Origin of the sequence: Planococcus sp. CPCC 101016 (assembly GCF_007859295.1) — a bacterium.
Taxonomy (GTDB): Bacteria; Bacillota; Bacilli; order Bacillales_A; family Planococcaceae; genus Planococcus.
On sequence record NZ_VOHB01000002.1, the window covers coordinates 1,384,337 to 1,615,022 of the forward strand.

Here is a 230,686-nt window from a genome sequence, read left to right on the forward strand (position 1 = left end):
AATGATGGAAATGAAGTTCGTGGCATTTTAAGCACCTTAGCTGAAAAAATGAACTATTACCCATCCGTCATCGCCCAATTAGAAGATGGCCAAAAAGGGGTAATCGATATGGAAGTGGGTATTTTCTTCCGCTCTTATGCAGATGTTTATGGCTTTGCGAAAGAAGGTGCCGAAGGTGAAGACTCCGAAGAAGAGTGAAAGAAAAAGTTTCAGTAAATCGATTGTTTTTTCACTGGTCTTTTTAGTGCTTGGATTTATTATGGCTTATTCCTATAGTTTATCGAGCGCCAATAAAGAAAGGGAAGGATTTACCGGGGGCGCTTTTTTTGAACAGGAAGAGCGTTACCGAAAAGAACTGATCGAACAACAAGAACGCAATAAAGATCTAAGAGATGAATTGCGAATAAAGCAGACTGAGGTTCAGGAATATGAAAAATCTTTCGCAGATGGTGAAAACCGCTATACCGAATATGCAACGGAATCAGAAGAGCTTCGCAGATACCTTGGTTTAGTGCCGGTTCAAGGAAGTGGATTAAAAGTGACGCTGCAGGATGGAGACTACAATCCTAATTCTGTTAATCCAAATGATTATATTGTGCATGAAAGCCATGTTTTCCAAGTGATCAATGAACTTTATATTTCGGGTGCTCAGGCCATTTCAATCAATGGCCAGCGTATCCATGGAAATTCGTATATTGTTTGTACGGGGCCGGTTATTACTGTAGATGGCGTACAATATCCAGCTCCTTTTATCATTGAAGCCATTGGCGAGCCGGAAGTCTTGTCTTCTTCCATGGAATTGACTGGTGGTATTATGGATCAACTGCTAAATGACAATATCATCGTCACTTTGGATGAAGGACAAATCATCGAAATGCCTGCTTTGCTGGCAGAATCATGAATAAGGGGGAATTGCGTGAAGAAAAGGATTCTTACCCGTTTTACGGTCATCATGTTCATTATCGGTCTGATGACGGCTATCCAGTATAATACAATCAATGAACCCCATATCCGTGACACACGGGACAGTTGGGAAATTAGACAGGAACTTGCGAGGGAAAAGCAGCTTCATTCACAATTGCTTTCGGAAATCGGTTCTCTGGATGAGACCCTGGATAAATACGGTGCAGCTGCAGACGCCAGTCCGGAACAAGCTTTGCGGGAAACAGCCGGTGAGCTGAGAAAGGCTGCCGGCCTTGCAGAGACGACAGGACCTGGAATTGAAATTTTTGTCGAACCGTCGTTGGAAGCGGTTGCGATGGGACTTGAAATTGAAGGGATCTCACCGGATCTGCTTATTCGGCTGGTCAATGAGATCAATCGTTACAATGGCCTGTACGTTTCGATCGACGGCAAACGAATTATCAATACGACGGCGATCAGAGATATAAACGGTCAAACAACTGTTAATACAAAACCAGTGCAAACACCGCCTTTTTCATTGAAAATCATCTCTGGATCGATGGAAGAATCAGAAAAGCTGTATAATCATTTGTTGGCGTCACGTATATTGGATGATTTTTATATCGATAATCTGACGCTGAACGTTTCAGAGCCGCAAAATGATATGATGATTGAGGCATACGACGGCACAATCGATACCAAACATCTTCAGGCTTCAGAGGGGGAATAGCGATGTGGCTGTCCATTTTAGGTTTAATACTCGGTATATCGCTAGGGCTTCTGACTGATATTCAAATCCCGCCGGAATATGCCAATTATTTGTCAATAGCCGTACTGGCATCACTTGATACGCTTTTTGGAGGAATCCGAGCGCATTTGCAGCAAGTTTATGACGATAAAGTATTTGTTTCCGGATTCTTCTTCAACATCGCTCTGGCAGCCGGTCTTGCTTTCCTTGGCGTTCATTTAGGAGTAGATTTGTACCTAGCGGCAATTTTTGCGTTCGGTGTTCGGCTATTCCAGAACATTGCGGTCATTCGGCGCATCATTTTGGCGAAATGGGCTGAAAAGAAAGAAGTTAGAGAGACAATTTGAGCAATTGAAGGAAATTTTTCTAAGTTTTGCGATTTTCTTAGACAAGGTGCATAATTTACAATAGAATATAAGTACAGCAGTTTAATAAGGAGGTGCCACGAATTGAGTCAATCAGAATTATACGTTAGTCTAGATATCGGTTCGTCATCCGTTAAAGTTTTAATCGGGGAAATGGCCAACAAGTCTTTGAATGTTATTGGCGTAGGAAACGTAAAATCTAATGGAATAAAAAAAGGTGCGATTGTTGACATAGATGCAACTGTGCAGTCCATTAAAAAAGCTGTTGATCAAGCAGAGCGCATGATCGGCAAGTCCATCCATGAAGTTGTTCTTGGAATCCCGGCAAACAAAGCGGTGCTTCAGCCTGTTAAGGGAATCGTAGCAGTGAATAGTGAAAACCGGGAAATTACGGATGACGATTTGGATCGTGTACTCGAAGCGGCTCAAGTCATGTCGATTCCACCGGAACGGGAATTGGTCAACATCATTCCTGAACAATACATCGTCGATCATTTGGGCGAAATTAAAGATCCGCGGGGCATGATTGGTATCCGTCTCGAAATGGATGGTACAATGGTGACAACTTCAAAAACAATTTTGCATAACGTACTGCGCTGTGTGGAAAGAGCGGGGCTTGAAATTCGTGATATTTACGTACAGCCACTCGCAGCTGGAAGTTACGCATTAACTGAAGACGAAAAAAATCATGGCACAGCATGTATCGATATCGGTGGAGGTTCTACTTCTATTGCCATCTTCCAAGAAGGCCACTTGACCGCTTCTTCTGTAATTCCAGTTGGAGGCGACCACGTTACAAAAGATTTGTCCATCATTTTAAAGACACCGACAGATCAAGCTGAAAAAATCAAACTTGAACATGGCCACGCATTTTTTGAAGATGCTTCAGAAGATGAAGTGTTTGAAGTTCCCGTCATTGGATCGGATTCAACTGAACAATATAACCAAAAATACATATCTGAAATAATCGGGGTTCGCCTGGAAGAACTTTTCGAACTGATTTTAGATGAGTTTTACCGTCTGGGTGTCCAAGACCTGCCAGGAGGAGTCGTTTTAACCGGCGGTATGGCTAAATTGGATGGACTCCCTGAACTTGCACGAAACATCCTGCAGACGCGTGTTCGTCTATTCACGCCTGAATTTATCGGCGTCCGGGAACCTCAATACACGACGGCAGTCGGCCTGATTCAATACGCATACATGGAAGATGTCTTCTATGGCCGCATTGGGAATGGTGGAGCTGTAGCAGGAACTGCGAAAATCGAACATCAAGAAGTACAACAGCCTAAGAAACAAAAGCAGCCAAAACAAAATTCCGAAGGTGTCGTAACTAAAGCCAAGAAGATGTTTGATCGATTCTTTGAATAAAATCAACATTGTATCTAGCTTGTAAGTAAAAGCTAAGCAATTTTAGGAGGAAAAGGAATGTTGGAATTTGATACAAATATTGACGCACTGGCCGTAATTAAAGTTATCGGTGTAGGCGGCGGCGGAAATAATGCTGTAAACCGCATGATCGAACACGGAGTACAAGGTGTAGAATTTATTGCAGTGAACACGGACGCTCAGGCTTTGAACCTTTCCAAAGCAGAAGTACGCCTGCAAATCGGCGGAAAATTGACACGCGGACTTGGTGCCGGAGCAAACCCTGACGTAGGGAAAAAAGCGGCAGAAGAAAGCAAAGAACAAATCGAAGAAGCTTTGCGCGGAGCAGATATGGTTTTCGTAACTGCAGGAATGGGCGGCGGTACAGGTACTGGTGCAGCTCCAGTTATTGCTGGAATTGCTAAAGAGCTTGGAGCGTTGACAGTTGGCGTAGTAACACGTCCATTCACTTTTGAAGGACGCAAACGTTCTACACAGGCAATCGGCGGTATTTCGACAATGAAAGAGTCGGTTGATACATTGATTGTCATTCCAAACGATCGTTTGCTTGAAATCGTCGACAAAAATACACCGATGCTTGAAGCATTCCGCGAAGCGGATAATGTTCTTCGCCAAGGGGTATCCGGTATTTCTGACTTGATCGCTGTCCCAGGATTGATCAACTTGGATTTTGCCGATGTAAAAACAATCATGTCAAACAAAGGTTCTGCATTAATGGGAATTGGAGTTTCTTCAGGAGAGAATCGCGCTTCCGAAGCTGCTAAAAAAGCTGTTTCAAGCCCATTGCTTGAAGTATCCGTTGACGGAGCAAAAGGCGTACTTATGAATATTACAGGCGGTTCAAACCTTAGCCTTTATGAAGTACAGGAAGCGGCTGACATCGTAGCTTCAGCATCTGATGAAGAAGTGAACATGATTTTCGGATCTGTCATCAATGATAATCTAAAGGACGAAATTATCGTAACTGTTATTGCTACTGGCTTTAACGAAGAGCAGCTTCAACCAAGAACGCCAAGAGGTTCTGGATTGAACTCGAGCCGAGTGCAATCGATCCAGCAACAGTCTCCGGCTCCTTCAATCCGTGATGCACGCCGTGAAGATCAACGCCGCGACGAGCAGCGCCGTGAAGAACAGCCGCCTTACTACAACCAGGAACCTCAAAGACAGGAAAAACATAACGACGATGCATTGGACATCCCAACGTTTTTACGCAATCGTCAAAAGAGACGTTAATCCGAACAGCTGCCGGTTGGGCAGCTGTTTTTTTAAGGAAGAGGCTTAATTGATAAATCAGCCAAAACTTGATACAATATATTGGACTTCTATAGAAAAGTTGTGAAAGCATGAAACCTATTAAACCGGTCTTTGAAGTAATTACAGAACAATTAAATGCCGTTAAGGAGAACATACACGTTATTGCAGTTACAAAACAAGTGGGCGTAGAGCGCACAATGGAAGCAATTCAGGCTGGAATCCGCCATTTAGGGGAAAACCGCCCGGAAGGTCTTGCGCAAAAACTTGAAGCAATTGATGAAGATGTATCCTGGCACTATATCGGCAATCTGCAAACTAGAAAAGTCAAAGATGTCATCAATGAGATTGATTACTTACATTCTTTGGACCGCTTGAGCTTAGCAAAAGAAATTCAAAAGCGTGCGAGCCGGCAAGTGAAATGTTTTGTCCAAATTAATGTTTCAGGTGAAGAGTCGAAAAGTGGGATTGCACCTGAGGAAACTTTGGATTTCATCGAATCACTGAAAGCATATGATAAAATCCAAGTTATCGGATTGATGACCATGGCACCTAATACAGACGATGAAAGCATTATTCGAAAAGCATTTAAAGGATTAAAAGTACTCCAACTCCAAGTATCAGAGAAACAATGGACACATGCACCCTGTACTGAATGCTCAATGGGCATGTCCAATGATTACTTAATTGCTGCTCAGGAAGGGGCAAGTTTTGTCCGGATCGGAACAGCTTTAGTCGGGTCGGAAAGTGAGGCAAAACAATGAGCATGAAAAACAAATTCAAGAATTTCTTTTATTTAGATGAATATGAAGAAGAACAAGTACAGGAACAGCCTGTGACACAACAAAAGCCAGCTCCGCGGTATGAAAAACCGGCTGCCATGCAAGAGCCGAAAAAAACACCGAAAGAACGGCGCCAGAAAGTGGAGGAGACCATTGTGCCTAATTTAGTCAGTTTGCAAAGTGCTGCAAAATCTTCAAAAGTCAGCTTGGCAGAACCCAGAGTCTATGCAGAAGCTCAGGATATTGCAGAGAGTTTGAAGAGCAAGCAGGCGGTAGTTGTAAATCTTCAGCGTATTGAAAAAGACCAGGGTCTAAGAATCATCGACTTTTTAAGTGGAACAGTTTATGCCCTTGGCGGAGATATTCAGCGCATCGGAACTGACATCTTCCTATGTGTACCAGACACTGTAGAAGTGGATGGCGCCATATCAGATTATTATTACGATGATCAACAATAAGAGGGGTGCCATAAAATAATATGATAGTTCTCGTAAATCTATTACTTTCTGCTATTAATATTTATTTCTATATCCTAATTATCAGTGTGTTCATGAGTTGGGTGCCGAGCATCAAAGAATCCAGCTTCGGGCAAATGATTTCCAGAATCACTGATCCTTACCTGGATATTTTCAGACGCTTTATTCCGCCGATTGGCATGATTGATATTTCGCCGATTGTTGCAATTTTTACTTTAAGTTTAGCAAGCCAAGGCATTGTTGTACTGGCTGGCTATCTCATTTAACTCAAAACCTCACGTGATGTGAGGTTTTTTTCTTGAAGATGTAATCACACGTGAAGGAGCATTTGTATGGAAGAGATATTTCAGCATTTCAGAAAAGAAGAGCAGCAGTTTATCGAGCAGGTATCAGGCTGGCTGCGTGAAGTGGAAGACCGCTATTCACCAAAACTGACAGACTTTCTGGACCCTCGCCAACGCTTTATCGTGGAGGCTGTGATGGGGTCAAGCGATGTACAAATGATGACTTCAGGCATGTTCAAAGAAGCTGAAAGGCAACGTGTGTTGTTGTATCCTTCCTACTTTGAGCCTCAGCAGGAAGATTTCAATATTACCGTATTCGAGCTCAAATATCCTTCGAAGTTTGTCAATTTGCGCCATCCCGATATTTTAGGGTCTTTGATGTCACTTGGACTTGATCGCAGTAAATTTGGTGATATCCGAATCGACAATGAACGTGTCCAATTGGCTGTTATGAACGAAATCAGTCCTTATCTGCAAAGTAATTTTGTTGGTGCCGCAAAAGTAAAGGTTCAATTGAACGAAGTGACAGCTGAAGAACAATTGATCGAGACGAGCGAGGAATGGATAGAAGAGTCGCATACGGTAAGTTCGATGAGGCTGGATACGGTTATGAGTTCGGTTTATAATATTTCCCGGCAGAAAGCGTCTGCGCTGATTCACGGAGGCAAAGTTAAAGTCAATTGGACTTTACAAGAGCAGCCTTCGTTTGAACTGCATGAATCGGATATGATATCTTCTAGAGGATATGGCCGTGTTCGATTGATTATGATCGAGGGTCGAACCAAAAAGGATAAAGTCCGGCTGCAGATCGGCCGTCTGGAAGCGAAAAACTAGGCAGCTTGGAAAAATTACGAAATAATACTGAAATTTCGAGTCATGAACTGTATAATAGGAAGATAAGATGACAAGTTAAGGAGAGGTTTACTCAATGCCATTATCCCCGTTAGATATACATAACAAAGAATTCAGCCGAGCATTCCGAGGATATCAGGAAGATGAAGTAAATGAATTCCTGGAACAAATCATGAGAGATTATGAGATTTTGCTAAAAGATAAGGCAGCTCTTGAAGAACGGTTGCGTACAACCGACGAACGAGTTGGCCATTTCAATACAATTGAGTCGACGTTGCAAAAATCGATTTTTGTGGCTCAAGAAGCTTCGGAAGAAGTACGACGCAATTCACAAAAAGAAGCGGAATTGATTATCAAGGAAGCTGAGAAAAATGCAGACCGCATCGTCAATGAATCATTGACGAAAGCACGCCGCATCGCAACAGAAATTGAAGAGCTTAAAAAACAATCCCGCATCTTTAAAAATCGCTTTAAAATGCTGGTCGAAGCCCAATTGGATTTGATCGAAACAGATGATTGGGAGACCTTGCTTGAATACGATATTGACACACAGAACCTTGAGAAGATCGAGAAGGACAAAGAAGAGTCGAACTCTTGACTCTGAGACTTTCTGCTTCTATAATTACGACATACAAAAAAACGCGCTGATAGAGACAGTATGCTATGCAGGACGGTAAAGCGAACCAGGGACAGTGTGAGCCTGGCACGAACGCATAGACGAAAATCACTCTTGAGCAGAATTGGTGAACGACAGTATCCAATTCCGTCTACACCACGTTACGGTGATCGAGTGGCAGCTATCTAGCTGCAACAAGGGTGGTACCGCGAGTCTAAGCTTCTCGTCCCTTTCCAGGGATGGGGGCTTTTTATTATGCCTACAGGAGGAATAGAGATGGAATACAAAGATACATTATTGATGCCAAAAACAGATTTTCCGATGCGCGGCAATTTGCCGAATCGGGAACCGGAAATGCAGCAAAAATGGGAAGACATGAATATTTATAAAAAAGTTTTAGATCGCACAGCAGGACGTCCTTTCTTCATTCTTCATGATGGACCTCCGTATGCGAACGGCGATTTGCATATGGGTCATGCGTTGAACAAAGTACTAAAAGATATGATCGTTCGTTCACGTTCGATGATGGGCTTCCATGCGCCATATGTTCCAGGCTGGGACACGCACGGCTTGCCGATTGAACAAGCTTTAACGAATAAAGGCGTGAACCGCAAAGAAATGTCTCTTGCAGAGTTCCGTAAACTATGTGAAGAATACGCGTATCAGCAAATCGACAGCCAGCGTTCTCAATTTAAACGTATCGGTGTCCGTGGCGATTGGGAAAATCCTTACGTAACATTAAAGCCGGCATACGAAGCTCGCCAAATTGAAGTATTCGGTAAAATGGCAAACAAAGGATACATCTATAAAGGACTGAAACCGGTTTATTGGTCGCCATCAAGTGAGTCATCACTTGCTGAAGCCGAAATCGAGTATCATGACAAAAAATCTCCTTCTATCTACGTGTCGTTCCCTGTCGTTGACGGCAAAGGCGTATTAGCTGAGGGCACAAACCTTGTGATTTGGACAACGACGCCTTGGACAATCCCTGCTAACCTCGGGATTTCTGTACACGCCAAGTTGGACTATGCGGAAGTTTCCGTAAACGGATCCCTGTATATCATTGCGCAAGAACTTTTGAAGGAAGTTGCCGAGCAATTGGGCTGGACAGATTTCGAAGTCGTTCGCGTATTAAAAGGTGCTGAAATGGAACATATTCTTGCAAAGCACCCATTATATGACCGGACTTCTCTAGTAATGCTTGGCGATCATGTAACAACTGATTCCGGTACAGGCTGTGTTCATACAGCACCAGGACATGGTGAAGATGACTTCCTGATTGGTAAAAAGTATGGATTGGATGTTTTGTGTCCGGTAGATGAACGCGGCGTCATGACAGATGAAGCACCTGGATTTGAAGGTGAGTTCTATGACAAAGCCAATAAATCAATTACAGAAGCACTGGACAACGCGGGTGCTCTTGAAAACCTTTCGTTTATCACTCACTCATATCCGCATGACTGGCGGACGAAAAAGCCGGTAATTTACCGTGCAACGGCTCAGTGGTTTGTTTCAATCGATGCATTCCGTGACCAAATTCTAAAAGCAATTAACGAAACTTCGTTCACGCCGGCATGGGGTGAAACGCGTCTATTCAATATGCTTCGCGACCGTGGAGATTGGAATATTTCACGCCAGCGCGTATGGGGCGTTCCGATCCCAGTATTTTATGCTGAAAACGGAGATCCGGTCATCACAGAAGAAACCATTGCCCATATTGCTGATTTGTTCCGTGATAATGGTTCGAATATCTGGTTTGAGCGTCCAGCAGCTGAATTATTGCCTCCTGGATTTACTCATCCGAGCAGCCCGAACGGCCTATTCACCAAAGAAATGGACATCATGGACGTCTGGTTTGATTCTGGTTCTTCTCACCAAGGCGTTCTTGTGGAACGTGAAGACCTGCAATACCCAGCTGATCTTTACTTGGAAGGGTCTGACCAATACCGAGGCTGGTTTAACTCATCACTTACAACGAGCGTCGCAATCAACGGCATCGCTCCGTATAAAGGCATCCTGAGCCACGGCTTTACGCTTGACGGAAATGGGCGCAAGATGAGCAAATCGCTTGGAAACGTCATTGTGCCGGCTAAAGTAATGAACCAAATGGGTGCTGATATCCTGCGCTTATGGGTCGCTTCAGTTGACTATACAGCAGACGTGCGGGTTTCTGACGAAAACTTCAAGCAAGTTTCAGAAGTTTACCGCAAAATCCGCAACACATTGAAATTCCTTCATGGAAACTTGGCTGACTTTAATGAGCAAGAACATCGCGTCGCATTTGAAGACATGCGCGAAATGGATCAATACATGGCGATGAAATTGCAGAAGATGGTAGAAACTGTGCGTAACGCATATGAAACCTATGAATTCTCAAGCATCTACCATGCATTGAACAATTACTGCGCCAACGATTTAAGTTCATTCTATCTGGATGTAGCGAAAGATGTCGTTTATATCGAAAGTGCGGATCATCCGCATCGTCGTGCGATGCAGACGGTTATGTTCGATTCGCTGATGGCGATCCTCAAATTGTCAGCGCCGATCATCCCGCACACCGCTGATGAATTGTGGTCATACTTGAGCTTTGTGGAGGAAGAAAGTGTTCAGTTGACTGACTTTCCAGAAGCAGTTTCGAATCCAGCATTCGATGGCCTTAACGAAAAATGGAGCCGATTCATGGATGTGCGTGATGATGTCTTAAAAGCGTTGGAAGAAGCGCGCGCAGCTAAAACCATCGGCAAATCATTGGAAGCGAAAGTGACCGTCTATGGCAACGGAGAGCTGGCAGTACTGCTTGCTTCAACTGATGAAAATCTTGCCCAATTGTTTATCGTATCCAAATACGAATACGGCGGCACTCAAGATCAGGCACCGGAACATGCTGTGAAGCTGAATGAAGTTTCGGTTACTGTTGAAAAAGCTGAAGGCGAAAAATGCGAACGCTGCTGGACGATTTCTGAGGAAATTGGCAAAAGCGAAGCGCATCCGGCATTATGCCCTCGCTGCGCAGGCGTTGTAGAAACACAATACGCTTAATCGAGCGGTGTTCACCACAGAAGGTCTGGAGAACCGGAAAACCGGTTTTTCAGACCTTTACTTTTTTCACCGCCATTGTGTTAAAATAGATTGACTGATGAATTGACGGAGGATACGGATGTTTATTTATTATGGAATCGCATTATTGATAATCGCAGTAGATCAATGGACAAAATGGCTGGTCCTTAAAAATATGGAGTTGGGTGAACGGATATCGGTAATCGACCCGTATCTCGGCTGGCTGTCGCATCGCAACCGCGGTGCTGCCTGGGGGATGCTGGAAGGACAGATGTGGCTGTTTGCTGTCATCACTGTGGCGGTCATTATCGGAATTCTTTATTACTTCCATAAACATGCAAAAGGACAGCCATTGTTCCAACTGAGCCTGATGGTTCTTTTAGGCGGAGCGATCGGCAATTTTATTGATCGCATGCTGCGCGGGGAAGTCGTCGATTTTGTCGATGTGCTGATTCCCGTGGTCAATTATGATTTCCCGATATTTAATGTTGCAGATGCTGCTTTGACAATTGGTGTCGTATTGATGATTATCTATATTATTTATGACGAAAAACAACAAAAGAAAAAGGTGTCTTAATGGAAGATTTAACGATTGAAATTACAGAAGAAATGGCCGGCGAACGAGTAGATAAAGCCGTGTCATCGATAGATGAAGACTGGTCGCGTTCACAGATCGCTAATTGGGTCAAAGAAGGCGCGGTAAAAGTCAACGGCATTACTGTGAAACCCAATTACAAAGTACGTTTGCAGGATATCATTATTGTCACGCCTCCAGAGCTTGTAGAGCTGGATGTCGTGCCGGAAGACCTGAATCTGGAGATTGTCTATGAAGACGAAGATGTCCTTGTAGTCAACAAACCGAAAGGGATGGTTGTGCATCCAGCTCCAGGACATGCCAAAGGGACATTAGTGAACGGCTTGATGCATCATTGCAAGGATCTTTCCGGAATCAATGGTGTGGTACGCCCTGGAATCGTCCATAGAATCGATAAAGATACATCCGGCTTATTGATGGTCGCGAAAAATGACGCTTCGCACACATCATTGGTCGATCAATTGGTGAAAAAGACGGTAACCCGTAAATACGTAGCACTTGTACATGGCCATATTCCCCACGACAAAGGCACAATTCAAGCGCCGATTGCCCGTGATCCAAAAGAGCGCCAGAACATGGCAATCGTTGACAAAGGAAAGCATGCAGTGACGCATTTTCGTGTATTGGAGCGCTTCGGCAATTTCACGCTTGTAGAATGCCGTCTGGAAACAGGAAGAACTCATCAAATCCGTGTCCACATGAAGTATATCGGCTACCCGCTTGTCGGCGATCCGAAATACGGACCGAAAAAAACGATGGATGTCGGCGGACAGGCGCTTCACGCGGAAGTCATTGGATTTGTACATCCAAAAACCAGTGAGTACATGGAGTTTTCTGCAGAGCCGCCTACTGAATTTGCAGAACTTCTGGAATCTCTTCGAGACAAGGATTGACAAACCGAAGCATCTATCTTTATACTTAAAAAAACGAATCGAATAATGAACACCTTTAATAACAGTCCAGAGAGGCTGAAAAGGTATTTACGCAAGCCGGAAGTCTGTCTTCCGTGCTGAATTTTTCTGCGCATCTATCCTCTTGCCTCTCTGGCAAGAGGTTTTTTATTTGCAGAAAAAGGAGCGGATCTCATGGTGGAAAAAGCAGATATTTTGGACGAACAAGCGATTAGCCGTGCCATCACACGTATCGCACATGAAATCATTGAGCGCAATAAAGGGATCGATGAATGCATATTGGTTGGCATCAAGACACGAGGCGCGTTTATCGCGAACCGACTGGCGGAGAAAATCGAAAAAATCGAAGGGCGTCCAATTATGAAAGGCGAACTCGATATCACTCTTTACAGGGACGACTTAAGCATCAAAACGAAAAACCAGGAGCCGCTGGTTCAGCAAGTGGACATCGAACACAGCATACTCGATAAAAAAGTCATCCTTGTGGATGATGTGCTTTATACAGGTCGGACGGTACGGGCTGCGATGGACGCAGTCATGGATCTTGGCCGGCCGTCACAGATCCAGTTGGCAGTGCTGATTGACCGGGGCCATCGGGAGTTGCCGATCCGAGCAGACTTTGTCGGAAAAAACATTCCGACTTCAAGTGATGAACGGATTGTTGTACAAATGGTCGAAAGCGACCAGGTAGACCGGGTAGCCATCCACGAATAGAGAGATAGAGACAGGGGAGAACGGAAATTGAGCGAAGCCATTTTAGATGTACATGATAAACCGAAAGCCGGGCAATGGATTTCATTAAGCCTGCAGCATATGTTTGCAATGTTTGGAGCAACGATTCTGGTGCCGCAGCTGGTTGGCTTGAGCCCAGCCATTGCGCTGTTAACCAGTGGAATTGCAACGATCATCTTTATCATCATTACCCAATTCAAAGTGCCTGCGTATTTGGGATCGTCATTCGCCTTTATTGTGCCAATCACGATTGCCACTGAAACCGGAGGCATCGGCTCAGCGATGATCGGCGCCATGTTTGTTTCATTGGTTTACGCCATCGTCGCCTTGGTCATCTGGAAAACAGGTTACCGCTGGCTGATGAAATTGCTTCCGCCGATAGTAGTCGGCCCGGTTATCATTGTTATCGGACTTGCTTTATCTGGAACAGCAGTGGATATGGCCATGAACATTCCGACAGCAAATGGTTCTGAATACAGCCTGATTCACTTCTCGGCAGCCATCGTTACGCTGCTGACAGCGATCATCTGCAACATCTATTTCAAGAATATCATCTCATTGATGCCCATCCTGATCGGTATCATCGTGGGATATGTTTACTCAGCAGCCATCGGCATTATCGATTTTACAGTCATCGGCGAAGCAAGCTGGTTCGCCGTACCGGAGTTTCTGATTCCCGGAGTGGATTATTCGTTCCAAGTTACTCCTACCTTGCTGTTCGTCATGGTACCGATTGCCATCGTAACGATTTCTGAACATATCGGACACCAGTTGGTGCTCGGCAAAATCGTAGATCGAAATTACATAAAAGATCCGGGTCTGCATCGCTCGATTCTGGGTGACGGCATCGGAACCTTTATTTCTTCACTGGTCGGCGGTCCGCCAAAGACCACATACGGTGAAAACATCGGCGTTCTGGCCATTACGAAAGTATTCTCGGTCTATGTCATTCTGGGAGCCGCAGTGTTCGCCATCGCCTTTTCGTTCTTTGGCAAGCTGATGGCAGTCATCGAAACGATTCCGACGGCTGTTCTTGGCGGGATTTCCATCCTGTTGTTCGGAATCATCGCTTCTTCGGGACTGCGCATGCTGGTGGACAATAATATCGACTTTGGCAACAACCGGAACTTGGTCATTTCCTCAGTCATTTTGGTCATCGGCATCGGCGGAGCCAAACTGGAGTTCAGTGAGTCCTTCTCGATAGAAGGAATGGCGCTGGCAGCTATTGTCGGAGTGATCCTGAACCTGGTGCTGCCAGGATTGAACAAAAAAGAATTAGATGACGGAACTGAATAATCACCTTTTAATGAATGTCCAGAGAGGCATGGAAAGGGTTGAAGACGGGGGATGCGCGATGCCCCTTTTTTCCTCACACCTTCCTGCCCCTGGGAAGGTGTTTTTTTGTCTGAAGGATGAAAGGATGAGATGATTTTGCCGAATTTACTGTCCATGAACAACTTAGAAAACAACACGATCATGAGTTTGTTGGAACGGGCTGGAGAGTTCCAGCGTGGAGAAAAGGCGCCAATCAATGGCACAGTCGTCAATCTGTTTTTTGAGCCAAGCACACGAACCAAAATGAGTTTTGAAATGGCTGAGCATCATATGGGCCTCGCAGTGCTGCCTTTTGAAACAGCCTTTTCCAGCATCTTAAAAGGCGAAACGCTCTATGACACGGTCAAAACGATGGAGGCAATCGGTGTGGATGCTGTGATTATCCGCCATGAAGAAGAAGAGTACTACCAGCAGCTGGAAGGCTGCAGCGTAGCGGTCATCAATGGCGGAGATGGCTCGGGGCAGCATCCGACACAGTCCTTGCTCGATCTCATGACCATTTATCAGGAGTTTGGACGCATTGAAGGTATCCATGTAACCATAGTGGGAGATATCGCACATAGCCGCGTAGCGAAATCGAATGCAGCTGCGCTCCAGCAATTGGGAGCTGAAGTGACATTCATCTGTCCCGAAGAATGGAGCGGAGAGTATGGATCCTCAGAACACTTGGATGACTTTATTGAAAAGACGGAAGTTGTGATGATGCTCAGAGTCCAGCATGAGCGGCATGCAGTATCAGCGCTCTTTTCAAAAGAAAACTACCATGAGCAATACGGCTTGACGGTTGAACGGGAAAAACGGATGAAAGACGGCGCCATCATTATGCATCCTGCACCGATCAATCGCGGTGTAGAAATTGCAGACTGTTTGGTTGAATGTGAACGTTCACGAATTTTTAAACAAATGACAAACGGAGTATTTGTCCGGATGGCGGTACTTGAATACGCATTGAAAGGGAGAGATTAACTTGAATTTATTCATTAAAAACGTAAACATGCTGCAAAACGGAGAATTGGCACCAACGAACATCCGCATTATGGACGGCAAGATCAACGAAATCGGTCAAGACTTAACGATTCAGAACGAAACAGAAATCGACGGCAAAGGCCGAATGATCGCACCAGGATTTGTTGACGTCCACGTTCATTTGCGTGAACCAGGCGGCGAGCAGAAAGAAACCATCGAAAGCGGAACAAAATCAGCGGCAAAAGGCGGCTTCACGACCATCTGTGCAATGCCGAACACGCGCCCTGTTCCGGATACGAAAGAAAATCTGCAGCTGGTCAACGGATTGATCGAAAAAAATGCGCTTATCCGGGTTTTGCCGTATGCTTCCATCACAATTAGAGAAGCAGGGAAAGAACGCACAAACTTGCAAGAGCTGAAAGAAAATGGCGCTTTTGCTTTCACTGATGACGGTGTCGGCATCCAAGAGGCAGGAATGATGTTCGAAACAATGCAGGACGCAGCGAAAATCGACATGACCGTTGTTGCCCATTGTGAAGACAACAGCTTGATTTATGATGGTGTCATGCACGAAGGAAAACGCAGCAAAGAGCTTGGATTGAAAGGCATCCCGTCGGTTGCAGAGTCGGTGCATATCGCGCGCGACATCTTGCTTGCTGAAGCGGCAGGGGCACACTATCATGTTTGCCACGTCAGCACGAAAGAGTCGGTTCGCGTAATTCGCGACGCCAAACGGGCAGGCGTTCGGGTAACGGCTGAAGTGACGCCGCACCACTTGCTTTTGTCAGAAGATGATATCCCAGCAGATGATGCGAACTACAAGATGAACCCGCCGCTCCGGGCCAAGGAAGACTGGCAGGCGCTCCATGAAGGTTTGATTGATGGCACTTTGGACTTTATTGCGACAGATCACGCACCGCACACAGAAGCAGAAAAAACGAATGGCATGAACGGTTCGATGTTCGGAATCGTTGGATTTGAAACAGCGTTTCCGCTGCTTTACAGCAAGTTTGTTGAAACAGGTACGTGGACGCTGGAGCAATTGATCGACTGGCTGACCATCAAACCGAGTAAAACTTTCAACTTGCCATACGGCACAGTGGAAATCGGACAAACTGCTGATTTGGTCCTGTTGGACTTGGAGAAAGAGCAGGAAATACAGACGGATTCGTTTTTATCGAAAGGCAGAAATACACCGTTTGACGGTTGGAAGTGTACAGGATGGCCGGTAATGACCATTTTCGGAGGAGAAATCGTATGGCAGGAGGAGAAAAATTGATGAAACGTTATTTGATCTTAGAAGACGGTACAATATTTGAAGGAACAGCATTCGGAAGCGAAGATGCTTCTGTGGGGGAAATCGTTTTTAATACAAGTATGACCGGCTATCAGGAAATTTTGTCGGATCCTTCCTACTGCGGACAGATAATTACGATGACTTATCCGCTGATCGGCAATTACGGCATCAACAGCGACGATTTTGAATCGATTGAACCGGCGGTCAAAGGAATGGTGGTTCGTGAAATCGCCGAATTTCCTTCTAACTTCAGAAATAATCTAACCTTGGACGAATTATTCAAAATCAAAGGCATACCGGGGATATCAGGCATCGATACACGTAAATTGACGCGCCTGATCCGCTCAAAAGGTTCCATTAAAGGGGTCCTAACGGCAGCAGGAGAAGACGTTCAAGTGGAGGCAGTGGTCAAGACGCTTCAAGAAACGGTTCTTCCAAGAAACCAGGTGGCGCAAGTTTCAACGGCTCGCCCTTATCCGAGTCCGGGCCGCGGCAAGCGTGTGGTGCTGATCGACTATGGCATGAAGCACGGTATTTTGCGCGAGCTTAACAACCGGGATTGCGATGTGATTGTCGTTCCTTATAACACCTCTTCAAAAGAAATTCTGGCCTGGGGACCTGATGGCGTCATGCTGTCGAACGGTCCGGGAGATCCGAAAGACGTTGAGGAATGTGTCGAGGTGGTGCGCGAATTGCTCGGAGAAGTACCGATTTTCGGTATCTGCCTGGGGCACCAATTATTCGCAAGAGCTTGCGGAGCGGATACCTTTAAACTGAAGTTCGGGCATCGCGGAGGCAACCATCCAGTGCGCGACTTGATCACCGGAAAAATTGAAATCACGTCTCAGAACCACGGCTACGCAGTGGATGAAGAAACGCTTCAGGGAACAAGGCTGAAAGTGACGCATAGCGCATTGAACGACGGAACAAACGAAGGGCTTGCCCATTTGGATTATCCGGCTTTCACGGTCCAGTATCATCCTGAATCTTCACCTGGACCAGAAGATTCGAACTATTTATTTGACCGCTTTATTGAAGTAATGAACGCAACTCGGAAGGAGCAACAACATGCCTAAAAGACAAGATATTCAAAGTATACTCGTAATCGGATCCGGACCCATCGTCATCGGACAAGCTGCTGAGTTTGACTATGCAGGCACACAAGCCTGCCTGGCGTTGAAAGAGGAAGGTTACCGCGTCATTCTGATCAACTCGAATCCTGCAACCATCATGACAGATACCGAAGTGGCAGATAAGGTTTATATCGAGCCAATTACCTTGGAATTCGTCAGCCGCATCCTTCGTAAAGAGCGTCCGGATGCACTGCTTCCGACACTTGGCGGCCAAACAGGGCTAAACATGGCGATCGAACTCGACGAGTCAGGCATATTGGACGAATTGAATATCGAAATTTTAGGCACCAAGCTTGAAGCGATTCATAAAGCGGAAGACCGTGACCTTTTCAGAACTTTGATGAACCAGCTCGGTGAACCCGTGCCGGATTCAGATATTATCCATAATATGGTGGAAGCAGAGAACTTCGTCGCGCGCGTCGGGTATCCGGTCATCGTCCGCCCTGCCTTCACACTAGGCGGCACAGGCGGCGGCATTTGCCATAATTACGAGCAGCTGCAGGAAATTGTTGCGAGCGGACTGAAATACAGCCCGGTCACGCAATGTCTATTGGAAAAATCGATTGCCGGATTTAAGGAAATTGAATACGAAGTGATGCGCGATAAAAACGATACGGCAATTGTTGTCTGCAACATGGAAAACATCGACCCGGTAGGCATCCATACAGGTGACTCGATTGTTGTGGCGCCAAGCCAAACTTTATCCGACCGTGAATACCAGATGCTGCGCAACGTATCGCTGAAAATCATCCGCGCTTTGAAGATTGAGGGCGGCTGCAACGTGCAGCTGGCATTGGATCCATTCAGCTTTAATTACTACATCATTGAAGTAAATCCGCGTGTCAGTCGGTCTTCTGCACTGGCTTCTAAAGCGACGGGCTACCCAATCGCTAAACTGGCTGCCAAAATTGCAGTCGGACTGACATTAGATGAAATGATGAACCCGGTCACTGGACGGACTTATGCGGCATTCGAACCGGCACTGGACTACGTCGTGACAAAAATTCCGCGTTGGCCGTTTGATAAATTCGAATCGGCAAAACGCAATTTAGGAACGCAGATGAAAGCAACCGGAGAAGTGATGGCCATGGGACGCACATTCGAAGAATCCATCCTAAAAGCTGTACGTTCACTGGAAACAGGCCAATTCCACCTGGAGCTGAAAAATGCCGATGCCATGAGCGATGAGTGGATTCAAAAACGGATCTGCCGGGCAGGAGATGAGCGTCTGTTCTTTATCGGAGAAGCGCTGCGCCGAGGCGTGACGATTGAAACCATCAACGAATGGAGCCAAATCGATTTATTCTTCCTGAAGAAATTTGAGAACATCGTCAAATACGAAGAGGTGCTGAAAGATGCACCGTACGACTACAATACAGCGAAACGAGCAAAACGTTTAGGCTTTGCAGACCGGACGATTGCGAAACTGTGGGAAACGACGGAACAGCAAGTTTATAACTGGCGCAAAGAACAAAAATTGATGCCGGTCTATAAGATGGTCGATACGTGCGCAGCAGAATTTGAATCCGAAACTCCTTATTTCTACGGCACTTACGAGGATGAAAATGAATCGGTGAAAACAGATAAAGAATCTGTCATCGTGCTTGGTTCAGGTCCGATCCGTATCGGACAAGGAGTAGAATTCGACTATGCAACTGTCCATTCCGTCTGGGCCATTAAAGAAGCGGGCTATGAAGCGATTATCGTCAATAATAATCCGGAAACTGTTTCTACGGATTTCTCAATTTCGGATAAATTGTATTTTGAACCGCTGACAATCGAAGATGTCATGCACATTGTCGACCTTGAACAGCCAAAAGGCGTTGTCGTCCAGTTCGGCGGCCAGACAGCCATCAACCTGGCAGAAAAATTGGAGCAGAACGGCGTCAAGATTCTGGGGACTTCGCTCGAAGATACAGACCGGGCAGAAAACCGCAATAAGTTTGAAGCGGCCCTGCATGAAATCGGCATTCCCCAGCCTTTAGGGAAAACAGCTGTAAATGCAGAAGAAGCGATCATTATTGCAGCTGACATCGGTTACCCAGTATTGGTCCGTCCTTCTTATGTACTTGGCGGACGCGCAATGGAAATTGTCTACAATGAAGAAGACTTGAAGCATTATATGGAGCATGCAGTGGAAGCAAGTCCGGAACATCCGGTGCTGGTCGACCGTTATCTGACAGGCATCGAAATCGAAGTGGATGCCATTTCAGACGGAAAACATGTACTGATTCCCGGAATCATGGAGCATATTGAACGCGCAGGCGTCCATTCGGGTGACTCGATTGCAGTGTATCCGACGCAAAATATCTCAACAGAACTTTTAGATACGCTGGTCGACTATACAACACGTCTGGCAAAAGGGCTGAACATCGTCGGCTTATTGAATATCCAGTATGTCATTTCAAAAGGTGAAGTGTTTGTTATTGAAGTCAATCCGCGCTCGAGCCGGACAGTGCCATTCATGAGCAAAATCACTTCCATTCCGATGGCCAATATCGCGACAAAAGCGATTTTGGGACAAAGCATCGTCGACCAAGGTTTTACACCGGGGCTTGCACCCATTTCAAAAGGCGTCTTTGTCAAAGTGCCGGTCTTCTCATTCGCGAAGCTTCGCCGGGTCGACATCACGCTTGGACCTGAAATGAAATCCACTGGCGAAGTCATGGGCAAAGATACGACGCTTGAAAAAGCACTATACAAAGGTTTGGCAGCAGCTGGCATGGAAGTCAAAGATCACGGTACAGTGCTGCTGACGGTAGCAGACAAAGACAAAGAAGAAGCAGTCGGCTTAGCGAAACGCTTTAAAGCAATCGGTTATCAGATCATGGCGACCGGAGGCACTGCAAAAGCTTTTGAAGAAGCAGGCATCATTGTTGCACCGATCGGCAAGATTGGATCAGAAGGCAAAACTTTGCTGGATGTCATCCAAAACGGCGATACGCAAATCGTCATCAATACTTTGACCAAAGGCAAGCAGCCCCAGCGCGATGGTTTCCGCATCCGCCGTGAATCTGTCGAGAACGGCATCCCATGCCTGACATCTCTGGATACAGCAGAAGCGATGCTGCGCGTCATCGAATCTATGACCTTCTCAGCTGAAGAAATGGGGGCAGGTATATGATCAAACAAGAACGCATGCAAGTCATCAAGCAGCAGGAGATCGCCAAGCATATCTTTGAATTGACTGTACAAGGCGAGTTGGCCAACGAGATGGCAGAACCGGGCCAATTCGTTCATATTCGTGTGGCAGACAGCTTTGAACCGCTGCTGCGCCGGCCGATATCAGTGGCATCCATCGATTTGGAAACTTCGCAATTCACTATGATTTACCGGGCTGAGGGCCGTGGCACAGGGTTGCTGGCAGAAAAGAAGCCAGGTGAAATGCTGGATGTCCTCGGACCTTTAGGCCACGGATTTCCAGTGGAAGAAGCACAGAAAAAAGCCTATTTGATCGGTGGAGGAATCGGTGTTCCGCCTTTATACGAACTAGCCAAACAATTAAACGCCCGAGGCATTGAAACCGTCCATATTCTTGGATTTGAAAGCAAGCAAGCTGTTTTCTATGAAGACAAGTTTCGTGAACTTGGCGACACACATATCGCTACAGTCGATGGTTCCCATGGTACCCAGGGCTTTGTAACGCATATTTTGAATGAACTGCCAACTGATTTTGATACGTACTTCAGCTGTGGGCCGACAGCGATGCTGGAAGCGGTGCAATGGGCATATCCGCAGAAAAAAGGCTTCCTATCGTATGAACAACGGATGGGTTGCGGCATCGGGGCATGCTTTGCATGCGTTTGCCGGACAACAAAAAGTGAGACGGATTATATCAAAGTGTGTTCAGATGGACCGGTATTTCCAGCAGGAGTGGTGATTTCATGACAGATTTAACAGTTAAACTTCCAGGACTCGACTTAAAAAATCCGATTATGCCGGCTTCCGGCTGCTTCGGTTTCGGCAAAGAGTATGCGCAGCTATATGACCTGTCGCAGCTTGGCGCCATCATGATCAAAGCGACGACCGTCGAAACACGCCTCGGCAATCCGACACCTCGGGTGGCAGAAACAGCATCCGGTATGCTGAACGCCATCGGTCTTCAGAATCCGGGCCTTGAAAAAGTGGCAGGACAGGAACTTCCTTGGCTGGAACAATACGATGTACCGATAATCGCCAATGTGGCAGGGACAACTACGGAAGATTATGTAGAAGTCGCCAAAGCCATTTCACAGGCATCGAACGTCCATGCACTTGAAATCAATATATCCTGTCCGAACGTCAAACTCGGAGGAATCACTTTCGGAACCGATCCGGATGTGGCCCGCGAGTTGACGCGTGCAGTGAAAGAAGTATCGTCAGTGCCCGTTTATATTAAGTTGTCACCGAATGTTACAGATATCGTCTCAATTGCGAAAGCGGTCGAAGAAGGCGGAGCGGATGGCATCACGATGATCAATACATTGCTCGGTATGCGAATGGACACTAAAACCGGTCGTCCAATTATCGCCAACATTACAGGCGGTCTATCTGGGCCTGCCATCAAACCTGTAGCTTTGCGGATGGTCTATGAAGTTAGCCAGCACACCAAGTTGCCGATCATTGGCATGGGCGGTATCACCAATGTGGATGATGTCATCGACTTTCTGTCAGCCGGTGCAAGTGCCATTGCAGTCGGAACCGCCAATTTCGTCAATCCTTTTGTATGTCCCGAAATCATTGGACAATTGCCGGAACGCTTGCACCAACTCGGATTTGATTCAGTAGAACAACTTGTCGGAAGGAGTCACCGTCTGTGAATAAACCTATCATCGCTTTAGATTTTGCATCGAAAAAACAAGTTGAGGAATTTCTGTCGCAGTTTTCTGAGCCGCTTTTTGTGAAAGTCGGCATGGAACTATACTTCCAGGAAGGACCAGAACTGCTGCGTTACATCAAGTCGCTTGGCCATGAAATTTTTCTGGATTTGAAATTACATGATATTCCGAATACGGTTGAATCCGCTATGAGAGGCTTGGCGAAACTGGGTGTGGATATGGTCAATGTTCATGCCGCGGGAGGTCTCGAGATGATGAAAGCAGCTAAACGTGGATTAGCGGACAGCGATACGAAACTTATCGCCGTGACTCAATTGACTTCCACCAGTGAAGAAGACATGCACGAAGATCAATTGGTCTATGTCAGTCTTGAAGAATCCGTACTGCACTACGCAAAACGGGCCATGCAGGCAGGACTGGACGGCGTCGTCTGCTCCGTGCTCGAAGCTGAGTCAATTGGTGAAGTATGCGGTCATGAGTTCCTGCGCGTAACGCCTGGAATTCGTCCAGCAGCGGTATCTAAAGATGACCAAAAACGAGTTGCGACGCCCGCCCAAGCACGGGCTCAAGGCTCTACGCACATTGTTGTTGGCCGAGCCATCACAAATGCCGGAGATCCGTTGGAAAGTTATAAGCAGATTGCAGCAGAATGGAGTGGGAATCTTGAAAAGTGAAATAGCAAACCATTTATTAACCATTGGAGCGGTGGAATTGCGTCCGCAGGAGCCATTCACATGGGCTTCAGGCGTCAAATCGCCCATTTACTGTGACAATCGGTTAACTATGTCTTATCCTGCAGTTCGTAAAGACATTGCGGCAGGTTTAGCGGAAACCATCAAAGAGTATTATCCGGAATGTGAAGTGGTGGCAGGAACGGCGACCGCAGGAATTCCACATGCTGCATGGGTCAGTGACCTGCTTGATTTGCCAATGATTTACGTACGCTCCAAAGCCAAGGAGCATGGCCAGACAAATATGATTGAAGGCAAGGTCGAACCGGGCAAAAAAGTGGTTGTAGTAGAGGATTTGATTTCGAAAGGCGGTTCGGTGCTCCAGGCATCTCAAGCCTTGGAAACAGCAGGATTTGAAGTGCTTGGAATTGTCGCCATATTCACTTATGATTTGCCCCAGTCGATTGAGGCAATCACTGGAGCAGGTTATACATTCCATACCTTGACGGATTTTCCTGCACTTGTTGAACAAGCATTGAGCAGTGGTGCCATCAGTGAAGAGGATATGCCGATGCTAGCGGATTGGCATGAAAAACTGAAAGCAGGAACTTTGTGAAACCGGCCACTTGGCCGGTTTTTATTTTGCAAAATGGTGCTCGTACAGTTGACTCTTTATATCCAAATGATTACAATAAAATTAACTAGTTGGTTATGCAAGGTAGTTATTTTTTTGAGCAACTATCATGTATTACCAAGTACTGGAGGGAGGAAAAGATATGGCTCTTAGAAGCCAATTGTTGAAAGGGGTTTTGGATGCTTGTGTAATGGCTGTAGTGGAAGAGCAACCGGTCTACGGCTATGAGTTGTCGCAGAAATTGCAGGGAATCGGTCTGCCGGATATCAGTGACGGCACCATTTATCCGGTGTTGCTGAGGCTTCAGAAAAATGGCTTTATCCGGGGAGAAATGAGGCCATCTGCGTCAGGGCCAAACCGCAAATATTATTTTTTGACTGATGAAGGAAAAGCGGAACTGGAACAAATTGCTTCTGAGTGGATTCAAATTGCACAACCAGTCAGCCAATTACTGAAAAGGGGTCGAGAAGATGAGAGAAACAACTGAATTGATCAAAGAAAATAACTACAAAAGAGACCTGCTGAACCCTGAAAATGAATATGTGTATGAGAATATGTTGTTGTATATTCGTACAGATCTTCGTATCGATGAACATGCGGCGGAAGAACTTTTAATGGATCTATTGGATCATCTTTTAGAGGCGCAGGAAAATGGCAAGAAAGCTGAAGACCTTTTTGGAAATTCTCCACGAGCTTATGCAGATGAACTGATTGCGAATTTGCCGAGCCAAAAACGGCGAAATGTCTTTTGGTTTACAGCTTCGACAATTACTGGCTTAGTGGGCTGGTTTGCGATTACGTATGGAATTGCAAATGTGCTTATTTCATTTTTTACAACGTGGGACAATGATATTGCCGTAGGCAGCATTTTATTGATTTTGTTATCTATCTGTTTAGTCGGCTCGATTGGCATCAAATTATTCTTCACAATTATTCGTTCGTCGGTCTTCAAACATAAAAATCAGCAGTGGAAAGTTTACCTGAAGGCAGGATTGTATGGCATGGCGGGAGTTGGTTTTATATTGGGCATCACTTTTCTTTTTGATGGAATCGGCCCTGTCATTCATGTTGAGTGGTGGGTTCTTCTGTTGATTGGCATCATGGTGTTAGCAATTAGCAAAAGCTTTAGTAGATTATCAAGTGACCAATAAAAACTTCCGGTATCAAGGTGGATTTTCTTTGGCTGTCCTGTATGATGAAATTAACAGGCCATTCGAACGAAAGGGGATTTGTATGACCATTCAGCAACCACAATTAAACAGTTGGATTAAAAAGTTTCCATTGTTGAGTGACATCATTGATTTGAAGCCGATAGTCTGGCTGAATCCACAGCTTCAAAAAATAGCCAACATGCAGCAACTCGCAGTGGACATAAAGGATATGGAGCATGCAGAGCTGCTTTGGCGTAGGTTTGCTCCTTATTTAGCGGCAGTATTTCCTGAAACGGCCGAAGCTGAGGGGATAGTAGAATCGCCTTTGCGAGAAATTCCTGAAATGAAAAAGCAGCTCATCGATCATTGGAATGAAGAAATTGAAGGCAGACTTTATTTGAAGTGCGACAATGAATTGCCGATTGCAGGTTCTATTAAAGCAAGGGGCGGTGTTTATGAAGTGCTGCATCATGCGGAAAAGTTGGCTATCGAAGCGGGGCTTCTGATAAAAGGGGAGTCATATAAGCAGTTTTTATCCGAACCTTTCAGGAACTTCTTCAGTCGTTATTCTATTGGTGTAGGGTCTACAGGAAATTTAGGACTCAGCATCGGCATCATCAGCGCCAAGCTCGGATTTCAAGTATCAGTCTATATGTCGGCGGATGCCAAGCAGTGGAAAAAAGAGTTGTTGCGTGAAAAAGGGGCGACGGTGGTGGAGTTTGAAGGGGATTTCAGTGAAGCAATCTCCGTAGGGCGCAAGGAAACACTTGAAAAACCAGATGCTTATTTTGTGGATGACGAGAAATCGAAACATTTATTTTTAGGTTATAGCGTCGCCGCTTTCCGACTCAAACAACAGTTGGAAGATGAGCATATCCAAGTAGATAGCGAGCACCCGCTTTATGTCTATCTTCCCTGTGGTGTGGGTGGCGCTCCGGGAGGCATTGCTTTTGGTCTGCGCCAGGTTTTCGGAGATTCGGTCCATTGCTTTTTCGTGGAACCGACTCATTCGCCGGCAGTACTGGTTGGTTTAATAACAGGCGAAAAACACAAAGTCAGTGTTCAGGATTTCGGCATCGATAATATCACTGAAGGCGATGGGCTGGCAGTTGGCAGGCCATCCAGCTTTGCTTCAGGCATCAGCGAAAAAACAGTAAGCGGCATTTACACATTGGAAGACCAGGATCTGTTTAAGCTATTGGCACTTTTGGCAGACAGTGAACGAATCTTTGTCGAGCCATCTGCCACTGCAGGATTGCTGGGTCCTCTTAAAATCCAAACAACTAAATATGCCGAAACCCATCGACTCCCAACGGCTGCTGCCACTCATATTGTCTGGGCAACAGGGGGTGCATTGGTACCGAAAGAAGAAATGGATGAATTTTATCAACGTGGAAAAGCTTATCTAGGGGGCTGAAAAAATGGAGTTGTCATGGGTTTTGATTATTATTGGTGTGTTTTTGACAACCGGCTATTTTTTTCAAAGCGCATCGGAAAAGCGGATCAATGCACTGGAAAGCAGAATCAGGCATGTCGAGAAGCAGCTAAAGCAAACAACGCAGGGGATGGAGCTAACAGAACCTGACGTCAATGAAGAATTGCGGGAACTTTTGGAAAAAGGGAAGATGATTGAAGCCGTTAAACGGACCCGGCAGGAATTCGGCTGGTCCCTGCTGGAAGCCAAGCAATACGTGGACGATCTGAAGGCTGGACAATAATGCAGCGATGTGAAATTTGCCAGACCTCATTTACATGGAAGCAGATCAGCAAATCGCTTTGGATGGCTTATAAACAGGTTGCTTGCCCGAATTGCGGAAGAGTCCATAAAGTCCGATTTCTTTCTAGGTTATTGGCCTCCTTACTAACAGTGGGCCCAGTGTTTGCTTATAGTTTTTTTTCTTATCCAACCAGCACCCAAGCACTTTTGTTTGGAGCGTTGGCCCTATTTCTGTTCATTTTTCTTTTGTTGCCATATTTGATGCAATACCGCCTGTCTTAAAAGATCCTTTCTCAGGATCTTTTTTTCTTTTTGCAGGATATTTTAGGCTTGCAGCGAATAATGCTGGTAACAAAACAAAAGGAAAGGAGGGGAATACATGGGTGTCCAAGCAAGTCATATTTTTGTGAATTTACCGGTGAAGAATCTGGATCAATCAAAAGCTTTTTTTCAAGAAATAGGATTCGAATTTGACGAACAGATGACGGATGAAAAAGGGGCCTGCATGATTGTCGGACCGACAATTTACGTAATGCTGTTGACGGAAGATTTTTTCAAAAGTTTTTCGAAAAGAGAGATAGCCGATACTGCTAGCAGTGCTGAAGTAATTACTGCTATTTCTGCAGATAGCAAGGCAGAGGTGGATGAATTGGTTAGCAATGCATTTAAAGCAGGCGGCCAACAAGCAAATGAAAAAATGGATGATGAATTTATGTACCTCAAGAGTTTCAAGGATCTGGACGGCCACATGTGGGAGGTCATCTATATGCCGCAGGATGAAACAGAATAGACAGAAAAAAGCATCCGGAGAATTTTTCCGGATGCTTTTTATAAGTAGTCAGCATAGCGTTTTTCAAGGTAATTTTGCAGAATAGTCATTACAGAGCAGATGGCCCAGTAAATGAGCGCTACCAAAATCAACATCGTCAATAAATCATATTCGCGCGCACCGACAATGCGTGCCTTTTGAAAAATCTCTGGTACCGTGATCATGGCAGCCAATGAAGAGGCTTTGATCAAGTCCAGATAGACATTTGATAAAGGCGGAACAGCGATCCGAACAGATTGCGGAAGGATGATGCGGCGCATTGTCTGCCAATAAGTCAATCCTAGAGCCGTGGAGGATTCCCACTGTCCTTTATCAACCGAGGCCAATGAAGAGCGGAATACCTCTGCGATATAAGCAGCACTATTGATGGTGAAGCCGATTAAAGCCGCCTGGACCGCTGTAAATTCGATGCCGATGACTGGCAGAGCAAAATACAGCAAGAAGAGGATGACAAGAATCGGAACCCCTCTCATAAAGGAAATATAAAGTCGGGCCGGAAATTGCAAGATCTGCAGTGGGGAAGTCCGCGCAAGTGACAGGAAAAAGCCGATAATCATACCGACGAACATACTGACAACAGATATCAGCAAAGTATAGCCAATGCCTTCTAGTACATATGGAAGCGATTCGATGGCTAAGGCCGGGTCAAAGAGCAGCCCCCATTCAATGTCGTTCATCAGACAACCTCCTGCTTAATTTTCTTCAATATCAGGTTTGACGGATACATCTGCACCACCGAAAAATTCTTCGGAGATTTCTGTGATGGTACCATCTTCGAGCATTTCTTCCAAGGCTTTATTTACATTTTCAGCGAGTTCGGTATTGTCTTTGCTCATGACAAGGCCAACTTCAGAAGGTGCGTACTTGATATCCGGGTGAATCGTGATGTTCAGTTCAGGAAAAGCCGCGACACCAAAAGTCGATAAATAATAATCATTCAAAATAACATCTGTGCGTCCGATCGAGACATCGCGCAAATACACTTCGTTCGTAGCGTTGTCATAAGTTACCTCTTCAGCACCGTACTCGCGTGCAATTTCCATGTAGATGGAGGTGGAAGCACCAGCAGCTTTTTTGCCGGCGAGATCATCCAGACTAGAGATACCAGATAAATCATCTTTTCTAACAACTGCTGTACCGTAGGAATATTTAATCGGCGTGGAAAAGATGAACTGCTCTGCCCGGTCTTCAGTAATCTCGATATCATTGGCGGCCATGTCAATTTGACCTGTATTGACACTTGTCAGCATTTCATCAAATCCGAGTTCAGTAAATTCGATATCAAGATCGAGGCGTTCGCCAAGCTCTCTCACTACTTCTACTTCAAATCCAGTCAATTCATCCGATTCTTCGTCTCGGAAAGAAGTAGCAAGCAAGGTACCGGAAGTCGCAACAGTCATTGATCCCTGTTCCTGGATTTCGTCCCATGCTGTTTTTGTTTCCGCAGTTTCGTTTTCCGCATTGCCGCATCCAGCCAGCATGGCAACAGTGATGGTGCCAGTTGCCATAAGCATTTTTTTCTTCGTAAAGTATGTATACACGTGTAATGCCTCCTTAATTTTAAGTCCTATAAGAACATAGCATTTACAGCAAGGTTGGGCAACGGGTTGAGCTTAACTTATAAGAAAACTCTTTCATTAATATAAAATTATTATGTAAACTTAATTTTTTTAAGAAGTATATTATTGCTTTTTGTCTTCAGCTGCGAAAGACAAATACTTGTTAAACAGAATTCGAGAATAAACAAAGTAAGGAAAACAGTTTCGCTTTCTCAAAAACAGTATTCACGCATGAAAAAACCGGAAAGCAAAAGCTTTCCGGTGGTGACAACTTATTTCTTTAACTTGATGACAAGTTCTTCGTCAGGTGTGACAAATACTGTTTTCTGCTCGAAATAAATAACGAATCCGGGCTTCGAACCATTCGGTTTTTTCACCTGGCGAACCTCGGTATAATCGACAGGCACGGAAGACGACTCGCGTGCTTTGCTGAAGTATGCTGCAATGGTTGCAGCTTCGAGTATGGTTTCTTCATCCGGATTGCTGTCGTGAATGATGACGTGAGAGCCTGGAATGTCTTTAGTGTGCAGCCATGTATCAGATTTAGACGCTACTTTGAACGTCACATAATCATTCTGTTTATTGTTTTTGCCGACAGAAATCGGTGTTCCGGCAGAAGATACATAGGATTCCACAGAAGGCTTTGTCGGTTTTTTCTTTTTCTTCGATTTCTGGGCCTTCATGAAGCCCTGCTCGGCCAGCTCTTCTCGGATTTCTTCAATATCGGAAATGCCCGCTTGCTGGACCTGTGACATCAAAGTTTCAAAATACTCGATATCTTCTTCTGTCTTATCAATCTGCTCTTGTGTTTTAACTACCGCTGTTTTCGCTTTCTGATAACGCGAATAATAGCGCTGTGAATTGTCAATCGGTGTTTTGCGTGGATCCAAGGTAATGGTCACTTTTTCATCATTGTAGTAATTGTCGACTTCAATTTCCTTCATGCCTTTGGTGATGCGGTGAAGGTTGGCCATAATCAATTCGCCATTCAATTGAAGAGTATCGCGCTTTTCTGCCTGATCCTGCTCTTTCTTTAACTTCTTCAGTTTCAGTTTCAGCTTGGAAATTTCATTTTGCAGCCATCTTTCCAAATCGCCGGCCTGCTGTTTAACACGGTCGCGTTCCGCTTTGGCATAATACATCCGGTCAAGCAGCTCGCTCAATGTCGGAAATTGCAGCCCGATTTCTTCAATATGTGTTAATGAAGTGGCGGAGAAAAAGCTTTTTCCTTCACGTTCGATATAATGGCCGGTCGGTTGGGGTTTCTGGAAATCGTTCAGGAATGCTTTGGTGGTTTCTGGTTTATTCTCGGAAGTTTCCAACCGAAATGCAAGTTCACGCGCATTGAGTGGAGAAAATCCAGAAAAACGACCGACAATTTCTGTCGGGTCGGTATTGGCTAACTCGTCGACTGCCTCGAACGGATCTTTCTTCTCCTGAGACGGTGGAAAAATGTAAGGCTGTCCCGGAAGAATAGTCCGGAAGGAGTTGACGCTCGGCGGCAAATGCTTCAAGCTATCGAGAATCATTGTTCGCTCTGCATCGATTAAAATAACATTGGAATGCCTCCCCATCATCTCAACGTGCAGTTCACGTTCAATGTCATCGCCAATTTCATTTTTTGCTTTGATCTTCAGCATGATCAGGCGATCCATTCCGTACTGGGAAATCTCCGTAATGACGCCGCCTTCGATATGCTTGCGCAGCAGCATGCAGAACATTGGAGGTTCCGATGGGTTGACGTTGGCCTCAGCTGTCAAATGAATCCGTGAATACGAAGGATGGATCGAAATCAATAATTTATGGTTCTTTCCTTGTGCACGTATATGTAGAAGAAGTTCAAGCTGGTTGGGCTGATGAACTTTTGAAATCCTGCCGGTGACCAGCTGTTGCAATTCGCCAGTCATCGATTTTGTGAATAATCCATCAAATGCCATTAAATATCCCTCTTTCAAATCGTTTTGTTCCATCTTATCATTTTCCCGGTGTATTATGATATAATAAGACAGTTAGTTAGAAAACGAAGAATAGCGATCAGTGACGAATGGCGGTGAAGGGTTTGGCGAAAAATGTGAAATTCATTTCACTTGGCGGCGGTAATGCAGTTTCGGTCAGCCGAATTGTGGCGGTCATCACACCAGATTCAGCACCAGCAAAGCGGCTGATCCAGGAATCGCGAAGCAAAGGGCTGCTGGTTGATGCGACCAGCGGGAAAAAAACCAGATCAATTTTTATTATGGACAGTGATCATGTGTTAATTTCTGCGGTATCTGCAGAGACAGCGCTTTTGCGTTTAGAAGAAAATGATGATGAGGCAAGTGAGGGATAAAATGAGAAACCAACGTGGACTGCTGATAGTCCTATCAGGGCCTTCGGGTGTTGGCAAAGGCACGGTAAGAAAAGAGCTGTTCTCACAGCCGGATACAAATTACGAATACTCCATCTCGATGACGACCAGAGCGCCACGGGAAGGGGAAGTTGATGAAGTCGATTATTTCTTCAAGACACGGAGTGAGTTTGAAGGATTAATCGAACAGGATCAGCTGCTCGAATATGCAGAATTCGTCGGGAATTATTACGGAACACCGCTTGAATATGTCAACAAGATGCGCGATGCGGGCCGTGATGTATTCCTAGAGATCGAAGTGCAGGGTGCTGCGCAGGTCCGTTCCAAAGTTCCAGATGGCCTGTTCATCTTTTTGGCTCCACCGAGTTTATCGGAGCTGGAAGAACGGCTGGTCGGCCGCGGGACGGAATCGGATGAAGTCATCGCTTCCCGATTGCAGGCGGCCCGCCAAGAGCTTGAAATGATGAACCTGTACGATTATGTAGTAGAAAACGATGAAGTTGAAAATGCCTGTGACCGAATCAATGCCATCATCATTGCAGAGCATTGCAAGCGTGAACGTGTTGAAAAACGATATTTTGATATGCTAAAGGAGAATGTCTGATGTTATACCCATCCGTTGATAAACTAAAAAGCCGAATTGATTCAAAATACTCGCTGGTTGCGCTTGCTTCAAAACGCGCCCGCCAATTGCACGAACACGGCGATGAAAAATTGGATTCTTACGTTTCAACTAAATCGGTCGGAAAAGCTTTGGAAGAAGTGGCTGCCGGCGCATTGACACAAGAAAAACAAGATGAATTTGCAGTATACGAAGATGAAATTTAACCATTAATCGCAACAGACGACTCCCAGAGCAAACTTGTTCTTTGGGAGTTTGTTGTTTAGAAAGGGTGTTTGAGTTGTTGGAGAATCGTAAAATCCTATTGTGTGTCAGCGGAGGGATTGCCGTCTATAAAGCTGTTGCACTCGTCAGCAAGCTGTCTCAGGCGGGGGCTTCCGTAAAAGTGATTATGACTAGATCAGCGCAGCAATTTGTCCAACCGCTGACGTTTCAAGTCATGTCCAGAAATGATGTCTACACAGATACATTTGATGAAAAGGATTCTTCTGTCATTGCCCATATCGATCTTGCAGATTGGGCAGATTTAATAATCGTGGCTCCCGGTACAGCAAATGTCATCGGCAAACTGGCGAATGGCATCGGTGATGATATGGTCACAACAACCTTACTTGCGGCAACAGCTCCTATTTGGATTGCGCCGGCAATGAATGTTCATATGTACGATCATCCCGCGGTAAAGCGTAATATTCAGCAGCTTCATGAAGACGGAATTCGCTTTATCGAACCGTCTGAAGGCTTCTTGGCTTGCGGCTATGTAGGAAAAGGCCGTTTAGAAGAACCGGAAAAAATTACAGAGCTGGTCAAAGGTTTTTTTGCGCTTGAGCATAAATTGATGGGCAAAAAAGTCGTTGTGACGGCAGGTCCGACACGAGAGCGAATTGATCCTGTACGGTTTCTGACAAATTTCTCCAGCGGCAAAATGGGCTATGCGATGGCCGGTGCTGCTGCAGAAATGGGCGCTGAAACCATTTTAATCAGTGGTCCGGTATCGTTGCCTGTGCCAACTGGGGTAACACGGATCCAGGTGGAAAGTGCAGAAGATATGCTGGCGGCAGTCGAAGCACATTTTGATACGGCAAACTACGTCATCAAAACAGCTGCAGTAGCAGATTACAGACCTAAAACAGTGGCTGATAAGAAAATGAAGAAACAAGAAGGCGGTTCGACAATTGCTCTTGAACGGACAGTTGATATCCTTCAATACCTTGGTGAGCACAAGAAAAACCAGGTATTGATTGGTTTTGCAGCTGAAACCAACGATGTTGGGCAATACGCTAAAGATAAATTGGCTCGTAAAAACGCGGATTACATTATTGCGAATGATGTAACAGAAGCACAGGCGGGATTTGAATCGGATACGAACCGGGTAACGGTTTACGGAAAAAACGATTTTGAGCAAGACTTTGAAATGATGTCCAAACAGCAATTGGCACGCCAATTACTTCAATTGATTATAGATAAGGAAGAGCCGCATGATAGCTGAAGTCATTGTTGACGTCGCTGCACATCCGATTGATCGCCCTTTTGATTATGCCATTCCACAAGAAGTGGAAGTGTTGGCAGAGCCGGGAATGCGTGTCAAAGTGCCGTTTGGCAACCGCAAAGTACTTGGGTTTATCACCAAAATCAAGTCGTTTTCAGAGTTTGACCCGAAACGCCTGAAACCAATCCATGAACTGATGGACGTAGTACCTGTATTAAATGAAGAACTATTGAAAATGGCCCAATGGATGAAAGAACAGACAGTATGCTTCGAAATTGACGCGCTGCAGGTCATGGTACCGGCAGCATTGCGCGCAAAATACGAAAAGCGCTTTGTGCTGAATGCGCCGCTTGAAGAAATTGCTGTCCCTTTACAGCCGTATTTTGAAAAACGGCCGTTTATTCGGCTGCAGGATGCAGTGGACATTTACGGTCCGTTGAAAAAAGAAATGAACAAAGGCACTATCATTGCCGACACAGATATCCAGCAGCAAACTGCAGTGAAAAAAGTCCGGATGATCCACATTGCTGACAGCATGGAAGCACTTGAAGCCATTGAAATTCGGGCCAACGCCAAACAGCAGATCAAGCTGATGGACTTTTTCTTGAAGAATGCGGGACGTGCAATTGAGTCTTCCCAATTGCAGAAAGAAGCCAGCGTTTCATTGCCCACTATCTATAGTCTGGTGGAAAAAGGTGCGGCTCAGATTTCCAATATGGAATCTTACCGGGATCCGAAACTGCTGACTGCGATTGAACAAAAATCTTCACTCCAACTAACGGGGGCGCAGCAGATCGCTTTTGATTCGATTGAAAAGGCATTGAATACACCGAAGACTTTTCTGCTCCATGGCATTACTGGAAGCGGAAAAACCGAGATTTACTTGCAGACAATCGACCAAGTTCTGAAGCAGGGCAAAGAAGCGATTATGCTGGTGCCTGAAATTTCACTTACGCCTCAAATGACTATCCGCTTTAAAGAGCGTTTCGGCGATCAAGTTGCAGTCCTGCATAGTGGATTATCAGCGGGTGAAAAGTACGACGAATGGCGAAAGATCCAACGGTCAGAAGTAAAAGTTGTTGTTGGCGCACGGTCGGCTATTTTTGCACCATTTCAGAACTTGGGCCTGATCATCCTCGATGAAGAGCATGAATCGAGCTATAAACAGGATGATTCTCCTCGCTATCATGCGCGCGACATGGCTATCTGGCGCAGTCAATATCATAATTGTCCAGTTATTCTCGGCAGTGCGACGCCTTCTTTGGAATCGTACGCTCGCGCACAAAAAGGCGTTTATGAATTATTGGTGTTGGAAAAACGGGCGAAAAATCAACCTTTGCCGGATGTCCATATTGTCGATATGCGTGAAGAACTGCGTACCGGTAACCGGTCCATGTTTTCGCTGCAATTAGCAGATGCCATCCGAGACCGATTGGACAAAAAACAGCAGACCGTGCTATTCCTCAATAAGCGCGGTTATTCATCTTTTGTACTGTGCCGTGATTGCGGAACTGTCATGCAATGTCCGAATTGTGATATTTCTTTAACGTACCACCGCTCAAGCGAAACCATGAAATGCCATTATTGCGGCTATGATGAGCGCGTGCCAAAAACCTGTCCGGAATGTGAAAGTGAGCATATCCGGTTTTTCGGAACCGGCACGCAAAAAGTGGAAGAAGAGTTGGCGAAAGTAGTACCAGAAGCACGAGTTTTGCGAATGGATGTTGATACGACCCGCAATAAAGGTGCACATGAAAAGATTCTATCCGCTTTTGGGGAAGGCAAGGCAGATATTCTGCTCGGCACACAAATGATCGCCAAAGGCTTGGATTTTCCGAACATCACTTTGGTTGGCGTGCTTTCTGCAGATACCACGCTCCATTTGCCGGATTTCCGGGCTGCAGAAAAGACCTATCAGCTATTAACCCAGGTCAGTGGCCGGGCAGGCCGTGACATTCTCCCGGGTACAGTTTTCGTCCAATCCTATACACCTGAACATTACGCCATTACGCTGGCAAAAGACCAATTGTATGAACCGTTTTATGAACAGGAAATGGCCATGCGCAGAGCAAGCGGCTATCCGCCGTATTACTATGTCGTCAATATTCAATTTACCCACGAAGACCTGATGACAGTGGCGGAATATGCAGATCAGACAGTCCGTTACCTGAAAAGCCACTTATCTCCCAACACCTTGATCATCGGACCTTCTGCGTCGCTCATTGCCCGTGTCAACAATAGATATCGCTATCAATGTTTGATAAAATACAAAAAAGAACCGAAACTGACCGATACGATGCAGCAATTGATCAAAATCCATCGTACCGAATGGCTGAAGAAAGGCGCCACGCTGTCGATTGATATGAATCCAACATCGGTCATGTAACAGAAATGAGGAAACGAATATGTCAATTCGAATGGTAGTTAAACACCCTAACGAAGTACTGGAGACAAAATGTCAGCCCGTAACAACTTTTGATAAGAACTTAACGGTTCTTTTGGACGATATGCACGAAACGATGATTGACTCGGATGGAGTCGGCATTGCGGCACCGCAAGTCGGCATTGCGGTCCGTGCCGCCATCGTTGATTTCCGTGAAGGCCAGGATCCGATTGAAATGATCAATCCAGAACTGGTGCTTTTTGAAGGCGTTGAAACCGATATAGAAGGATGCTTAAGTTTCCCGGGAATTTTCGGAGAAGTCGAACGCTACGACCATATCAAAATCAAAGCACAGGAACGTGATGGTTCGTGGTACGAATTGGAAGCGGAAGGTTACGAGGCTCGTGCAATCCAGCACGAAATGGATCATCTGGACGGCATCTTGTTCACGAGCAAAATCACCAAATACGTGACTCAGGAAGAATTGGATGAAATGATCCGCCAGCAGGAAGAAGAGGAGGAACAGGTTTGACCAAAATCATATTTATGGGTACGCCTGCCTTTTCCGTACCGATTCTGCGCATGCTCGTCGAAGAAGGCTACGAGATCATTTCTGTTGTGACGCAGCCGGACCGGCCAGTAGGACGCAAAAAAATAATGACGGCCACACCGGTCAAAGAAGAGGCAATACGCCTCGGCTTGCCGGTCTATCAGCCGGAAAAACTGAAAAACCCGGAAGAGCTGCAGCATGTGCTTGATATGGGAGCTGATTTGATTATTACCGCGGCTTTTGGTCAGATTTTGCCGAGTGCGGTGCTGGAAGCGCCAAAATTGGGTGCCATCAATGTCCATGCTTCATTGCTGCCCGCATACCGCGGAGGTGCACCAATTCATCAGGCTATTATAGATGGCCAAAAGGAAACGGGCGTTACAATTATGTACATGGTAGATCGGCTGGACGCGGGCGATATCATCTCGCAGGCAACAGTGCCGATTGAAGAGCAGGACCATACCGGCAGCATGTTCGATAAATTGAGCATTGCAGGACGTGATCTGTTGAAGGAAACTCTGCCATCGATCATTGATGGAACGAACGAACGCATTCCACAGGACGAACAATTGGTTACTTATGCCCGTAATATTTCACGTGAGCAGGAACGCATCGACTGGTCGAAATCAGCAGTGGACATCTACAACCAGGTTCGTGGACTTTACCCGTGGCCTGTCGCTTATACAACTCTCAACAACGCCAATATGAAAATCTGGTGGACAGAAAAAACTTCTTCAACTGCCAGCGGCCAAGCAACCGGCCAAGTGGTTGACGTGACTGATGATGCCATTTTGGTGCAGACCGGAGAAGGGGCTATTGCCATCACCGAACTGCAGCCAGCCGGAAAAAAACGCATGACGGCAAAAGAGTATTTAAAAGGACCTAAAATCCAGGCAGGAGATTTATTCGAATGAAAAACAAAAAACTTCAAGGCAATGTCCGCGACGCTGCATTTTCAATTTTGTGGGCAGTTGAGAACAAACAGGCTTACAGCAACCTATTGCTTCACCAAACCATTGAAAGTTTTGGCATCGCAGCTAAAAATAGAGGCTTATTGACAGAAATCACTTACGGTACCCTGCAGCACCAAATGACGCTCGACTATTACTTGGAACCTTACCTGAAAGGCAAAATAGAGCCTTGGGTCAAAGTCTTGCTAAGGCTGTCTCTGTATCAAATCGTCTACCTGGATCGTATTCCTGCTCATGCAGTTGTTCATGAAGCGGTTGAAATTGCCAAACGCCGTGGACATGGCGGAGTCGCTTCGGTGGTTAATGGTGTGCTGCGTTCTGTGCAGCGTAATGGTGTCCGGTCGTTCAATACAATCAGTGATCCATACGAAAAGATTTCCATCGAAACGAGCCATCCGATCTGGATGATCAGACGTTGGGCAGAACAGTTCGGGCTTGAAAAAACACGCGAGATGGCACTGGAAAACAATAAAACGCCCTCTCAAACAGTCCGGGTTAATACAGTGCGGGCAACTGTGGAAGAAGTCATTGAAATGCTTGAATCAGAGGATTTAGAAGCTGTACCAAGCAAAATAATCCCGGAATGTTTAATTGTCACAAACGGACAGCCAGCAAGAACGGCGACCTTTGAAAAAGGGTTTATTACCATCCAGGATGAGAGTTCCATGCTTCCGGCATACGCCTTGCAAGTTGAACCGAACATGACGGTGCTTGATATGTGTGCAGCGCCTGGCGGGAAAACAACTCATATTGCTGAAAAAATGAACAATAGCGGAACGCTTTATGCGCTTGATCTGCATCAGCATAAAGTAAAGCTCATCGAGGAAACAGCTAAACGGTTAGGCCATTCGGTCATCGAAACGGCAGTCGGTGACGGCAAACAAAGCGTCGAACGATTTGGCGAAGAGAAATTCGACCGCATATTGGTCGATGCTCCTTGCAGTGGGCTTGGCGTTATTAAGCGCAAACCCGATATCAAATACACGAAAAAAGAAGAAGATTTCGTCCGTTTGCAAGAAATTCAAATCGAATTGCTGGACCAGGCAGCCCGTTTATTAAAAGAAGACGGTGTTTTGGTCTACAGCACATGTACGGTAGATGCTATAGAAAATAGAGGCACAGCTGAACGGTTTCTGAAGGAACATCCTGAAATGGAAAAAATCCAGGCGTCATTGCCAGCAGCTATGGGCATTAAACATACCGGTTTTGTTCAAGTGTTTCCTCAGGATTATGGAAGTGATGGCTTTTTCATCGCAGCTTTCAAAAAGACGCAAAAAACAGCAACCGCGTAAAGCAGGCAAAGAATAGAATCGGGGTGTCATGATTTGTTTCAGTATGTAGTAGAAAGTGATACGGGTAAAATCCGTGAAGTGAACGAAGACAGCGTAGCTGTACTTAAGCGACCCGATGGGCTGATGCTGGCCGTGGTGGCAGATGGAATGGGCGGACATAAAGCGGGCGATGTAGCAAGCAAAATGACCGTCGATCAATTGAGCCATTATTTTCTAGAAGACTGTAACGCTGCTTTTGAGACCATTGAAAGCAAAAGAGAGTGGCTTTCCGAGCGCATACAGACCATCAATCGTCTGGTATTTGAGCATGCCTCAGTAAATCCCGAATGCAAAGGCATGGGCACTACCTTGATTGCAGCATTGATTGAAGGAAATGAAGGTCTTTTATGCCATATTGGGGATAGCCGTGCCTACCTGATAAACGGAGGCATTAAGCAGATTACTCGAGATCATTCCTATGTCAATGTGCTGGTGGACAGCGGTGAAATCAGCCAAGAAGAAGCTGAAGAACATCCAAAGAAAAACTGGATTGTCCGGGCGCTTGGTACAGAAGCTGAAATTGAACGAGAAATGATCCATTTTGCCTTTACAGAGGAATCGTATCTATTGATTTGTTCAGATGGGTTAAGCAATAAAATCCCGAAAGAAGAACTCGCTTCCATCGTTCGCTCAACTGCTCCTTTATCTCAAAAGGGTCTAGAGCTCGTGGCTATGGCCAACGATCTGGGAGGAGAAGATAATATTTCATTGATTCTTCTGTCCTCTGTGGATGAGGAGGTATAAGCATGTTGATTGGCAAAAGCATCAACGGCCGCTACAAGATCAAGGAATTGATCGGCGGCGGAGGCATGTCCAATGTATACTTGGCACATGACATGATATTGGATCGGGATATCGCCATCAAAATTTTGCGATACGACTTTTCCAATGAAGAGGAATTGCGCAGACGTTTCCAAAGAGAAGCGCTGTCAACTACCAGTCTAGCGCATCCGAACATCGTTAATATTTTTGATGTAGGTGAAGACGGTTCTGTACATTACCTGGTAATGGAATATGTACCGGGAAAAACCTTGAAAGAATACATAATCGAACATTCACCAGTAACGCCTGAACGGGCTGTTGAGATTATGAAACAACTGACTTCTGCTTTAGCGCATGCCCATCACAATCAGATTGTCCACCGGGATATTAAGCCGCAAAACATATTGATGGATGCTGAAGGCAATGTGAAAATATCTGATTTCGGCATAGCGATGGCTTTGAGTGCAACCTCATACACCCAGACGAATTCGGTGCTGGGCACTGTCCATTACCTATCGCCTGAGCAGGCGCGCGGCGGTATGGCCAATAAAAAATCCGATATTTACTCGCTTGGAATTGTCATGTACGAATTGATCACAGGAAAACTGCCGTTTTCAGGTGAATCGGCTGTGTCGATTGCGTTAAAACATCTGCAGACCGAAACACCGTCTTTGCGTGAAACAGTCCCAACTCTTCCGCAGAGCCTGGAAAATGTTGTCTTGAAAGCTACAGCAAAAAATATACAGCATCGTTATCAATCCGCTGATGAAATGGAAGCAGACCTTGCCACGGTTTTATTGCCGGAACGGCTGAATGAACCGAAATTCACAGTGCCGATTGACCAAGATGAAACAAGAGCCATGCCGGCGATCAAAGACGTAGCAGCTTATTCCAGTGTGGCAGAAACAAAAACAATGCCTCTGCCTTTAGACAAAACGCCTAAAGAGCAGAAACCCCCTGAGAAAAAGAAGAAAAAGAAGTGGCCCTGGATTCTGGGAATACTGGCTTTTCTATTGATTGGCGGACTGGTACTGGCCATTGCCTTCCCAGGACTATTTGAACCGAGACAAGTGGCTGTGCCGGACGTTTCAGAGATGGAACACAATGAAGCAATTGAAGAGTTGCAGGCAGCGGGCTTTGTCGCTGGGGAAGAAACTGAACAATATTCGGAGCAGGTAGAAGCGAATCACATCATTCGGACGATTCCTGAAGCCGGAAAAATGAGAGACCGTGAAACGGCAATTCAGCTGTTTGTCAGCCTAGGCAAAGAAACAATTGAAATGGAAGATTTTGTAGGTGAGACTTTAGAAGAAGCCACAGAAGCGCTGGAAGGCAGAGATTTTGCTTCGGTGGAATCTACCGAAGAGTTTTCCGAAGAACCAGAAGGCACCATTTTAAATCAGGAACCTTCGGCGGGAGAAGAAGTGATCATCAGCGAAACAGATGTAGAATTCATCGTCAGCAAAGGCAAGGATTTGCGCAGTGTTGAAAATCTGTCAGGCTTCACAGAAGAGAACCTCAACGATTATGCCCGTTCTTCCGGATTCAATATCCGAATTGTTTCAGAACAGGCATCAGATGAAGTGGAAGCGGGTAAAGTTATGTCACAGACACCTGCTGCAGGGGAACAGCTGGAGGCTGGCAGTACAATAGAAGTGACTCTCTCATCAGGGGTTGCAGAGCAGCCGATGAAGACTTATATCCACACAGTGGACATCCCTTACGAACCGGCTGAACCGGCTGAAGAAGGCGAAGAGCCAGTGGAACAGACCATCCAAGTTTATATCCAGGATAATACCCAGACTATGGTTGAACCTTTCGAGGAGTTTACCATTACCGAGGACCGGTCGCACCGCATTGAGTTGCAAATTGCCGAAGGCGAGAGCGCCTCATATCGGATTGTCCGTGATTCAACGATTATCCTGGAAGAGACATTCGACTATTCAAGTGTGGAATAATACAACAGCAAAAGGAGTGAAACAATGCCGAAAGGTCAAATCAGAAAAGCATTGAGCGGATTTTATTATGTATTGGATGAAGACGGCGAACGTTATATTCAATGCCGCGGGCGTGGAGTTTTCCGCAATCGTCAAATCACACCGCTCGTTGGGGACTATGTAGATTACAAAGCGGATAATAACGATCTGGAAGGTACCATTTTGCACGTCTATGACCGGAAGAATGAGCTGGTTCGTCCGCCAATCTCAAATGTAGACCAGGCCATCCTTGTATTTTCAGCAAAGCAGCCCGACTTTCATCCTTTATTATTGGACCGGTTTTTGACAGCAATTGAATCCTACTCAATTCAACCAATTATCTGTCTGACAAAAATGGATCTTCTGGCAGAATCAGAGAAAGAGGCAATCAATCGCTATATTGCGGATTATGAAAAAATCGGCTACGAAGTGATACCGACCTTTATCGACGATCCGGCATTAAAAGATCGGTTGATGCCCGTACTCGAAGGCAAAATCAGCGTTTTGGCAGGCCAATCCGGAGTCGGCAAATCGACGTTACTGAACACGATTCTGCCGTCTTTAGAGCTGAAAACAGACGATATTTCCAAGGCCTTGAACCGCGGCAAGCACACAACGCGTCATGTTGAACTGATTGCCGTCAACAATGGCCTGTTGGCAGATACTCCCGGCTTTAGTTCGTTCGACTTTGAAACGATCGAACGCGAAGAGTTGTCTGCTTGCTTTCCTGAGTTTGCTGCACGTTCCAATGCCTGCAAGTTCCGCGAGTGCCTGCATATGAATGAGCCGAAATGTGCGATCAAAGCAGCCGTTGAAGCCAATGAAATACCAGACTACCGTTACAAGCATTACCTGAAATTCCTGGAAGAAATTATAAGCCGAAAGCCGAGGTATTCAAATGATTAAAATTGCACCGTCTATTCTAGCAGCAGATTTTTCGAAGCTTGGTGAAGAAGTTTTGGAAGTGGAAAAAGCAGGAGCGGATTGGATTCATATCGACGTTATGGATGGCCATTTCGTACCGAATATTTCGTTCGGGGCAGTTGTTATGGATGCTGTGCGCCCTTTGACCAAATTGCCATTCGATGTTCATTTAATGATTGAAAATCCGGATCGCTATATTGAAGAATTTGCAAAAGCTGGTGCTGATTACATCACCGTCCACGTTGAAGCATGCCCCCATTTGCACCGGACCATTCAATTGATTCGTTCATTTGGCGTCAAACCGGGTGTCGTCTTGAATCCGCATACGCCGGTTGAAACAATTCAGCATGTCTTGGAAGACATCGATCTGGTCCTATTCATGACCGTTAACCCAGGATTCGGCGGACAAAAGTTCATTCATTCAGTCGTGCCGAAAGTTAAACAGCTTTCTGACATCATTAAAGAAAAAGGGCTGTCCATCGAAATTGAAATTGATGGCGGCATCAATGAAGAAACCATCGTACCATGTGCGGAAGCAGGAGCAACAGTCTTTGTAGCCGGTTCAGCGATCTACAGCAAAAAAGACCGGACACAGGCGCTTCAGGCAATCAGGAAAGCAGGAGAAGAGGCGATTTCTTGAACGTCATTCTAATCGCGGGAGGTCCGGCAGGTGAACTGCCGGATTTCTCTTTTTTTCCAGAAGCTTTGTATATAGGTGTCGATGCCGGAACACTGCTCCTGCTTGAAAAAGGAATCCAGCCAGTCACTGCTGTTGGTGATTTCGATTCGGTGACAGTTGAAGATTATGAAAAAATACTTGCCATTCTGCCTGAATTAGCGCCTTCACCATCTGAAAAAGACCAGTCTGATACGGAACTGGGTCTTGAAGCAGCAATGGCCTATGAACCGGATCAGGTCATACTTGCTGGAGTGACAGGGGGAAGGCTCGATCATTATATGAGCACACTGCACATCATGTATCAATACCAGCAGAAGTTTCCAGCGACTCGTTTTGTTTTGTTGAATAACCAGAACCGTATCCGTTTTCTGAGAACAGGAACACATGTTATCGAAAAAGACGAACATTACCGCTACATCTCATTTTATCCGTTTGCGGAAGAAGTTGAAGGCCTGACGCTGACCGGGTTTAAATATCCTGTTACCAGCGAAACGATCCCCTTTGGCACTACGCGCTTTGTCAGCAATGAGTTGCTGGGACAAGGGAGTGTGAGCATTCAAAAAGGCTATTGCCTTTTGGTGGAAAGCTCGGATGCGTGAAAGCAGACCCAACAATAAAGAAACAGGCACCCAAAAGGAAAATCCTTTGTCGGTGCCTGTTTCTTTATTTAGATTTAACTACGGGGTTCATTATATGGAGCTTTTTGTGAAATAAGAATTGAAAAGAACACCGCATGCTGACACGCGCCGTTTGGGCAGCTATAGAGGAAATGAGGTGTTAAAGAACGGGTTCTCTATTCATAAGCTTTGTACCTATAACTCTTCTGTTGCAAACGAAAAAATGCCGGGCTGATTAGATCAGCACCGGCATTATCGATGAGCGATTATACGCGCTCAACTTTTCCTGATTTCATGGCTCTTGCAGAAACCCATACACGTTTCGGTTTACCGTCTACAAGGATGCGAACTTTTTGAAGGTTTGCTCCCCATGTACGTTTTGTCGAATTCATCGCGTGCGAACGGGCATTTCCGGCGCGAGCTTTACGTCCACTAATTGCACATACTTTAGGCATGTAAGTCCCTCCTCACAAGTGAAGCTGAAAATTATGATAGAATTTCAGTTCGTTTTTCGTTTCACATACTTTAATAATTTACCACAGACATATCCGGTTTGCAACTAAATTTAGAGGTCTTTAAAGAAAAAAACCTTTACACCCTAAAACGGCTGCTTTTCATCTATAAAGGTTTAAGGTAGAATGAAAAGAGTGAAATAGGACTCAAGGAGGAATTTTCAATGTCGATTGAATTAAAGAACGAATATGGTCAAATCGATATTTCCAATGATGTAATTGCCCAAATAGCAGGCGGCGCAGCAATCGAATGCTATGGTATTGTAGGCATGGCAACGAAACACCAAATACGCGACGGTCTGACGGACATACTTCGCAAAGAAAACTTTGCCAAAGGAGTTCTTGTACGTCAGGAAGATGAAGATTTGGTTGTAGACATGTATGTCATCATCAGCTATGGAACAAAAATTTCCGAAGTGGCTTATCAAGTCCAGTCCAAAGTAAAATATACCATTAACAAAACATTAGGCATGTCAGTAAAAGCGGTAAACATTTTTGTCCAGGGAGTTCGTGTAACGAACCCGTAGGAGGAGGAAGAATCGGTTATGAAGTCATTAAACGGAGTAAAGTTCGCGGAAATGGTGCAGATGGGATCCCATCATCTTTTTCAAAATGCGGATTATGTTGATGCATTAAATGTATTCCCGGTGCCTGATGGCGATACGGGAACAAATATGAATTTATCGATGACTTCTGGAGCAAAAGAAACAAAAGCTCAGGCAGAAGAACATATTGGCAAGACAGCCAGCGCCTTATCGAAAGGGTTGTTGATGGGGGCACGCGGAAATTCCGGTGTTATTCTTTCACAGCTCTTCAGAGGTTTTGGCAAATATATTGCATCAGAATCGGAATTGACAGCGCTTAAGTTTGCAGAAGCTCTTCAGCACGGAGTTGAGACAGCTTATAAGGCCGTTATGAAACCGGTCGAAGGAACAATTTTGACAGTGGCGAAGGATGCTGCTGCCAAAGGCATGGAAGTTTCAAAAACGGAAGAGGATATTATTGTTTGGTTCGAAGCTGTTGTCACAGAAGCAAAGGCCTCTTTGGAGCGGACGCCGGACCTCTTGCCGGTTCTAAAAGAAGTGGGTGTCGTCGATAGTGGCGGACAGGGCCTTGTGTATGTATACGAGGGATTCCTGGCTTCATTAAAAGGCGAAGAATTGCCAGAGAAACACGCGCATAATTCAATGACGGACCTGGTCAGCGCAGAACACCATAAAAATATAGCCAGTTTCATGGATACAGCCGAAATTGAATTTGGCTATTGCACGGAGTTTATGGTGAAATTCGAAAAAGGCAAAAAAGAGTTTAACGAAGCTTTGTTTCGTTCTGATTTAAGTGAGTATGGAGATTCGCTTTTGGTCATTGCCGATGATGAAATTGCAAAAATTCATATCCATTCAGAAGAGCCAGGAAAAGTGCTTACATATGGCCAGGATTACGGAAGCTTAATCAGCATGAAAATAGAAAATATGCGACAGCAGCATATCGATATTGTAGGTGAAGACTTCCAGAAAAATGCGCCAAAACAGGAAACTGTCCATCCCTATGCAGTAGTAACGGTTGCTATGGGCGAAGGAATTGCTGAACTGCTTCGCAGTATTGGTGCTTCTTACGTCATTGAAGGCGGCCAGACGATGAATCCGTCGACCGAAGACATCGTCAATGCTATTAAATCAATTGGTGCAGAACGCGTGCTGATCCTGCCGAATAATAAAAACATCATCATGGCAGCAGAGCAGGCGGCTGAGTTATTAGACATCGAAGCGGCTGTCGTTCCGACAAAAGATGTGCCTCAAGGCATGTCGGCATTGCTGGCCTTCAACCCGGGCGCTTCTGTACAGGACAATCAGTCTGCTATGACGAGTGCTTCAAAACACGTGAAATCCGGGTCGGTTACATTTGCGGTTCGCGATACATCAATTGATGGAATCGGCATTAAAAAAGATGATTTCATGGGGATTTCAGAAGGGAAGATTGTGGTTTCAGACAGCAGCCTGGAACGTGTAACTGAAGAACTGGCTAAAAAGCTGGTGGACAGTGACGCTGAAATCGTGACGATTTTATTTGGAGAAGATGTGACAGCAGAAGATGCTGAGAAATTAGGCGAATTTATCGAATCGCTTAACAGCGACGTTGAAGTGGAAATCCACAACGGCAAGCAGCCTTTGTATCCGTTTATCCTGGCTGTCGAATAGGTTTTCTTAACGTTTTATCAATATAACCAAAAAGCTAAGGCGCATACGGATGTATGCGCTTTTTTTATTTTTGTTTAATATGTCGAAATCATGTAAACTACTAGTATACGTAACCGAAAGTGAGGGGTTTGAGCCATGAAGTTCAAATCTGTTTTTGATATAATCGGCCCGGTCATGATCGGGCCATCTTCTTCGCATACTGCGGGAGCAGCCCGCATCGGAAGAGTAGCGAGAGATTTGTTTGGAAGACAGCCGGAATGGGCGAAAGTGCACCTTTATGGTTCTTTTGCAGAAACCTATAAGGGGCACAGCACAGATGTAGCCATCATCGGTGGTTTACTAGATTACGATACTTTTGATGAACGCATCAAAACTTCATTTGAGGAAGCACAAAAAGCGGGGATGTCTTACGAATTCATCCCGGAGACCGGTCATGTCGACCATCCGAATACTGCACGAATCGTCATTGGAGATAAAGACGCTGAAATGTCGATGATGGGAATATCAATTGGCGGCGGAAAAATAGAAATTACGGAGTTAAATGGTTTTCCGCTTCGTTTATCCGGAAATCACCCGGCCATTCTCGTCGTCCATGAAGACCGTTCAGGTTGTATTGCAAATGTCGCCAACTGCCTATACAAATACGATATCAATATTGGCCATATGGAAGTGTCGAGGAAAGAAAAAGGGCGTATGGCATTGATGGTCATCGAAGTGGATCAAAATGTGGATAAAGAAGTGATGGACGAATTGACAGAACTTCCGAATATCACACAGGTAACAAGAATCGCCGATTAAATTGGAGGGTATAACGATGGAAGCTCTATTCCGTAATGTAAGAGAATTGGTTGAACGGGCCGAAAAAGAACAGAAATTGATTTCTGAAATCATGATTGAACAGGAAATTCTCATGACGAACCGTTCACGTGAAGATATTATGATCCAGATGGACCGTAATTTGACGGTCATGGAAGAAGCAGTGGAAAAAGGGCTAAAAGGCGTTCATTCAGTTTCAGGTTTAACAGGTGGAGATGCCGTATTATTGCAGGCTTACCGGGAAAAAGGCAATACCCTTTCCGGAGATCTGCTTCTTGATGCCGTCAGCAAAGCAGTAGCGACCAATGAAGTCAACGCAGCGATGGGGACTATTTGTGCAACGCCGACAGCAGGATCTGCGGGCGTTGTGCCAGGTACTTTATTTGCTGTAAAAAATAAATTAAATCCGACAAGAGAGCAAATGATTCGTTACTTATTCACTGCTGGAGCTTTTGGGTTTGTAGTTGCCAATAATGCTTCGATTTCGGGTGCTGCCGGCGGTTGCCAGGCAGAAGTAGGATCGGCAGCTGGAATGGCATCAGCGGCTATTATTGAAATGGCTGGCGGTACTCCTCAGCAAAGTTCGGAAGCATTTGCCATCACGATGAAAAACATGCTTGGCCTCGTCTGCGATCCAGTGGCGGGATTAGTGGAAGTGCCTTGCGTGAAACGTAATGCGATGGGGGCAGCTAACGCAGTTGTAGCTGCAGACATGGCGTTAGCCGGTGTCACCAGCCGCATTCCGTGCGATGAAGTCATTGGCGCGATGTTTGAAATCGGCCAATCCATGCCGAGTGCGTTAAGAGAAACCGCAAAAGGCGGACTTGCCGCAACTCCTACTGGGAAATGGCTTGAGTCCAAAATTTTCGGAGGAGCAGTTGTTGGAAGTGGGCAGTAGAGATTCGGTCGCCACATTAAAAGGTGTAGGTAAGCAAGCTGCTGAAACCCTGCAGGAAATGAGAATTGAGACGATACATGACCTGATCATGACATTTCCGTATCGCCATGAAGATTTTCAATTAAAAGATCTGGCTGATACGCCTCATAATGAACGCGTTACAGTGGAGGGAAGGGTCGAAAGCGAGCCTTCCGTCCTTTTTTTAGGCAAGAAAAAATCCCGAACTCAAGTTCGGGTGTTGGTTGGCCGCCATTTGGTCAAAGCTATCTTTTTTAATCAACCATATGTCAAAGCCAAGCTGCATCTAGGAGAAATCATCACGTTGACTGGCAAATGGGACCGTGGCCGTCAAGTCATCACAGTATCAAGCCACTCGATTGGCCCACGCACAGATGGAGCGGATTTCGAACCAGTTTATAGCCTGAAGGGCAGCATCCATCAAAAAACTTTCCGTAAGCTGATGAGACAAGCCTTGGATTTGGCGAAAGAGGATGTAGAAGATTGCTTGCCGAAAAGTTTAATCGAAGCTTATCAATTAGCTCCGATACAACAAGCTCTGGAATGGGTTCACTTTCCTCCGGATGGTGAAGCGGTCAAACAGGCACGCAGGCGCTTTGTCTACGAGGAACTTTTGATTTTTCAATTAAAAATGCAAGCACTGCGCAAGAAAAACCGCGAGGAGGAAGGCGGCTCTTTCATTGATTACGACTTAGAGCGCTTGAAGGCATTCATCGATGACTTGCCTTTCGATTTGACCGCTGCACAAAAACGGGTGGTCAACGAGATTTGCAAGGATATGAAAGAGCCGTTCCGTATGAACCGTTTGTTGCAGGGAGATGTTGGTTCCGGTAAAACAGTAGTGGCAGCAATTGCTTTATATGCAGCTCACACTGCTGGTCTTCAGGGTGCTCTAATGGCGCCAACTGAGATTTTGGCTGAACAGCATGCCAATACGCTGGAGCAGTGGTTCCGTCCATTTTCGCTGAATATTGCGCTGTTGACAGGTTCAGTAAAAGGCAAAAAGCGGCAATTGATTTTGCAGCAACTGGCAGCAGGTGAAATTGATCTTTTGATCGGCACGCATGCATTGATCCAACCTGAAGTGCAATTCCATAAATTAGGACTCGTCATTACGGATGAACAACATCGTTTTGGTGTAGACCAGCGCCGTGTGCTAAAGGACAAGGGCTATAACCCCGATGTTCTGTTCATGACGGCGACACCGATTCCACGGACACTGGCGATTTCTGCCTTTGGTGAAATGGATGTATCGGTTATTGACGAGATGCCGGTCGGACGTAAAGAGATTGAAACTTATTGGATGAAAAAAGACATGTTCGGTAAAATTGTCGGTAGGATGGAAAAAGAGCTGGCTGCTGGCAGGCAGGCTTATGTCATCTGTCCGCTGATTGAGGAATCGGATAAACTGGATTATCAAAATGCGGTGGACCTGTTTCAGCAGCTGGCGATGTATTTCAAAGACCGGTTTACGGTCGGCTTAATGCATGGACGCCTGCATTCGGACGAAAAAGAACAGACCATGCGTGAGTTCACAGAAGGCAAGATTGATGTATTGGTATCAACGACTGTTGTAGAAGTTGGCGTCAATGTGCCAAATGCTTCGTTCATGCTCATTTATGATGCGGAACGTTTTGGTTTATCTCAGCTGCACCAATTACGGGGACGTGTCGGACGGGGCAGCGAGCAGTCCTATTGTGTCCTGTTGGCGGATCCAAAAACGGAAATCGGCAAGGAACGCATGGCGACGATGACCGAAACTAATGATGGCTTCGTACTGGCTGAAAAGGATCTGCAGCTGAGAGGTCCGGGTGACTTTTTCGGCCGTAAACAAAGCGGTATTCCGGAATTTAAAATGGCCGATCTGGTACATGATTACCGGGCACTCGAGGCTGCTAGAAAAGATGCCGAGAAACTGATCAGCAGTGAAGAATTCTGGCGTGCCGAAGATATGCGTTGCCTGCGGCAGCAAATAGAAGAGTCTGGTGTGTTATCGGGTGGAAGATTGGATTAAGAATGCAGGGATTATGATTTTCCTTGCATTCTTTTTTTGTTATTTATATACTCATATTAGTACCAAGTGCTAATAGCGGGCGGTGACATAGTGAAAAGACCGAAAAAACAGCGGCAACAGGCGTTAAAAGATTCGATAAAAGAGAATCCTTTTGTGACGGACGAAGAACTATCGAATGAATTTGACGTCAGTGTGCAAACAATCCGGCTGGATCGGATGGAGCTTGCCATTCCGGAACTGCGGGAACGCATTAAACATGTAGCCGTGAAGACATTTGAAGACGAAGTGAAGTCTCTGCCGATCGACGAAGTAATCGGAGAGATTATCGATATCGAACTGGACAAAAAAGCATTATCAATTTTCGATGTAAAACCGGAGCATGTCTTCCAGCGCAACAAGATAGCCAGAGGTCATCATTTATTCGCGCAAGCTAATTCTTTAGCGGTTGCAGTGATGAACGAAGAATTGGCATTGACCGTTAAATCGGAACTGCAGTTTTTGCGTCCGGTTACAGCCGGCCAGCGAGTCGTTGCAAAAGCGGAAGTGATTGAAAGCCATCCTGAAAAAAACAGGGCATTTGTAAAAGTGGTATCTTCAGTCGAACAATTGACGGTTTTTATCGGTACATTTGAAATGTATCGTATGACAGAGCAAAGTGAAGGTGACACAGAATGAAAATAGCTGTAGATGCGATGGGTGGAGACAACGCCCCGAAAGAAATTATCGCCGGAGTATATAAAGCATTGGAAGAGTTTGTGGATGTAGAAATCCAGCTTTTCGGACATCAGGAAAAGATGCAGGAATTCTTGAAGGAACATGAGCGCCTGACAATCGTCCATTGTGAGGAAGTCATTGAATCGGAAGATGACCCGGTCCGTTCAGTCAAGCGGAAAAAAGATGCTTCCATGGTCCGGATGGCGCAAGCGGTAAAAGATGGAGCGGCAGATGCTTGTGTATCTGCTGGCAATACAGGAGCGCTTATGTCAGCAGGACTGTTTATCGTGGGTCGTATCGAGGGAGTTGATCGTCCGGCACTGGCGCCAACTTTGCCGACCATTGACGGCAAAGGATTCGTTATGCTGGATATGGGAGCCAATGCAGAAGCCCGTCCTGAACATCTCGTGCAATATGCAATAATGGGAAGCATCTATGCCGAAAAAGTTCGTGGAATTCAAAAGCCGACAGTCGGCTTGTTGAATATTGGAACAGAAGAAAAAAAAGGCAATGATTTGACGAAAGCCGCTTTTCCTTTATTAAAAGAAGCGCCAGTCAATTTTATCGGCAATGTGGAATCGCGCGATTTGCTGAACGGCGTGGCCGATGTGGTCGTCACCGACGGCTTTACTGGAAATATGGTATTGAAGACGATCGAAGGTACGGCAATGAATGTCTTTTCGATGATTAAAGAGGTCTTTATGACTTCTGCCAAAACAAAAGTGGCGGCTTTTCTGGTCAAAGACAACATCAAGGGTCTGAAAGGTATGCTGGATTACAGCGAATACGGCGGAGCAGGACTGTTCGGCTTAAAGGCGCCAGTCATTAAAGCGCACGGATCGTCAAATGCTACCGCCTTATTCAATGCCATCCGCCAAACACGGACAATGGTGGAATACGATGTAACGGGCACAATATACAGTACGCTGAAAAAGGAGACAACAAATGAAGACTAAGATTGCATTTATCTATCCAGGCCAAGGATCGCAGACAGTCGGAATGGGCGAAAGCTTTTTGGCAGATGACACGAGCCGCAACTTCTTTGAAAGTGCAGATCAGGCACTCGACTTGAAATTGTCTAAACTGATGCTTGAAGGACCACAAGAAGAGTTGACACTTACTTATCATGCCCAACCGGCGTTATTGACAGTTAGTTCGATGATCACGGAAAGGTTGATTCGTGCTGGCATTAGACCCGATTATACAGCTGGTCACAGTCTTGGTGAATACAGCGCACTTGTGACTTCAAATGTGATGGAATTCCCAACAGCGGTCAATATTGTACATAAACGCGGGTTATTCATGAATACCGCATTTCCGGCAGGAGAAGGCACGATGGCAGCTATTCTCGGCATGGAAAGTGAAGAGCTGGAAAAAGTGACGAATGAAGTTACGGACACTACCGGTGTTGTTCAGTTGGCCAATTTAAACTGTCCAGGACAAATCGTGATTTCCGGAACAAAAGCAGGAGTTGAGCAAGCTTGCCTGGTCGCCAAAGAACGAGGCGCTAAACGGGCAATTCCTCTTGACGTCAGCGGTCCTTTTCATTCAGAACTCATGCGTTCGGCTTCGCAGGATTTAGCAAAAGAATTGAGCGGTGCTTTCCTATTGGACGCTAAAGTGCCGGTAATTTCCAATGTTACAGCTAAATCGGAAACCAACGCTACACAAATACAGGATCTTCTAGTCCGTCAGTTGTATTCACCGGTTCTGTGGGAACAGTCAGTACGTGAGATGATTGACCTTGGAGTGACGGTATTTGTCGAAATTGGACCTGGAAAAGTACTGAGTGGTCTTGTGAAGAAAATTGACCGTTCAGTGAAAACTTTGCCGGTCTATGACCTGGAGTCATTTGAAAAAGCGGTAGAGGAGTTGGCGAAATGAGTAAACTTACAGGGAAAACAGCTATCGTTACAGGAGCATCACGCGGAATCGGAGCTGAAATCGCCCGAAAATTTGCAGCAGACGGCGCAAAAGTCGTTGTCAATTATAGCGGCAGCCAGGAAAAAGCGGAAGCAGTCGTTGCTGACATCCAGGCAAATGGCGGAGAAGCAATCGCAGTCAAAGCTAATGTATCGGATGCTGAATCTGTTAAAGCGATGGTTGATGAAACGATGAAAACTTTCGGATCAGTGGATATTTTAGTGAACAATGCCGGCATCACCCGTGACAACCTGATGATGCGCATGAAAGACGATGAGTGGGATGATGTTATCAATACCAATTTAAAAGGCGTCTTCATTTGTACGAAGGCAGTAACACGCCAAATGATGAAGCAACGCGCTGGAAGAATTGTGAATATTGCTTCCATCGTTGGAGTCATGGGCAATGCCGGACAAGCCAACTACGTTGCGTCAAAAGCGGGTGTAATTGGCTTGACCAAGACGACTGCCCGTGAATTGGCGAGCCGGGGAATTACAGCAAATGCCGTAGCTCCAGGATTCATTACAACGGATATGACCGATCAATTGACGGAAGATGTACAAAAAGCGATGCTCGGACAAATTCCGCTCGGTCGTTTCGGTGCGCCTGAAGATGTTGCAAAAGCGGCATTGTTCCTGGCTTCTGATGACGCTTCCTACATGACAGGCCAAACACTTCATCTTGATGGCGGCATGGTCATGTAAGAAAGATTTTTGTATACTGATTTGAGGGGAGGTGACGACATTGTCAACAGTATTAGAGAGAGTAACTAAAGTAATCGTGGATCGTCTAGGTGTAGAAGAAAGCGAAGTGAAACTTGAAGCTTCATTTACCGGCGACCTAGGTGCAGATTCATTGGACGTAGTAGAATTGGTTATGGAACTTGAAGATGAATTCGATATGGAAATTTCTGACGAAGACGCTGAAAGCATGGCTACAGTAGGCGACGCAGTAACGTACATCGAAAAGAAACAAGCTTAATTGCGAAAAGCGGAAGCGGCCGTCTAGATTCGACGGGCATAAGACGCTACGGCGAAGCGGCATTTCTTCAGCCGCACAGCCGGGTTGGCTTATGACTCAAAGAGCTGGGTGCTGAAGCTAGACAGTCCAAAAAGCGGAAGTGATCGTTAAGACCCGACAGGCATAAGGCGCGTTGACGAAGCGGCGTGTTTCTGCCGCACAGTCAGCGCGACTTATGATCCCGAGGGGCTGATCGCTGAAGCTAGACACCAAGAAAAGCGGAAGCGATCAACAGATCCTTCTGCCAAACACAAGTACTTAAACAACCTTTGACGCACAATTGCTGTTATACTAAGCAGTTGTGCGTCAATTCTCTTTTTGCACAATAGCTGAAAAAAAGGTAAAATTGATGGAAGTACACAAAGGAAGGCAGATAAAAATGGCAATGAATAGAAAATCAAATCACCAAAAGCCGGGCGTCATTAAAGAAAACGCCAAAGCGGCATTTGACCAATTGCAAAAAGAGCTGAATGTTTCATTTAACAAACCTGCGTTGCTGTATCAAGCTTTCACGCATTCATCTTATGTGAATGAGCATCGAAGAAAACAATTTACCGATAACGAGCGTTTGGAATTCCTTGGGGATGCGGTATTGGAATTATCCGTTTCGCATTACCTGTACATGAAATATCCTGAAATGAGCGAAGGCGAATTGACGAAGCTGCGCGCAGCTATCGTTTGTGAGCCATCACTGGTTTTATTTGCCAACGAACTTGGTTTCGGCAAGTACATCCTCCTAGGTAAAGGAGAAGAGCTGACAGGCGGCAGAACACGTCCAGCTCTTTTAGCTGATGTTTTTGAATCTTATGTCGGCGCTCTTTACCTGGACCAAGGATTGGAACCTGTTGTCTCATTTTTGGAAGTTGTGTTATTTCCGAAAGTGGAAATCGGTGCTTTTTCGCATGTGATGGATTATAAGAGCCAATTGCAGGAATTGGTCCAACAGAAAAATAATGGAGCATTAAGTTATGAAATCATTGATGAGATCGGACCGGCACACAGCCGAGTATTTGTGACGCGTGTGTCATTAGCGGATAAAGAGCTCGGGGTCGGCAATGGCCGATCGAAAAAAGAAGCGGAACAGCAGGCAGCTCAGCTGGCAATCCGTAAATTGCAGGAAGCAGCGGAGGAGTAACAATGTTTTTGAAAAGATTGGAAGTTATGGGGTTCAAATCTTTTGCTGATCGGATCGGCATTGATTTTGTACCCGGAGTTACAGCCGTAGTCGGACCGAATGGCAGCGGTAAAAGCAATGTCACTGATGCCATCCGTTGGGTGCTCGGAGAACAATCAGCAAAATCACTGCGCGGAGCAAAGATGGAAGATGTTATTTTCTCCGGCAGTGATTCTCGTAAACCGTTGAATTTTGCGGAAGTCACATTAATTTTAGATAATACAGATGGCCGGGTCCCTCTCGATTACAGCGAAGTCAGCGTAACGAGAAGGGTTTTTCGCAGTGGCGAAAGTGCCTATCTTTTAAACAAGCAAAATTGTCGCTTAAAAGACATCACGGACCTGTTTATGGATTCCGGTCTAGGCAAAGAGGCCTTTTCCATCATTTCACAAGGCCGAGTGGACGAAATCTTGAATTCCAAGGCGGAAGAGCGCCGGTCGATTTTTGAAGAAGCCGCAGGTGTTTTGAAATACAAGCAGCGCAAGAAAAAAGCCGAAGTGAAATTAAATGAAACCGACGAAAACCTGAACCGGGTACTGGACATTCTTCATGAATTGGATGGTCGGATGGAGCCGCTTCAAATTCAGGCTTCCACTGCCCGGGATTATTTGGATATGAATGAACAGCTAAAGGATGCCGATATCGCCTTGTTGGCCCACGATGCAGGCAACCTCGAACAGGAGCTGAAGCAGCTGACAACTGACGCTGCGGCTCATACCGAGAAGGAACAGCAGTTATCGGCAGAAATTAATACAAAAGAACAGACGGTTGTTAAAACACGCCAGTCTTTGGCCGATTTAGATAGAAAAATAGACTTGGCGCAAAATGGACTCGTTGAAGCCAGTGCCGAGACAGAGAAATGGCAGGGACGCAAGCTGTTGATGTCCGAGAAGAAAAGCAATGCCCATCGCCAGGCGCAGCAGTTGCAGGACAATCTCAGTGCCGAAAAACAGGAAAACGATTTTTTGAGGAAAAAGCACAGCGAACAGCTGGTGCTGCTGGAAGAACGAAAAGTGGAACAGCAAACAATCCGAACGGCTATCAAGCAACTTGAAGAGCAGTTGAACCGTACCCCAGCAGATATTGACAATGAAATCGAAAATTGCAAATCAGTTTACATCGATTTGATGAACGAACAAGCGACAGTCAAAAACGAGTTGAAGAATATCGGTTTACAAGAACAGCAATTGTCAGAGTCGAGCGGGCGTATTGCGTCGCAGCGGAGAGACTTTAAAGCTGAATTAGCAAAGCTGGAAAATGAAAAAACACAGGCGGAAAAAAATGTGAAGGAAGTCCGAGCGTTGTTGGATGACAAACGCCAACAGTACAAAGACAGTGAGGTTTCTTACCAGCTGCAGAAAAAAGCTTTCGACCAGAAGCAGTCCATGCTGTTCCAGGCGTACCAGTCGCAGAAACAATTGGCGGCCCGTATTGACACACTTCAGGAACTGGAAGCCGACTTTTCTGGGTTTTTCCAAGGAGTCCGCGAAGTGCTGGTAGCACGTGAGAAAGGCCAGTTAACGGGTATCAGAGGGGCTGTTGCTGAAATTGCCCAAGTAGAAAAAAACTATGCAAAAGCAATTGAGACCGCTTTAGGGGCTTCGAGTCAGCACATTGTTACGGAAAATGAGCAGCATGCCAGAGAAGCCATCGATTTCCTGCGGAAAAAAAGAGCGGGCCGCTCGACCTTCCTGCCAATGACGGTCATGAAGCCGCGAAAGATTCCAGAGCATACATTGACTGCTGTGAGCAGACACCCGTCCTATATCAACATGGCTTATGAATTGGTCAATTACGATCCGCAATATCAAATGATCATTGAAAACCTGCTGGGTAATGTTATTATCGCTGAAGATCTTAAAGGTGCAAATGCGATTGCCAAAGCAACAGGCAACCGTTTCCGTGTCGTGACAGTAGAAGGAGATATCGTTAATGCCGGCGGATCAATGACAGGAGGCGCCAATAAGACACAAGCGTCTTTCTTTACTCGAAAAGCAGAGCTGGAACAATTGCTGGTACAGTCTGGAGAATTGAACGAGACGATTCTGACTGCCGAGAAAACCGTTCAGAAAGAACAAGCCGAAGTGAAAGCAGCTGAAGAATCGATTCAGATTTTACGTACAGAAGGCGAAAAATACCGGGATATGGAAGCCGAGAGTTCCATTATTCTGCGTGAAATTGAAGCGGTGTTAAAGACTACATTAGAGCGTTATCAACTTTTCGAAGCAGAGCAAAAAAATAAGGAATATGATTTGACGGCAATTACCGGACGAAAAGAAACAGCTTCTACAAGGCTCGCGAGCATCATTGAAGAGCTGAATGCCATTACAGTAAAAATTGATGAATTGACCTTATTCAAGCAGCAAAATGAATCAGCTCGTGATCAGGTTCTGGAGAAGTTAGCAGAACAGAAATCCTTGTTCGCTGTGACGAAAGAGCGGGTTATTCAATTGACAGACAGTGAAGCTGAGCTTTTTGAACGCTTTGAAAGAAGCAGCCGCAAGTTGCAGGAGCAGCAAAAAGAACTGCAGTGGATCCAGTCTGAGGAAGCAGCGAAAGTGTATTCCGACGAAGAAATTCTCCGGGAAATCGAGGCATGGTCCGCGAAAAAAATGCAGATGCTTCAAACTGTTACGCAAACGAAAGAGCAGAGGGCTAAGCAGCAGGACGGCTTAAATGAACTTGAGGAAAATCTGAAAGAGCAGCAACGCATCTATAAAGGGTATGTAGAAGCCGTAAGGATCTGTGAAGTCAAATCGACACGCTTGGAAGTCCAGATTCAAAGCTTCATCAACCAGCTTGAAACCAACTACCAATTGACACTCAAGCAGGCAAAAGAGTTTAAAATGGTGGATGAAGAAGCGGCTGTTCGAAGAAAAGTGAAGCTTTTGAAACAATCCATCGAGGAATTAGGGCCGGTCCACATCGGAGCTATCGAAGAATTCGAACATGTCTCCGATCGCCATGCCTTTTTAACAGAGCAGCGCAATGATCTAAACGAAGCAAAAGATACGTTGCGTACGTTGATCCGGGAAATGGATGGAGAAATGACCAGCCGTTTCGATGACACTTTCCATGCCATCCGGAAGCAGTTCCAATTGGCTTTCAAAGAACTGTTTGGCGGAGGCTCTGCAGATCTGGTACTTACAGATCCGAAAGATATGCTGCGCACGGGCGTTGAAATTATTGCCCAGCCGCCAGGAAAAAAGCTTCAGAACTTAAGTCTTTTATCAGGCGGAGAACGTGCACTAACCGCCATCGCTTTGTTATTTGCAATTTTGAATGTCCGTCCTGTACCATTCTGTGTCCTCGATGAAGTTGAAGCGGCGCTTGATGAATCAAATGTCGTGCGGTACAGTCAATACTTGAAGAAATTCAGCGAGGATACTCAATTCATCGTTATCACCCACCGAAAAGGGACGATGGAAGGTGCGGATGTTCTGTATGGCATCACCATGCAGGAATCCGGAATTTCGAAATTGGTTTCTGTAAAACTGGAAGAGAAAATATAAAAAAGGAGTGGTCACGTGAGTTTCTTTAAAAAATTAAAAGATAAGTTTGCCGGAAACACCGAGGCTGAAGAATCAACTGAAAAATATAAAGAGGGTTTAGCCAAAACGCGAACCGGCTTTACGTCGAAAATCAATGACCTAGTCGCGAAATACCGCAAAGTCGATGAAGACTTTTTCGAGGAATTGGAAGAAATCTTGCTGCAGGCGGATGTTGGATTCGAGACGGTCATTGAACTGATGGACGAACTGCGTTTTGAAGTGCAGCGTAAAAACGTCAAAGACACTTCAAACGTACAGTCCGTCATCTCTGAAAAGCTGGTTGATATTTACCAGGCAGGGGAAGAAGAAATCAATGAAATCAATTTTGTTGAAGGATTGACGGTAATTTTGATGGTAGGAGTCAACGGTGTAGGCAAAACCACTACGATTGGGAAATTGGCTCATCGTTTCAAGAATGAAGGCAAAACCGTCATGTTGGCTGCCGGAGATACGTTCCGCGCCGGGGCAATCGAACAATTGGATGTTTGGGGCCAGCGTGTAGGCGTTGACGTTATCAAACAAAGCGAAGGATCGGATCCAGCGGCAGTCATGTATGATGCAGTCCGTTCGGCCAAATCGCGCGGAGTGGATGTACTAATCTGCGATACAGCAGGACGCCTGCAGAACAAAGTCAATTTGATGAATGAATTGCAGAAAGTGCACCGTGTTATTTCGCGTGAAATTCCAGGGGCGCCGCACGAAGTCCTATTGGCTCTTGATGCGACAACCGGACAAAACGCCATGATTCAGGCGCAGACTTTCAAGGAAGTGACGGAAGTTACAGGCATTGTATTGACCAAGCTGGATGGAACAGCGAAAGGCGGAATCGTTTTGGCGATCCGCAATAAATTGAAGATTCCCGTTAAATTTGTCGGCCTTGGCGAAAAACTGGATGACCTGCAGCCGTTCGATGCACAGAAATATGTTTACGGTTTATTTGCTGAAGGCTTAGATAAAGAACAACAAATGGAAGACGCTGAATCAGACAAGTAAAATTACTTGACAGCTATTTATAATTTAAGTATTCTTAGCAGTAGAATGAGTGGGGTGAGCGTCAATGATGGGACTTGAAAAAACAACACGCATGAATTACTTGTTTGATTTCTATCAGGAGCTACTGACACCTAAGCAGCGAAGCTATATGATGCTGTATTATTTAGATGACCATTCACTAGGCGAAATTGCCGAGGAATACGACATCACCCGTCAGGCGGTTTACGATAATATCCGTCGTACGGAAGCGATGCTGGAAGAATATGAACGCAAATTGCAGCTGTTCGAGAAATTCCAGAAACGGCAGCAATTGGTTTCGTCATTTGAAAAACAGCCATTCACAGAAGAGCGCGTCCAGCAATTTCTGGGCGAACTGAAGGAATGGGACTAGGAGGCGGAAAGAATGGCATTTGAAGGATTATCCGAACGCCTGCAAGGCACCATGACAAAGATCAAGGGCAAAGGAAAAGTCAATGAAGCAGACGTTAAGGAAATGATGCGCGAAGTTCGCTTTGCCTTAATCGAAGCGGATGTCAACTTAAAAGTCGTTAAAGAATTCGTCAAGAAAGTCAGCGAACGCGCAATCGGCCAGGATGTTATGGACAGCCTTACACCAGGACAACAGGTTGTTAAAATTGTAAAAGATGAGCTGACTGAACTGATGGGCGGCGAAGAACGGAAAATCGAGTTTTCATCAAAACAGCCGACAGTCATCATGATGGTCGGTCTGCAAGGTGCCGGTAAAACGACCACTTCAGGAAAACTCGCTAACCTGCTGCGCCGCAAACACAACCGCAAACCATTATTGGTGGCAGCCGATGTATACCGTCCGGCAGCCATTCAGCAGCTTGAAACAATTGGCAAGCAGCTGTCTCTTCCTGTTTTCTCCAAAGGGACAGATATGTCTCCGGTGGAAATTGCCCGTCAGGCGATTGAGCATGCAAAAACCGAACATTTGGATACCGTCATCATCGATACAGCAGGTCGTCTGCATGTCGATGAGGCATTGATGCAAGAATTAAAGGATATCCGTGCACTTAAAGAGCCGGATGAAATCTTCCTTGTTGTTGATTCCATGACTGGTCAGGATGCAGTCAACGTAGCTCAGAACTTTGATGAAGCAATCGGTATCACTGGCGTCGTCCTTACGAAGCTGGATGGTGATACACGCGGTGGTGCAGCCCTTTCAATCCGTACGGTTACGCAAAAGCCGATTAAGTTTGTCGGGATGGGCGAGAAAATGGATGCATTAGAAGCTTTCCATCCGGAACGAATGGCGTCGCGTATTCTCGGAATGGGGGACATGCTGTCGCTGATTGAAAAAGCGCAGACAAATGTTGATGAAGAAAAAGCGAAAGAATTGGAAGAGAAGTTCAGAACCTCCACCTTTACTTTTGATGACTTCCTTGAACAGATGTCTCAAGTCAAACAGATGGGGCCATTGGATGAAATTCTGAAAATGCTCCCAGGCGCCAATAAGATCAAAGGAATCGAAAATGCAAAAGTGGACGAGAGCCAGATGGATCGTGTTGAAGCTATCATCTATTCGATGACGAAAAAAGAGAAAACTACGCCCGAAATTATTAATGCAAATCGTAAAAAACGAATTGCCAAAGGTTCAGGAACGACTATCCAAGACGTCAATCGGCTGTTAAAACAGTTCGAGGATATGAAGAAAATGATGAAACAAATGTCTGGCATGAACACGAAAAAAGGCAAAAAGAAAATGGGAATGCCGGGCCTGGACTCACTTTTCAAGTAAAATTTTAAGGTGTTAAGAAAAAATACTTTACAAACTATTTAAAGCTTGCTAATATAATATCTTGTGTGAAACTATTCGGAGGTGCTTTAAGAAATGGCAGTAAAAATTCGCTTGAAACGTATGGGAGCTAAAAAATCTCCTTTTTACCGTATTGTAGTAGCTGACTCACGTGCTCCACGTGACGGCCGTCAAATCCAGACAGTAGGTACTTACAACCCGCTGACAGTTCCAGCTGAAGTTAAAATCGACGAAGAATTAGTGTTGAAATGGCTTCATGATGGTGCAAAACCATCTGACACTGTACGCAACTTGTTTTCTCAAAAAGGCATTATGGAGAAATTCCATAACGAAAAACTAAACAAGTAAGGGAGATTTTCTTATGAAGCAGCTGATTGAGACCATTGTGAAACCGTTAGTTGATTATCCGGAAGAAGTTCGTGTCGAAACCGACGAAAACGCAAGCCGAATTGTCTACAAGCTTTCCGTGCATCCAGAGGATACAGGGAAAGTGATCGGAAAGCAGGGACGTGTAGCGAAAGCTGTCCGTTCAATTGTGTACTCAGCAGCAGGCAGTTATCATAAGAAGAAAACTTACCTCGATATTGTGGATTAAGAAGAAGGAAGGAGCCCTGGTTCCTTCCTTTTTTTTCAGAAAAAATAGCGACGAAAGGATGTTTGCTTGTGCAATGGTTTAATGTAGGGAAAATCGTCAATACCCACGGAATCCGTGGTGAAGTGCGTGTCTTGTCACGTACAGATTTTCCAGAAGAACGATTTGCAGTAGGGACGAAACTAGGGCTTTTCACGCCGGATGCGAAAAAGCCGATTATGGTGAAAATCGCCAGTCATCGTCAGCATAAGAACTTCGAATTAGTAACTTTTGAAGGCTATCCGAACATCAATGACGTAGAGCCGTTCAAAGAGTCTTATTTGAAAATCGCTGAACACGATTTGACCGACCTGGAAGACCATGCATATTATCATCATGAAATTTTGGGATGTGCAGTCTATACAACTGAAGGCCAGGAACTCGGAATCATCAGTGAAATTTTGGAGACTGGCGCCAACGATGTTTGGGAAGTGACGCCAAAAACGGGCAAGAAGCATTACATCCCTTATATCGAAGACATTGTAAAAGAAATTGATATTGATGAAAAGAAAGTGGTCATCGAAGTGATGGAAGGTTTGTTGTCTTGATGAATATAAATGTCTTATCGCTTTTCCCTCCTATGTTTGAAGGTGTTTTTCAGCATTCGATCATGAAGAAAGCACAAGAAAAAAATGCGGTTGCTTTAAATGTGGTGGATATCAGGGAATTTGCCGACAATAAGCGGCAAGTGGATGATTATCCTTTCGGAGGAGGAGCCGGTATGGTGCTTAAGCCGGAACCGATATTTAACGCTGTTGAAAGCTTGACTCAAAACAGCAAGCCGCGTGTCATTTTAATGTGTCCGCAAGGCGAACGCTTTACTCAGCAAAAAGCTGAAGAGCTGGCAAGTGAAGAGGAATTGGTTTTTATCTGCGGCCATTACGAAGGCTACGACGAACGGATCAGGGAACATCTTGTCACAGATGAGATTTCGATTGGAGATTTTGTACTGACTGGTGGAGAACTAGCAGCCATGACTGTGATCGACAGTGTCGTCAGACTGCTTCCAGGGGTGCTGGGCAATGCTGACTCCCCCGTTCGCGATTCATTCTCTACAGGCCTTCTAGAACACCCTCAATACACGCGTCCGGCTGATTACCGGGGCTGGAAGGTGCCAGAGGTGCTGACTTCGGGCAACCACGGGAAAGTCGATCAATGGCGTGAAGAACAAACATTGAAACGCACGCTTGAACGGCGTCCAGATCTGCTTGATAAGATCGAGCTGAACGATGCGCAGAGAAAAATAATCGCTCAATTGAAGAAACAAAAATAGAATACTGAATGCTCTTGCATCATGCGCCGTTTAGTGATATTATGGAAACTGTACTTTTATGCGAAGTACAGGATCACGATGTTCCGCTGCAACAGTTGAAATGGTGTAAGAGCGTCTGTAGAAGGAGAGAAAAGATAATGCAAAACATTATTACAGAAATCACTAAAGAACAGCTTCGTACGGATCTTCCAACGTTCCGTCCTGGAGATACTGTCCGTGTCCACGTTAAAGTTGTCGAGGGTACACGCGAACGTGTTCAGGTATACGAAGGAGTCGTAATCAGCCGTCGCGGAGGCGGAATCAGTGAATCATTCACTGTTCGCAAAATCTCTTACGGTGTTGGTGTTGAACGTACATTCCCTGTACACACGCCAAAAATTGCACAGCTTGAAGTTACCCGTCGTGGTAAAGTACGTCGTGCGAAATTGTACTACTTGCGTGATCTACGCGGTAAAGCAGCTCGTATCAAAGAAATTCGATAAGATTGCATTAATGGAGGAGGGCGCTTGCGCCCTCTTTCTTTTTGCTAAAAAGTTTATTTCCTTGTACAATTAAAGCAGTACGCATGGGGAGGAACACGCATGGAGACTGAAGTCAAGAAGAAGAATGAAATGTGGGAATGGTCGAAAGCTCTGTTGATCGCCTTCGGTTTAGCAGCAATTATTCGTTTCTTTTTATTCACGCCGATTGTCGTAGATGGAGAGTCGATGATGCCGACTTTGGAGCATGGAGATCGAATGATCGTCAATAAGATTGGTTACTCAGTCGGAGAGCCTGACCGTTTCGATATTATTGTATTTCATGCGCCGGAACAAAAGGATTATATCAAACGTATAATCGGGTTGCCGGGTGATCACGTCGCCTATGAAGACGACCAGTTGTATATAAATGGAGAAGCAGTGGAAGAACCTTATTTGGATATTTACAAGCAAGGAATTACCGGCACACTTACAGAGGATTTTGTTCTGGAGGATATTACCGGAGAAAGCACCATACCCGAGGGATCTGTATTTGTCATGGGCGATAATCGTCGACAAAGCAAAGACAGCCGCCATATCGGATTGGTCCCGACCGACGAAGTGATCGGAGATACGAGTTTCGTTTTTTGGCCTTTGGCTGAAGCGGGAATTGTTAATTAAGGAGTGGTTTTATGACGATACAATGGTTTCCTGGACACATGGCAAAAGCACGGAGACAAGTTACTGAAAAACTGAAATTGGTGGATATTATTTTTGAACTTGTTGACGCCAGGTTACCTTTATCTTCACGAAATCCGATGATCGATCAAGTGATTCAGCAAAAACCGCGTCTTATCATTTTGAATAAAATGGACATGGCAGATGAAGTTGAAACGAAAAAATGGATTCGTTATTTTGAGGATCAAGGTACCCGTGCAGTAGCAATCAATTCCCTTGAAGGCAGAGGGCTGCAGCTGGTGACAAAAGCATCAAAAGAAATACTTGAAGAAAAATGGGACCGGATGATTGCCAAAGGCATCAAACCTCGTGCCATTCGCGCCATGATTGTCGGAATTCCGAACGTCGGAAAATCGACCCTCATCAACCGCTTGTCGAAAAAGAGCCTGGCAAAGACCGGCAACATGCCAGGCGTCACGAAAGCGCAACAATGGATCAAAGTTGGCAAAGAAATTGAATTATTGGATACACCAGGTATTTTATGGCCGAAGTTTGAAGACCCAGAAACCGGCTTGAAGCTGGCAGTAACAGGAGCGATTAAAGATTCAGTCATCCAAATGCAGGATCTGGCTATCTATTCCCTGAAATTTTTGGAGGAGCGCTATCCGGAACGTATGAAAGAGCGCTACGGCATTGATCATGTAGATGAAGAAATCGTTAATACTTTTGATCATATCGGCAAAAAGCGAGGCTGTTACGACCAGCATGGCGAAGTCGACTATGAAACTACCGCTGAAGTAATTGTTCGGGATATCCGGAACCAGTATCTTGGCAAAGTGACGTTCGACTACAAAGATGAAATGATTGAAGAAGAGTGAAGGTTCGCTCCATTCAATATCCAGCTGTTCCTCGATTCTGAGGGACAGTTTTTTTGATGAATGTGAAAAAGAAAAAGCTGAACTTTGCTGCTGCATATTTAAACAATGTCCAAGAGTAATTGACGGTATTTATTGAAGGGAGACACTGAAGTGATGCAAACAACTACTGAGATAAAAGAACTGTTGAACGAGGCGACGGAATGGCAGTCCTGGATGGAGGACCTTCAAAGCGATTCGCGGAAGAGTGTCCAAACGCTATGGGCCTCTTGGCAGAGAAAGCAGAGGCTTCGGGAGGAGTTGCAGCATAACCATGGTCTGAAATTGCATTTCGATGCTGAATACAGATCCAACGAAGGCGACTTAGTGGCAGGCATCGACGAGGCAGGAAGAGGGCCGCTTGCAGGACCTGTCGTCACGGCAGCCGTAATCTTGCCGGCTGATTGTTCGAGCCTTGTCGGTCTTGACGACTCAAAGCAATTAAGCAAAGTAAAGCGCGACCAGTTTGCCGCTCTCATCAAGCAAATTGCTGTCAGTTATGCGGTCCATGTCCAGCCGCCTGAGGAGATTGACCGTTTGAATATCTATCAGGCAACCAGGATCTCGATGACAAAAGCCGCTCTGGCGCTGTCTCCAAAGCCCTCCGTTGTATTGGCAGACGCCATGATGCTGGAGTTGCCGATGGCTTGTGAATCCATTATCAAAGGCGATGCCAAGAGTTTGAGCATTGCGGCAGCTTCAATTTTAGCCAAGACCGGGAGAGATGCCATTATGGAAGAGTACGATGCTCAGTATCCGCAATACGGATTTAGTAAACATGCCGGTTATGGAACAAAAGACCATGTTGCAGCTCTTGAAAAATACGGTCCATGTGAAATTCATCGCAAGACATTCGAACCGGTCAAAACTCTTTTAACGCAAAATTCTCTATTTTAAACACATTAAGTTTATTAGAAAAGCTAACAACGGTGGACATTTTATGACAACTTTAATACAATGGTAGAGGTAATAAAATTACGATAGAGATGTTTGATTGGAGGATGACAGATGAATATCCATGAATATCAAGGAAAAGAACTCCTCAGACAATACGGCGTAGCAGTTTCTTACGGCACCGTTGCTTTTTCTCCGGAAGAAGCAGTAAAGGCAGCTAAAGAACTGAGTACGGATGTTGTCGTGGTAAAAGCACAAATCCACGCAGGTGGACGAGGCAAAGCCGGCGGTGTTAAAATCGCTAAAAACCTGGATGAAGTCCGTACATACGCAAAAGAACTGTTAGGTAAAGTTCTTGTGACTCACCAGACAGGTCCAGAAGGCAAAGAGATCAAACGCCTTTTGATCGAAGAAGGATCTGACATTAAGAAGGAATACTATGTTGGATTGGTGCTTGACCGCCAAACTTCACGTGTCACTCTTATGGGTTCTGAAGAAGGCGGAGTTGATATCGAGGAAGTTTCTGAGCAAACTCCTGAAAAAATCTTCAAGGAGATTATCGATCCAGTAATCGGTTTGACTGGTTTCCAGGCTCGCCGTATGGCTTTCAACATGAACATTCCGCCTAAGCTTGTCAACAAAGCAGCGAAATTCATGCTTGGCCTTTACACTGTATTCATCGAAAAAGATGCTTCAATCGTTGAAATCAACCCATTGGTTGAAACTGGCGATGGCAATATCCTAGCGCTTGACGCGAAATTTGATTTCGACGAAAACGCTCTTTACCGCCACAAAGACATTGTGGAACTTCGTGATTTCGACGAAGAGGATGCAAAAGAAATTGAAGCTTCCAAGTATGACTTGAGCTACATTTCTTTGGATGGGAACATCGGCTGTATGGTTAACGGCGCCGGACTTGCTATGGCAACGATGGATACGATCAACTACTACGGCGGAACACCCGCTAACTTCCTTGACGTTGGGGGCGGTGCTACCGCTGAGAAAGTAACGGAAGCTTTCAAAATCATTCTTTCTGATAAGAATGTAAAAGGAATTTTCGTTAACATTTTCGGCGGTATCATGAAGTGTGACATCATTGCGGAAGGCGTAATCCAAGCTGCTAAAGAAGTAAGCTTGAATGTGCCGCTTGTCGTCCGTCTTGAAGGAACAAATGTAGAAATCGGTAAAAAACTGCTTAATGAATCAGGTCTTAATATTGTGGCTGCTGGTACAATGGCAGACGGCGCTAAACAGATCGTAGAACTTGTAGGCTAAAGAAGGGCAGGGACAAAAATGAGTGTATACATTAACAAAGACACAAAAGTGCTTGTACAGGGAATTACAGGGTCAACTGCCCTTTTCCATACAAAGCAAATGCTTGAATACGGAACGAAAATCGTTGCGGGTGTAACACCAGGTAAAGGCGGAACTGAAGCTGAAGGCGTACCTGTCTTCAACACTGTAGAAGATGCAGTAAAAGCTACAGGGGCGAACGTATCTGTAATTTACGTACCGGCACCTTTCGCAGCTGACGCAATTCTTGAAGCTGTTGACGCTGGGCTTGATATGGCAATCTGCATCACTGAGCACATTCCTGTATTGGATATGGTTAAAGTGAAGCGTTACATGGAAGGCAAGAAAACACGTCTAGTTGGACCAAACTGCCCGGGCGTTATCACGCCGGACGAATGTAAAATCGGCATCATGCCTGGATACATTCATAAAAAAGGACATGTTGGCGTTGTTTCACGTTCAGGTACATTGACGTATGAAGCAACTCATCAATTGTCTGAAGAGGGAATTGGCCAGTCGACAGCTGTCGGCATTGGTGGAGACCCAGTAAACGGCACAAACTTTATCGACGTATTGAAGGAATTCAACGAAGATGAAGATACTTACGCAGTCGTAATGATCGGTGAAATCGGCGGAACAGCTGAAGAAGAAGCTGCTGAGTGGGTTAAAGCGAACATGACGAAACCTGTAGTAGGATTTATCGGTGGACAAACTGCACCTGAAGGAAAACGTATGGGCCATGCCGGTGCGATTATTTCTGGCGGTAAAGGGACAGCTGCTGATAAAATCAAAGCAATGAACGATGCAGGCATCGAAGTTGCAGACACTCCGTCTGTAATCGGCGAAACTTTGATCAAAGTGATCAGAGAACAAGGCTTGTACGACAAATGTAAAACTCATTAATACAAAATTAAGGCTCAAAACGCTGGTAAAACAGCGTTTTGAGCCTTTTTTTGGTTTTTGCTGGTGCTTCAACTTTAACATTTGATTTCGGAAATTCTCTCTAAGCTTTAGTAGGTTAATTTACTGAAAATACTCTTACTAGGATAAAAAACAGATCCATAGCAAACCAAATTCCAAAGGCTATATAGAAAAAGAAGATGCTAATATTTAATTTATTAAATCCTTTTTTGCTAAGCAAAATGACGAGGTATAAAAATAGCGTTATGTATAGAGGATGTTCCCAATAACCAGCCTGTAAGGAATATTTATAGACAAGATATGCAGCTGAGAGAAACCAAAATATTGCAGCGGCAAGGTGTATTTTTTGCGAAGTTTTCATTTCGTAGATCACTGCCTTCCATTGAGATAGGGGAATAAGAGCAACTAAATTTGATGATGACGGGTCAATAAGATCCTAAGCTCCTGGAAAGTGAACTTATTAGATAATTTTAAGTGATTCCTTTAAAACGGAAAAGTAGATGAAACGCAGTAAACAAAATGAACTGAGGGATTGTGAAAAAGCTCTACCAATGTATTTTCTCCCTTCAAGAAGTGAGTATCTATAGTTTAACATTGTTGAAAGTGGAGCAATGTGAATAAATACATGAATGGGTAGGCTTATTTACTATGAAGATAAACTGAGCCAGAGGAAGTGTAAAACGATTGTCCGTCCACTTGGCTTTATAAAAAGAATACGTAGGAGAATGCCAGTAGCATCTTAAAGGTTTACGATAGGTGTAAAACCCATTAATATAAAGAGAAGGTGCACTCTAGGCAGTGCATCTTATGATTGCCAAAATAGAATAGGAGGAACGAAATGAACAAAGAATTTACGGAGCGCTTGTTGGCACTGCATTATGTCTATCCGAAAAGCTTAAAAAAACTACTTCCGCTGCTGATTCAGGACCCCGATTTATCTACTCTTGAGCAGAAAACATCTTACGAGCTAATGATGCTCCTAGATATTAAAATGGATCAAGCAGCTAAACTGAAAACCTCTTATCGACAATCTCTGACATTCCCCTTAAGTGAAACCTACGCCAAGCATAAGATACTCCCCATATCTTATCAACACCCCTTATACCCTGGAAGTTTGCTGGAATTGATCGATCCACCTGCTGTTCTATACGCCAAAGGCGATCCTTCTTTATTAGCTGAACCCAAGAAGATAGCTATCATCGGTTCACGCAAAGCCTCTTCCTATTCACAAAAAGCCATGCAGAAAATCGTTCCCCCATTAATTGAAAATGGCTTTGTCATTGTCAGCGGTCTCGCAAAAGGGGCAGACACCATGGCTCATCAAATAGCGATCGATCTTGGAGGACGGACAATTGCTGTCACTGGCAGTGGATTTAGGCATCCATATCCAAAAGAAAACATAGCATTAAATAATATAATAGAAGAAAAACATTTAGTTTTAACCGAATATCCGCCTTATATGGAACCGCGAAAATGGAATTTTCCGATGAGAAACCGCATTATCAGTGGATTGTCCAGGGGAATAATTGTAACAGAAGCGCTGGTGAAAAGCGGAACTTTAAGCACGATCGAACATGCTCTTGATCATGGGAAAGATGTTTTTGCGGTACCTGGCGATATCGGATCCCTTTTATCTGAAGGACCGCATAAATTAATTTCAGAAGGCGCAAAACCGGTCTGGAACGGCTGGCAAGTGCTCGAAGAATACCAGCAAATGACAGCTGAAAAATAATGAAAAAAATGAAAAGCCTTGCATTAAGCTAAAATCTGTTATACATTTTGCAACAGGTAATTCTTTTAAGCAGTTTTGAGAAACCTCTATGAGGAGGAAAAAAGTTATGGCGGATTTTTTAGTGATTGTTGAATCGCCTGCAAAGGCTAAGACAATCGAACGGTATTTGGGTAAGAAATATAAAGTCCGTGCTTCACTTGGACATTTACGCGATTTGCCCCGGAGTCAAATGGGTGTAGACGTGGAAAACAATTACGAACCTCGTTATATTACGATAAGAGGAAAAGGACCGATATTACAGGATCTAAAAAAAGAAGCGAAAAAAGCCAAGAAAGTCTTTCTCGCGGCTGACCCTGACAGAGAAGGGGAAGCGATTGCATGGCATTTAGCTACAGCGTTAGGTATTGACCAATCTTCGGATTGCCGCGTGGTTTTTAATGAAATCACAAAAGATGCTATTAAAGAATCATTCAAGCATCCGCGCAAAATTGATATGGACCTGGTCGACGCACAGCAGGCACGACGGATTCTGGATCGGCTTGTAGGCTATAGCATCAGTCCCTTGCTTTGGAAAAAAGTTAAAAAGGGCTTATCAGCTGGACGGGTACAATCAGTGGCGCTTCGTTTAGTCATCGATCGGGAAAATGAAATCAAAAGTTTCGAACCAGAAGAATACTGGTCCATTACTGGAGAATTCGAAAAAGCTAAGAAGAAATTCGAAGCTTCGTTCTATGGCAATTCAAAAGAAAAAATGAAATTGCAGAATGAAGCAGACGTTAAAGCCGTAATGGCTTCAATGAAAGGCAAAGATTTTACTGTAAACCGCGTAGTGAAAAAAGAGAGAAAAAGAAATCCATCCCCTTCTTTTACAACTTCTTCACTCCAACAGGAAGCAGCCCGCAAATTAAACTTCCGAGCCAAAAAGACAATGATGCTTGCGCAACAATTGTATGAAGGTATTGCAGTAGGAAAAGAAGGCATCACAGGTTTGATTACGTATATGCGTACGGATTCTACACGAATCTCTGATACAGCTAAAAAAGACACAATCGATTTTATCGTTGAAAACTATGGTGAACAGTACGTGACGCAGAAAATTGCTGCCAAACAATCAGCAAAATCACAGGATGCCCATGAAGCTGTGCGTCCGACAAGTGTCTTGCGGACACCGGAATCGTTGAAAAGCATACTTTCGAGGGATCTTCACCGGCTGTACAAATTGATATGGGACCGTTTTGTAGCGAGTCAGATGTCACCGGCAATTCTGGATACAGTTATGGCAGAATTGCAAAACGGAGAAGCGGTATTCCGTGCAAACGGTTCACAAGTGAAATTTCCTGGATTCATGAAGCTGTATATCGAAGGTACAGATGACCAAAAAGAAGAGAAAGATAATATTTTGCCGGAAATGACCGAAGGTAATATTGTAAAAGCGGTTGAAGTCACCCCTAACCAGCATTTTACGCAGCCGCCTCCGCGCTTTACAGAGGCACGTCTAGTGCGGACACTTGAAGAGCTGGGAATAGGACGTCCATCAACTTACGCGCCCACACTGGATACCATTCAGAAGCGAGGGTATGTCACGTTGGATGCCAAACGTTTCATCCCAACCGAATTGGGTGAAATCGTCCATCAGTTGGTACTTGAATTTTTCCCGGACATTCTGAATATCGAGTTTACGGCTAAAATGGAGCATGATCTGGATACTGTCGAGGAAGGTGAAATCGATTGGCGTGCTATCATCGATGCATTTTATCTGGAATTTGAAAAAAATGTCGAAGTGGCTGAAGAGGAAATGGAGAAAGTACAGATCAAGGATGAGCCTGTTGGGGAAGATTGTGAATTATGCGGTTCACCGCTGGTTTATAAACTTGGACGATATGGTAAATTCATGGCTTGTAGCAATTTTCCGGAATGCCGGAATACAAAGGCCATCGTTAAGCATATCGGGGTTAAATGCCCAACCTGCAAAGAAGGCGAAATCGTTGAAAGAAAAAGCAAGAAGCGCCGCATATTCTATGGTTGCGAACGCTATCCGGAATGTGAATTCGTATCATGGGACAAGCCAATCGAACGTCCATGTCCGAAATGCAGCGAATTGCTGGTAGAGAAAAAAGTAAAAAAAGGCGTTCAAATCAATTGTACGAACTGCGATTACAAAGAAGAAGTTCAATAATCATATAGAGGTGTTTGAAAATGACGAAATATGTAAACGTAATTGGAGCAGGATTGGCAGGCAGCGAAGCTGCTTGGCAAATCGCAAAACGGGGAGTCAATGTTCGCTTGTACGAGATGCGTCCAGTAAAACAGACGCCGGCTCATCATACAGATAAATTTGCTGAACTGGTTTGCAGCAACTCACTTCGGGCGAATTCCCTGACCAATGCTGTAGGTGTCATCAAAGAAGAAATGCGGAAATTGGATTCTGTCATTATTGATTCAGCGGACCGGGCTTCTGTACCGGCTGGCGGCGCACTTGCAGTAGACCGACACGAGTTCGCAGGAGCAGTGACCGAGAAAGTCAGAAATCACCCACTTGTAGAAGTGATCAATGAAGAAGTGACGGAAATACCAGAAGGCATCACGATCATCGCAACCGGACCTTTAACATCGCCGGCACTTGCAGAAAAAGTTCGCCAATTGACTGGTGAAGAATACTTGTATTTTTATGACGCGGCAGCGCCGATTGTTGAAAAAGACAGCATCGATATGGACAAAGTGTATTTGAAATCCCGTTATGACAAAGGGGAAGCCGCTTACTTGAACTGCCCGATGACGGAAGAAGAGTTCAAGCGTTTCCATACAGCTCTAGTCGAAGCAGAAGTTGTGCCATTGAAGGAATTCGAAAAAGAAATTTATTTTGAAGGCTGTATGCCGGTTGAAGTCATGGCTGCCAGAGGCGAAAAAACCTTGACGTTCGGACCGATGAAACCAGTAGGATTGGAAGATCCGAAAACTGGTGAACGTCCGTACGCCGTAGTTCAGCTTCGCCAGGATGACGCAGCTGGAACATTGTATAACATTGTCGGTTTCCAAACGCACTTGAAATGGGGACCTCAAAAAGAAGTGCTTAAATTGATTCCAGGCTTGGAGAATGTGGAAATTGTACGTTATGGCGTCATGCACCGCAATACCTTCATCAACTCGCCGCGCGTATTGAAGCCGACGTATCAGCTGAAAGCTGACGCAAACATCTTCTTTGCCGGTCAGATGACAGGAGTTGAAGGCTATGTTGAGTCTGCAGGCAGCGGATTGCTGGCAGGAATCAATGCAGCGAAATTGGCTTTAGGAGAAGAATTGTTGGTATTCCCAGCTGAAACGGCTTTAGGCAGCATGGCACGATATATCACAGAAGCGGACAGCAAAAACTTCCAGCCGATGAACGTTAACTTCGGATTGTTTCCGGACCTTGGTGAGCGGATTCGTTCAAAACAGGAGCGTGCTGAAAAACACGCTGACCGTGCGTTAGCTTCAATTCAAAATTATATGAATACAGTGACTGTTTAATTGATAAAAGCCTCTAAATGTTGGTATAATTTAGAGGCTTTTGTGTTTGGTGAAAGGTGGAGCATAGATGGAGAAAGAGAAGATGCTTGAATCTTTTATGAGTTATATTCAATTGGAGAAAAATTATTCTGAACATACCGTCCACCATTATGCACATGATTTGGCGGATTTTTTTCTGTTTTTGAATGCAGAAGGCGTAGCTGATCTTAGAGAAGTAGAATATATACATGCAAGAAATTACGTGACCAAGTTATATGATGCTAAATTATCCAGAACTACTGTTTCCAGAAAAATTTCAGCAATCCGATCATTTTTCCGTTATGGCAATCGTGAGTTCGGGTTGAATGAAGCTGCATTCAGATCTTTATACCATCCGAAGAAAGAAGAGCGGCTCCCGCAATTCTTTTATGAAGAAGAGTTGGCTCAGCTTTTCAAGTCGGTTTTAGGTGATGATAAGCTGTCAATCCGCAATACAGCACTTTTGGAATTGCTCTATGCAACAGGCATGCGTGTCAGCGAATGCGTATCTATTCGTTTAGGAGATCTGGATCAAACCATGCAGATTGTCAAAGTGATGGGAAAAGGAAGAAAAGAAAGATACATTCCTTACGGCCAGTTCGCACAGGATGCTTTGGAACATTACATGGAAGATGCACGTCCTAAACTGATGAAGAATCAAAAACACGATTACCTGTTTGTGAATAGTCGGGGAGAGGCTGTAACTGATCGAGGTGTTCGTCATATTTTAAGCGAATGCATGAAGAAGGCCTCTGTCAACTCTTCTATTTATCCGCATATGATCCGCCATACATTTGCCACTCATCTCATCAATAACGGAGCCGATATTCGGACTGTCCAAGAACTGCTTGGACATTCTCATTTGAGTTCTACACAAGTCTATACGCATGTCACCAAAGAGCATTTACGAAACACTTATTTAAATTCACATCCGAGAGCTTAGAAAGGAGATTTTATCATGCAAGAATTCCATGCCACCACGATATTTGCAGTACAGCATAACGGCAAATGCGCAATGTCAGGCGATGGCCAAGTTACATTCGGCAACGCAGTAGTTATGAAACATACCGCGAGAAAAGTACGAAAACTATACAATGGCCAAGTTTTGACTGGATTTGCAGGATCAGTCGCAGATGCATTTACGCTTTTTGAAATGTTTGAAGGAAAGCTGACTGAGTATAACGGCAATCTTCAACGGGCGGCAGTTGAATTGGCAAAACAATGGCGTGGAGATAAAATGCTTCGCCAATTAGAAGCTATGCTGATTATCATGAACAAAGACGAATTGCTTCTGGTGTCAGGCACAGGAGAGGTCATTGAACCGGATGACGGAATTCTCGCAATCGGATCAGGCGGAAACTACGCGCTGGCAGCAGGCCGTGCGTTGAAAAAATATGCGGGGGACAATTTGACCGCCGCACAAATCGCTCAATCTGCATTGGAAACAGCAGCAGATATCTGTGTTTATACAAATCATCAAATCGTAGTGGAGGAATTGTCCTAATGAAAAATCAATCTGATTTAACGCCGAGACAAATTACTGACCACCTGGACCGCTATATTGTCGGCCAAAAAGAGGCCAAGCGTTCAATCGCCATTGCTTTGAGAAACCGTTACCGCAGAAGTCGGCTGGATGAAGAGATGCGCGGCGAAGTCATTCCGAAAAACATCTTGATGATTGGGCCAACAGGTGTCGGCAAGACAGAAATCGCTCGCAGGATCGCTAAATTGACGGGAGCACCTTTTATCAAAGTGGAAGCGACAAAATTTACGGAAGTGGGCTATGTCGGCCGGGATGTGGAATCCATGGTGCGGGATCTAGTTGAAGCCGCTGTACGGATCGTTAAAGATGAAAAATACGAAGCGGTCCAATTCCAGGCAGAATCTGCAGCCAATGAACGCATTGTGAAATTGTTGGCTCCATCCATGCGGAAAAAACAACCGAATCAAAATCCGCTGGAAATGCTGTTTGGCCAGAAGATGGAACAGGAAGAGGAAGAACCGACTGCGGAAGTGGAAGTTCGGGTTAAAAGAAGAGAAATTGCTGCAGACTTAAAAGCAGGAAAGCTTGAAGAAGAGTATATAACTGTAGAAGTAACGGAAAACACATTGTCTATGTTTGACGCTATGCAAGGGTCGGGAATGGAACAAATGGGTGCCAACATGCAGGATGCACTGTCATCCCTAATGCCGAAGAAAAAGAAAAAGCGGCGCCTTCAAGTAAAAGAAGCCCGCAGGCTCTTAACAACTGAAGAAGCAGCAAAATTAGTAGATGACGATGAAGTGGCACTTGAAGCAATTGATCGAGCTGAGCAGCACGGTATCATTTTCATCGATGAGATGGACAAAGTAGCGAGCAAGAACAGTTCCTCATCGGCTGATGTTTCCCGGGAAGGCGTGCAGCGTGATATTTTGCCGATCGTTGAAGGTTCGACAGTTTCTACCAAATACGGTGCAGTTAAAACGGATTACGTGCTGTTCGTGGCTGCGGGAGCGTTTCATATGTCGAAACCCTCTGACCTGATCCCAGAACTGCAAGGGCGTTTCCCGATTCGCGTAGAATTGCAAAAGCTGGAAGTGGAAGACTTTGTTAAAATTTTAACTGAACCAAAACATTCTTTAATAAATCAATACAAAGCCCTTCTCGAAACAGAGGGAGTTGTGGTACACTTCAATGATGCCTCAATAATCAGACTTGCAGAAATTGCATATGAAGTAAATCAGGACACAGACAACATCGGCGCGCGCAGGCTGCACACAATACTTGAGCGTCTGTTGGAAGATTTGTCTTTCGAAGCTTCCGAGATTTCTCCAGCGCAAATTGACATAACCCCTCAATATGTGAACGAAAAGCTCGAGAATGTGGCGAAAAACAAAGACTTGTCACAATTTATTCTGTAAAACAAGGCGAAATAGTTTCAATAAAGAGTAAAAACCTTTAGAATATTGAATAAACACGGTACGAATAATGTAGGAGGTTCATTTAAATGAATTTATTAGGAAAAACAAGACGAATTAACTCTATGCTGGAAGCAGCAGGCGGCAAAAAAGTAAACTTTAAAGATATGGCTGAAACTTTAAGCGAAGTAATTGAATGCAACGCATTCGTAGTAAGCCGTAAAGGTAAAGTGTTGGGTTACGCAATCAACCAGCAAATCGAAAACGAGCGAATGAAAGGGATGCTTGAAGAGCGTCAGTTCCCGCTTGAGTATACACAAAAACTTTCAAATATTACTGAAACGACTGAAAACCTGGACGTTAACAGTGAACACACGATCTTCCCTGTGGAAGAACGCGAATTGTTCAAAAACGGACTGACAACAATCGTACCAATCAACGGAGGCGGCGAACGTCTTGGTACACTTCTTCTTGGACGTGTAGACGCAGAATTCCATGACGATGATTTGATTCTTGGAGAATACGGCGCTACTGTTGTAGGGATGGAAATCCTTCGTGAAAAAGGCGACCGCATCGAAGAAGAAGCTCGCAGCAAAGCAGTTGTACAAATGGCGATTTCTTCACTTTCTTACAGTGAACTTGAAGCGATCGAACATATTTTTGAAGAACTTGATGGCAACGAAGGTTTGCTTGTCGCGTCTAAAATTGCTGATCGCGTCGGTATTACACGTTCGGTTATCGTTAACGCACTTCGTAAGCTTGAAAGCGCAGGCGTTATCGAGTCACGCTCTCTAGGAATGAAAGGGACATACATTAAAGTATTGAACACGAAATTCCTTGCAGAACTTGAACAATTGAAAATGAACTAATTAAGTTCGAAAGGTGCCGGGAATTTTCTCGGCACCTTTTTTTATGATAGCCATTTGCTTCCTAGCAGAACTAGCGCTACAATAGCAGTGCTTTGGTGAATGAAAGACCAATCAAAAAACGCTTAGTGTAGAGAATTGGGTCAACAGGTCCACATATTTTATAATTAAGGTAGAAAGTTGTTGCGGTCTTAAAGTAATGCGTGGTATAATTTCAAATGGTGTTAAATACACACGCATTTCGATTTGAGTCGTAGGTGCCCTAGTGGGTAACGGTTCAGAGAAGAAAAATGCGGAGGGAAAAAATAACCTATCAGGAGGAAACAAATCATGGCAGTAATCTCAATGAAACAATTGTTAGAAGCTGGTGTACACTTTGGTCACCAAACTCGCCGTTGGAACCCGAAAATGAAAAAATATATTTTTGTGGAACGTAACGGTATCTACATCATCGATCTTCAAAAAACAGTCCGCAAGTTGGAAGAAGCTTATAGCTTCATGAAACAAGTGGGCGAAGAAGGCGGTAAAGTACTTTTCGTTGGTACGAAGAAACAAGCTCAGGACGCTATCAAAGAAGAAGCAGAACGTTCTGGAAACTACTACATCAACCAACGTTGGTTGGGTGGAACACTTACTAACTTCGGTACAATCCAAAAACGTGTGAACCGTTTGAAACAAATCGAGCGCATGGAAGAAGATGGAACTTTCGAAGTTCTACCGAAAAAAGAAGTTGTTCAGTTGAAAAAACAACACGAACGCCTTGTTAAATTCCTTGGCGGTATCCGTGATATGAGTTCACTACCGGACGTAATGTTCGTAGTTGACCCACGTAAAGAACGCATTGCAGTTGCAGAAGCAATGAAATTGAACATTCCAATCGTTGGTATCGTTGATACGAACTGTGATCCGGATGAAATCGATTATGTTATTCCTGCAAACGACGATGCAATTCGCGCAGTTAAATTGCTAACTGGTAAAATGGCGGATGCTTTGCTTGAATCAAAACCGGAAGAAGAAGAAGAAACTCAAGCTGAATCTGCTGAGTAATTCGTAATTTACACAGGTGATAAGCGGCCAACCCCTCTTATCACCTTTTTTTGAGAAAATGGTTACAAATTATGAAGGAGGAATTTAATCATGGCAGTTACAGCACAAATGGTAAAAGAATTGCGCGCAAAAACAGGCGCAGGTATGATGGATTGCAAAAAAGCTTTAGTAGAGACAGACGGTAATTTGGAAGCGGCTATCGATTTCTTGCGTGAAAAAGGTCTTTCAAGCGCTTCTAAAAAAGCTGACCGCATTGCAGCTGAAGGGACTACTTCAATTCTTGTAAAAGATAACGAAGCAGTAATCTTTGAAGTAAACGCAGAAACTGACTTTGTTGCGAAAAACGAAGGCTTCCAAACACTTGTAAAAGAGTTGGGTGAGCACTTGATCACGACTAAACCTGCTACTATTGAAGAAGCTACTGCTTCAACAATGTCTAACGGCTTGACTGTTGCAGACCACATTTCAAACGCGATCGCTAAAATTGGTGAAAAAATCACTTTGCGCCGCTTTGAAGTACGCACAAAAACAGATGCAGACGCTTTCGGTCCTTACCTTCACATGGGTGGACGGATTTCAGTTCTTGTTGTTCTTGAGAACTCGACAGATTCAGATGCTGCGCGCGACATCGCTATGCACATCGCTGCATTGAACCCTAAATACATTTCACGCGACGAAGTTTCTGCTGAAGAAGTAGAACGCGAGCGCGGTGTATTGACTGAACAAGCATTGAACGAAGGCAAACCAGAGAAAATCGTTGCTAAAATGGTTGAAGGCCGCCTTGGTAAATACTTCGAAGACATCTGCTTGCTTGACCAAGCTTTTGTTAAGAACTCTGATCAAAAAGTTCGTGATTTTGCAGCTTCAACTGGTGGATCTGTTAAAGAATTCATCCGTTACGAAGTTGGAGAAGGCATCGAAAAACGTGAAGACAACTTTGCTGATGAAGTTATGAGCCAAGTTAACAAAAAATAAGTTTGTTTATTATATGATTCATCTTGGGGAACACGAGAATGTGTTCCCTATTTTTCAATAACTATGTAATGGAGGGTACCGATGAGTGTTCAGCAATATAAACGCATTGTATTAAAACTAAGTGGTGAAGCAATGGCGGGAGGACAAGGTTTCGGATTGTCCCCTGAAATTATCAAATCAGTAGCAAGCCAAGTAAAAGAAGTGGTGGAACTTGGAGTTGAAGTCGCAGTAGTTGTGGGCGGCGGCAATATCTGGAGAGGCAAAGTCGGCTCTGAGATGGGAATGGACCGAGCAACAGCTGATTATATGGGCATGCTGGCAACAGTCATGAACTCATTGGCTTTACAGGATTCTTTGGAAAAGCAAGACGTCGAAACACGCGTATTGTCATCCATTGAAATGCGTCAAGTAGCTGAGCCTTATATCCGCAGAAGAGCTATCCGCCATTTAGAGAAAAAGCGGGTTGTCATCTTTGCAGCAGGTACCGGAAATCCTTATTTCTCCACTGATACGACAGCAGCATTGCGCGCGGCGGAGATTGAAGCCGATGTCATTTTAATGGCGAAAAACAATGTTGATGGTGTTTACTCAGCTGATCCGAAGACCGATTCCGAAGCTGTGAAATATGAAGAACTTTCTTACTTCGAAGTAATTCAACAAGGCTTGCAAGTAATGGATTCGACTGCTTCTACACTTTGTATGGACAATGATATCCCACTCGTAGTATTCTCAATCATGGAAAATGGAAATATAAAACGGGCTGTACTCGGAGAAAAAATCGGGACAGTAGTGAGGAGAACATTATAATGCCGAAATCAGTGATGAATGACACGAAATCTAAAATGACCAATGCAATTCAAGCTTTTTCACGCGATTTATCTTCAATCCGTGCTGGACGTGCGACTCCATCAATTTTAGATAAATTGACGATCGATTATTACGGTTCTCCAACTCCAGTCAACCAGGTAGCTGGGATCTCCATTCCAGAAGCACGGTTGATCATGATTCAACCGTATGATAAATCAGTTCTTGGCGATATCGAAAAAGCGATCCTTAAATCTGACTTGGGCTTAAGCCCGTCAAATGACGGTTCAGTAATTCGCTTGGCAGTTCCAGCATTGACGGAAGAGCGCCGTAAAGATCTTGTGAAACAAGTTAAAAAAGAAGCGGAAGAAGCGAAAGTCGGAATCCGCAACATCCGTCGCGATGCCAACGATGAGTTCAAAAAGCTTGAGAAGAAAAGCGAAATCACAGTTGATGACTTGCGTGGCTATTCAGATGACGTTCAAAAATTGACAGACGATAACATCGCAAAAATCGATCAAATGGCTAAAGATAAAGAAAAAGAGATTATGGAAGTTTAATTCGAACTTCGTTTCATGTTGAGCGTCCTGTTAAGCAGGACGCTTTTTCATGCCAAAAATTAACGCAGTCTCTTTAAAGAAGCGCACAATGCCGTTTTTTTTGATATGATAAGCAATAGACATGCCGATTTGTAATAGGTGGAGGATTAATTATGTTTAATAAACTATTAAAACGAAATACTGATTTGGTCTTGGAAAATGGGGATCGCTCAGTTTTGATTTCGAACGAAGCAGTTCCGGCTCATATTGCGATCATCATGGACGGCAATGGACGTTGGGCAAAAAAACGTTCGCTTCCACGAGTTGCGGGTCATCACGAAGGAATGAAAACGGTCCGAAAAGTGACGAAGCTTGCCAACGAACTTGGGGTAAGTGTATTGACCTTGTATGCATTTTCCACTGAGAACTGGAAACGGCCAAAAATCGAGGTGGATTTTTTGATGCGTTTGCCCGAAGAGTTTCTAACGACTTTTCTTCCGGAATTAATAGAAGAAAACGTGCGGGTAGAGATGATGGGATATCACCATAATTTGCCTTTGCACACGCTCAGAGCTATAAAGAAAGCAAAAGAGGCAACGAAAGATAATACAGGGCTTGTCCTGAACTTCGCTTTGAATTACGGCAGCCGTGCAGAAATTGTTGACGCTGTAAAAGATATCGCAGCGCAAGTAGCTGCAGGAACATTGGATGTCTGTGATATCAACGAAGATCTTATTTCGGGAGGGCTCATGACCAAAGGTATGCCCGAACCGGATTTACTCATTCGCACAAGCGGAGAAGTCCGGTTGAGCAATTTTATGCTTTGGCAATTGGCCTACACGGAGTTTTGGTTCACGGAAACCTTATGGCCCGACTTTAACGAAGATTCCTTACTGGAAGCGATTGAAAATTACCAGAAGCGCAATCGCCGGTATGGAGGGTTGAAAGGAGACGAAGTGAAATGAAACAAAGGATTATAACGGGCGTCATCGCAGCGGCTCTTTTCATCCCTTTTGTCATCTATGGAGGCGTCCCGTTTATCTTGCTTGTTTATTTACTGGGCACAGTAGCATTGCAGGAGCTTTTGAAAATGAAGGGCCGGAGCTTGATGAGCATTCCCGGCCTTATTTCTCTATTGGCGCTTTATGCATTTATGCTGCCCGATCAATGGGCAGTCCAGATGTACGAATGGACGGGCTATGAAAAAATTGAGTTTGCATTTCTAGCCGTCATTCTCTTATTAATACATACAGTAATCGTGAAAAATAGTTTCACTTTTGATGATGCTGCCTTTGCTGTTCTAGGCACATTATATGTAGGCATCGGGTTCTATTATTTCATCGAAACACGCGAAGCGAGCCTTAGTTTCTTGATCTTTGCATTGCTTGTCGTCTGGTTTACCGATTCAGGTGCTTATTTCACCGGCCGCAAGATTGGAAAGCGGAAACTATGGCCAGAAATTTCACCCAATAAAACGGTTGAAGGGTTTATAGGAGGAATCATTTGGGCGATTGGAATCGCATTGATTTTTAATTACTTCATTCCATTAAATCATTCGATCTTCCTGATCATCATCGTAACCATTATCGCTTCTATTTTTGGACAAATGGGTGATTTGGTAGAATCTGCATTAAAACGTCATTTCAATGTAAAAGATTCGGGGTCAATTTTGCCGGGGCATGGTGGAATTTTGGATCGCTTTGACAGCATTTTGTTTGTAATGCCTTTGCTTCACTTACTACATTTCATCTAAGAGAGGAAATTGCTGAATGGTTAAGAAAATCATCCTGCTGGGTGCAACCGGTTCAATCGGTGTACAGACAGCTGATATTATCCGCGAACATCCGCAAGAATTTTCATTGATTGGATTTTCTGCCGGAAAAAATATGGACATCACCCGCAAATTGATCGCTGAGTTCAAACCTGAAATAGTTTGTGTCCAGCGAGCTGAAGATGCTAAAGCATTGAAAGTGGAGTTTCCGGCTGTCTCGTTTGTTACGGGAGCTGAAGGTCTCTCAGAGATTGCCGTCTACGATGCGGATATTCTGGTCAATGCAGTTCTTGGCAGTGTGGGTCTTGAACCGACGCTTGAAGCAATTAAGCTGGGCCGTACAATCGCAATAGCCAATAAAGAAACGTTGGTAACTGCCGGCCATCTGGTAATGGACAGTGCGAAGCATTACGGTGCGGTCATTCTCCCAGTTGACAGTGAACATTCAGCGCTATTTCAGTCATTGAATGGCGAAAAGATTGGCCAAGCCAGCCGGCTGATTTTGACGGCATCTGGCGGAAGCTTCCGTGATTTGACCCGCGAACAGTTGAAAAACGTTACCGTGCAAGATGCGTTGAACCATCCAAACTGGTCAATGGGATCGAAAATCACCATTGATTCCGCTACGATGGTCAACAAAGGCCTTGAGGTCATCGAAGCGCATGTTCTTTTTGATTTCGCGTATGCAGATATTGATGTAGTGCTCCACCGTGAAAGTATTATCCATTCCATGGTTGAATTTCACGATACCAGCGTCATGGCTCAGTTGGGAACGCCTGACATGCGGGTGCCGATCCAATATGCCTTATCTTATCCAGATCGCCTTCCACGGCCACAGGCAAAAAGATTGAATCTAGCGGAAATTGGAAAGTTGAATTTCCAGGAAATGGATTTCGGGCGTTTCCGTGCTTTGCAGCTGGCTTTTGATGCCGGTATTGCAGGAGGGACCATGACGACGGTTCTAAATGCTGCCAATGAGCAGGCTGTAGCTTTATTCCTTAACGAACAAATCAAATTCCTGCAAATTGAGGAAATGATCGAGCGCGCTATGGATCAGCATGAGGTCTTGGCTAATCCTGATCTTGAAACGATTTTGCATGTAGATGCTGAGACAAGAAAATCTGTAAAAAACATGCTAAAATAACTAAAGATCAAAACCGAATAAGTTTATCCCGCTTTAACGGTCAGTAGATCAACTAACACTCAATAGGACTGAAAAGTCGTGCTGAGCGAGTTTCTCTTTATAAAGGTGGGTTCAATATGGAAACAGTTATTTCGTTTATAATAATTTTCGGTGCTTTAGTATTTTTCCATGAATTTGGTCATTTTCTTTTTGCTAAGCGGTCCGGTATTCTTGTCCGTGAATTCGCAATTGGCATGGGACCAAAAATTTTAGGTATTACTAAAGGAGAAACTCTTTATACTTTGCGCTTGTTGCCCATAGGGGGCTATGTGCGCATGGCAGGCGAAGACATGGATACCATCCACCTTCAAGCAGGTCATCGCATTGGCGTTCTATTAAACAAAGAAGGCAAAGCCAAAAAAATTATCATGAACCAAAAGCATGTTTATCCGGATATTCTGTTTCTTGAAGTAGAGGAAGCGGATTTGGAAAAAGAACTGTGGATTAAAGGGTATGATGAAGAAGAAAAGCTGGTACGCATTGAAGTTGCACGTGATGCGGTGGTTGAGGAGAATGGCAGAGAGACCATTTTGGCTCCTTACGACAGACAGTTTGATTCAAAAACAGTTGGAAAGCGATTTATGACTATTTTTGCTGGACCGTTATTCAACTTCATCTTGGCTTTCCTAATCTTCACAGCACTTGGTATGATGCAAGGAATCCCAACTTTTGAACCGGTAATCACTGAAGTGACCGAAGAAAGTCCAGCAGCTGAAGCTGGAATGCAAAATGGCGATCTGGTTACTGAAATTGAAGGGAATCCGATCGGCACATGGGACGAACTGGTTGAATCGGTTCAGAATAATGCCGGCAATCCACTAGATTTCGAAGTAGAACGCAACGGAGAACCATTAAGTTTTACTATCACTCCTGAAGTATCAGAAGAATCACCGGAACCGGTCGGTGTAATCGGTGTCCTTTACCAAAGCCCAGTAGAAAAAGATTTCCTTGGATCATTTGTTTACGGCGCTGAACAGACTGTGTTTTGGTTCAAAGAGATCTTCCGTCTATTAGGAATGCTTGTAACTGGCCAATTTACAATTGATGCATTATCAGGTCCAGTGGGAATTTATAAGACCACTGAAGAAGTGGCGAAATATGGATTCTTTACCTTAATGAGTTGGGCAGGCATGCTCAGCATTAATCTCGGCATTATGAACTTGCTGCCGCTTCCGGCATTGGATGGTGGACGTCTGATGTTCTTCATACTTGAGGCGGTGCGCGGCAAACCGGTTGATCGGCAAAAAGAAGGAATGGTCCATTTTGTCGGCATCATGTTGCTTATGCTGTTGATGATCGTTGTCACCTGGAACGATATCCAAAAGTATTTCTTTTAATATAAACACTTAAGCATTACCGGACAGGCAATAATCATTGCCTGTCCTGAACTTTTAATTCATCAATAAAAATTCTATAGTCAGTTGAGGTGTATTCTGGAATGAAACAAACAGCAACTTTTATCCCTACTTTACGTGAAACTCCAGCCGATGCAGAAGTAAGATCGCATCAGCTATTACTACGGGCAGGATTTATTCGCCAAAATACTAGCGGCATCTATTCATTCCTTCCGCTTGGCAAACGTGTGCTTCAAAAAGTTGAAACCGTTATTCGTGAAGAAATGGAAGCTGCAAACAGTGTTGAAATCTTCATGCCCGCTCTTCAACAAGCAGAACTATGGCAAGAATCAGGGCGCTGGTATTCTTACGGCGACGAATTGATGCGTTTGAAAGACCGCAACGATAGAGAATTTGCTTTAGGAGCTACGCATGAAGAAGTTATCACTAGCCTGCTGCGTGATGAAATCAAATCCTATAAAAAGCTCCCTTTAAATCTGTTTCAGATCCAATCGAAATTTAGAGACGAAAAACGTCCGCGCTTTGGATTGTTGCGTGGCCGCGAATTCTTGATGAAAGATGCTTACTCATTCCATGCCACTTCTGAAAGTCTAGATGAGACTTATGATGTCATGATGCAGGCATACACCAATATCTTTACACGCCTTGGATTGAATTTCCGTGCAGTTATTGCAGATTCCGGTGCAATCGGAGGTAAAGATAACCATGAATTTATGGTGCTGTCTGAAATCGGAGAAGATACGATTGCATATTCTGACAGTTCTTCCTATGCAGCGAATATCGAAATGGCTGCGGTCAACGTATCTTATCCAGTGTCAGATGAAACTCCTGAAACGAGAGAAAAAGTGGAAACTCCAGGCAAGAACACCATTGCTGATGTAGCTAATTTCTTAGGAACTACTGCTGAGAAATGCATCAAAACTTTGGTTTTCAAAGCGGATGAAGAATTGGTCATCGTTTTGGCAAGAGGCGACCACGATATAAATGACGTCAAAGTGAAACATGCAACGGGTGCCAAAGTCGTAGAGATGGCGACAGCAGAAGAAGTACAGCAGTTATTATCATGTGACATCGGATCTCTTGGTCCGATTAGTTTGCCTGAAGATGTACGCATATTTGCCGATCATGCAGTTGAAAGCATAGTCAACGGAGTAACCGGCGCTAACGAAAATGGATTCCATTATAAGAATGTCACTCCTGGAAAAGACTTTACAGTTCCTGCCTATCACGATCTTCGCTTTATTCAGGAAGGCGACGCTTCTCCGGATGGTCAAGGGACTATTCAATTTGCCAAAGGCATTGAAGTGGGACATATTTTCAAATTAGGCACTACCTACAGCATTCCGCTTAAAGGGACGTTCCTGAATGATCAAGGCAAAGCAATGCCATATATCATGGGCTGCTATGGAATCGGCGTGTCTCGTGTATTGGCTGCAGTCGCTGAACAATTCCAGGACGACAACGGCTTCACGTGGCCGGATGTTGTTGCGCCTTATGAAGTGCACTTGGTTCCAGTCAATGTTAAAGATGATGCACAGCGTGAGCTAGGTGAAGAACTTTACTCTTTACTGAAATCAAATCGCTATGAAGTGCTGCTTGATGACCGCAAGGAACGTGCAGGCGTGAAATTTACAGATGCAGACTTAATCGGTTTGCCAATCCGCATCACCATTGGGAAGAAAGCTTCTGAAGGAATTCTTGAAGTCAAAATACGGCGGACAGGTGAAACTTTTGAATGGGCGCGTGAAGAATTGCTCCATCAATTGCAGCAGTTTTTTAAAAAATAACAGCAAAATCTGATATGATGAAAGGAAAGTACAACTGTACTTTCCTTTCTTTTTCTGCTTTCTTCTGGAAATGTCACTTTTAGTTCTTTGCTCAATAAACTGAACTAAAGAAGAAGTGTTGCTATTAAAAGGTAGAAGTGAATAACTCGCTCCAGGCGAACCTTGGTTTGCGGAGTAGCTGCAGAAGAACATATTTCATTTTTAACAAGTAAGTAAACTTATAAAGTGCTTAAATACCAGCACCCAGAAGTAATAAGCCCTTGCGCTTTTCTTAAATCACTACCACGAAGGGGATAATTATGACAAACCAGCAAGATTCTAAGATGCGATTTAAGTTGCTGCTTCAGCATCTCGACTTAACGGACGATGTACATATGCCCTTTTTCGAAGAGGCTGAACTGACTCGGATGACCGTCCATAAAAAAGAACGGTCCTGGAAATTTCTTGTGAAACTAAAGAATATCCTGCCGCTCGATTTGTACTTATTATTAAAAGAACGCTTATACAGCACGTTTTCACCGATTGCTTCCATACAGTTAAATATTGAGTCAACACAGGAGACAGCTCAAGAAGACCTGGTCTTGGCCTATTGGAAATATGCCGTTGAAGAACTGGCAGATATGGCTCCGCCTTTGCGTGAACGGCTGTTGTCTCAAGCGCCTATTTGGAACGGCAATAAATTGCTATTACAATGCAATCATGAACACGAAATGATGGCACTGAAATCAAAATACAGCGATAAATTAGCTGAAGTATACCGCCAGTTCGGTTTCCCTCACGTATCCATCGATTTTCAGTTGTCTGATGAAAATCAGGAAGCGGCACATGCAGCCTTTATGGCTGAACGCATGCGCGAAGAAGAGGAAATGGCGAAAAAAGCGCTGTCTGATATGAAAAAACGGGAAACAGATCGCAAAGAGAACGGCACGCCATCCGGACCATTCCAAATGGGTACAGCCATTAAGCCGGACGAAGCCATTTCAGAGATTAAATCCATTGTCGATGAAGAACGCCGTGTAACAATTGAAGGTTATGTATTTGATGCGGAAGTAAGAGAACTGCGGAGCGGACGTTCCTTGCTTACCGTTAAAATCACGGACTATACCGATTCCATTCTTGTGAAAATGTTCTCGCGTGACAAGGAAGATGCTGAATTGATGGCAAATGCCAAAAAAGGCATGTGGCTGAAAGCGCGCGGTTCAATCCAGACCGATACTTTTGTTCGCGACTTGGTGATGATGGCGCAGGATATGGTGGAAATCAAACCCGTGCTTCGCCAAGATACAGCCGAAGAGAAGCGAGTCGAGCTGCATCTGCATACGCCGATGAGCCAAATGGACGCAGTTTCGTCTGTCGAATCTCTTGTTAGCCAGGCAGCCAGATGGGGGCACCCGGCAATTGCGATTACAGATCACGCCGGTGTGCAATCATTCCCGGATGCTTATGCTGCCAGCAAGAAGCATGGCATTAAAGCGATTTTTGGCTTGGAAGCGAATTTAGTCGATGATGGGGTTCCGATTGCTTATGAAGAGCGCCATGTGTTATTGGAAGATGAAACTTTTGTGGTGTTTGACTTGGAAACGACGGGCTTGTCAGCAGTATACGACACCATTATCGAATTGGCGGCAGTGAAGATTAAAGGCGGCCAGATCATCGATAAATTTGAAAGCTTCGCGAATCCGCACCATGAGCTGTCATCTACAACGATTGATTTGACCGGAATAACTGATGATATGGTCAAGAATGCACCGGAAGTGGAAGAAGTGATCCGTAAATACCATGAGTGGGCAGGAGACCATATTATGGTTGCCCACAATGCTTCATTTGATATGGGCTTCTTGTATGTCTGCTACAAAAAATACGGCATTGATACGAAGCATGCTACCATTGATACATTGGAACTGGCGCGTATGTTACATCCGGAACTGAAAAATCACCGGTTGAATACCTTAGCCAAAAAGTTCGGCATTGAGCTGACCCAGCATCACCGGGCGATTTATGATACCGAAGCCACCTCATACTTACTGACGCATTTGTTAAAAGAAGCCGACCAAAAAGGCATTTTATATCACGATCAGATTAACGACTATGTCGGCAGCGGCGATGCCTATAAACGCTCACGGCCAACGCATTGTACGCTGCTTGCCCAAAATGACGAAGGGCTGAAAAACCTGTTTAAGCTGGTGTCTGCTTCGCATATCGATTATTTCTACCGGGTGCCGCGAATTCCGCGTTCACTGCTGCAAAGGCACCGAAAAGGGCTGCTGGTTGGTTCGGGCTGTGATAAAGGCGAAGTATTTGAAGCGGTTATGCAAAAATCGATGGAAGAAGTCGAAAAGACCGCTCAATTCTATGATTACATGGAAGTTCATCCTAAAGAGGTTTACTCTCATTTGATTGAACGGGAGATGATCCGGGATGAATGGAATTTAGAAGATATCATCCGTAAGTTAGTGAAAGTCAGCCGCAAATTGGAAATTCCTTTAGTTGCTACTGGAAATGTCCATTACTTGGACGAGACGGATGCGATTTTTCGTCAAGTACTGGTTGGCTCTCAAGGTGGAGCCAATCCGCTGAACCGTCACAAATTGCCTAAAGTGCATTTTAGAACGACCAATGAAATGCTGGATGCCTTCGACTTTTTAGGCGCTGAGACAGCACATGAACTCGTTGTGGAAAACTCGGTAAAAATTTCAGAGATGATTGATGTGGTTAAACCAATCAAAGATGAATTGTATACGCCGAAAATTGAAGGTGCCGATGAAGAAGTGCGGGAGTTGAGCTATAACATGGCTCATCAGATTTACGGTGCACCGTTGCCTGAAATTGTAGAAGCGCGTATTGAGAAAGAGTTGAAGTCTATCATCGGACATGGATTTGCAGTTATTTATTTGATTTCACATAAACTCGTAAAAAAATCCCTGGATGATGGTTACTTGGTTGGTTCTCGTGGATCGGTTGGATCTTCACTGGTTGCAACGCTGACTGAAATTACGGAAGTAAACCCGTTGCCACCGCATTACATTTGCAGAAAATGCAAGAAATCAGAGTTTTTTGATGATGGATCTGTTGGCTCCGGCTTTGATTTGAAAGACAAAAATTGCCCAGATTGTGATATTCCTTATCAAAAAGAAGGACAGGATATACCGTTTGAAACCTTCCTAGGATTTAAAGGCGACAAAGTTCCCGATATCGATTTGAACTTCAGTGGTGAATATCAGTCGAAAGCCCATAATTATACGAAAGAACTATTTGGGGAAGATAATGTTTTCCGGGCGGGTACGATTGGTACAGTGGCTGAAAAAACAGCTTATGGTTATGTTCGAGGCTACGCCAATGATCGTGACATGACCTTGCGAGGTGCAGAAATCGACCGTCTTGTGCAAGGTTGTTCAGGAGTTAAGCGCAGCACCGGACAGCATCCAGGAGGAATTATCGTTGTTCCGGACTATATGGACATTTATGACTTCTCACCGATTCAGTTCCCGGCGGATGCTCAGGATTCAGAATGGAAAACGACGCATTTTGATTTCCACTCGATCCACGATAATCTGTTGAAGCTGGATATACTCGGTCACGATGATCCAACCGTTATCCGCATGCTGCAGGATCTGTCAGGCATTGATCCGAAGACCATCCCAACTGATGATCCGGAAGTAATGAAAATTTTTGCAGGGCCAGAATCTCTCGGGGTAACCAAAGAGCAAATCGGCTGTAAAACCGGAACGCTCGGCATTCCGGAATTCGGTACACGCTTTGTCCGCCAAATGCTGGAGGAAACGAAACCGAATACGTTCTCCGAGCTGGTCCAGATTTCGGGACTATCCCATGGAACGGATGTCTGGCTGAGCAATGCGCAGGAATTGATTCAAAATGGAACGTGCCAGCTGTCCGATGTAATCGGCTGCCGGGATGACATCATGGTCTATCTGATTTACCAGGGACTTGAATCTTCATTGGCATTTAAAATTATGGAGTCTGTCCGTAAAGGGAAGGGTTTGACCCCAGAGTTTGAGGAAGCGATGAAGAAAGAGGGCGTACCGAACTGGTATATCGAATCCTGCAAGAAAATCAAGTACATGTTCCCGAAAGCACACGCTGCGGCATACGTACTGATGGCCGTGCGGATTGCCTATTTTAAAGTGCATTTCCCGGTTCTTTATTACGCCGCTTACTTTACGGTCCGTGCGGAAGATTTTGATGTTAATGCCATGGCAAAAGGATCGCATTCGATCCGTGCCAAAATCGATGAAATCAATGCCAAAGGATTGGAAGCTTCAACAAAAGAGAAAAATTTGTTAACGGTTATGGAATTGACGCTGGAAATGGTGGAACGCGGCTATACCTTCCAGAAGGTGGATCTGTATAAATCATCTGCCGACCAGTTTATCATTGACGGCAATAGCCTGATTCCTCCGTTCAATGCCATCCCAGGATTAGGTACCAACGCAGCGAAATCGATTGTAGCTGCCCGCGAGCATGGGGAATTCCTCTCTAAGGAAGATCTTCAGCAACGCGGACGCGTGTCGAAAACAATCATCGAATACATGGACGATCATGGGTGCCTGGAAGGGATGCCAGAAGCCAACCAGCTGTCCTTGTTCTAGTCAGTTGCACCATAGCGCTATTTGTGGTATTATTGTAGTAACATTTACTGATAGCTCTGTCGCAGAAGAGTGGGTTCTCCCGCTCTTTTCTGTTTGTTATGGCATAAAATTGGCGGGAGGCATGTATGAGCAAAATTACAGAACAAATCGAGAAGATAGTACAGCCCATCACCAGTGAATTAGCACTGGAACTTGTAGATGTGGAATTCTTAAAAGAAGGACGCAACTGGTTTTTACGGGTATATGTAGACAATCCGGAAGCGCCTATTGATATTGATCAATGTGCTTTGGTTAGTGAAAAGCTAAGTGAAATTCTGGATCAGCTAGATCCAATCGAACAAAACTATTTCCTGGAAGTTTCTTCACCGGGTGCAGAACGGCCATTGAAGAAGGAAAAAGATTACGAAAAAGCTATCGGTAAGTTTATTTACATCAAAACCTATGAGCCGGTTGAAGATGCGAAAGAGTTTGAAGGGTATTTAAAGTCTTATGATGATGAACAAGTAGAAATTGAAATCAAGATCAAAACACGCAGAAAAATAATCAACATCCCGAAAGATAAGATTGCAGTGATCCGTTTGGCCATTGATTTTTCTGTTAAACCTGATTGAAGAACCTGGGAGTGAATAAAATGAGCAGTGAGTTATTGGATGCTTTTGAAGTATTGGAGAAACAAAAGGGGATTTCGCGTGAAGTCCTGATTGAAGCGATAGAAGCTGCATTGGTAACGGCATACAAACGGAATTTTAACCAAGCACAGAATGTTCGTGTAGATTTAAACTTGAACACTGGAACAATGCTGGTCTATTCTCGTAAAGACGTTGTAGAGGCAGTCGAAGATGATCGCTTGCAGATTTCATTGGAAGATGCGCAAGTGATCAACCCGGCCTACGAGCTTGGGGATGTTGTTGAAGAAGAAGTGACGCCGCGCAACTTTGGGCGTATTGCTGCACAGACAGCGAAACAAGTAGTAACACAACGCGTACGTGAAGCCGAGCGAGGTCTGATTTTTGAAGAGTTCGTTGATCGTGCAGACGATATCGTCAACGGCATCGTCGAGCGGATGGATGCACGTAATTTGTATGTTGGCCTTGGCAAAGTAGAAGCTGTACTTCCGCAGACAGAGCAAATGCCGAATGAACATTACAAACCGCATGACCGTATCAAAGTGTATATTACAAAAGTGGAACGTACGACACGCGGACCTCAAGTCTTTGTGTCCCGTACACATCCAGGACTGCTTCGCCGTTTGTTTGAAAACGAAGTACCTGAAATCTACGATGGCATTGTTGAGATCAAGTCAATTGCACGTGAAGCAGGAGATCGTTCAAAAATCTCAGTTTTTGCTCACCGTGATGACATTGATCCTGTGGGTTCATGTGTCGGATCTAAAGGCGGCCGTGTTCAGACAATCGTCAATGAGTTGAGTGGAGAGAAAATTGACATCGTCGAATGGTCTGAAGAACCTGTCGTATTTGTCGCAAATGCACTAAGCCCATCCAAAGTATTGGATGTGCAGGTGAATGAAGAAGCGAAATCGACTACGGTTGTCGTTCCTGACTATCAATTATCTCTTGCAATTGGCAAGCGCGGACAAAATGCCCGCTTGGCTGCGAAATTGACAGGTTGGAAAATCGATATCAAGAGTGAAACAGATGCTCGGGAACTTGGGATCTATCCGAACCCGAATGCTGACATTGAATTAGTCGAATCCGGAGAAGAACTGGATGACTTTGATTTTTACGAAGAAAAAGAATAATGTAGAAAAGGTGATGTCCGTTGGCTCTGCAAAAGAAAATTCCATTACGGAAGTGTGTAGCTACAGGCGAGATGCATCCTAAAAAAGAAATGATCCGCGTTGTCCGTTCAAAAGAAGGCGAAGTATCTGTCGATTTGACGGGCAAAAAATCAGGACGCGGCGCATACCTTTCGAAATCGGAAGATGCCATCGCGACTGCGCGTAAAAAGAAAGTGCTGGATAAGCAATTGGAAGTTAAAATTCCAGACGAAATCTATGATGAGTTAACTCGCGTCGTTCTCAGAGAGCAGTTGAAATAATGACTAAACAAAAAATTCTTCAATTACTGGGATTGGCCACACGTGCGCGTATGACCATTTCCGGTGAAGAAATGACAGTAAACGAAGTTCGAAAAGGCAAAGCGAAATTAGTGATTGTCTCTGAAGATGCTTCAGATAATACCAGTAAAAAATTGCATGACAAATGCAAATCGTATGGAGTGGATTTGCACGTTTTTGGATCCCGTTTCGAGTTGGGACATGCGATAGGCAAAGAAGAGCGGGTAGTGATTGCAATCACCGATAAAGGGTTTGCGAAAAAAATAACCAGCTTATTCGAAGAAATTAATCGGGGGCGAGCAGATGACCAAAATTCGAGTACATGAGTATGCTAAGAAGGTAGACAAGCCAAGTAAAGAGATTATTAATGAGTTGTCTAAACATAATATTACGGTGCAAAACCATATGGCAACATTGGAAGACAATGCTGTATCGAAGTTAGACAGCATCTATAAGAGTGGTACAGCTGGACAGCGTCCACAAGCACAATCACGTCCGTCAAATCAAGGGCAATCGCGTCCATCTCAAGGCAGTCAGTCACGTCCATCAAGTCAAGGACAGTCACGTCCGTCACAAGGCGGCCAGTCACGTCCGTCAAGCCAAGGACAATCACGCCCATCACAAGGCGGCCAGTCACGCCCATCCGGTCAAAGCCAATCAAAACCAGCGGCAGCGCCGAGTCAAGGACAATCCCGTTCGCAAGGGAATGGCCAACGACCAACAGCACCAGCAAAATCAGGTTCGAACTTTACGCCAAAGGCAGCCAAACCTACAGCAGGTCCTGGCCAGCGTTCTTCAGGCCGTCCAGGTGGCGGAAACCGCAATGGCTTCCAAAACCGCAACCGTAAAGGAAAGCAACAGCAACCAGTGAATCCGTTGCCGCCAATGCCTAAAAAAGAAAAAGAATTGCCGGCTAAAATTACTTTCAGCGAGTCATTGACGGTAGCGGAACTTGCAAAAAAATTAGGGCGCGAGCCTTCTGAAATCATCAAAAAATTGTTTATGCTTGGTGTAATGGCTACCATTAACCAAGAATTGGATAAAGATGCAATCGAATTGATCTGTGCAGAGTACGAGGTTGAAGTTGAAGAAGAGATCTTAGTGGATAAAACGGATCTTGAAGTCTACTTTGAACCAGAAGATGAAAACCTGAACGAAGAACGTCCGCCAGTCGTTACGATTATGGGACACGTTGACCATGGTAAAACAACATTGCTGGATTCAATCCGCCATACGAAAGTAACTGCTGGAGAAGCAGGCGGCATTACGCAGCATATCGGTGCTTACCAGGTTGTCGATAATGGCAAGAAAATCACTTTCCTTGATACTCCGGGCCACGCAGCCTTTACTACGATGCGGGCACGTGGAGCAAAAGTGACAGACCTTGCAATTATTGTTGTTGCAGCAGATGACGGTGTTATGCCTCAAACGGTTGAAGCAATCAACCATGCTAAAGCAGCAGAAGTGCCGATCATCATCGCGGTCAACAAAATGGATAAGCCGAGTGCAAACCCTGATCGCGTAATGCAAGAATTGACAGAACATGGATTGGTTCCTGAAGCTTGGGGCGGCGAAACGATTTTCGTTCCGATTTCCGCTTTAAAAGGAGAAGGCATCGATTCATTGCTTGAAATGATCTTGCTTGTATCGGAAGTTGGGGAGTTAAAAGCCAACCCTGCACGCCGTGCAATTGGTACAGTTATTGAAGCCGAGCTTGACAAAGGCCGCGGTTCAGTAGCAACCCTTCTAGTACAAGACGGAACTTTAAAAGTGGGAGACCCGATTGTTGTCGGTAATACGTTCGGACGTGTCCGTGCTATGGTATCGGATATTGGCCGCCGTGTGAAAGAAGCGGGCCCATCTACGCCAGTTGAAATCACTGGTTTGAATGATGTACCTCAAGCTGGAGACCGTTTTGTTGTCTTCGAAGATGAAAAAACAGCTCGCCAAGTGGGCGAAACCCGTGCAACTTCAGCGCTTCAAGTCCAGCGTTCTGAAAAAACACGTGTCACGCTTGATAACTTGTTTGATCAATTGAAACAAGGCGAAATGAAAGAATTGAACTTGATCGTCAAAGCTGACGTTCAAGGAGCCGTTGAAGCCATGGCAGCATCTCTTCTTAAAATTGACGTAGAAGGTGTCAATGTGAAAATCATCCACACTGGCGCTGGCGCCATCACGGAATCTGATATTTCATTGGCTGCTGCATCAAATGCCATCGTTATCGGTTTTAACGTTCGTCCGGATGCTAATGCGAAACGTGCTGCTGAAGCTGAAGGCGTTGATATTCGCTTGCACCGCATCATCTACAAAGTGATTGAAGAAATTGAATTTGCTATGAAAGGCTTGCTTGACCCTGAATTCGAAGAGAAAATCATTGGCCAAGCTGAAGTCCGCAGTACGTTTAAAGTTTCTAAAGTCGGAACAATTGCCGGAAGTTATGTAACTGAAGGTAAAATTACTAGAGATAGCGGCGTCCGTGTAATCCGTGAAGGCATTGTTGTGTTCGAAGGCGAAATTGATACATTGAAACGCTTTAAAGACGATGCAAAAGAAGTAGCAAAAGGCTACGAATGCGGGATTACCGTTAAAAACTTCAACGACATGAAAGAAATGGACATCATTGAAGCGTACGTTATGGAAGAAATCGAACGTAAATGATCCTCTACATGGAATGCGAATTTTTCATTCCAACGGCCCATTCGTTAAAAGATAAGCGGGCAGTCGTGAAAAGCATGCTGACCCGCAGCAGACAAAAATTCAACGTTTCCGCAGCAGAGATTGAACACCAAAATGTTTGGCAGCGAACTCGCCTTGCCTTTGTAATCGTTTCTTCATCGAAAGAAATGGCAGATAAAGAAATGGCACAAGTTCTCTACTATTTGGAAAGCAATCCTGCATGGGAATGCTTGGAGATTGAAAAAGAATATTTGTAAGAACGAGGTGGATTAGCAATGACAATGCGCGCGAATCGTGTAGCTGAGCAGATGAAAAAAGAGCTCAGTGATATCATCAGCAGAAAACTGAAAGATCCACGTATCGGATTTGTCACTGTAACAGATGTTGAAGTTACAGGGGATCTCCAGCAGGCAACTGTATATATCAGCGTTTTAGGCGAAGACCACGCAAAAGAACAGACATTGCTTGGGTTAACGAAGTCAAAAGGATTCATCCGTTCCGAAATCGGACAGCGGATCCGTCTCCGTAAAACTCCTGAATTGTCTTTTGAAATCGATTCATCGGTTGCATACGGCAATCGCATCGATACCTTATTGCGTGATATTCAAGAACCAAAAGAAGATTAAAAATAAAGCCTGCTGTCTATCTCAGATAGCGGGCTTTTTTTTGCATCAAGCAAAGGAGCTATGGATTATGGCGCTGAACGGAATTTTACCATTATGGAAAGAAAAAGGAATGACCTCTCACGACTGTGTCTTTAAACTGAGAAAGATTCTTCAGACGAAAAAAGTCGGACATACCGGGACATTAGATCCCGAAGTGGATGGCGTATTGCCGATCTGTATCGGGAATACTACCAAAGTGGCTGAGTATATTACGGATCAAGGTAAGACCTATGAAGCCGAAGTGACCATCGGCTACTCAACAGAAACAGAAGATGCGACAGGTGAGACAGTCGACACGGATGCTTCTGATAAGAGTATTACACGTAATCAAGTTGCTGCGGTGCTGCTTCAGTTGACAGGAAATATCAAACAGATTCCACCAATGTATTCCGCAGTCAAAGTGAATGGGAAAAAGCTTTATGAATATGCACGACAGGGAATTGCTGTTGAGCGGCCCGAACGTATTGTGCGAATCGACTCAATCGAGTTGCTGGACGACGATCAGCAATGGACAGGGCAGAATATTAAATTCAATATCCGTATCCGCTGCGGCAAAGGAACTTATATTCGGACGCTGGCAGTGCAAATCGGTCAAGCCTTGGGATATCCTGCACATATGTCGAGGCTGACAAGGACAGAATCCGGTAAATTCAGCAAAAAGGATTGCGTAACACTTGCCGAAGTGGCCGAACTTGCTCAAAATGGAGTTATCGGTAACATTTTGAAACCGCTCAGCTACGGCTTAAGTGCGTTTCCTTTCATGGAAATTGAATCGAAACAGATTTTTGCTGTGAAAAATGGCCAAGTTTTGGCGCGTCATGCCATACTGGATCAGATGGGATTTGTGGTCCTGACGTATCAGGGAGTTCCTGTTGCACTTTATAAAAACCACCCTGAAAAAGCGGACAAGATGAAACCTGAAAAAATGTTCGGTTTTCCGACAGCGGACGAGGTGTAGTATGAAAATTATTCATTTAAGCTATCCGGTTCATTTAAAACCTGATTTCGAAACTGGGCCACTATCACTGGCGCTCGGGTTTTTTGACGGGGTACATAAAGGGCATCAGCGTGTCATAGGGGAAGCAATTGCTCAAGCCCAGAACAAAGGTATCAAGTCTGCGGTCATGACTTTCGATCCCCATCCTTCATTGGTGTTGGGAGGACGAAAGGAAGAAGTCTTTTACATTACGCCGATGCAGCAAAAAATGGAAATTCTGGACGAGATGGGTGTCGATTATTGCTTTATCGTTCGTTTTACGTCTGAGTTCGCCAAACTAACACCTGAACAGTTTATCGAATACTTCATTAAAGACCTTGGTGTTGTCCATGTCACTGCAGGATTTGATTTTTCCTTCGGCAGCAAAGGTAAAGGAGATATGGCTTTGATGAAGCAAATCGGTGAAGGCCAGTATGGCGTCACCGTCGTGGATAAGCTGGAAGATGGCGATGAAAAAATCAGTTCAACCCGTATCCGTGAATTACTGAAGCAAGGCGGAGTTGAAGAAGTGTGCCATTTATTGGGCAGGCCGTTCCGTGTATTGGGCACTGTAGTCAATGGAGATAAACGAGGCCGCACCATCGGCTTTCCGACAGCCAATGTAGAACCCGAGCTAGGTGCGGTTGTACCTAGCCGCGGCGTCTATGCAGTGAAGATCCAAGTGCAGGGGCAGTTCTACAACGGTGTCTGCAATATTGGCTACAAGCCGACTTTTAATAATCCGGATGTGAAAAAGCAGGTCATCGAAGTCCATATTCTGGACTTTGATAAATCCATTTACGGAGAAATTGTGGAAGTCGAATGGCATGAACGAATTCGTGATGAACAGAAATTTTCAGGAATTGATGAGTTGAAAGCACAGATTCAGCGTGACAAAGAGACGGCTGAGCAGTTTTTCGCCGGCATTAATTAGGCAGTGCAGTTGATTTTGAAAAAGCCTTATGCTATTATTTATGAGTACTGAATGTACAAACCGTTGCTTGGCAAATCGAATCACCAACGTTTGCTCAGTAATTGGGGATATCAGAAATTAGGAGGTGGAAACAGTATGGCAATTACACAAGAACGTAAAAATGAATTGATCAATGAATACAAAGTGCATGACACAGATACTGGGTCTGCAGAAATTCAAATCGCCATTCTTACAGAAGACATCAACAACTTGAATGAGCACTTACGTACTCACAAAAAAGATCATCACTCACGTCGTGGTCTATTCAAAATGGTTGGACGCCGTCGTAACTTGTTGAAATACCTTCGTGAAAACGACGTAGCTCGTTACCGCGAATTAATCGCAAGACTTGGCCTACGCCGATAATAGCAAACAGTAAAAGCGGGATTCGTCCCGCTTTTTCTTTATGGATAAAACTTTAATTTATCGCATCGCATCCTGGATGCTTTTTTGATACACTACTTATGGATACATATAGATAGAGAAACAAGGTAATAGAGAGGAGCTCGATATTATGGAGCAAACAAAAAAAGTCTACACACTTGATTGGGCAGGCCGTGAATTGCAAGTTGAGGTCGGCCAATTGGCAAAACAAGCAAACGGAGCAGCATTAATCCGTTATGGTGATACAGCAGTTCTTTCTACTGCAACCGCTTCAAAGACTCCGAAACCGTTGGACTTTTTCCCATTGACTGTCAACTACGAAGAGCGTCTTTACGCTGTCGGTAAAATTCCAGGCGGATTCATCAAACGCGAAGGACGCCCTTCTGAAAAAGCGACTTTGACAAGCCGTTTGATTGATCGTCCGATCCGTCCTTTATTCCCGGATGGTTTCCGTAACGAAGTTCAAGTTATTTCAATGGTCATGTCTGTAGATCAGGATTGTCCATCTGAAATGGCTGCTATGTTCGGTTCTTCACTAGCCTTGATGATTTCCGATATTCCGTTCGGTGGACCGATTGCCGGTGTCATCGTAGGATTGATTGACGGACAATACATCATCAACCCAACAAATGACCAGTTGGAGCAAAGTTCAATCAACTTGACGGTTGCAGGTACAAAAGATGCGATCAATATGGTTGAAGCAGGAGCGAAAGAAGTTTCTGAAGAAGTCATTTTGGAAGCAATCATGTTCGGCCATGAAGAAATCAAAAAGTTGATCGCTTTCCAGGAGCAGATTGCTGCAGAAGTCGGCAAAGAAAAAACCGAAATCCAGCTTTATGAATTGGATGCTGAATTGACAAGCTCACTTAAAGAAGCTGTAGAAGCTGACTTGAATGCTGCTGTCCAAATCAATGAAAAACAAGCGCGCAACGAAGCGATTGATGAAGTCAAAGCACGCGCGATGGCGGCATACGAGGAATCGGATGATGCAGTAAAAAAACAAGCTGGCCAGATTCTTGATAAAATGGTTAAAGATGAAGTGCGCCGCCTGATTACAGACGAAAAAATCCGTCCCGATGGCCGTGGTCCTTCTGAAATCCGTGCATTGTCTTCTGAAGTCGGCATCTTGAACCGTACACACGGTTCTGGTCTGTTCACTCGTGGGCAAACGCAGGCAATGAGTATCTGTACGCTAGGCGCATTAGGGGATGTTCAAATCATCGACGGCCTTGGCATCGAAGATACGAAACGCTTTATGCACCATTACAATTTCCCGTTATTCTCAGTTGGTGAAACCGGATTCCTTCGTGGACCTGGACGCCGTGAAATCGGCCACGGAGCACTCGGAGAACGTGCACTTGAAGCGGTTATTCCAAACGAAAAAGATTTCCCTTACACCATCCGCCTTGTTGCGGAAGTATTGGAGTCCAACGGTTCGACTTCGCAGGCAAGTATCTGTGCTTCAACGCTTGCGATGATGGATGCCGGTGTTCCATTATCAGCTCCAGTTGCGGGCATCGCAATGGGTCTGGTTAAAAAAGGCGATAACTATACCGTGCTCTCTGACATCCAAGGTATGGAAGATTATCTTGGCGATATGGACTTTAAAGTGGCGGGTACTGCCAAAGGCATCACCGCTCTTCAAATGGACATTAAAATTGACGGACTTTCTCGTGAAATCTTGGAAGAAGCATTGGCGCAGGCGCAAATCGGCCGTATCCACATCCTTGAATCGATGTTGGCGACAATTGCTGAACCAAGAACAACTCTTTCTAAATTTGCACCGAAAATCATTATGGTGAAGATCAACCCTGACAAGATCCGTGACGTTATCGGACCTGGCGGTAAAGTGATCAACAAAATCATCGATGAAACAGGCGTGAAGATCGATACAGAGCAAGACGGCACCATCTTTATTTCATCGGTTGACGAGGAAATGAACGCGAAAGCGAAAGCGATGATCGAAAACATCGTGCGTGAAGCGAAAGTCGGCGAGTATTACGAAGGCAAAGTGAAACGCATTGAGAAATTTGGCGCATTCGTTGAATTGTTCCCAGGCAAAGATGGACTTCTTCATATTTCTGAAATCCAGGAAGAGCGGACGAAAGAAGTGGAAGATGTGCTGAAGATGGACCAGGTTGTTCAAGTCAAAGTAATTGAAATTGACCGACAAGGCCGTGTAAACTTATCACGTAAGGTTGTTTTGAAAGAACAAAAAGAAGCAGCTGAAAAACAAAACCAAGAATAATTAACCGTAAAAATTGCCGACCTTGTCGGCAATTTTTTACTATGAGGAGGAACATGCACATGGTGACTACACAGACATGCAAAAATGGATTGCGCATTGTTTCTGAACATATCCCCCATTTTCACTCCGTGGCCGTAGGTGTCTTTGTCAACAACGGATCCCGCGATGAAGCGCCTGAAGAAAATGGAATTACCCATTTTATTGAACATATGCTGTTTAAAGGAACGGATTCTCGGACAGCCAAGGAAATCGCTCGGGAATTCGATCGCATCGGCGGCGACATCAATGCTTATACTTCAAAAGAATATACTTGCTACTATGCGAAGGTATTGGATCATCATGCAGAGCACGCAGTATCTGTATTGGCTGACATGCTATTTAATTCGCAGATGGATCCCGTGGAGTTCGACAAGGAACGCCAAGTCATCCTTGAAGAAATCAGCATGACGGAAGATATGCCTGACGACGATGTGCATGAACAATTATGGCGCGTAATGTACCCGCAAAACTCAATTGGTGCACCGATACTGGGAACTACTGAAACACTTGCAAGTTTTACACCAGAGAAGATCCGCGATTACATGGACCGGCATTACACGCCGTCTAATACAGTTGTTTCAGTGGCTGGCAATATTACACCCGCATTAATAGAGAAAATTGAAGCTTTATTCGGTGATTTCGAGAAGCCAGAAATTCCTAAGCAGTACGAACTGCCCGTTTTTACAGCTGGTTATTCGTTAAAGAATAAAGAAACGGAGCAAGGACACTTATGCCTGGGATTCCCTGGTTTGTCTCTAAATAATCCGGATATTTACAACATTACGGTTTTAAACAATATCATCGGAGGCTCAATGTCTTCAAGGCTGTTCCAGGAAATCAGGGAACAGCGAGGATTGGCTTACTCGATCTTCTCCTATCATTCGGCTTATTCCGATCACGGAACTTTGGCTATTTACGGAGGAACGTCGGATGAGCAGATGACTGAAATGCAGCAGGTGATTATGACTTTACTGAAGGAATTGAAAAATGGCGGCATTACAGAGCAAGAAGTCATGGATTCCAAAGAACAGTTGAAAGGGAATCTAATGCTTGGGCTTGAGAGCACCAGTGCACGGATGAGCCGCAACGGCAGACATGAATTATTGCTGGGTACGCATCAGTCCTACGATGAAGTGCTTCAGCAAATTGAACAAGTATCACTCGAAAAAGTATTGAATCTATTGGAAATACTCGTGGATTCACCAGCTGTTTCGATTATTCGTCCGAAAGAAGCTTCCTTGGTATAAGGGAGCTTTTTTTAGTTTTCATTCCTCTAGCAGGCTAAATTATGTTACAATAACTCAAATCATCATTGAAGGAGCGAATGTTGTGAAAACATATAATGTAGCGATAATGGGAGCAACCGGTGCAGTCGGCCAACAAATGAAAGAGCAATTGGAAAAACGGAATTTTCCGGTAAAAGACATTGTCTTTTTATCTTCCAGCCGATCTGCAGGAAAAGAAATCGATTTTAACGGCAAAACATTCACGGTTCAGGAAGCGAAACCAGAATCATTTGAAGGCATCGACATTGCGCTGTTCAGTGCAGGTGGAAGTGTTTCAGAAAAGTTTGCACCTGAAGCTGTCAAACGTGGTGCGGTCGTTATAGATAACACCAGTGCGTTTAGAATGGACAAAGAAGTGCCGCTGGTTGTTCCTGAAGTAAATAAAAGCGATCTTGGACTTCACAAAGGAATTATCGCCAATCCGAACTGTTCCACAATTCAAATGGTCTGCGCTTTGCAGCCGCTAAAAGAGCAGTTCGGCATGACAAAAATTGTCGTTTCTACTTATCAGGCCGTATCAGGAGCTGGTATTGACGCGATTAATGAATTGAAGACTCAATCTGGTGATTTTGACAATGCAAAAAATGCAGAAGCAAACATGCTGCCGGTCAAGTCGGCTGCACGGCATTACCCGATTGCGTTCAATGCCATTCCACAAATTGATCAATTCACCGATAATGGCTATACATTTGAAGAAATGAAGATGATCAATGAAACCAAGAAAATCATGCACGACGATTCTCTTGCTGTAGCAGCCACCTGCGTGCGCTTGCCAGTAGTCACAGGACATTCAGAATCCGTTTATGTGGAACTGGAAGAGACAGCGACTGTTGAGCAGATCAAACAAGCAATGGTGGATGCGCCAGGCGTCGAATTAATGGACGACCCATCAAATCAAGTTTACCCAATGCCATTGATGGCAGCTGGCCTGGATGAAGTTTTTGTTGGCCGTATTCGTCAGGACCTGGATAACCCAAATGGTTTTCACTTATGGGTAGTTTCAGATAATCTGGTCAAAGGCGCAGCATTGAACTCAGTGCAGATAGCAGAAGCTCTAATTGAAGAAAGCATCATTTAAATAGAGCAAAACCCTTAAAATAAACCGGCCATTGCGCGGGTTTATTTTTTTCTTTGGACTGTTTCCGGTGATTCCCGTATAATGAAGTCTATGGATGTGTACGGGTGAATTTTAGGAGGAAATAAATTGAGTAAAATTAAAAATGAAGTAATACGAGTTATCCCTTTAGGCGGCGTCGGCGAGATCGGCAAAGCTATGTACGTAGTAGAAATTGACGAAGACCTGTTTGTAGTAGACAGTGGATTGATGTTCCCGGAAGATGAGATGCTGGGCGTCGATATCGTCATTCCAGATATGACTTTCCTGGAAGAAAACAAGGACCGTGTCAAAGGAGTCTTCTTGACGCACGGCCACGAAGATGCAATTGGTTCAATCGCTTATTTATTGAAAAAGATCCAGGCTCCTGTATATGGATCGAAATTAACAATTGCATTAGCCAAAGAACATATTAAAGAGCAAGGTTCTTTAAAACATGTGAAATTCTTTGAAGTGACCAATAAGAGCCGTATGAATTTTGATAAAACACATGTGACGTTCTTCCATACGACACATAGTATTCCTGACGCACTTGGAATCGTCTTCCACACATCAGAAGGCGCCATTGTGCATACAGGCGAATTTAAATTTGATCAATCAGCTAAAGGAAGCTACAAGCCGGACATCGCGAAAATGGCGAAATTGGGTGAAGATGGCGTACTGATGCTGTTGTCTGATTCAACTGAAGCTGAACGTCCTGGCTATACTACGTCAGAAATCGTTGTTGCTGATCATATCTTGTCTGCGTTCTTGGCAGCAGAAGGTCGTGTACTTGTATCATTGTATTCATCTAACTTTATCCGCATCCAACAGGTATTCGACATCGCAGCAGCGACAGGCAAAAAAGTCGCAGTAGCTGGCAGAAGCCTGGAGAGCAGCTATGAAGTCGGTTTGCGCCTTGGCTATTTGACGGTTGACGAAGATACAGTCATTTCCTTGAAAGACCTGGAAAACTACCGCGATGACGAAGTGGTCATCATCGTTACGGGCAACCAGGGAGAGCCGCTTGAAGCATTGGATAAAATGGTCCGCAAGCAGCATAAAGATGTTAAAATTAAAGAAACCGACACCGTATTGATTACATTCACACCATCACCCGGTATGGAAGTTCCTATGTTCCAAACGATGAACAAACTGGCAAAAGCCGGAGCAAACGTTTTGACTGCCAGCAAGAAAGTCCACGTATCAGGTCACGGCAGCCAGGAAGATTTAAAAATGATGCTGAATATGATGAAACCGAAGTATTTCATCCCTATCCAAGGTGAATACAAAATGCTGATTGCGCACTCTAAGTTGGCTCAACAAGTCGGTTTGCACAAATCCGAAATTTTTATAGCTGATAAAGGTGATATCGTCGAGTACAAAGGCGGCAAAGTACGCATGAGTGGACGCGTTACAGCAGGCAATGTGCTGATTGACGGAATCGGAATCGGCGACGTAGGAAATATCGTCTTGCGTGACCGTAAATTGCTGTCACAAGATGGGATTTTTATTGTGGTGGTCACATTGAACCGCAAAGAAAAGAAAATTGCTTCCGGTCCTGAAATGATTTCGCGCGGCTTTGTCTATGTCCGTGAATCAGAAGAGCTGATGGATGAATCCACTAAGCTTGTTCGCAAGGTCGTTGAAAAGTATGTCGCTAAAGACGCGTTCGAATGGAACAACATCAAACAGGAAATTCGTGATACATTGAATTCCTATCTGTTCCAGCAGACAAAGCGCCGTCCAATGATTATCCCGATTATTATGGAATACTAAGAAAAAAGCAAAAGGATTTCCATACCGATACAATCGGAGGGAATCCTTTTTCGATTATGGAGGAAATGAGGGATAGCTATGACCAGGGCTCGTGCAACAACGAAAGCAAAACCCAAAGCGAGAGCTAAAGCAAACACAAAAACAAAACCGAAAAACAAAAAAAGACAACCGATGCCGATGCTCGCTTATGAAGTGATTGGCTTGGTGTTATTAGGGATTTCCATTTTGATGGTGTTTCAATTAGGTGTAATCGGTAAGATGTTCTATAATATGGCTGAATTCTTGGCAGGCTATATGGCGTTTCTGGTGCCGCTGTCACTAGTCTATGTAGCGGTCTATGTAATGGTTAAACGGAAATGGCCGAAACCAAAGGTGAAAGTGGCAGTTGGCTCTGCATTCTTATTGATTGGTGCATTGCTGATTTGTCATTTGATTTGGGCGGCAGGCACGATATTGCCGATTACTTCATCCAATGTTATATCAGAAACTATTCGCACCACCCAGATGACGGGCACTATATGGAACAGCTATTTAGCAACTGGAGGTGGAATCGTCGGCGCCCTATTGTATTCATTGCTGCATGTGCTGTTCGATACAGCCGGCACTTGGATAGTCGCGATCATCTTGCTGTCCATCGGCGCCATCATTTTGACCGGGAAAGCCGCAGCGCCTTTCATTGCTGAAAAAATTCCAAGTGCACGTCCCGCAATCGATGCGTTGGTAAACCGTTTTAAACAGGAGAAACCGAAAAAGTTGAGGGCTCCCCGCAAAAAATCTGAACCTGAGCAAGTGCTGGAAATCAATGAATCGCTAGCCTATGAAGAGGAAGATGAGGAAGAGGACATTCTGTACCGTCCAAAGCAGGAAGAACCAATCATTTCGGCATTTACCGAAAACGTCAAACCAAAACAGGTAGAAGCATCTCCGGCTCCTGCCGCAGAATCGGCAGCAGAACCGGAGACTGGGGAAATTCAGTTGATGTCGACTGCTGAAGAACTGGAAAATGAGGAATACCAATTGCCGCCACTCAGCCTATTGACCCTTCCGCCGCATCACGACCAAAGCGGTGAATATTCAGGCATTCAGAAAAACGCGAAAAAGCTTGAAAAAACGTTCCAAAGCTTTGGCGTAAGAGCAAAAGTAACTCAAGTCCATTTGGGGCCAGCTGTAACCAAATACGAAGTATTGCCGGATACGGGTGTTAAAGTAAGCAAGATTGTCAGCCTTCACGATGATTTGGCATTGGCATTGGCAGCACGGGATATTCGAATCGAAGCGCCAATCCCGGGGAAATCCGCCATCGGCATCGAAGTGCCGAATTCAGAAGTATCGATTGTCAGCTTGCGCGAAGTGCTGGAGTCGGAAGAAAACAATCGTCCGGATGCTAAACTGCTGTTTGCTTTAGGAAGAGACGTAACTGGCCAGGCCGTCATGACACAATTAAACAAAATGCCTCATTTACTTGTCGCTGGTTCGACAGGGAGCGGAAAATCGGTCTGTATCAATGGCATCATTACCAGTATCATTATGCGTGCTAAGCCGCATGAAGTGAAAATGATGATGATTGATCCGAAGATGGTGGAACTGAATGTGTACAATGGCATTCCGCATCTATTGGCACCGGTTGTTACAGATCCGCGTAAAGCGGCACAGGCTTTAAAGAAGATTGTTTCAGAAATGGAAAGAAGATATGAACTCTTTTCGCATACCGGAACACGCAACATTGAAGGCTATAACGAATACGTTCGTGTCTTCAATGAAGAAAATGAAGACAAACATCCTAAATTGCCGTTTATCGTGGTAATTGTGGATGAATTGGCAGACTTAATGATGGTCGCTTCAAACGAAGTGGAAGATGCCATCACCCGACTGGCTCAGATGGCGCGTGCCGCGGGCATTCATTTGATCATTGCCACACAACGGCCAAGTGTCAACGTCATCACGGGCGTTATCAAAGCAAACATTCCGTCACGTATAGCCTTTGCTGTCTCATCTTCGATAGATTCACGGACTATTCTTGATATGGGCGGAGCAGAAAAATTGCTGGGCCGCGGAGATATGCTGTTCCTCGGAGCCGGCCAATCAAAACCGGTGCGAGTGCAAGGGGCGTTTCTGTCGGATTCCGAAGTCGAAAAAATTGTCGATTTTGTCATTGAACAGCAGAAAGCGCAGTACCAGGAAGACATGATTCCTAGCGAAGTCGATGATACAAAAATTGATGAAGAAACAGATGAAATCTATGATGAAGCTGTTCAATTGGTTACAGAAATGCAGACAGCATCAGTCTCCATGTTGCAGCGCCGCTTCCGAGTCGGCTATTCCCGGGCTGCCCGCATCATAGACCAAATGGAGCAGCGCGGGGTAGTTGGACCTTATGAAGGCAGTAAACCCCGGACTGTCTTAGTTCCAAAGCAGGAAGATTATTGAGCAATTGGGGTTTTTTTGTGACAAAATGATTAGTATCTTAGAAAATGAAGAAGCGAAAATTCGCTAAATTCGACAAATTGCTATTTATTTCATTTCTAATAAGTGGTATAGTAATTTTGATTAGTAGGAATGTTTTACATCAGATGTCTGATCTCTGTCATGGGTGGTGAATCGTATGACAATAAAATCGGATCATCGTGCTTTGTATCTTCAAGTGATTGATCGAATGAAACAGGATATTGCTGCGGGCGTCTACAAAGAAAAAGAGAAGTTGCCGTCCGAATTCGAGTTATCAAAGACACTGGGAGTCAGCCGTGCGACTTTGCGAGAAGCGCTTCGGCTGCTGGAAGAGGATAATATTATCGTCAGACGCCACGGAGTTGGAACATTCGTCAATTCAAAACCATTGTTTTCATCGGGTATTGAGCAATTGACGAGTGTTTCCGACATGATCCGTCAAGCAGGAATGGAACCTGGTGCCATCTATTTGAGCACATCAGAGAACCTTTCATCTGAGGAGGATATAAAACGCTTTCATTGCACTGGCGATGATACTGTCATAACTATTGAACGCGTTCGTACGGCAAACGGAGAGCCTGTCGTTTATTGCATCGACAAGGTACCTTCGGATTATTTGCCTGCAGATTTTTTGGGACGCACCGAAAGTTCTATTTTTACAGCGATTGAAGAATCAGGGGACATTCATATTTCCTATGCGGTGACATTTATCGATCCGACCGGTTACCATGAAGACGCTTCTCCAATCCTGGAATGTGAACCGGAAACAGCATTACTGGTATTAAAACAGCTCCATTACGATGAAGACGATCGATTGGTGCTTTATTCAAAGAATTATTTTAGAGCTGATAAATTCAGCTTTCATGTGGTTCGCAAACGCGTGTAAAACATCAAATTCCTGCTAATATCAAAAAACCTTGGGGGTTATTACATTGACAAAACGTAAATTTGGTCTAGGTTTATCATTGATGCTTGCTGCTGGTACTATGCTTGCTGCTTGCGGAAGCGAAGAAGATACTTCAACCGGCGAAACTGGCGGAGGAGAAGGTACAGAAGAAACTTCTGATTTCTCAGTTGCCATGGTTACAGATGTCGGCGGTGTGGATGATAAATCCTTCAACCAATCTGCTTGGGAAGGAATCCAGCAATTTGGTGAAGAAAATGGCCTTGAAAAGGGCGATGGCGGCTTTGATTACCTTCAATCTGCTTCAGATGCGGATTACAACACGAACTTAAACAACTTGATCCGACGTGATTTTGATGTGGTATTCGGTATCGGCTTCTTAATGGAAGGTGCCGTAGCGGAAATCGCTGAACAGCAGCCTGAAGCTCAAATTGCGATTATTGATGCGGTAGTTGACGCACCAAACGTTGCCAGCGTTCTGTTCAAAGAGCAAGAAGGTGCATTCCTTGCGGGTGTAGCAGCGGCTCTTATGACAGAAACTAATAAAATTGGATTTGTAGGCGGAATGGAAATTCCGGTAATTGAGCGTTTTGAAGCTGGATTCCTTGAAGGGGTTGCGACTGTAGACGATTCGATTGAAGTCGATGTTCAATACACAGGGGCTTTTGATAAAGCGGAATTAGGTAAAACAACTGCGAACCGCATGTACTCTGCTGGAGCGGATATCATTTTCCACGCTGCAGGCGGTACAGGCAACGGAGTATTCACTGAAGCAAAAGAACGTAAAGAAGCAGATCCAGAAGCAAACATCTGGGTTATCGGCGTAGATGCTGACCAATACGATGAAGGCCAGACTGGCGATGCCAACGTTACTTTGACTTCTGTATTGAAGCGTGTTGATACGGCTGTAAAAAATATTTCTGAACAAGCAATGGCAGGCGACTTCCCAGGCGGCGAAACCATCACTTATGGTTTATCTGATGAGGGTGTAGCTCTTGCAGATTCACGTGGAGCAATTCCTGAAGACAAAATGGCACAAATCGAAGAATACAAGCAACAAGTTGTTGATGGCGAAATTACTGTTCCAGAAACAGTAGAGTAAAAGTTAATTAGCAGCACGGTCATCATAAAGACCGGTCTAACCGGTCTTTATGATTTTTTTTGCCTATAAGCTGGAAATTAATAGATGAAAGGCTTTTGGAAACGGAAGCCTTTCCTGTATTAATTAATATATCAACAAAAAAGCTAGCAGTTTTTGGGGGAGTGACAACAGTGGAGTATGTAATCGAAATGCTGAATATCCGTAAAGAGTTCGGTACATTTGTCGCCAATGACAATATTACGCTGCAACTGCAAAAGGGAGAAATTCATGCATTATTAGGGGAAAATGGAGCAGGGAAATCAACTTTGATGAATGTTCTTTTCGGTTTGTACCAACCGGAAGGCGGAGAAATCCGAGTTCGTGGAAAAAAAGTTGATATTGCTAATCCTAATGTCGCCAATGATCTTGGAATCGGAATGGTCCATCAGCATTTTATGCTGGTTGAAAACTTTTCTGTTACCGAGAACATCATTTTGGGAAGTGAGCCAACTAAATACGGTATTACCAATAAAAAAGATGCAGCTAAAAAAGTTCAGGCTTTATCCGAGCAATACGGCTTGAATGTTGATCCTTATGCTATCATTGAGGACATTTCAGTTGGAATGCAACAGCGCGTAGAAATATTGAAGACCTTGTACCGCGGAGCTGAGATTTTGATTTTTGATGAGCCGACAGCTTCCTTGACGCCTCAGGAAATTACAGAATTGATTCAAATCATGAAGCGGTTGATTGCTGAAGGAAAATCTATTATTTTGATCACCCATAAGTTAAAAGAAATTATGGATGTATCCGACCGGGTAACAGTCATTCGCAAAGGACAGGGAATAGGAACAGTTATTACAGCTGAAACGAACCCGAATGATCTTGCCTCATTGATGGTGGGGAGGCAAGTGGAATTCACAACTGTAAAAGGCAAGGCTTTCCCAGGTGAAGAAATTTTAGATATAAAAGATTTAGTGGTTCAGGATTACCGGGGCGTAGAAAAAGTGAAAAGCTTGAATTTGAATGTCCGCAAAGGTGAAATTGTCGGAATTGCGGGAATCGATGGCAACGGACAATCCGAACTGATTGAAGCAATCACGGGGCTTCGCAAAGTGAAAAGCGGAACTATCTATATCAACGGGAAAGATGTCACCAATATGAAACCGCGTAAAGTGACAGAGTCCGGAGTTGGGCATATCCCACAGGATCGTCACAAGCATGGTTTAGTATTGGATTTTCCCATCGGCCATAATATTTCGCTGCAGACCTATTATACAAAACCAATCTCAAAATCAGGCATTATCGATTACAATAAAATCAATGAAAAAGCGTTGCAGATTATCAAGGACTTTGATGTGCGGACACAAGGGCCTACAGAACTGGCACGTTCCCTATCAGGAGGCAATCAGCAAAAAGCCATCATTGGCCGCGAAGTAGACCGCAATCCGGATCTTTTGATTGCAGCGCTGCCGACTCGCGGATTGGATGTCGGCGCTATTGAGTTCATCCATAGCCGCCTGATCGAACAACGCGACAATGGCAAAGCCGTACTGCTGATTTCCTTTGAACTGGACGAAGTCATGAATGTCTCAGACCGCATTGCGGTAATCCACGATGGTGAAATTGTAGACATTGTAACACCGGAAAACACCAGCGAGCAGGAATTGGGCTTGTTGATGGCGGGTCATACTGAACATAAAAAATCACAGGATTTGACGAAGAAAGGTGAGGATCAGCATGTCGAATAGAACGACCAATCTCCTGGTCCCCATCATTTCCGTAATTTTAGGACTGCTGGTTGGTGCGGTGATCATGCTGGTCAGTGGCTATAACCCACTTGAAGGCTATGCTGCTCTTTGGAACGGAATTTTTGGGGATATGTATACAATTGGTGAAACGATTCGCCAAATAACCCCTTATCTACTAGCGGGTCTAGCGGTCGCTTTTGCGTTCCGCTCAGGGCTTTTCAATATTGGAGTAGAAGGTCAATTGATTGTCGGTTGGTTTGCTGCAGCTTATGTAGGGGTTGCTGTAGAGTTGCCGAAAATCATCCACTTGCCGCTGGCAATCATAGCGGCAGCGGCAGCTGGCGCATTATGGGGCTTTGTACCAGGCCTCTTGAAAGCGAAATTCCATGTTCATGAAGTAATTGTAACCATCATGATGAACTACATCGCATTGCACGTAACAAACGCTTTGATTCGAACTGTTTCTGGAGGAGGAGATCGCACAGAAAGCATCTTTGCCAGTGCCTCTCTGCGTTCCGACTTTCTTGAAAACTTGACGGAATTCTCAAGGCTGCACTTAGGAATCATTCTTGCTCTAATTATGGTCGGAGTCATGTGGTTTATCCTTGAGAAAACGACACTCGGTTTTGAGCTGAAGGCGGTTGGCTTTAACAAAAACGCCTCACAATATTCAGGCATGAACGTCAATAAAAATATTATTTTGGCAATGGTCATTTCAGGAGCGTTTGCTGGATTGGGTGGAGCCATGGAAGCTCTCGGGACTTTTGAGTATGTTTCTTCCAAAGGCGGCTTTACCGGTATCGGATTTGACGGAATTGCGGTAGCCTTGCTTGGCATGAATACGCCGCTTGGTGTCATCTTTGGAGCAACTTTGTTCGGTTCCTTGAAATACGGAGCCTTGAACATGCCGAATGCTGCAGGTATTCCGATTGAAATCGTCGAAATCGTTATCGCAGTTATCATCTTCTTTGTGGCTTCAGGCTACATCATTCGCTTGCTGCTGCTCCGTGCGTCAGCTAAGAAGAAGGAGGCGAAGTAATATGAGTTTCCTTGATGTTCTATACTTCATCATTCCTTCAGCAATATTTTATGCTGCACCACTTATTTTAGTGGCGATTGGCGGCGTGTTCTCGGAAAAATCCGGAGTCGTCAACATCGGCCTTGAAGGGCTGATGGTCATCGGGGCTTTTGTCGGAATCTTGTTTAACTTACTGTTTGCCGATACGTTCGGCGCAGCTACACCATGGATCTCGCTGATAGCGGCTATGGTTGCTGCATTGCTGTTATCGCTGTTGCACGCTGTAGCTTCGATTTCATTCCGCGCCGACCAAGTGGTATCAGGTGTTGCGATTAACTTGTTAGCAGTAGCATTATCCTTATATCTCGTAAAAAGAATTTTTGATAAAGGTCAAACAGACTTTATTACAGAGCGCTTTTCACGCTATAATGTACCATTCCTATCAGACATTCCGTTTATCGGTCCATTGTTCTTCACGTCTGTCTACAATACATCGTTTTTTGCGATTGCAGTAGCGTTCGTTGCCTGGTTTGTCATCTACAAGACGCCGTTCGGCTTACGCCTTCGTTCTGTAGGTGAACATCCGATGGCTGCTGATACAATGGGAGTAAACGTAGCAAGAATGCGTTATATCGCTGTTATGATTTCGGGTGCATTAGCAGGAATTGGGGGAGCGATTTATGCGCAAACCATCACCAATGATTTTGGCCATGCGACAATCAATGGCCAGGGCTTCATGGCATTGGCCGCAATGATTTTCGGGAAATGGCATCCGCTTGGTGCCATGGGAGCAGCCTTATTCTTCGGATTTGCACAATCCTTGAGTATAGTAGGCTCATCTATTCCTTATATTCAGGAGATTCCAAACGTCTTCCTGCTGATATTGCCGTATGTTTTAACGATCTTTGCGCTTGCCGGATTTATTGGACGCGCCAATGCACCGTTGGCAAACGGAAAACCCTATATCAAAGGACAGCGATAAGCTGTTTAGAAGAGCCGTCACTGCGACGGCTCTTTTGTTTTAGGGACTAAAACGGGCACCTGCGCTTTTCTTTTGATCCAGCTCCAGCGGCCAGATTCTAGGGTCATAAACCCCACTGACTATGTGGCAAAGAGCGCCACTTCGTCAATGTTTCTTATCCCCGTCGAATCTAAACGGGCCGCTTTCGCTTTTCTTTATTTGCAATTAACGGAAAAAGTTCGGTATAGTTAGGACATGAACGACGAGAGGGGATTTCAAATGTTTGAAACCATCAACATTGCCAAAGGCGTTAATGTGCATGTCAATGAGACGACACAGTTTAAAACGATAAATTTTTCGATCAAATTTAAAGACAAATTAACGAAAGAAAAAGCATCTGCCCGATCAATTTTGGCGAACGTGCTGCAGCATAGCAACGAGGTTTATCCTTCGCATACTGCGCTTCGCATGGTATTGGACGACCTGTACGGCACATCCCTATACATAGATTCTTCAAAACGGGGCAATGAGCATGTCGTGACCTTGAATGTTGAAACAGTCAACGATCAATACCTTTCTGAAAAAGGAGTGCTCGAGAAAGTCTTGAACTTAATGTATATCGTTCTGTTCAAACCCAATTTTGAAAATGGCTTATTTAAAGATTCCATTTTCGCTCGTGAAAAAAATGCCATTATTCAGCGCATTGAATCTGTTTTTGATGAAAAGACGCGTTATGCACAGCAGCGTATGATGGAATTAGCGTTGCCGAACCACCCGGCTTCCATTACTTCGAACGGAACGATCGAAGACGTTCAAAACGTCACGAATGAACAATTAGTTGCTGAATACAAAGAAATGCTGACACAAAATGAAATCGAAATCTACGCGGTAGGCGATGTAAAACCAGAGATGATTGCTTCCTACATCCGTGAGTATTTCCATTTTAAAGACCGTGAAAAAACCATTGCAGCTCCTCCGATGGAGTTGGTAAAACCTGAGCAATCACGTGTTCTTGAATATGAAGACATGAAACAGGGCAAATTGCATATGGCATTCTTCACGCCTATTACCTTCCGAGATGAAAAATTTCCAGTTATGCAGTTGATGAATGGTGTTTTCGGTGGATATGCACATTCCAAGTTATTTGTGAATATCCGTGAAAAAGAGAGCATGGCATACTATGTATCAAGTTCTTTTGCTTCGCAATTTGGATTGATGTTCGTCTTGGCGGGAATCGATTCCAAGTTGGAAGAAAAAGCAGTGAGTCTAATTCTCGAGCAATTGGAAGAAGTCAAAAAAGCCAATATTTCCGATGTCGAGCTAGACCAAACGAAAGCATTATTAACCAATCAATTAAAAGAAGCTTTGGATTCAGCTCGTGGACAAATTGATATTTATGATCAATACATGGAATTGACTGAATCATTTGAGCCGGAATACATGATTAACAAATGGAAAAATGTTACGAAAGAAGACATTGCAGCTGCAGCTCAGGAACTGTCTTTGGAAATGACTTATTTTCTATCAGGCAAGGAGGATGAAAAAGATGCATAAAGTTGAGTTTGAACAGTTGGAAGAAACGCTTTTTCATGAAAAGCTGGATAATGGCCTGAATGTTTACATTCTGCCGAAAAAAGGATTCTCAAAAACCTTTGCCACTTTCACAACCAAATACGGTTCAATCGATAATCATTTTGTGCCTCTAGGCGAAACAGAGCCAGTTAAAGTACCGGATGGCATCGCTCATTTTCTTGAGCACAAAATGTTTGAAAAAGAAGAAGGGGACGTTTTCCAGGAGTTCAGCAAACAAGGAGCTTCAGCAAACGCCTTTACCTCGTTTACACGGACAGCCTATTTGTTCTCTGCTACCGGCGAAATCGATAAAAATGTCAAAACATTATTGGATTTCGTTCAAAGTCCTTATTTTACGGAAAAGACAGTAGAAAAGGAAAAAGGCATCATAGCCCAGGAAATTACCATGTACGACGATCAGCCGGATTGGCGTTTGTATTTCGGCATCATTGAAAACCTCTACAAAAATCATCCGGTGAAAATTGATATTGCCGGTACGGTAGAATCCATTCAGGACATCACTGCGGAGCATTTATATACGTGCTACAATACTTTCTATCATCCATCCAATATGGTTTTATTCATCGTTGGCAATGTAGACCCGGATCAAATGATGGAATTGGTGAAGGAAGATCAGGCTCAGAAATCATTTGAAGAACCGACAGAGATCAAGCGCATTTACCCGGACGAGCCTAAGGAAGTGGCGATTAAAGAACGGGTACTCGAAATGAGCGTCCAGAAGCCAAAAGTTTTCTATGGCATTAAACCGGAAAAACTGGATATGATCGGGCCTGACATGCTGAAGCATGAGCTTTCTGCTCAATTGGCCTATGAATTGCTGTTCGGCCGGACTTCTGATTTCTATCATCATGCTTATGAAAATGATTGGATCGATGAGTCTTATTCTTTTGATTATTCACTTGAAAACGGCTTTGGTTATGCGTTGATCGGCTCTGATACCCACAAGCCGGAAACCCTAATAAAGGAAATCAAACACACACTACAAAATGCTGTTGAAAAATGGCCGTTTGGACAAGAAGATCTCGATCGTGTACGCCGTAAGAAAATAGGGTTTTTCCTAAGAGCATTAAATTCACCAGAATACATCGCCAATCAATTCACCCATTACGCATTCAATGAAATGAATTTGTTTAATGTTGTACCTGTACTTGAAGAACTCGAGGTTGCTGATCTTCAAAACGCTTTTGCATTAGTCAGCAATGAATCCCAACATTCCATCTTTACAATCATGCCAACGAATAAGGATGCACAGTGAAACGGTTTGCTGTGCTGTTAGGTGCGTCAGGTGAAATAGGTGAAAGCATTGCGCTTCAATTAGCAGAGAGCGGCTGGTCGTTGTATCTTCACTGGAACACCAATCCAGTAGAACAGCTGGCAAAGCAACTAGCATTACATTACCCTGCACAGGAATTTATCCCGGTACAGGCCGATTTTACGATAGAAGGAAGCGCGCAGCAACTTGCTGAGAATGTTTATGATGCAGCTTGCGTTATCGTTGCCAGTGGCCAATCGCTTATGAAATTGCTGATTGATACTTCTGAACAAGACATGGAAGCATTGTGGCAAGTGCATGTGAAAAATCCAATTTCCGCAATCCGTTCGATTTCGCCATTTTTTCATCGCTATACAAAGTCATATGTAGTTTTTATTTCCTCTATTTGGGGAGAGACCGGTGCCTCTATGGAAACGATGTATTCTGCAGTAAAAGGTGCCCAATTGGCATTTGTCAAAGCCTATGCCAAAGAGATGGCACCGTCTGGAACCCGTGTTAATGCTATAACGCCAGGGTTCATTATGACGAAAATGAATGCGATCCTTTCTGCAGAAGAACTGCAGGAACTTGAAGAGGAAATTCCATTAGGGATAGGAACTCCTCAGGATATAGCAGATGCTGTCGATTTTTTGATTGGTGGAAGAGCGGATTACATGACCGGCCAAACACTGCGCATCAACGGCGGATGGCTGATATAATACTCTTTCTTTTCTTTTCCTGTAACTAAATGCCCCTTTTCCAATAAGGGCAAATCAGCTATCATATTAACTAAAGATTCCTTTGGAGAACCCATTTGGAGAAAGGTCGGGTATTGAATGAAAGAATGGTATTTTGAATACGAAATTCAAGTTAACCGTCCTGGTCTGCTTGGCGATATCGCTTCTCTACTGGGTATGTTGCGGGTTAATATCGTAACCATTAATGGGGTGGATCAAGGTCGCCGCGGAATGCTGCTGCGTGCTGAACATGACGTTCAGCTGGAGCGCTTTGAACAGATCCTGTCAACCATTGAGACGATTGCTGTGACGAAGTTCCGTGAACCGAAGCTGCGGGACATTTTGGCAGTCCGGCACGGCAGGTATATTCAGCGGGATGCGGATGACCGCAAAACATTCCGTTTTGTACGAGATGAATTGGGATTGCTGGTGGATTTTATGGCAGAGATCTTCAAACAGGAAGGTCATAAACTGGTGGGCCTTAGAGGAATGCCCCGCGTCGGGAAAACAGAGTCCATTGTGGCAGCAAGCGTCAGCGCCAATAAAAAATGGATTTTCCTGTCGTCGACCATGATCAAACAAACTGTTCGTAATCAATTGATGGGGGATGAGCATAACGCCAATAATATCTTCATCCTTGACGGCATTGTCACACGCCGCTCAAGCGATGAACGGCATATGCAATTAGTAAGGGAAATGATGCGCATGCCAACCATCAAAGTAGTGGAGCATCCTGATAAATTTGTCGAGCAATCTGAATACAGCATTGATGATTTTGATTATATTATCGAGTTGCGTCATCATCCGGAAGAAAAAATCACTTATGAAGTGCTCGAAAAAAACACGTTCATGGATGAAAAATCACAAGGGGATATGTTTGGGGACGGATTCAATTTCTAATAAGTAGGCAGGTGATCGTTTTGAGTGAGCTGGGTACTCGGCTGAAACAAGCCAGAATCGCCAAAGGGTATAGTTTGGAAGATTTACAGGACTTGACCAAAATACAGAAGCGTTATTTAGCTGGCATAGAAGATGGCAATCACAGCATGATGCCCGGCGTGTTCTATGTGCGCGCATTTATTAAGCAGTACGCTGCTGCAGTAGGGCTGAATGGGGAAGAATTGCTTGAACGATACAAAACGGAAATGCCGGCTAACGAACCTGTTGCTCAAAAACCAATGCCGAGTTCTCTTACTTCCAGAAGCCGTTCAGTATCCAGGACAGCTCCGAGTGAAGCATATGCTGAAATCATTCCTAAAGTGTTAGTTGCCTTGTTTATCGTTCTCATTCTTGCAGTCGTCTGGTATTTTTACAGTGCTTCGACAAATAGCGACTCAGCAAATGCACCTGTAACTGAAGGAGGGGGCGTTTCTTATGAAGAACCTTCCCCTTCTGTTCCTTCCGAACCGGAAGAAGCTGAAGAAGCCTTTCAGGAGTCTGAAGAAGAGCCAGCAGAAGAGTCGTCTGAACCTGAGACTGTTCTGTCAGTAGAAGAAACTCAGGGCGAGACCACCACTTATTTGTGGCAAGGGCCAGCAGAACGTCAATTGGAAATAGCCGCAAGCGGTCCTTCGTGGATTGCAGCTACAGACCAGAATCAACAGGAACTGACTTCTGGAGCGCGCATTATGCAAGCCAAAGAAACCGAGACAATCGATTTATCAGAAGTGGAATTTGTGCGTTTGCGCATTGGAGATTATTCAAATGTTACACTGACTTTGAATGATGAGTCGATTGAGTATACGCAGCAACTTCAACCCCAAAATATCGTTATTCAATTTACAGACGCCGAATAGCCATCTTTGGATGGCTATTTTTCTTGAAAGTTCGAAAGGAGAAACAATAATGAACATACCAAATCAGATTACCATCTCGAGGATTTTATTGATTCCTGTATTCATGGTGATCATGCTTGCCGGCTTTGACTGGGGAACAATGACGCTTTTCGGAGCTGAAATGCCTGTCACTCATTTTGTCGGGGGACTTATCTTTATCTTTGCATCATTAACTGATTGGGTGGATGGCTATTATGCCCGCAAATACAATCTGGTCACGACTTTTGGGAAGTTTTTGGATCCTTTAGCTGATAAACTTCTGGTTTCAGCCGCTTTAATCATTTTAGTCGAATTAGGATTTGCAGCTTCATGGATCGTTATCATTATTATTAGCCGTGAATTTGCAGTGACGGGACTGCGTTTAGTGCTTGCGGGTGAAGGTGAAGTTGTCGCTGCCGGAAATTTAGGTAAAATCAAAACAACTGCACAAATTCTGGCAATATCGACATTGCTGCTGCATAACACTATTTTTGCACTGGTCGGCTTGCCATTCGCAGAAATCATGCTCTATATCGCTTTGATCTTCACAATCTGGTCTGGATGGGATTACTTCTATGCCAACCGCCGCGCGTTAATGACTTCAAAATAGGTTTATAAAAAAGGGGATGCACAGATGAACGCAGAGATTATTGCGGTAGGTTCAGAATTATTATTAGGGCAAATCACTAATACGAATGCCCGTTTTCTATCTAATCATTTAGCGGAACTCGGCATCAATGTCTATTATCATACGGTAGTTGGAGATAATGCTGACCGCTTGGAGGACGCGATAAAAATCGCAGAAAACCGAGCCGACCTTATTTTATTCACAGGTGGACTGGGTCCAACCAAAGATGATCTGACGAAAGAGTCGATTGCCCGGCATCTGGGTACGACGCTCGAAATGAATCAGGAGGCGCTTGATTCGATTGTCGCTTTTTTTGAGCGTGCAGGGCGTCCCATGACTGAAAATAATAAAAAGCAGGCATTGGTACTGAGAGACAGCGATGTTCTCGTTAATCACAATGGCATGGCTCCAGGCATGATGTATAGAAAAGATGAGCGAGTGTACATACTATTGCCCGGACCGCCAAAAGAAATGGAGCCAATGTTCCAATTCGAAGCAAAGCCGAAGCTGGCCCATATGCTGAATAAAGCAGACGTTATCCTATCGCATGTTCTGCGTTTTTATGGCATTGGTGAAGCGGAACTCGAAGACCGCCTGCATCATATCCTAGATAAGCAGTCGAATCCGACGATTGCGCCGCTGGCTGCTGATGGTGAAGTGACATTGCGCATTACTGCGAAAACCAATACAACTGAAGAAGCATGGCAGTTAATCAACGCCACCAAAGATGAAATTTTGGATGTGGTGGGTCAATACCTCTATGGCTATGATAACGATTCACTGGCTTCCAAATCAGTTGAGTTGCTGAAGGAACAAGGCAAAACAATCTCTGCAGCAGAAAGTTTGACAGCTGGTCTTTTCCAGTCTGAATTGGCTTCTGTAGCAGGAGCAAGTGCCGTGCTTTCTGGAGGAGTTATTACTTATAATGAAGAAATGAAAGTTCACCAGTTGGGATTGTCCTCTGAACTGCTTGCAGAGTACGGTGTTGTCAGTGAACAGACAGCACTGGCGATGGCTGAGGCTGTTCGGGACAAGTTCAAGACTGATGTCAGTGTTTCACTGACAGGAGCAGCAGGTCCGGATGCCCACGGCGATCAACCTGCAGGTACGGTGTGGATTGGCATTGCTACTGAATCTGGATCCGAATCATACCGTCTTCAATTATCAGGTATGCGAAACACCAATCGTTTACGAGCTGTGAAATTGGCGCTGCACTACGTCATTCGCACCTTAACCGATGAAAATGCACGCAAAATTTAATTTTGCGTGTTTTTTTATGCCCAAAAACGGGGAATGCCCTATATAGGACATTTAAAATTCACATTTAAAAACGCAAACGCGAATAAACGTTCGCTTTTTTCTTGTGTATTTCTCAATAAGCTAGTATACTAGAAACAGATAGAAAATAGGTTTTCAATTAGAGGAGGATTTCTTTTGAGCGATCGTAAAGCAGCATTAGACATGGCGTTAAAACAAATAGAAAAGCAATTCGGTAAAGGTTCTGTCATGAAATTGGGAGAAAAAACCGACCGCAATATCTCATCCGTTTCCAGTGGTTCATTAGCATTGGATACAGCACTAGGAATAGGCGGATACCCGCGTGGTCGTGTAATCGAAGTATACGGTCCAGAAAGTTCAGGTAAAACAACAGTATCCCTTCACGCGATTGCAGAAGTACAAGCTACTGGCGGAACGGCTGCGTTCATCGATGCAGAGCATGCGTTGGATCCAGTCTATGCAAAAAACTTAGGCGTTAATATTGATGAATTGCTCTTGTCTCAACCAGACACAGGCGAGCAAGCATTGGAAATTTGTGAAGCACTTGTCCGTAGTGGAGCTGTTGACATTGTTGTTGTCGACTCCGTAGCGGCATTGGTTCCAAAAGCTGAAATCGAAGGAGAGATGGGCGACTCCCATATGGGATTGCAGGCACGTTTAATGTCCCAAGCTCTACGGAAATTATCAGGTATCATCAATAAATCAAACACCATCGTTATTTTCATTAACCAAATTCGTGAAAAAATTGGTGTTATGTTCGGTAACCCTGAAACGACTCCTGGCGGACGTGCGTTGAAGTTCTATTCATCTGTACGTTTGGAAGTGCGTCGTGCAGAAGCATTGAAATCTGGTACTGAGATTATTGGTAACAGAACGAAAATCAAAATTGTAAAAAACAAAGTGGCTCCGCCATTCCGTACTGCAGAAGTTGATATTATGTACGGAAAAGGGATTTCACGTGAAGGTGAAATCGTCGATATCGGTTCTGAACTGGAAATTATCCAAAAGAGCGGTTCTTGGTACTCATACAATGAAGAAAGAATTGGTCAAGGCCGCGAAAACGTTAAACAATTCCTTTTGAGCAATCCTGAAATTCGAAACGAAATTTCTAACAAAATCCGTGAGTCATATGGGATGGCAGCAGCATCCTATACAATTGCGGGCAATAAGGATGAGCCGGAAGACTTCAACCTTTTGCTTGACGAAGACGACGAATAAAAACAGCCGTTCATACATGGAAGCCGCTAAGCAGAAGCTTTGCGGCTTTTTTGTGGTTAACGAAGAACGGGGAGTTAGAATTTTGACAGGAGACTATGGACAGGAGGCAGCTTTCTTGTTTGCCTTCTGGCCGCTGGAAGTACACGATTGCTTCCGCTTTTCGTGATGTCCAGCTTCAATAGCTAAATTCTAGAGTCATAAGCCATTCTGGCTGTGCGGCAAAGAACGCCGCTTCGCCAGAATGGCTTATGCCCGTCGAATCTACACGGCTGCTTCCGCTTTTCGTGGGTTGACACGACATAAGTCCATCTATACAATTAAAATTGTATAATTTACTAATTATTAAATAGTTGCAGCAAAAAAGTTTTTATTTTTCATCTTTTTAAACTGAAGAAAATTCAATAGCAAGAGGAGGTGTCCGAATGGGTATTAATGAGTTCATCTTCGCTTTGCTTGGTATCATCGTCGGTGTAGTTGTTGGTTATTTTGCATTGAAAAAAGCAAACGATTCCAATATTGCAGGCGCTAAAAACTCTGCGGAGCAAATAGTCGAAGATGCGAAACGAGAAGCTGAAGCGCTGAAAAAAGAAGCCTTATTGGAAGCGAAAGACGAAAATCATAAATTGCGTACTGAAACAGAATCTGAAATTCGGGAACGCCGATCTGAACTACAAAGACAAGAGAATCGGTTGTTGCAGAGAGAAGAAAATTTAGATCGCAAGGATGATGCATTAAACAAAAGAGAAGCGGGTCTGGAACGTAAAGACGAAGCGCTCGCAGAAAAACAACAGCATATTGAACAGATGGAGAGCAAAGCTGAGGAGTTAGTCCGACAGCAACAGTCCGAAATGGAACGCATTTCATCTTTGACACGCGAAGAAGCGAAATCAATCATCCTGCAGGATGTTGAAAAAGAACTTTCAACGGACATTGCCGTAATGATGAAAGAATCCGAATCACGCGCGAAAGAAGAATCGGACAAAAAAGCGAAAAACATCTTGTCGTTGGCGATGCAGCGTTTTGCTGCAGATCATGTGGCGGAAACTACTGTATCAGTAGTCAATCTGCCTAACGACGAAATGAAAGGCCGTATCATTGGGCGTGAAGGACGTAATATCCGAACGCTTGAAACTTTGACAGGCATTGATTTAATTATCGATGATACGCCAGAAGCGGTTATACTATCAGGGTTTGATCCAATTCGCCGTGAAACAGCACGATTGGCTCTTGAAAAACTGGTATCCGATGGCCGCATCCATCCTGCCCGCATCGAAGAAATGGTTGAAAAGTCAAGACGTGAAGTGGATGAACAAATTCGTGAAATTGGTGAACAAACCACATTTGACGTAGGTGTACATAACCTGCACCCTGACTTGATCAAAATTCTTGGACGCCTCCGCTACCGTACAAGCTATGGACAAAATGTACTGAAACACTCTGTGGAAGTTGCATTCCTGTCAGGCTTGATGGCAGCGGAACTTGGAGAAGATGTGACACTGGCCCGACGTGCTGGCCTTCTGCATGATATCGGTAAAGCGATTGATCATGAAGTGGAAGGAAGCCACGTGGAAATCGGCGTGGAACTCGGAACCAAGTACAAGGAACACCCGGTTGTCATCAACAGTATTGCTTCTCACCACGGTGACACAGAAGCGACATCGATCATCTCGGTCATTGTTGCAGCAGCGGACGCATTGTCTGCAGCTCGTCCCGGGGCAAGAAGTGAAACACTGGAAAATTACATCCGCCGCTTAGAAAAACTTGAAGAAATTTCCGAATCGTATGAAGGTGTTGAGAAATCATTCGCCATTCAAGCGGGACGCGAAATTCGCATCATGGTTCGTCCTGAACAAATCGATGATATGACGGCCCATCGTCTGGCTCGCGATATTCGGAAACGGATTGAAGAAGAGCTGGATTATCCAGGACATATCAAAGTGACGGTTATCAGAGAAACCAGAGCAGTTGAATACGCAAAATAATAAGGGTAAGGCTTCGATGAATGTCTATTCAAAGAAGCCTTTTTCTTATGGAAAAAGGTGAGTTTATGAAAATTTTATTTATTGGAGATATAGTAGGATCAATCGGCAGAGATGCATTGGAATCGTATTTGCCTAGATTGAAAAGAAAATATTCACCGGATGTCATTATTGCCAACGGTGAAAATGCAGCAGCAGGACGCGGCATCACCAAAGCCATTTATCAGGATCTTTTGTTTATGGGCGTGGATATGGTGACAATGGGCAACCACACATGGGACCAGAAAGAAATTTTTGATTTTATTGATGAAGTCGATTATTTGATCCGCCCTGCGAATTTCTCGGAAGAAGCTCCAGGTCGTGGTATGGCAACTGTAACTAAAAATGGCCAGACTTTGTCTGTCATCAATTTGCATGGCCGTGTTTTCCTGCCGCCGCATGAAGACCCGTTTCAAAAGGCTGATGAGCTTATAGCGGAAGCCAAAGCGGTTTCTCCCCTAGTGTTTGTCGATTTCCATGCAGAAGCAACCAGTGAAAAAATTGCGATGGGCTGGCATTTGGACGGCCGCGCTTCTGTTGTAGTCGGAACGCATACGCATGTTCAGACTGCGGATGCGCGTATTTTGCCAGGCGGAACTGCATATATCTCGGACGTTGGGATGACCGGGCCATATGATGAAATATTGGGTATGAATAAAGATGCGGTACTGTACCGTTTCAAAACGAATATGCCGACGCGTTTTGAGGTACCGAAACGTGGACGATCTGTAGTCAGTGGATTTTTCACAGAAGTGGACGACCAAACGGGCAAAGCGACAGCTTACGAGCGGGTTTATATCAATGAAGATTATCCATTTCAAGGCTAAACTTCCGGCTTCTTGACGAAACTCCGACAATTGGTGCAGACGTCTTGTAGAAATCATCTGAATTTCAGTATAATAAGGTATCGGTTGAAAGGGGTTTTTTCATGAACGAAGAACAGCGATTGCAGTCAACTGGCGCAGCGGTGCCTTTCTCAGAAAAAAAGCCTGAAAAAGATTACAGCCAATATTTTCAGAGCGTCTATACACCTCCTTCCTTGAAGGATGCCAAAAAACGAGGCAAAGAAGCCGTCTCTTACTTTAATGACTTTAAGATTGATCCCCGTTTTGAAAAGATGGGCGATGGCCGAAAATTCTTCATCCGCACATTCGGCTGCCAAATGAATGAACATGACACAGAAGTAATCGCTGGAATTCTTATGCAGCTTGGCTATGAATCCACTGATTTAGTCAAAGAAGCTGATGTAGTTTTATTGAACACTTGTGCAATCCGTGAAAACGCTGAAAACAAAGTGTTTGGCGAACTTGGCCATTACAAGCTGTTAAAGCGCGAAAATCCTGGTTTGCTGATTGGCGTCTGCGGCTGCATGTCGCAGGAAGAATCGGTGGTCAATAAAATCCTGAAAACCTACGATCAAGTGGATATGATTTTTGGCACTCATAATATCCATCGACTGCCGGAGATTTTAAATGAAGCTTATTTATCGAAGGAACTGGTCATTGATGTTTGGTCTAAAGAAGGCGATGTTATTGAGAATCTGCCAAAAGTACGCAAGGGCAGCATCAAAGCCTGGGTGAATATTATGTACGGCTGTGACAAGTTCTGTACGTATTGCATTGTCCCTTATACGCGGGGCAAAGAGCGTTCACGCCGGCCCGAAGAGATTATACAGGAAGTACGCCAACTGGCAGCACAAGGCTATAAGGAAGTGACGCTTCTCGGTCAGAACGTCAATGCCTATGGCAAAGACTTTGATGACATCACGTACCGTTTAGGTGATTTGATGGAGGAACTGCGGAAAATCGACATTCCGCGCATCCGGTTTACCACCAGCCATCCACGAGATTTTGATGATCATTTAATTAGCGTGCTCGCGCAAGGCGGAAACCTTGTCGACCATATCCATTTACCTGTACAATCAGGTTCGACAGCAATGTTGAAAATCATGGCGCGGAAGTATACACGAGAGCATTACATTGAGCTTGTCCGGAAAATCAGGCAAGCAATTCCGAATGTTTCCTTGACGACGGACATTATTGTCGGCTTTCCAAATGAGACCGATGAACAGTTTGAAGAAACGCTGTCTTTGTTCAAGGAAATCGGTTATGAGATGGCTTTCACGTATATCTATTCTCCGCGAGAAGGTACGCCGGCAGCCAAAATAGAAGATAACGTGCCTATGGCCGTCAAGAAAGAGCGGCTTCAGCGTTTGAATGCCGTGGTCAATGAATATGCTGCTGCAGCAATGCAAGCCTATAAAGGCAAAACTGTCGAAGTACTTGTTGAAGGGGAAAGCAAGAAGAACCCGGATGTCTTATCAGGCCATACGCCTAAAAATAAACTCGTCAATTTTGTTGGTCCGAGAAACTTGATCGGCAAGATTGTCCAAGTCAGAATCACTGAAACTAAAACATGGTCTTTGAACGGTGAACTTATAGAAGTCGTATCAGGCCAAGAAATGGGTGTCTAAAAATGACGTATACAAAACAGGAAATCGTCGCAAAAGCGCGCGAAGTAGCAGATATGATTGCAGCAACAGAAGAAGTGGATTTCTTTAAACGTGCAGAAGCACAAATTAACGAAAATCAGCAAATTCGCGAAAAAATCGCCAGCCTGAAAAGTTTGCAGAAACAAGCAGTCAACTTCCAGGCATACGGCAAAGAACGTGCGCTGACATTGATTGAAGGCAAAATCGCCAAAATCGAAGAAGAAATTGATGCTGTACCGATTGTCCAGGAATTCAAACAATCCCAAAGCGACGTCAATTCTTTATTGCAGATGGTTTCAACAGCCATCGCGAACCAAGTAACCAACAACATCATCACTGAAACAGGCGGCGACTTGCTTCGCGGCGAAACCGGTTCAAAAGTCCGCAACGACACACCAGGAAGCTGCGATTAATAAGAAAAGCGGAGGTGCCCATGTAGCTTCGACAGGCTTAAGACTCCGAGAAGCTGGGCACCGGAGTCTGGACAAAGAAAAGCGGAAGCGATCGTCTAGACCCGACAGGCAAGAGGTGGCTCAAAGCCAGTTTGAGCCACCTCTTTGCGACGAAGCACAAAGTGCTGCAACGCTCTTCATGTTTCGAAGCTAGCGTAGCGATGCAGAAACAGGAGCAATAGGGTTTAGATAATCTATCGAAGTGGCGCTCTTTGCCACACAGCTGCGATGGCTTATGAACCGAAGAGCTTGGGCGCTGCAGCTAGGCAAACAAAAGCAGAAACAACTATAAGTGCTGAATAAAAGCATCAATCCAAAACTTTCCCTTCAGCATTAAACTGAAAGAGCCAAAGCTCTTTCAGTTTTTTCTTTTCCGTCTTGATTTTTGGTATAATGGAGAAACGACGAATCGATTTGAAAGAGGTTTTAAAATGGCACCGACACCGATGATGCAACAATATTTTCAAGTAAAGTCCGAATACTTGGACGCGTTTTTATTTTTCCGCATGGGCGATTTTTATGAGTTATTTTACGACGATGCCATCAACGCATCACAAATTTTGGAAATTACGCTGACGAGCCGTGGTGGAACTGGAGATGACCGAATTCCGATGTGCGGTGTTCCCCATCATGCAGCGAAAAATTACATCGATCAATTAATACTGAAAGGCCATAAGGTGGCAATCTGCGAACAAGTAGAAGATCCGAAAACGGCTAAAGGAGTCGTCAAGCGTGAAGTGGTGCGCCTTGTTACCCCAGGTACGCATACAGAAGGAAAGAGTGTCGATTCCAAATCGAATGTGTTTTTAGCGGCTGCTGATGAGCTCGCAGACGGTTTTGGATTGTCCTATATCGATATCAGTACGGGAGAAGCCACAGCGACATACATAATGGGAACGGAGAAAGCGCTGTTGCAGGAATTGCAATCCCTGAATATCCGCGAACTCGTGGTTTCAGAACAGTTATTTGTCTTGCTGACTGAAGAAGAGCAGGATCTGGTTCTATCCATTGAGACGATGGAAGATGCCTACCCTACAGCGCCAGCGCAAGTAGCTGCTTGCCCGGAAGATCTCCAGATGAGCTGCCACCGCTTGCTGACTTATATTGCCCGCACGCAAAAGCAATCACTCGACCATATCCAGGCATTTACTTATAAAGAAAACAATCAATTACTCAGCATTGATTTTCATTCGAAACGCAATTTGGAATTGCTGCAGTCAATTCGCGGCGCTGAAACGAAAGGGACGCTGCTTTGGCTCTTAGATGAGACTGTGACAGCAATGGGAAGCCGGAAGTTGAAACAATGGCTGCACCAGCCCCTTGCGAACAAACGGATGATCGAAGAACGCCAGCAAATGGTAGCAGCTTTGATCGATCAGTATTTCGTACGTGTAGAGCTTCAAGGGCTGTTGAAGGAAGTTTATGACCTAGAACGGTTATCCGGACGTATTGCCTTTGGCAGTGCCAGTGGACGCGACTTGGCGCAGCTTCGGAGTTCCTTGGAGAAAGTGCCGGCACTCATTGAAGAATTAGCCAATTCCGGAAGTCCGGCATTAGTTGAGTTCAGCGGAAAATTGGACCGGTGTATTGAGGTTTGCGATTTGCTGCAAGCCATTAGTGAAAATCCGCCTTTGTCTTCGAAAGAAGGCGGCGTTATTCGCGATGGATTCCATCAGCAATTGGATGAATACCGGGATGCCTCCCGAAACGGCAAAGACTGGATTGCAGAACTTGAACAAAAGGAACGTAAATTAACCGGCATCAAATCCTTGAAGATCGGCTATAATCGCATATTTGGCTATTATATTGAAATCTCTAAAGCCAATATGCATTTAGCGGATTTGGAGCGGTATGACCGAAAGCAAACCTTGGCAAACGCCGAACGCTATACGACTCCTGAACTGAAAGAAAAAGAAGCCTTGATCTTAACGGCTGAAGAAGAAAGCTTATCACTCGAATATGATTTGTTCGTAGCAATCAGAGACGAAGTGAAACAGTATATTTCACGTATTCAACGTTTGTCGTCTTCACTCAGTGGCTTGGATGTCTTTTTAAGTTTTGCCAATGTAGCGGAAAAATACCGTTTCGTGAAACCGGAGTTTAATGATTCAACCGAAATTTCCATCATCGAAGGGCGCCATCCGGTCGTTGAAAAAATGCTCAACAAGCAGCATTATGTACCAAATGACTGTGTGTTGGCAGAAGACAAGAACATGCTGTTGATTACGGGGCCGAATATGTCGGGTAAAAGTACGTATATGCGGCAAGTTGCGTTGACAATCGTACTAGCGCAAATCGGCAGTTACGTACCTGCTGAATCAGCTAATCTGCCGATTGTCGATCAAATATTCACGAGGATCGGAGCAGCGGATGACTTGGTCTCGGGACAAAGTACCTTCATGGTCGAGATGCTCGAGTCGCAATATGCGATTACCCATGCCACGAAGAACAGCTTATTGCTGTTTGACGAAATTGGACGCGGCACCTCGACGTACGACGGCATGGCACTTGCCCAGTCAATGATTGAATATATCCATAGGGAAATCGGTGCCAATACACTCTTTTCCACCCATTATCATGAATTGACGGCATTGGAAAATTCACTTGAAAAGCTGCACAATGTCCATGTGGCAGCAATGGAACAATCGGGCAAAGTGGTATTTCTCCACAAAGTAAAAAAAGGGCCAGCAGACAAAAGTTACGGGATTCATGTGGCCGAACTGGCTAATTTGCCGGAACCGATATTGGCACGTGCCCGTGAGTTGCTGAAAACCTTTGAAGAAGATAAAAAGCAACAGCCAAAAACAATTGAGCAATTATCGTTTTTTGACGATGCAGATGCCGAAAAAGATGAAATCCTGCAGACCATCAAAGACGTTCAAGTATCTACAATGACGCCGCTTCAAGCGCTGCAAATGCTGAATGATTTGCAGCAGAAGTTGACGGACAAAGTTAATCAGTAAGGAGTGAGACCATGGGCATCATTCGATTGATGGACGAACCTCTATCCAATAAAATAGCCGCTGGTGAAGTAGTAGAACGTCCAACTTCGGTCGTCAAGGAATTGGTGGAAAACGCTATCGATGCCGGCAGCACTGCTGTTGAAGTAATACTGATCGAAGCTGGACTGACATCCATTCAAATCATCGACAATGGTGCTGGAATGGATGCCGACGATGCGTTGCTATCGTTTTCCCGTCACGCCACTAGCAAAATAGCTAATGAACACGATTTATTCCGGATCCGGACGCTTGGATTCCGTGGAGAAGCACTGGCCAGTATAGCCTCGGTATCTAAAGTAACCTTGCATACATCAAACGGTACGAGTGGAACCTTTGTGCAGATGGAAGGCGGTCGTTTAACCGAACACCGTGCCGGTTCCTTAAGAAAAGGAACGGATATCAAAATCGACCAACTATTTTTCAATACCCCTGCGCGCTTGAAATATATGAAAACGCTGCAGACAGAATTGGGCCATACGATTGATTTATTGAACCGGTTTGCATTGAGCTATCCGGGCATCGCTTTTAAACTGACACATGACGGCAGAACCATTCTGCAAACCTCAGGCAGCGGGGAGATTAAACGCGTCCTTGCAGATATTTACGGGGTGGCGATCGCCAAAAAAATGATTCCGTTCGAAGGGCATTCGCATGATTACAAAGTGTCTGGCTTTGCTTCGCTTCCTGAAATCACCCGTGCCAATAAAAACTACATTTCCTTGTTCGTCAATGGCCGGTGGGTTAAGCATTACGCCATTGCCAACACGGTCCATAAGGCATACCATACTTTTTTGCCGCTCGAGCGGCAGCCGATCGTCGTTTTAAATATTGAAGGCGATCCTTACTTGACGGATGTCAATGTCCATCCGTCTAAGCAGCAAATCCGTCTGAGCAAAGAAAAAGAATTAATGGACTTGATTCATGAGACGATTCGGCGAACCATCAGTGCGGCCGTTCGTGCACCAATTATCGAAAAGCCGAAACCAATCAAACAGGCGCCGACTAAGCAATTGGATCTTTGGAAAAGCTCATTTACTGTCCACGAGCCCAAGCAGCCAATGCCCGAACAACCGGAGGTAGTAGAAGAGCCTGAATTGCCGCTGGAAAAAGAAGTTGAATTTGTTCAGCAGGACCCGGACCCGGTGCCGTTTGAAGAAGCGCAGCCGACTAGTGCAGAGCCTGAAGAAGACGACAGCCCTCAATTTCCCGAACTGGAAGTAGTGGGCCAAATCCATGGCACCTACATCGTGGCACAGAGCAACGATGGGTTTTACTTGATTGATCAGCATGCTGCACAAGAGCGTATCAAATACGAATATTTCCGGGAAAAAGTGGGGGATATCGACAGCAATGAACGGCAGTCGTTGTTATTGCCGTTGACTTTTCATTACAGTCGCGACGAAGCGCTGCGCTTAAAAGATAATTTGAGTACTTTATCTGACAGTGGCGTGTTTCTTGAAGAATTTGGGGATACTTCATTTATCGTCCGTGAATACCCAACGTGGTTTCCAAAAGGCTTTGAACAGGAAATTATTGAAGAGTTGATTGAACAGGTGCTGACTGAACGGAAAGTGGATGTTAAAAAGTTGCGTGAAGACGCAGCAATTATGATGAGTTGCAAGCGGTCCATCAAAGCCAATCATTTTCTGCAAAAGCATGATATGGAACGGCTGCTGACGGATCTGAAAGGAGCGGAACAGCCATTTACCTGTCCGCATGGCCGTCCGGTCATCATTCACTTTAAGACCTATGACGTTGAAAAAATGTTCAAACGGGTTATGAATTAAGCTTTAGATGTCTTATCTGGGGTATTAGTAAAGAATAGATACAATGACTTAGTATGGAGGGATGTTGAGAATGCAGGTAACCAAAGATTATATGCGCGTCTCAGATGGACATGAACTCTATTATGAGCGCTACGAACCGTCAAGCCCAATTGGCCATATCCATCTTATCCATGGAATGGCAGAACATATCGGACGCTATATGAAATTTGTCGATTATTTGGTTTCCCTGGGTTTTATCGTCTCTGCTCATGATCAGCGGGGCCATGGAAAAACTGCAGAACGCAACGGAATGTTGGGTTATTTCGCAGATAACGACGGCTTTGAACGAATAGTGGAGGATGCTCGTACAGTCATTAAGGAAGCGCAACAAGTGACCGGCAATCTGCCATTGATTTTATTTGGCCACAGCATGGGATCATTTGTTGCTCGCCGTTATATGCAGCTTTACAGCGAAGGCATCAGTCGAGTGGTTTTATCAGGCACGGGCGGGGACCCAGGAACTTCTGGCAGACTTGGGTTAGCCCTAGCTATTGCATCTGCCAAAACACAAGGTAAACAGGAAATCAGTAAGACGCTCGGACAGCTGACTTTTGGCAGCTTCAATAAACCCTTTATGGGAGAAGGCTCCTCCTATGCTTGGCTCACAAGGGATAAAGAGGCGGTTGCTAAATACGAATCCGACCCATGGTGTGGTTTTGAATCAACCAACCAATTTTATGTCGACTTATTTTCAGGACTTGCTATTATTAATAAACCCGCAGAAGTCGACAAAATCCGAAAAGATTTACCGGTTCTGCTGATTAGCGGAGCGATGGACCCTGTAGGCGATTTCGGCAATGGTGTTTTCAGCTCAGCCAAGCAGTTTAATGACAAAGGGATGAGCAATGTCAAAGTCTATCTCGCTGAACAGGATCGGCACGAATTGCTCAATGAACTGGATAGCCAGCTTCATTATGAGCTGATTGGGAATTGGATGTGCGGCAATGATTGATGTAGTAGCCATTGTTGGGCCGACTGCGTCCGGCAAGACTGCATTAAGCCTTGAATTAGCCAGACGGTTGAACGGGGAGATCATCAATGGCGACTCAATGCAGATCTATCGTGATATGACGATCGGTACGGCAAAGATTTTACCAGAGGAAATGGACGGCATCCCACACCATCTATTGGATATCAAAGATCCGGAGGACAGCTTTTCAGTAGCGGAATACCAAAAGCTGGTCCGGGAAAAAATTGAGGAAATCCGCTTGCGCGGCAAGCTGCCGATACTTGTCGGAGGGACTGGCTTATACATCCAGGCAGTGCTCTTCGATTATCGCTTTACTGAGGGGCCTGTTGACCACCGGTTGAGAGATAGCTTGAATGAGGAGCTGGAGAAACACGGTTCCGAACACATGCATAAAAAACTGATGGAACTGGATCCCGAGTCTGATATCCACCCTAATAATACGCGCAGGGTCGTACGGGCAATTGAAATTCTGATGAGCGGGCAGGAAAAAGGCGACCGAAGCCTTGCTTTATCACCGATGTACAATGAAGTCATCATCGGGTTGGATATTCCAAGGGATATTCTATACGAACGCATCAATGAACGTGTGGATGTGATGATGGAACGAGGATTAGTGGAAGAAGTCCAATCGCTGAGACAAAGAGGGATCAAGGACGCACAGTCTATACAGGCTATTGGTTACAAAGAGATGTATAGCTATTTGGATGGACAGTGGACTTTGGAGGAAGCGGTTCAAAAACTTAAGCAGAACTCCCGAAAATACGCCAAAAGACAATTTACGTATTTTAAAAATAAACTGCCAATCTTCTGGGTCAATGCATTGGCGGATACTGAAAAGAATCTCCAGGAAATAACCGCCTTCTTGCAGGAAAATGACAGAAGCTGTCGAATTGATAGACTGACGGCAAATCAATCACAAGTAGAGAAATAGGGGGATTCACATGAAACCGATCAATATTCAAGATGTCTATTTAAACCAGCTTCGCAAAAACAATATCTATGTTACGGTCTTTCTACTAAACGGATTTCAATTAAAAGGAACTATTAAATCTTATGATAACTTCACCGTACTTGTCGAAACCGAAGGCAAGCAGCAATTGATCTACAAGCACGCTATTTCAACATTTTCACCTGCCAAAGCTGTAGCAATTGAACACGAAGAATAAGCTGCATTCCGGACTGCTGAGGCAGTCCGGTTTTTTCATGCTTCTTTATTGACAGTGGGCTTCCGGGAGTATAGCATTTTGACATGTATAGGATTTAAATTCAGGAGGCGTAACCATGAAAACAATCACAGCAGATGAGTTGCAACAACGAGTGGAAGCTGGAGAAGAATTAAACATCATCGACGTCCGTGAATTGGACGAAGTAGCTGTAGGAATGATTCCAGGTGCCCAGCACATTCCTCTTGGGGAAGTAGAAGAACGGGCAGGAGAACTAGAGGCTGGAAAAGAATACTATATGGTCTGCCGGGCAGGACGCCGGAGCGAGATGGCTTGTAGTATTTTAGAATCAAACAATATTGACACCGTCAATGTAGAAGGCGGCATGATGGCGTGGAACGGTGAAACAATCGCTTAATGAAGCGCAATAAAACAGACCACCCAATTTTTGTCTGGGTGGTCTGTTTTTATGATATTTGGATGGTGCGTGCCGGCAAGCGCCATTTAAAGGTGTAGGACAAAATTCGTAAAATGGTGATTAGGACGAATAGTGAATAAAGCATCAGATCAGAGCCGGCCAAACCGAAACTGATAAATAATCCGGCTAAGGCCGCCCAAACCGCATAAATTTCGGATTTTAACACAAGCGGTTTTCGACCGGCCAACAAATCACGGACGATTCCTCCGCCTGAACCTGTTAATACAGCTGCGACAACGACTGCAAAGAGCGGCAATTCAAGTTCAACAGCGTAGATGGCACCTTGAACAGCGAATGCCGATAACCCGATGGCGTCAAAGAAATAGCCCCAGCGATTCCAGTGGCCAAGCAATTTATGTGGAAATAGGAAAACGACTGTAATCGAGATGAGAGCAAGCTGCAACATGAATTCCTGTTCCCATAGCGCCGAAACGGGCACGCCAATTAATAAATTTCGGATGGCACCACCGCCAAAGGCCGTGACGACACCGAGAAGATAAACGCCGAAAATATCATATTCTTCTTCCATGGCGACAATAGCTCCAGACACTGCAAAAGCAATCGTGCCGATGGCGCTTAATACTTCCCAAGCCATAGCCCTATTCCCCCTTAACATACAACTCTATGAATTGTATCAGAATTTGACGCTATTTCAAGTCATGCCGCATAATAGAAAGAGAAGTTCAAGAGAATGGAGAATTACATGTTTACAATGATTAGAACAATAGAAGAAATAATACAACAGCAGCTTCAAATGGCTGATGAAACTGCCTATGTAAATCAGAAAAAAGTTTTAGAGGCTTTCCATAGCCAGCGCGTCAGTGACCACCATTTTAATCCTTCGACCGGCTATGGGTACGACGATGAAGGACGGGACACCCTTGAGCGTGTTTATGCCGATGTATTCAAAGCCGAAGCAGCTCTTGTCCGACCACAGATCATTTCAGGAACCCATGCCATCACCATTTCCTTATTTGGCGTCTTACGGCCGGGAGATGAATTGCTGTATCTGACAGGCAAACCATACGATACCTTGGATTCCATCGTCACTGGCGGCGAAAAAGACACGGGATCGCTGAAAGACTTCGGCATCAGCTATCAGCACGTGGATTTGGATAAGGAGAATAAAATCAGCTGGACAGCAGTTGAAAAAGCAATCAGTGGCAAGACGAAAGTGATTGCCATTCAACGGTCAAGAGGCTATGATACACGCCCTTCCTTTACGATAGAAGAAATCGGAGAAATGATTGCGTATATTCGCCGCCTGAAGCCGGAAGCAATTGTTTTTGTTGATAATTGCTATGGCGAATTTGTGGAAAAACAGGAGCCGATTGAAGTTGGAGCCGATTTGATTGCAGGCTCCCTGATTAAAAATCCAGGCGGTGGACTGGCCAAAATCGGTGGCTATATTGCCGGAAGAAAGGATTTAATCGAAAAATGCGGTTATCGCATGACTTCACCGGGTATAGGAGGAGAGGCAGGAGCTTCGCTTAATGCGCTGCCTGATATGTACCAGGGATTTTTCATGGCTCCGCATATTGTCTCCCAAGCATTAAAAGGGGCGATTTTCACTTCTGCTTTATTGGAGCAGGCTGGAATGAAGACAACGCCTCATTGGAGTGACAAGCGGACCGATTTGATTCAATCCGTGTCTTTTCAGACAGCAGAGCAAATGATCGCTTTTTGCCAAACCATTCAGGCGAGTTCGCCAGTGAATGCACAATTTGCTCCAGAACCTGCGTATATGCCAGGTTACGAAGACGATGTTATTATGGCAGCAGGGACATTTGTGCAAGGCTCCAGTATCGAGCTGACAGCTGATGGCCCGATTCGTCCGCCGTACACAGCATTTGTGCAGGGTGGCCTCACATATGAACATGTAAAAATTGCAGTATTGAACTCAGTAGATGCTTTAAAAAAAGTAAACTTAATTTAAATACAATTTCCCGTATTTATATGATACGGGAAATTTTTATGTCAGAAAACATAACATCTGTTTGACAAATTATCTGACATGGTTTATGCTGTGAAAGTAGTAATTATTTGAAATGGGTGAATCTTATGACGAACCGGGTGCGACGGACGATGCCGCTTCTTCCAATCAGCATAGTTATGCAGCTTACGGAATTGACAGCGAGACAAATCCGTTATTATGAAGAGCACAAGTTGATTAGCCCTGCCCGCACAGAAGGCAACAAACGCATGTTTTCGTTAAATGACGTCGATACTTTGCTTGAAATCAAGGATTATCTGGATCAAGGGCTTAATATCGCCGGCATCAAGAAAATATACGATTTAAGAGAGACTCCTCAAAACGAAAAGGCAGAGCCAAAAAACTTGAGCGATGCCGAACTGCGAAAACTGCTTCATGAAGAATTGAAGCACCAAGCCCGGCCATTAGAAAAGGGCGGCTTTAGACAAGGTGGTTTATCCCGTTTCTTTAATTGAGATGGGCTTACATACAACATTCATAGGAGAGTGAAGAGAACATGGGCAAGTATTCAAAAGAAGACATTCAACGATTAGTAAAAGAAGAGGACGTTAATTTCATCCGTCTGCAATTTACCGACATTCTTGGGGTCATTAAAAACGTTGAAATACCGACATCCCAATTGGACAAAGCACTCGATAACAAAATGATGTTTGATGGATCATCTATCGATGGATTTGTGCGCATCGAAGAATCTGATATGTATTTATTCCCAGACCTTGATACGTGGGTAGTATTCCCTTGGATCACAGGAAAAGGAAAAGTAGCCCGTTTGATTTGTGATATTTACAGCCCGGACGGCACACCGTTCGCTGGAGATCCACGTGCAAACTTAAAACGTATATTGAAAGAAATGGAAGAGCTCGGTTTCACTCATTTTAATCTTGGGCCAGAACCGGAATTCTTCTTGTTCAAACTTGATGAAAGAGGCGAACCATCTCTTGAATTGAATGACCACGGCGGTTACTTTGACTTGGCACCGATGGATCTTGGCGAAAACTGCCGACGCGACATCGTTCTTGAGCTGGAGGAAATGGGCTTTGAAATCGAAGCTTCTCACCACGAGGTAGCACCAGGGCAACACGAAATCGACTTCAAATACGCAGATGCGATTAAAGCATGTGACGATATCCAAACCTTTAAATTGGTTGTTAAAACAATTGCCCGTAAACACGGTCTTCATGCAACATTCATGCCGAAACCACTATTCGGTGTCAACGGTTCAGGAATGCATATGAATGTTTCCTTGTTTGATGGAGACCGCAATACATTCCTTGATGAAGACGGCGATTTGAAATTGAGTGAGACAGCTTACCAATTCATAGCTGGTATCATTGAACATGCTAAAGGCTTTACTGCTGTAACAAACCCGCTTGTAAACTCGTACAAACGTCTAGTGCCAGGTTACGAAGCACCTTGTTACATCGCCTGGTCAGGCCAAAACCGTAGCCCATTGATCCGTATTCCGGCATCACGCGGCTTGTCTACACGTGTTGAAGTGCGTTCAGTCGATCCAGCAGCTAATCCATACTTAGCAATGGCTGTTCTTTTAGGAGCAGGTCTTGACGGAATCAAGAGAAAATTGACTCCACCAAATGCAGTTGACCGCAACATCTATGCAATGAACAAAAGAGAGCGCGAAGCAGTCGGCATTGAAGACCTGCCAGGTACTTTGTATTCAGCTCTTGAGGAATTGCAGAATGATAAAGTCATGACTGAAGCATTGGGCGAACACATCTTGAATAACTTCGTCGAAGCGAAAGAAATTGAGTGGGACATGTTCCGCACAAGCGTACACCCGTGGGAGCGCGAGCAATACTTGAAAATGTATTAAGACAACTGAAAAACCGTTGGAGCTTTTTAGCTTCAACGGTTTTTTTCGGCTTCTATGCAAAGAATCGATAGGATCTGTAGTTATTGATTCTTTCGATCAAGATAATTCTGTATCACTTCTTGATCGGCTGTAGAAATGGTTTCCATTTTATTGATTGCTTCAATCACGGTAATTACTAATTCCTGTTGCGTCGGCTCTTTTTTGCTTGTGAAATAAGCTGAAATAGAGCTAGTAAACGTACCGATAATTCCTATTCCGATAATCATTAATAATACAGCTAAAAAACGGCCTATAGGAGTCGCGGGAGAAATGTCCCCATATCCGACTGTTGTCGTTGTAACAACTGCCCACCAAAGGGCATCTGAAAAGGTGTTAATATCCGGCTCCACCATAATAATTGGGATGGGTACCAAGAACAAAAGCACGGTAGTAACAACCAATAGTTTATCAAGGCCATTGGTGCGAAGAACCTGGTAAACCGGCTTGGTATACCGGGATCCAATTCCTAATAGACGGATAACCCGAAAGAAGCGCGCAAATCTGGCGGCTCTAAAAATGGAATCCAAAGGAAGGATGGCGATTAATTCCAGCGGGTGTGATTTGATATATGCCCATTTATTTTTTGATAATATTAATCTTGTCATGAAATCAATTACAAATATTCCCCAGATCATCCAATCAAACAGTAGGAATTGCTGTCTGTAATCAGAAAAAGCCAGGAATAGCGATGTAATGATTAAACAAGCCATACCCATTTCGTAAAAAAAGATGCTTTTTTTCATTTCAATCCCCATTCTTTATTTTTAAATCAATTACAATTTATTATTCCTAATTTCTCCAGTATACATAAAGCAAAGCTGCTTTTCCTTACTTAATCTAGTAAAACAAAGCAGGTGCCAGAAAGAATTACATTTATATTGAAGGGGCAGAAGTTTAAAGCCGCCTCATTATTACAGTAAGCGGTAAAAATAGGTAAAAGATTATTTCGTATATGCCCATTTAATATGAAGATAAGGGATAGGCAGTTCTGATTTTTTCAAAAGAAATGGTAAAGTATTAAAACATCTCTTAGGAGGTGTTTGTTTTTGGTATGGCGATATTACTTATAAAAAAAGTGTGAACTTCTTAGGTTATGTAGAAGACTGAATCGTTGGTCTTAAATGCAAAACTTACGATGATAAATATCAGCATTGAGGATAAAAATTATCTGCAGGAAATGGTTTACAGCCAACTTTTTAAGGTTATAATTAAGTGCAGCCAAGAAATTTAATAACTCATACTGAATTTTCCTTTGTATTAAACAAAAGGAGGATTTTGTGGGAGGGGATTAAATTGAGGAAAATTCAAGGACTTTCAAATCTGGTCGATTATTTGGAATCAGTAGATTATCCACTGGCTGCAGAGCAGATTACAGATTTAATGTCGAAAAGAAAGATTCCGCACCGCAAGGCCTATCAGGATATTGTGATTTTTAATTTAGATCACATCGACTGGTGGATTGCTGAGCAGCGGAAACGATGATGAATTAAAGAATATGCTTACTTAAAAGAGAGAGCCTTGAGTTGTTCTGCAAAGAACAATTATCAAGGTTCTTTCTTTTTATTGGTAACTTTATACACTTTTATCCGTCTACTGTTATAATAATCTAAAAACGGGGGGGAATGGCGATGCGCTTTCTAATGTCAATTATCATTTTCTTGATCTTTTTTTCATTTGCTGGAATTGGTGTATATATTGTAGGGCCGGATTTGTCGACGGATCGTTTGGTCGCAGAGGCAACTGAAAAATTGCGGAGCAATGGCCAAATGGAAAAAGTGGTGGAGTATGTAGAAAATGATCCTCAAATGCTTGAGTACATAGAAGAAGCCAGAGTGGCAGAAGAGGAAAGCCAGGCTTTGCCATTTCAAACGACGGGTGACGCTGCGGGTACAGTGATCAAAAAGGTCGGAATTACAGATTTAGCAAAAATGAAATCGGGAGTAGAAGATGGCACGATGTCGGCTGAAGAAGTAATAAAAAAACTGGAAGAGGATTTAAATGAAGAAGAACTGCTGGCTCTTAAAGTGATCATCTATAAGGAAATGTACAAACAGCAATAATACTTAAGGTATGGTAGACTGATTCTCGAAGACAAAGCAAATAGATTGAAGGAGGCCATTGCATGAAATCATTTCGAATAGAATTTAATTTTGATCAGGGAAATACGATTATCCACAACGTCCAGGCCGTGGACAAGGAATCGGCATTGAGCAAAATTCCTTCCAATGGTACTTATGAAATTGCTGATATGGAAACAGGCAATATTTTTCGCATTACAATCAATTTAGTTAAATATATTAAAGTCAGCGAATTGTAGAAGATTTCTTCTCAGTATGCTGTACTGGAGGTGCTGCTTGCGCAGCCCTTTTTTTAAGGCTTTTTTTAAGCGACCAATCTGACTGTGGAGGGATTTCATGAAATTTGAAGGTGCAAGCGCGTATGAAGAAAAAGACTTTTTGGCGAACTTCTTGAAAAGAAGAAACCGGGCGGAGAGTCCGAATAATAGCATCGAGAAGCCGGTGATATACGACTTGCTGGGAGCCTTGCAAAACCAGCGCATATTGGATTTGGGATGTGGAGATGCATTGTTTGGAAAAGAACTTATAGAGTCAGGTGTGCTCTTTTACCACGGAGTGGAAGGATCTGAGCAAATGAGCAAACTGGCATCAGCAAATTTAGCGGGTCTTGAAGCCTTAATCACTGTGTCTTCGATGGAAGCATTTGATTTTCCTGTAGAAGAATATGATATTGTGACGTCCCGAATGGCTATCCATTATCTTCCGGAAATCGATCAATTGTTACGTAATGTCCGCAACAGCTTAAAAGTTGGAGGGAAATTTGTTTTCAGTGTGCAGCACCCGCTGACTACATCCTCTTTTGCAAGTAAACAAGCGGGTGATAAAAGAAGCAATTGGCTTGTGGATGAATACTTTGAAGAAGGCGAACGGCAGGAACCCTGGATTGATAAAATAGTAGTCAAGCATCACCGGACCATCGAAAGCTATTTCTCAGCACTGACGAAAGCAGGGTTTTCGGTGACAGGCCTTCAAGAAGGCATGCCAAAGCCGCAATACTTTGATGATGAAAAAGAATTCGTTAGGAGAAAAAGAATCCCGGTGATACTGGCATTCAGCTGTATTAAAAATGAATAAGCTGTAATTTTTACAAAAAAAACACCGGGGAGAATTTTCCCCGGTGTTTTTGCTTAATGGATTTGGCGATAAACTCCAACGACTTTTCCAAGAATCGATACTTGGTCAACAATGATTGGATCCATTGATGAGTTTTCAGGCTGCAGGCGGAAGTAATTTTCTTCCCGGAAAAAACGTTTAACCGTTGCTTCGTCTTCGGCAGTCATAGCAACCACAATGTCTCCATTATTAGCAGTTTGCTGCTGTTTCACAATTACATAATCACCATTTAATATACCGGCTTCAATCATACTTTCACCCATAATCTCCAGCATGAAGATATGATCGTCTTCTGTGCCATAGCTTTGTGGAAGGGGGAAATATTCTTCAACGTTCTCAATTGCCGTTATTGGCATACCGGCAGTTACTTTACCAATCAACGGTACGTGCAATACTGGACTTTTATCGATAAGCGCTTCTTCAGTGCTGATAACTTCAATGGCTCTTGGTTTTGTAGGATCTCGGCGAATTAAGCCTTTGCTTTCAAGGCGTGCTAAATGGCCATGTACAGTGGAACTGGATGCCAGACCAACTGCCTCTCCGATTTCGCGTACGGATGGTGGGTAGCCTTTCAGGCGGACTTCTTCTTTTATGAATGTCAGTATATCTTCTTGGCGTTTGGACACTTTTTTCAACAGTTTCACCTCATTTGAGTAATTCTACTTGATTTCTACCAATAGTATACCAACTCGGGCAATGAAATGCAAACATAGGTTCGAATTTTATTCTTGACAAAAACACTTGTTCGCCTTATTATGAGAACATACATTCCGGACACTTATTCTTAGGAGGCGATTCATTTGACGATCATCCGAAAAAATTCATACCTAATCTTGTTTTTTGCTTTAATTATGGTGTTTACTTTTTATGCGATTCTGTCCCATAATACAAACAGTGCACAAATGAGCCAAGTTGAAATAGAAGAAGGCGACACACTTTGGACTTTAGCTGAATCATTCAGCGGCACAACTCCTCATCATGAATGGATAGAAAATATTATGAAGGAAAACAATCTTTCAACTTCAAAAATTATCGCTGGACAATCCCTGAAGATTCCCAGTGATCATTTGAAATTTGCTCCTGATGAGACCACTAAATTTGCAGGTGATTCTGAATGAAGAAAAATGCATTAATTTATTGCCGTGTCAGCACGACCAAAGATACGCAGGAATCTTCCCTTGAGAGACAGGAAGAAGAACTGATGAAGTTTGCGTTTGAACAATCCTATAAAGTCGACGCTGTTTTTTCCGATCAGCACAGCGGCTATGAAATGGACCGTGAGGGACTGTTGGAAATGCTGAACAGTATTAAGACTGAGCAAGTTGATGCTGTGTTTATCCAGGATGAAACGCGGTTAGGCAGAGGGCACGCTAGGATAGCGCTGTTGCATGTGATGAAAAAGTATGGTGTCGACGTGTACACCTTATCGGACCGGGGTCCAATTGCATTAAATGATATGGATGACATGGTACTCGAGATCCTAGCCATTGTAGAAGAGTATCAGCGCAAAATACATAATGCCAAAATTAAACGCGGCATGAAACGCGCTGTGGAAAATGGCTACAAACCAGAAAAAAACTTAAAAGGAAAAGGCAACCCAGATGGCCGTGAAAGGCTGGACCTTCCTATCGATCAGATTGTCAGCTTGAAGACGAATGGCCTGACTTTCAGTGAAATCGCTGTAACGTTGCAGGGATTTGGCTATCAGGCGAGCAAAGCAACAGTTCACCGCAGATATAAAGAGTATGAAAAATTAATGAAAGACTAAAACATTGCAGAAACCTTATATTTTTTGTACCATATGAATGGTAGAAAGGTGGATGTAAATGTTATCACCAGATAAATTAAATCGAATCAATGAACTATCACGCAAGTCGAAAACAGCAGGTCTGTCAAAGGAAGAGGCGAAAGAGCAATCCCTTTTGCGGCAGGAATATCTGCAGACTTTCCGTAAAACGATGCGTGGGACAATCGAAAATGTAACAGTAATTGACCCAAATGGGAATGATGTAACTCCTGATAAGGTCAAAAATATCCGAGAGAATAAGTATTTGAATTAAATACTTATTCTCTTTTTTATTGTATTCTTTTCTATTGTTGACTAAACTAGAAAGGGATTAACTATTTGTTTGAGAGAGGATGTTACTATGTCAACCCACGCAGATCAACTTGCAGTGACTACAATTCGTACACTTTCCATCGATGCAATCGAAAAAGCAAATTCTGGCCATCCAGGATTGCCGATGGGGGCAGCTCCAATGGCTTATACCTTGTGGACCAAACACATGAACCACAACCCGAAAAACCCGGATTGGTTTAACCGTGACCGCTTTGTGTTATCAGCAGGACATGGTTCCATGCTTCTATACAGCTTGCTTCATTTGAGTGGCTACGGTTTAGAAATGGATGAAATCAAAAACTTCCGTCAATGGGATTCAAAAACACCAGGACATCCAGAGTACGGCCACACTACAGGCGTTGAAGCGACTACTGGACCGCTAGGACAAGGTATCGGCATGGCAGTCGGTATGGCTATGGCTGAACGTCATTTAGCGGCTACATATAATAAAGATGGTATGAACATCATCGATCACCACACGTTCTCTTTATGCGGCGATGGCGATTTGATGGAAGGCGTTGCTGGAGAAGCGATTTCCCTTGCCGGCCATTTGCAATTGAACAAATTAGTTGTTTTGTATGACAGCAATGATATCTCATTAGATGGGCCACTTGGCAAAAGTTTCTCTGAGAATGTCCAAAAGCGTTTTGAATCATATGGCTGGAATTACTTGCGCGTAGACGACGGCAATGAGCTGGAAGATTTGTCTGAGAAAATCGCACAAGCAAAAGCATCTTCTGACAAGCCGACATTGATCGAAGTTAAAACGGTTATCGGCTACGGAGCTCCAAATAAATCCGGTAAAGCGGATGCACATGGCGCGCCGCTTGGCGAAGATGAAATGAAATTGGTTAAAGAATATTACGAGTGGACATTCGATAAAGATTTCCATGTGCCGGACGAAGTTTATGAAACGTTTGAACAAGCAACTGAAGAGCTTGGTGCAAAAGCAGAAGCAGAATGGAATGAACTGTATTCCCAGTACGAATCAGCACATCCGGAATTGGCTGAACAATTGCAGATGGCGATTCGCGGAGATCTTCCTGAAAACTTTGATGCAGAATTTCCGACTCATGAATTCGGTAAAAAACAGGCAACTCGTTCTTCTTCTGGCGAGATGATTAATGCAATCGCTAAAACGGTTCCTTCATTCTTCGGCGGTAGTGCTGACCTTGCTGGATCCAACAAAACAAATATTAAAGGCGCAGGCGATTTTGATGCTGAACATCCTGAAGGCCGCAATATCTGGTTCGGTGTCCGCGAATTCGCAATGGGCGCTGCTATGAATGGTATGGCACTTCACGGTGGCCTACATGTCTTCGGCGGAACTTTCTTCGTCTTCAGTGACTATGTCCGTCCAGCCATCCGTTTGGCAGCTCTGATGGGGCTTCCTGTAACATATGTCTTCACACATGACAGCGTAGCGGTTGGAGAAGATGGTCCGACTCATGAACCGGTTGAGCATCTGGCTTCTCTACGTGCAATGCCGAACTTGAGCGTTGTCCGTCCGGCTGATGCTAATGAAACGAAAGCGGCATGGCGTTTGGCTCTAACATCTAAAACGACACCGACCTTATTGGTCCTTTCGCGTCAAGACCTGCCAATCCTGGAAAACAGCGCAGAACTTGCTGAAACAGGCGTTGAAAAAGGAGCTTACGTCGTATCACCTGCTGAGAACCCGCAGGCTCTATTGCTGGCGACTGGCTCTGAAGTCAGCTTAGCTGTAGCTGCACAGAAACAATTGGCTGAAGAAGGCATTGAGGTATCTGTAGTTTCTATGCCGTCTTGGGATCGTTTTGAAAAACAAGATAAGGAATACAAGCAATCTGTAATTCCGAAATCTGTCAAGAAACGTCTTGCTATTGAAGTGGGTACTTCATTTGGGTGGGATCGTTACACAGGTGATGAAGGCGACATTCTTGCAATCGACCGCTTTGGGGCAAGTGCACCAGGCGACCGTATCATGGAAGAGTTCGGCTTCACAGCTGAAAATGTAGCAAACAAAGTAAAAAACTTAATAAACGAAAAATAAAATAAAAATGGAGGCATTCACTGCCTCCATTTTTTATATTTTAAGGAATATCCGGCAGAAGAAAACCTATAGCGTGAAGTTTCTTTTTATTATTTTCCTCCTTATGGTCACAATTCCTTTTTTATAGTATAATCCATTGTGGTGCACTACTTATTTACGCAACACGAAGGAGGTAACAAGAATGGATACATGGATTTGGATCGTAATCGTTATCGTGGCTTTACTCGCAGGTGTTGCACTTGGATTCTTTATCGCACGTCGATATATGATGAAATATTTGCAAGATAACCCACCGATCAATGAAGAAATGCTGCGAATCATGATGATGCAAATGGGACAAAAGCCGTCTCAGAAAAAAATCAATCAAATGATGTCTCAAATGAATAAAGCGTCAACTAAACCTGGCAAACCAGCTAAAAAATAAAAAGTACTCTGCGGAGTGCTTTTTTTATTTTGCTTTTTTAGCAATAAACCCATGAATAACGGGTATGATGCCAGTAAGAACCTGTTGAAGGCCATTATGTAAAAGTTTAAAATCTTTAATGCAATAAAGCGATGGCAAAACGATGTTTCCTTTAGAGAGTTCCAACCTATAGACAGAATATGGAGGAGGAATCTAGATGGCAGATAAGGATGAACTGATCTTCTATTTACCGGTCATTGAGGAAGATGAAAAGGAAGCTGGGAAGTTTCATTTGGAAAGCACTGATTTAAAAAAGGCGTTTCCTGTGTCGCTGGACAAGATACAAGATTTAGTAAAGGACATGACTGATTATAATTTGGATACCATCGAACTTCATGTCACCGGTATTGTAAAAAGCGGCCCCATCACTGAATTGTTTATCGGAGCAGAAGGACAGGCGGGCATGAAGCTCATCTTAAACAGAAAGAAAAATCCATAAGAAAAAGCACTCAGCGGAGTGCTTTTTCTTATTTTATACGAGTCGGGACAACCTCCACAGAGTTTTGATGCGTTTCTTGCTGCTTGGGTGTCAACAGTTCATATTTCATCAGAAACTCGGCCACTGTCTTTTCATACTCATCTGGATTCTTATTGAAAGACTGCGCATGAGAGCCTTCTTCAAAAAGCTTCAACTCTTTTGGACCTTGCTTTAATGCGTGTAGCTCTTCGCTCATTTTAGGCAAAACAAAATCGTCATGAATGCTGTGGATAAAAAGCACGGGTTTTTGAATATTTTGAACGGATTCTCTGGGTGACACAGTAGAGATAGAGTACCCATCGCGTATTTTCATAAAAAGACTGGCAAGGCGCAGAGCCAAGGTAGTACGCAGCGGTGTCGTGGTTTTCATGACATGGACAATCTGTTCATAAATATCGGAATAGGCACAATCAGAAATATAGAAATCTGCGGTGTCTTCCATTCCTGCGTAAAGAAGCGTTGTAGCGGCTCCCATCGATTCACCGTGAATGCCGTAAAATAGGTCTCCTCCGACATGTTGCTTTAATGCTTGGACTACGGCTTTCAAGTCGATTTTTTCGAAATGGCCGAAACTGGTTGTTTTTCCTCCGGAATCTCCGTGGCGCCGGTGATCATAGACGACCGAATTAAAGCCCATCCGCTCGAACATCCGCGCAAACTTAAATGAATTGACTTTGGTTTCAGTGACACCGTGGCAGATGATGACATAACGATTCGTGTCGTGAGGTTCAAGAAAAATAGCTTTAATCGGGTAGCCATTTTCAGATTCGATCCACTGTTCGCTCTTCGGTACATTGGCGTACCAAACTTCATCATAGCGTTTTGCGGTAGTTTCCCTTTCCAGAATCAGCTGTTCATCTTTTTTCTTTACGTACATCAGCCGATTGCTGGCTATAAACCCTGCGACTGTAGCTGATGCCGTCAGCACGCTTGAAATAATAGCGGATGTCCATATCAGTCTTTTCTTCATGGCTTCAACCCCTTAAGCCTTGGTTTTGTATAAAGTGTACATACCGGTAACAACCGGATTGGTGACATGTGGTTCAATTTTTTTGATCGCCTGGCATAGGAGATCTAAATCAATTCCTGTCTGAACATCCATTTGGTGAAGCATATTGACGACGTCCTCTGTTGCTACGTTTCCGGTAGCGCCAGGAGCGAACGGGCAGCCTCCAAGACCCCCTGCAGAAGCGTCAAAGCGTGTCACCCCGGCTTGCAGCGCTGCTGTAATATTGGCTAATGCCATTCGGCGGGTATCATGAAAATGTGCAGTCATTAATACCTCCGGAAAGGCTTCAATTAAATCACTGAATAAATCGTAGCTTTCCTTCGGATTCGCCATACCGATTGTATCGGCTACACTCAACTCGTCGACTCCCCATTCTACAAACTGACGGCAAAGCTCTAAAGTGGCTTCTGGTGATACAGCACCTTCGAATGGGCAATAAAATGCAGTGGAGATGCAGGCGCGTACGAAAACGCCTTGTTCTTTCAAATCAAGGATCAGAGGCTTCAGAGCTTCCATACTCTCCTCAGTTGTCTTGTTGATGTTTTTCTTATTGAAAGTATTGGAAACACCGACAAAGACCGCAAGAGACTGCGCACCAGATTCACGGGCGGCTTTAATGCCGCGTTCATTCGGTGTCAGGACAAATTGCCGGCCGGATTTGTGTGCGGAAGCGACTATTTCTTTGGCATCGGCCATTTGAGGCACCCATTTTGGTGACACGAACGAAGTTAATTCCATTTCCTGTATTCCGGCTTCCTGTAATGCTGCTATAAATTCAAGTTTGTTTTCTGTCTTCACAAGTTTTGATTCATTTTGCAGGCCATCCCGTGGCCCCACCTCGATTATCGTTGCATTGTTTGGTAAACTGAACATAGTATCCCCCCTGCTTTCCATTGTATATAGGGGAGGGATAAAAGAGCAACTAACAGACAATCACTCAAGGGGGAAAAGTACATGTCTCAAGAAATTGTAATTGTAAGCGCTGTCCGTACAGCGGTAGGTTCGTTCCAAGGAGCATTAAAAGATGTGCCGGCAACACAATTAGGGGCAATCGTCATTAAAGAGGCAATTGAACGTGCTGGGATACAAAGCGATCAGGTGTCTGAAGTCATTATGGGGAATGTACTTCAGGCCGGTCTTGGTCAAAATCCGGCGCGTCAAGCATCAATACATGCAGGTCTTCCGGAAACCGTTCCAGCAATGACTATCAACAAAGTTTGTGGGTCTGGATTAAAATCCATACAGTTGGCTTATCAGGCGATTTACGCTGGAGATGCGGATATTGTTGTAGCAGGAGGTATGGAGAATATGAGCCGAGCGCCTTATTTGATGGAAAATGCTCGCAGTGGTTTCCGTATGGGCGATCAGAAAGTTGTCGACAGTATGCTGGTGGATGGATTGATGTGTGCATTCAATGATTATCATATGGGTGTCACAGCGGAAAACTTATGTGACCGTTACGAGATTACCCGTGAAGAACAGGATAAATTTGCTGCACGTTCACAAGCGCGTGCAACAGCAGCAGTCGATTCCGGCAGATTCAATGATGAAATCGTACCGGTGGAAATTCCTCAGCGCAAAGGGGATCCGATGCTCTTCAAAGCAGATGAATATGTCAAGAGTGATTCAAATGAAGAACGGTTAGGAAAGCTGCGTCCAGCTTTCAAAAAAGAAGGCAGCGTAACTGCCGGAAATGCTTCAGGCATCAATGATGGGGCAGCAGCAGTGGTGGTCATGTCGAAAGCAAAAGCGGACGAGCTTGGCCTTACACCGCTGGCAACGGTAGTGGCAAACGGCAGTGCAGGCGTTGATCCGGCTGTCATGGGCATTGGCCCTGTAGAAGCAGTAAAAAATGCATTAAAAAAAGCTGATATGTCACTTGAAGATATTGAGTTGATTGAAGCGAATGAAGCGTTTGCTGCGCAATCAATTGCGGTTGACCGCGAACTGAAATTCAATCATGATATACTTAATGTCAACGGCGGAGCAATTGCAATTGGCCACCCGATTGGTGCAAGCGGAACGCGCATTTTTGTCACTTTGCTGCATGAAATGATCAAACGTGATGCCAAGACGGGTCTGGCGACTTTATGTATCGGCGGTGGACAGGGGATAGCAACAGTAATCAAACGTCCTTAAGGAGAGAGAAGTTATGGCTAAAAGAAAAGAAGAGTCCACTAGTGTTTTGTCTGAAGACATTTTGGCGAAACTGAAAGAAACGAAAAAAGAGTTACTGAAAGAAGAGCAAAAGCTCGAAGAAGAAAAAGAAGCCCAGCGCCTGTTTGAGCGTAAAGAACGCGAAAAGAACTTGTCATTTGCAGAATTGCTGGAGCGGCATGGAGATAAAGGCGATAAATTTTAATAGATGATGTGGATTCTGCATGGAACATCAGTTTTTCAAAAGCTTTGTCTTAACCCCAAACAACCAACTCAATTAAAAATGAGTTGGTTGTTTTTGTTTCGGAAAAAGAAGCTGTGGCTGTTAAAACTCGTTGACTTTAGTTGCCCCATATCTCGTTTTTAATACCAGAGAGAGAATGAAAATAATAAAAGCTAACAAAAGTGAGAGCGAAAGAGCGGATTGTTCGCCAAAATGGCTGATGACGTACGTATAAATGATGGGTGAAACAGCCGACAATAGAAAACCGGGCACCAATAGTTTCCCAACAAGTGTTCCATAGGTGTTATGGTCAAATAAAACCAACGGCAGTGTTCCTCTAGTAATGGTCATCAGCCCATTGCCAGCTCCAAAAAGAAATGCAAATAGCAAAGCCGCTGTGAGAAACTGACCACTGAACAGTCCGCCGATAAAGCCCAAAGGCAACAAGGCAGAAGCTAAAATTGTTAATGAAGTTGGATGAAGGCGAGCACCAAATAGCACTTCGCAGACACGGGCAAAGGATTGGCCGATTCCGCGAAGAGTTGAAATCCATACCGAAAGAGCGGCCGTAAGACCAAGGCCTGCCAGAATGGTGATCATGTGTGTTGACATGGCAGAATTCAAAAAGTTCAAAAGCGTAAAAATGAATGCGTATAAGCTGCCGGCGATTCGCTGTTCCTTGATTGTTGTGGCAGCCGGAAGTAATAAGGACATTTCAATAGTTTCAGATTTTTGATGTTCTTCAAATCGGCCTCTGGGAAGCGATAGATGAAGAGGAATGGTCAATAGGGCGAAGCCAGCATAAATCAAGAGAGCTGCCCGCCAACCAAAGGTTTCCCCTAAAAAGAAACCAATCGGCCAGAAAACGCTGGAGGCCAATCCGCCTAATAGGGTGATTTGAGAGATTGGACGCTTTGCATGTACGCCGCCTATACGCGCCAGCGTAGCAAAAGCGGCATCATAGAGGCTTAAGCGCATTGCAAATCCTAAGAGCATCCAAGAGGCATAATATACACCAATAGAATAAGAAACGGCGATTCCGCCACAGCCCAGTGCCAGTAGAACAGAACCGACAGTCATAACAACCCTGCCGCCGTGCCGATCGATTAAGCGGCCGGTAAGAGGTGAGGTAAAAGCCATGATTAACAGAGCGGCTGAAAATCCGCCAAAGACACTGGCTTCGCTCCAATCCAAATCTTCGGCAATTTGTACACCGAAAGCCGCTATGAGGTAATAAGAAATCCCCCAGCAGACCAATTGAGAAAGACCAAGTGAAATGACTGTTTGACGGGTGATCATAGCGGGTCTGCCTCCTTAGCACAAAAAGACTCTAAACTTATTTTTATTAATTCCATTATAGGGTTTTTAACGGTTTAGTTGTGCCAGTTGCTGTTAAAAAATTGTTATCTCATAAAAAAACAACAAGAAAAAAAGCCTGCAGTTGCAGGCTCTTTTTCCAAAGATTAGTGTTTCTCGTCGTATTCCAATGCTCTGTCCATAAAGACAGCGAATTCTGCTCTTGTTACATCCGCTGTTGGATTGAATTTTCCATCAGGGGAACCGACTGTGATTCCAGCGGCATAGAGCGCGTCGATAAATGGATCAGACCATCCGTTTTTGTCGACGTCCGGGAATTTGTGAGAACCATCCGCTTTAATTTCAAATGCTGTCACCAAAACCTTTGCCATTTCTTGGCGAGTCAGCTTGCTTTTCGGATTAAATAGATTGTTGTAGCCTTCGAAAATTCCAGCACGTTGAGTTGCAGTAATTTGGTCGAAATACACATGCGATTTGGGAACATCGATGAAAGCTTTAAACGGCAATTTGTTCTCTAATGTTAGGGCACGGTCGAACATAAGAGCAACGTGCATACGCTGAATCCCATCTCTCCACTTGAAGGTGCCGTCTGAATGCCCTTCGATCACGCCTTTCGCTGCCATCCGCTCAATTGCATCGTAAGCCCAATCTGGCTTTTCAGGTGTCACATCTGGGAACGTTGGAGTGCTTGGAACTGGATCAGGGTCCGGAGTTGGTTCCGGTTCTGTTGATCCTGTCGTAAATTGATAAATTGGCGACTTGTCGCTTTCACCGGCACTATTCGTCATGTTCATGTACCAGTGATATGTGGTGTTTTTGCTAAGGCCTTTCCATACGGCAGAAGCGGTCTCGCCGGATTTCAAATCTTTATCTTGACCTATCAATTGATTGGTATAGACATTCACTGCCATGTAATCTGTTTCGATTTGTCTTGGATTTTCTTTAGCTTTTACATCGGCTAAATCGAAGTTTGCTGTGAAGCTTTCTTTTGCTTGCTCGAATTGATCAAAATCATAATCGTTAAGATAAGGGGAGTAAGACACAAAATCCAATGTTTCGTCAGTTGGATCGAATGTCAGCATCTTCAGATACCCTTGTCCGCGGTCAGGAGCGGTATTTCCCTGATGATTTGCCAAAACTTCCAATACTTCGCGATCTGAGCCGTCTTCATTTTTTATTTGTTTCACTCGATAGTTTGCACCATGATGGTGTCCACTGAGTACCATCTTGACGTTTTCATTTGGATTGACAATTTCTCTGCTTACAACTCGAGCCTCATCAGTCACGTATTGAGCCAGCGAGTTGATGTTTTCATGCATGCCGACAATAGCGTTGCGGTTCGAATGCTCTTTCAGAACTTTATTTGCCCAAGCGACAGTTTCGGCTGATCCGTCTCTGCCAAAACCAAGGTAAAGGAAAATGAAGTCATGATCACCGAATGAGAACAAGTCATAGTGGTTTTGGTTCTCATCATTCATCGCTTCACCAAACCATGGCTTGTCTTTGAAACGATCGATTCCAGCATATCTAGCGAAAATTGTGTAATCATAGGTCTTGTTAAGCTTATCAATGACGACATCATGGTTTCCTGCCAGTACACCATATGGGATATTGGCTTCGTCCAGTCGATTCATGTTTTCATCGGCAACTTTCCACTGAGCCTCATCAAGTACTTCGTTGACTAGGTCGCCGGTATGCATGGCGTATTCGTAACTTCCTTTTTTATACTCTTCAATCATCCAATCAGTCATGGAAGTCCAGACTTCAGGGTAATCCTGTGCATAATATTGGGTATCGGTAAACCATACCATAGAAAAATCTTTGTCTTTAGAATCTGTAACCGTACCAGAATCGTGAACCATTGCCTGGACTTTGCCATCTTTGACGAATCTTTCAATTTCAATTTCGGCGGATAGGACAATCTTATCGTTATTCGCATTTCCCTGAGTTTGGCTTAAAGCTACCCAGTTTCCAGCTTTATAATCCCAAGCAGATAAGTTTGCTAAACCAGTCGATAGCGTTTTACCTTCCCAGTAGAGTTCAATCACATTGCCTGCAGCCAAATCCTTCGATACATCAACTACGAAGCGCTGGGAAGGAAAGCCGTTGCTGCTTTTAGTCACGGCTGTCTTGCCATCGTTAGCGGCCATAGCATCCATCTGCTCTTTTGTTAGAGGTGCAGCGTTTGTTTGGATCGGGACAGAGATTGGATTATCAGCCGAGTCATTTACAAAACCGGATATGCTGTTGCTGCCAGCAAAATCGTATGTAAATCCTTTTTTGAAATCAACCGTTTTAATGTCTGCTCCTGTCGAATCTTTAACTAGAGCCTCCAGCGTAGGGGTTAAACTGACATTTGTCGCATAGTCTGCCGGTTTAACGTTTGTAGGTTCCTCGAGGCTGCTTGCCGCCATTGGAGTCAAAGCACCTGTTAATACTAAAGCTACAGCGGCGGTAGTGGTGAAAATTTTCTTTATCATCTTTTGTCCTCCTTTGGTGGGCCTTACTTGTCATTTATGAAAACTCCCAAGTTCCCTTGAGAAATAAGCATAATAGACTAGTGGCGTAGGTAATAATATTCTTTATAAACATTATTGTTGAACCTATTTATTCATAATACCAAAAAAAAAATAAAAAACAACTTAATTTTCCATATTTTTAGAATATTTAATAATCATTTGTGTGTCATTTAGCTTATAGCCTTTAGACACACGCTTTGTAAACCGAAAGCCACAAAAAAAATTTGAGAAATATAAAAGCAGAGGTTTTGAATCAGAACAGATAGACGGTTACAATGAGTACTGATTCAATTTCTATTTATTAATTTCTAGAAATGAGGCGATTAGATTTGAGCCAGGAGAAAATGACAGCATTAGGATTCTATAAACCAGGTTCGAAAACAGCAGCACCAAATTTCGAGGCTGTTGAAATTGATAGACCAAAAGCGACGGGGAGAAATCTCCTGATTGAAGTGCGTGCCATCTCGGTCAATCCGACAGATTTACGGACCCGGGATGCTAAATCTCAAGATGATCCATCCTTAACCATTGTTGGCCGTGATGCTTCTGGGGTCGTATTAGAAGTGGGTGAAGACTGCAGTTTATTCAAGGTAGGCGATGAAGTTTTTTATGCAGGAACGAGCAATATTCCAGGCAGTTTAAGTGAAGTTCAGTTGGTTGATGAACGGATTGTTGGGAAAAAGCCAAAAAGAATCGGTTTTTCTGAAGCTGCCGCATTGCCTTTAACAAGTCTTACAGCTTCTGAAGCGCTTTTTGACCGGCTTGGGGTATCAAGAGAAGCAGCTGACAATAAAGAAAAGGTGATCCTGATCGTCGGAGCAGCCGGAGGCGTAGGATCAATTGCAACACAAATTGCTAAACTGGCAGGACTTACGGTTGTTGGGACGGCATCCCGCAAAGAATCCAGAGAGTGGGCACTGGATCATGGAGCAGATCATGTTATCAATCATCATGAAGCATTTGAACCGCAATTAGCTGAATTGGGGATTCGAGGAATGCATTATATTTTTTGTTTAACAAATGTGGATGATCATATGGAGAGCATGGCGACAAATATCCTGCCACAAGGTAAAATCTGCTCGATCTTGCCAGCGCAAAAACCGCTGCATCCTCAACTTTTTTTGAAATCTGTCACTTTTGTTTACGAACTGATGTACACACGTTCTGTGTTTCAGACAGAAGATATGGCTTCTCAGCATCTTATTTTGATGCAACTGGCTAATTGGGTGGATAGTGGGAAGATTCGTTCGACCATGACGAAAAAATTGTCCCCTCTAAGCCCGTTAACATTAACAGAGGCTTACGAAAATTTACTGACAGGGAAGACTATTGGTAAGATTGTGGTTGAAGGCCCGATAAAAAATAAAAATTGATTTTGTTTTATAGAATAGGTAAATGAATTGAGAAATGCATAAAAGGCAGGGGCTGCTCTTCTTCATGAGCCGTCCCTGCCTTTGATTTTAAAATTCTATTTTGGATCCAGTGAGAGACTTTACTCTCTGTGCTCCTGATAAATATCCTGGCGTGTAAGCGCTTTTGCCTCTTTGATTTGTTCGGAGGTAACTGGAGTTTCATATGCTTTAATAGTGGATTTGATTTGATCTGCCGAGCTGGCGCCTGCGACAACGGAGGCGATTGTATCGTGCTCCAGTACGTTTTGCAATGCTAAGGCGTGTAAGTTATCGTGAATTTCCAACAATTTCTCCAAGGTAACTTTCAAGTCAGCGGAACTATAGTTTAAGTAGCCATCCATTTTGTCTGCCCGTCGAAGTCCTTCGCCTGTCAATAAACCTTTTGCCAAGGTGCCTCGAGTGACCACCGACTTGCCGGCTTGGCCGATGACATCCAGCAGTTCTTCCGGACGTCGGTCCAATAAACTATATTGCATCATGATGGAGGCAACATTACTTTTGTCCAAAAACCGGTTGATGACATTGGGGCGGATCGAAGAGATGCCATAGGCACGGATCAATCCTTCTTTTTTCAACTCTTCAAAAGCATCGATGGTTTCTTCGGTATCGTCAGAAATCATCCCTCCGTGCAGTTGGTACAAGTCGATGTAATCCGTTTGCAGCCGTTTTAAACTCGAATGAATTTGTTGTTTAATATATGCTTTTGTCGGATTCCATTTCACCTCATCGGTGTCAACATCCCATTGATTGCCTACTTTGGTAGCTAAAACAATGTCTTGGCGCCGGCGCTTTAATGCTTCTCCGACCACTTCTTCATTTCTGCCCTTATTATACAAATCCGCAGTATCGAAATAATTGATGCCCTGGGCAATTGCTTCTTCAACAATTAAGCTTGCTTCTGCTGCATCTGTCGGCAACGACATGCAGCCCAGACCGATTTCACTTACCTCAATTCCACTGTTGCCTAATAAACTTTTTTTCATTTCTCCACCTCATTTAGTCTGTCGTATCTAATATGGTATACTTTTCCTCAGAGAAACCACAAATGAAAAGAGGATTCCAATGAAAAAATTTGAAGAAAAGACCATTCATTCCAATCGACTATATGAGGGGAAGATTATCAACTTGAAAGTTGATGATGTGTCACTTCCTAATGGACACACATCGAAACGGGAACTGATTGAACATCCAGGAGCCGTTGCCATCATCGCCATTACACCGGAAAATAAAATTATTATGGTCGAACAATACCGGAAAGCATTAGAGCGGTCTCTCGTAGAAATTCCTGCCGGGAAGTTAGAGCCGGGGGAAGCTCCTGAATATACCGCGATGCGTGAGTTGGAAGAAGAAACAGGGTATACAGCGGAGAAGCTGGTAAAAATACAAACTTTCGCCACTTCGCCTGGATTTGCAGATGAAGTCGTGCATTTGTTTGCGGCTGAAGGGTTGAGCAAAGCGACAAATGGTGCTGTCCTGGACGACGATGAATTTGTAGAATTGATGGAAGTGTCGATCGAGGAAGCGGAACAAATGGTCACAGATGAAAGAATCTATGACGCAAAAACTGCATTTGCTGTTTTGTGGGCAAAGCAGCGCATGTCAATTGAGAATTGAAACTGTTATCACTTTGTAACGATTCTAATTAAAGAACAGAGAGTATTGTTGTAATTGAGAACTCCCTTTTGATATAATAAAGGCAGTTTGAGGGAGGGCGTCGCATGGAAACCAGAATTGATCGGATTAAAAAGCAATTACACGCTGCGAGTTACAAATTGACGCCACAGCGTGAAGCGACAGTTCGAGTTTTGTTAGACCATGAAGAAGACCATTTAAGTGCAGAAGACGTCTATCTTTTAGTGAAAGACATCGCACCGGAAATCGGATTGGCTACTGTATACCGGACATTAGAACTTTTAACAGAATTGAAAATTGTCGACAAAATAAATTTTGGTGATGGCGTGTCGCGTTACGATTTGCGTCAAGAAGGCGCAGCACATTTTCACCATCACCTAGTCTGCCTTGAATGTGGAGCTGTGGATGAAATACAGGAAGACCTATTGGAAGATGTGGAGAATATAGTTGAGAAACGTTGGAATTTCCAAATTAAAGACCACCGTCTTACTTTCCATGGCATCTGCTGGCGCTGCAATGACAGCAGCTCCCAAAACCCATCAGAATAACTGATGCCAAAAGGACGGCCCATAACTGGCCGTCCTTTTTTAATGGAAAAATGGAAGTGCTATCAGGATATTGACCATTCACAAAAAGGAGGTAGACGCATGAATTTCGGCAAAGATGCACTCGACGATTACATCCATTTTCTGCGTGTCGAAAGACAGCTGGCGGACAATACGTTATCGTCATATGAACGGGATCTGAAAGCCTATCTGCAATATCTAAAAAAAGTGGAACAGCTGGAATCTCTAAGTAAAGTCGAACGTGTACATATATTGAATCATTTGCGCCATTTGAAAGAAACGACAAAAACATCACGAACGGTAGCACGGCATATTTCGTCAATCCGTTCTTTCCACCAATTCCTGATTCGCGAAAGAATAGTCGAAACCGATCCTACTGTTCATCTGGAAATGCCCCAAATGGACAAAAAGCTACCGAATATCCTGTCGATTGAAGAAGTGGATGCTTTAATACAAGCACCCGCCACCAATAAAGCAAACGGCTTGCGAGATCAGGCCATGCTTGAATTACTGTATGCCAGCGGAATGCGTGTCAGTGAGTGCATCAATCTGGATGTGGCAGATGTCCATTTGACGATGGGTTTTGTACGCTGCACCGGAAAAGGTGGAAAAGAGCGGATTATTCCTTTAGGAAAATCAGCATTGAAATCTTGCCAAATTTATTTGGAACGAGCACGGATTGATTTGTTGAAGAGTGGTGAGAAAACGGATGCCATGTTCATCAATCAGCGCGGTAAAAGGCTTACACGCCAAGGCTTCTGGAAATTGCTCAAGCAACACGCGCAAAAAGCTGGAATTCAGAAAGAGTTGACACCGCACACGCTGCGCCATTCTTTTGCTACGCATTTGCTTGAAAACGGGGCAGATATCCGTGCAGTGCAAGAAATGTTGGGCCATGCGGACATTTCTACAACTCAAATTTATACACATGTCAGCAAAACACGTTTAAAAGATGTTTATTCACAATTTCATCCACGCGCTTAAAAGAGGTCTGACTTCCGACAAGGGGAAGCAATGTGGTAAAATGAAAACGAAAATAAGGAGGAAGACTTATGACAATCAAACCATTCAAACGCGTTCATTTAGTAGTATTGGATTCAGTTGGCATCGGCGAAGCGCCGGACGCTGAAGCCTTTGGAGATACAGGTTCAGATACACTTGGCCATATTGCAGAAGCTGTAGGCGGACTCAATATGCCGAACATGGAAAAATTAGGCCTTGCCAACATCGTTCCTGTGAAAGGGCTTGCAGCTGAAGAAGTGCCAGCAGCTTATTACGGAAAATTGCAGGAAGCTTCAGTCGGAAAAGACACCATGACAGGCCATTGGGAAATCATGGGCTTGAATATCGACACGCCTTTCAAAGTCTATCCGGAAGGTTTCCCTGAAGAGTTGATCAAGCAACTGGAAGAAAAGACTGGCCGCAAGGTTTTGGGAAATAAACCCGCAAGCGGTACTGAAATTTTGGATGAACTTGGCCAGCAGCATATGGAGACGGGAGCAATTATTGTTTACACATCTGCTGATCCGGTTCTGCAGATTGCTGCACACGAAGAAATCGTTCCGTTGGAAGAGCTTTACCGTATTTGTGAAATTGCCCGCGAATTAACATTGGAGCCGGAATACCTGGTTGGCCGCGTCATAGCGCGTCCTTTCCTGGGACAGCCCGGAGCCTTCAAGCGGACATCGAACCGCCATGACTATGCCTTGGCGCCATTTGAACGGACCGTCATGAACGAGTTGAAGGATGGCGGAAAAGACGTCATCGCCATCGGGAAGATTGATGATATTTACAATGGTGCAGGTGTCACAAAAGCTCTGCGCACAAAAGATAATATGGATGGCATGGATAAACTTGTTCAAGTTGTAGGAGAAGATTTTATTGGATTAAGCTTCCTGAACCTTGTGGACTTTGATGCACTTTATGGCCATCGCAGAGATCCGAAAGGTTATGGGGACGCACTGGAGGCATTTGACCTTCGTTTGCCTGAAGTTTTGGAGAAGATGCAGCAAGACGATCTATTGATCATCACGGCCGACCATGGCAATGATCCAACATTCCCAGGTACGGATCATACGCGTGAATATGTTCCACTTTTGGCTTACTCTCCACGCTTCGCGAAAGGCGATCAACTGGAAACTGGAAAGACCTTCTCGGATATCGGCGCTACGATTGCTGACAACTTTTCAGTAGCCTTACCTAAATTCGGCAAAAGCTTTTTGAACCGCTTAAACGGATGATTGCAACTGGTTGTATAACGATGTAATAAGAAGTTAACTTGATCTAAAATTAAACTAAGAAGGCGGTAGTGTTCATGAGAATGGTAGATTTGATTGAAAAGAAAAGAGACGGCAATGAGTTATCGACTGAAGAGATAAAGTTTATCATTACGGGCTATACAAATGGAGATATTGAAGATTACCAGATGAGCGCTTTCTTAATGGCTGTTTATTTTCAAAATATGACTGAACGGGAACGTGCCGATTTAACATTGGCGATGGCTGAATCAGGCGACCAAATTGATCTTTCGGCAATCGAAGGCATAAAAGTCGATAAGCATTCTACAGGTGGTGTTGGCGACACGACTACCTTGGTTCTTGGTCCCTTAGTGGCTGCATGCGGCGTTCCGGTTGCAAAAATGAGCGGCCGTGGACTTGGCCACACCGGAGGAACCATCGATAAACTGGAAGCGATCGAAGGGTTTCATATTGAACTTTCAACGGAGGATTTCATCAAGCAGGTGAATGACCATAAATTAGCTGTTGTCGGCCAAAGCGGCAATTTAACGCCTGCAGACAAAAAATTGTATGCATTGCGTGATGTGACGGGTACTGTCAATAGCATTCCCTTGATTGCCAGCTCCATCATGAGCAAAAAAATCGCAGCTGGAGCCGATGCCATCGTTCTGGATGTGAAAATTGGTGAAGGTGCATTTATGAAGACTCCGGAAGATGCCAAGGAATTGGCGCACGCTATGGTGGGCATTGGCAATGCCACTGGCCGAAAAACGATGGCCATCATTTCCGATATGAGCCAGCCTTTAGGCTTCGCCATCGGCAATGCGTTGGAAGTCAAAGAAGCGATAGAAACGCTTCAAGGCAAAGGGCCAGAAGATTTGACGGAATTGTGTATGGTACTCGGCAGCCAAATGGTCGTCGTTGGCGGAAAGGCGGAAACGCTCGAAGAAGCACGCGGTATGCTTGAAGAAGTAATCGCAAATGGACAGGCTTTGGAAATCTTCAAGCAATTTATTGAAGATCAAGGCGGCAATCCGGCGGTGGTGGATGATGTCACATTATTGCCACAAGCTAAATTCGTTACAGAAGTTCCTTCTAAAGAAGAAGGCTATATTTCATTCATGGAAGCAGATGAAATTGGAACTGCAGCCATGGTGCTGGGTGCAGGCAGAGCAACGAAAGATTCAGAAATTGATTTAGCGGTTGGCATTGTGCTTCACAAAAAAGTCGGAGACTTCGTCAAAGCTGGCGAGTCGATCGCGACAATTTACTCAAATACAGAAGAACTCGCAGAATGTTCTAAAATGATATATAATAGTATCGAATATACAAGTGAACCGGTTGAAAAAATCAAACTGATTTCAGCTTTGATAACCGATTGACAAAAAATCTTGCTGGGTAGCTGCTCAGCAAGATTTTTCACATACAGATATGATCAGGAGGGGCTTTTATTGCATTTATACGGCACACAAACAATCAATGAGCAAGGCCATTTGACGATTGGCGGCACCGATTCAGTAGAATTAGCTAAAACTTATGGGACACCTTTATACGTCTATGATATTCAGTTGTTCCGGGAACGCGCCAGAGCTTTTCAGCAAACCTTTAAAGAAGCGGGAATCGGCTATCAAGTCGCTTATGCCAGCAAAGCTTTTTCGACCATTGCAATCTACCAAGTAGCAGCAGAAGAGAACCTGTCATTGGATGTGGTTTCTGCTGGAGAACTTTACACAGCTATCAAAGCGGGATTCCCGGCAGAAAAAATTCACTTCCATGGCAATAACAAAAGTTTGGAAGAATTGCAGATGGCCTTTGAAGTCGGAATCGGCTGCATCGTCGTCGATAATTTCTACGAAATCGACTTATTAAAGAAACTTTCAGAGCAGTCCAAACGACCAATGAATATCCTGTTGCGTGTGACTCCTGGAATTGAAGCCCATACACACGATTACATCACGACCGGGCAGGAAGACTCGAAATTTGGTTTCGACTTGAAGAATGGCCAAGCGGACAATGCATTCCAGCAGACTTTTAACCATGAATATTTGAAATTGATGGGACTTCATTGCCATATCGGTTCCCAAATCTTCGATACGGGCGCATTTCAGCTTGCTGCTGAAAAACTGCTGCAAAAAATGGCGGGGTGGAAAGAGGAATTCGGCTATACATGTCCGGTATTGAACCTTGGCGGAGGCTTCGGCATCCGCTATACGGAAGAAGATGAACCACTTGAGCCAGCTGTTTACGTAAGACAGATGATTGAAACTGTTAAAAAGACTTCTGAGGCTTCTGGATACCCGATTCCAGAAATTTGGATAGAACCTGGCCGTTCATTGATTGGCGATGCTGGAACAACTCTTTATACGATTGGATCGATGAAAGAAGTGCCGGGAACACGCAAATATGCTGCAGTTGATGGAGGAATGTCGGATAACATCCGTCCTGCTTTGTACGGAGCAAAATACAGCTCTTTACTGGCCAATAAGGCTAACGCAGAACTGACCGAACAATACACAATTGCAGGGAAATGCTGTGAATCGGGAGACAAGTTGATCGAGCAAGCAAATCTGCCAGCTGCTGAACCTGGAGATCTTTTAAGTGTATTTTGTACAGGGGCTTACGGCTACGCGATGGCCAGCAATTACAACCGAATTGCGCGTCCGGCTGTAGTGTTTGTTGAAGAGGGAGTGCATCAGCTTGTTGTGAAACGTGAGACGAATGATGATTTGGTTAAACAAGATCTAACTTACTCACAGAAGGCTGTTCAGAAATGAAAAAAGGCAATATAGTTTTGCTGCTTTTTATGTTTGCAATGGCAATTGCCTGGGGAGTCGTCTACTGGGTCTTTTTTGCAGAAAATGTCACTGGCGGCTAAATAATGCTCTCTTGAGTTCTGAGGAGATCTATAGTAGTATGAGAAAAGCCGCTTTTAGACGAAAATGAGGGATTTAATTATGTTATTCAGATATAAAAAATCATTCGAGAAAATCGCTATGGGGCTGTTGTCATTCATGCCGAAAGAGCGAGAGTTAAAAAAACTGCAGCAAACCATGCATATCTATGAAGAAAATCCAGATTGGCAATTGTTCCTTTGGAAAAAAGGGGATGATTTTGTCGGGTTATTAGGTGTGGAAGTTGGCGAAGAATCCTATACGATCCATCATTTGTCGGTTAACCCATCGCACCGGGGAGACGGAATCGGCCATGAAATGGTGGATAAAATCCAAGATATCATGCAAGATCGGAAAATGCTTGCAACAGAAGAAACCGAAGCGTTTCTAAAAAAATGCCCAGTAAAAAAAGGCGGCCTTTGATCTAAAGGTTCCGCCTTTTTTTTTGTTCACGCAAGCTGATAATGGACGTACGGTCGCGCAACCTGTGCTTATGCATCAAATAATAAGGGTCCTGTTCTGTTAAAGGGTGTTCAGTGCAATAAGATTCCACGGCTTTTTTTAGTTCCTCTGAAATAACCGGGATTTCCTGGATGTAAAAAGGTTTGCGTTCTGTGACAGCTTCAATCGAATCGGTTAATATGCCAATCAGCTTTTCGTGATCAAATCCTTCGACCCAAACGCCTCCAGCAGCCAATTTGACTTTTGCTCTGATAAAAGAGCGCAAAGCCCCTGGATAATTGCTTCGGCGCCAATGATACATGCCGACTGCTAACTGGATCCAGCCGGTAAGGGGATGCATTTTATCTTTAGGAGCGATAGACTTCCAATATTCTTCGCCTACTTCGTGGCATTCAAAAAAATCTTTCTCATAATTAAAATTGATGATGTATTGAATAAACAGTGGATGTTGAAGTGGATGCATTTTGATCCCCTTTCTACTATAATAAAGGATAATTGCCCATTAATCGGGATGAATGAGTATTTTAACAGTCAGGTGGTACAGTCATGTCTTACGAAGTAAAAGTAGAGGCCTTTGAAGGCCCTCTTGATTTATTATTGCATTTAATCCACCGTTTGGAAATTGATATTTACGATATTCCTGTTTCACAGATTACTTCACAGTATATGGAACACATACGTGCGATGCAAGTTCTGGAATTAAATGAAGCGAGCGAGTATCTTGTCATGGCCGCCACTTTGCTGGCAATTAAGAGCAAAACGCTGCTTCCAGTCCATGAAGGGGAAATGGCTGAGCTTGAATACGAATTGGAAGAACAGGATCCACGGGAAGAACTAGTATCGCGCCTGGTTGAATACCGTAAATTTAAAGAGGCTTCCGAAAATCTAAAGGAACTGGAAAGCAATCGTTCCTTCATTTATACGAAAGCCCCTATGGATTTATCGGAAATTCAAGCGGCTATTCCTTATGATCAAGTGGATCTTGAAGTGAATGCATACGATATGCTTGGGGCTTTTCAGAAAATGCTGCGCCGGAAGCAATTAAAATCGCCTTTATCGGCGCGTATCGCAAGACAAGAAATTTCCATCAAGCATCAAATGACATCCATCGTCGACCAATTGAAGTTGTCAAAAGGCCGTACTTCTTTCAGCAATTTATTTCCTTCAGAAGACAAGACCGTGCTTGTCGTATCATTTTTATCGATTCTGGAGTTGATGAAACGGCAAGTAATTGGGGTTGAACAGGAAAAAAACTTTACTGACTTGATGGTGGAACTCAGAAAGGACAAGTGGGAATATGAAGACGAATCTTTCGAGTAAGATAGAGGCGCTGCTTTTTGTGGCTGGAGATGATGGACTGACGCTTAAGCAGCTTCAATTTTTGACGGAAGCGGACGATGACGAATTACAGGCTGGCATAAAAGAATTGGAAACACGCTACTCTGAATCTGTAAGCGGCATCTGCCTTAAGGAACTGGCAGGTGTCTTTCAGCTGGTGACCAAGCAGGAAGTAGCAGAAACCATTCAAAAACTGGTTGAAAATCCAACTGTCCAGGCGCTGTCTCAGGCATCGTTGGAAGTTTTAGCGATCATTGCCTATAAACAGCCGATTACTCGAGTGGAAGTTGAAGATCTTCGCGGAGTCAAAAGCGAAAAAGCCTTGCATACCTTGGCTGCTAAAGGCTTGGTTCAGGAAGCAGGGCGGGTTGAAGGAACAGGGCGGGCCATTTTGTATGGCACAACGAAAGAATTTTTGAATTACTTTGGCTTGAAAAATCTGGATGAGCTTCCGCCATTGCCTGAAGAAGCGGCAAATGATCTGGATGAAGATACAGATCTCTTCATGACCAATTTTCAGCAAACCTTCAAAGAAGAAGTGAAAGTCTAGTGTTTTTCTGGAAGACTGTGCCATTGACAGTCTTCTTTTCTTTTGAGCTTAGCGCTTTCGCTTTTCTGTGAAATGTGACATAATTCCGAGAGGAACGAACGGCATAACGAGTTATTGTAATACAGTTGCAGTACTTGGCTGGGCAAGGCCGGAGAACAGGCGCTTGCGCTTTTAGCCTGTCTGGCTTCAGCGCCTAGCCCCTCGGGGTCGTAAACAGAACCAACTATGCGGCAAAAGACGCCGCTCCGTTGATTCGGCTTACGCCTGTCGCGGCTGAACAGGCGCTTGCGCTTTTCGGCTTGTCCGGCTTCAGCTCCCGATTCTTTGGATTGGGTAGGCGCGTAGGCTTTTCGAAAAAATACTAATGAGGTGAACTTATTTATGGAAAGATTACAGAAAGTACTTGCACATGCGGGTGTGGCATCAAGACGTAAGTCAGAACAATTGATTCTGGACGGCAAAGTGAGAGTCAATGGGAAAACAGTAAAAGAATTAGGGATTAAAGTTTCAAGTACAGATAAGATCGAAGTGGAAGGCGTTCAGCTCGAAAAAGAGCAAAAAGTCTATTATTTACTGTATAAGCCGCGCGGTGTTATTTCTGCTGTTTCTGATGATAAAAATCGAAAAGTTGTAACGGACTTTTTTGGGGATATTGAAAAACGGATTTATCCTGTTGGGCGCTTGGATTATGATACATCCGGACTGTTGATTATGACCAATGACGGGGAGTTTGCAAATATGCTGACACACCCGAAGTTTGAAATTGATAAAACCTATGTCGCCCGCTTAAAAGGCATACCTGAAAGAGATGATTTGAAAAAATTGGAACGAGGCATCAAGCTCGAAGATGGTATGACGGCACCCGCTAAAGTTAAACTTCTGTCTGGTGACAAAAAGACTGGCAAAGCTATCGTGCAGATTACAATTCATGAAGGAAGAAACCGCCAAGTGCGCAGAATGTTTGAAGCAATCGGTTACCCAGTTCAAAAATTGAGCCGTGAACAATTTGCTTTTCTTACATTGCATGGCCTAAATGCAGGCGAATCGCGTGAGCTTTCTGCACACGAAGTCAAACTATTGCGCGTACTCGCAGAAACAGGCAAACGTGCCTAACGTTCACAAACACTTCAAAACTCCAGATTTGTGACTGTTTAAACTTTGTTATAATTGAGTTTGCATAATACCCTCGAAGGAGGAACAAGTATGGGTGAACAAACCAAACAAAAAAAGAGCAACAAGAAACAAAAAAGAGCTGTGATGAGAACGATCATTTTGACGCTTTTAGTAGCGGCCATTGGCTACACTATTTATAACAGCGCCACTGCCGAGGATGTCAGTATTCTTGAAGTAGGTGACAAAGCGCCTGATTTTGCCTTAGTCGATCTTGAGGGCAATACCCATAAATTATCGGATTATGAAGGCCAAGGAGTCTTTTTGAATTTCTGGGGAACATGGTGCAAACCGTGTGCAAAAGAAATGCCAGCCATGGATCGGCAATATGAAGCCTTCTCAAATGATGGCGTTCAAGTGCTTGCAGTAAACATTGCTCAATCAGATTTTGAAGTCCAATCTTTCGCTGATCAATACGGCTTGTCTTTTCCAGTAGTGATTGATAAAACAAAAAGTGTGATGACGGCCTATAATATCAGGCCTTTGCCAACCACTGTGCTTGTTAATCCGGAAGGAAACATCGAGCGCATCATTACGGGTGAAATGACGGAACAGGATATTGAAGGGTTTATGGAAGAAATCAAACCTGAATAAGGAGATTTTTTGGATGGAAAATTTACAATGTCAATGTGGTCATGTAAATCCGCCTGGTACGAAGCTCTGTGAGTCGTGCGGGCGGTCTTTGACTGAAAAAGAACAAAACAGCAAATTGGTGGACATGCGTTACGAAGGAACGGCCAGACGTTCTCAGACTTACAATAAATCCATTATCGACAAAATCTGGAATTTTTTTTCAAGTGTCAAAGTCGGCGTCAGTATCATAGTTGTTCTGCTGGTAGCTGCAGCGATTGGCACTATTTTGCCTCAGCAAGCTTTTGTGCCGGCAACTACAGAAACGGCTATCAAGGATTATTATGCAGATACTTATGGCAGCATTGGTCGTGCTTATCATTTTCTCGGTTTTCATGATTTGTACAGTTCCTATTGGTTTATCGCCCTAGTCGGGATGCTGGCAATTTCATTGGTCATTGCCAGTTTAGACCGTTTTGTTCCTCTTTATAAATCGTTGAAAAATCAACGGGTACTGCGTCATCCAAGCTTCATGGACAAACAGCGCATCTATGCCAACGGTCCTGGAACGGAAGATACGCTGCAAAAAGCGGAAACAAAATTAAAGGAATTGAAATACAAGGTACGGACAGAAAAGAATGGTTTGTTAGCCGAAAAAGGCCGTTTTTCCAGATGGGGCCCTTATGTCAACCACATTGGTTTGATTATCTTCTTATTTGGAGTCATGCTGCGCATGATTCCAGGATTCTATATAGATGAAAGCCTTTGGCTGCGGGAAGGCGAAACCAGAGCTATTCCTGAAGTGCCTGGCTATTATCTGGAAAGCAAGAATTTCGAACTGGAAAATTATACGGGTGAAGGCGGAGAGGAAATCTTTGGCGAAGCTTTGGATCGTGTCGGTACGGTTGCGAAAAATTACCAGACAGATGTTGTGCTGTATCAGACAGCAGAAGGTGCACTGCCGGGCGCTGCTGACGGTCAGGAAGTCGTTAAAGAATATCCAATCCGTGTCAATCAGCCATTGAAATTTGATGGCTATGCCATTTATCAGATGGATTACCGTTTGGACGAGTTAAGAGCGATGACTTTTGCTCTGACCAATAAAGAAACGGAAGAATCACTTGGTGAATTGACCATCGATTTGATTAATCCAGAAGATACGTATGAACTTGAAAGTGGCTCAACTGTTGAATTGCTGGGTTATTATCCGGATTTTTCTGGCTTTGAAAACGGAGAGCCGCAAACGGCCACACCATTGCCGAACAATCCAGGGTTTTTAGTGAAACTGACTACTTCTGAAACGCCTGAAGGAGAAACCAGCTTTATCACGATCCAGAACACAGTGGAGCCTTTAGGGGAAAACGAGTATAAATTATCTTTCCTAAGTGTGGAAACGCGTGATGTCTCGGGCCTCACTGTCCGGAAAGACAGCACTTTGCCGATTCTTGGACTTGGTGGTTTAATCTTCATGATCGGTGTAGCACAAGGCATGTACTTTAATCATCGCCGTTTCTGGATCCAGCAGAAGGCAGATGGCACGATCTTATTAGCTGGCCATACCAATAAAAACTGGTTCGGCTTGAAGAAAGACCTGGACCAAGTTGTTGACTATGCATCACTGCCTGCTTACACAGACCAGCAAGATGAAATCGACAAAGTAGAGAAAGCGGAAAAGGATGGTGAAGCATTGTCATGACATTAGCCGATATAAGTTCAAATCTTTTATATGTCGCCTTTATTGCTTACCTGATTGCGACCTTTGTTTTCGGAGGGGCAGTAAAAGGCAACAAAGAAGGTACATTTAAATCTGAAAAACGATGGGGCGCCGTTGCTATCACTATTACCTTAATCGGTTTTGCAGCGAATCTTGGTTATTTCTTTACAAGATGGGGCGCGACCGGACATGCGCCACTCAGCAACATGTTCGAATTTACGACTGCTTTTGGTATGACGCTGGTCGGCGGGTTTATTATTTTGTACTTCCTGTACAAAACACCGGTGCTCGGTATGATTGTATTGCCGGTTGCCTTATTGATCATCGCTTTTGCGAGCATGTTTCCAAGCGAAGTCAGCCCGTTAATTCCTGCACTTCAAACAAATTGGCTGGCGATACACGTAAGTACTGTCGTTATTGCAGAAGGTATACTTGCCATAAGCGCCGCCGCGGGTTTAATTTATCTGTTGAAAGTAGTAGATCTTAACAAAAAATCCAAGCAGCGTTTCTGGTTGGAAGCAATTATGTATTCTTTGGTGCTGGTTCTTGGTTTCGTAGTAGCCAGTACATTCTTCTCGGCAACGGGCTATGAAGCAGATTTCACGTATGTCGATAAAGAAGGTACAGAATCTGCCATCACTTATGCCATGCCTCCTATTTTTGGGATGAATGAGTATGTGGCTTTAACCGAAGATGCGATGACACCTCTTATTGAAACACCAGCACTTGTTCATGCTGGAAAATTGACGACTGTTCTTTGGTCGGTAATCGTCGGAACAATTCTTTATTGGTTGATTCGATTGATTTTCAGAAAACGCATTGCTGCGATCCTTAAACCGTTCGTTAAGAATGTAAACCTGCAATTGATGGATGAAATCGGATACCGCGCGATTATTATTGGTTTCCCGGTCTTCACATTAGGAGCATTGATTTTCGCCATGATTTGGGCTCAAATTGCCTGGTCCCGTTTCTGGGGCTGGGACCCGAAAGAAGTTTGGGCATTGATTACCTGGTTGTTCTATGCAGCATATCTGCACCTGCGTCTGGGCAAAGGATGGCAAGGTGAAAAATCTGCATGGCTGGCAGTTATCGGCTTTGTAATCATCATGTTTAATTTGGTGGCCGTGAACTTGATAATCGCCGGATTGCATTCCTACGCATAAAAAAGAAAAAGGCCTTTTCCGGCAACGGAAAAGGCCTTTCATTATTGTCTAAGCTGCAGCGCTTAAATTCGAGAGCATTAGCGCTTTTCTTTATTTTTGGTAAAGTTATCGGTACAATGATACATAACAGAAGAAAGTTGGAGGGGTTTGCATGTCTGAAGAGATTACGGTATTGGTAGTGGATGACGAAGAACGGATTCGGCGATTATTGAAAATGTACCTGGAGCGTGAAGGGTATTTAGTAGAAGAAGCTGAAAATGGTGTGCAGGCATTAGAAATGGCAATGGAAAAAGATTATCATTGTATCTTGTTGGATTTGATGATGCCTGAAAAAGATGGTGTAGAAGTCGCTACAGAACTGCGCGAAACGAAAATGACTCCAATTATTATGCTTACCGCAAAAGGAGAAGAAGCTAACCGAGTAGAAGGCTTTGAATCCGGAGCGGATGATTATATCGTCAAACCGTTTAGCCCGCGAGAAGTGGTGTTGCGTGTAAAAGCGATTTTACGTCGTTCATCTGCGTATTCCCCAATATCCAATTCAACCGTTTCTAAAGATCTGGTGGTCTTTCCCCATCTGACGATTGATCATGATGCCCATCGTGTCACTGCTGATGGTGTAGAAGTGAATTTAACCCCTAAGGAATATGAGTTGTTATACTTTTTAGCGAAAGCACCGGATAAGGTTTTTGATCGGGAGCATTTGCTGAAAGAAGTTTGGCATTATGACTTTTTTGGAGATTTACGGACAGTCGATACGCATGTCAAGCGGCTGCGTGAAAAATTGAACCGCGTATCTGAATCTGCAGCGAAGATGATCGTCACTGTATGGGGCGTAGGATACAAGTTCGAGGTCGGCAATGAATAGAATATGGAATAGTGTCGTCGGGAAGCTATGGATTACGATCCTGCTTCTCGTTTCCTTTGTCCTTTTTATTGTGACAGTTTTGCTTTTGGAGTTTCTTGGAAATTATCATAGTGAAACAGTGGAAGAAGCATTGAACAGCGAAGCGAATATGATCGCAAGAATTTTTAACGATCATGAGGAAGTAGCGAGTTCACTTGGAATTATTGAAGAAGTCATAGGACCCGAAACCAATGCCGTTATCGCTGAAGAACCTTATGATTCCAGTTATTATATTCACGATGGTTTGAATGGAGATGAAACGCGGGAGAAAATATTAAACGAACCTTCTTTCCAAAAAGTATTTGAAACGAGTGAAACCGTGATGAAGGAAATGCTGCTTCCTTCGTTAACCGAACCGAATCGTTTGGAATCCTATATTGTGCTGGCCAGTCCGCTTCAAACCGGGGAAGAACAGCACGGAGTTGTATTTATTTATCAATCGTTGGAAGTGATGGACCGGACCGCGGAGCGCACGACCAATATCGTTTTCTTATCTGCATTTATTGCTTTATTACTAACAACATTTTTCGCTTTCTTTTTGTCATCTCGAATTACGTCACCGCTCCGCAAAATGCGGGAAGGTGCATTTGAATTGGCAAAAGGCAATTTTGATACAAAAGTTAGAGCAGCTTCAAGCGACGAAATTGGCCAGTTGGCAACGGCGTTCAACCAGATGGGCCGCCAGTTGAAGCATCATGTCGAAGTGATCAACCAGGAAAAAGAACAATTATCAAGCATATTGACATCAATGGCGGATGCGGTAATCACCTTTAATCAGGATAAAACCATTTTATTGAGTAATCCGCCGGCAGAAAAATTATTGCAGCAATGGGTTTTTAAAAATGGTTCTACTGAGGCACAGCCGCTGCCTCCAGAAATGCTCCATATGCTCGATCATGTACTCAATTTTGAAGAAGAAATCGAAGAGGAATTGGAGATTGAAGGGGCTTATTACGCCATTAATTTCAGTCCTTTATACAGTGGCGAATCCGTTCGTGGAGCTGTAGCTGTTTTGCACAATATGACTGAACAGCACCGTCTTGAGAAGTTGAGAGAAGACTTCATTGCGAATGTTTCCCATGAATTGCGCACGCCAATCGCTATGCTCCAAGGTTATAGTGAAGCAATTTTGGATGATGTTGGAGCATCGGAGGAAGAGCGCCGTGAAATGACAAAAATCATCTATGAAGAATCTCAGCGAATGGGCAGGCTGGTCACGGATTTATTAAATCTGGCGCGGATGGAGTCTGGACATATGCGACTCTATAAAGAAATCGTTCAATTGAACAGTGCTATTGAACGGATGACGCTTAAGTTCGCCCAAATTGCTAAAGAAAACGGTGTTCAGCTGTCTTTTGAAACGACTATTGATGACTGGTCGGCCAGTGAGATAGATCAAGATCGGATTGAACAAGTCATGACCAATTTGATTGATAACGCGATTCGCCATACACCTGAAGGAGGGCAAGTGGTGGTTCGTGTCGAAAAACAACAAGAGTACGCTAAAATTTCAATCAACGATAATGGAGTGGGCATCTCAGAAAAAGACTTGGAGTATGTCTTTGAACGCTTTTATAAAGCGGATAAAGCCAGAACACTAGGCAAAGGTGGAACAGGGCTTGGATTGGCGATTGCCAGCAACATCATTCAGGCGCATGAAGGCAAAATCTATGCAGAGAGCACCATAGGGCAAGGAACTTCATTTGTCTTTTTGCTGCCATTGAAAAAAATGTAACTTTCTAAAGGTGAAGACGACTAATCCTAAGAACGGGGGGAGCATTTTGAATGACTCCGTTTTCCATCGGCTGTACGATGAATATCACCAGGATGTTTTTCAGTTTTTAATTTATCTGGTGAAAAACAGGCATCTGTCGGAAGACTTAATGCATGAAGTATACATTCGTGTTTTTCGGGCTTATGACCGCTTCGAAGGGAAAAGCTCTGAAAAAACATGGCTGTTTTCGATTGCGAAAAACGTAGCAATTGATCATTTCCGAAAAGCTGCAGTGCGCAAAAAGCACTCGATGGAGTTCTTTGATTGGGAAACGCAGCAGTTGGTTTCCACTGATCGAATTCCTGAAGAAGTGTCATTATTGAACGAAGATAAAATTCTTCTGTACAAAGCGCTCGATACCTGCACCGGGGATCAGAAAATGGTCATCATCATGCGGTTCTTCCAAGACTTATCAATAGCGGAAACCGCAGATGTTCTGGGCTGGACAGAGGGAAAAGTAAAGACGACGCAGCACCGTGCAATTAAATCTTTGCGTGAAAAATTAATAGCCAGGGAAGGGGGAGATGAAAATGCCGAATAACAAATGGACCGATGAATCCATCGAAGATTTGTTAAAGGATTTCCCCGCTATAAAAGACAACCGGTCAAAAGAAGAAGTCTATAACCGGCTGGTTCAAAAAGAAAAAGTTCAAAAACGATCGAAAAAATGGCTGCCTTTACTCGTAGCTGCATTGGCGTTCATTACAATCGGTATATTGGTCGCCTCCATTATTAGTCAAAACGGGATAGATTCAGCGCAAAATCAAGAAAGTTCAAGCAGTGAATCGGCAGACTCCTCAGCAACGACAGAAGAGGGCGCTGTGGAAGAAACTGAGGAGCTGCCTGCAGCTGAAGAGTCTGGAGGCGATGGGTCAGGGCAGTTTTCGATTGCGCAAGTGGGACCTCAGCGAACAGCTGTATATGAAGAATCACTTGAGGATCAAACAGTCATGACACTGGGACTTACTGAAAATGCATTTGTCATTCCAGTCTCGTTCCTGATACCGAATGATCAGATTAAAGAGGTCTTTGGCGGTGGCAGTCCCTCTTCTCTTGAACTGTATCAAAAATACGCTGCAGATATTGATGAAACGCAGTTGAGCTTTGATGAGTATCACCCGTATGTTGGAGAATTGGAAAAAACGGCTACGGGCATTCGTCACTTACTGCCGCCGGACCATCAGTATGATATGGCCTCTGCCAGTGTGGGTGTCTACTTCAATACGCTTTCAGAGACTTTTGCTGATGCACCAGAAATTGAAGTGGTCAACGAAGATGGTTCACCTGCAGAGTTTTCCGAAGTCGGTCCAGTGGAACCGCTAGTTCCGGAACAGCAAAGAATCGCTTATTATGCTTTTACTTTGGATAGCGGTAAGGTTTACTTGGCCCCTGGATACGATATGCCATTTACTGATGCGGGTGAAGCGATTAAAGCGCTAGCAGAGAGCCCGAATGATTTTTATCATGCTACTATTCCGCAAGATGTGAATTTTCAAGTTTCAGAAACAGCGGAATATGTAGAAGTTGATTTTGAAGACGGACTCGACTTGAGTAAAATGGAGCGGTTAGAAGCTGTGCGGATGATTGAAAGCTTGAGTTTGACTGCTGATGCGTTTGACAAAGAAGTGGAAGTAACAGGCTTGAAGCCGGAAACTTGGAATGGATTTGATTTTAGTCAGCCATTGCCCGTACCGGTGGCGCCTAATTTAATTGAGTGGACAGTGAAATAAGAAGTAGAAGCGTTGTAAACAAATTTGTTTACAACGCTTCTTTAATATTCTAAGATTAGGATATAACAAAATATCGATTCATCTTCGGGGCAGGGTGCAATTCCCTACCGGCGGTAATTGAACTCTGTTCATAAGCCCGCGAGCCGTAAAACGCAGGATTTGGTGAGACTCCAAAGCCGACAGTATAGTCTGGATGGGAGAAGGTGAAGGTGCGGACGTTTGTCGTTTACATGTAGGCGGAACGCTTATTAAATGTGCCTTTTCTCCCTTAAGTGCTTGATGCTTAAGGGTTTTTATATGTAAATGCAAGGTCCAAGCCTTTCTTCTGGTGAATCACGACAAGGAGAGAGGAATATGAAGAACAAGAAGTTGCAAACAATGATCGTCATTGGGATGTTGAGCAGTATTTCGTTTATATTGATGCTTTTCAACTTTCCATTACCGGCCTTACCTGCATTTTTGAAAGTGGATTTCAGTGATGTGCCAGCATTAATTGCCGCCATTACCATGGGCCCGGTAGCAGGAATATTAGTCGCATTCTTTAAAAATGTGCTGGATTGGCTTTTTGCAGGAAGCCCTACAGGCGTACCGGTCGGTCACATGGCTAATTTTGTAACAAGTTTACTGTTCATTTTGCCGGTGTATTTCATATATCAAAAAGTAGCCACTAAAAAAGGCATGGCTTTTGGGTTGGCTGTCGGAACGTTATCGATGGCAATCGGGATGAGTATATTAAATTACTTGGTTTTCCTGCCAATGTATACGTATTTCCTAAACATGCCACCAGAAACGGGCAGTGCTTTATTTGGCACAATCGTTTTGGGAATCCTGCCGTTCAACTTGATCAAAGGCTTGCTTTTGACTACAGTCGTCCTGTTGCTGTTCAGCAGCATGCATGCATGGATTGAAAAGCAGCGATCTTATTATTTGTCGTAGAAAGAAAATGGAGTCACTTATAAAGCATTGATGTTAATCACAAAAATGGAAAAATGAATTTGGCTTAATTAAAAAAGAAGGCGTTCCGTAGCAATGAGCTACGGAACGCCTTTTCAAATTGACTCAGTCTTCGTATTTTAAAGGATTGCCTTCAAATGATGAATCTGCAACTTTGATGGAATCTGTTGGACACCCTTCAAATGCATCTTCCATGTCTTCCTCGAGTTCATCTGGAACTTGTTCTGTCCCCATGTTATTATCTAAAATAACAAAAGCGATTCCTTCGTCATCGTAATCGTAAATATCAGGTGCTGCAGCACCACATGCACCACAAGCGATACAAGTATCCTTGTCGACAATGGTATACTTAGCCATATTGTTTTCCTCTCCTTTATCTCCGAACAAGTTCAGTTATACTATCGTTTTTATTCTAAAGGTGTTTGAGTAGATTTTCAACCCAAAACCGCTAGGGGGCGCAAGCTTGTTATTTACCGAACTTATTTTGGCCATCATGAAGGCCGTCAATCGGCAACGGACCATCTCTTCACCTTATCATTTGATAAAAGGAAAGAAGTCCGGACAAACAATACAGGATATCGGCTATTTCGGCCTTTATCCTTATTTTGGCGTACTGCCAAAATTGGATAAGAAAGCCTATGACCAAGCGGTTCAACGCTTATTTTCGCAAGGTTATTTAATGGCCAATGAACAAGTGATCGATCTGTCTGAAAAAGCATTGGAATTGAACATCAGAGCTTCATCATTGAATGGCTGGAAATACAGAGGCAACGAAAATATTTTTCTGAGCCGGTTGTCACTAATTGTTCAAACTTTTTCCCATATCAGCCAGCAAGTGAAAAGTTTCGATCCTGTAGTTACAGATGAAGAAGTGCAAAGCTGGGTCAAAAAATACTTGAGCCGGATTCAATTTCGTGATTTGGCGGTAGCCCAAGCGTTTAAAGAAGAGCTCTTAACTACATTAACCGATACGGAAATTTCTGAAACACATAAAATGATTTTAATGGAACGGTTAACCGGGTTCGGTTTAAGTGGATTAACATGGCAGCAGATTGCGGAATCAAAAAACCTATCGATACTGGATGCTCAATTAATGGCTGTAGAAGCATTGCATGGTTGGATGGCGGCAATAGAGAGGAGTAAGCCGCAATTGCTCATTGGACTGATGGAAGGCATCATACAACAGTCCTCCTTGACTGAAACAGCACAACGTACAGAAAAATTATTTGATAGAGGATTTTCCTTGGAACAGATTGCTTCTTTGCGCCAACTGAAATCCAGCACGATCGAAGATCATTTTGTTGAATTAGCAATGAATGATCCCTATTTTAACTATACTCCTTTTGTAAATTCCGATTTATACGAGGCAATCATTGCTGAAAGCAAGCGTCAGAAAACCAAAAGATTACGTGAAATCAAAGAGCATTTGCCGGAAGCCAGTTATTTTCAGATACGCCTGGCCTTGGCCATTAAGGAGGAGCAGGGATGAATCTAGATGAATTATTGTATTCGACCTATGGGTTTTCTTCGTTCCGGCCAGGACAACGTGAAATCATCGAGCGCGTATTAGCCGGTGAAGATGTCATCGCTCTGCTTCCGACGGGAATGGGGAAATCGATTTGCTATCAATTGCCGGCAAAAGTTTTACCGGACAGTGTTCTAATCGTTTCTCCTTTATTGTCATTGATGCAAGATCAAGTAGCGCAATTAAAAAAAATGGGTGAAAAATCAGTTGTCGCTATCAATTCATTTTTAAAGCCGGAAGATAAAGAGAAAATCTGGAGCAAGCTACATTCATATAAGTTTATTTTCATATCCCCGGAAATGCTTGTACAACCTTTTGTTAAACAAAAGCTGCAGCAAATACGAATCTCTCTCCTTGTAGCAGATGAAGCGCATTGCATCTCCCAATGGGGCTTCGATTTCAGACCAGATTACCTGCGTATATCTGAGATTCTGCCATCCTTGAGATTTCCGCAGGTTTTGGCGTTGACTGCAACGGCTACCGATAAAGTGACGGAAGAGATTAAAGAATATTTAGCTTTGGAAGAACCGTATGTATATTGCCATCCGATGGATCGAAAAAACATAGTTTACGACACAAAGAAATTTGAAGACGGAAGGGAAAAAATCGGTTTTTTAAAAGACTTTGTTTTAAAATTCAATGGTCCCGGCATTATTTATGCTGGAACCAGAAAAAAGTCCCAGGAATTGTCTTTGCTTTTGACTGAACTCGGAATTTCTTCCGCATTCTATCATGGGGGAATGGAACATCAAGACCGTGTATTTGTCCAACAGCAATTCCAGAATGGGGAGCTGCAGTGGATCTGTTCAACCAATGCTTTCGGGATGGGTGTTCATATTCCTAATATCCGGCATGTTATCCATTTCCAATTGCCGACATCAATTGAAGGATATGTTCAGGAAGTGGGCAGAGCCGGAAGAGATGGAAAGCCGGCTTTGGCTACACTGCTCTATGCTCAAGGAGATGAAGGATTGCTTGAAAGCCTGGTCATGGATGACTTGCCGACCCAGCATGAAATTGAAGAGGTTTTCCGCCATGGCGCTGGAGCCACGCATCTGATTGATCAAGGGATTGTCAGGGAAACTGCATTTCGAGTAGTTTCTTATTGGATTACCAAACTGCCGTTGGAAGGTGTTGTAAGGCAGATCGAACAGCTGAGGATTGGCAAGCGCCATCAGGCAGCAAAGATAAAAGAATTGATTTCTCGTCAGCAATGTTTGCGGAAGTATATTGTCGAAAGCTTTGACCAGCAGCTTAGTGAAAAACCAAAAAACTGCTGTATCCTGGACGGGATTGATTACAGTAATTTCGAAGCTTTTTCACAGCCACAAGAAAAACGATTGCCCCTTGAATGGCAAGACCGTTTACGTGTAATATTACCTATATAAGAATCTCATTAACTGTCATTTACAAATGAGCCTTTTTTCGTCATAATAGATATATTAGTACAGATAGGGGTAGTCATGTATGGGGAATAATAGTTATCATGAGTCGATTGAGAAGAATCGACAGGAAATATCGGTGGACAAAAACTCGTCGTTGTCCAGAGCAGCTCAAAGACAGGCACAAAAGCCTAAAGCTAAGAAAAGCAAAAGCCTATTGATGCCTGCGTTATTTTTTATATTCATTTTAATTCCGGTTTCTTTACTGATTTATGTAGCTTTTTTATTCGAACCCGATGATTCATTGACAGCCAAACCCGCAGAAAATGAAGTAAGCTTTGAGATGAACCCACAACCCTCCGATACTTCTGTTGCTGCGGCAGAAAAAGAAGAAAAAGAAAAAGAAGCGGCAGAAAAAGATAAGGCTGCGGCAGAAAAAGAAGCTGCTGAAATAAAAGAGGCTGAAAAAGCAGCGGCGGAAGCTTCCGCAAAAGCAGAACAAAAAGCTAACGAGGAAGCTAAGGCGAAAGCCGATGCAGAAGCAAAAGCTGCGGAAGCAGAAGCCCAGGCAAAAGCCGATGCAGAAGCGAAAGCAAAAGCCGATGCAGAAGCAAAATCGAAAGCCGATGCAGAAGCAAAAGCACTAGCCGATGCACAAGCAAAAAAAGATGCAGAAGCAAAAGCCAAAGCAGAGGCTGAGAAAAAAGAAGAAACACCAAGCGCTTCCGGCAAGACTTACGTGGTAAAATCCAGTGAAACGCTTTACCGCATTGCGGTCAACAATTACGGAGCAGCCGGGGCAGCTGCAGCAGTAGAAAAAATTAAGCAAGCTAATGGTCTAAGTTCAAACAGCATCAGTCCAGGCCAAACTTTAATTTTGCCATAAAGCATTTTATTGCTTAGCAGGCACGTAAAAAGGGAATGAAAGTGAAAGATCAGAAAGTGAGGTTAGCAGATGTTTGTCAAAAGCGTTATGGTCAAAAGAGAAAAATGTTTTACGATTAAAATGGACGATTCTGTGCAAATCGGCTTTGACTTATTGGAAAAGCATTCAATTGATGCATTGCCGGTAGTAGAAGGAACTGAATATAAGGGCATCTTTACTTGGTTTTATGCTTATCGTGCATTCTTCCACTCAGGAAAGTCGAAAGAAGAGTTCATCAGTTCGACGAAAGTCAGCGATGTGATCGTAAATGAAGATGTTCATTTAAATATTAACGATGTGTATGAAAAAGCATTGGTTGAATTAAATGACTTTCCAATTATTGCAGTGGTGGAAGGCAACCAATTTCTAGGAATCGTCACCCGCTTTGATATTGTCAACCAATTGCAGAGTGCATTTGGGATGAACAAACCGGGCTACCGCATTACCTTTACTTCTGTTGAATCAGAAGGCCGTATTGGTCGATTGGGAGAAATCATCGAAAAATACAAGGAATCAGTCATTTCTCTTGTGACGTTTGATGAAACGAATAAAATGGTGCGCCGCATCGTTCTGAAGATTAAAAAGAAAGATAATGTTAATCGTTTTGTAAAAGAGCTGGAGAAATCCGGTTTTCGTGTATTGGACATTGCAGAAGATCAATAGCAGAATAAGAAGAAAAAGCATAAGCCTCGCTTATGTTTTTTCTTCTTTTTGGAAGGAAGCTCTAAATGAAGTATTTTATTCGCATCGGCCTTGCAGCTTTGGCGCTGCTACTTTTTATGCTACGAAACGCCTTTTCGGAAAAACTGGTGCAGACAAGTTTGGAATTACGTGCCGAAAAGCCTTTTAAACCATTTCGACTTCTGTTTATTGCTGATGTCCACAGAAGAGTCATCAAACCCGCTGCAATCGATTTTTCAGTGGATGTTATTGTAATCGGAGGTGACCTGGTCGAAAAAGGTGTACCGCTTGATCGGGTTGCAGAAAATATTAAAACTTTAACGAAGCGTGCTCCTGTTTATTTTATCTGGGGCAATAATGACCGGGAAGTTGATGAAAACTCTCTCAGAAAAATCTTTGAGCAGTACGGGGTCGTTCTGCTGGAGGATCAATCAGTGCCGTTGTTTAACCACGAAAACCTCAGATTGGTAGGGCTCGACCATTTTGCTTATAAACCTGACGGGTTTGAAAATGCATTTAAAGATGTGAATGAAAGTGATACGGTGTTGTTTGTTTCACACACGCCATTTGATTTTTGGAAAGTAAAAGAAAAGTACTCAGCAGATCTTTTACTTGCGGGGCATACGCATGGCGGCCAAATTCGTGTTGGACCTTTCGGTTTATTTAAAAAAGGTTCTATGGTAGTTAAAGAGGATCGGGTTGAATTGATCAGCAATGGTTTTGGAACCACGACTTTGCATCTTCGTCTGGGGGCTCCGGCAGAATACCATCTGCTGACTATTCATCCTAAAACAAAAATGCCAGAATAATATTTGTCACAAACCTGATCCATCCTTTATGCTTAAGATAAGGATCAAGTACAGGAGATGTTTAGTAGATGGAATATGTAGATGCCCTTATTATTGGTGGCGGTCCTTGCGGCTTATCGGCTGCCATCGAGTTGAAAAAGATTGGATTGCATCCGGTAGTAATCGAAAAAGGTAATATCGTCAATGCAATATTCAATTACCCGACGCATCAAACTTTTTTTAGCACGAGCGAAAAGTTGTCAATTGGCGACGTGCCTTTTATCATAGAGGGGCGTAAACCGAAGCGTAATCAGGCGCTGGTCTATTACCGGGAAGTTGTCAAACGGAGTGGTATTGAAGTTCGCCCATTTGAAACAGTGGAGCAGGTAGAGAAGGACGGGATGTTTACTGTAACCACTTCAAAAGGCCGGTACCAGGCAAAATACGTCATTGCGGCTACCGGTTATTACGATCAGCCCAACGCACTGGAAGTAGAAGGCGCAAATTTGCCGAAAGTGATGCATTATTTTAAGGAAGGACATCCTTATTTTGATCAGGATGTACTAATTATTGGTGGCAAGAACTCTGCTGTCGATGCTGCTTTGGAATTGCATAAAGCTGGAAGCCGAGTGACGGTTTCCTATCATGGCACAAGCTATTCCAAAAGCATCAAACCTTGGATTCTGCCCGAATTTGATGGGTTGGTACGAAAAGGAGAGATTACAATGCTATTCGATTCTATGGTCGACAAGATTACAGACAGCAGTGTAGAACTAACGGTCAATGATCAAAAGGAAACCATACCGAATCACTTTGTCTTTGCGATGATCGGCTACCATCCGGATCATCATTTTTTAAGGTCGATGGGCATATCCATTGATCCGATTTCCGGAAGACCTTCTTTTAATGAAGAGTCGATGGAAACGGAGATTGATAATTTGTATATTGCGGGTGTAATTGCAGCAGGCAATAACGCGAACGAAATTTTTATTGAAAATGGACGCTTTCATGGACAGCAAATTGCGGAAGCTATTGCAAAAAAAGAAAGCACAGTTTAATTGTGCTTTCTTTTTTTGTGCCATGGAAATTAAATCCTGAATATCTGGAATGGGAAAGGGAGTTTACTAATGAAGAAAAAAGTATCACTGATTACAACGGGTGGAACTATCGCGAGCAGGGAAATTTCTAACGGACTGTTAAAGTCCGGTGCAATTTCAGGAAAGGAATTGGCTGAACTTTGTCAGTTGCCTGAAGAAATTGAAGTCAAAGTAATCGACGTGTTTCAATTGCCAAGCATGCACATCGGCTTTGAGCAGATGTTGTCAGTAAGAGAAGCAATTTTTCAGGAATTACAGGATCCTGAAGTCGAAGGCATTGTTGTCACGCACGGAACAGATACACTTGAAGAAACGGCTTACTTTTTGGATCTGACAATTGATGACGACCGAACAGTAGTTATCACAGGCTCTCAGCGATCTCCTGAAGAAGTTGGAACAGACGTTTACTCAAATCTGCGTAATTCCATTTATGTAGCTGTGAATAGCAACCTGAGGGGGATAGGCGCAGTTGTCGTCTTTAACGAACGTATTTACAGTGCTAAATACGTTAAAAAAGTACATTCCAGTAATCTTCAAGGCTTTGATTCGTTTGGACATGGCTATCTTGGGATTATTGACAACGACACAGTACGAGTCTATCAAAAACCGGTAATGCATGAAGTGCATAAAGTGGAGGGGCCGTTGCCGCGTGTTGATATCATCAAATGCCATTCAGGGCAGGATGGTTATTTAATCGATATGCTAGTGAAGGGCCCTTCTAAAGGAATCGTTTTGGAGGCAGCTGGCAGAGGTCAAGTATCTCCATATATGGTAGAGGCGATTGACCACGCCGTGAGACAGGGAATCCCTGTCGTGTTGACGACTAGTGCTGAGGAAGGAAATGCTTATCCGGCTTACAGTTATCCGGGAAGCGCACACGACCTGTTGACTAGAGGCGTTATTTTGGGCAGCGACTACGACAGCAAAAAAGCACGTATTAAACTTGCTGTTTTACTATCTGCCAAAGAGGAATTGCTGGCAGATGCTTTTGAACGGTAATCTATTGGCCTAATTGTGCAGGAAGGCTGAAAATAATGCAGTTAAACATGATACAATTAATGTAATCCAAACAAAGGGGTACGCGTATGATCATTCTATTAACTGTAGCAATAGCCCCGAGTCTAGCGCTTTTCAGTTATTTATATTTGCGCGATCAATTTGCCGGTGAACCATCGAAACTGTTGTTTCAAAGTTTTCTTTACGGAGCTGTGCTGACGTTTCCGATTCTTTTTGTCCAATACGTATTCAAAGCTGAAGGCGTCTTTACTAGTGGTTTTACCCAAAACGTTCTGTTTTCCAGTGTGATTGAAGAGTTCTTCAAATGGCTGGTCATCCTGATTGCGGTTTACCGCCATGTCGATTTCGAAGATCCTTACGATGGAATCCTCTATGGAGCGAGTGTCTCGCTCGGATTCGCGACAGTCGAAAATATTCTATATTTACTGGAATTCGGCCTGCAAACTGCATTTATCCGTGCTTTTCTGCCGGTTTCTAGCCATGCACTTTTCGGAGTTGTCATGGGCTACTATTTCGGCAAAGCGAAGTTTACAAAAAGCAGCAGGCGCTTGCGATGGATTGTTTGGGCTATAGTGAGTTCGGTCATTCTCCACTTAGCCTATAACACCAGTCTGTATGTTTATGACAACATCATGTACGGAGCAATCCCATTTATGCTGTTTTTGTGGTGGTTCGGCCTTCGGAAAGTCAAACAGGCGCATCAGCTTTCCCTGACGCATTATCATGACCACAATTCGACCGTGCACTCAGGCGAAGTAAAATGAATATTCGAAGAAAAGTCTTGTCTATGAAGGCTTTTTTTTGTAGAAAAAAATAATTGATTTTAGTGGTAAAATAGGCTTTTACATAGCGGATAACAGAAAGGCTACCTCAATAACTCATATTTACAAAGTTTACAAACCTTCTTAATAAAAGCTTTATCGGAATTCAATACCAGCTTTTTATTTAATCTTTTGGCTATAGTGCCGCATAGGCGCTTGCGCTTTTCTTATGTTAAAATATGATGAATACATATGATGAGGTGACTATTTTGACGAAACAGATACAAATAGCAATAGATGGACCGGCCGCTGCGGGAAAAAGTACGATAGCAAAAATCGTAGCAGAAAAACTTGGCTATGTTTACATAGACACCGGTGCCATGTATAGAGCTATTACATTAAAAGCCCTGACAGAAGGGATTAATATGGCGAGCAACGAAGAGGCAGGGAGCCTATTATCCGAAACGGAAATTGATTTGCAGCCGTCCATTGACGGACAGCTGGTATTTTTAGATAAGCAAAATGTGACAGAAGCAATCCGTTCCCAGCATGTTACGAAAGCTGTATCGGAAATGGCAGCCCATGAACTGGTGCGGCTGCGTATGGTCGAGCTGCAGCAGCAACTGGCTGAAGGGCGCGGAGTCGTCATGGATGGCCGAGATATTGGAACACACGTCCTCCCGGAAGCGGCACTGAAAGTCTTTATGTCTGCATCGGTTGAAGAACGTGCAAGAAGAAGATTCGAAGAAAATAAAAAAAGAGGCATCTTGACTCCACTTGAAGAACTTCAGGAAGAAATTGCCAAACGGGATAAAATGGACAGCGAACGAAAAGTGTCGCCGCTTCGAAAAGCAGACGATGCAGTTTTTTTAGATACAACTGACCTGACAATTGATCAGGCTGCACATAAAATACTAAAACTGGCTGAAGAGAGGTTGGGGTAAAGTGAATTTGTATGCATTTGGCAAGGGACTTGTGAAGACAGTATTAAGCCCTTTATATCGCTTTGAAATAATTGGAGCCGAAAATTTTCCGAAAGAAGGCGGCATTCTTCTTTGCTCCAATCATATCCATGCACTTGACCCGCCTGTAGTGGGAATGACAGCTCCCAGAACGGTGCATTTTATGGCAAAGGAAGAGCTGTTCAAGGCGCCGATTCTTGGACCAATTTTGCCGAAAGTTAATGCTTTTCCGGTAAAACGTGGAATGAGTGACCGTGAAGCTCTGCGGACGGCTTTAAAGATCTTGAAAAGCGGGGAAGTTGTTGGGTTGTTCCCTGAAGGAACACGCTCCACAGATGGTGTATTGAAAAAAGGTTTAAGTGGTGCAGGATTTTTTGCGCTGCGCGGCAATGCAGACGTTATGCCTTGCGCCATTATCGGACCATATAAAACGTTTCGAAAAGTGAAAGTGGTGTACGGAGAACCGATCCGAATGGAACCGTTTCGCGAACGGAAAGCTTCGGTTGATGAAGTGACTGAGGCCATTATGTCCAGTATCCAGAAGATTCTTGATGACTATACAGGTAATAAGTGAAAATTTTTGTTTTTATTAGAGAATTCGCATAAAATAGAAGATGGATAGTTTGTGAAGGAGGGCTACTTATGTCAGAGGAAACGAACATGATGGAAAACCGTGACTTCCAAACAGGAGATCGCGTGAAAGGGATAGTGGCAAAAATAGAAGAAAAAGCAGTAACCGTAACGATCGAAGGGGCGCCTTTTGATGGCATTATTCCCATTAGTGAGTTATCGAGCCTGCATATCGAAAAAGCATCGGATTCAGTGCAAGTTGGTGATGAACTGAATTTAATCATTACGAAAGTGGAAGATGAGAATTTTGTTTTATCCAAGCGCAAAGTTGATGCCGAACAGGCATGGGACGAATTGGAGAAGAAATTCGAATCAGGCGAGATTATTGAAGCTGAAGTAAAAGATGTCGTAAAAGGCGGTCTCGTAGTCGATTTGGGCGTACGTGGTTTTGTTCCGGCTTCGTTAGTGGAAGATTACTTTGTCGAATCTTTTGAAGATTACAAAGGGAAAACCTTGACGTTCAAAATCGTCGAAATGGAAAAAGAGAATAACCGGCTAATCCTTTCACACCGTGCAGTTATCGAAAAAGAAAAAGAATCACAAAAAGAACAGGTGATGGAGCAGATCCATGCCGGAGATGAACTGAAGGGTAAAGTTCAGCGCATTGCTTCTTTCGGGGCATTTGTCGATATCGGCGGAGTAGATGGATTAGTCCACATCTCCCAGCTGTCGCATGAACACGTTGAAAAGGTTTCTGACGTGGTGACGGAAGGACAGGAAGTCACTGTAAAAGTGCTGTCTGTCGACCGGGATTCTGAACGTATTTCTTTGTCCATCAAGGACACTTTGCCTGGACCATGGGATTCTATTGACGAAAAAGCGCCAAAAGGTTCTGTTCATACCGGAATGGTTAAGCGTTTGGTAAGTTACGGGGCATTTGTCGAAGTATTGCCTGGAGTTGAGGGACTTGTCCATATCTCCCAGATTGCACACAAGCATATTGCCACACCAAACGAAGTATTGACCGAAGGACAGGAAGTACAAGTAAAAGTCTTAGAAGTCAATAAAGCCGATAAACGCCTGTCATTAAGCATCAAAGAATTGCAGGAAAAAGAAGGCGAACAGGATTACTCAAATTACGAAATGCCTGAAGAGTCATCTGGCTTCTCAATCAGTGATGTAATTGGCGATAAATTAAAAGGATTCAAGTCCGAATAATATGTCGAGAGCTGAACGTAAAATGGATCATATACAATTTGCTTTATCGACAGGGCAGAGCAAACAAAACATGTTCGATGACATCCGATTTGTTCATCAGGCTTTGCCGGACTCCGCCGTATCTGAAATTTGCATAAAACCAAAAACAGGTGATTTGAACTTGAAATCACCTGTTTTTATTAATGCGATGACGGGTGGCGGTGGCAGGGACACCGAACAATTGAATGGTCTTTTGGCTCGGGTTGCCAGAGAGACGGGAGCGGCGATGGCTGTAGGTTCTCAGATGGCAGCACTTAAAGACCGCAGCGAACGGCAATCCTATGCTGTTGTCAGGAAGGAAAACCCCGAAGGCATCCTTTTTGCCAATCTTGGCAGCGAGGCAACCGTGCAGCAGGCTCACGAAGCAGTTGAAATGATTGAGGCGAATGCTCTTCAAATTCATTTGAACGTCGTGCAGGAACTGACCATGCCGGAAGGAGACCGTGATTTTCGCGGAGCGTTTGAACGCATACAAGCGATTTCAGCGTTTGTCGACGTTCCTGTAATCATAAAGGAAACCGGTTTCGGCATGTCGCGAGAGACTGCGGAAAAGTTGAAAGATACCGCTATTTCAGCGATTGATGTCAGCGGCTTCGGCGGAACGAATTTCGCGCTGATTGAGAACGAGCGCCGCAGAAGAAAACTGGCATATTTTGAAGACTGGGGCATTCCGACAGCGGCAGCGATTGTGGAAGTGAAAAGTGTCTTCGGAAAAACGGTGCTTGCGTCGGGTGGGCTGCAGGATGCCCAGGATATGATTAAAGCGTTTCTGTTGGGGGCTGACGCGGTTGGTCTCGCCGGCTCTTTTTTGAAGACTGCGATGCAAGAAGGCGAAACTCAACTGATCAGTGAGATCCACGCGCTTTACGAAGATCTGACGATGATGATGACGGCTCTGGGGGCTGAAGACTTGCCCGCGCTGAAGAAATGTCCGGCTGTGATCACTGGAGAATTGGCCCAATATCTCAGCGCCAGAGGCTTTAATCCGGCATCTTATGCAATCCCTGCGAAAAACTGAATATTGCACATTTAAAGGGGATGGACATTTAACAGATGCCATCGCCTTTTTCGTGTATAATAAGCATATCAGAAGTGGAAGGATGAATTTATTATGGCAAAACCGGTAGTAGCAATAGTTGGCCGGCCGAACGTTGGTAAGTCCACGATTTTTAATCGCGTGGTAGGAGAACGAGTTTCAATTGTGGAAGATATTCCAGGAGTGACGCGTGACCGTATTTACAGTTCGGCAGATTGGCTGACACATGAATTCAATATTATAGATACAGGGGGCATCGATCTTCGTGACGAGCCATTCCTTGAACAAATTCGCCAGCAGGCAGAAATCGCTATGGACGAAGCGGATGTCATCATTTTCCTTGTCAACGGACGCGATGGCGTTACAGCACAGGATGAGCAGGTAGCTAAAATTTTATATCGTACTAAAAAGCCGGTCATTCTGGCCGTCAATAAAATCGATAATCCCGATATGCGCCATATGATCTATGATTTCTATACGCTTGGAATGGGCGAGCCTTTTCCGCTTTCAGGATCACACGGATTGGGGTTAGGGGATCTTTTGGACGAAGTAGCCAAAAACTTCCCGACAGACGATGAAGAAGAGTATCCGGATGACATCATCAAATTCTCATTGATCGGCCGTCCGAATGTCGGTAAATCATCTCTAGTGAACTCATTCCTGGGTGAAGAACGCGTTATTGTCAGCGAAGTCGCAGGAACCACGCGCGACGCTGTAGATACTCAATATGAATATAATGACCAGCCGTACGTTATTATTGATACGGCCGGTATGCGCAAAAAAGGGAAAGTTTATGAAACAACTGAGAAATACAGTGTATTGCGTGCCTTGCGTGCCATTGAACGTTCAGACGTTGTTTTAGTGGTCTTGAATGCAGAAGAAGGCATTCAGGAGCAGGACAAAAAAATTGCCGGTTATGCCCATGAAGCCGGGAAAGCCATCATCATCATCGTCAATAAATGGGATGCCATCGAAAAAGATGAAAAAACCATGAATGTCATGACACGCAAAATTCGCGAGCACTTCCTGTTCCTAGATTATGCACCGATCATGTTTGTTTCTGCAATCAGCGGAAAACGTGTCCATAACATTTTGGAAATCGTCAATAAAGTAAATGACAACCATTCAAGACGAATCCAGTCGAGCATCCTGAACGAAGTAATTGAAGACGCAGTTGCCATGAACCCGGCGCCAACTGACAAAGGCCGTCGTCTGCGTGTTTATTATGCAACTCAAGTGGCCATCAAGCCGCCGACATTCGTCGTCTTTGTCAATGAACCGGATCTCATGCATTTCAGCTATGAACGCTTCTTGCAGAACCGGATCCGCGAGAGCTTCGATTTTGAAGGAACTCCTCTTCGTCTTATAACAAGAGCGCGTACTTAAGATAAAAGGTGGTTTTAGCTTATGGAAAAAGTTTCTGTTTTTGGAGCAGGAAGCTGGGGGACCGCTCTGAGCTATGTGCTTGCTCAGAATGGTCATGATTTATTGCTTTGGACACATCGCCAGGACCAAGCTGACGAAATCAACCAGCATACAAATAAACGGTATTTAAAAGATACGCAGTTGCCTGAAAGCCTAAAAGCTACAAGCGATTTGCCTAAAGCAGTAGAACACGCCGATATTTATGTGCTGGCTGTTCCAACAAAAGCAATTCGCGAAGTTTGCCGGGATATCAAAAAAAACATTAATCGAAAAATTTTGTTCGTCCATGTTTCCAAGGGGATTGAACCGGATTCGCTAAAGCGGATCAGTGAAATGATCCGCGAAGAAATTCCGGAACAGTGGATTGAGGATGTGGTCGTATTATCCGGTCCGAGCCATGCAGAAGAAGTCGTTCAGGAACATCCTACAACCGTCACCGCAGCTTGTGAGAACACTGAAGCGGCTAACCGGATCCAAGATCTGTTCATGAACCATTATTTCCGTGTTTATACGAATACGGATGTAATCGGTGTTGAAATCGGAGGCGCTTTAAAAAACATCATCGCTTTGGCCGTCGGAATTACCGATGGCTTAGGTTTCGGAGATAATGCAAAAGCTGCCATCATGACGCGTGGGCTAGCGGAAATCGCACGCCTCGGCGTTAAAATGGGAGCCACACCTTTAACTTTCTCGGGATTGACCGGAGTCGGTGATTTAATTGTGACCTGTACCAGCGTACATTCACGCAACTGGAGAGCAGGGAACATGCTCGGAAAAGGAAAATCCTTGGACGAAGTGCTTGAAGAAATGGGCATGGTTGTCGAAGGCATCCGGACCACCAAAGCAGCTTATCAATTGTCACAAGCATACGATGTGCCAATGCCGATAACTGCTGCACTTTATTCAGTTCTTTTTGACAATGTATCAACAGATGATGCGGTTGGAAAACTGATGGGACGCATGAAGAAGAATGAAATGGAAGATTTGATTAACTTGCTTTAATTGTCACAAAAGAAGAGGATGCCACAAGCAGACTCTTCTTTTTTTATGCTATACTATTGCTGAAACACTACGAAAGGCGGGCAATTATGAGTGCTTTAGATAAAATGTGGGTATCATTTGCTGGAATTGCTTTCTTACTGATTTCAATGGGTTTTATCTACTTGAGCAGATACAAATTGAAAAACGGCATACTTAAATTTTTATTCGCCCTAGTTGCATATATCTTGCTGATTCTTGGATTCTTTATCATGATATTCACGGTATTCAGCGGCCCTACAGGCGGCGCTTGAGGTGAGGAAAATGAAAAAAATGACAATGTTTATCCTACTCCTGCTTATTGTCGGATTTTTGTCTGCTTGCGGATATCCACAGAGTGAGAGAGCGGGGAACCAGATTCCTTATGAAGATCAATTGATTACTGTACAAAACGCTGTAAATCAGTACAGAGGAGCGACTGGCGGCTTGCTGCCAATCAAAACTCGGGAAATGGATGTAGACCAATACATCAAATACCCTGTCGATTTTTCCAAAATCGTCCCTGACTATACAGCGGAAGTTCCGACAAACGCATTTGAAACCGGAGGTGTTTTTCAGTATGTCCTTATGGATGTAGAGGAAAACCCAACCGTGAAACTGGTTGATCTGCAGGCAGCAGAAGCAATCAGATCTGTTAATGTGCGCAAAAGTGCAAATGGCGGACGGGTGCCAATTTCAGAAATCCTTGCAGACAATGTTTACAAGTTCAACTTTAAGGAAATGGGATTCTCTGAGGAACCGACTGTGGTAAGTCCGTATAGCGGCCGTAATTTGCCGATGGTGATCACGGGAAGAGGAGACGTCTACATCGATTACTCAATGGATCTTTATTCAGCTCTTCAAGAGTACGAAGGGACTTTAGAAGAAGGCCAGGATATTCGGTTTATCTTGTATGAAGAACATGCAGTCGTACCTGCTTACTCACTTCCTTATACAATCGACGAAAAAAATGAACCAATATTTTTAACCGAGTAAAAAGCTTGATTTGACGCGATTTTAATAGAAATGCCCTCTTTATAGAAAATTTTGTTAGTATTTGGTGGTTTTATTGAAAAAGCAGGCTGTTTGTTGTTGCTATGCGATTTTCGATGTGATACTCTTTTTACAGGATTGATGGTTGCATCCCCTTTGAGAGGAGGTGAATAGCATGAACAAAACAGAATTAGTGAACTCTGTTGCTGAAGCAGCTGAACTTTCTCGTAAAGACGCTGCCAAAGCAGTTGACGCTGCATTTGAGACGATTCAAGACGCTCTAACTAAAGGTGAAAAAGTACAGTTGATCGGATTCGGTAACTTTGAAGTACGCGAACGCGCGGCCCGCAAAGGACGTAACCCACAAACTGGCGCTGAAATTGAGATCGCTGCAAGCAAAGTTCCTGCATTTAAGCCAGGTAAAGCGCTTAAAGACGCAGTGAAGTAAGCTTTAGCCTCTGTACATAGGATGACTTTTGCGAGACACAATCTTGCAAAAGTCATTCTTTTTTTGAGTCAACAATTTTGCGAAACACCTGTGCGTATGCTACGATTCATGTGAGAAAAGCGGAGGCGGCCGTTCTGCTCCGACAGGCATAAGACGATCTGGCGAAGCGGCGTACTTTGCCGCATAGCCAGAGTGGCTTATGACCCGAGGAGCAGGCCGCTGAAGCTAGACAGTGAGAAAAGCGCAAGCATAAGTAAAATCGCTAATATAAGTAAAAGCCACCGGTAGCCATCCTGCTGCCAAACAAATAAACGATTCGTCTTCAACAGGAGGAAACAGAATGATAGATGTGAAAGCACAGAAGGTAGACCTAGATAAAATAGAACAAGCTGTCTCGATGATATTGGAGGCAGTTGGGGAAGACGTAAGCCGGGAAGGATTACAGGATACGCCTAAAAGGGTAGCTAAGATGTATGCAGAAGTATTCTCCGGGTTGAAAGAAGATCCAAGAGAATATTTCAAAACCGTTTTTCATGAAGGGCATGAAGAATTGGTGCTCGTTAAAGATATTCCTTTCTACTCGATGTGCGAACATCATCTCGTTCCGTTTTTCGGAAAGGCGCATATCGCCTATATTCCTCGTGACGGAGTTGTGACAGGACTGAGCAAATTGGCAAGAGCGGTGGAGACAGTTGCAAAACGTCCACAGTTGCAGGAACGCATCACTTCGACGATTGCAGACTCCTTGATGGAAACTTTGAATCCACATGGCGTCTATGTAATGATTGAAGCGGAGCATATGTGCATGACGATGAGGGGCATCAAGAAACCAGGATCAAAAACAGTTACAGCGGTTTCCCGTGGGATTCTTGAAACGGACGACATCAAACGTTCGGAAGTAATCACATACATTAATATGAACTAAAAATGAAAAGCAGGTGTGAATATGGCTCAGACGGAATATATTGTTATTCGCGCACAGGAAGACGGCGTGAACGTAATAGGATTGACCCGCGGCAACGATACAAAATTTCACCATACTGAAAAATTGGATAAAGGCGAAGTGATGATTGCTCAATTTACAGAGCATACATCAGCTATGAAAATCCGTGGGAAAGCGGAGATTCATTCGGCTCATGGTATCGTTGAAAGCGAAGCTAAAAAATAAACGATATTGGATGAAGGCTAGGCTTTGCCTGTGATATACTATTGTAGTATGGCTAAATCATGAATGGAGCAAGCAGTATGAATGGACACCAAATACAATCGAAAATTATTTCCATGGGGATCGAGGTTATAAATGCTGTGCGCCAGCGGACACTTGATCAGTACACAGAAGGTCCATCGGTAAAAGAGTCCCGTTTGTTTTTTTTGCTATTGCCTTTTTTTGACGGGAAGAATTGGTCGCCTGAAATTGAAGCCTCAGCAAAAACGGTTTCCATCGTATACGCCGCTTTGCATGCCCATGATCAAGTAAGAGAAGACGCTCCGATTATAAAAGAGCAGCAGCTAACGGTGTTGGCTGGAGATTTATACAGCGGCATTTATTATCAGATGCTGGTCAATACCAAGAACATTGCAATGGTGCAGCAACTCGCTTCAGCTATTATTCAAGTGAGCGAAAAGAAAACTTCCTTTTTTGAAGGAAGAGTTCGGCCGCTGGAAGAAGTGGAAGAAGCCATAAACATCATCGAAACTGAACTTTTAATGGCATTCTATAATTATTACGGCTTTACAGAATATGCACCACTTGCCAAACAAGCCTTGCTTTATATTCGCTATGCCGATGAATTGGAACGATTACAAGCCAAGGACTATACACACGCCTTGCTGGAACTGAACGCTAACCTTGTTCACGAAATCTATACAGAACATTGGCTGTTGGAAAAATTAGACAGTCTGCACCGCCAGATTTCAGCGTCCATTGCTGAGTGTTCATTGGACTACGAAGTTGAAAATTTTCTGCTCCATCAAATAACCCCGCACCAGCATAGAGCTGAGCAGCTGACCCGAGAAGGATGACTGATATGCCTAAAACGAAAGAACAAAGAGTCCACGAAGTATTTGAAAAAATATCCGAGAACTATGATCAGATGAACTCTGTCATCAGCTTCCAACAGCATAACAAGTGGCGTGAAGACACGATGTACAAGATGCAAGTGCCTAAAGGAGCCGCCGCAATTGATGTATGCTGCGGAACGGCTGACTGGACCATTGCGCTTGGCAAGGCAGTCGGTGAAACCGGACAGGTGGTCGGACTGGATTTCAGCCAGAACATGCTGAACGTCGGACATGAAAAAACCAAAAATATGCCTCAAGTTAAACTGATACAGGGAAATGCCATGTCATTGCCTTATCCGGACAATTCCTTTGATTTTGCCACAATTGGATTTGGTTTGCGCAATGTACCAGATTACCGCCAAGTCCTTTCTGAAATGCATCGTGTATTGAAGCCGGGTGGAATGATTGCCTGCTTGGAAACATCTCAGCCTGAAAATATCATTTTCAAGCCGATTTTCAGAATATATTTCCGCTTCATTATGCCGGTCTTCGGCAAACTCTTCGCTAAAAGCTACAAAGAATATTCATGGCTCCAGGAATCAGCAAAAACATTTCCGAGCATGAAACAATTGGCAAAGCTGTTCGCAGAAGTCGGGTTTGAAAAAGTGAAATACAAGCCTTATACAGGAGGCGCCGCAGCCCTCCACCTAGGAATAAAAAAGTAAATTAGCGGGAGAAGGATTTTAAGTGGAAAAGATGAAGTTGAAATTGCTCTATTCCGACCTTAGACCGGAACTGGAAATGATCGAGAAGGAATTGGAACAGGCAGTGGATTCCAAATCTCTCCTATTAAATGATGCATCTCTTCATTTATTGCAGGCCGGAGGGAAAAGAATCCGACCTGTTTTTGTTTTGCTTGCAGGAAAATTCGGCGATTATAACATCGACGTCATGAAGCGTGTAGCCGTACCGCTTGAACTGATTCATATGGCTTCATTGGTTCATGACGATGTCATAGACGAGTCGGAAATCCGCAGAGGGCGCCCGACTGTCAAGGCGCAGTGGAACAACAGCGTAGCAATGTATACGGGCGATTTCATTCTGGCGCGTGCGCTAGAGCGAATTACCGAGATTGAATCTCCACGCATTCATGAAATTCTCTCTAAAACACTGATTGAAGTTTGCCGTGGGGAAATCATCCAGATTAAAGACAAACATAAATTGGACCAAAACTTACGGGATTATTTCCGGCGGATTAAGCGGAAAACTGCGTTGCTGATTTCCTCCAGCTGTGAATTGGGTGCGCTTGTTTCTGGAACTGACGAAAAAACCGCTGCCCATTTACGCCGCTTCGGTTATTTTATTGGAATGTCATTTCAGATAATTGATGACATTCTTGATTTCACTTCAACTGACGAAGAACTGGGGAAACCGGCTGGCAGTGATTTTATTCAAGGGAATATCACGTTGCCCATTTTATGCGCGCGAAAAGATCCCGAGATTTATACGATGCTAAAAGCTAATTTGAATAAAGACTTGACTGATGAAGAACGGTTGATGATTGTCAATACGATCCGAAATAGTTCTGCCATTGAAGAAGCGAAAGCCATGAGCGAGCGGTATTTGGAAAAAGCCTTGCGGGAACTTTCCTTCTTGCCGAAAGGAAGAGCGGTAAAAACGATGCGCAAAATCGCCTTTTTCATTGGCAAGCGCAATTTTTAAGTTGTCGGTTGACAAATTAGCCGACAATGATAGTATTTTTTAGGGTGGGCAAAAAGCCTGAGTTTTTAATAGAGGAGTGTTTACAATGGAAAAAACATTTTTAATGGTTAAACCAGACGGCGTTCAGCGCAATGTAATCGGAGAAATCGTCGCACGTTTTGAGAAAAAGGGATATCATTTGGCAGGTGCTAAATTGATGCAGATTCCTACTGAATTGGCTGAAGAGCATTACGGAGAGCATAAAGAGCGTCCTTTCTTCGGTGAATTGGTTGAATTCATCACTTCAGGCCCTGTATTTGCAATGGTTTGGGAAGGCGAAAACGTTATCTTGACTGCACGTCAGATGATGGGCGCTACAAACCCTAAAGATGCAGCTCCAGGAACAATCCGCGGAGACTTCGCAGTCACTGTCGGCAAAAACATGATTCACGGATCGGATTCTGCTGAAAGTGCAGAACGCGAAATCGGCTTGTTCTTCAAAGAAGAAGAATTGGTATCATACGAAAAAACAATGAACAGCTGGGTTAACTAATTCACTTGTAAAATTATTTAGCAGAACCGTCCTAAAAATGGGACGGTTCTTTTTTTATTGGAAATGAACAATTAATGAAGGTAAAAATTCTCAATTAATTGAAGTTTCACTTTATCTGAATTTCATATAGAATTGAAGAAATGCCTTATGGTATAGTGGTACATAAATACTTTAGCACGTTGAAGGGAGAAAGCGTAAATGCGTTATTTAACAGCAGGAGAATCACACGGTCCACAATTGACTGCCATCATAGAGGGGTTGCCGGCGCAATTGCCTTTAACGGCAGAACTGGTCAACAAAGAGTTGAAAAGACGCCAAGGCGGACATGGTCGGGGAAGACGAATGCAAATCGAGAAAGATACGGTTGAAATCGTTTCCGGAGTCCGACATGGCAAGACACTGGGCTCTCCTGTAGCTTTAGTCGTCAAAAATGACGATTGGAAACATTGGACTTCCATTATGGGAATTGAACCTATCGAAGATACAGCAGAAGTAAAGCGTCAAATTTCGCGCCCACGCCCTGGACACGCTGACTTAAACGGCGGTATGAAGTATGGCCATCGTGACCTCAGAAACGTCCTGGAGCGCTCTTCAGCACGCGAAACGACGGTCCGTGTAGCGGTCGGTGCAGTAGCGAAGCAATTATTGGCTGAGCTGGGCATCAAAATCGTTTCCCATGTTACCGAAATTGGCGGCATTAAAGTAAACCCTGAAAGCTACCTAGGCAAGTCTGCTGATGAAATTCGCGACATCGTTGAGAACGATGCAGTATATTGTGCAGATCCATCAGTGACAAAGCAAATGACTGATTTGATTGATCAGACCAAAAAAAATGGGGATTCCATTGGAGGAACGGTGGAAGTGATTGTGGAAGGCATGCCGGCAGGAATTGGAAGCTACGTTCATTATGACCGGAAGCTGGACGCAAAATTGGCAGCAGCCATCATGAGCATCAATGCCTTTAAGGGTGTGGAATTCGGTTTAGGTTTTGAAATGGCCCGCAAACCCGGCAGCGAAGTTCACGACGAAATTTTATGGGATGAAGAAAATGGCTATACCCGTAAAACCAACAATCTTGGTGGATTTGAAGGCGGGATGACAACGGGAATGCCGATAATTGTCAGAGGTGTGATGAAGCCGATTCCTACACTTTATAAACCCCTGAAAAGTGTCGATATTGAAACAAAAGAAGCGTTCCAGGCAAGCATTGAAAGATCAGACAGCTGTGCAGTTCCTGCAGCTTCCATTGTGGCCGAGCACGTAGTGGCCTGGGAAGTGGCGAATGCGCTGCTCGATCAATTTGATGCTGATCAGATGCCGCGCCTTGCAGACAACCTGAAGGACTACATGAAGTATACAAAGGAGTTTTAAGAATGAAGCAATTGCAGGTCGAAGCTGATCACCCATATACAGTCCACATTGGTACTGGGGCATTCAATTTGTTTGCTGATGTTTATCGTCCTTTGCTGGATGCTGCAGACCGTATTGTAGTCATTGCGGATGAACGGGTTGCAGAGCTTCATTTGCAATATTTGCTGGAATTTCTGGCAGACTGGGATGTACGGGTCATGACCGTTCCTGCAGGGGAGAGTGCTAAATCTGTAGAAACTTTTATGGCATGCCACAGTTTCCTTTTAACCGAAAATTGTTCGAGAGATACTTTGCTTATGGCATTTGGCGGAGGAGCTACCGGGGATGTAGCCGGATTTGTCGCATCGACCTTTATGCGCGGAATTCCGTTTATTCAGCTCCCCACCACCATCTTGGCACATGACAGTGCAGTAGGTGGGAAAACTGCGATCAATCATGAGTTGGGCAAGAACATGATCGGCACATTTTATCAGCCGAAAGCTGTTTTATACGACAGCAAGCTTCTGACAACATTGCCGCCTGGAGAAGTTCGGTCCGGGATGGCTGAAGTGATCAAACATGCTTTTATTTCGAACGAAGAATGGCTGGAGGAACTTTTGGCCATTGACAATTTCAATGAGCTTACCGAAGAGGACCTGAACCATCATCTGGAAAAAGGCATTGCTGTAAAAGCGGCAATTGTCGAAGAAGATGAATTTGAAGGCGGCGTTCGGAAGTACTTGAATTTTGGCCATACTTTAGCGCATGCATTAGAAGGGCATCTCGGCTATGGCAAAGTTACGCATGGAGAAGCTGTGGTGTTAGGGATGTCCTATGCACTGTTTTTATCGAAGCATGAAAAATTGGACGAGTTTATCCGCTGGTCCAATGTGAATGGCTATCCGCTTAACCTATTAAAAGAAATCCACTTTGATGCCTTATTGCCCTATATGAAGAAAGACAAGAAGTCTTCCAGGGGAGCATTGAATTTCGTTCTCCTTGAGCAGACAGGCAAGCCGTTTGTCGAAAAAGTTGAAGAGCAGCGTGCCGCTTCAGCATATAAAAATTTAGTTTTAAAGATAGGAGAAGTGATTCGATGATACGTGGAGTAAGAGGGGCAATTACAGTTTCTGCAGATCGACCGGAAGAGGTATTGAAAGAAACAGAGCGCTTAGTTTTGGAAATGGCCAAAGAAAACAAAATTGAACCGGACCATGTAGCATCTGTCATCATTTCGACAACGACAGATATATCATCCGCTTTTCCTGCTAAAGCCGTCCGGACAATCGAAGAATGGAATTATGTACCGGTCATGTGCACACATGAAATGGATGTTCCCGGGAGCATGCCTTTATGCATCCGAGTTATGATGCACGTTAACACTGAGCTAGGGCAACAGGAGATCCATCATGTATATTTAAATGAAGCAACAAAACTGCGTCCGGACCTATCAGCTAAAAGTCAGGTGAGTTCGACGTGACCACACATATTCTAATCATCGGATTGGGGCTTATCGGCGGATCGTTGGCTAAAGCCTTGCAGCGTAATAGCGATGTCCATGTGGCAGGCTATGATGCCGATGCATTAACTGCCAGAAAAGCTTTTAAGATGGGCATCATACATAGTTCGCCGCCATCTCTTGAACAGGCTGCCTCTGAAGCGGATGTCATTGTTTTTGCGACGCCGGTCGGTGCCACAATTAAATTGATGGAGCAAAGCAAATATTGGAATTTAAAAGACGATGTTATTTTAACTGATACAGGCAGCACCAAAATGCAAATCATGGAAGCTTCAAAGACTCTCGAACATCTCTTTATCGGAGGCCATCCAATGGCAGGTTCGCATAAAAGCGGTGTAGAGGCTGCAAAAGAGGTGTTGTTTGAAAATGCCTTTTATATTCTAACGCCTGGAGAAAATACAGATGAAAAGCGTCTTCAATTCCTTAAGGAATTATTGATGGTTACTAAAGCAAAAATCGAAGTCCTTCGAGCAGAAGAACACGATCATATGACTGCGATAGTCAGTCACTTTCCTCATTTAATCGCAGCTTCATTGGTCCATCAATTGGATCAGGAAGATAAATTTCCTTTTGCCCGACAATTGGCAGCTGGGGGGTTCCGAGATACAACGCGCATTGCTTCTTCGAACCCTGAAATGTGGCGAGATATTACAACTCAAAACAATGGCATGATTGTTCAGCAGTTGAATAATTGGATGGAGCAGATGGGTCAGTTGAAGGACATGCTTGTAAAAAACGATCCGGATCCGATCCAGCATTTCTTTTCCCATGCAAAAATGGTTCGCGATGAATTGCCGATTGCGGGACACGGGGCCATGTTCTCTGTTTTTGATTTATACATCGACATACCGGATGTACCGGGCAGTATCTCAGAGTTGACCGGTTATTTGGCAGAAGAGCAGATCAGTATTGTCAATCTTCGGATTCTGGAAACCCGTGAAGATGTCTTCGGTATTCTTGTCATCAGTTTCCAGACAGCAGAAGACCGAGCACGTGCACAGAAATGCATCTCGGAACGGACAGTTTACGATACGTATATTTCCTGAAAGGAAGGATAAGTCCATGGCATTATCACTAGCATATAAAAAACCATCCCTGACAGGCACCATTCAAGTGCCTGGGGATAAATCCATCTCTCACCGTGCCATTATGTTTGGATCCATGGCAACAGGTACAACCACAGTAGAAGGTTTCCTGATGGGAGACGATTGTTTAAGCACCATTTCCTGTTTTAAAAAGCTTGGTGTTGATATCACCATCACAGATGATTTGGTAACTATCAAGAGTGAAGGGGAAGATTCATGGCAAGAGCCGTCTGAAGTACTCGATACCGGCAACTCAGGTACGACAACACGACTGATGCTCGGATTATTGGCGGGAACGTCATTCCACTCGGTTCTTGCCGGTGACGAATCAATCGCCAAACGCCCGATGAAGCGAATCATCAATCCGCTCCGTGAAATGGGAGCAGATATCCGCGGTCGCCAAGACGGGCAATACACCCCCTTAGCTGTTCAAGGAACCAATTTAAAGGCAATTGACTATACCTTGCCTGTTGCCAGCGCACAGGTGAAATCCGCCATTTTGCTTGCTGCATTAAAAGCAGATGGCAAAACCATTATCCACGAACCGATCGCCTCTCGCGATCATACGGAAATCATGCTGGAACATTTTGGCGCAACGATTGCACGCGAAAATCACCACATCAAGCTTGAGGGCGGTCAAAAACTGACGGCTGCTCATGTAAAGGTACCGGGTGATATTTCATCTGCAGCGTTCATGATCGGTGCAGCATTGATCACTGAAGGCAGCACAGTGACCTTAAAGAATGTCGGCATCAACCCGACGCGGACTGGGATTTTGGATGTGATCGAGCAAATGGGTGCTTCGTTCAAATTGGAAGAAAACGATACGCTCGGAGAACGTTCGGCTGACTTGACCATCTATTCCAGTACGTTAAAAGGAATTGAAATTGGCGGCGACCTGATACCTCGGCTAATCGATGAAATTCCTTTGATCGCACTTATGGCAACGCAAGCAGAAGGAACGACTGTCATCAAGGATGCTGAAGAGCTGCGGGTTAAGGAAACAGATCGCATTGCTGCGGTTGTTACGGAATTGTCGAAAATGGGCGCCAATATTGAAGCCACAGAAGATGGCATGATCATTCATGGACCGACAGCTTTGACTGGTGCTGAAATGACGTCATACGGCGACCACCGGCTCGGTATGATGGCGGCAATCGGCGCTTTGGCGGCGACTGGGGAAGTCATCATCGATGATCCCGATTGCATTTCCATTTCCTATCCAAACTTCTTTGAACAATTAAATTTACTGACAAAATGACTCTCCGAATGGAGAGTTTTTTTATTATGATAAAGCGGAGCTTTCGTGTAGGATGAAAGTAAGAACGTGAAGGAATAGGTGATGGAATGACAACTATTAAAGATATACAAAAAGCAGTTGAACAGGGAGACCCAAATCTTCTGAACTCTTTATTGGATAAGTATTTGCTGCAAGGCGATCCTGATGAGCAGTACGGTTTATCGGAATGGCTCGCAGAAATCGGCTTTGTGGAAGAAGCCATTAAAGTACTGGAGCATCTGCAATATATTTTCCCTGAGGAAGCGCAGCTGATCATCGATCGTGCCAATCTGCTGATTGATGCTGACCGTGAAGATGATGCATTGAACGCACTGATGGAAGTACCGAAAGACGACGAGCTTTATACTCAGGCCCTTGTTACTTTGGCAGACTTGTTTCAATTGCAGGGGTTGCTGGAAGCTGCTGAAAACCGCTTGAATGAGGCAATCGAACTGATGCCGGAAGAGCCGCTTCTGCAGCAGGCGAAAGCGGAATTGCTGCTGGATTCTGGACGTTACCTGGAATCTGCAAAAATTTACCAGGAACTGGAAGCGCAACAGGTGGAAATTGAGGGTGTCAGCATTTCTGAAAGGCTTGCCGAGGTTTATAGTGCAGGTGCAGCGTATGAAGAAGCTTTGCCATATTATGAAAAGGCGTTGGAAGACCATAGCACTCCAGATGTTTTGTTCGGGGCAGCATTTGCAGCTTTCCAGACACGCCAATACGAAATGGCTGGACGACGTCTTGACGAATTAATCGGTATCGATCCGGATTACTTTTCCGCGTATTTATTGAAAGCGCAAAGCCTGAATATGGCAGAAGATTACGAAGCAGCCTACCAAGCAATTAGCGAAGGCATAGCCAGAGACGAATTCGACAAGGAATTGTATTTGTTCGCCGGGAAGCTGGCAATGAAACTTGGAAAAGCGGACGAAGGGGTCGGCCATCTGCGCCAGGCCATCGCGCTGGATCCGGAATACATGGAAGCCATTTACACGCTGGTGTCCTATTTTCATGCAGAAGAGCAGGATGAGGAAGTTCTCGAGCTTGCAGAGATGGTCATCGAAAGCGGTGATGATTGGGCTGGTCTTTATCCAATGATTGCTGAAGCCTATGAACGCTCTGAAAACTATGGTCAGGCGACAGTCTATTATGACAAGGCTTATCCATCCTTTAAAGAGGACGCCAACTTTTTGAAAAAATACGCATTGTTTATGATAGAAGAAGGAAAAAGAGAAGCTGCTCTCGAAATTATTAAAGAGCTGCAGGCGCTGGAACCGGAAAATCCGGAATGGTTCGACTGGCAGCAGTCGTTTGAATGAAAGGAGGAAATTTCATGACCGCTTCAGTAACGATAGGTGAAAAAAAGCAGTTTGTCCGTTGGTTTCTGCAATCTTACAAGATGAAAAGACGCGAATGCATATGGATTCTTAATTATATGTTGAGCAACGAAGATTTGCTTGAAAAAACCCATTTTGTTGAAGAAGCACATTACTGTCCGCGTGCCATGGTCATGTCCTCTACTGAGTCGAAAGAAATACCGTTTCGTTTCTATAAAGGAAACTTGATGACCGCAGATGCGGAAAAATCGTTTCATGATCTACGCTTGAATCCTGATGAAGATCTGTATGTACAACTGAATTTCCCAAGCATTCCACCACCAGCGTTGTACTTATCGGTGTTGGAAGAAAATCCATATGTACCTAAAAATGCAACAATTAATGAACAGGATCGCCTGATTGCGGAGAAGATCCTTGAGGAAAGCATGTCGCTTTTCCAGGAAGAAACGATTTATAGACAAATCGATGAGGCGTTGGACGCCAATGATCGTGACCGTTTTTTTGAACTGTCTGCGATGCTGGAGACGTTCAAATCCCTCAAAAAAGATGGAGAGTGAAAAAGTGTCATGCATTTTATCGGAAAAGAGATAAATCAATACCTAAGCCAGCAGGAATATGTGGATACAGCTGTAGTGCCGCTTCTTCCATTGGACCTAAGCGCCACGGGGATGAAGCTGAGTGCAGGAGCTTCTGAATACCTTCATTCTTTAACTGCTTTATTAGAAAAACAATTCAAAGGGCGGATTCTATTGCTTCCGCCTATTTCTTATGCCAAAATAGCTAATCGACAGCGGATTGCCGATGAAATAACGGAAGAATTAAAGCAAACAGCGTTCAAACATGTATTTTACCTAACGACTGATTCGGAATGGCGGACGATAGAAAGCCTTAAAAATGTCTTATGGCTGCCTGCAATTCCTATTGAAGATATGGACCAATCTTTCAAGAAATCAGTCATGGAAGACCAGCTCAGACAGGTATTGCCGCTATTTACGAAAGAATGGTCACATCATTCATGAAATGTTCACAAACTGTATTATTAGGCTGGCTGTGTTATTGACCTAAAGATTTGATTGATATATCATTAGGTTGTCCTAGTAATTATATTTGAATGAGTATGTCCATTGGACTGACCTTGAATGTTAGAGGGGGGAAAAGGATGAGTAATAATCGTGTATCACGACGTCAATTTTTAGGCTACACTTTAACTGGTGTAGGTGGCTTTATGGCAGCAGGAATGTTGATGCCAATGGTTCGTTTTGCGGTAGACCCGATACTTCAGCAGCATGAAGGCGGCGATTTCGTTTTAACTGATCAAGCTGTAGCTGATATCACTGAAGAACCAGTCCGTGTCGACTTTACATTCGAACAAACGGATGCTTGGTATGTATCTGAAGCTACAAGTTCAGCTTGGGTGTATAAAGAAGGCGATAAGTTAATCGCGCTTTCACCTGTTTGCAAACATTTAGGTTGTACAGTGAACTGGGCAGGAGACCCAGAACACCCGACACAATTCTTCTGTCCATGCCATGCAGGCCGTTATGAAAAAAACGGACAGAACATTGCCGGAACACCTCCGCTTGGGCCACTGGATGAGTACGATGTACGAGAACAGGATGGCTTTGTGGCAATCGGCGTAGTAAAAGAAAACACATTAGTAGTTTAATAGTTAGGGGGTACGACACCAGTGCTAAACAAGTTATATGATTGGGTTGATGAGCGATTAGACATTACGCCTATCTGGCGTGATATTGCTGACCATGAAGTACCTGAGCACGTAAACCCCGCACACCACTTCTCAGCATTTGTTTATTGTTTTGGAGGACTTACATTTTTCATTACAGTGATTCAGATCTTATCCGGTATGTTCTTGACGATGTATTATGTACCTGATATTGAAAATGCTTGGCAGTCGGTTTATTATCTTCAAAATGAAGTCGCTTTTGGAGAAATTGTGCGTGGGATGCACCACTGGGGAGCTTCTCTTGTAGTAGTTATGATTTTCCTTCATACACTGCGAGTATTCTTTACAGGTTCTTATAAGAAACCTCGTGAATTGAACTGGGTTGTAGGGGTTCTGCTATTCGGCGTTATCCTTGGATTGAGTTTCACAGGTTACTTGCTTCCATGGGATATGAAAGCTCTATTTGCAACAAAAGTTGGGATTGAAATTGCAGCATCTGTACCGGTAATCGGTGAAACGATTAAGATTCTACTAGCTGGGGATTCATCAATCCTTGGTGCACAGACTCTAACTCGCTTCTTCGCTATCCACGTCTTCTTCTTGCCTGCAGCGTTGCTTGGGTTGCTAGCTGCTCACTTTATCATGATTAGAAGACAAGGTATTTCAGGACCGCTATAATTCATTTTTCAACAAGGATTTTTAAGGAGGGAACACTATGCATCGCGGAAAAGGGATGAAATTTGTAGGGGATTCGCGTGTTCCAAGTATGGAATTCCGTAAGCCGAATGTTCCTAAAGATTACTCCGAATACCCTGGTAAAACTGAAGCATTCTGGCCAAACTTCCTTTTGAAAGAATGGATGATTGGTGCAGTATTCTTGATCGGGTATCTGCTTTTGACTGTCGCTCATCCTTCGCCTCTTGAAGGCCAGGCAGATCCGACTAATACAGCTTATATTCCTTTGCCAGACTGGTATTTCTTGTTCTTATATCAATTACTGAAATACGAATTCGCTTCCGGTCCATTCAACGTAGTAGGTGCCATCATTATTCCAGGACTTGCTTTTGGAGCACTTATGTTGGCTCCATTCTTGGATCGCGGAGTGGAAAGACGTCCATCGAAACGTCCATTGCCGACAGGATTTATGCTTCTTGCAATTGCTTCTATCATTTTCCTTACATGGGAATCGGTAGCAAATCATGACTGGGAAGCAGCTGAAGCGCAAGGACAGATTACCGAGGAAGTTGAGATTGATACAACGGATCCAGGATATGAAATTTATTCATCCAGCTCTTGTATCAGTTGTCACGGCGATAATCTGGAAGGTCAAGTAGGACCTACGTTGGTTGGTACAGGCCTATCTCCAGAAGAAATCGCTACAATTGCTGTCAACGGTATTGAAGAAGACGGCGAACAAAAAATGCCTGCTTCATTTGAAGTAGGAGTTGACGGATCAGAAGAAGATCTGCAAGTTTTAGCTGAATTTATTTCAGGCCTTGAAGGTGAATAATAAAAAAAGGGAGCCGGGAAACCGGCTCTTTTTTTCTACTCTGAAAGGAAGAATATAATGCTCTCTTTCGCGATTAAACTCTCTGCATGGCTTATGTTCCGCCCATTTTTAATACTGTTGTTTTTTGTTAACCTGGGTGGAACCATTTATGGATACATATGGTACGGATGGCAACTGAAAATCACAGAACCGATTTTTTTAATTTTTGTGCCTGATAGTCCAACTGCTAGTCTGTTTTTCACTATCGTTCTCGGTTTATGGATCTTTGGGAAACGGAGCAGGCTCTTTGAAGCGCTGGCGTTTGTTACGCTAATCAAATATGGTTTGTGGGCGGTAGTCATGAACTTGCTGACATTGTGGGAGACCGGATCTATCGGCTGGATCGGCTGGATGCTGGTCGTTTCTCATTTCGCTATGGCGCTGCAGGCGGTGCTTTATATTGAACATTACCGATTTGGATGGCTCTCGGCAGCATTAACGGCCATTTGGACTTTGCACAACGACGTCATCGATTACGTCTTTGGCCAAATGCCCATTTACAGCACTTTGAGCGAGTACAGCAACCAAATCGGCTATTTTACTTTTTGGCTATCTATTAGTTGTGTCAGTTTTGCCTTTTATGTTGTTCATCTCAATAAATCACAATCCGTTTCAGTTGACCAATATTGACAATCCCCAGTAAAATAAGGGTATAAAGCAAAAAGAAAGAGGTGTCATTTCCGAAATGGGTATGGGTGGTTATATCATATATTTTATCCTTTTGCTGATTATTCCGCTTTGGGCACAATTTAAATTAAAAAGCACTTACAAAAAGTATTCAAAAGTTCGATCGACATCCGGTCATACTGGTGCTCAAGTGGCACGGACAATATTGGATGCTAATGGCCTGCAAGATGTTAAGGTTATCGAAAGTCGCGGCATGTTGAGTGACCATTACAATCCAATGACAAAAGTAGTGGCTTTAAGCAGCCACAATTACCATGAAGCATCTGTTGCGGGTACAGCAGTGGCTGCTCATGAAGTCGGACATGCGATTCAGGATGCAGAAGATTATTCCTTCCTGCGCCTTCGTCATCGGATGGTGCCGATCGTCAATATTTCTTCGAATATGTCTTGGGTCTTTATCATGATCGGCTTTTTCTCCGCTTGGAGCGGGGCCTTATTGATCGGGATTATTCTTTTGGCTGCAGGTGTGGTATTCCAAATAGTAACATTGCCAGTGGAGTTTAATGCCTCCAGTCGAGCGATGGACCAACTGTTGTCGAATAACATTATCCGCAATGAAGAAGAACGTCACGCGAAAAAAGTATTAAGTGCAGCCGCGATGACATACGTCGCAGCAACTGCAGTCGCAGTTTTGGAGTTGGCACGATTGATTTTAATCTATACAAGCATGAACCGTTCATAAAAAAACGACCCGATTATCGGGTCGTTTTTTTTCGTTCAACTATATAGTTAATTGTTTTTCCATTTAGAAACAACGAGTTTCCACGCTTTTCTATGTCCAGACTCCAGCGCCCAGGTCCTAGGGTCATAAGCCACTCTGACTGTGCGGCAAAGAACGCCGCTTCGCCCGAGCGTCTTATGCCCGTCGGACCTACATGGGCGCTTGTGCTTTTCTATGTCCAGACTCCAGCGCCCAGGTCCTAGGGGCATAAGTCACTCTGACTGTGCGGCAAAGAACGCCGCTTCGCCGGAGCGTCTTATGCCCGTCGGACCTACATGGGCGCTTGTGCTTTTCTATGTCCAGACTCCAGCGCCCAGGTCCTAGGGGCATAAGCCACTCTGACTGTGCGGCAAAGAACGCCGCTTCGCCGGAGTGTCTTATGCCCGTCGGACCTACATGGGCGCTTGCGCTTTTCTGGTTGTCAGCCGATGGGTTTCTTTTCTTCGTCGAGTGTAAACCCTTCGCCCATTACATCATGGACTTCCATTAAGGAAACAAATGCGTGAGGGTCAACAGAGTTGATGATGTTTTTCAAACGGACGATTTCGTTTCTTGCGACAACACAGTACAGCACTTCGCGCTCTTCTTTAGTGAAATGGCCATAGCCTCGAAGGATGGTGATGCCCCGATCCATCTCGACTGCTATCCGGCTTGCGATTTCTTCCTGTGAGTTTGAAATGATCAATGCACCTCTACCGGCATACGCACCTTCCTGTACGAAATCGATAACTCGTGCACCAACAAAAACGGCAACGAGTGTGTACATCATTGAACGGTGGTCCAGGAATGTTAACCAGGATAACATGATGACTGCCGCATCAAATAGAAACATCGTTTTCCCCATACTCCAGCCAATGTATTTTTGTGCGAGGCGGGCGATTATATCCACTCCTCCTGTTGTACCGCCGAACCTGAAAATAATTCCGAGTCCGACTCCGACAAAAACTCCAGCGAACAAGGCTGCCAGAAATAAATCATTCTGCAAATTGATTTGGATTTCGTAGATCAAAAAAATCTTTAGAAATACAGAAACGGCTACAGTTCCGATGATGGTATAAAGAAATACTTTTCTGCCCAGCAGTTTCCATCCTATGAAAAACAAAGGAATGTTCAGCAGCAGATTCATCAATGCCGGGTCCCAATGGAATATAAAGTACAAAATCAATGTAATGCCGGCAAATCCGCCTTCACCCAATTCATTTTGGATGTTGAAGTGAACAAATCCAAAACTATAGATGGCAGCACCAAGCAGAATGAAAAATATGTTTTTTATTTTCAATTCTTTCAAGTTAGCCAAGCTCCTTTCTTGAATATCAACTTCTGTATTATCGTTTAAATAATGTATTTTGACAACATCATCAGTTTTCTTTACGATTAACTGAGGAGTGTGATGGCATGAACGGAGATAAAACGATGAAACAGCTTCAACAGGACGTTGACGACTATATTGGACAATTCAAAGAAGGCTATTTTCAGCCAATGGAAATGATGGTTCGCATGACTGAGGAACTGGGCGAACTTTCCAGAGAAGTAATGCATGAATATGGACCAAAGAAAAAGAAGAGCTCTGAGACTGATAATACGATTGAAGAAGAAATGGGCGATGTCCTATTCGTTTTAATTTGCATGGCCAATTCAATGGACATCGATTTGGCGCATGCCCATGATCGCGTGATGGCGAAATTCGCCAGCAGAGACAAAGACCGGTGGACAAGAAAGGATGAAGAAAAATGACGATTCGCGTGGCAATTGCAGGGGCTAGAGGTAAAATGGGAACTGAAGCCGTACATACCGTAATGAACAATTCCGAAATGGAGCTGGTTGCTGTTTTGGATTATAAAGAAGTCGGCAATACATTGGCGGAAACGAATTTGTTTCCTGCATCGTATACCGCACCTATCTATATCGACCTGGAAAAACTTCATTCGGAAACAAAGCCTGATGTGCTGGTCGATTTGACTACACCAGAATTTGTTTACGAGCACACAAAACAGGCCTTGGATTTAAAAATCCGCCCGGTTGTTGGAACGACTGGATTTTCCGATGAGCAGTTGGATGAGCTGACAGCTTTATCAAAAGACTCGAAAATTGGCTGCATTATCGCACCTAACTTTGCAGTTGGAGCAGTATTGATGATGAAATTTGCTGAACAGGCTGCGAAGTACCTGCCGGATATCGAAATTATTGAAATGCATCATGACCAAAAATTAGATGCCCCATCCGGAACAGCCATGAAGACTGCTCATTTGATTTCGCAGGAACGTCCAATTCATGAACAAGGGCATGTCCGCGAAAAAGAAACCATTCCAGGTGCCCGTGGGGCGAATTACGATGGCATGCGCATCCATAGTGTCCGTTTGCCTGGTTTAGTTGCGCATCAGCAAGTTCTCCTTGGTGGAGATGGCCAGTTGCTGACGCTCCGGCATGATTCGTTTAATAGAGGGTCGTTTATGTCAGGTGTCGTTCTATCCATTAAAACAGTGATGGACAAAGAAGAACTTATTTATGGATTGGAACACATAATTGATTAAAGGGGGAAAATGATATGAAAATCGCTTTGATTGCCCACGACCGTAAAAAAGATGACTTGATTCAATTTGTTACAGCCTATCAGCCGATACTTAATCACCACACACTATATGCAACCGGTACGACCGGACAACGGGTAATTGATGGAACCGGCCTCCCGGTCATCCGATTTCAATCAGGTCCGCTTGGAGGCGATCAGCAGATCGGTGCAATGATTGCGCAAAATGAGATGGACATGGTTATTTTCTTCCGTGATCCTTTAACCGCTCAACCCCATGAGCCTGATGTAACAGCTCTCATTCGTCTATGTGACGTTTATGGAATACCACTGGCCACCAATATGGGAACCGCTGAAGTGCTTCTGAAGGGGTTACAGGAAGGCTTTATCGACTGGCGTCTGCTCGGAGAACGAAGAGGATAGGAGAGAGCATCGTGCGAAAAATGAAAATCGGCATTACCTGCTATCCAACGGTTGGAGGGTCGGGTGTCATTGCCACGGAATTAGGGAAGATGCTGGCGGAAAAAGGGCACGAGGTACATTTTATTACGTCCAGCACCCCTTTTCGGCTGAACAGAACCTATGCGAATATTTTTAGCCACCAAGTGGATGTCAATACGTATTCGGTTTTCCATTACGCCCCATACGACATTGCACTGGCAACAAAAATTGCTGAAGTGATCAAAAATGAAAAATTGGATCTCCTGCATGTCCATTATGCAATTCCCCATGCAGTTTGCGCCATTCTTGGCCGTGATATGGCAGGTTCCAATATCGGAATCGTGACGACTTTACACGGAACGGACATTACCGTATTGGGATCTGACTCTTCATTAAAAGAGGCGATTCGTTACGGCATCGAGAAATCGGACATTGTCACGGCGGTTTCAGATTCCTTGAGAGATCAAACTTATGAATTGATCCAACCTGATAAAAAAATTGAAACGGTCTATAACTTTGTGGATGAAAGAGAGTATTTTCCGCAGGATTCGGCGAAGCTGAAAGCGGAATTAGGCATCGATGCAGGCGAGAAAGTCATGATTCATGTGTCGAATTTCAGGAAAGTCAAACGTGTCCAGGACGTGGTAGAGACATTTGCGTTGGCGCGTAAGCAGCTGGACTGTAAATTGCTGTTGGTTGGCGACGGACCTGAAATGGGACGGATTATCCAGCAGGTGCGAGAGCTCGGAATAGACGATCATGTATTGTTTCTGGGGAAACGGGAGAGCCTGGCAGAATTTTATAATATTAGCGATATCAAACTGCTGCTATCTGAGAAGGAAGCATTTGGCCTTGTGCTGTTGGAAGCAATGGCATGCGGTGTTCCGGTAATCGGCTCTCATATCGGCGGCATGCCGGAAATTATCGAACCCGGTGTTAATGGCTATCTTGTTGAATTAGGGGACACGCAGCAGGCGGCTAAATATGCAGTAAAAATGCTAAGTGATCCCGCACAGCTGCAAAACTTGCGGGAAGGCGCACTAAAAACGGTAACGGATCGCTTCCATTCTTCGAAAATTCTTGAACAGTATGAAGGTTTATATGAACAATTGCTTGCAAAGGATGAACAACAATGAAAACAGCCGTCAGGGTGATTGGAATACTAAAGGAATCCGGCTACCAAGCTTATATGGTCGGAGGAGCGGTTCGCGACTATCTGATAGGCGAGCTTCCTCATGATATCGATGTTGCTTCATCGGCCTCACCCCAACAGGTTAAAGCGCTTTTCAAGCGCACAGTCGATACGGGTATCGAGCACGGTACTGTTTTGGTCTTAATCGACGGCGAAGGCATTGAAGTGACGACATTTCGTACAGAAGGCAGCTATTCCGATAATCGACGGCCAGACTCAGTTGAATTTGTCCAATCACTTGAAGAAGATTTAAAGCGCCGTGATTTTACGATCAATGCGATGGCCATGACTGAAGATCTGCACATCATCGATCCTTTTGGAGGAAAAGATGATTTGCAGAAGCAGATCATCCGCGCAGTAGGAGATCCGGACGAGCGTTTTCAAGAAGATGCATTGCGCATGCTGAGAGCGGTACGTTTTTCGGGACAGCTTGATTTTGATATTGATCAGAAAACCTTGTATTCCATTCAGCGTCATGCTGAATTGATTCAGATGGTGGCAGTCGAACGACTGAAGTCGGAAATCGACAAGATATTTGCCAATCCCCGCACACAAAAAAGTATGACCTATCTTGCGGCTGCTAGATTAACCAATTACCTTCCGGCCGGCCGGCTTTTTGAAGCGGATTGGTCCCGTTACCAATCCAGCGGCAAAGCTGTTTACGGCTGGTTCTATCTCCTATATAAACAAGGCAGTAAATTTGAAGAAATACGCGATTACCGCTTTTCGAATGAAGATAAGCGCCTCATTGAAAAAAGCCTGGAATTAGCTGGACAGGAATTCTGGGATCAATGGACAATTTACCAGTATTCAATCGAACAACTGGAAATGGCTGCACGAGCCACCGGCAAAAAACTGGATCCTGCAGCAGCAAAAGAGCAATTGCCCATTCTATCGAAATCCGATATCAAAGCCAGTGGGCGGGATTTGATGGAATGGAGTGGCAATCGATCAGGCGCATGGCTAAAACCTTGGATTGAAACATTGGAAAAACTGATTGTCTATGGAGAACTGAAGAACGATAAAGAACTCATAAAGGACTGGTTTGTGAATGAATATCACCGTCACGCATAAGTTAGCAAAGCGTTTGATCGAGTCGAACGGTGAAGCCGTCTCCGGCCAACAATTGGCAGATGAATTCGGCATTTCCAGGACAGCCATCTGGAAACATATAAAAGAGCTTGAGGAAAAAGGCTATGGCATTGAATCTGTAAAGAAAAAAGGCTATCGCATTGTCTCTATTCCAGACACATTAGAGCCGCTGGCAATACAAACGGGATTAAAGACCAAAAGAATCGGGCAAGTAATTGAATATGTTGAAAGCTGTCCATCAACCCAAATCATTGCCCATAAACTGGCCCAGGAAGGTGCTGAGGACGGCACAGTCGTTCTCACAGAGACTCAAACAGCCGGACGAGGGAGACTGGCCCGCAAATGGGATTCAGCAGCCCAAAAAGGCGTATGGATGAGCATCATCCTGCGACCGGATGTAGTGCCGCAAAAAGCGCCTCAATTTACTTTGGTGACGGCTGTTGCGGTTGTAAGAGCTATAGAAGAAGTAACAAGGCTGCAGCCAAAAATCAAATGGCCGAATGATGTTTTGCTGAATGGCAAAAAATGCACGGGTATTTTGACAGAACTGCAGTCGGATGCTGACGGCATACAAGCTTTAATCATTGGGATCGGTTTGAATATCAATCAGGAAACAGAAGACTTTGCTCCGGAAGTACAGGACATTGCAACTTCATTGAAATTGGAAAGCGGCGGAATGGTTAGCCGCCAAAAGCTGGTTCAGTCCCTGTTGCATTACCTGGAAATCTATACGCAACTGTATATAGAAGAAGGCTTCGGTTTGCTCAAAATTATGTGGGAAAGCTATTCGACCACTATCGGCCAGTCAGTCCGTGCGCGTATGACGAATCAGACGCTCGAAGGCATTGCAGAAGGCATTACAGATGACGGAGTCCTGCAATTGCGGACAGCGGACGGCAAGCTTCATGGCATTTATTCAGCTGACATTGAGATGACCAACTAGTAGGAGACTTGCAGGAACGCTAAGAATTCAGCCGCCGATTTGCCGTATATTTGAAGCACAATCAAGAACACAGTAAGCATGAAATAGGATTTTTTAAAAATTTCTGGTATAGTGTTTTTAACGGGCAGTATCGCTTGCGAACTGCACCGAACAACCGCAATACACTCAAAATTCATAGTAATCAGTTCTGCCTTGATCAGTAACGCGACAGGGACGGAGGAAACCGAACGCACATTTTACTGTCCTTCTGTCTTTTTTTGGCGGAAGGGCTTTTTATATGGTTTTCTTCCTGAGAGGAGAGATAAAATGTTGATTTTACAGACGGTGAATGAGCTTAAAGAATGGGTTCAGAACACCAAAATAGCTGGCCAGACAATTGGACTTGTGCCGACTATGGGCTTTTTGCATGAAGGGCATCTGTCTTTAGTGGAAAAAGCAAAGGCGGAAAACGACAAAGTGATCATGAGTATTTTCGTCAATCCCGCTCAGTTTGGGCCGAACGAGGATTTTGACCGTTATCCGAGAAATCTGGAGCGCGATCAGCAGCTTGCTGAAGGGGCAGGAACCGATGTCATTTTTGCCCCCAATGTTGAAGAAATGTACCCGCGTGAAAGCCAAATTAAACTAACTGCTGGTGCCCAGGCAGATGTGCTTTGCGGTGCCAAGAGACCCGGTCATTTTGATGGCGTCCTGAAAGTGGTCACGAAACTGTTTCATTTAACCGAGGCGAATCTGGCTTATTTTGGCCAAAAAGATGCGCAGCAATTGGCGATTATCGAATCATTGGTTGAAGATTTTAATTTTCCAATGGCTATTCGAAGAGGCAAAACCATAAGGGAAGAGGACGGTCTGGCGAAAAGCTCCCGCAATGTCTATTTGAGCAAAGCAGAACGAGGCGAAGCACCTCATTTGAAAAAAGCATTGGAAATGGGAAAAAAGGCATTTTTGCAAGGGCAGGATCCAATCGGACCCATGACAACCTATTTGAACGACAATACGTCTGGGAAAATCGATTACATTGAGCTATTGGATTATCCGACATTAACGAGCGAAATCCAAAACGATGCTATTTTGGCTTTGGCCGTGCAGTTTGAAAAAGCGCGTTTGATCGATAATATTATTTTTAACCCAAAGGAGAACTGACCCATGCTTAGAATGATGCTCAATTCAAAAATCCACCGTGCGACGGTGACAGAAGCCGATTTAAATTATGTGGGAAGCATTACCATCGACCAGGATTTGCTGGATGTTGTCGGAATGCTGGCCAATGAAAAAGTCCATATCGTTAATAATAACAACGGTGCCCGTTTTGAAACTTATATCATTGCCGGAGAACGCGGCAGCGGGGTCATTTGTGTCAACGGAGCGGCAGCACGCCTCGTGCAGCGTGGGGATATTGTCATTATCCTTTCCTATGCCTATGTCATGAACGAAAATGCCCGCGAACACAAACCGACTGTCGCCATTATGGACGCTGACAATCAAATCAAAGAAATCATCCACTACGAGCCCGAAGCGACCGTCATGTAAATTGAAAGCCTCCAAACTATTTGGAGGCTGTTTTCTTTTAGCTGAATAACCAAAAAAGAAGATTGAATTTTCATCTTGAAAGCGGAAAAGCGTAGGATATGTTACAATTTTTTTAGGCAATCACCTAAGAAAGAGGGGCTAAAATGAACACGCAAAAGTATGTCGTTGTCGATATTGAAACAACGGGCCATTCCCCTGCAAAAGGTGACCGGATCATTCAACTCGCAATGGTAACAATTGAGAACGGTGTAATAACCGATACATATACGACATTCATTAATCCGGGACGCACAATCCCCTTATTTATACAGGATTTAACGAACATCACTAATGAAGATGTAGCAGATGCTAAAGCTTTTGAATTTTATGCGGAAACAGTTTTTGAAAAAATGCAGGATGCTATTTTTGTGGCGCATAACACTAATTTCGATCTGCCGTTTCTGCAGGCGGAGTTAAAACGCAGCGGTTTGCCGAGATGGCATGGTATCACGATGGATACGGTGGAACTGGTCCGCCTGATGTACCCTACGGCGTTCAGCTATAAATTGCAGGACATCACATCGGAGCTGGGGATTCCATTGGAAAGTGCACACCGTGCAGACGATGATGCAATGGCTACTGCGCTGTTGTTTTTGCGTGCCAAAAATGACTTGGAGTCTTTGCCATATGATACCTTAACCTTTCTCCATAAGCGGTCTTTCCAGTTGAAATCGGATTTGTCCAGATTGTTCTTTGAATTGACCCAGAAAAAAAGGAATGCTCAGGCTGATTATTTCGATCGCTTCCAAGGAATTCCGTTGAAACCCAAAAAAACATTTACGGCGGATCTTGACACGCAGGAATCCTTGCCGCGCGATTGGCGGGATGGACTTGAAACGGTCTTTCCGAATTTCGAAAAAAGACCGAGCCAATACGGCATGATGTCTTCAATCGAGGATGCTCTAATTAATAAAAAAGAGCTGGTAATTGAAGCTTCAACAGGCATGGGGAAAACCATTGCTTATTTGTTGCCGGCAGTCAATCATGCCCTCAAAACCGGTAAGCAAGTAATGATCAGCACTTATACAACCCATCTGCAGGATCAGCTGGTGCTGAAAGAAGGACGTATGGTCGAAGCCTTTATCGGTTCACCTGTCCGGATCTCATTGATCAAAGGTTTGTCGCATTATATTGACTTGGCTCGCTTTGTCGAGTTGCTGCAGGGCGACGATGAATCCTACGACGAGACTTTCACCATCATGCAGGTACTGGTCTGGCTGACGACTACAGAAACAGGCGATTTAAATGAAATCAATTCATCGAGCGGCGGCCAATTTGTGTTGGATAAGATTCGACGTTCCCATATACGCAAACTGTCGAAGCAGGAAAAGAAAGCGGATTTTTATGAATTTGCGTTAAAGCAGGCGCAGCATGCCCATATTATCGTGACAAATCATGCATTCCTGCTGAATCAGCATTTGAGCAAAAAGTCGATTTTGGCTAATGTCGATGCTTATATTTGGGATGAGGCTCACCAAGTTGTCCAAGCGGCCGTTTCACAGCATGAAAAAACCTTCGTTTATACACAATGGAAGTATATTTTTGGCCAAATCGGCAGTTTGGATGATCAGCAATTATTCGCAGCACTTTACAAGACAGCAGACAGAACGGGATTTTCAACCATTCCCGAATTGCTGAAGCTGGAGTCGCTGTTCCTGAAATTCACATCGCTGTTCGACGAAGTTTCAACTTTGATGGCCAACGAATTCTCTGCCAGGTTTGCTTCAAGCCGACACAAAAAAAATGCATCGCTTTTAAGCGAGCTGTCACTTGAAGATGTTCGGTTCTTGGAATTGCTGCGCTATTTAAATGAATGGATCGATTTGTCACAATTGATTTTGCAGAAAGCTGAACGATTGACGGAAAAAACCATCCAGGATCAATTGACAATTGCAGACTGGCGTTATTGGACCGAAGAAATGATGGTCAAAGCAGTCGAATTCAGTGAGATTTTCGTCTTTCCGTTGACAGATGAAGTAAGTTGGATCGAAGGGGATATGAGAAGTCTGCCGACTAGCCTGTCCTTGTATAAGAGGCCATTTGCCGTTGCGTCACTGGTGGACAAGGTAGTGGCTTCTGCACGCGAAGACAAGGCGATTATCTGGTTATCCGGCACGATGACCGTTCCTGCCAATGATCGCTTTATCATCAATCAAATCGGTATTCCGCAGCATGTGCCGATACTGAAATTCGAACCGCCAAAAGATTTTTACCAAGGAGCTCACGTCTATATAGTGGAAGACATGCCGGATATTCAGCAGGTGTCCCAGCATGAATACATCGAATCGGTGGCGGATGCGGTAATTCAGACCGTCATTGTGACAGAAGGACGCTGCTTTGTGCTCTTTACTTCACAGGATATGCTTCGGAAAACTGTGGACTTGATTCAGGATACGGGTTTATTGGACGATTATATGTTGTTTGCACAAGGCATTTCATCAGGAAGCCGAATGAAATTATTGAAGTCGTTCCAGCGATTTCAGAAATCGGTGCTGTTTGGCACCAATAGTTTCTGGGAAGGCGTCGATGTGCCGGGGGATGCATTGCGTGCTGTAGTAGTGGTGCGTTTGCCATTCACATCTCCCGACGAACCGATTTTCAAGGCGCGTTCTGAGATCATTACGCGCGAAGGCGTCAATCCGTTCCTGCAGTATGCATTGCCTGAAGCCGTACTGCGTTTACGGCAAGGCTTTGGTCGATTAATCCGGTCAAAAAATGACAAGGGCCTGTTTATCGTACTGGACAGGAGAATTGAGACAAAATCGTATGGCAGGGAATTTATAAGCGCTTTGCCGAAAGTCAAAGTATCCAAAGTGTCTTTAGAAATGATGGTAACCGATATTGAAGCTTGGTATAATAAGCAATGAACTAACGAAAGGAAGGGCATATACATGGAATCGAAAATTGAAGTAATTTCTACAGTGGAACTTACGTACCAAACAGATTTATATAAAGTAGTTGATGCCTTAAACCGCACCTTAAAAGACAAGAATTTGATGTTCGGCTTGGCACTCGACAAGGAAGACTCTGAAAAAGCGATTTTTACAATATATAAAACATAGGTGATCAGATGAGACAATGGATTACATTCATACTCGGGTTTTTATCTTTCTTGGCAGTCGCCATAATCATCTTGGTTTTATATGTGGGCAATAAACCTTATTCAGAAACGGAAAAAGAAGCTATTGACCGAGCGAAAAGCGAGCAGCTGATCGAAGAAGTGGAGCGGGCTTACGTTTATACCAGCTCTATGGCTGCTGTGACGATACTTGGGACGAATAATGAGGGCGAATTAACGGCTGTTTTTGTTCCGGAAGCCGAGGGCAAGATGCAGGCGATTCCGTTAGAGGACAAGATAACGGCTCAACAGGCACGTGATATTGCACTTGATGAAATGGAAGTCAAAGAAATCCTGCATACCAAACTTGGCATGGAAAGTGAAGGTCCGGTTTGGGAAATCGCTTTTTTGAATAAAGAGGACAGCTTGAATTATGTCTATTTGTCAGCAAGCGACGGAACTTGGTGGAAACGCATATTGAATTTGTGAAAGGGCGGAAAAAATTTGACCAACTTAGCGAATCGTGTACAAACTCTAACACCTTCAACAACTTTGGCTATTACTGCAAAAGCAAATGAATTAAAAGCACAGGGAGTGGATGTCATCGGTCTTGGTGCCGGTGAACCGGATTACAACACGCCGGCGAACATCCTTGAAGCGGCTTATCAGTCCATGAAAGACGGCAAGACAAAATACACTCCAGCAGGCGGACTTCCAGCGTTAAAAGAAGCCATCATCAATAAATTGCAGAGAGATCAGCAATTGAGCTATCAGCCGAAAGAAGTCATGGTCGGCATTGGTGCTAAGCATGTTCTCTATACTTTATTCCAGGTTCTGCTGAATGAAGGCGATGAAGTGATCATTCCGATTCCTTATTGGGTGAGTTATCCTGAGCAAGTAAAATTGGCACAAGGCGTTCCGGTATACATAGAAGCGACAGCCAGCCAGGAATACAAGATCTCTCCTCAGCAATTGAGGGAAGCTATTACTGACCGGACGAAAGCAGTAATCATCAATACACCGAGCAATCCAACAGGCATGATTTATTCAAAAGAGGAGTTGGAAGCACTGGCAGAAGTCTGCCGTGAATTCGATATCCTGATTGTGTCAGATGAAATTTATGAGAAGTTAATCTATGGAGATGTCACTCATACTTCAGTCGCGACTCTTTCAGAAGATGCAAAAAATCGCACCGTTCTAATCAATGGGGTTTCAAAATCCCACTCGATGACTGGGTGGCGGATTGGATATGCAGCAGGTGAAGCCAAGTTGATCAAAGCGATGACGGATTTGGCGAGCCATTCTACCTCTAATCCGACAACAACTTCGCAATATGCAGCAATTGAAGCTTATAATGGACCACAGGACACGGTAGAGGAAATGCGGCAGGCATTTGAAAGACGCCTGAATGCGATTTTCCCGAAACTGCAGGCGATTCCAGGCTTTAAAGTATTGCGCCCTCAAGGAGCGTTTTATCTATTGCCTGATGTTTCAGAAGCTGCAGCAAAAACCGCCTATGCATCTGTTGACGACTTCGTCACGGCTTTATTGACGGAAGCGAACGTAGCGGTCATTCCGGGTTCAGGCTTCGGTGCGCATTCTACCATCCGTCTGTCTTATGCAACGTCGCTTGAAACTTTGACAGAAGCTGTTGAACGGATCCATCAATTTGTATCATCAAAATGGAAAGACTAAGACAACCTAATTCTTTGGAGGCTATCGCTGGATGAAAAAAATTACCATTGCCGAAATGGCTAAATATAACGGACAAACAATTAAACTAGGAGCTTGGATCGCCAATAAGCGCTCAAGTGGAAAAATTGCTTTCCTGCAGCTGCGTGACGGATCTGGATTTGTACAGGGCGTTGTTGTGAAAGCCGAAGTGGGAGATGAAATTTTCGCAGCAGCCAAAGCATTGACACAGGAAACCTCGCTGTATGTAACAGGAGAAGTAAAAGAAGATGAGCGTTCAGCATTCGGATACGAATTGGCTGTAACAGGCATTGAAGTGATTCAAGAAGCAAAAGACTTTCCAATTACACCAAAAGAGCATGGGACGGAATTCCTGATGGATAACCGCCATCTTTGGCTGCGTTCACGCAGACAGCATGCCATCATGAAAATCCGAAACGAAATTATTCGTGCGACTTACGAATTTTTCAATGAAAATGGCTTTGTAAAAGTGGATCCCCCAATTTTGACGGGTTCATCTCCTGAAGGAACTTCGGAATTGTTTGCTACAAAATATTTTGACGAGGACGCTTATTTGTCGCAATCCGGCCAGTTGTATATGGAAGCTGCTGCAATGGCACTTGGAAAAGTATTTTCTTTTGGACCGACTTTCCGTGCAGAAAAATCCAAAACACGCCGTCACTTGATCGAATTTTGGATGATCGAACCAGAAATGGCGTTCATGGAACATGAAGAAAGCCTGGAAGTTCAGGAGCAATACGTCTCGCATATCGTTCAGTCCGTATTGACTAACTGCAAATTGGAATTGGAACGTCTAGAAAGAGACGTATCGAAACTTGAAAAAATAAAAGCGCCATTCCCACGCGTTTCTTATGATGATGCCATCAAGTGGTTGAATGAAAACGGCTTTGACGACATCAAATGGGGCGAAGACTTTGGCGCGCCGCATGAAACGGCTTTAGCAGAAAGCTATGATATGCCGATTTTTATTACCAATTACCCGATTGGAATCAAGCCATTCTATATGCAGCCGCATCCGGAACGTGATGATGTTGTACTGTGTGCGGATATGATCGCACCAGAGGGTTACGGAGAAATAATCGGTGGTTCTGAACGGATTCATGACTATGACTTGATGAAACAGCGGATTCAAGAACATGGCCTAGATGAAGATGCATATGTCTGGTATTTGGATCTGAGCAAATTTGGTGCTGTTCCGCATTCCGGTTTCGGTTTGGGTCTTGAACGAACGGTAGCTTGGATCAGCGGTGTTGAACATGTCAGAGAATCTATTCCGTTCCCTCGCTTATTAAACCGGTTGTATCCATAAATAAAAGCTGCATCAAACGGGATTTTCTTTAACTCTACTTACCGACTTATCTCTTGTAATATAAATGATGAAAATAAATAAATGGAAAGGTGGTTGGGATATGAAACAACCTAATCGGCTGCAAACGTGGATCGAGCAGGGAAATGTTAACATTTCCCAGCTTTTTTTTCAGTTTTATAAAGAACTGAAGATTACAGACGAAGAAGCCATGCTGCTTATGCATATTCAGGCGTTTCAACAAACCGGAAACCAGTTTCCGACGCCCGATGAAATCGGTGAGCGTATGATGACTTCGCAAAAAAGCGTAACGACCATGCTGCAGAAATTAATGCAGCAAGGATATTTGGCCATAGAACAAACGACAGAAAATGACGTGCTGTCAGAAATTATTTCCCTTCAGCCTTTATGGGATCGATTGCTGGATTGTGTTTACAAAGAACAGCATGAAGTGAAAGAAAATAGTCAAAAGGAATTGGAAGGGGAAATTTTTCAGTTATTCGAACAGGAATTTGGCCGTTTTCTTTCTCCAATGGAAATCGAAACCATTTCGATGTGGATGGACCAGGACGGCCATACACCGGAAGTGATCCGGATGGCGTTAAAAGAGGCGGTCATTTCCCAAAAAATCAGCCTGCGTTATGTAGATCGAATTTTATTCGAGTGGAAAAAGAAAAATATTAAAACCTCTACACAAGTAACCAAGCACGCTAGCTCTTTCAGAGAGAAAAATATTCGGATTCAGCCGACAGAGAACGTGGCAAAAAAAGTTCAGTTTTACAATTGGCTGGAAGACCGCAATTAGAAGGTGAAGTAAATGATGTCAAAAAAAGAATGGCTTGCCTGTCTTGATGAAATGGATTTGATGTTTCCGGATGCCCATTGTGAATTGGTGCATCAAAATCCTTTCGATTTATTGATTGCGACACTCTTGTCTGCTCAATGTACAGACAAGCTCGTGAACCGGGTGACGGCCGATTTATTCCAGAAATACCATACACCTGAGGACTATGTATCCGTCTCTTTGGAAGAATTGCAACAGGATATCCGCTCGATTGGCTTGTTCCGCAATAAGGCTAAAAATATCCAGGCGCTCAGCCGGATTCTGATTGAGGAACATGGCAGCATGGTACCGCCTGACAGGGACCTCTTAATGACGCTTCCAGGGGTCGGACGGAAAACAGCCAATGTGGTCGTTTCTGTAGCATTTGGCATCCCAGCACTAGCAGTGGATACGCATGTTGAGCGGGTAGCAAAACGGCTGGGATTGAATCGCTGGAAAGACAATCCGCTGCAAGTGGAAGAGACCATTATGAAAAAAACACCGGCTGATGACTGGTCCAAGACACATCACCAAATCATCTTTTTTGGGCGCTATCACTGCAAATCGCAAAATCCGGGATGCCACATCTGCCCATTGTTTGACAGATGTAGGGAAGGGCAGAAGCGTGAGAAAAAAGGACTTGTTAAACGTGAAATCGTTACAGAGATTAACTAATGAACAGGTTGACCCATTTTTTTTGGAATGGTCTCGCATATCCGCAGAACTTGCCACTTTGCATAAAGAGCGAAAAAAAGGAGCAAATACAGTCATCTTAACGGGAATTGAAGTATATAAGCGCCTATTGTCTTATTGTCGTGAAGCTTTGCAAGATGACGAGTTTCAGCCTTTAAATGGTTCTGAACGCTTGTCATTTATTGAGGCTTCTCCAGGAGCCTATGCCGCTTATCGCCAGTTGGACGAACTGTTTACTGAATTAAGGAAGACTATTGCCAGAAAGCGGATTGAACTTAAACGTTTAAACGAATAATACAAGAACAAAAACCCCCGAGTGCATGTGCACTCGGGGGTTTACTGATTCAGTTATTATTTTCGTCATCGTTGCTGTCAGATTGGTTGTTACCGTCGTTACCGTCGTTACCATTATCATTGGCATTACCGTTTCCGTCGTTACCATCGTTACCATTATCATTGGCATTACCGTTTCCGTCGTTACCATTATTGCTATCGGCATTACTATTTCCACTGCTGTTGACAGAAGGCGTTTCGCTTTCCTCTTCTTCAGTTGGATCTTCCGGTACGTCAATCGGTTCTTCTTCGGCCGGCTGTTCTTCAGCTGGCTCTTCTTCAGCCGGCTGTTCTTCGGCTGGCTCTTCCTCAGTTGGTTCTTCTTCGGCCGGCTCTTCTTCGGCCGGTTCTTCTTCAGCTGGCTCTTCCTCAGCTGGTTCTTCTTCAACGGGCTCTTCCTCGACCGGTTCTTCAACTGGTTCCTCTTCCGGTTCTTCAGGAGCGGCAGCGATTTCCACTACTGTTGAAGCAGGATCGCTCCGCTGAGTGCTGTTCACTGCTACAACGCGGAAAGTATAGGTTTTTCCTTCTTCAAGCCCATTAAAAGTATAGGATTGGCTTGATGAATTCGTGAGAACCGTCCGGGAGCCGTCGACTTCAACAGAGACTTCGAACGCTACATCATCATCACCGTAATTCCATGATAATTGAGCCGAATCGCCTGTGACGTTTGCACGCAATCCACTTGGCGTATCCAAATCTTCAACGACATAGCGCTGTGATACAGAATTCGGTTCAGTGCCGCGGGCAAACAGCTCAGAGCTTCTCAGGCTGTAAGGTGTGAACGCACTAGCCAATTTCAATGGTTCAGAACCTACTTCCACTACTTGTTCAATTACAGAATCCGGCTGCTCAAAACGGGCAGTTTCAGGAGATGAAATCTGTGACATGACACTCTTAAACAAACGCTGAGATAAAAGGCGTTCGTCTGAATCTGTATCAATCGGTGTTTTTCGGGAAGGATAGCCGCTCCAAACGGATATGGAATAATCCGTTGTGTACCCGGCGAACCAAACATCCGGGGCAGAGCTAGAGTCCAATCCGTATTCTCTAAGATTTTCAACCGAATAGTTGGTTGTACCGGTTTTACCTGCCATATCAAGTCCGCTGATAGCGACTTCTTTGCCGGTAGATCCCGGAACATTTACATCTACAACGTCTCTAAGAATATCGGTTACCATGTAGGCTGTACTGTCTTTCATTGCCTGTACAGGTTCCGGTTCAACAACTTGCTCAGTAGAACCGTCTCGGAAAACGATTTTCTTGATCGTGTGCGGTTTATTGAATTCACCTTGATTTCCCAAGGCGGCAAAAGCACCTGCCATTTCTACTGTTGAGAAATCAGCGGCTCCTAGGGCAGTGGATTCATAGATATTATCCATGTTTAGGCCGACATTACTCATGAATTCACCAGCGTTTTCAGTGCCGACTTCCTGGAGGGTTTTAACTGCAGGAATATTACGTGAGCGATAAAGCGCTTCGCGAATCGTCATGGTGCCTAAAAATTGTCCATCGACGTTGCGGATTTCCTGATCGTTGTCTTCGTAAGAATAAGGTTCATCGACAATCGTCTGTCCAGTGGACCAACCTAGATATTCGATAGCTGGACCATAATCAAGCAATGGCTTGATAGTTGATCCTACAGGACGGTCTTTTGCAATTGCATAATTATGGCGGACATCGCCTGTGTATTCACGTGCTGCGCCTACTGCACTGATGCCGCCTGTTTTAGTGTTTACAACAGTCATAGCAGATTGTACTTTGTCATCAAAAAACAAATCTGAAGCCATGGCTTCGTTCACTTTTGTTTGGACATAAGGCTCTAATGTTGTGTAAATGGTTAAACCTTCATCAAGCGAGTAATCGCCTTCCAGTGATTCAAGTTCATCCTCAACCATTTCCATAAAGGCGGTATGCTCGCTGCTGGCGGTTTGCGGCTGGCGTTCGCCTTCTGGAACCAGTGAATCGGCTACAGATGCTGCCTGGGCCTGTTCTTTTTCTTCAGTAGTAATTTTTTCATGCTGATTCATCAAACTTAAAACAACGTTCCGGCGTTCTTCAGCGCGTTCCGGATTTGTGAAAGGATTATAGCCGTTCGGACTTTGTGGCATACCTGCCAGTAGAGCAGCTTCAGCCAATGTTAGTTCACTCAACGGTTTGCCGTAAAAATATTCTGAAGCTGTGCCGAAACCATAAATATTTCCGGACATGAGAATTTTATTGAAGTACATTTCAAAGATTTCTTCTTTTTCATATTCCTGTTCCAGCTTGAATGCCAGATAAGCTTCCTGTGCTTTCCGTTTTAAGGTCTTGTCATTTGTCAGAAATGAATTTTTAATGACCTGCTGGGTGATGGTACTGGCACCTTGAGATCCGAAGCCACCGGTAATATTTGCGATGACTGCACCGCCTAGGCGGATAACGTCTATACCCGAGTGCTTATAGAATCGATTATCTTCTGTTGCCAGAATGGCGTCTTCCATTATTTTTGGTATGTCTTCATAATTTACGTATTCACGATTCTCTGCGGTGATATACGGAATTTCCGTTTCTCCGTCAGCTGCGTAAAAAGTTGGGCTGATCGGGTCGCGCAGCAATTCTTCATCAATTTCCGGTGCGCTGCTTGCATAGAAGGCAAACAATGAGGCTCCGAATACAAAACAAGCTATGCCGATGGCTACGATCGCCAGGAGGAGGCGCTTCATCCATGTTACGGCTGGAGATTTCTTTTTCTTCTTATTGTTGGTCTTCTTTTGACGTTCAATTGCTTTTCGGCGTTCTTCACGCGAAATATGTCTATCGCTCAAGATCGGTTTCCTCACTTTCATATATGTTGTTGCTTAAAGCTTTTTCAGAAGAGGCAAATAATCGATGCGGGGGAATGCTCCAGGTGTTAGTTCAAATGAAGTTTCTTCAATTTCCTGCAAAGTAACCGATTTTCTTCCGCCAGTAATCATCCGGTTCCAAAAAATTTCAAGCTCTTTAAACGGCATGATGAAATACCGTTGCCAAGAAGAGAACCGGATGATCATAAACGCCGTCCCATTCTGTTTGACCACTTGGGACATATGATGAATCTGATGATCATGGATATTCTTCAATGGGAATGAGGTCTTGTTTTGCGTTTCTTTTGCTTCGAAGTCGATATAGCGGCCATTCCAGACGCCGTTATAATCAGTTGTGGAAGGCGCTTGGAAATAAGCTTCCCTAATCACTGCAGCGCTTCTGGAGGGATACTCCACTTTGACGATCTGGAGAGGCACCGGCTTTTTATGGATAACCGCCATTCCCAGTTGAAGGTAATAATCATTGGTTTCATTCAATTCGTCTTCTAATGTCTTTCCACGGTTGCTAAAAGAAAAATCCTTTTTTGCTTTTTTTGCCGTCTTTTCTTTGGCAGGTTGATCTTTTGGCGGTATAAATTTTTTGCCGTTCGGATAATTGATTGCCATTGTGATACACCTCGCTTACTTTATCATATCACAAGCTTTTAGACGACTGATATGATGAAAGGTTTCAACTATTTGCAAGCTGTCAATTTTCTGGTCAAACAGCGGCTAAAAAACCAGATGCTCTCGCCCTTAAACCTGACTTCATATGAATTTATGTCCAAACGCCTGTTGGCTCCAGCGATTTTTATGTCCCCATCTTAAAAAAGCTGAGCAGGCTGGAAAGGGTGAACTTTTCCATGAATTATTCACATGTTCTAATAATAGCGGATTTCTCCGTTCGTTCCAACCGGAAAGAATGTCTGTTCGATAAAAGTCGTGTCGCTTTGGTGAATATGATAAACTAATGGCAATGGAGGGGTTGCACAATGACAGTTAGAGAACTCTCTTCCGCGTTATACGATGAATGCGGAAAATGCTTGGACCGCTTTTATGAAATGCGTGAACAGGACGCGGTCCCTGATTTTTATGAAGATGTTAAACCATACGCAGATTACTGGCACAACAAAATAAATGAATGGCAAAAAGAATCACTGTTGTATATTCAACAAGAACGGCCGAAGTATGTACACAAGCCCACAATCGATACAGCAGCAGAAGGCATGACGCAATTTTTTGTTCAGAGCTTCTATAAGGAGACCAGCAAAAAACGCTTTATCCAGACAATCCAAGCGGCGCAATATACGCTGCAGACATTTATATTGGCTATAGATGAAAAGAGTGCTGAGCATGATTAAGCGTAAAAAACTGCCTGAGTTGATGAATGAATGGAAAACGGAACCGGATATGATGGAACGGATTGTCCATTGGCACACGAAGCAGGAAAAACCTGCAGAATATGCAGACTTCCCTCCGGAGATGCACAATAGCCTTAAAGCGGCTCTTCGCAAGAAGGGGATCGAACAATTATATACCCATCAGCGGGAAGCATTTGATTTGGCCACATCCGGTAAATCATTTACAGCAGTAACCCCCACAGCGTCAGGCAAGTCCTATTGCTATCATTTGCCTGTCCTGCACAAGATCTTAAATGATCCAGGGGCGCGTGCGCTGTACTTGTTCCCGACGAAAGCGTTGGCGCAAGACCAGAAAAGCGATCTGCATGACTTGATCGAAAAAACGGAAGAAGCGATTTTATCCTACACCTATGACGGAGACACTTCACCGGCAATCCGGACAAAGGTGCGAAAGGCCGGACAGATTGTCATGACCAACCCGGACATGCTGCATTCTGCCATTTTGCCGCACCATACAAAATGGGTGTCTCTTTTTGAGAATCTTCATTATATAGTAATCGATGAGCTGCATACGTATAAAGGAATATTTGGAACACATGTAGCACATGTCATCCGCCGGTTGAAACGGATTTGTGAGTTTTATGGCAGCGAACCGGTCTTTATCTGTACATCCGCCACAATCGCAAATCCAAAAGAATTGGCAGAAAACCTGACCAACAGTACACATAAACTGATTGATCAAAACGGTGCGCCAGCAGGAAAAAAACATATTGTCTTTTACAATCCGCCGATCATTCATCCGACTTTCGGCGTTCGCAGAAGTGCAATCTTGGAAGTGCGAGACTTGGCCACTCATTTGATCAAAAACGGCATTCAGACAATTGTCTTCGCCAAAAGCCGTGTCCGTGTCGAAATGCTGGTGACATATCTGCAGGCCATAACCAAAATGAAGCTGCAGGACGATTCAATCAAAGGCTACCGGGGAGGCTATTTGCCGACGGAGCGACGCGCTATTGAAAAAGGATTGCGCGACGGATCGATCCAATGTGTGGTATCCACCAATGCATTGGAGCTCGGCGTTGACATCGGCCAATTGCAGGCTTGTATCATGACCGGCTATCCGGGGAATATTGCAAGCGCATGGCAGCAAGCAGGACGCGCGGGACGCCGACAGGATGAATCTCTGGTGATCTACGTTGCCCAATCGACCGCGCTTGACCAATACATTATCAATCATCCCGAATATTTACTGGACCAGTCGCCGGAAGAAGCACGAATTCATCCGGAGAACATTATCATCTTAATGGACCATTTGAAATGTGCTTCCTTTGAATTGCCATTCCGTATTGATGATCAGTACGGAGAATTTGAAGTTCAGGAATTGCTCGAGTATTTGCAGGAAGAAGGGGTTCTTGTGCAGACTTCAGACCGCTGGCATTGGATGAGCGATCGTTTTCCAGCACATGACATTTCCTTGCGTTCAGCTTCTCAGGAAAATGTTGTCATCATCGATCAATCTGTTCCTGTCGATACACGTGTCATCGGAGAGATGGATCGGTTCAGTGCCATGACCCTCTTGCATGAAGAAGCAATCTACCTGCACCAAGGCACACAGTTCCAAGTGGAAATTCTGGACTGGGAAGAAAAAAAGGCTTATGTCAGGGAAGTCGACGTCGATTATTTCACTGACGCCAATCTGGCAGTGGAATTAAAAGTTATGAGCGAAGATAAGGACAAGAAGATGAACGGCTCGGAAGTTTTCTATGGTGATATCGCTGTACTTGCAATGCCGACCATATTCAAGAAAATCCGTTTTGATTCCCATGACAATATTGGATCAGGACCGATTTCGCTGCCTGCAGAAGAGCTGCATACTTCATCTACGTGGCTAAGCTTTACAAAACCGGAAGATTTTTCGGAAGCGGAACTGTCAGATACGATGACCGGAGCAGCCTATGCGATTGAATCGTTCATTCCGATATTTGTACAATGTGATCGTCGCGATGTCCATGTCGTGCCACAAGTAAAATCGCCGCATAATGATATGCCATCTTTTTTTATACATGATTCCTATCCAGGGGGTATCGGCATCAGTGAGCGGATTTATGACTTATGGCGTCCGTTGCTCGACAAAGCCCAACAGCATATCTCAGAGTGCCCATGTCTTGATGGATGTCCGTCATGCATTGGTGCACAAGACGCAGCTATCAGCATGAAAGGCCATGTCATCCGGCTTTTGGATGAGCTTCGCAAAGAGGGGTGAAGAGAGATGTCGTTTGAAAATAAACTTCTCCAGATGAAAGGCATGCTGAAAAAACAGCCTGCTAAAAAGCAGCAGCCAAAAGCAGCAGAGCGGCCGCTGCATGAAGATAAATGGAACCAAATTGGATTGGAAATCGTCGAGAATAAGTACGGTTTTGTATTTCGAAAGAAAATCACTTATCCTTTGGATACTCAGCATGGCACAGTAAGCCTAAATGAACTTAATGGTGTGCTGAGGGCTTGGGAGAGGACGGACTTTGAGCATCCATTCAAGCTGAAAGAGCAGGATCCATTGGTTTTTTTTGATACTGAAACGACAGGCCTCAGCGGAACCGGCGCCTATATCTTTTTGATTGGTTTGTTAGTGAAGCGCAGTGATCATTTTGAAATGATGCAATACATCATGCCGGATCCTTCCCATGAGGCGGCATTTTTGTATGAAACGGGATTATGGAAAACCGATGACCCAATCATCTTTTCGTATAATGGCAAAAGCTTCGACTGGCCGCAATTGACGTCCCGCTGGACCATGCATCGCCAGATTCTGCCGAAATTGCCGGTGCCCCGCCAAATTGATTTGTTTCACGGCACCAAGCGGATTTGGAAAAATGAATTGGCCCGGATGAAACTAAGCACCATTGAAGAAGAGAAGCTCGGGTTTGTCCGGCATGGAGATGTGCCCGGCTACTTGATTCCTGCCATTTATCTTGACGCAGTGAAGAGTGGCTTTCCAGATGGTCTGGCAAAAGTTCTTTATCACAATGAGCTGGACATTTTATCGCTTGTTTCCTTATATGTGTTGTCGTCTAATTTGCTGATGGAAGACATGGAGTCTGAAACGAGCGGTGCCTATACGAATATCGGCAAATGGTATGCAGACTTGAAACAGTTTGATCAAAGCGCTGCATATCTTGAGCATGTTACAGTTGAAAGAGGTGCTTCTTCTGCATTGGCACGTTATTTATTGGCTATCCAGAAAAAAAGGATAGGCCAGCACGAAGAAGCTCTTAAATTATTTAAGGAAGCTGCACCTCATCTGAGGGGCAGCATTGAAGTGGAAGCTTGGATACACGCATCCAAATTGTATGAACATCAAATGCGCGATCTGGACCAAGCAGCCATCATGGCTGGTTTTGCGAAAGAAGCAAGTGAGCATACCAAGGTCCGTCATTCGCTTGTTGCAGATATCCACAAAAGACTGGCTCGCCTCGAAGAGAAAAAGCGAAAAAAACACCCAGAACTTGAAGAGAACTAAACACGAAAAATCCGCCTTATGCTATACTTGGCCTAAGGTAGTTTTTTATGGAAGGACGATTGGAATGGATAATAAGTTTACATCAAAAGATATATTGGAAAAAGATTTTAAAACAGCGATGCGCGGATACAACCAGGATGAAGTAGATCATTTCCTAGATGAAATTATCCAGGATTATGAAGCATTTTCAAAACGGATCGAGCAGCTTCAAAATGAAAATAAACGCTTGCGTATGGAATTGGAAGAAACACCAAAAAAACAAGCGACACCGGCTCCAGGCACTACCAATTTTGATATTTTGCGCCGCTTGTCCCATTTAGAAAATCACGTATTCGGCAATAAGCTGGATAATAACTAAACGATTGTTTTATTGGGCTGAATAGCGTATACTTATAAAGCCATTTGAAATTCTGGCAATCGCTCCGGCTTTTTGCCGGAGAGGAAAGTCCATGCTCGCACGGTTCTGAGATGACCGTAGTGATCGCGCCCAGTGAAACAATAAGCTGGGGCAGCTAGCAATAGCTGACGGCGGGTAGAACGCCTAAGTCTTCGGATATGGCCGAAATACCCTGAAGGTGCCACAGTGACGGAGCTGTATAAGAAATTATACAGGTGGAACGAGGTAAACCCCGTGAGCGAGAAACCCAAATTATGGTAGGGGCACTTTTCTGAAGGAAATGAACTGATGAAGAGGCAGGCGCAAGCTTGCAGATAGATGGTTGCTGTCCACTAGTACGAGGTTCA

Annotated in this window: 230 protein-coding genes, 1 other RNA gene, 1 riboswitch and 1 other annotated feature (2 of these 233 cut by a window edge); of the genes, 214 read left to right on the forward strand and 17 right to left on the reverse strand. The window is 44.2% G+C overall.

The features are described from left to right. The 30 genes from FQV26_RS06385 to FQV26_RS06530 form a co-directional block, all read left to right on the forward strand. A protein-coding gene (locus tag FQV26_RS06385; RefSeq protein ID WP_146556524.1) for a cell division protein FtsQ/DivIB crosses the window boundary here: on the forward strand, positions 1-198 show its end. 588 nt of this gene lie to the left of the window's left edge; 198 of the gene's 786 nt are visible here — the last part of the coding sequence; the start codon falls outside the window, past its left edge; it ends in the stop codon at positions 196-198. Continuing rightward, a complete protein-coding gene (locus FQV26_RS06390; RefSeq protein ID WP_146556525.1) occupies positions 176-901 on the forward strand; it encodes a DUF881 domain-containing protein in 726 nt (241 codons plus the stop codon). The genes FQV26_RS06385 and FQV26_RS06390 overlap by 23 nt, the downstream gene beginning before the upstream one ends. Before the next feature lie 15 nt (positions 902-916). Then, the gene (locus FQV26_RS06395) at positions 917-1,633 is read left to right on the forward strand and encodes a DUF881 domain-containing protein (RefSeq protein WP_146556526.1); all 717 of its coding nucleotides are present in this window, start codon (positions 917-919) and stop codon (positions 1,631-1,633) included. A 2-nt stretch (positions 1,634-1,635) separates the two neighbouring features. After that, the gene (locus FQV26_RS06400) at positions 1,636-1,998 is read left to right on the forward strand and encodes a small basic family protein (RefSeq protein ID WP_146556527.1); all 363 of its coding nucleotides are present in this window, start codon (positions 1,636-1,638) and stop codon (positions 1,996-1,998) included. Positions 1,999-2,100: 102 nt separating this feature from the next. Next, positions 2,101-3,384: a cell division protein FtsA gene (ftsA, locus tag FQV26_RS06405; protein ID WP_146556528.1), complete on the forward strand. Its 1,284-nt coding sequence runs from the start codon at positions 2,101-2,103 to the stop codon at positions 3,382-3,384. A gap of 57 nt (positions 3,385-3,441) precedes the next feature. Next, a complete protein-coding gene (gene ftsZ, locus FQV26_RS06410; RefSeq protein WP_146556529.1) occupies positions 3,442-4,635 on the forward strand; it encodes a cell division protein FtsZ in 1,194 nt (397 codons plus the stop codon). Positions 4,636-4,745: 110 nt separating this feature from the next. Next, positions 4,746-5,417 carry a YggS family pyridoxal phosphate-dependent enzyme gene (locus FQV26_RS06415; protein WP_146556530.1) on the forward strand — a complete coding sequence of 224 codons (672 nt, stop codon included), beginning with the start codon at positions 4,746-4,748 and terminating at the stop codon, positions 5,415-5,417. Beyond that, positions 5,414-5,893, forward strand: a complete 480-nt coding sequence (locus FQV26_RS06420) for a cell division protein SepF (protein WP_146556531.1) — start codon at positions 5,414-5,416, stop codon at positions 5,891-5,893. Before FQV26_RS06415 ends, FQV26_RS06420 begins: the two co-directional genes overlap by 4 nt. Positions 5,894-5,913: 20 nt before the next feature. Further along, positions 5,914-6,177, forward strand: coding sequence for a YggT family protein (locus tag FQV26_RS06425; protein ID WP_146556532.1), 264 nt, complete (start codon positions 5,914-5,916; stop codon positions 6,175-6,177). Positions 6,178-6,243: 66 nt separating this feature from the next. After that, entirely contained in the window at positions 6,244-7,029 is a 786-nt protein-coding gene (locus FQV26_RS06430) for a YlmH family RNA-binding protein (RefSeq protein WP_146556533.1), read from the forward strand. Positions 7,030-7,123: 94 nt separating this feature from the next. Continuing rightward, on the forward strand, positions 7,124-7,645 hold the full coding sequence (locus tag FQV26_RS06435) for a DivIVA domain-containing protein (protein WP_146556534.1): 522 nt from the start codon (positions 7,124-7,126) through the stop codon (positions 7,643-7,645). A gap of 37 nt (positions 7,646-7,682) precedes the next feature. Continuing rightward, positions 7,683-7,897 (forward strand) — a binding site (T-box leader). A gap of 42 nt (positions 7,898-7,939) precedes the next feature. Continuing rightward, positions 7,940-10,702 carry an isoleucine--tRNA ligase gene (ileS, locus tag FQV26_RS06440; RefSeq protein WP_146556535.1) on the forward strand — a complete coding sequence of 921 codons (2,763 nt, stop codon included), beginning with the start codon at positions 7,940-7,942 and terminating at the stop codon, positions 10,700-10,702. A gap of 118 nt (positions 10,703-10,820) precedes the next feature. Beyond that, positions 10,821-11,297, forward strand: coding sequence for a signal peptidase II (gene lspA / locus FQV26_RS06445; protein ID WP_146556536.1), 477 nt, complete (start codon positions 10,821-10,823; stop codon positions 11,295-11,297). Continuing rightward, complete coding sequence (locus tag FQV26_RS06450) at positions 11,297-12,208, forward strand: RluA family pseudouridine synthase (protein ID WP_146556537.1); 912 nt, start codon at positions 11,297-11,299, stop codon at positions 12,206-12,208. The genes lspA and FQV26_RS06450 overlap by 1 nt, the downstream gene beginning before the upstream one ends. Before the next feature lie 195 nt (positions 12,209-12,403). Next, positions 12,404-12,940 carry a bifunctional pyr operon transcriptional regulator/uracil phosphoribosyltransferase PyrR gene (gene pyrR, locus FQV26_RS06455; RefSeq protein WP_315898438.1) on the forward strand — a complete coding sequence of 179 codons (537 nt, stop codon included), beginning with the start codon at positions 12,404-12,406 and terminating at the stop codon, positions 12,938-12,940. A 27-nt stretch (positions 12,941-12,967) separates the two neighbouring features. Further along, positions 12,968-14,254, forward strand: a complete 1,287-nt coding sequence (locus FQV26_RS06460; protein ID WP_146556539.1) for a solute carrier family 23 protein — start codon at positions 12,968-12,970, stop codon at positions 14,252-14,254. Positions 14,255-14,389: 135 nt separating this feature from the next. Beyond that, on the forward strand, positions 14,390-15,259 hold the full coding sequence (locus FQV26_RS06465; protein ID WP_146556540.1) for an aspartate carbamoyltransferase catalytic subunit: 870 nt from the start codon (positions 14,390-14,392) through the stop codon (positions 15,257-15,259). Position 15,260: 1 nt separating this feature from the next. Then, entirely contained in the window at positions 15,261-16,538 is a 1,278-nt protein-coding gene (locus FQV26_RS06470; protein ID WP_146556541.1) for a dihydroorotase, read from the forward strand. Next, a complete protein-coding gene (locus FQV26_RS06475) occupies positions 16,535-17,632 on the forward strand; it encodes a carbamoyl phosphate synthase small subunit (RefSeq protein WP_146557776.1) in 1,098 nt (365 codons plus the stop codon). The genes FQV26_RS06470 and FQV26_RS06475 overlap by 4 nt, the downstream gene beginning before the upstream one ends. Beyond that, complete coding sequence (gene carB / locus FQV26_RS06480; RefSeq protein WP_146556542.1) at positions 17,625-20,813, forward strand: carbamoyl-phosphate synthase large subunit; 3,189 nt, start codon at positions 17,625-17,627, stop codon at positions 20,811-20,813. The genes FQV26_RS06475 and carB overlap by 8 nt, the downstream gene beginning before the upstream one ends. Beyond that, positions 20,810-21,577: a dihydroorotate dehydrogenase electron transfer subunit gene (locus tag FQV26_RS06485; RefSeq protein ID WP_146556543.1), complete on the forward strand. Its 768-nt coding sequence runs from the start codon at positions 20,810-20,812 to the stop codon at positions 21,575-21,577. Before carB ends, FQV26_RS06485 begins: the two co-directional genes overlap by 4 nt. Beyond that, positions 21,574-22,488 carry a dihydroorotate dehydrogenase gene (locus FQV26_RS06490; RefSeq protein WP_146556544.1) on the forward strand — a complete coding sequence of 305 codons (915 nt, stop codon included), beginning with the start codon at positions 21,574-21,576 and terminating at the stop codon, positions 22,486-22,488. The genes FQV26_RS06485 and FQV26_RS06490 overlap by 4 nt, the downstream gene beginning before the upstream one ends. After that, on the forward strand, positions 22,485-23,180 hold the full coding sequence (gene pyrF, locus FQV26_RS06495; RefSeq protein ID WP_146556545.1) for an orotidine-5'-phosphate decarboxylase: 696 nt from the start codon (positions 22,485-22,487) through the stop codon (positions 23,178-23,180). The genes FQV26_RS06490 and pyrF overlap by 4 nt, the downstream gene beginning before the upstream one ends. After that, positions 23,170-23,793: an orotate phosphoribosyltransferase gene (gene pyrE, locus FQV26_RS06500; protein ID WP_146556546.1), complete on the forward strand. Its 624-nt coding sequence runs from the start codon at positions 23,170-23,172 to the stop codon at positions 23,791-23,793. Before pyrF ends, pyrE begins: the two co-directional genes overlap by 11 nt. A 160-nt stretch (positions 23,794-23,953) precedes the next feature. Beyond that, on the forward strand, positions 23,954-24,298 hold the full coding sequence (locus FQV26_RS06505; RefSeq protein WP_146556547.1) for a PadR family transcriptional regulator: 345 nt from the start codon (positions 23,954-23,956) through the stop codon (positions 24,296-24,298). Beyond that, entirely contained in the window at positions 24,282-24,962 is a 681-nt protein-coding gene (locus FQV26_RS06510) for a DUF1129 family protein (protein WP_146556548.1), read from the forward strand. The genes FQV26_RS06505 and FQV26_RS06510 overlap by 17 nt, the downstream gene beginning before the upstream one ends. A gap of 82 nt (positions 24,963-25,044) precedes the next feature. Further along, positions 25,045-26,379 carry a D-serine ammonia-lyase gene (locus tag FQV26_RS06515; RefSeq protein WP_146556549.1) on the forward strand — a complete coding sequence of 445 codons (1,335 nt, stop codon included), beginning with the start codon at positions 25,045-25,047 and terminating at the stop codon, positions 26,377-26,379. A gap of 4 nt (positions 26,380-26,383) precedes the next feature. Next, the gene (locus tag FQV26_RS06520) at positions 26,384-26,680 is read left to right on the forward strand and encodes a hypothetical protein (RefSeq protein WP_146556550.1); all 297 of its coding nucleotides are present in this window, start codon (positions 26,384-26,386) and stop codon (positions 26,678-26,680) included. Beyond that, positions 26,680-26,961 (forward strand): TIGR04104 family putative zinc finger protein, encoded by a 282-nt coding sequence (locus tag FQV26_RS06525; protein WP_146556551.1) that lies wholly within the window; start codon positions 26,680-26,682, stop codon positions 26,959-26,961. Before FQV26_RS06520 ends, FQV26_RS06525 begins: the two co-directional genes overlap by 1 nt. A 97-nt stretch (positions 26,962-27,058) precedes the next feature. Further along, entirely contained in the window at positions 27,059-27,469 is a 411-nt protein-coding gene (locus tag FQV26_RS06530; protein WP_146556552.1) for a VOC family protein, read from the forward strand. A 38-nt stretch (positions 27,470-27,507) separates the two neighbouring features. On the opposite strand, the gene FQV26_RS06535 is transcribed toward FQV26_RS06530, so the two are convergent. The 3 genes from FQV26_RS06535 to FQV26_RS06545 all read right to left on the reverse strand — a co-directional run bounded on the left by FQV26_RS06535 (position 27,508) and on the right by FQV26_RS06545 (position 31,004). Then, positions 27,508-28,188, reverse strand: a complete 681-nt coding sequence (locus FQV26_RS06535; protein WP_261384317.1) for an amino acid ABC transporter permease — start codon at positions 28,186-28,188, stop codon at positions 27,508-27,510. Between the two features lie 12 nt (positions 28,189-28,200). Continuing rightward, the gene (locus FQV26_RS06540; protein ID WP_146557777.1) at positions 28,201-29,022 is read right to left on the reverse strand and encodes a transporter substrate-binding domain-containing protein; all 822 of its coding nucleotides are present in this window, start codon (positions 29,020-29,022) and stop codon (positions 28,201-28,203) included. Between the two features lie 317 nt (positions 29,023-29,339). After that, complete coding sequence (locus FQV26_RS06545; protein ID WP_146557778.1) at positions 29,340-31,004, reverse strand: Rqc2 family fibronectin-binding protein; 1,665 nt, start codon at positions 31,002-31,004, stop codon at positions 29,340-29,342. Positions 31,005-31,111: 107 nt separating this feature from the next. Here FQV26_RS06545 and FQV26_RS06550 point away from each other — a divergent pair, with 107 nt between their 5' ends. From FQV26_RS06550 to FQV26_RS06610, 13 genes are all read left to right on the forward strand, one after another. Continuing rightward, positions 31,112-31,396: an extracellular matrix/biofilm biosynthesis regulator RemA family protein gene (locus tag FQV26_RS06550; RefSeq protein WP_146556554.1), complete on the forward strand. Its 285-nt coding sequence runs from the start codon at positions 31,112-31,114 to the stop codon at positions 31,394-31,396. 1 nt (position 31,397) lies between these two features. Continuing rightward, complete coding sequence (gmk, locus tag FQV26_RS06555; RefSeq protein ID WP_146556555.1) at positions 31,398-32,018, forward strand: guanylate kinase; 621 nt, start codon at positions 31,398-31,400, stop codon at positions 32,016-32,018. Continuing rightward, on the forward strand, positions 32,018-32,242 hold the full coding sequence (gene rpoZ, locus FQV26_RS06560; protein ID WP_142826599.1) for a DNA-directed RNA polymerase subunit omega: 225 nt from the start codon (positions 32,018-32,020) through the stop codon (positions 32,240-32,242). Before gmk ends, rpoZ begins: the two co-directional genes overlap by 1 nt. A 74-nt stretch (positions 32,243-32,316) precedes the next feature. After that, the gene (coaBC, locus tag FQV26_RS06565; protein WP_146556556.1) at positions 32,317-33,522 is read left to right on the forward strand and encodes a bifunctional phosphopantothenoylcysteine decarboxylase/phosphopantothenate--cysteine ligase CoaBC; all 1,206 of its coding nucleotides are present in this window, start codon (positions 32,317-32,319) and stop codon (positions 33,520-33,522) included. Beyond that, the gene (priA, locus tag FQV26_RS06570) at positions 33,512-35,908 is read left to right on the forward strand and encodes a primosomal protein N' (protein ID WP_146556557.1); all 2,397 of its coding nucleotides are present in this window, start codon (positions 33,512-33,514) and stop codon (positions 35,906-35,908) included. Before coaBC ends, priA begins: the two co-directional genes overlap by 11 nt. A 19-nt stretch (positions 35,909-35,927) precedes the next feature. Further along, on the forward strand, positions 35,928-36,437 hold the full coding sequence (gene def / locus FQV26_RS06575; RefSeq protein ID WP_146556558.1) for a peptide deformylase: 510 nt from the start codon (positions 35,928-35,930) through the stop codon (positions 36,435-36,437). Continuing rightward, positions 36,434-37,369, forward strand: coding sequence for a methionyl-tRNA formyltransferase (fmt, locus tag FQV26_RS06580; RefSeq protein WP_146556559.1), 936 nt, complete (start codon positions 36,434-36,436; stop codon positions 37,367-37,369). Before def ends, fmt begins: the two co-directional genes overlap by 4 nt. After that, positions 37,366-38,718 (forward strand): 16S rRNA (cytosine(967)-C(5))-methyltransferase RsmB, encoded by a 1,353-nt coding sequence (rsmB, locus tag FQV26_RS06585; protein WP_146556560.1) that lies wholly within the window; start codon positions 37,366-37,368, stop codon positions 38,716-38,718. Before fmt ends, rsmB begins: the two co-directional genes overlap by 4 nt. A gap of 33 nt (positions 38,719-38,751) precedes the next feature. Beyond that, positions 38,752-39,501, forward strand: a complete 750-nt coding sequence (locus tag FQV26_RS06590) for a Stp1/IreP family PP2C-type Ser/Thr phosphatase (RefSeq protein WP_146556561.1) — start codon at positions 38,752-38,754, stop codon at positions 39,499-39,501. 2 nt (positions 39,502-39,503) lie between these two features. Next, on the forward strand, positions 39,504-41,477 hold the full coding sequence (gene pknB, locus FQV26_RS06595) for a Stk1 family PASTA domain-containing Ser/Thr kinase (RefSeq protein ID WP_146556562.1): 1,974 nt from the start codon (positions 39,504-39,506) through the stop codon (positions 41,475-41,477). Positions 41,478-41,501: 24 nt separating this feature from the next. Next, the gene (rsgA, locus tag FQV26_RS06600) at positions 41,502-42,401 is read left to right on the forward strand and encodes a ribosome small subunit-dependent GTPase A (protein ID WP_146556563.1); all 900 of its coding nucleotides are present in this window, start codon (positions 41,502-41,504) and stop codon (positions 42,399-42,401) included. Beyond that, positions 42,394-43,059: a ribulose-phosphate 3-epimerase gene (gene rpe / locus FQV26_RS06605; RefSeq protein ID WP_146556564.1), complete on the forward strand. Its 666-nt coding sequence runs from the start codon at positions 42,394-42,396 to the stop codon at positions 43,057-43,059. The genes rsgA and rpe overlap by 8 nt, the downstream gene beginning before the upstream one ends. Continuing rightward, the gene (locus FQV26_RS06610; RefSeq protein ID WP_146556565.1) at positions 43,056-43,697 is read left to right on the forward strand and encodes a thiamine diphosphokinase; all 642 of its coding nucleotides are present in this window, start codon (positions 43,056-43,058) and stop codon (positions 43,695-43,697) included. The genes rpe and FQV26_RS06610 overlap by 4 nt, the downstream gene beginning before the upstream one ends. Positions 43,698-43,981: 284 nt before the next feature. Here the strand turns inward: FQV26_RS06610 and rpmB are convergent, their stop codons facing one another. After that, complete coding sequence (gene rpmB / locus FQV26_RS06615) at positions 43,982-44,170, reverse strand: 50S ribosomal protein L28 (RefSeq protein ID WP_049693306.1); 189 nt, start codon at positions 44,168-44,170, stop codon at positions 43,982-43,984. Between the two features lie 221 nt (positions 44,171-44,391). Here rpmB and FQV26_RS06620 point away from each other — a divergent pair, with 221 nt between their 5' ends. The 80 genes from FQV26_RS06620 to FQV26_RS07015 all read left to right on the forward strand — a co-directional run bounded on the left by FQV26_RS06620 (position 44,392) and on the right by FQV26_RS07015 (position 134,695). Further along, positions 44,392-44,754, forward strand: a complete 363-nt coding sequence (locus FQV26_RS06620; RefSeq protein ID WP_146556566.1) for an Asp23/Gls24 family envelope stress response protein — start codon at positions 44,392-44,394, stop codon at positions 44,752-44,754. 18 nt (positions 44,755-44,772) lie between these two features. Further along, entirely contained in the window at positions 44,773-46,425 is a 1,653-nt protein-coding gene (locus FQV26_RS06625) for a DAK2 domain-containing protein (RefSeq protein ID WP_146556567.1), read from the forward strand. Positions 46,426-46,560: 135 nt separating this feature from the next. Further along, positions 46,561-47,223: an L-serine ammonia-lyase, iron-sulfur-dependent subunit beta gene (gene sdaAB / locus FQV26_RS06630; RefSeq protein ID WP_146556568.1), complete on the forward strand. Its 663-nt coding sequence runs from the start codon at positions 46,561-46,563 to the stop codon at positions 47,221-47,223. Between the two features lie 16 nt (positions 47,224-47,239). Beyond that, positions 47,240-48,139, forward strand: coding sequence for an L-serine ammonia-lyase, iron-sulfur-dependent, subunit alpha (gene sdaAA, locus FQV26_RS06635; protein ID WP_146556569.1), 900 nt, complete (start codon positions 47,240-47,242; stop codon positions 48,137-48,139). Continuing rightward, on the forward strand, positions 48,129-50,171 hold the full coding sequence (recG, locus tag FQV26_RS06640; protein ID WP_146557779.1) for an ATP-dependent DNA helicase RecG: 2,043 nt from the start codon (positions 48,129-48,131) through the stop codon (positions 50,169-50,171). Before sdaAA ends, recG begins: the two co-directional genes overlap by 11 nt. Positions 50,172-50,261: 90 nt before the next feature. Continuing rightward, a complete protein-coding gene (gene fapR, locus FQV26_RS06645) occupies positions 50,262-50,846 on the forward strand; it encodes a transcription factor FapR (protein ID WP_146556570.1) in 585 nt (194 codons plus the stop codon). Further along, positions 50,843-51,841: a phosphate acyltransferase PlsX gene (plsX, locus tag FQV26_RS06650; protein ID WP_146556571.1), complete on the forward strand. Its 999-nt coding sequence runs from the start codon at positions 50,843-50,845 to the stop codon at positions 51,839-51,841. Before fapR ends, plsX begins: the two co-directional genes overlap by 4 nt. After that, entirely contained in the window at positions 51,831-52,769 is a 939-nt protein-coding gene (gene fabD, locus FQV26_RS06655) for an ACP S-malonyltransferase (protein ID WP_146556572.1), read from the forward strand. Before plsX ends, fabD begins: the two co-directional genes overlap by 11 nt. Next, positions 52,766-53,512, forward strand: a complete 747-nt coding sequence (fabG, locus tag FQV26_RS06660; protein ID WP_146556573.1) for a 3-oxoacyl-[acyl-carrier-protein] reductase — start codon at positions 52,766-52,768, stop codon at positions 53,510-53,512. The genes fabD and fabG overlap by 4 nt, the downstream gene beginning before the upstream one ends. Before the next feature lie 40 nt (positions 53,513-53,552). Then, positions 53,553-53,789: an acyl carrier protein gene (locus FQV26_RS06665; protein WP_146556574.1), complete on the forward strand. Its 237-nt coding sequence runs from the start codon at positions 53,553-53,555 to the stop codon at positions 53,787-53,789. A gap of 418 nt (positions 53,790-54,207) precedes the next feature. Continuing rightward, on the forward strand, positions 54,208-54,963 hold the full coding sequence (gene rnc, locus FQV26_RS06670; RefSeq protein ID WP_146556575.1) for a ribonuclease III: 756 nt from the start codon (positions 54,208-54,210) through the stop codon (positions 54,961-54,963). Between the two features lie 2 nt (positions 54,964-54,965). Then, positions 54,966-58,514, forward strand: a complete 3,549-nt coding sequence (smc, locus tag FQV26_RS06675; RefSeq protein WP_146556576.1) for a chromosome segregation protein SMC — start codon at positions 54,966-54,968, stop codon at positions 58,512-58,514. A 15-nt stretch (positions 58,515-58,529) separates the two neighbouring features. Then, positions 58,530-59,546: a signal recognition particle-docking protein FtsY gene (gene ftsY / locus FQV26_RS06680; RefSeq protein ID WP_146556577.1), complete on the forward strand. Its 1,017-nt coding sequence runs from the start codon at positions 58,530-58,532 to the stop codon at positions 59,544-59,546. A gap of 67 nt (positions 59,547-59,613) precedes the next feature. Further along, positions 59,614-59,937 carry a putative DNA-binding protein gene (locus tag FQV26_RS06685; protein WP_146557780.1) on the forward strand — a complete coding sequence of 108 codons (324 nt, stop codon included), beginning with the start codon at positions 59,614-59,616 and terminating at the stop codon, positions 59,935-59,937. Between the two features lie 12 nt (positions 59,938-59,949). Beyond that, complete coding sequence (gene ffh, locus FQV26_RS06690) at positions 59,950-61,308, forward strand: signal recognition particle protein (protein ID WP_146556579.1); 1,359 nt, start codon at positions 59,950-59,952, stop codon at positions 61,306-61,308. Between the two features lie 93 nt (positions 61,309-61,401). After that, positions 61,402-61,674 carry a 30S ribosomal protein S16 gene (gene rpsP / locus FQV26_RS06695; RefSeq protein WP_008430833.1) on the forward strand — a complete coding sequence of 91 codons (273 nt, stop codon included), beginning with the start codon at positions 61,402-61,404 and terminating at the stop codon, positions 61,672-61,674. A gap of 13 nt (positions 61,675-61,687) precedes the next feature. Continuing rightward, positions 61,688-61,921, forward strand: coding sequence for a KH domain-containing protein (locus tag FQV26_RS06700; protein ID WP_146556581.1), 234 nt, complete (start codon positions 61,688-61,690; stop codon positions 61,919-61,921). Positions 61,922-61,989: 68 nt separating this feature from the next. After that, positions 61,990-62,505: a ribosome maturation factor RimM gene (rimM, locus tag FQV26_RS06705; protein WP_146556583.1), complete on the forward strand. Its 516-nt coding sequence runs from the start codon at positions 61,990-61,992 to the stop codon at positions 62,503-62,505. Beyond that, positions 62,505-63,230, forward strand: a complete 726-nt coding sequence (gene trmD, locus FQV26_RS06710) for a tRNA (guanosine(37)-N1)-methyltransferase TrmD (RefSeq protein WP_146557781.1) — start codon at positions 62,505-62,507, stop codon at positions 63,228-63,230. The genes rimM and trmD overlap by 1 nt, the downstream gene beginning before the upstream one ends. Before the next feature lie 137 nt (positions 63,231-63,367). Next, the gene (rplS, locus tag FQV26_RS06715; RefSeq protein WP_006828268.1) at positions 63,368-63,712 is read left to right on the forward strand and encodes a 50S ribosomal protein L19; all 345 of its coding nucleotides are present in this window, start codon (positions 63,368-63,370) and stop codon (positions 63,710-63,712) included. Between the two features lie 99 nt (positions 63,713-63,811). Continuing rightward, entirely contained in the window at positions 63,812-64,369 is a 558-nt protein-coding gene (gene lepB, locus FQV26_RS06720; protein WP_146556585.1) for a signal peptidase I, read from the forward strand. An 11-nt stretch (positions 64,370-64,380) separates the two neighbouring features. Beyond that, the gene (ylqF, locus tag FQV26_RS06725; RefSeq protein WP_146556587.1) at positions 64,381-65,244 is read left to right on the forward strand and encodes a ribosome biogenesis GTPase YlqF; all 864 of its coding nucleotides are present in this window, start codon (positions 64,381-64,383) and stop codon (positions 65,242-65,244) included. 153 nt (positions 65,245-65,397) lie between these two features. Beyond that, a complete protein-coding gene (locus tag FQV26_RS06730; protein ID WP_146557782.1) occupies positions 65,398-66,177 on the forward strand; it encodes a ribonuclease HII in 780 nt (259 codons plus the stop codon). A 111-nt stretch (positions 66,178-66,288) separates the two neighbouring features. Further along, the gene (gene sucC / locus FQV26_RS06735) at positions 66,289-67,449 is read left to right on the forward strand and encodes an ADP-forming succinate--CoA ligase subunit beta (RefSeq protein ID WP_146556589.1); all 1,161 of its coding nucleotides are present in this window, start codon (positions 66,289-66,291) and stop codon (positions 67,447-67,449) included. Positions 67,450-67,467: 18 nt separating this feature from the next. Then, a complete protein-coding gene (gene sucD / locus FQV26_RS06740) occupies positions 67,468-68,370 on the forward strand; it encodes a succinate--CoA ligase subunit alpha (RefSeq protein ID WP_146556591.1) in 903 nt (300 codons plus the stop codon). 856 nt (positions 68,371-69,226) lie between these two features. Beyond that, complete coding sequence (dprA, locus tag FQV26_RS06745; protein ID WP_146556593.1) at positions 69,227-70,120, forward strand: DNA-processing protein DprA; 894 nt, start codon at positions 69,227-69,229, stop codon at positions 70,118-70,120. Positions 70,121-70,226: 106 nt separating this feature from the next. Next, the gene (topA, locus tag FQV26_RS06750) at positions 70,227-72,296 is read left to right on the forward strand and encodes a type I DNA topoisomerase (protein ID WP_146556595.1); all 2,070 of its coding nucleotides are present in this window, start codon (positions 70,227-70,229) and stop codon (positions 72,294-72,296) included. Between the two features lie 20 nt (positions 72,297-72,316). Further along, positions 72,317-73,627 (forward strand): FADH(2)-oxidizing methylenetetrahydrofolate--tRNA-(uracil(54)-C(5))-methyltransferase TrmFO, encoded by a 1,311-nt coding sequence (gene trmFO, locus FQV26_RS06755; RefSeq protein ID WP_146556596.1) that lies wholly within the window; start codon positions 72,317-72,319, stop codon positions 73,625-73,627. 67 nt (positions 73,628-73,694) lie between these two features. Further along, positions 73,695-74,588: a tyrosine recombinase XerC gene (gene xerC / locus FQV26_RS06760; RefSeq protein ID WP_146556598.1), complete on the forward strand. Its 894-nt coding sequence runs from the start codon at positions 73,695-73,697 to the stop codon at positions 74,586-74,588. A 15-nt stretch (positions 74,589-74,603) separates the two neighbouring features. Next, a complete protein-coding gene (hslV, locus tag FQV26_RS06765) occupies positions 74,604-75,149 on the forward strand; it encodes an ATP-dependent protease subunit HslV (protein WP_146556600.1) in 546 nt (181 codons plus the stop codon). After that, on the forward strand, positions 75,149-76,546 hold the full coding sequence (hslU, locus tag FQV26_RS06770; protein WP_146556603.1) for an ATP-dependent protease ATPase subunit HslU: 1,398 nt from the start codon (positions 75,149-75,151) through the stop codon (positions 76,544-76,546). The genes hslV and hslU overlap by 1 nt, the downstream gene beginning before the upstream one ends. An 86-nt stretch (positions 76,547-76,632) precedes the next feature. Then, complete coding sequence (gene codY, locus FQV26_RS06775) at positions 76,633-77,412, forward strand: GTP-sensing pleiotropic transcriptional regulator CodY (protein ID WP_146556604.1); 780 nt, start codon at positions 76,633-76,635, stop codon at positions 77,410-77,412. Positions 77,413-77,739: 327 nt separating this feature from the next. Next, complete coding sequence (gene rpsB / locus FQV26_RS06780; RefSeq protein ID WP_142826560.1) at positions 77,740-78,456, forward strand: 30S ribosomal protein S2; 717 nt, start codon at positions 77,740-77,742, stop codon at positions 78,454-78,456. A 90-nt stretch (positions 78,457-78,546) separates the two neighbouring features. Beyond that, positions 78,547-79,431 (forward strand): translation elongation factor Ts, encoded by an 885-nt coding sequence (tsf, locus tag FQV26_RS06785; protein ID WP_146556607.1) that lies wholly within the window; start codon positions 78,547-78,549, stop codon positions 79,429-79,431. Positions 79,432-79,512: 81 nt separating this feature from the next. Next, positions 79,513-80,238, forward strand: coding sequence for a UMP kinase (gene pyrH / locus FQV26_RS06790; protein ID WP_146556609.1), 726 nt, complete (start codon positions 79,513-79,515; stop codon positions 80,236-80,238). Beyond that, on the forward strand, positions 80,238-80,795 hold the full coding sequence (frr, locus tag FQV26_RS06795; protein ID WP_146556610.1) for a ribosome recycling factor: 558 nt from the start codon (positions 80,238-80,240) through the stop codon (positions 80,793-80,795). Before pyrH ends, frr begins: the two co-directional genes overlap by 1 nt. A 152-nt stretch (positions 80,796-80,947) precedes the next feature. Beyond that, positions 80,948-81,739 (forward strand): undecaprenyl pyrophosphate synthase, encoded by a 792-nt coding sequence (locus FQV26_RS06800; RefSeq protein ID WP_146556612.1) that lies wholly within the window; start codon positions 80,948-80,950, stop codon positions 81,737-81,739. Further along, on the forward strand, positions 81,736-82,527 hold the full coding sequence (locus tag FQV26_RS06805; RefSeq protein WP_146556614.1) for a phosphatidate cytidylyltransferase: 792 nt from the start codon (positions 81,736-81,738) through the stop codon (positions 82,525-82,527). Before FQV26_RS06800 ends, FQV26_RS06805 begins: the two co-directional genes overlap by 4 nt. Positions 82,528-82,543: 16 nt before the next feature. Next, positions 82,544-83,689, forward strand: coding sequence for a 1-deoxy-D-xylulose-5-phosphate reductoisomerase (gene dxr, locus FQV26_RS06810; RefSeq protein WP_146556616.1), 1,146 nt, complete (start codon positions 82,544-82,546; stop codon positions 83,687-83,689). Between the two features lie 116 nt (positions 83,690-83,805). Then, the gene (gene rseP / locus FQV26_RS06815) at positions 83,806-85,065 is read left to right on the forward strand and encodes an RIP metalloprotease RseP (RefSeq protein WP_146556619.1); all 1,260 of its coding nucleotides are present in this window, start codon (positions 83,806-83,808) and stop codon (positions 85,063-85,065) included. A gap of 101 nt (positions 85,066-85,166) precedes the next feature. Next, on the forward strand, positions 85,167-86,870 hold the full coding sequence (locus tag FQV26_RS06820) for a proline--tRNA ligase (RefSeq protein ID WP_146556621.1): 1,704 nt from the start codon (positions 85,167-85,169) through the stop codon (positions 86,868-86,870). Positions 86,871-87,169: 299 nt separating this feature from the next. Continuing rightward, positions 87,170-91,477 (forward strand): PolC-type DNA polymerase III, encoded by a 4,308-nt coding sequence (locus FQV26_RS06825; RefSeq protein ID WP_146556623.1) that lies wholly within the window; start codon positions 87,170-87,172, stop codon positions 91,475-91,477. A gap of 125 nt (positions 91,478-91,602) precedes the next feature. Then, on the forward strand, positions 91,603-92,088 hold the full coding sequence (rimP, locus tag FQV26_RS06830) for a ribosome maturation factor RimP (protein ID WP_146556625.1): 486 nt from the start codon (positions 91,603-91,605) through the stop codon (positions 92,086-92,088). 20 nt (positions 92,089-92,108) lie between these two features. Further along, complete coding sequence (nusA, locus tag FQV26_RS06835) at positions 92,109-93,236, forward strand: transcription termination factor NusA (protein WP_146556627.1); 1,128 nt, start codon at positions 92,109-92,111, stop codon at positions 93,234-93,236. A gap of 20 nt (positions 93,237-93,256) precedes the next feature. After that, entirely contained in the window at positions 93,257-93,535 is a 279-nt protein-coding gene (rnpM, locus tag FQV26_RS06840; protein WP_146556628.1) for an RNase P modulator RnpM, read from the forward strand. After that, a complete protein-coding gene (locus FQV26_RS06845; protein WP_146556630.1) occupies positions 93,535-93,879 on the forward strand; it encodes a YlxQ family RNA-binding protein in 345 nt (114 codons plus the stop codon). The genes rnpM and FQV26_RS06845 overlap by 1 nt, the downstream gene beginning before the upstream one ends. Then, complete coding sequence (gene infB / locus FQV26_RS06850) at positions 93,857-96,214, forward strand: translation initiation factor IF-2 (protein WP_146556632.1); 2,358 nt, start codon at positions 93,857-93,859, stop codon at positions 96,212-96,214. Before FQV26_RS06845 ends, infB begins: the two co-directional genes overlap by 23 nt. After that, a complete protein-coding gene (locus FQV26_RS06855) occupies positions 96,211-96,489 on the forward strand; it encodes a DUF503 domain-containing protein (protein ID WP_146556634.1) in 279 nt (92 codons plus the stop codon). The genes infB and FQV26_RS06855 overlap by 4 nt, the downstream gene beginning before the upstream one ends. An 18-nt stretch (positions 96,490-96,507) precedes the next feature. Further along, a complete protein-coding gene (gene rbfA / locus FQV26_RS06860; protein WP_008430880.1) occupies positions 96,508-96,858 on the forward strand; it encodes a 30S ribosome-binding factor RbfA in 351 nt (116 codons plus the stop codon). 67 nt (positions 96,859-96,925) lie between these two features. Further along, the gene (gene truB / locus FQV26_RS06865) at positions 96,926-97,855 is read left to right on the forward strand and encodes a tRNA pseudouridine(55) synthase TruB (RefSeq protein WP_146556636.1); all 930 of its coding nucleotides are present in this window, start codon (positions 96,926-96,928) and stop codon (positions 97,853-97,855) included. A gap of 1 nt (position 97,856) precedes the next feature. Next, positions 97,857-98,807, forward strand: coding sequence for a riboflavin biosynthesis protein RibF (gene ribF, locus FQV26_RS06870; protein ID WP_146556638.1), 951 nt, complete (start codon positions 97,857-97,859; stop codon positions 98,805-98,807). A gap of 135 nt (positions 98,808-98,942) precedes the next feature. Continuing rightward, a complete protein-coding gene (gene rpsO, locus FQV26_RS06875; RefSeq protein ID WP_084245326.1) occupies positions 98,943-99,212 on the forward strand; it encodes a 30S ribosomal protein S15 in 270 nt (89 codons plus the stop codon). A 148-nt stretch (positions 99,213-99,360) separates the two neighbouring features. Continuing rightward, entirely contained in the window at positions 99,361-101,478 is a 2,118-nt protein-coding gene (gene pnp / locus FQV26_RS06880) for a polyribonucleotide nucleotidyltransferase (RefSeq protein WP_146556640.1), read from the forward strand. Between the two features lie 59 nt (positions 101,479-101,537). Continuing rightward, a complete protein-coding gene (locus FQV26_RS06885) occupies positions 101,538-102,764 on the forward strand; it encodes a M16 family metallopeptidase (protein ID WP_146556642.1) in 1,227 nt (408 codons plus the stop codon). A gap of 106 nt (positions 102,765-102,870) precedes the next feature. Beyond that, positions 102,871-103,881, forward strand: a complete 1,011-nt coding sequence (locus tag FQV26_RS06890) for an aspartate-semialdehyde dehydrogenase (protein ID WP_397431012.1) — start codon at positions 102,871-102,873, stop codon at positions 103,879-103,881. A 126-nt stretch (positions 103,882-104,007) separates the two neighbouring features. Continuing rightward, on the forward strand, positions 104,008-105,675 hold the full coding sequence (locus tag FQV26_RS06895; RefSeq protein ID WP_146556646.1) for a ribonuclease J: 1,668 nt from the start codon (positions 104,008-104,010) through the stop codon (positions 105,673-105,675). A gap of 78 nt (positions 105,676-105,753) precedes the next feature. Continuing rightward, positions 105,754-108,102 (forward strand): FtsK/SpoIIIE family DNA translocase, encoded by a 2,349-nt coding sequence (locus FQV26_RS06900; protein WP_146556648.1) that lies wholly within the window; start codon positions 105,754-105,756, stop codon positions 108,100-108,102. 175 nt (positions 108,103-108,277) lie between these two features. Then, on the forward strand, positions 108,278-109,006 hold the full coding sequence (locus FQV26_RS06905; protein ID WP_146556650.1) for a GntR family transcriptional regulator: 729 nt from the start codon (positions 108,278-108,280) through the stop codon (positions 109,004-109,006). Between the two features lie 46 nt (positions 109,007-109,052). Further along, the gene (locus FQV26_RS06910; protein ID WP_146556651.1) at positions 109,053-110,126 is read left to right on the forward strand and encodes a BMP family lipoprotein; all 1,074 of its coding nucleotides are present in this window, start codon (positions 109,053-109,055) and stop codon (positions 110,124-110,126) included. Between the two features lie 170 nt (positions 110,127-110,296). Then, a complete protein-coding gene (locus FQV26_RS06915) occupies positions 110,297-111,856 on the forward strand; it encodes an ABC transporter ATP-binding protein (RefSeq protein WP_146556653.1) in 1,560 nt (519 codons plus the stop codon). Next, a complete protein-coding gene (locus FQV26_RS06920) occupies positions 111,846-112,895 on the forward strand; it encodes an ABC transporter permease (RefSeq protein WP_146556655.1) in 1,050 nt (349 codons plus the stop codon). The genes FQV26_RS06915 and FQV26_RS06920 overlap by 11 nt, the downstream gene beginning before the upstream one ends. Before the next feature lies 1 nt (position 112,896). After that, the gene (locus FQV26_RS06925) at positions 112,897-113,856 is read left to right on the forward strand and encodes an ABC transporter permease (protein WP_146556657.1); all 960 of its coding nucleotides are present in this window, start codon (positions 112,897-112,899) and stop codon (positions 113,854-113,856) included. 258 nt (positions 113,857-114,114) lie between these two features. Next, positions 114,115-115,389, forward strand: a complete 1,275-nt coding sequence (yfmF, locus tag FQV26_RS06930) for an EF-P 5-aminopentanol modification-associated protein YfmF (protein WP_146556659.1) — start codon at positions 114,115-114,117, stop codon at positions 115,387-115,389. Then, positions 115,382-116,683 (forward strand): EF-P 5-aminopentanol modification-associated protein YfmH, encoded by a 1,302-nt coding sequence (gene yfmH, locus FQV26_RS06935; protein ID WP_146556661.1) that lies wholly within the window; start codon positions 115,382-115,384, stop codon positions 116,681-116,683. The genes yfmF and yfmH overlap by 8 nt, the downstream gene beginning before the upstream one ends. Next, positions 116,680-117,399, forward strand: a complete 720-nt coding sequence (gene ymfI / locus FQV26_RS06940; protein ID WP_146556663.1) for an elongation factor P 5-aminopentanone reductase — start codon at positions 116,680-116,682, stop codon at positions 117,397-117,399. The genes yfmH and ymfI overlap by 4 nt, the downstream gene beginning before the upstream one ends. 117 nt (positions 117,400-117,516) lie before the next feature. Beyond that, positions 117,517-118,317, forward strand: a complete 801-nt coding sequence (locus FQV26_RS06945) for a YmfK family protein (protein ID WP_146556666.1) — start codon at positions 117,517-117,519, stop codon at positions 118,315-118,317. Between the two features lie 11 nt (positions 118,318-118,328). Further along, a complete protein-coding gene (locus FQV26_RS06950) occupies positions 118,329-119,213 on the forward strand; it encodes a helix-turn-helix domain-containing protein (protein ID WP_261384271.1) in 885 nt (294 codons plus the stop codon). Positions 119,214-119,262: 49 nt separating this feature from the next. After that, positions 119,263-119,841, forward strand: a complete 579-nt coding sequence (pgsA, locus tag FQV26_RS06955) for a CDP-diacylglycerol--glycerol-3-phosphate 3-phosphatidyltransferase (protein WP_146556670.1) — start codon at positions 119,263-119,265, stop codon at positions 119,839-119,841. 24 nt (positions 119,842-119,865) lie between these two features. Beyond that, positions 119,866-121,119, forward strand: coding sequence for a competence/damage-inducible protein A (locus FQV26_RS06960; protein WP_146556672.1), 1,254 nt, complete (start codon positions 119,866-119,868; stop codon positions 121,117-121,119). 174 nt (positions 121,120-121,293) lie between these two features. After that, complete coding sequence (gene recA / locus FQV26_RS06965; RefSeq protein ID WP_146556674.1) at positions 121,294-122,355, forward strand: recombinase RecA; 1,062 nt, start codon at positions 121,294-121,296, stop codon at positions 122,353-122,355. A 422-nt stretch (positions 122,356-122,777) separates the two neighbouring features. Beyond that, positions 122,778-124,337 (forward strand): ribonuclease Y, encoded by a 1,560-nt coding sequence (gene rny / locus FQV26_RS06970; RefSeq protein ID WP_146556676.1) that lies wholly within the window; start codon positions 122,778-122,780, stop codon positions 124,335-124,337. Between the two features lie 65 nt (positions 124,338-124,402). Then, entirely contained in the window at positions 124,403-125,200 is a 798-nt protein-coding gene (locus FQV26_RS06975; RefSeq protein WP_146556678.1) for a TIGR00282 family metallophosphoesterase, read from the forward strand. 101 nt (positions 125,201-125,301) lie between these two features. Then, complete coding sequence (miaB, locus tag FQV26_RS06980; protein ID WP_146556680.1) at positions 125,302-126,846, forward strand: tRNA (N6-isopentenyl adenosine(37)-C2)-methylthiotransferase MiaB; 1,545 nt, start codon at positions 125,302-125,304, stop codon at positions 126,844-126,846. Positions 126,847-126,848: 2 nt separating this feature from the next. Beyond that, the gene (locus FQV26_RS06985) at positions 126,849-127,277 is read left to right on the forward strand and encodes a YlbF/YmcA family competence regulator (protein ID WP_146556681.1); all 429 of its coding nucleotides are present in this window, start codon (positions 126,849-126,851) and stop codon (positions 127,275-127,277) included. A 470-nt stretch (positions 127,278-127,747) separates the two neighbouring features. Further along, positions 127,748-130,279 (forward strand): DNA mismatch repair protein MutS, encoded by a 2,532-nt coding sequence (mutS, locus tag FQV26_RS06990; RefSeq protein ID WP_146556683.1) that lies wholly within the window; start codon positions 127,748-127,750, stop codon positions 130,277-130,279. Positions 130,280-130,290: 11 nt separating this feature from the next. After that, entirely contained in the window at positions 130,291-132,105 is a 1,815-nt protein-coding gene (gene mutL / locus FQV26_RS06995; protein WP_146556685.1) for a DNA mismatch repair endonuclease MutL, read from the forward strand. Between the two features lie 70 nt (positions 132,106-132,175). After that, the gene (locus tag FQV26_RS07000) at positions 132,176-133,096 is read left to right on the forward strand and encodes an alpha/beta fold hydrolase (protein ID WP_146556687.1); all 921 of its coding nucleotides are present in this window, start codon (positions 132,176-132,178) and stop codon (positions 133,094-133,096) included. Then, entirely contained in the window at positions 133,089-134,045 is a 957-nt protein-coding gene (gene miaA / locus FQV26_RS07005; RefSeq protein WP_146556689.1) for a tRNA (adenosine(37)-N6)-dimethylallyltransferase MiaA, read from the forward strand. Before FQV26_RS07000 ends, miaA begins: the two co-directional genes overlap by 8 nt. A gap of 10 nt (positions 134,046-134,055) precedes the next feature. After that, positions 134,056-134,280: an RNA chaperone Hfq gene (hfq, locus tag FQV26_RS07010; protein WP_146556690.1), complete on the forward strand. Its 225-nt coding sequence runs from the start codon at positions 134,056-134,058 to the stop codon at positions 134,278-134,280. A gap of 115 nt (positions 134,281-134,395) precedes the next feature. After that, entirely contained in the window at positions 134,396-134,695 is a 300-nt protein-coding gene (locus FQV26_RS07015) for a rhodanese-like domain-containing protein (RefSeq protein WP_146556692.1), read from the forward strand. Between the two features lie 49 nt (positions 134,696-134,744). On the opposite strand, the gene FQV26_RS07020 is transcribed toward FQV26_RS07015, so the two are convergent. Continuing rightward, entirely contained in the window at positions 134,745-135,350 is a 606-nt protein-coding gene (locus tag FQV26_RS07020; RefSeq protein WP_146556694.1) for a trimeric intracellular cation channel family protein, read from the reverse strand. 108 nt (positions 135,351-135,458) lie between these two features. On the opposite strand from FQV26_RS07020, the gene FQV26_RS07025 reads away from it, so the two are divergent. From FQV26_RS07025 to glnA, 3 genes are all read left to right on the forward strand, one after another. Further along, a complete protein-coding gene (locus tag FQV26_RS07025) occupies positions 135,459-136,691 on the forward strand; it encodes a methionine gamma-lyase family protein (RefSeq protein WP_186759654.1) in 1,233 nt (410 codons plus the stop codon). A gap of 125 nt (positions 136,692-136,816) precedes the next feature. Then, positions 136,817-137,203 (forward strand): MerR family transcriptional regulator, encoded by a 387-nt coding sequence (locus FQV26_RS07030; RefSeq protein ID WP_146556698.1) that lies wholly within the window; start codon positions 136,817-136,819, stop codon positions 137,201-137,203. 41 nt (positions 137,204-137,244) lie between these two features. Then, entirely contained in the window at positions 137,245-138,579 is a 1,335-nt protein-coding gene (gene glnA / locus FQV26_RS07035) for a type I glutamate--ammonia ligase (protein WP_146556700.1), read from the forward strand. A gap of 80 nt (positions 138,580-138,659) precedes the next feature. Here glnA and FQV26_RS07040 read toward each other — a convergent pair whose 3' ends face one another. Then, entirely contained in the window at positions 138,660-139,361 is a 702-nt protein-coding gene (locus FQV26_RS07040; protein ID WP_146556701.1) for a potassium channel family protein, read from the reverse strand. A 550-nt stretch (positions 139,362-139,911) separates the two neighbouring features. Here FQV26_RS07040 and FQV26_RS07045 point away from each other — a divergent pair. The 4 genes from FQV26_RS07045 (at position 139,912) to FQV26_RS07060 (ending at position 141,770) form a co-directional block, all read left to right on the forward strand. Beyond that, entirely contained in the window at positions 139,912-140,100 is a 189-nt protein-coding gene (locus tag FQV26_RS07045; protein WP_146556703.1) for a hypothetical protein, read from the forward strand. A gap of 146 nt (positions 140,101-140,246) precedes the next feature. Continuing rightward, on the forward strand, positions 140,247-140,678 hold the full coding sequence (locus tag FQV26_RS07050) for a hypothetical protein (RefSeq protein ID WP_146556705.1): 432 nt from the start codon (positions 140,247-140,249) through the stop codon (positions 140,676-140,678). Positions 140,679-140,740: 62 nt separating this feature from the next. Continuing rightward, positions 140,741-140,935, forward strand: a complete 195-nt coding sequence (locus FQV26_RS07055) for a hypothetical protein (protein ID WP_146556707.1) — start codon at positions 140,741-140,743, stop codon at positions 140,933-140,935. A 97-nt stretch (positions 140,936-141,032) separates the two neighbouring features. Then, positions 141,033-141,770, forward strand: coding sequence for a class I SAM-dependent methyltransferase (locus FQV26_RS07060; RefSeq protein WP_146556709.1), 738 nt, complete (start codon positions 141,033-141,035; stop codon positions 141,768-141,770). Between the two features lie 53 nt (positions 141,771-141,823). On the opposite strand, the gene lexA is transcribed toward FQV26_RS07060, so the two are convergent. After that, positions 141,824-142,444, reverse strand: a complete 621-nt coding sequence (gene lexA, locus FQV26_RS07065) for a transcriptional repressor LexA (RefSeq protein ID WP_146556711.1) — start codon at positions 142,442-142,444, stop codon at positions 141,824-141,826. A gap of 165 nt (positions 142,445-142,609) precedes the next feature. On the opposite strand from lexA, the gene yneA reads away from it, so the two are divergent. The 6 genes from yneA to FQV26_RS07095 all read left to right on the forward strand — a co-directional run bounded on the left by yneA (position 142,610) and on the right by FQV26_RS07095 (position 146,862). Then, positions 142,610-142,927 carry a cell division suppressor protein YneA gene (gene yneA, locus FQV26_RS07070; protein WP_146556713.1) on the forward strand — a complete coding sequence of 106 codons (318 nt, stop codon included), beginning with the start codon at positions 142,610-142,612 and terminating at the stop codon, positions 142,925-142,927. Next, a complete protein-coding gene (locus FQV26_RS07075) occupies positions 142,924-143,577 on the forward strand; it encodes a YneB family resolvase-like protein (RefSeq protein ID WP_146556715.1) in 654 nt (217 codons plus the stop codon). Before yneA ends, FQV26_RS07075 begins: the two co-directional genes overlap by 4 nt. A gap of 58 nt (positions 143,578-143,635) precedes the next feature. Next, on the forward strand, positions 143,636-143,869 hold the full coding sequence (locus FQV26_RS07080) for a DUF896 domain-containing protein (protein WP_146556717.1): 234 nt from the start codon (positions 143,636-143,638) through the stop codon (positions 143,867-143,869). A gap of 87 nt (positions 143,870-143,956) precedes the next feature. Continuing rightward, the gene (gene tkt / locus FQV26_RS07085; RefSeq protein WP_146556718.1) at positions 143,957-145,960 is read left to right on the forward strand and encodes a transketolase; all 2,004 of its coding nucleotides are present in this window, start codon (positions 143,957-143,959) and stop codon (positions 145,958-145,960) included. 181 nt (positions 145,961-146,141) lie between these two features. Then, entirely contained in the window at positions 146,142-146,384 is a 243-nt protein-coding gene (locus FQV26_RS07090) for a YneF family protein (RefSeq protein ID WP_058384996.1), read from the forward strand. Positions 146,385-146,580: 196 nt separating this feature from the next. After that, positions 146,581-146,862 carry a hypothetical protein gene (locus tag FQV26_RS07095; protein ID WP_146556720.1) on the forward strand — a complete coding sequence of 94 codons (282 nt, stop codon included), beginning with the start codon at positions 146,581-146,583 and terminating at the stop codon, positions 146,860-146,862. A 28-nt stretch (positions 146,863-146,890) separates the two neighbouring features. Here FQV26_RS07095 and FQV26_RS07100 read toward each other — a convergent pair whose 3' ends face one another. Both FQV26_RS07100 and FQV26_RS07105 read right to left on the reverse strand, forming a co-directional pair. Further along, positions 146,891-147,871, reverse strand: a complete 981-nt coding sequence (locus FQV26_RS07100) for an alpha/beta hydrolase (RefSeq protein WP_146556722.1) — start codon at positions 147,869-147,871, stop codon at positions 146,891-146,893. A gap of 12 nt (positions 147,872-147,883) precedes the next feature. After that, positions 147,884-148,783 carry a hydroxymethylglutaryl-CoA lyase gene (locus FQV26_RS07105; RefSeq protein ID WP_146556724.1) on the reverse strand — a complete coding sequence of 300 codons (900 nt, stop codon included), beginning with the start codon at positions 148,781-148,783 and terminating at the stop codon, positions 147,884-147,886. 81 nt (positions 148,784-148,864) lie between these two features. On the opposite strand from FQV26_RS07105, the gene FQV26_RS07110 reads away from it, so the two are divergent. Further along, positions 148,865-150,049, forward strand: a complete 1,185-nt coding sequence (locus FQV26_RS07110) for an acetyl-CoA C-acetyltransferase (RefSeq protein WP_146556726.1) — start codon at positions 148,865-148,867, stop codon at positions 150,047-150,049. A gap of 13 nt (positions 150,050-150,062) precedes the next feature. Next, positions 150,063-150,272 (forward strand): DUF3886 domain-containing protein, encoded by a 210-nt coding sequence (locus tag FQV26_RS07115; protein ID WP_146556729.1) that lies wholly within the window; start codon positions 150,063-150,065, stop codon positions 150,270-150,272. Between the two features lie 120 nt (positions 150,273-150,392). Here FQV26_RS07115 and FQV26_RS07120 read toward each other — a convergent pair whose 3' ends face one another. Both FQV26_RS07120 and FQV26_RS07125 read right to left on the reverse strand, forming a co-directional pair. Beyond that, positions 150,393-151,589 (reverse strand): MFS transporter, encoded by a 1,197-nt coding sequence (locus tag FQV26_RS07120; RefSeq protein ID WP_146556730.1) that lies wholly within the window; start codon positions 151,587-151,589, stop codon positions 150,393-150,395. A gap of 164 nt (positions 151,590-151,753) precedes the next feature. After that, positions 151,754-154,087: an S-layer homology domain-containing protein gene (locus FQV26_RS07125; RefSeq protein WP_146556732.1), complete on the reverse strand. Its 2,334-nt coding sequence runs from the start codon at positions 154,085-154,087 to the stop codon at positions 151,754-151,756. Between the two features lie 368 nt (positions 154,088-154,455). On the opposite strand from FQV26_RS07125, the gene FQV26_RS07130 reads away from it, so the two are divergent. Next, positions 154,456-155,499 carry a zinc-binding alcohol dehydrogenase family protein gene (locus FQV26_RS07130; protein ID WP_261384272.1) on the forward strand — a complete coding sequence of 348 codons (1,044 nt, stop codon included), beginning with the start codon at positions 154,456-154,458 and terminating at the stop codon, positions 155,497-155,499. Between the two features lie 119 nt (positions 155,500-155,618). Here FQV26_RS07130 and FQV26_RS07135 read toward each other — a convergent pair whose 3' ends face one another. After that, positions 155,619-156,521: an aldo/keto reductase gene (locus FQV26_RS07135; protein WP_146556736.1), complete on the reverse strand. Its 903-nt coding sequence runs from the start codon at positions 156,519-156,521 to the stop codon at positions 155,619-155,621. A gap of 79 nt (positions 156,522-156,600) precedes the next feature. Between FQV26_RS07135 and FQV26_RS07140 the strand changes: the two genes are divergently transcribed. The 7 genes from FQV26_RS07140 (at position 156,601) to FQV26_RS07170 (ending at position 163,287) form a co-directional block, all read left to right on the forward strand. Next, positions 156,601-157,152: an NUDIX domain-containing protein gene (locus FQV26_RS07140; RefSeq protein WP_146556738.1), complete on the forward strand. Its 552-nt coding sequence runs from the start codon at positions 156,601-156,603 to the stop codon at positions 157,150-157,152. Positions 157,153-157,256: 104 nt separating this feature from the next. After that, on the forward strand, positions 157,257-157,718 hold the full coding sequence (gene fur, locus FQV26_RS07145) for a ferric iron uptake transcriptional regulator (RefSeq protein WP_006829823.1): 462 nt from the start codon (positions 157,257-157,259) through the stop codon (positions 157,716-157,718). A gap of 99 nt (positions 157,719-157,817) precedes the next feature. Continuing rightward, the gene (xerD, locus tag FQV26_RS07150; protein WP_146556740.1) at positions 157,818-158,720 is read left to right on the forward strand and encodes a site-specific tyrosine recombinase XerD; all 903 of its coding nucleotides are present in this window, start codon (positions 157,818-157,820) and stop codon (positions 158,718-158,720) included. A gap of 68 nt (positions 158,721-158,788) precedes the next feature. Beyond that, positions 158,789-159,976 (forward strand): phosphopentomutase, encoded by a 1,188-nt coding sequence (gene deoB / locus FQV26_RS07155; RefSeq protein ID WP_146556742.1) that lies wholly within the window; start codon positions 158,789-158,791, stop codon positions 159,974-159,976. Between the two features lie 74 nt (positions 159,977-160,050). Next, complete coding sequence (locus tag FQV26_RS07160; protein ID WP_146556743.1) at positions 160,051-161,355, forward strand: pyrimidine-nucleoside phosphorylase; 1,305 nt, start codon at positions 160,051-160,053, stop codon at positions 161,353-161,355. Between the two features lie 69 nt (positions 161,356-161,424). After that, a complete protein-coding gene (lysA, locus tag FQV26_RS07165; protein WP_146556745.1) occupies positions 161,425-162,747 on the forward strand; it encodes a diaminopimelate decarboxylase in 1,323 nt (440 codons plus the stop codon). Between the two features lie 180 nt (positions 162,748-162,927). Continuing rightward, positions 162,928-163,287: a GNAT family N-acetyltransferase gene (locus tag FQV26_RS07170; RefSeq protein WP_146556747.1), complete on the forward strand. Its 360-nt coding sequence runs from the start codon at positions 162,928-162,930 to the stop codon at positions 163,285-163,287. 1 nt (position 163,288) lies between these two features. Here FQV26_RS07170 and FQV26_RS07175 read toward each other — a convergent pair whose 3' ends face one another. After that, the gene (locus tag FQV26_RS07175; RefSeq protein WP_146556749.1) at positions 163,289-163,789 is read right to left on the reverse strand and encodes a DUF309 domain-containing protein; all 501 of its coding nucleotides are present in this window, start codon (positions 163,787-163,789) and stop codon (positions 163,289-163,291) included. Between the two features lie 83 nt (positions 163,790-163,872). Between FQV26_RS07175 and FQV26_RS07180 the strand changes: the two genes are divergently transcribed. The 11 genes from FQV26_RS07180 to FQV26_RS07230 all read left to right on the forward strand — a co-directional run bounded on the left by FQV26_RS07180 (position 163,873) and on the right by FQV26_RS07230 (position 175,178). Continuing rightward, positions 163,873-164,646, forward strand: a complete 774-nt coding sequence (locus FQV26_RS07180) for a segregation/condensation protein A (protein ID WP_146556751.1) — start codon at positions 163,873-163,875, stop codon at positions 164,644-164,646. Then, the gene (scpB, locus tag FQV26_RS07185; RefSeq protein ID WP_146556753.1) at positions 164,624-165,214 is read left to right on the forward strand and encodes an SMC-Scp complex subunit ScpB; all 591 of its coding nucleotides are present in this window, start codon (positions 164,624-164,626) and stop codon (positions 165,212-165,214) included. The genes FQV26_RS07180 and scpB overlap by 23 nt, the downstream gene beginning before the upstream one ends. Positions 165,215-165,595: 381 nt before the next feature. Continuing rightward, positions 165,596-166,327 carry a pseudouridine synthase gene (locus FQV26_RS07190; protein ID WP_146556755.1) on the forward strand — a complete coding sequence of 244 codons (732 nt, stop codon included), beginning with the start codon at positions 165,596-165,598 and terminating at the stop codon, positions 166,325-166,327. 90 nt (positions 166,328-166,417) lie between these two features. Next, on the forward strand, positions 166,418-166,978 hold the full coding sequence (gene resA / locus FQV26_RS07195) for a thiol-disulfide oxidoreductase ResA (RefSeq protein WP_146556757.1): 561 nt from the start codon (positions 166,418-166,420) through the stop codon (positions 166,976-166,978). Between the two features lie 13 nt (positions 166,979-166,991). After that, on the forward strand, positions 166,992-168,650 hold the full coding sequence (locus tag FQV26_RS07200) for a cytochrome c biogenesis ResB family protein (RefSeq protein ID WP_146556759.1): 1,659 nt from the start codon (positions 166,992-166,994) through the stop codon (positions 168,648-168,650). Then, on the forward strand, positions 168,647-169,831 hold the full coding sequence (gene ccsB / locus FQV26_RS07205) for a c-type cytochrome biogenesis protein CcsB (RefSeq protein ID WP_146556760.1): 1,185 nt from the start codon (positions 168,647-168,649) through the stop codon (positions 169,829-169,831). The genes FQV26_RS07200 and ccsB overlap by 4 nt, the downstream gene beginning before the upstream one ends. A gap of 151 nt (positions 169,832-169,982) precedes the next feature. Continuing rightward, positions 169,983-170,699, forward strand: coding sequence for a response regulator transcription factor (locus FQV26_RS07210; protein ID WP_146556761.1), 717 nt, complete (start codon positions 169,983-169,985; stop codon positions 170,697-170,699). Beyond that, complete coding sequence (locus tag FQV26_RS07215; protein ID WP_146556763.1) at positions 170,692-172,473, forward strand: ATP-binding protein; 1,782 nt, start codon at positions 170,692-170,694, stop codon at positions 172,471-172,473. Before FQV26_RS07210 ends, FQV26_RS07215 begins: the two co-directional genes overlap by 8 nt. Positions 172,474-172,519: 46 nt before the next feature. Next, positions 172,520-173,053 (forward strand): RNA polymerase sigma factor SigX, encoded by a 534-nt coding sequence (sigX, locus tag FQV26_RS07220; RefSeq protein WP_146556765.1) that lies wholly within the window; start codon positions 172,520-172,522, stop codon positions 173,051-173,053. Then, positions 173,043-174,242 (forward strand): hypothetical protein, encoded by a 1,200-nt coding sequence (locus tag FQV26_RS07225; RefSeq protein ID WP_146556767.1) that lies wholly within the window; start codon positions 173,043-173,045, stop codon positions 174,240-174,242. Before sigX ends, FQV26_RS07225 begins: the two co-directional genes overlap by 11 nt. Positions 174,243-174,318: 76 nt before the next feature. Continuing rightward, a riboswitch (FMN riboswitch) is annotated at positions 174,319-174,451 on the forward strand. 145 nt (positions 174,452-174,596) lie between these two features. Then, positions 174,597-175,178, forward strand: coding sequence for an ECF transporter S component (locus FQV26_RS07230; protein WP_146556769.1), 582 nt, complete (start codon positions 174,597-174,599; stop codon positions 175,176-175,178). A gap of 123 nt (positions 175,179-175,301) precedes the next feature. Here FQV26_RS07230 and FQV26_RS07235 read toward each other — a convergent pair whose 3' ends face one another. Beyond that, the gene (locus tag FQV26_RS07235) at positions 175,302-175,553 is read right to left on the reverse strand and encodes a ferredoxin (RefSeq protein WP_146556771.1); all 252 of its coding nucleotides are present in this window, start codon (positions 175,551-175,553) and stop codon (positions 175,302-175,304) included. Between the two features lie 106 nt (positions 175,554-175,659). On the opposite strand from FQV26_RS07235, the gene FQV26_RS07240 reads away from it, so the two are divergent. The 36 genes from FQV26_RS07240 to FQV26_RS07415 all read left to right on the forward strand — a co-directional run bounded on the left by FQV26_RS07240 (position 175,660) and on the right by FQV26_RS07415 (position 206,510). Then, complete coding sequence (locus FQV26_RS07240) at positions 175,660-176,685, forward strand: YpbB family protein (protein WP_146556773.1); 1,026 nt, start codon at positions 175,660-175,662, stop codon at positions 176,683-176,685. Then, positions 176,682-178,109, forward strand: a complete 1,428-nt coding sequence (locus FQV26_RS07245; RefSeq protein WP_146556775.1) for a RecQ family ATP-dependent DNA helicase — start codon at positions 176,682-176,684, stop codon at positions 178,107-178,109. The genes FQV26_RS07240 and FQV26_RS07245 overlap by 4 nt, the downstream gene beginning before the upstream one ends. 79 nt (positions 178,110-178,188) lie before the next feature. Next, positions 178,189-178,989 (forward strand): LysM peptidoglycan-binding domain-containing protein, encoded by an 801-nt coding sequence (locus FQV26_RS07250; protein WP_146556778.1) that lies wholly within the window; start codon positions 178,189-178,191, stop codon positions 178,987-178,989. Between the two features lie 69 nt (positions 178,990-179,058). Further along, positions 179,059-179,691 carry a CBS domain-containing protein gene (locus FQV26_RS07255; RefSeq protein ID WP_146556779.1) on the forward strand — a complete coding sequence of 211 codons (633 nt, stop codon included), beginning with the start codon at positions 179,059-179,061 and terminating at the stop codon, positions 179,689-179,691. Between the two features lie 65 nt (positions 179,692-179,756). Then, positions 179,757-180,518, forward strand: coding sequence for a metallophosphoesterase (locus tag FQV26_RS07260; RefSeq protein WP_146556781.1), 762 nt, complete (start codon positions 179,757-179,759; stop codon positions 180,516-180,518). Between the two features lie 68 nt (positions 180,519-180,586). Further along, a complete protein-coding gene (locus tag FQV26_RS07265; RefSeq protein ID WP_146556783.1) occupies positions 180,587-181,555 on the forward strand; it encodes a YpdA family putative bacillithiol disulfide reductase in 969 nt (322 codons plus the stop codon). A 69-nt stretch (positions 181,556-181,624) separates the two neighbouring features. Further along, on the forward strand, positions 181,625-182,593 hold the full coding sequence (locus tag FQV26_RS07270; RefSeq protein ID WP_146556785.1) for an asparaginase: 969 nt from the start codon (positions 181,625-181,627) through the stop codon (positions 182,591-182,593). Positions 182,594-182,679: 86 nt separating this feature from the next. Continuing rightward, positions 182,680-183,375 (forward strand): glutamic-type intramembrane protease PrsW, encoded by a 696-nt coding sequence (gene prsW, locus FQV26_RS07275; RefSeq protein WP_146556787.1) that lies wholly within the window; start codon positions 182,680-182,682, stop codon positions 183,373-183,375. A 266-nt stretch (positions 183,376-183,641) separates the two neighbouring features. Next, complete coding sequence (cmk, locus tag FQV26_RS07280; protein ID WP_186759827.1) at positions 183,642-184,316, forward strand: (d)CMP kinase; 675 nt, start codon at positions 183,642-183,644, stop codon at positions 184,314-184,316. A 1-nt stretch (position 184,317) separates the two neighbouring features. Continuing rightward, on the forward strand, positions 184,318-184,908 hold the full coding sequence (locus tag FQV26_RS07285) for a lysophospholipid acyltransferase family protein (protein WP_146556792.1): 591 nt from the start codon (positions 184,318-184,320) through the stop codon (positions 184,906-184,908). Positions 184,909-184,976: 68 nt separating this feature from the next. Next, on the forward strand, positions 184,977-186,122 hold the full coding sequence (rpsA, locus tag FQV26_RS07290) for a 30S ribosomal protein S1 (RefSeq protein WP_146556794.1): 1,146 nt from the start codon (positions 184,977-184,979) through the stop codon (positions 186,120-186,122). Between the two features lie 22 nt (positions 186,123-186,144). Further along, positions 186,145-187,179: a type 2 isopentenyl-diphosphate Delta-isomerase gene (fni, locus tag FQV26_RS07295; RefSeq protein WP_315898435.1), complete on the forward strand. Its 1,035-nt coding sequence runs from the start codon at positions 186,145-186,147 to the stop codon at positions 187,177-187,179. A gap of 93 nt (positions 187,180-187,272) precedes the next feature. Further along, entirely contained in the window at positions 187,273-188,583 is a 1,311-nt protein-coding gene (gene der / locus FQV26_RS07300) for a ribosome biogenesis GTPase Der (protein ID WP_146556798.1), read from the forward strand. 21 nt (positions 188,584-188,604) lie between these two features. Then, complete coding sequence (locus FQV26_RS07305; protein ID WP_146556800.1) at positions 188,605-189,624, forward strand: NAD(P)H-dependent glycerol-3-phosphate dehydrogenase; 1,020 nt, start codon at positions 188,605-188,607, stop codon at positions 189,622-189,624. 86 nt (positions 189,625-189,710) lie between these two features. Continuing rightward, on the forward strand, positions 189,711-189,914 hold the full coding sequence (locus tag FQV26_RS07310) for a DUF2768 domain-containing protein (protein ID WP_146556802.1): 204 nt from the start codon (positions 189,711-189,713) through the stop codon (positions 189,912-189,914). Positions 189,915-189,924: 10 nt separating this feature from the next. Then, the gene (locus FQV26_RS07315) at positions 189,925-190,635 is read left to right on the forward strand and encodes a hypothetical protein (protein ID WP_146556804.1); all 711 of its coding nucleotides are present in this window, start codon (positions 189,925-189,927) and stop codon (positions 190,633-190,635) included. 172 nt (positions 190,636-190,807) lie between these two features. Next, positions 190,808-191,080 carry an HU family DNA-binding protein gene (locus FQV26_RS07320; RefSeq protein ID WP_006829858.1) on the forward strand — a complete coding sequence of 91 codons (273 nt, stop codon included), beginning with the start codon at positions 190,808-190,810 and terminating at the stop codon, positions 191,078-191,080. A gap of 340 nt (positions 191,081-191,420) precedes the next feature. Further along, on the forward strand, positions 191,421-192,005 hold the full coding sequence (gene folE / locus FQV26_RS07325; protein WP_146556806.1) for a GTP cyclohydrolase I FolE: 585 nt from the start codon (positions 191,421-191,423) through the stop codon (positions 192,003-192,005). Positions 192,006-192,026: 21 nt separating this feature from the next. Beyond that, the gene (mtrB, locus tag FQV26_RS07330; protein WP_058385037.1) at positions 192,027-192,248 is read left to right on the forward strand and encodes a trp RNA-binding attenuation protein MtrB; all 222 of its coding nucleotides are present in this window, start codon (positions 192,027-192,029) and stop codon (positions 192,246-192,248) included. Positions 192,249-192,325: 77 nt separating this feature from the next. Then, complete coding sequence (locus FQV26_RS07335; protein WP_146556808.1) at positions 192,326-193,102, forward strand: heptaprenyl diphosphate synthase component 1; 777 nt, start codon at positions 192,326-192,328, stop codon at positions 193,100-193,102. Between the two features lie 5 nt (positions 193,103-193,107). Beyond that, positions 193,108-193,806 carry a demethylmenaquinone methyltransferase gene (locus FQV26_RS07340; protein ID WP_146556809.1) on the forward strand — a complete coding sequence of 233 codons (699 nt, stop codon included), beginning with the start codon at positions 193,108-193,110 and terminating at the stop codon, positions 193,804-193,806. Positions 193,807-193,828: 22 nt separating this feature from the next. Continuing rightward, a complete protein-coding gene (gene hepT, locus FQV26_RS07345) occupies positions 193,829-194,803 on the forward strand; it encodes a heptaprenyl diphosphate synthase component II (protein WP_146556811.1) in 975 nt (324 codons plus the stop codon). 85 nt (positions 194,804-194,888) lie between these two features. Beyond that, complete coding sequence (gene ndk / locus FQV26_RS07350) at positions 194,889-195,335, forward strand: nucleoside-diphosphate kinase (RefSeq protein WP_008431013.1); 447 nt, start codon at positions 194,889-194,891, stop codon at positions 195,333-195,335. A gap of 198 nt (positions 195,336-195,533) precedes the next feature. After that, a complete protein-coding gene (gene aroC, locus FQV26_RS07355) occupies positions 195,534-196,706 on the forward strand; it encodes a chorismate synthase (protein WP_146556813.1) in 1,173 nt (390 codons plus the stop codon). Positions 196,707-196,708: 2 nt separating this feature from the next. Continuing rightward, the gene (gene aroB, locus FQV26_RS07360) at positions 196,709-197,785 is read left to right on the forward strand and encodes a 3-dehydroquinate synthase (protein ID WP_146556815.1); all 1,077 of its coding nucleotides are present in this window, start codon (positions 196,709-196,711) and stop codon (positions 197,783-197,785) included. Further along, positions 197,782-198,165: a chorismate mutase gene (gene aroH, locus FQV26_RS07365; RefSeq protein WP_146556817.1), complete on the forward strand. Its 384-nt coding sequence runs from the start codon at positions 197,782-197,784 to the stop codon at positions 198,163-198,165. Before aroB ends, aroH begins: the two co-directional genes overlap by 4 nt. Further along, positions 198,162-199,250 carry a prephenate dehydrogenase gene (locus tag FQV26_RS07370; RefSeq protein ID WP_146556819.1) on the forward strand — a complete coding sequence of 363 codons (1,089 nt, stop codon included), beginning with the start codon at positions 198,162-198,164 and terminating at the stop codon, positions 199,248-199,250. Before aroH ends, FQV26_RS07370 begins: the two co-directional genes overlap by 4 nt. Positions 199,251-199,266: 16 nt before the next feature. Further along, positions 199,267-200,550, forward strand: coding sequence for a 3-phosphoshikimate 1-carboxyvinyltransferase (aroA, locus tag FQV26_RS07375; protein ID WP_146556820.1), 1,284 nt, complete (start codon positions 199,267-199,269; stop codon positions 200,548-200,550). Between the two features lie 86 nt (positions 200,551-200,636). Beyond that, positions 200,637-201,890 (forward strand): tetratricopeptide repeat protein, encoded by a 1,254-nt coding sequence (locus FQV26_RS07380; RefSeq protein WP_146556822.1) that lies wholly within the window; start codon positions 200,637-200,639, stop codon positions 201,888-201,890. A gap of 14 nt (positions 201,891-201,904) precedes the next feature. Then, a complete protein-coding gene (locus FQV26_RS07385; protein ID WP_146556824.1) occupies positions 201,905-202,465 on the forward strand; it encodes a ReoY family proteolytic degradation factor in 561 nt (186 codons plus the stop codon). Between the two features lie 9 nt (positions 202,466-202,474). Continuing rightward, positions 202,475-202,927, forward strand: coding sequence for a YpiF family protein (locus tag FQV26_RS07390; RefSeq protein ID WP_146556826.1), 453 nt, complete (start codon positions 202,475-202,477; stop codon positions 202,925-202,927). 140 nt (positions 202,928-203,067) lie between these two features. Further along, positions 203,068-203,574: a Rieske (2Fe-2S) protein gene (locus tag FQV26_RS07395; protein WP_146556828.1), complete on the forward strand. Its 507-nt coding sequence runs from the start codon at positions 203,068-203,070 to the stop codon at positions 203,572-203,574. A gap of 21 nt (positions 203,575-203,595) precedes the next feature. Continuing rightward, a complete protein-coding gene (gene qcrB, locus FQV26_RS07400; RefSeq protein WP_146556830.1) occupies positions 203,596-204,270 on the forward strand; it encodes a menaquinol-cytochrome c reductase cytochrome b subunit in 675 nt (224 codons plus the stop codon). A 37-nt stretch (positions 204,271-204,307) separates the two neighbouring features. Continuing rightward, complete coding sequence (locus FQV26_RS07405) at positions 204,308-205,102, forward strand: menaquinol-cytochrome c reductase cytochrome b/c subunit (protein WP_146556832.1); 795 nt, start codon at positions 204,308-204,310, stop codon at positions 205,100-205,102. A gap of 57 nt (positions 205,103-205,159) precedes the next feature. Further along, entirely contained in the window at positions 205,160-205,771 is a 612-nt protein-coding gene (gene lhaT / locus FQV26_RS07410; RefSeq protein WP_146556834.1) for a lipoprotein heptaprenylglyceryl N-acetyltransferase LhaT, read from the forward strand. 55 nt (positions 205,772-205,826) lie between these two features. Next, the gene (locus tag FQV26_RS07415; RefSeq protein ID WP_146556836.1) at positions 205,827-206,510 is read left to right on the forward strand and encodes a zinc metallopeptidase; all 684 of its coding nucleotides are present in this window, start codon (positions 205,827-205,829) and stop codon (positions 206,508-206,510) included. Positions 206,511-206,970: 460 nt separating this feature from the next. On the opposite strand, the gene FQV26_RS07420 is transcribed toward FQV26_RS07415, so the two are convergent. Further along, positions 206,971-207,837 carry a YitT family protein gene (locus FQV26_RS07420; protein WP_146556838.1) on the reverse strand — a complete coding sequence of 289 codons (867 nt, stop codon included), beginning with the start codon at positions 207,835-207,837 and terminating at the stop codon, positions 206,971-206,973. A gap of 107 nt (positions 207,838-207,944) precedes the next feature. On the opposite strand from FQV26_RS07420, the gene FQV26_RS07425 reads away from it, so the two are divergent. The 16 genes from FQV26_RS07425 to FQV26_RS07500 all read left to right on the forward strand — a co-directional run bounded on the left by FQV26_RS07425 (position 207,945) and on the right by FQV26_RS07500 (position 222,201). Beyond that, a complete protein-coding gene (locus FQV26_RS07425; protein ID WP_146556840.1) occupies positions 207,945-208,283 on the forward strand; it encodes a nucleotide pyrophosphohydrolase in 339 nt (112 codons plus the stop codon). Further along, positions 208,280-209,080 (forward strand): 4-hydroxy-tetrahydrodipicolinate reductase, encoded by an 801-nt coding sequence (dapB, locus tag FQV26_RS07430; protein WP_146556842.1) that lies wholly within the window; start codon positions 208,280-208,282, stop codon positions 209,078-209,080. Before FQV26_RS07425 ends, dapB begins: the two co-directional genes overlap by 4 nt. Positions 209,081-209,094: 14 nt before the next feature. After that, complete coding sequence (mgsA, locus tag FQV26_RS07435; protein WP_146556844.1) at positions 209,095-209,499, forward strand: methylglyoxal synthase; 405 nt, start codon at positions 209,095-209,097, stop codon at positions 209,497-209,499. A gap of 11 nt (positions 209,500-209,510) precedes the next feature. Then, positions 209,511-210,653, forward strand: coding sequence for an N-acetyl-alpha-D-glucosaminyl L-malate synthase BshA (gene bshA / locus FQV26_RS07440; protein ID WP_146556846.1), 1,143 nt, complete (start codon positions 209,511-209,513; stop codon positions 210,651-210,653). Next, positions 210,650-211,783, forward strand: coding sequence for a CCA tRNA nucleotidyltransferase (locus tag FQV26_RS07445; RefSeq protein WP_146556848.1), 1,134 nt, complete (start codon positions 210,650-210,652; stop codon positions 211,781-211,783). The genes bshA and FQV26_RS07445 overlap by 4 nt, the downstream gene beginning before the upstream one ends. Beyond that, complete coding sequence (locus FQV26_RS07450; protein ID WP_146556849.1) at positions 211,761-212,744, forward strand: biotin--[acetyl-CoA-carboxylase] ligase; 984 nt, start codon at positions 211,761-211,763, stop codon at positions 212,742-212,744. The genes FQV26_RS07445 and FQV26_RS07450 overlap by 23 nt, the downstream gene beginning before the upstream one ends. 306 nt (positions 212,745-213,050) lie before the next feature. Further along, positions 213,051-213,887, forward strand: a complete 837-nt coding sequence (gene panC, locus FQV26_RS07455) for a pantoate--beta-alanine ligase (protein ID WP_146556851.1) — start codon at positions 213,051-213,053, stop codon at positions 213,885-213,887. 3 nt (positions 213,888-213,890) lie between these two features. After that, positions 213,891-214,274 (forward strand): aspartate 1-decarboxylase, encoded by a 384-nt coding sequence (panD, locus tag FQV26_RS07460; protein ID WP_146556853.1) that lies wholly within the window; start codon positions 213,891-213,893, stop codon positions 214,272-214,274. 143 nt (positions 214,275-214,417) lie between these two features. Then, positions 214,418-217,180 (forward strand): ATP-dependent DNA helicase DinG, encoded by a 2,763-nt coding sequence (dinG, locus tag FQV26_RS07465; protein WP_146556855.1) that lies wholly within the window; start codon positions 214,418-214,420, stop codon positions 217,178-217,180. A 24-nt stretch (positions 217,181-217,204) separates the two neighbouring features. Then, positions 217,205-217,375: a YpmA family protein gene (locus tag FQV26_RS07470; protein ID WP_146556857.1), complete on the forward strand. Its 171-nt coding sequence runs from the start codon at positions 217,205-217,207 to the stop codon at positions 217,373-217,375. Positions 217,376-217,383: 8 nt separating this feature from the next. Next, on the forward strand, positions 217,384-217,860 hold the full coding sequence (locus FQV26_RS07475; RefSeq protein WP_146556859.1) for a cell wall elongation regulator TseB-like domain-containing protein: 477 nt from the start codon (positions 217,384-217,386) through the stop codon (positions 217,858-217,860). A 15-nt stretch (positions 217,861-217,875) separates the two neighbouring features. Beyond that, the gene (locus tag FQV26_RS07480; RefSeq protein WP_146556860.1) at positions 217,876-219,066 is read left to right on the forward strand and encodes a pyridoxal phosphate-dependent aminotransferase; all 1,191 of its coding nucleotides are present in this window, start codon (positions 217,876-217,878) and stop codon (positions 219,064-219,066) included. Positions 219,067-219,097: 31 nt separating this feature from the next. Beyond that, entirely contained in the window at positions 219,098-220,393 is a 1,296-nt protein-coding gene (gene asnS / locus FQV26_RS07485; RefSeq protein WP_146556863.1) for an asparagine--tRNA ligase, read from the forward strand. A 100-nt stretch (positions 220,394-220,493) separates the two neighbouring features. Further along, the gene (locus FQV26_RS07490; RefSeq protein ID WP_146556865.1) at positions 220,494-221,195 is read left to right on the forward strand and encodes a DnaD domain-containing protein; all 702 of its coding nucleotides are present in this window, start codon (positions 220,494-220,496) and stop codon (positions 221,193-221,195) included. Positions 221,196-221,207: 12 nt separating this feature from the next. Then, positions 221,208-221,888: an endonuclease III gene (gene nth, locus FQV26_RS07495; protein WP_146556867.1), complete on the forward strand. Its 681-nt coding sequence runs from the start codon at positions 221,208-221,210 to the stop codon at positions 221,886-221,888. Next, positions 221,863-222,201 carry a YpoC family protein gene (locus FQV26_RS07500; protein ID WP_146556869.1) on the forward strand — a complete coding sequence of 113 codons (339 nt, stop codon included), beginning with the start codon at positions 221,863-221,865 and terminating at the stop codon, positions 222,199-222,201. The genes nth and FQV26_RS07500 overlap by 26 nt, the downstream gene beginning before the upstream one ends. Before the next feature lie 49 nt (positions 222,202-222,250). Here FQV26_RS07500 and FQV26_RS07505 read toward each other — a convergent pair whose 3' ends face one another. Together FQV26_RS07505 and recU are read right to left on the reverse strand one after the other, a co-directional pair. Next, complete coding sequence (locus FQV26_RS07505; protein ID WP_186759656.1) at positions 222,251-225,046, reverse strand: penicillin-binding protein 1A; 2,796 nt, start codon at positions 225,044-225,046, stop codon at positions 222,251-222,253. Between the two features lie 33 nt (positions 225,047-225,079). Beyond that, positions 225,080-225,691, reverse strand: a complete 612-nt coding sequence (recU, locus tag FQV26_RS07510; protein ID WP_146556871.1) for a Holliday junction resolvase RecU — start codon at positions 225,689-225,691, stop codon at positions 225,080-225,082. Between the two features lie 365 nt (positions 225,692-226,056). Between recU and FQV26_RS07515 the strand changes: the two genes are divergently transcribed. The 5 genes from FQV26_RS07515 to rnpB all read left to right on the forward strand — a co-directional run. After that, on the forward strand, positions 226,057-226,425 hold the full coding sequence (locus tag FQV26_RS07515; RefSeq protein WP_146556873.1) for a YppE family protein: 369 nt from the start codon (positions 226,057-226,059) through the stop codon (positions 226,423-226,425). Further along, positions 226,418-228,688, forward strand: a complete 2,271-nt coding sequence (locus tag FQV26_RS07520) for a DEAD/DEAH box helicase (protein ID WP_146556874.1) — start codon at positions 226,418-226,420, stop codon at positions 228,686-228,688. Before FQV26_RS07515 ends, FQV26_RS07520 begins: the two co-directional genes overlap by 8 nt. Before the next feature lie 6 nt (positions 228,689-228,694). Further along, the gene (locus FQV26_RS07525) at positions 228,695-229,942 is read left to right on the forward strand and encodes a ribonuclease H-like domain-containing protein (RefSeq protein ID WP_146556876.1); all 1,248 of its coding nucleotides are present in this window, start codon (positions 228,695-228,697) and stop codon (positions 229,940-229,942) included. Between the two features lie 64 nt (positions 229,943-230,006). Beyond that, a complete protein-coding gene (gene gpsB, locus FQV26_RS07530; RefSeq protein WP_146556878.1) occupies positions 230,007-230,300 on the forward strand; it encodes a cell division regulator GpsB in 294 nt (97 codons plus the stop codon). Between the two features lie 47 nt (positions 230,301-230,347). Beyond that, an RNA gene (gene rnpB, locus FQV26_RS07535) (RNase P RNA component class B) lies at positions 230,348-230,686 on the forward strand; it runs 40 nt beyond the window's last position.

Bases quoted from the DNA above. Each gene is read 5' to 3' on its own strand.
- FQV26_RS06400 (WP_146556527.1), top strand. From the start codon at position 1,636: ATGTGGCTGTCCATTTTAGGTTTAATACTCGGTATATCGCTAGGGCTT.
- ftsZ (WP_146556529.1), top strand. From the start codon at position 3,442: ATGTTGGAATTTGATACAAATATTGACGCACTGGCCGTAATTAAAGTT.
- FQV26_RS06415 (WP_146556530.1), top strand. From the start codon at position 4,746: ATGAAACCTATTAAACCGGTCTTTGAAGTAATTACAGAACAATTAAAT.
- FQV26_RS06420 (WP_146556531.1), top strand. From the start codon at position 5,414: ATGAGCATGAAAAACAAATTCAAGAATTTCTTTTATTTAGATGAATAT.
- FQV26_RS06425 (WP_146556532.1), top strand. From the start codon at position 5,914: ATGATAGTTCTCGTAAATCTATTACTTTCTGCTATTAATATTTATTTC.
- FQV26_RS06430 (WP_146556533.1), top strand. From the start codon at position 6,244: ATGGAAGAGATATTTCAGCATTTCAGAAAAGAAGAGCAGCAGTTTATC.
- FQV26_RS06435 (WP_146556534.1), top strand. From the start codon at position 7,124: ATGCCATTATCCCCGTTAGATATACATAACAAAGAATTCAGCCGAGCA.
- ileS (WP_146556535.1), top strand. From the start codon at position 7,940: ATGGAATACAAAGATACATTATTGATGCCAAAAACAGATTTTCCGATG.
- lspA (WP_146556536.1), top strand. From the start codon at position 10,821: ATGTTTATTTATTATGGAATCGCATTATTGATAATCGCAGTAGATCAA.
- FQV26_RS06450 (WP_146556537.1), top strand. From the start codon at position 11,297: ATGGAAGATTTAACGATTGAAATTACAGAAGAAATGGCCGGCGAACGA.
- carB (WP_146556542.1), top strand. From the start codon at position 17,625: ATGCCTAAAAGACAAGATATTCAAAGTATACTCGTAATCGGATCCGGA.
- FQV26_RS06485 (WP_146556543.1), top strand. From the start codon at position 20,810: ATGATCAAACAAGAACGCATGCAAGTCATCAAGCAGCAGGAGATCGCC.
- FQV26_RS06490 (WP_146556544.1), top strand. From the start codon at position 21,574: ATGACAGATTTAACAGTTAAACTTCCAGGACTCGACTTAAAAAATCCG.
- FQV26_RS06505 (WP_146556547.1), top strand. From the start codon at position 23,954: ATGGCTCTTAGAAGCCAATTGTTGAAAGGGGTTTTGGATGCTTGTGTA.
- FQV26_RS06510 (WP_146556548.1), top strand. From the start codon at position 24,282: ATGAGAGAAACAACTGAATTGATCAAAGAAAATAACTACAAAAGAGAC.
- FQV26_RS06515 (WP_146556549.1), top strand. From the start codon at position 25,045: ATGACCATTCAGCAACCACAATTAAACAGTTGGATTAAAAAGTTTCCA.
- FQV26_RS06520 (WP_146556550.1), top strand. From the start codon at position 26,384: ATGGAGTTGTCATGGGTTTTGATTATTATTGGTGTGTTTTTGACAACC.
- FQV26_RS06525 (WP_146556551.1), top strand. From the start codon at position 26,680: ATGCAGCGATGTGAAATTTGCCAGACCTCATTTACATGGAAGCAGATC.
- FQV26_RS06530 (WP_146556552.1), top strand. From the start codon at position 27,059: ATGGGTGTCCAAGCAAGTCATATTTTTGTGAATTTACCGGTGAAGAAT.
- FQV26_RS06540 (WP_146557777.1), bottom strand. From the start codon at position 29,022: ATGCTTATGGCAACTGGCACCATCACTGTTGCCATGCTGGCTGGATGC.
- FQV26_RS06545 (WP_146557778.1), bottom strand. From the start codon at position 31,004: ATGGCATTTGATGGATTATTCACAAAATCGATGACTGGCGAATTGCAA.
- FQV26_RS06550 (WP_146556554.1), top strand. From the start codon at position 31,112: ATGGCGGTGAAGGGTTTGGCGAAAAATGTGAAATTCATTTCACTTGGC.
- gmk (WP_146556555.1), top strand. From the start codon at position 31,398: ATGAGAAACCAACGTGGACTGCTGATAGTCCTATCAGGGCCTTCGGGT.
- rpoZ (WP_142826599.1), top strand. From the start codon at position 32,018: ATGTTATACCCATCCGTTGATAAACTAAAAAGCCGAATTGATTCAAAA.
- priA (WP_146556557.1), top strand. From the start codon at position 33,512: ATGATAGCTGAAGTCATTGTTGACGTCGCTGCACATCCGATTGATCGC.
- def (WP_146556558.1), top strand. From the start codon at position 35,928: ATGTCAATTCGAATGGTAGTTAAACACCCTAACGAAGTACTGGAGACA.
- rsmB (WP_146556560.1), top strand. From the start codon at position 37,366: ATGAAAAACAAAAAACTTCAAGGCAATGTCCGCGACGCTGCATTTTCA.
- pknB (WP_146556562.1), top strand. From the start codon at position 39,504: ATGTTGATTGGCAAAAGCATCAACGGCCGCTACAAGATCAAGGAATTG.
- rsgA (WP_146556563.1), top strand. From the start codon at position 41,502: ATGCCGAAAGGTCAAATCAGAAAAGCATTGAGCGGATTTTATTATGTA.
- rpe (WP_146556564.1), top strand. From the start codon at position 42,394: ATGATTAAAATTGCACCGTCTATTCTAGCAGCAGATTTTTCGAAGCTT.
- rpmB (WP_049693306.1), bottom strand. From the start codon at position 44,170: ATGCCTAAAGTATGTGCAATTAGTGGACGTAAAGCTCGCGCCGGAAAT.
- FQV26_RS06620 (WP_146556566.1), top strand. From the start codon at position 44,392: ATGTCGATTGAATTAAAGAACGAATATGGTCAAATCGATATTTCCAAT.
- FQV26_RS06625 (WP_146556567.1), top strand. From the start codon at position 44,773: ATGAAGTCATTAAACGGAGTAAAGTTCGCGGAAATGGTGCAGATGGGA.
- sdaAB (WP_146556568.1), top strand. From the start codon at position 46,561: ATGAAGTTCAAATCTGTTTTTGATATAATCGGCCCGGTCATGATCGGG.
- sdaAA (WP_146556569.1), top strand. From the start codon at position 47,240: ATGGAAGCTCTATTCCGTAATGTAAGAGAATTGGTTGAACGGGCCGAA.
- plsX (WP_146556571.1), top strand. From the start codon at position 50,843: ATGAAAATAGCTGTAGATGCGATGGGTGGAGACAACGCCCCGAAAGAA.
- fabD (WP_146556572.1), top strand. From the start codon at position 51,831: ATGAAGACTAAGATTGCATTTATCTATCCAGGCCAAGGATCGCAGACA.
- fabG (WP_146556573.1), top strand. From the start codon at position 52,766: ATGAGTAAACTTACAGGGAAAACAGCTATCGTTACAGGAGCATCACGC.
- rnc (WP_146556575.1), top strand. From the start codon at position 54,208: ATGGCAATGAATAGAAAATCAAATCACCAAAAGCCGGGCGTCATTAAA.
- smc (WP_146556576.1), top strand. From the start codon at position 54,966: ATGTTTTTGAAAAGATTGGAAGTTATGGGGTTCAAATCTTTTGCTGAT.
- FQV26_RS06685 (WP_146557780.1), top strand. From the start codon at position 59,614: ATGGGACTTGAAAAAACAACACGCATGAATTACTTGTTTGATTTCTAT.
- ffh (WP_146556579.1), top strand. From the start codon at position 59,950: ATGGCATTTGAAGGATTATCCGAACGCCTGCAAGGCACCATGACAAAG.
- rpsP (WP_008430833.1), top strand. From the start codon at position 61,402: ATGGCAGTAAAAATTCGCTTGAAACGTATGGGAGCTAAAAAATCTCCT.
- FQV26_RS06700 (WP_146556581.1), top strand. From the start codon at position 61,688: ATGAAGCAGCTGATTGAGACCATTGTGAAACCGTTAGTTGATTATCCG.
- trmD (WP_146557781.1), top strand. From the start codon at position 62,505: ATGAATATAAATGTCTTATCGCTTTTCCCTCCTATGTTTGAAGGTGTT.
- rplS (WP_006828268.1), top strand. From the start codon at position 63,368: ATGCAAAACATTATTACAGAAATCACTAAAGAACAGCTTCGTACGGAT.
- lepB (WP_146556585.1), top strand. From the start codon at position 63,812: ATGGAGACTGAAGTCAAGAAGAAGAATGAAATGTGGGAATGGTCGAAA.
- ylqF (WP_146556587.1), top strand. From the start codon at position 64,381: ATGACGATACAATGGTTTCCTGGACACATGGCAAAAGCACGGAGACAA.
- FQV26_RS06730 (WP_146557782.1), top strand. From the start codon at position 65,398: ATGCAAACAACTACTGAGATAAAAGAACTGTTGAACGAGGCGACGGAA.
- sucC (WP_146556589.1), top strand. From the start codon at position 66,289: ATGAATATCCATGAATATCAAGGAAAAGAACTCCTCAGACAATACGGC.
- sucD (WP_146556591.1), top strand. From the start codon at position 67,468: ATGAGTGTATACATTAACAAAGACACAAAAGTGCTTGTACAGGGAATT.
- dprA (WP_146556593.1), top strand. From the start codon at position 69,227: ATGAACAAAGAATTTACGGAGCGCTTGTTGGCACTGCATTATGTCTAT.
- topA (WP_146556595.1), top strand. From the start codon at position 70,227: ATGGCGGATTTTTTAGTGATTGTTGAATCGCCTGCAAAGGCTAAGACA.
- trmFO (WP_146556596.1), top strand. From the start codon at position 72,317: ATGACGAAATATGTAAACGTAATTGGAGCAGGATTGGCAGGCAGCGAA.
- xerC (WP_146556598.1), top strand. From the start codon at position 73,695: ATGGAGAAAGAGAAGATGCTTGAATCTTTTATGAGTTATATTCAATTG.
- hslV (WP_146556600.1), top strand. From the start codon at position 74,604: ATGCAAGAATTCCATGCCACCACGATATTTGCAGTACAGCATAACGGC.
- hslU (WP_146556603.1), top strand. From the start codon at position 75,149: ATGAAAAATCAATCTGATTTAACGCCGAGACAAATTACTGACCACCTG.
- codY (WP_146556604.1), top strand. From the start codon at position 76,633: ATGAATTTATTAGGAAAAACAAGACGAATTAACTCTATGCTGGAAGCA.
- rpsB (WP_142826560.1), top strand. From the start codon at position 77,740: ATGGCAGTAATCTCAATGAAACAATTGTTAGAAGCTGGTGTACACTTT.
- tsf (WP_146556607.1), top strand. From the start codon at position 78,547: ATGGCAGTTACAGCACAAATGGTAAAAGAATTGCGCGCAAAAACAGGC.
- pyrH (WP_146556609.1), top strand. From the start codon at position 79,513: ATGAGTGTTCAGCAATATAAACGCATTGTATTAAAACTAAGTGGTGAA.
- frr (WP_146556610.1), top strand. From the start codon at position 80,238: ATGCCGAAATCAGTGATGAATGACACGAAATCTAAAATGACCAATGCA.
- FQV26_RS06800 (WP_146556612.1), top strand. From the start codon at position 80,948: ATGTTTAATAAACTATTAAAACGAAATACTGATTTGGTCTTGGAAAAT.
- FQV26_RS06805 (WP_146556614.1), top strand. From the start codon at position 81,736: ATGAAACAAAGGATTATAACGGGCGTCATCGCAGCGGCTCTTTTCATC.
- dxr (WP_146556616.1), top strand. From the start codon at position 82,544: ATGGTTAAGAAAATCATCCTGCTGGGTGCAACCGGTTCAATCGGTGTA.
- rseP (WP_146556619.1), top strand. From the start codon at position 83,806: ATGGAAACAGTTATTTCGTTTATAATAATTTTCGGTGCTTTAGTATTT.
- FQV26_RS06820 (WP_146556621.1), top strand. From the start codon at position 85,167: ATGAAACAAACAGCAACTTTTATCCCTACTTTACGTGAAACTCCAGCC.
- FQV26_RS06825 (WP_146556623.1), top strand. From the start codon at position 87,170: ATGACAAACCAGCAAGATTCTAAGATGCGATTTAAGTTGCTGCTTCAG.
- rimP (WP_146556625.1), top strand. From the start codon at position 91,603: ATGAGCAAAATTACAGAACAAATCGAGAAGATAGTACAGCCCATCACC.
- nusA (WP_146556627.1), top strand. From the start codon at position 92,109: ATGAGCAGTGAGTTATTGGATGCTTTTGAAGTATTGGAGAAACAAAAG.
- FQV26_RS06845 (WP_146556630.1), top strand. From the start codon at position 93,535: ATGACTAAACAAAAAATTCTTCAATTACTGGGATTGGCCACACGTGCG.
- infB (WP_146556632.1), top strand. From the start codon at position 93,857: ATGACCAAAATTCGAGTACATGAGTATGCTAAGAAGGTAGACAAGCCA.
- FQV26_RS06855 (WP_146556634.1), top strand. From the start codon at position 96,211: ATGATCCTCTACATGGAATGCGAATTTTTCATTCCAACGGCCCATTCG.
- rbfA (WP_008430880.1), top strand. From the start codon at position 96,508: ATGACAATGCGCGCGAATCGTGTAGCTGAGCAGATGAAAAAAGAGCTC.
- truB (WP_146556636.1), top strand. From the start codon at position 96,926: ATGGCGCTGAACGGAATTTTACCATTATGGAAAGAAAAAGGAATGACC.
- ribF (WP_146556638.1), top strand. From the start codon at position 97,857: ATGAAAATTATTCATTTAAGCTATCCGGTTCATTTAAAACCTGATTTC.
- rpsO (WP_084245326.1), top strand. From the start codon at position 98,943: ATGGCAATTACACAAGAACGTAAAAATGAATTGATCAATGAATACAAA.
- pnp (WP_146556640.1), top strand. From the start codon at position 99,361: ATGGAGCAAACAAAAAAAGTCTACACACTTGATTGGGCAGGCCGTGAA.
- FQV26_RS06885 (WP_146556642.1), top strand. From the start codon at position 101,538: ATGGTGACTACACAGACATGCAAAAATGGATTGCGCATTGTTTCTGAA.
- FQV26_RS06890 (WP_397431012.1), top strand. From the start codon at position 102,871: ATGGGAGCAACCGGTGCAGTCGGCCAACAAATGAAAGAGCAATTGGAA.
- FQV26_RS06900 (WP_146556648.1), top strand. From the start codon at position 105,754: ATGACCAGGGCTCGTGCAACAACGAAAGCAAAACCCAAAGCGAGAGCT.
- FQV26_RS06905 (WP_146556650.1), top strand. From the start codon at position 108,278: ATGACAATAAAATCGGATCATCGTGCTTTGTATCTTCAAGTGATTGAT.
- FQV26_RS06920 (WP_146556655.1), top strand. From the start codon at position 111,846: ATGTCGAATAGAACGACCAATCTCCTGGTCCCCATCATTTCCGTAATT.
- FQV26_RS06925 (WP_146556657.1), top strand. From the start codon at position 112,897: ATGAGTTTCCTTGATGTTCTATACTTCATCATTCCTTCAGCAATATTT.
- yfmF (WP_146556659.1), top strand. From the start codon at position 114,115: ATGTTTGAAACCATCAACATTGCCAAAGGCGTTAATGTGCATGTCAAT.
- yfmH (WP_146556661.1), top strand. From the start codon at position 115,382: ATGCATAAAGTTGAGTTTGAACAGTTGGAAGAAACGCTTTTTCATGAA.
- FQV26_RS06945 (WP_146556666.1), top strand. From the start codon at position 117,517: ATGAAAGAATGGTATTTTGAATACGAAATTCAAGTTAACCGTCCTGGT.
- pgsA (WP_146556670.1), top strand. From the start codon at position 119,263: ATGAACATACCAAATCAGATTACCATCTCGAGGATTTTATTGATTCCT.
- FQV26_RS06960 (WP_146556672.1), top strand. From the start codon at position 119,866: ATGAACGCAGAGATTATTGCGGTAGGTTCAGAATTATTATTAGGGCAA.
- rny (WP_146556676.1), top strand. From the start codon at position 122,778: ATGGGTATTAATGAGTTCATCTTCGCTTTGCTTGGTATCATCGTCGGT.
- FQV26_RS06975 (WP_146556678.1), top strand. From the start codon at position 124,403: ATGAAAATTTTATTTATTGGAGATATAGTAGGATCAATCGGCAGAGAT.
- miaB (WP_146556680.1), top strand. From the start codon at position 125,302: ATGAACGAAGAACAGCGATTGCAGTCAACTGGCGCAGCGGTGCCTTTC.
- FQV26_RS06985 (WP_146556681.1), top strand. From the start codon at position 126,849: ATGACGTATACAAAACAGGAAATCGTCGCAAAAGCGCGCGAAGTAGCA.
- mutS (WP_146556683.1), top strand. From the start codon at position 127,748: ATGGCACCGACACCGATGATGCAACAATATTTTCAAGTAAAGTCCGAA.
- mutL (WP_146556685.1), top strand. From the start codon at position 130,291: ATGGGCATCATTCGATTGATGGACGAACCTCTATCCAATAAAATAGCC.
- FQV26_RS07000 (WP_146556687.1), top strand. From the start codon at position 132,176: ATGCAGGTAACCAAAGATTATATGCGCGTCTCAGATGGACATGAACTC.
- miaA (WP_146556689.1), top strand. From the start codon at position 133,089: ATGATTGATGTAGTAGCCATTGTTGGGCCGACTGCGTCCGGCAAGACT.
- hfq (WP_146556690.1), top strand. From the start codon at position 134,056: ATGAAACCGATCAATATTCAAGATGTCTATTTAAACCAGCTTCGCAAA.
- FQV26_RS07015 (WP_146556692.1), top strand. From the start codon at position 134,396: ATGAAAACAATCACAGCAGATGAGTTGCAACAACGAGTGGAAGCTGGA.
- FQV26_RS07020 (WP_146556694.1), bottom strand. From the start codon at position 135,350: ATGGCTTGGGAAGTATTAAGCGCCATCGGCACGATTGCTTTTGCAGTG.
- FQV26_RS07025 (WP_186759654.1), top strand. From the start codon at position 135,459: ATGTTTACAATGATTAGAACAATAGAAGAAATAATACAACAGCAGCTT.
- FQV26_RS07030 (WP_146556698.1), top strand. From the start codon at position 136,817: ATGACGAACCGGGTGCGACGGACGATGCCGCTTCTTCCAATCAGCATA.
- glnA (WP_146556700.1), top strand. From the start codon at position 137,245: ATGGGCAAGTATTCAAAAGAAGACATTCAACGATTAGTAAAAGAAGAG.
- FQV26_RS07040 (WP_146556701.1), bottom strand. From the start codon at position 139,361: ATGAAAAAAAGCATCTTTTTTTACGAAATGGGTATGGCTTGTTTAATC.
- FQV26_RS07050 (WP_146556705.1), top strand. From the start codon at position 140,247: ATGCGCTTTCTAATGTCAATTATCATTTTCTTGATCTTTTTTTCATTT.
- FQV26_RS07055 (WP_146556707.1), top strand. From the start codon at position 140,741: ATGAAATCATTTCGAATAGAATTTAATTTTGATCAGGGAAATACGATT.
- FQV26_RS07060 (WP_146556709.1), top strand. From the start codon at position 141,033: ATGAAATTTGAAGGTGCAAGCGCGTATGAAGAAAAAGACTTTTTGGCG.
- FQV26_RS07075 (WP_146556715.1), top strand. From the start codon at position 142,924: ATGAAGAAAAATGCATTAATTTATTGCCGTGTCAGCACGACCAAAGAT.
- FQV26_RS07080 (WP_146556717.1), top strand. From the start codon at position 143,636: ATGTTATCACCAGATAAATTAAATCGAATCAATGAACTATCACGCAAG.
- tkt (WP_146556718.1), top strand. From the start codon at position 143,957: ATGTCAACCCACGCAGATCAACTTGCAGTGACTACAATTCGTACACTT.
- FQV26_RS07090 (WP_058384996.1), top strand. From the start codon at position 146,142: ATGGATACATGGATTTGGATCGTAATCGTTATCGTGGCTTTACTCGCA.
- FQV26_RS07095 (WP_146556720.1), top strand. From the start codon at position 146,581: ATGGCAGATAAGGATGAACTGATCTTCTATTTACCGGTCATTGAGGAA.
- FQV26_RS07100 (WP_146556722.1), bottom strand. From the start codon at position 147,871: ATGAAGAAAAGACTGATATGGACATCCGCTATTATTTCAAGCGTGCTG.
- FQV26_RS07105 (WP_146556724.1), bottom strand. From the start codon at position 148,783: ATGTTCAGTTTACCAAACAATGCAACGATAATCGAGGTGGGGCCACGG.
- FQV26_RS07110 (WP_146556726.1), top strand. From the start codon at position 148,865: ATGTCTCAAGAAATTGTAATTGTAAGCGCTGTCCGTACAGCGGTAGGT.
- FQV26_RS07115 (WP_146556729.1), top strand. From the start codon at position 150,063: ATGGCTAAAAGAAAAGAAGAGTCCACTAGTGTTTTGTCTGAAGACATT.
- FQV26_RS07120 (WP_146556730.1), bottom strand. From the start codon at position 151,589: ATGATCACCCGTCAAACAGTCATTTCACTTGGTCTTTCTCAATTGGTC.
- FQV26_RS07125 (WP_146556732.1), bottom strand. From the start codon at position 154,087: ATGATAAAGAAAATTTTCACCACTACCGCCGCTGTAGCTTTAGTATTA.
- FQV26_RS07135 (WP_146556736.1), bottom strand. From the start codon at position 156,521: ATGAAAAAAAGTTTATTAGGCAACAGTGGAATTGAGGTAAGTGAAATC.
- FQV26_RS07140 (WP_146556738.1), top strand. From the start codon at position 156,601: ATGAAAAAATTTGAAGAAAAGACCATTCATTCCAATCGACTATATGAG.
- fur (WP_006829823.1), top strand. From the start codon at position 157,257: ATGGAAACCAGAATTGATCGGATTAAAAAGCAATTACACGCTGCGAGT.
- xerD (WP_146556740.1), top strand. From the start codon at position 157,818: ATGAATTTCGGCAAAGATGCACTCGACGATTACATCCATTTTCTGCGT.
- deoB (WP_146556742.1), top strand. From the start codon at position 158,789: ATGACAATCAAACCATTCAAACGCGTTCATTTAGTAGTATTGGATTCA.
- FQV26_RS07160 (WP_146556743.1), top strand. From the start codon at position 160,051: ATGAGAATGGTAGATTTGATTGAAAAGAAAAGAGACGGCAATGAGTTA.
- FQV26_RS07170 (WP_146556747.1), top strand. From the start codon at position 162,928: ATGTTATTCAGATATAAAAAATCATTCGAGAAAATCGCTATGGGGCTG.
- FQV26_RS07175 (WP_146556749.1), bottom strand. From the start codon at position 163,789: ATGCATCCACTTCAACATCCACTGTTTATTCAATACATCATCAATTTT.
- FQV26_RS07180 (WP_146556751.1), top strand. From the start codon at position 163,873: ATGTCTTACGAAGTAAAAGTAGAGGCCTTTGAAGGCCCTCTTGATTTA.
- scpB (WP_146556753.1), top strand. From the start codon at position 164,624: ATGAAGACGAATCTTTCGAGTAAGATAGAGGCGCTGCTTTTTGTGGCT.
- FQV26_RS07190 (WP_146556755.1), top strand. From the start codon at position 165,596: ATGGAAAGATTACAGAAAGTACTTGCACATGCGGGTGTGGCATCAAGA.
- resA (WP_146556757.1), top strand. From the start codon at position 166,418: ATGGGTGAACAAACCAAACAAAAAAAGAGCAACAAGAAACAAAAAAGA.
- FQV26_RS07200 (WP_146556759.1), top strand. From the start codon at position 166,992: ATGGAAAATTTACAATGTCAATGTGGTCATGTAAATCCGCCTGGTACG.
- ccsB (WP_146556760.1), top strand. From the start codon at position 168,647: ATGACATTAGCCGATATAAGTTCAAATCTTTTATATGTCGCCTTTATT.
- FQV26_RS07210 (WP_146556761.1), top strand. From the start codon at position 169,983: ATGTCTGAAGAGATTACGGTATTGGTAGTGGATGACGAAGAACGGATT.
- FQV26_RS07215 (WP_146556763.1), top strand. From the start codon at position 170,692: ATGAATAGAATATGGAATAGTGTCGTCGGGAAGCTATGGATTACGATC.
- FQV26_RS07225 (WP_146556767.1), top strand. From the start codon at position 173,043: ATGCCGAATAACAAATGGACCGATGAATCCATCGAAGATTTGTTAAAG.
- FQV26_RS07230 (WP_146556769.1), top strand. From the start codon at position 174,597: ATGAAGAACAAGAAGTTGCAAACAATGATCGTCATTGGGATGTTGAGC.
- FQV26_RS07235 (WP_146556771.1), bottom strand. From the start codon at position 175,553: ATGGCTAAGTATACCATTGTCGACAAGGATACTTGTATCGCTTGTGGT.
- FQV26_RS07245 (WP_146556775.1), top strand. From the start codon at position 176,682: ATGAATCTAGATGAATTATTGTATTCGACCTATGGGTTTTCTTCGTTC.
- FQV26_RS07250 (WP_146556778.1), top strand. From the start codon at position 178,189: ATGGGGAATAATAGTTATCATGAGTCGATTGAGAAGAATCGACAGGAA.
- FQV26_RS07255 (WP_146556779.1), top strand. From the start codon at position 179,059: ATGTTTGTCAAAAGCGTTATGGTCAAAAGAGAAAAATGTTTTACGATT.
- FQV26_RS07260 (WP_146556781.1), top strand. From the start codon at position 179,757: ATGAAGTATTTTATTCGCATCGGCCTTGCAGCTTTGGCGCTGCTACTT.
- FQV26_RS07265 (WP_146556783.1), top strand. From the start codon at position 180,587: ATGGAATATGTAGATGCCCTTATTATTGGTGGCGGTCCTTGCGGCTTA.
- FQV26_RS07270 (WP_146556785.1), top strand. From the start codon at position 181,625: ATGAAGAAAAAAGTATCACTGATTACAACGGGTGGAACTATCGCGAGC.
- prsW (WP_146556787.1), top strand. From the start codon at position 182,680: ATGATCATTCTATTAACTGTAGCAATAGCCCCGAGTCTAGCGCTTTTC.
- rpsA (WP_146556794.1), top strand. From the start codon at position 184,977: ATGTCAGAGGAAACGAACATGATGGAAAACCGTGACTTCCAAACAGGA.
- fni (WP_315898435.1), top strand. From the start codon at position 186,145: ATGGATCATATACAATTTGCTTTATCGACAGGGCAGAGCAAACAAAAC.
- der (WP_146556798.1), top strand. From the start codon at position 187,273: ATGGCAAAACCGGTAGTAGCAATAGTTGGCCGGCCGAACGTTGGTAAG.
- FQV26_RS07305 (WP_146556800.1), top strand. From the start codon at position 188,605: ATGGAAAAAGTTTCTGTTTTTGGAGCAGGAAGCTGGGGGACCGCTCTG.
- FQV26_RS07310 (WP_146556802.1), top strand. From the start codon at position 189,711: ATGAGTGCTTTAGATAAAATGTGGGTATCATTTGCTGGAATTGCTTTC.
- FQV26_RS07315 (WP_146556804.1), top strand. From the start codon at position 189,925: ATGAAAAAAATGACAATGTTTATCCTACTCCTGCTTATTGTCGGATTT.
- FQV26_RS07320 (WP_006829858.1), top strand. From the start codon at position 190,808: ATGAACAAAACAGAATTAGTGAACTCTGTTGCTGAAGCAGCTGAACTT.
- folE (WP_146556806.1), top strand. From the start codon at position 191,421: ATGATAGATGTGAAAGCACAGAAGGTAGACCTAGATAAAATAGAACAA.
- mtrB (WP_058385037.1), top strand. From the start codon at position 192,027: ATGGCTCAGACGGAATATATTGTTATTCGCGCACAGGAAGACGGCGTG.
- FQV26_RS07335 (WP_146556808.1), top strand. From the start codon at position 192,326: ATGAATGGACACCAAATACAATCGAAAATTATTTCCATGGGGATCGAG.
- FQV26_RS07340 (WP_146556809.1), top strand. From the start codon at position 193,108: ATGCCTAAAACGAAAGAACAAAGAGTCCACGAAGTATTTGAAAAAATA.
- ndk (WP_008431013.1), top strand. From the start codon at position 194,889: ATGGAAAAAACATTTTTAATGGTTAAACCAGACGGCGTTCAGCGCAAT.
- aroC (WP_146556813.1), top strand. From the start codon at position 195,534: ATGCGTTATTTAACAGCAGGAGAATCACACGGTCCACAATTGACTGCC.
- aroB (WP_146556815.1), top strand. From the start codon at position 196,709: ATGAAGCAATTGCAGGTCGAAGCTGATCACCCATATACAGTCCACATT.
- aroH (WP_146556817.1), top strand. From the start codon at position 197,782: ATGATACGTGGAGTAAGAGGGGCAATTACAGTTTCTGCAGATCGACCG.
- aroA (WP_146556820.1), top strand. From the start codon at position 199,267: ATGGCATTATCACTAGCATATAAAAAACCATCCCTGACAGGCACCATT.
- FQV26_RS07380 (WP_146556822.1), top strand. From the start codon at position 200,637: ATGACAACTATTAAAGATATACAAAAAGCAGTTGAACAGGGAGACCCA.
- FQV26_RS07385 (WP_146556824.1), top strand. From the start codon at position 201,905: ATGACCGCTTCAGTAACGATAGGTGAAAAAAAGCAGTTTGTCCGTTGG.
- FQV26_RS07390 (WP_146556826.1), top strand. From the start codon at position 202,475: ATGCATTTTATCGGAAAAGAGATAAATCAATACCTAAGCCAGCAGGAA.
- FQV26_RS07395 (WP_146556828.1), top strand. From the start codon at position 203,068: ATGAGTAATAATCGTGTATCACGACGTCAATTTTTAGGCTACACTTTA.
- FQV26_RS07405 (WP_146556832.1), top strand. From the start codon at position 204,308: ATGCATCGCGGAAAAGGGATGAAATTTGTAGGGGATTCGCGTGTTCCA.
- lhaT (WP_146556834.1), top strand. From the start codon at position 205,160: ATGCTCTCTTTCGCGATTAAACTCTCTGCATGGCTTATGTTCCGCCCA.
- FQV26_RS07415 (WP_146556836.1), top strand. From the start codon at position 205,827: ATGGGTATGGGTGGTTATATCATATATTTTATCCTTTTGCTGATTATT.
- FQV26_RS07425 (WP_146556840.1), top strand. From the start codon at position 207,945: ATGAACGGAGATAAAACGATGAAACAGCTTCAACAGGACGTTGACGAC.
- dapB (WP_146556842.1), top strand. From the start codon at position 208,280: ATGACGATTCGCGTGGCAATTGCAGGGGCTAGAGGTAAAATGGGAACT.
- mgsA (WP_146556844.1), top strand. From the start codon at position 209,095: ATGAAAATCGCTTTGATTGCCCACGACCGTAAAAAAGATGACTTGATT.
- FQV26_RS07445 (WP_146556848.1), top strand. From the start codon at position 210,650: ATGAAAACAGCCGTCAGGGTGATTGGAATACTAAAGGAATCCGGCTAC.
- FQV26_RS07450 (WP_146556849.1), top strand. From the start codon at position 211,761: ATGAATATCACCGTCACGCATAAGTTAGCAAAGCGTTTGATCGAGTCG.
- panC (WP_146556851.1), top strand. From the start codon at position 213,051: ATGTTGATTTTACAGACGGTGAATGAGCTTAAAGAATGGGTTCAGAAC.
- panD (WP_146556853.1), top strand. From the start codon at position 213,891: ATGCTTAGAATGATGCTCAATTCAAAAATCCACCGTGCGACGGTGACA.
- dinG (WP_146556855.1), top strand. From the start codon at position 214,418: ATGAACACGCAAAAGTATGTCGTTGTCGATATTGAAACAACGGGCCAT.
- FQV26_RS07470 (WP_146556857.1), top strand. From the start codon at position 217,205: ATGGAATCGAAAATTGAAGTAATTTCTACAGTGGAACTTACGTACCAA.
- FQV26_RS07475 (WP_146556859.1), top strand. From the start codon at position 217,384: ATGAGACAATGGATTACATTCATACTCGGGTTTTTATCTTTCTTGGCA.
- asnS (WP_146556863.1), top strand. From the start codon at position 219,098: ATGAAAAAAATTACCATTGCCGAAATGGCTAAATATAACGGACAAACA.
- FQV26_RS07490 (WP_146556865.1), top strand. From the start codon at position 220,494: ATGAAACAACCTAATCGGCTGCAAACGTGGATCGAGCAGGGAAATGTT.
- nth (WP_146556867.1), top strand. From the start codon at position 221,208: ATGATGTCAAAAAAAGAATGGCTTGCCTGTCTTGATGAAATGGATTTG.
- recU (WP_146556871.1), bottom strand. From the start codon at position 225,691: ATGGCAATCAATTATCCGAACGGCAAAAAATTTATACCGCCAAAAGAT.
- FQV26_RS07515 (WP_146556873.1), top strand. From the start codon at position 226,057: ATGACAGTTAGAGAACTCTCTTCCGCGTTATACGATGAATGCGGAAAA.
- FQV26_RS07520 (WP_146556874.1), top strand. From the start codon at position 226,418: ATGATTAAGCGTAAAAAACTGCCTGAGTTGATGAATGAATGGAAAACG.
- FQV26_RS07525 (WP_146556876.1), top strand. From the start codon at position 228,695: ATGTCGTTTGAAAATAAACTTCTCCAGATGAAAGGCATGCTGAAAAAA.
- gpsB (WP_146556878.1), top strand. From the start codon at position 230,007: ATGGATAATAAGTTTACATCAAAAGATATATTGGAAAAAGATTTTAAA.